Below are 185,622 nucleotides of genomic sequence, written 5' to 3'. Positions count from 1 at the left end.
TGTGCTATGCCCAGAGAGCGCTGCAAATGCGGGTTATCGCAGCATGCTTAGCAGCGAGCGAGCTCGTACCACACAAGTGACCAAGGTGATCTCCGGGCGCCCGGCGCGGGGCATGGTAAATCGCTTTATGCGCGAGGTTGGCGCAGCCGGACATCCGCCGGTGCCTGGCTTTGGCATTGGTTATGACGCGGGTAAGCAGTTGATCGCAGCGGCTGCGGCGGCGGGTAACTTGGAGTTTGCAGCCTACTGGGCCGGGCAGGGCGCTGCACTGGCCCGCGAACTGCCAGCGGCTGAACTGTTTGCTTTGTTGGTGCAAGAGTATCAAGCCGCGCAGCATTGATCCTCTGTCGAGTTGGGCAAGGCTTTGGGTTAAGGGTTAATCTCCTTTTCGCCCGGGTCTTTGCCTTCCTCGACACTGTGCTCTATGACCGCATTCAGTTCAGCACCGAATAACAGCACCGCCGATGAGATATACAGGTAGAGCAGCAGGATGATGATTGCGCCAATGCTGCCGTAGGTTGCGTTGTAGTCGGCGAAGTTCTGCGCGTAATAGCTAAAGCCCATCGACGCCGCTATCCATACGATGACCGCAAGAATGGAGCCCGGCGTGATAAAGCGGAACTCCTGCTCGACATCCGGGGCCACGTAATACACCACCGATACCACCAGCATCAGCATACAAATCGCGATGGGCCAGCGCAGGATTGCCCATAGCGTGACCACGATTTGCTCGATGCCGAATTGCTGCGCAAGCCAGTTCATCGCCTGTGGCCCCAGCACCATCAAGCCTGCAGCACTGAGCAGAGTAATGGCGATGGCGATGGTGTAGATAAACGACAGTGGAAAGCGCTTCCACGCCGGGCGGCCTTCCTTGACGCCGTAAGCGCGGTTGGTTGCAACCATCACCGAGCGCACCGCTGATGAAGCCGTCCACAATGCAACCACGATTGCGACCGAGAACAGCCCGGCTTTTTGCGTTTGCAGTTGATCGATCGCCGGGTTGACCAAGTCATATGCCGCGCGTGGCATCACCAGCGCGGCCTGCTCGCGGAGCCAGTCAAAGAATGGCTGCAAGTCGAGCACACCGATGATCGCGACCAAAAATAGCAAGAAAGGGAACAGCGAGAAAAAGATCTGAAACGCCAGCGCCGAGGCATAAGTGGGTAACTCGTCGTCGACGAAATCGACAACGGTTTTTTTGATGACTTTATGCAACCTGAGGCCGGTAAAATCCGGGAAAAGCATGCGGCTTCCTTTCTGCGCGTGGTGATATGAACTCGATATGCTGCTTGTTTTTGAGCGCAATTAATCGATAACAGTTCAGTTAACGAGTGCTAAACACTGTCCAGCTCCATAGCTGATTCTGTGGGCTCATGCTCTGCCTGCCCGGTGAAGCGCTGGAGTTGCATCTCTTGTAGACGACTGAGCGTGCGCCTGAAAGCAAACTCAAGATAACCTTCGGTATACAACTCAGCCAGTGGCACGGCGGCTTCAATATACAAGGGCACGCGGCGGTCGTAGCATTCGTCAACCAAGGCGATAAAGCGTCGTACGCTGTCGTCGTGGACTGACAGGCTGGGTAGTTCGCGATCCCCCGCCTCTATACGCTGTACGCCATCTTCAGTGCCTCTCGCGATTTTGGCACTGCGTGGCTCAGCACTTAAGTTAGGTACGTCGCTCAACAAGATAGCGCTGAATTGGTCACACAAGGCGATGTAGTCGTCAGCGGCCAGCGCTTCTACGCAAAGGTCGGCAAAGCGGCACCAGATTACAGTGCCCGCACGGCGCACCAATTTTATGCTGCGTTGATTCAGCATCATGGGTTCAGCTGTGTTTTGCTGGCCTTCACTCAGGCGCAGAAAGACATCATGCAAGGCGCTGGGGCCATCATTGGCGCTGCGCCAGAAACGTTGGATTTGTGTACCCGGATGCAGACGGTGGTCTTGGCCGCCATCAATTTCTACCACTTGCATATTGGCTTCAATGGCTGCGATTGCCGGAAGGAAACGCTCGCGATTAAAGCCACCGTCGTAAAGCTGGTCGGGCGGCTGGTTTGAGGTGCAGACCATTACCACGCCTTCCTCGAACATCACCTGAAACAACCTGCCGAGAATAATCGCATCGCCAATATCGTTGACGTACAACTCGTCAAAACACAGGACCCGCACTTCATCGCGCAGCTCACACGCCAGTGCCCGTAGCGGGTCGCTGGTGCCCGTCAACTGGAACATACGCTGATGCACCCAGCGGATAAAGTGATGGAAATGCTGGCGACGACTTGGGACTTGCAGGCTTTTATAGAATTGATCCATCAACCAGGTTTTGCCGCGCCCAACCGGCCCCCACAAATACACGCCAGTTGCAGCTGGTGTATCGGCTTCTGGGCTGTGCAGCGCTTGATAACAGGCTTGCAGTTGTTCGGCGGCAAACGCTTGTGCCTTATCGGGCTTGAAACCCAAATGGTCTAACGCATGTTGATAGGCTGCAAGAGGGGCTAGTTCGGTCATGGCGGGTTGCTCGCTGTAGATTTCGCCCGGCAATACCGCATATGTGACCGCGCAGCTTTGGTAGAAAGTGAGCCGATTGTAACCTGCTCAACGTCAGGGGCAAAAAGATAGGGAACGGTTATTGCTTACTTTGTTAGCAAAGTGTTTGTAGATAGCTAGCAAAGTCAGGAGCTGAACCGATGATAGCTGAGTCCCGTCGTGGCGTGATCTGTACCCCACACCCTGATGCAAGTGCCGCAGGCATGCAGATATTAGAGGCCGGTGGTACGGCAATCGATGCCATGTTGGCGGCCAGTGCGATGCTTGCTGCGGTGTATCCGCACATGACAGGGCTGGGCGGTGATGCGCTATGGATGATTCACGACAGTCAAGTACGCACCATTATGGGGATCGGTCAGGCCGGGCAGCAGTTACCGTCGGGTGGAGCAATTACATTGCGCGGGCCTGGCGCTGTTGCGACTACAGCAGGCGCCATGGCGAGTTGGAAAACTGCTCAGCAAATTAGCCGACAGTGGGGCTCTCGTATGAGCTGGACTGACTTGTTGGATGAAGCAGCTGCAACCGCGCAACGCGGGGTCGAGGTGTCTGAGTCGCAATTATTCTGGCAGGAACGGCGTAAAGCCATGATCGAAGGGCTGCCCGACCTTCACGCGCTGTGCAAGCGTGATGGGCGCTGGATGCAAACGGGCGATATCTTGCGCCAACCTGAGTTGGCCAACACCTTGCTCCGGTTGTCTCATGCGGGGATTGACGACTTCTATCAAGGTGAACTGGCGCAGGCATTTGCCCAGTCATTCAGCCAGTTGGACTGTGGTTTGACCGCTGCAGATTTAGCGGCGACCCGGGCACCAGAAGTTGCGCCAATATCGGTCCGTTATCGTCAGGGACAGCTGTTCAATATCGCGCCCCCGTGCCAAGGGCTCTACACACTTCAGGCCATGTCGGCATTGCAACATATGCCGTTGCACCAATATGCGAATGGCTCCGCCCGCTATTATCACGCACTGGTTGAAGCCATCAAGCAAGGCTTATTGCGACGTAATGCGCAGCTGTGCGATCCATTGGCGACAGGATGGGATTTCAACGCCAGCTTGTCTGATGCCTGTGCTCAGCAATATGCCGCGCAGATTGATGAAAACCGTGCGGCGGCCTGGTCTGAGCCAGGACGCCCGGCGGATACGGTATGGATGGCGGCAACCGATGAGCAAGGCCGCACCGCCTGCTTGATCCAGAGCCTGTTTCACGATTTTGGTTCGGGCTGCATCATGGGTGACACCGGCGTGCTTTGGCAAAACCGTGCAGCAGGTTTCAATGCTGATCCTACACACGCCAATGCTTGGGCGGCGGGTAAACGTCCGGCCCATACACTCAATCCGTCGTGTTACCTGGCGGACGATGGGCGTCGTTTGTTCTTCGGTACACAAGGCGGTGATGGCCAGCCGCAAACGCAGCTGGTATTAGCCACCCAGTTGATCGACTATGCCCAGCCCATTGATAAAGCCTTGAGCATGCCGAGGTTTTTGTTGGGCAGAAGCTTCTTTGACAGCACCGATAACTTGAAACTTGAGGCGGATATCGACCCTGCCGTAATCGACCGCCTCGCAACCCTGGGACATGAAGTCGAAGTGATACCCGCCGCGAGTCCATTCACCGGGCAAGCCGGAGCTATCGCCATTGAAAACACCGGCAAGCGCTTTGCTATGCATGATCCGCGCGGCCAGGGAGTCAGTTTAGGGCAGGCAGATTAGCTCTGGTCAGGGCGTTCAGCGTTTGCCGGGGTGTCGACTGTGGCGGATAATAAGCCTCGGGTTTTGCAATCTAGCGACTGGGTGACCGAGGGCAACATGGGTTCGATGAGCGTCAGCGCTAAACAAATTGAGGTACAGCGCATCGTTGATGTGCTGTCAAAGGCGATTGCTCAGCATCGCTTGCGACCGGGTACGCGCTTGATTGAAGCGCAAATTGTTGAAACGCTGCAGGCCAACCGCAATCACGTTCAAGTGGCGATACAGCGTTTAGCGATGCAGCGTATTGTCACCATCGAGCCTAATCGCGGTGCGCTGGTTTCTCAGCCGACAGCAAAAGAGGCACGTGAAGTTTTTGCCGCGCGACGGGCAATAGAGCGTGCGATAGTTGAGAGTATCAGCCCGCAAGTAATGCGTGAGCATGCGCACCGGGTAAGTACTCATTTGTGCAACGAGCGCTGTGCCACCAACGCCACAGATCGTCGTGCAATTGTGCGTGAGTTAAGTGAGTTTCACCTGCTATTGGGCGAGCTCAGCGGCAATACGGTGTTGAGTGAAATACTGGCTAATTTGATGGTGCGAAGCTCGTTGATTGTTGCCTTATATCAGCGCAACGATGTGCCATCCTGCGCTTCCGACGAGCATCAGGACATCATTACTGCGTTGCAAGAAGGCGATCGCGAAAAGGCTGTACAAGTCATGCTCGATCACTTGGATGAGCTTGAAGGTCAGTTGGCACTTGATGATCAAGAACCTGAAGAGGTGAATCTGCGCCAGGCCCTCGCCGGGCTCTAATCAGGCCCAGAGGTTAAACGGAAAACGCCCCACTCATGCGAAGACCCGCACGAGTGGGGCGTTTTTCGTCTACTGCAACAGCTTCAATACGGCTTCGGCTGTGGCTTCTGACGAGGCTGGGTTCTGGCCTGTGACGAGGTGGCCGTCACTGACCATGTAGCTTTCCCAGTCTGCTGATTTTGAATAGATGCCGCCTTTTTCCTGAAGCATGTCTTCAACCAGGAAGGGCACTACGTCGGTCAGTTGTACAGCAGCCTCTTCGCTGTTGCTGAAACCTGTCACGCTTTTGCCGTTCACCAGAGGTTTGCCATCAACTCCTTTGGTGTGACGAAAAATGGCGGGCGCATGGCAAACGGCGCTAACCGGTTTACCCGCCGCATGAAAGTCTTCGATCAAGGCAATTGAGTGTTGATCCTCCGCCAGGTCCCACAACGGGCCGTGGCCGCCCGGGTAGAACACCGCGTCGTAATCAGTGGCATTCAGGCTTTCAAGCTTGAGGGTGTTGGCCAAGGCTTTTATTGCGGTTTCATCACTGCGAAAACGTTCGGTAGCGGGTGTTTGCGCATCTGGCTCATCGCTTTTGGGGTCAAGTGGCGGTTGGCCGCCTTTGGGTGAGGCCAGAGTGATTGTTGCGTTTGCATCCTTGAACACATAGTAAGGCGCGGCGAATTCTTCTAGCCAGAAACCGGTTTTACGGCCCGTATCGCCAAGGGTATCGTGCGACGTTAAAACCATCAGAATATTCATATCAACCTCATCATTTGTGTGCGGTTTAGCGATCAGTCGGATTGGTCTTCAGTGCCGACTTGAACCACCAATTTGCCGAAATTCTTGCCGACAAGCAGGCCGGTAAATGCTTCGGGTGCGTTCTCCAGGCCCTCTACAAGCTGTTCGCGGTATTTGATTTTGCCCTCGGCGAGCCATTGGCTCATATCGCGGGCAAATTCGTCGTAGCGGTCTGCGTAATCATCGAAAATAATGAAGCCTTGAATCTTCAAACGCTTGGTGAGAATGGTGCGGGTCAGCAGAGTCAAGCGGTCTGGCCCTTCTGGCAAGGCGGTCATGTTGTACTGGGCGATCAACCCACAGACTGGAATCCGCGCGCGGGTGTTGAGTAGCGGCAGCACCGCGTCAAACACCTTGCCGCCAACGTTCTCGTAATACACATCGATGCCTTTAGGACAGGCTTTTGCCAATTGTTCAGCAAAGTCGCTTGCATGGTGATCCAGGCAGGTATCAAACCCCAGTGTTTCTATTGCGTGACGACACTTCTCGGCGCCACCGGCGATGCCGACAACATGGCACTGCTTGATTTTGCCGATCTGGCCAACCGTTGCACCGACAGGCCCGGTTGCCGCCGCCACGACCAAGGTTTCACCGGCTTTGGGTTGGCCTATATCGAGCAAGCCCATATAGGCCGTGAAGCCAGGCATCCCCAGAATGCCCAAGGCGTAGGATGGATTTTGTGGGTTGCTGCCAAGGTTGGTCAGACCCGCGCCATCGGACAACGAATAATCTTGCCAGCCGCTGTAGGACAGCACCCAGTCGCCTGGCTTGAAATCCGGATTATTTGAACTGACGACCCGGCAAACGGTGCCGCCGACCATCAGACCGCCAACCTCAACTGGGTCGGCATAGGAGGCAGCGTCGCTCATTCGCCCACGCATATAAGGGTCGAGTGAAAGATACACGGTGCGTAATAACAGCTGATTTTGCTCGGGCGTGGGCAGCGGCTTTTGTTCAATTCGGAAGTTTTCTGCGGTCGGCGCGCCATGCGGGCGAGAGGCGAGAACAACTTGGCGGTTAATACTCGTTGATTGCGGCATATCGGCATGACTCCTTCTGAGTGACTTGAGCCTCGATTTGTCATCGTGGCGGCTTAGTGATTGCGTCCCGTAGCTTTGGTTTAGGCGGGCTTTGTGCGCAATGGTTTCAATTAACTGCTGATCAAGCTCAGCGCTAAGCCTAGCTGTTCTCGATCGATAGAGAGGGGCGTCTAGGGGGAGTCGAAGGGGATTCAAGCCAACTTGAAGGGCCGATAAAGCTTAAATGACTGAGTCGCTGCTTGTTTTTAGTTCCAAGCAGCATCGTTGTCAGCTCGGACTCAGCAGTTGCGCCTGATGACGTTGGAAACTTTGTCGGCCAGCTTTGAAACCGGCCAATGGTGGGCTGATCTCGGCAATTACCGCAGCACTGTCCGGTGCATCAAAGACGATAAAGTCAGCCCGGCAGTTGGGTTCGAGACCATAGTTTGGCAAATGCAAAAGCTTGGCTGATTCGGTCGAAACCCAGCTCATGCAGTTAAGCAACTCGACCTCGGTGGCGAGTTGGCTGACATTGGCGAACAGGTTTGCCTGTCGCACCAGTGAGGCATCGCCATAAGGCGTGAATGGATTGCCGATGTTGTTGGTTGAAAGCGAGCAGGTTACGCCGCAGGCATGCAAGTGAGCCAGTGGCGCCAAACCTCTGGGTTTATTATGGAAATGCTCGCGAGCGGTTAAAAACAAGTCGGTGCTTGGTAGGCATGTCACTTGCACACCAGCTTCGCCCAGCGCCATCGCCAGGCTCGTCAACTGCGCTTTGGGGAGCGCTGAGAGCTTGGTCACATGGCCGATGGCAACTCGATTTTGCCAACCAGAATCGAGGGTGCAGCGGATCACTTCGTCAACTGTCAAACCTTCAGGGTTGAGGTCAAAGTCGAGATGAAAATCGATATCGCAATCGTATTCGCGGGCTAATTCAAACACGCGCTGGATATGGGCCAATGGTTGATCGTCCATATACGGGCAACCGCCGATTACGGTTGCACCTTGCTCGAGGGCTTGGCGCATAAGCGCCTCGGTTCCCGGATTATTGAGCAGCCCTTCTTGGGGGAAGACGCATAACTGCAAGGTTATTGCCCACGCGTAATCAGCCTGCAAACGCTTGATTGCGTTAAACCCGATCAAGCCGATTTGTGGGTCAATCTCAATGTGCGTTCGCATGTGGCTGGTGCCTTGAACTATGGCTTTCTCCAGCACGCTTGCGCCGCGTTGGTAGACATCTTCTTCGGTAAAGTCAGCCTTGGCCGCACGGGTCTGGCTGATCGCTTCACTCAATGTGCCGTGAACCAGTTGGCAACGCGACATAATGCAGGCTTTGTCCAAATGGATATGGCTTTCAACCAGCCCCGGCAAGATCAACTTTCCTGCCAGGTCCAGCACCTCAAATGTTCGAGTGGGAGAGGGCGCTGCAACGAATACACCGTCCTCAATATACAGTTCGACGGTTTGTGTCGGCTGGTCTGCGCGGCGCGCATTGATTATTTTCAAGCTGTTCATGCTGCGGCCCCTTCACCGAGGTAAGCCGCTTCAAGTTCAGGGTCGCCACGCAGTTCGTCGGCACTGCCCGCTTTAACGATTCGTCCGGTTTCAAGCACATAGGCGCGGTCAGCGACTTGCAAGGCCAGGTTGGCCATCTGGTCGACCAGCAGTATGGTCACGCCTTCATCGCGTAGCGCGGCGAGTGTGTTGTAAAGCTCGCCGATCATGGCCGGAGAAAGCCCGAGTGATGGTTCGTCGAGCAAGAGTATTTTCGGTTTTGCCATCAACCCACGACCAATGGCGACCATCTGTTGCTCGCCGCCAGAGAGCAGGCCCGCCGGGCTGTCGATACGGTCACGCAAGCGTGGAAAGCGTTTGAGGATTGCTTCAACCTCGGCGCCTGCGTCATAGCTGTCGCCACGGGAATAGCCACCAAGCAAAAGATTGTCGCGCACGCTCAGCAGTGGAAAGACCTGGCGACCTTCAGGCACCAGCGCCAGCCCTTGGGCGGCAATGCTGTTGGGTGGTGCGTGATGGATGCTCTCGTTATCCAGCAGGATGCTGCCGGAGGTTGCCGGGTGCAGACCCGCCAAACATTGCAGGATGCTTGATTTACCCGCGCCGTTTGCGCCGAGAATCGCCACCAGTTCACCCGGATTTACCAGCAAGTTGACCTTGTCGACCACTGGCGCTGCTCCATAGTCAATCACCAGGTCTTTGACGAACAGGCGGGCATCCCGTGAGCCATCCCATGGCGTTTCACGCGGGGTTGCTTGATAGCTGGTACTGCCCAGGTAGGCTGCAATCACACGCTCGTTGCTGCGTACTTCTTCGGGCGTGCCCCAGGCAATTGGTTTACCGGCGTCCAGCACCAGCAGACGTTCGGAAACGGCCATGACCAGGGTCATGTCGTGCTCGACTAAAATCACGGCAATGCCGAATCCGGCGAGTTGCTGGAACAGAGCGGCGAGTTTGTCGGTGTCGCTGCGGCTTAAACCGGCCGCTGGCTCATCCAGCAACAGCACTGCCGGGCGAGTCGCCAAGGCCCGGGCAATTTCAACCAGGCGCCGGTCAACGTGCGGCAAGTTGTCTGTCAGAGTATTAACCGAACCGGCATAGCCAACCAAGGCCAAGAGTTGCAGTGCAAGCTCCCGTTGTTGCTCGCCCGCCTGAGAGAAAGGCTGCTTCAACCTGCCTTTTTGCAAGGCAACCAACAGGTTTTCAAGCACTGTTAGCTCACCAAACAGTTGTGTTGTCTGGTAGGTACGGGCGATACCTGCACGGGCAACTTTCCAGGCCGGTTTACCCGCCAGTGGCTGGTTCAGGTCAATACTGCCGCTGTCGGGCGCGTAGAAGCCGCTGATCATATTGAGGACAGTGGTTTTACCGGCGCCGTTCGGACCAATAATACTGGTGATGCTACCGGGTTGGGCCGAAAAGCTAACGCCCTGTGCAGCCTGGACGCCACCGAAACGAATACCAATTTCGCTGACTTGTAACCCTTGGCTTGTTTTGGCTTGCGCGAAGTATTCAGCCAATAGCTGGGTGTCTACTGTACTGCTCACAAGCACTTTGCTTGGGCGCATCCACAGACTGGCAAGAGTGCCTAAAACGCCGCGAGGTGCAACCCAAAGCACAGCAAGCAATAGGGCTGAGAATATGAGCAGGCGGTATTCGGCAAAGTCCGAGAGCATTTCCGGCAGAAGTACGATTAGCAAGGCGCCAAGCAACGGGCCAAACAATGTGCCGCTACCGCCGACTATCACTGCCAGTACAAACAGAATGGATTGCGAGAATGGAAATGACGCCGGGTTGATAAACATCATCAAGGGAGCGACCAAAGCACCTGCAATTCCGGTTAGCCCAGCGGATAAGGCAAAGGCTAAAGTTTTGCTGTGCATTGGGTTAAAACCCAGCGATTTTGCAGCGATCTCTGTGGATTTCACCGCACGCATCGCCAGCCCCCAACCGCTATTGCGTAAACGCTGATAGAACACCAAGGAGGCGATCATTAGCGCACTCGAAATCAAGGCCAAAGAGACTGTCGGGTCGAGTGAGCCAAACTCTGGCAGAGGAATGCCCATCAAGCCATTAGCACCGCCGGTGAGCGAGCGCCATTCTATCAAGCTGTGATGAACCACTAATGCAAAGGCAATGGTAATCATCGCCAGATAAGGTCCGCTTACCCTTAAAGCCGGGATTGCCAGTAACCCGCCGATGGTTGCACAAACCAGTCCTGCTGCCAGCATTGCTACGCCAAGGGGGATTTGCGCAATGCTAAGCAAGGCGCAAACATAAGCGCCTATTGCGTAAAAAGCGATGTGACCGAACGAGATTTGCCCGCTTAAGCCGATGAGGATGTTCAAGCCGACGCCGACCACAACAGTGAGCGCGCAGAATGTGAATACCAGCAGCGAATAGCTGTCGAGTGTCAGCGCTAACACCGCACTGGCAATGGCCAGCAAGACGAGGCAAACCGGGGCAATTAGTGTTTTATTCAGACTCATACTTTCACCAGTGTCTTGCTGCCAAACAGGCCGTTGGGGCGCAGTGCCAAGGCCACAATGACCAATGCAAAGGTAAATATCTGGGTAAACGCCGAACCGAAATAAACGGTGATCAAGGCTTCGGCCAGGCCAAAAATCAGCCCCGCCGCAAATACTCCGCTGGCGCTGGAAATACCGCCCAAAATAGCCACTGCAAAGGCCTTGAGGCCGAATAAGGTGCCCATCTCGGCGCTGACGTTGAACAAAGGGGCGATCAGCAATCCAGCCAGCGCGGCAAACACACTCGACACAGCGAATGCGATTGCAACAACCCGGTTAACCCGAATGCCCATCAACATGGCGGCGCGCGGGTTCTGCACGCAGGCCTCCAAGACCTTGCCTAAGCGCGTGTAGCGGCGCACCAAAAACAGCGCCAGCGCAATACTCGCTCCTGCAATTGGGATCAGCATTTGCAGGGCGCCAATGCTGCTGCCAAACAAATCAATACTTTGGTTAGCCAACTCTGAAGTGAATTGACGAGGCTCTTTGCCGAAGCTGAACATCGCCAGGTTATCCACCAGAATGCCACCGGCTACTGTCGCCATCAGCCAGGCTTCTGATCCACGCGAATGAAATGGCCTGACTAAAAAGCGTTCTATCGCCAAGCCGTATATCGCACACAAAGTCAGTGTCGCGGGTACCGCTAGCCAGAGCGGCCAGCCCCAGGTGATATAGAAGCTGTAACCCAAGACTGCACCGACCATCATGGCGCTGCCCTGGGCGAAGTTGACCGTGCGTGAAACCACATAGGTAATGTGAAAACCCAAGGCCAGCAAGGCGTACATACTGCCCAGGCCGATGCCGGTAATGATGGCGGCGGTGATCATCTGCTTATCCTTATGGCGGCCCTGCGCGCAGAGCCGCTCACAGCTGCGTTTAAGGTGCTATCGGAACAATCTGGTCATTTACGAAATGAGTGAACACATAATCATTCGGGCCCAAGGCGTCATGCTTGGTTGGGGTGAACGGCTGTTTGTAATCCTTGATCAGACCGCTGTACTCATTGATCGCGTAAAAGCCATCGCGCACCTCTGTTCCCTTGGTGCTGCCTGCCTTTTCGATGGCAAGCGAGGCCAGGAACATGGCGTCGTAGGCGTTGGCAATACCCACTGCCGGGGTGACATCAGCCAGGGTTTTAATTTCCGGATAGCGCTTTTTCAAAGCTGCCAGCACCGAGTCGCCCTTGGCGCTGTTTTTATCGGTAAATACATAGGTCTGAATGAAATGTACTTTGCTGGCATTCGGGCCTGCCAACTCGCCAAAACGACCACCCGCCGGGCCCCAGTGCGAAACAATAGGAACATCCCAACCCATGCGGTCGAGCGACTTGACCACCTGAGCCGATGGACCCACGTTGCCGACCATTAACAGACTGTCGGCTCCGGCGTTTTTCAGGCGGGTGAGTTGTGGGATAACGTCGAGATCGCTGTCTTCTATGCGCTCGATACCCACCGCTTGCATATTGCGTTTATCCAATGCGTGCTTGAAGCCGATCTCATTCGACTCACCCCACGGATTGTTAATCAGGATCATGCCGGGTTTGTGCATGCCTTTTTTAGTGACGCCATATTCAACCAAGGCTTCGTCGACCAGTTCGTCGACGGCTGACACACGAAATACGTAGTTATCTTTAGCGCCGTTTTCAGTGATTTTGGTGCCGGCCGCCCAAATGCCCATAAAGGGTGCTTTCAGTTGGTTGGCAAGGGGCACGATAGCCAATGAAACCGGGGTGTCGAGACCACCAAATAACACCGCAACTTGCTCACGCTGAATCAATTCCCGCGCTGCCAGCATGCCCTTGGCCGGATTGCTTTCATCGTCACGACGGATTAACTCGACCGGGCGGCCGAGAATCCCGCCAGATGCATTGATTTCGTCAATTGCTACCGTCAAACCACGGGTTAGGGCTTCGCCCGATTTTGCCGACTGCCCAGAAAGTGCTGCAACCAGTCCCACTTTGATGGGTTCCTCAGCATAAGCGCTGTTCAGTGTCAGGCTAATAGTTGCTATGGCCACTGCACGTGGCAGCAAGTTGGTAATGGGGGAGAGCAGTTTTTGCATGTTTTGCATGTTGTTTCTCCAGATTGCTAGCATTTGTATGAAGTTTGCTAGCAAACTGGGTGCCACATAGCAAAGCCCCATATTCTGGGGGGTAGAGCACTATTACTTGTTCTTTACGCACAGCATTTGGGCGGCTTGCACCAGACCAATGCGCAAATTTGAATACCTAAGGTTTATTGATTCGGAGTTAACAACCATGCAGCACGACAACCCAGCCGTACAAATTGTCAGTGATTTCTTAGATGCCTCGATGGCACCTGACCCAGTTAAGGCCGCGACCTACATGTCTGCAGATGTACGCATAACCTTTACCGGTGGGCGGGTAATGCCAAGCGCAAAAGACATCACAGCCTTCAACGCAGCGCGTTATAACTGGGTCAAAAAGGCGTTAGGGCAGTTTGACTGGACTGATCGCGGCGATCATACGGTGGTGTACTCGAACGGCACCCTGTACGGCGAATGGCCGGATGGCCGCAGTTTTAGTGGCAACCGTTATCTGGATCGCTTTGAAGTGCGTGATGGAAAAATCACCCGAATGGATGTTTGGAATGACAGCGCCGAGTGGATACTTGCTCCAGCTGTGGCGAAAGCCTGACGCTGATTAAACAGTATGGCGTGAGCCAATACTGTTTAGTCGCTAACCACTACACCTTTCCAAAACGCCACGTAGCCCTCAACTACGACAGTGGCATCGGACTGAGCGATCACCGTTTCATTCCAAGTCGCTTTCATGTCTATGCCCTCATGACACAACAAGCTGTGGCGCGGTCTCGCGCCACAGGGCTAACAACAAATTAAGATTTTTTAATCGAGCTTCTTCAAGGAGACAGCATTCATGCAGAAGCGCAAACCGGTTGGCTCTGGTCCATCTGGGAACACGTGGCCCAAATGAGCATCACAAACATTGCAGGTGTTCTCTATACGGGTCATGCCGTGGCTTGAGTCCGTATGATAGGCAACCGCGTTGTCTTTGATCGGTTGCGTAAATGATGGCCAACCACTGTGCGATTCGAACTTGCTGCTGCCATCAAACAGTGGCGTGCCGCAGCACACACAACCATAAACACCTGGCTCAAACAGGCTGCACATTTGCGAACTGTGTGGCCGCTCTGTTCCGGCTTGGCGGGTGACCCGGTATTGCTCCGCATCCAGTTGGGTGCGCCACTCGTCTTCGGTTTTTGTGACCTTACGATCAGGCGCTGGGTTGCCGTGGGTGGCTCGAGAAATAACATCGTTCCAGTTATGCATCATAGGCTCCTAGCTAAATATCGAATGTGCAGCCGACTGAGGCAACTCAGATAGACGCTGTTTGTATCGCTTCGTTGAGACGTGAGTGCCGTAAGTGGCACATATTGAGTCTTAACGAGCAGGCTGCCTAGCATCTACACAGTAGAGACGCGTGAACTTGCAAACTGTTACAGGCGTTGAGTGTCAGCGCGCTGGGCTGTGCGCTCCGCTAGTGCAGGTTTGGTGACTGGTTTGGCATCGCTAAAAAGCGATGCCCGGCAGCATCACCATACTACACAATCAATAGGCTTTAGCGGCTGATGCAGGTGAGTGGATTGGCTTACGACACTCTCAGGCTCAGCGCCAGTTAAGGATTGGCCAGCCGGCCTGCTCGGCATAACTTCGCAGCTCTGCAACCGGGTTCACCGCTCGCGGATTGTCGACTAGCTTGAGCAGTGGCAAGTCATTGTGTGAGTCTGAGTAAAAATAGGCACCTGCGAGTGATTCGTCATGTTCGGCAAGCCACTGCTTGAGGCGTGTGACTTTACCTTCGCGATAGGTCAGCACGCCTTGGGTGTTGCCGCTGTAGCAGCCATGCTGAATATCCAGATCGATCGCCAATATGTCTTTTATACCCAGGCGTTGTGCAATCGCGCTGACCAGAAAATGCGCTGAGGCAGAGATAATCACAACGCGATCGCCCGCTTTACGGTGAGTGGCCAGGCAGCGGGTTGCATCGCTATGCAATAACGGTTCGATCACATCCTCGACAAATGGCTCAACGACAAAAGCCACTTCCTCCGGTGTGCGACCGACCAGTGGCGACAGGCTGAACGCCATGTAGTCTTCCATCGCCAGTTCGCCCTGGGCGTACAAAGCCATTAACTGGTGATCGCGGGCAAGAAAGCTTTCGCCGTCGACCCAGCCAATCTTGGCCATTTCGGCACTCCACAAACTCGCGCAGTCGCCATCGATCAAGGTGTCATCAAGGTCAAAAATTGCCAGGGTCATCATGCCACCTCACGCACGGCTTGGTCATCGATGCTGAGGATAATGCGCTGGCCTTTTCCGTGCAGATCACTCTCGCTGCGGTTGAGTACATCGACCAGCAACTCAACACCACGCGCTTCCACGCGGTAGCGGATCACGTTACCGAGCAAGCTGTGGCTGCGAATCAGGCCTTCAATTTCGCCACCGGCGCCAATCGCAATCGCTTCTGGGCGTATGGCCACACGCGTGCTGATAGGACGGTCGAGCAGGCGGCTGGCGGTTTCAGCATCGAGTAAGTTGTAGTTGCCGATAAAACCTGCAGCGAAGGCATCGACAGGCTCGGTATAAAGCGTTTCAGCATTGCCGCTTTGGACGATCTTGCCCGCGTTCATCAAGAAGATGCGGTCGCTCATGACCAGTGCTTCTTCTTGATCGTGGGTGACAAAAATCGTGGTCAGGCCGAGTTCTTGCTGAATCTCGCGGATCTGCTCACGCAAATGTTTACGAATACGCGCATCAAGCGCCGAAAGCGGCTCATCCAGCAACAGCAAGCGTGGGCGAGTGACCAACGATCGGGCCAGCGCCACACGCTGGCATTGGCCTCCAGATAGCTGGTGCGGATAGCGATTGGCGAAATCGCTCAGCTCAACCATCTTCAGCGCTTCTTTGACCCGCTCGCGGCTTTGTTCTTTATTGACTTTCTGCATGCGCAGGCCAAAGGCGACGTTTTGTTCGACGCTCATGTTCGGAAACAACGCATAGCTTTGGAACACCATGCCGATCCCGCGTTTTTGCGGGGTGACCGGCACCAGATCTTCGCCATCGAGCAGGATCTGCCCGCCGTTGACTGTGGTCAGGCCAGCAATGCAGCGCAGCAAGGTCGACTTACCGCAGCCCGATGGGCCGAGCAGGGTGACAAATTCCCCCTGGGCGATTTCACAGTTGATATCGCTGAAAATCTGCGTGTTGCCGTAGCTTTTGTTCAGGCCCTGAATGCTCAGATAACTCATGACTTGTCCTTGTTCAGGCGGTTGGCTGCCCAGGTGAAAATCAACACAAAGAAGAAATAGGAAATCACCAGCGCACTGTTGAAGTGGCCGCTGCTGTTGCGCATGTTATTGAGGTAAACCTGCAATGTTTCATAGCGCGTACCGACCAACATATTGGCGAAGACAAACTCACCAAACAGAAACGAAAACGACAGAAACAGCGACACCATCAAGCCTTTGCGCAGGTTTGGCAGCACCACCAGAAATGCTGCTTTCCAAGTGCTGGCGCCAAGCAGATGCGCTGCATCCATCAAGTCTGGCAGGTTGATCGCCTGCAGGTTATTGGTGATCGCCCGGTACATAAAAGGCAGGGCAATGGTGAAGTAGCAGCCGATCAGAATCCACGGCGTACCCACTAATTGCACAGGCCCGGAGCCGTATACCTGCAGCAAGCCAACCGATGACACCACGGGTGGCATGGCGAAGGGCAGCAGGATGAGGATATTCATCAGCGCGTCGAGTTTTGGGAAGTAGTAATGCACCACAAACAGCAGCGGCAGAATCAGTACTGATGCCAGAAACAACGCGCTAAAGCAGATCAGCAGCGACTGCCCAAAGGCCTTGAGGAAACGCGGTTCGCCCCACAGTTCCAGGTACCACTTGAAGGTCAGGCCGTCAGGCAGAATGGTTGCCGACCAACTGGTTGCCAGCGAATACAACAAGGTGCCTGCCAGCGGGAGCAGCAAGATCAAAAACAGCAACCACACCACAACGCGGTGATAGAGGATGCTGGCGGTTTGCCCTTCAACGCGCGACATGGTAGCTCCTCTTCAGCAGCAGTTGATGGACGACGGTAATCAGCGCCATAAGCCCGAGCAGCACCATCGACAACGCGCTGGCCAGGTTCGGGTTCAGTGAAATATCGCCCGAAACCAGGCCCGCGATGCGAATCGGCATAATGTTGAAGTTACCTGTCGTCAGGTAATACACCGTGGCATAGGCGCCTAATGCGTTCGCCAGCAGAATCACAAAAGTACCGAGTAAAGCCGGTGTCAGTATGGGCAAGCCGATATGGCGCCAGAAATCCCAGGTGTTGGCACCGAGCAAGGCCGCCGACTCACGCCAGTCTTCGCGCAATGCGTCGAAAGCGGGGTAGAGGAGCATGACCCCGAGTGGAATCTGGAAGTAGGTGTAGAGCACGATCAAGCCGGTTTTGGAGTAGAGATTGAAGTCTTCAATCCAGCCAATTTGCTTGAGCAGCAGGGTGATCGCGCCATTGAAGCCGAGCAGGATGATAAAGGCGAACGCCAAAGGCACTCCCGCGAAATTGCTGGTCATGTTGGAAAAAGCCATGACGAAATCGCGCAGTTTTGAATCAACCTGATGCAGGGAATAACTGCCGATAATGGCGATGATGATGCCGAACAGACTCGACCAGAATCCAACCTGCAAACTGTGTTTGATTGCTTGTAGATAAAACTTGGAGGAGAAGATTTTTTCGAAGTTGGCTAGGCTCCAACTGCCATCAACGTTAACGCTGCTGAGCGTAATCCAGATCAGCGGGGCGATCTGAAACGCGAAAAAAAACAGCGCAAACGGAATGAGACACAGCGCAGCCAGCCATTTGCTTGATGATCTCCGTGGTTTCAGAGCACTCACTTAAGCAGTTCCTCGCACAGTGGTTTGTCGTGGGCCACGCCAAGCAATTGGCAGACGGTGCCGCACAGCTCCGTCTGCTTGGGCGCCGCTTTTGGGTCCAGGCTGAAGGCATTACCCAGTGCAAACAGCGGCACTTCGCGCTCTTCAGCCAGCAAACCGTTGTGCGAGCGATCGTTGTTCATGCCGTGATCGGCGGTCACCAAGACTTGATAGCCGTCATCAAGCCAACGCTGCAAATATTCGGCGATGACTAAATCAGCACGTCGGGCGCTGTTGCGATACTGCGCTGAATCAAGCCCATGCTTGTGACCGGCATCGTCAATGTTCATGGGGTGAACCAGTAAAAAATTCGGTTTGTGCTGCGCGCGTAAGTGCTCAGCATCATCAAATAGGTGTGAATCCGGGTAGTGATCGGCGTAGTAAAAGTGGCCGTGTTGAATCGCCAGAGCAGCGTCGTCGGTGTGGCGATCACGGGCAGGCACGAATGGTGCGCGGTTGTACAGCTCACTCATCCAGTGATAAGCCGCCGCAGCGGTGCTCAGCCCCGCATCACGGGCGTAATGAAAGATGCTGCGTTGGTTGCTCAGGCGCACCACATCGTTATGCACGATGCCGCTGTCGATGGGTGCAACACCGGTCATGATGCATTCGTAGAGTGGCCGGGACAGCGAAGGTAGTTCACATTCGAGCTTGTACAGTGCAGCGCGACCGGCGCCACAGTAGGCCTGCAGATGGCCCATGGCATGTTGGGCGACCTCATAATTCAGGCCATCCAGAATCACTAGGATGACGTTGTGTTTCATAGTCGACTCACAGCCAGTACTGGGTTTTCTAAATCAACAGGGAGGCAACTCGCGCTGCCTCCCTTTTGGTTAAGCATTTAAAAACGCTTATTCCATGTTGATGATGACGTTCTCTTGCCACATTTGCGGCAGCGCTTTGGAGGTTGCCTCCCAAGCGGCGGCGTCTTTGATTGGCTTAACATTGGTGTACTGCTCGTTAGGCAGTAGTTTGGCCTGAACCTCAGCTGGCAGTTTCAGGTGGTCGGCACGAATGGGTCGTGCATTACCTTTGGCCAAGTTGATCTGGCCTGCGTCGCTGAGAATATATTCGCGCGCCAGTTTGGCTGCGTTAGGGTGCTTGGCGTATTTGTTGATGATTGTGGTGTAGCCCGAAATCACCGAGCCGTCAGACGGGATCAGTACTTCAAAGCGGCTTGGGTCGATCTGGTCGCGGTAGCTAAGGCCGTTGAAGTCCCAGACTACGCCGACTTCAACTTCACCCTTCTCCAGGGTTTGGATGGTCGGGTTAGACAGCGACAGGCGACCTTGCTCGGCAATGGCGCCAAAGAAGTCAAGACCGGGTTGAATGTTCTTCTCGTCACCGCCGTTGGCGATGGCGGCTGCCAATACGCCGTTTACAGCTTGAGCGGCGGCACTGACATCGCCAATGGCAACTTTGTATTTGCCGTTTTTCAGGTCAGCCCAGCTCTTGGGTACATCTTTGACCAGTTGCTTGTTGACGATGAATGCGATCGAGCCGGTGTAAGCGAGCATCCAGTGGCCATCTTTATCTTTGGCCCAATCCGGAATCTGCTCCCAAGTGGTCGGTTTGTAGGGTTGGGTTACACCTTGCTGTACGGCGATAGGGCCGAACGCAGCGCCAACATCGCCGATGTCTGCAGTGGCATTGTCTTTTTCAGCTGCGAACTTGGCGATTTCTTGAGCTGAGCTCATGTCCGTATCGAGGTGTTTGAGGCCGTAGGTTTTGTTCAGATCAGCCCAGGTGTCTTTCCAGTTGGCCCAGCTGTCAGGCATGCCAACGCTGTTCACTTCGCCTTCGGTACGAGCAGCCTGCTCGAGTGCTTTGACATCTGTATCCGCAGCCATTGCAGTTGTTGCCATGGCGATGGCCGAGCCCATCAAGGTCGCTAGCAGCAGTTGTTTCATTTGAAACTCCCTTGCAAATTAAGTGTTGGTCTAGATCAGCAATACCCGAGCCAATTTAGGCTCTATAAATGACAGTTTTATGTCTCGCGCCACTGCTTATTGTGAATAGGCGCTGGCAGCGGACTGCTATTCAAGCGTAGACCATAGATAAGTAGCTGTTTTCATGGACCATATTTGCCCGAATAGCAGGCGTGAGGGAGGCTGTAAGTCTGACTGTCATCTAGGCGTCATCTAGACTGCCTAGGCTTGCTGCAAATGCTGGGCTGCTTAAATTGGCTAATAAATCAGGCTGGACTAGTCCAAAAGGAACAACTTGATGCGTGAGGTAACACCGCGGGCGGTAACGACTATCTGTCGAGCACTTGAAGAGCAGATCGAGCACGGCTTGCTCGTATCCGGCAACAAGCTGCCCGCTGAGCGTAAGTTGAGTGAGCTGTTCGATACCACGCGCATCACCTTGCGCGAGGCCTTGGGGCAACTGGAAGCGCAGGGGCTTGTGTACCGTGAAGAGCGTCGTGGCTGGTTTGTTTCGCCAGCACGTGTGGCTTACAACCCACTGGTGCGCAGTCATTTTCATGCGATGGTTGCCGAGCAAGGGCGTGAGCCCGCCACAGAGGTGTTAAGCGCTCGATTGATTCCGGCAAATGCAGAAATTTGCCAGATACTCGGCCTGCCAGCGTTAACCAGTGTGTTCCAGATTCGCCGGGCTCGGCGTATTGATGGGCGCTTGGTGCTCTATGTGGAGCATTACTTGAACCCGCTTTATTTCCCGGCAATTCTTGAGTTTGACCTGACCCGCTCGCTAACCGAGCTGTATGCCAAGCAATATCAGATTCGATACGGGCGGGTGCGCTTTGACATGGTGCCAACGGCGCTACATGCAGAGGCTGCTAGTAGTTTGAAGGTCGCGGTGGGCAGTCCGGCGCTGCGCATTACTCGAGTGAATCGCGATCAGCATGACCGGCTGATCGACTGTGACCTCGAATATTGGCGCCATGACGCCATTCACGTCAGCGTCGAAGTGCCGGATTGAATGCCGGGTCATGGTGGACAAGCTGCGCGCGTGGGTGGGTGATGCTTTATCCACCCACCGCAGCGGTTACATCATGCGTAGTTTTCAGGATTGAGCTTGCGCTCGATCAGCTCGATCAGAATATGCACGACTTTGATGTGCAGCTCCTGAACGCGGTCGGCGTAGTTGCCTCCAGGTGCGCAAATACAAATATCCGCCAGTTCTTCGAGCTTGGAGCCGGGCTTGCCGGTCAGGCCGATAACCTTAACCCCAAGCTGCTTCGCCGCCGCCACAGCATTGAGCACGTTGGGGCTCTTGCCGCTGGTGCTGAAAGCCAGCAATACATCGCCTTCACGACCGTGTGATTCGATATAGCGCGAGAAGATGTATTCGTAACCAAAGTCATTGGCCACGCAGCTTATGTGGCTGGCATCGCTGATAGAAACCGCAGCAATACCTGGGCGATTGCCGCGATAACGGCCAGTCAACTCTTCGGCAAAGTGCATGGCGTCGCACATCGAGCCGCCATTGCCGCAGGAGAATACTTTGCCTTTGTGCTCAAAACTATCGACCAGCATTTGCGCTGCATCTTCGATGTTTTGCAGGGTTTGCTCATTGTTGATGAAGTTGTCCAGCGCACTTTGCGCTTCCAGCAGGCTGTTGCGAATATGCTCGATCATATTGGCCTCAAGGCAGCTCAGGGCTGCTGTAGAACGCACTCAGAACTTTGACCAGATGAGCCAGGTCGTGGCTGCCGGCAAGCTCGCGGATTGAGTGCATGGCAAAGGTTGGCAAGCCGATATCAACGGTTCGTACACCCAGTTGGCTAGCAGTGATTGGGCCGATGGTTGAACCACAGGCCATGTCACTGCGCACCACAAAACTTTGTACTGGTACTTCGTTTTCCAGGCAAAGATGCCGGAAGAAGCCCGCAGTTTCACTGTTGGTGGCGTAGCGCTGGTTGCTGTTGATTTTGATCACTGGACCGGCGTTGAGTTTTGGGCCGTGATTCTCATCATGTTTGTCTGGATAGTTCGGGTGAATACCGTGGGCATTGTCAGCCGATACCAGTAGCGAGCGTTGGATAGTGCGTACGAAGTCCTGATCCTGGGGGATGACCCGGCGCAATACCTGTTCAAGCATCGGCCCGTCGGCGCCGCAGGCGGAGCTGGAGCCAATTTCTTCGTGGTCGGTGCAGACCAGTACGCAGGTTTCAGCATCGCCGGCGCTGAGCAGAGCTTGTAATCCGGCGTAGCAAGATAGCAGGTTGTCCAGACGCGCACCGGCGATGAAGTCGCGGTTAAGCCCGATCACAGCTGCAGGCTGGGTATCGTAGAAGCTCAGCTCGTAATCGAGGACCGCATCGGCGTTCAAGCTGTGTTCAAGGGTCAGTTGGTTGGCGAGCAGGGCGCGGAAATCAACCGGTTCAGTGCCCGCGACCTGGGCCAGAATCGGTGGCATCTCGGTCTGTTTGTTGATCTCCCAACCGCTGTTGGCTTCGCGGTTCAGGTGAATGGCAAGGTTGGGGATGACGGCAATCGGCAGTTCGAAGTTGATCAGTTGGCTTTCAACTTTGCCGTCGCGGCGGAAGGTTACACGTCCAGCTAACGATAAGTCGCGGTCGAACCAAGGGGCGAGCAACGCACCGCCGTAAATCTCTACACCAAGCTGGAAGAAACCGTGGCGTTGCAGTTCTGGGTGCGGTTTAACGCGCAAGCATGGGCTGTCTGTATGGGCGCCAACCAGGCGAATACCCGCTTCGGTCAGTGGCCGCTTGCCCACTTTAAAGGCGATGATGGCTGAGTCATTGCGAGTGACATAATACTGGCCACCGGCTTCGGTGTGCCAGGTATCGCGCTCATCCAAGCGCTGGTAACCAGCCGCTTCTAGGCGAAGGGCAAGGTTAGCTGTGGCATGAAAGGGCGTAGGCGAGGCTTTGAGGAAGTCGATCAAGCCTTGGTTCAGTTCGTCGCGCATAGGTGCTCCTGGCAGCAATTACCAGAGTTTATCGGATTTGCGCGCGAGAAGGGATTAACTGACGCTACTGCGATGATTGATGTGGAATATGGACCAAACTCATCAGGTGGTTACCGAACATGCAAAACTGCCCTTCAACTTCACTTCCGGCAGGCCAATCATGATTCAAGTCGATAAGTAAACGCAGGCGGGCTCGTCCTTGTTGGCCGCTGTCGCTGTCGATTAGTTCGGCGTCTTCAAAGTAGAAGCGGGTCAAAACCAAGGGATAGAGGGCTTTGAACAGGCTTTCTTTGAGCGAGAAAGTCAGGCTGATCCGCCAGGCTTGTTGCTCCGCGCTGGCACTGGTAATGCCGTGTAACTCACGCGAGGTCAGAATTTCACTGGCCAAGCGTATTGCCCGCTCAGCATTCAAGGGCTCTTCGATATCCAGACCAACACCGCGCCAATGTGTAGATTCGGCAACAACCGCAGCAGCCAGGCCGTGGCCGTGGGAGATGGAGCCACAGACATTCAATGGCCAGACCGGAGCACGGTCCTCGCCAACAGCTGGCACGCTAGCAACACCGGTTACCTGACGCAGTGCTTCGCGTGCGCAAATACGGCCTGCAAGGTATTCAGTTTGGCGCTTTGCAACGCCGCGCACAGGAGCAATCGCACAGCACTCAAACGCCGTAGGGTCAAACAAGCTGGGGTCAAATTGCGTGCTGATCAGCCGAATGCCAGGCATCTGCACAGGTAAAGGCCAGCGCTCGCTCAGTGGTGTGCAGCAGTTCGGTAAGTAGTTTTCATTCATCACTGTATTCTGCACGGTGTCCGACAGGCGATCTAGGCAAAGCTGCGGCTGCTGAGCTATTGAGGCGTAGACAGGCTTTTATCAGGCCAGTTTAAGGGTTACGACGCCGAGCAGGATCACTAGACAAGAGACAATTCTGAGCAGTGGCAATGTCTCTTTGAGGACCAGTCGTCCGATCAGCAAGGCAAATAACACACTGCTTTCACGCAGTGCAGAGACCACTGCGACCGGGGCCAAGGTCATCGCCCAGATGACGATGCTGTAGGCCATTAGCGACATCACACCTCCGCTCAAGCCGCCTTTCCAGTGCTGGCTTAATTTGCCTAAAACTGCGGTGCCTCGCATCGCTACGAGGACTACCAAGGTCACCAGGCCATTGGTAGCAAACAGCCACATGGCGTAAGACAGAGCATCGCCATTGATCCGCGCGCCAACGGCATCTGCAAGGGTGTAGGCCGCAATAAAACTGGCGGTCGTGAGTGCGGTCAGGAGCAATGGGGTATTGAAGGGACTGTCTTTCTGGGTGCGCAGTGCCATCAGCCAGATGCCGGTGACCAATATAAGCAGCCCACTGATTTGTCCCCAACTCAAGGTTTCGTGAAGCAAGGCGACGCCGATCAAGGCAACGATCAATGGCGAGCTACCCCGCGACAAGGGGTAGACCTGACTCAGGTCGCCGTATTTATAGGCATGGGCGAGAAAACCGTTGTAACCGATATGCAGCAGTGCCGAGAGGATTATCCACGGCCAGGCAGTTGCTTCGGGCAGGGCCACGAACGGCAATGCGCAGGTTGCGGCGATACCGGCGCCGATCTGAATCAGGCATACACTCAGGTACCGATCCAGACCGATTTTGATCAGGGCGTTCCAGCCTGCATGGAGCATGGCGGCTGCCATTACTGCAAAGAAGATACTGCTGTCCAAGCGCGTTTATCCTTGTTGCAACCCATTGCGATGTCAACGCGCAGTGGAAACAGGCGTGCGAATTACCAGTGGGGCGGTTTACGCCTGTCTTTTTACTATTTACCAACCCGGTACGCCAGTCATGTCCGGTAGTTTGTGAGCAATCCCTTTGTGGCAGTCAATACAGGTGGCCTCACCGCTGGCCAATGAAGTGGAGTGCATTTTCGCCGCACGTTTGCTTTGCTTGGTGAAGTCCATGAAGTCGAAGTTGTGGCAGTTGCGACATTCCAGCGAGTCGTTGCTCTTAAGCCGCTGCCATTCATGTTCGGCGAGTTCGCGGCGGTGGGCGAGAAATTTTTCCCGGGTGTTGATGGTGCCAAATATCTTGCCCCATACCTCTTTGGAGGCCTGCATTTTACGTGCGATTTTATCGGTCCACTTATGCGGCACGTGGCAATCTGGGCAAGTGGCGCGCACGCCTGAGCGGTTGCTGTAATGGATGGTTTCCTTGAGTTCGACAAACACGTTGTCACGCATTTCGTGGCATGAGGTGCAAAACTGCTCGGTGTTGGTCACTTCAAGAGCGGTGTTGAAACCACCCCAAAAAATGATTCCGGCAATAAAACCGCCAAGGGTCAAGACTCCAAGACTGATGTGCAGGCTGGGACGGCGCAGCGTGCCCCAGTAATCCTTCAGGAAGGCGAACAAAGATTTCATAACACCTCCTCAAGGATTCTGATTGGCCGATTTGTTTTCTTGTTCCAGCACTGTGTCGATGTTCTCGAAGGTATTGCCCACAAGTGGTGGAGCCTCTTTTTGTGTGACATGGCATTGGTTGCAGAAGTAGCGCCGAGGCGATACCGCCGCCAGCGCCTGGCCGTCACGATCCATGTAATGGGTGATGCTGATCATCGGTGCCTGGGTTTTGGCGCTGTTTGCGCGGCTGTGGCATGACAAGCATTTGTTGCTGTTTTTATCCAGGTGATAGCCACGGATGCTGTGCGGAATCGTCGGCGGCTGTTCGGGGTAGTTACGCTCGCGCTTGATGTCCTTGTTTTCGGTGCTGCTTAACTTCGGAGCAGGAAGATCCTGGCTCAAGGTGCCACCCGGACGTCGCCCATCGGGTGCAGGTGCGTCGAGTGGATAATTGATGTCGCTGGCAACTGCAATGCCAAAGACGGCAAGTAGTAAAAGCGGCAGTAGGCGGTAGCTCATGACTGTTTTCCTCAGGCCAGGTTGACCAGTTCGATCTTCACCGCACATTTTTTGTAGTCGGTTTGCTTGGAGATCGGGTCGGTGGCATCCAGCGTGACTTTGTTGATCAGTTTTCGAGCATCAAAAAAGGGTACGAATACCAGCCCTTGAGGGGGCTTGTTGCGCCCGCGGGTTTCGATGCGTGCGCGGGTTTCGCCACGGCGGCTGATGACCTTAACTTCACTGCCGCGCCGGGCCTTCATTGCTTTTGCATCGTCGGGATGCATGTAAACCACTGCGTCAGGCACGGCTTTGTGTAGCTCAGGCACGCGCTGGGTCATGGTCCCGGTGTGCCAGTGTTCGAGTACCCGGCCAGTGCAGAGCCAGAACGGGTATTCCTCATCCGGTGATTCTGCTGGCGGCTCGTAAGGCAGAGCGAAGACGATGGCCTTTTTATCGGCATGGCCGTAGAACTGCACCTCGCTGCCTTTTTCCACGTACGGGTCGGAACCTTCGCGGTAGCGCCACAGGGTTTCCTTGCCATCCACCACCGGCCAACGCAGGCCGCGAGCGTTGTGATAATCATCAAAGGGTGCGAGGTCGTGGCCGTGCCCGCGGCCAAAGGCTGCGTATTCTTCAAACAAGCCTTTTTGCACGTAGAAGCCAAAGGCTTTGGCCTCATCATTGAGATAGCCTTCAGCCAGTTGCTCGCTCGGGAACTGGTCGACATGACCATTCTTGTAGAGCACCTCGAACAGTGACTTGCCTTTTAATTCGGGCTTTTTGGCCAGCAAGTCTTCGGGCCAGACATCTTCGGTTTTGAAGCGCTTGGAAAACTCCATCAACTGCCACAGATCCGACTTGGCATCGCCCGGCGGGCTGACAAGTTGATGCCAGAACTGGGTGCGGCGTTCGGCGTTGCCGTATGCGCCTTCCTTTTCGACCCACATGGCGGTCGGCAGTATCAGGTCGGCGGCCTGGGCCGATACGGTTGGGTAGGGGTCCGATACGATCACAAAGACATCTGGGTTGCGCCAGCCCGGCAGGACTTCCTGCATGATATTGGGCCCGGCCTGCATGTTGTTGCTGGCCATGGTCCAGTAAACCTTGAGTACCGAGTCTTTGAGCATGCGGCTCTGTTGTACCGCATGAAAGCCCGGTTTTTCCTGAATGGTTCCGGCTGGAAGCTTCCAGATTTTCTCGGCGGTCTCACGGTGTTTGGGATTGGTGACGACCAAATCAGCGGGTAAGCGGTGCGAGAAGGTGCCCACTTCACGAGCGGTGCCGCAAGCCGATGGCTGGCCTGTCAGAGAAAACGGGCTGTTGCCCGGCTCGCTGATTTTGCCGGTCAGCAAGTGAATGTTGTAGACCATGTTGTTGGCCCAGACACCACGGGTGTGCTGGTTAAAACCCATTGTCCAGAATGACACCACCTTGCGTTTTGGGTCGGCGTACAACTCGGCCAACTGCTGCAGTCGCTCAGCGGGCACGCCGCTTTCTTTGGCCGCACGTTCAAGGGTGTAGGGTTTGACGAACTCGGCGTATTGCTCGAACGATATATCGTCCCAGGTGTTGGCCTTGTCGGCGTTCTTGGCTTGCATCTCCAGTGGGTTATCCGGGCGCAGGCCGTAACCGATATCTTCAGCGCCTTTGGCGAAACGGGTGTGCTTGCCGATAAAGTCCTTGTTCACTGCGCCAGACTGAATGATGTGATTGGCGATGTAGTTAAGAATCAGCAAGTCAGTCTGCGGCGTGAACACCATTGGGATATCAGCCAGCTCAAAACTGCGGTGCTCAAAGGTCGAAAGCACGGCGACTTTTACATGGGGAGCACTCAAGCGGCGGTCAGTCAGGCGGCTCCAGAGAATGGGGTGCATCTCGGCCATATTGGAGCCCCAAAGCACAAAGGCATCGGTGGCTTCAATGTCGTCATAGCAGCCCATGGGTTCATCCATGCCGAAGGTACGCATGAAGCCCATGACCGCTGAAGCCATGCAGTGGCGTGCGTTAGGATCGATGTTGTTGCTGCGAAAACCTGCCTTCATCAACTTGTTGGCGGCGTAGCCTTCCCAGACGGTCCATTGGCCTGAACCAAACATGCCGAGCGCAGTGGGACCGTCTGATTTGAGGGTTTGCTTGACCTTGGTTTCCATGATGTCAAAAGCTTGCTCCCAGCTGATTGGCTGGAACTCGCCCTGTTTGTCGTACTGACCGTCCTTCATGCGCAGCATCGGCTGGGTCAAGCGATCGGTGCCGTACATGATCTTCGACAAGAAGTAGCCTTTAACACAGTTAAGACCGCGATTGACCTCGGCTTTGACGTCGCCATGGGTTGCCACCACCTGGTTATCGCGGGTCGCAACCATCACGCTGCAACCTGTGCCACAAAAGCGGCAGGGCGCTTTGTTCCAGTTCAGCGTGGTCATGTCTGATTCAGTGATTAGATTGGAGGCCGTGGTAATGATCGGCAGACCCGCCGCAGCTGCGGCTATTGCAGCGGCTTGGGCTTTGGCAAACTGACGACGTGTCAGGTTCATGGTGTTGCTCCTTCGCTGGCGAGGAGTTCGTGATAAACCAGCGCGGCATTTAGCACGCCGGGAATGTTGTTGATCTGATCGATGCGTTGAAGTATTTGCTGTTCATTGTTCGCCTCAATCACGACCACGAGCTTGCCGACAGGGCTCTCTTGATGCAGTTCAAGGTCAGGTAGCAAGCGCAAGTTGGCTTTCACCGCGGCAAATAATTCGGGGCGTGCGTGTACCAACAAACTGGCGATATGCAGGGATTCATCCATCGTGGGTTGCTCCAGACTGAGCCTGTGCCGGTTGCGAGTGGGCGAGCTTAGGACGGTGGGCCGGGTGGGCCGAGAAGCATCTGCAAGAACCAGATAAAGAAACCGTAACCACCAACAATGGCGATGGCTAATGCAGGGAACAGGCAGATGACAAGAAATAGAAAAAGCCGGGTTTCCTTGCCCTTTGTACCCTGATCATCGGATGGATGATGCATAGAGGTTCACTCCTCAGCAGGTGTGAACAAAAGTCTAGACTTGCTTGGAAATACTGGACTGATCCGGAGCAATAACCTGATAAACGGTAGGGTTAAGTGCGAGTGAGAAGCTTTATCATTTTGTTGTTCAAGCCAGAGCAGCAGTGATGTAGATAGCATGCTAACATTTGTCGGCGGCTAGTCAGGGGCCGTTTTTTTGTGAGCTGCTAAATGTCCGATACAACGCTTGCTAGCCATTTGCAACAAGGCACCAGTGCCTATAAACGCGCCACTTTTGCGTTATTTTGCGCGGGGTTTTCGACCTTTGCCTTGCTCTATTGTGTGCAGCCCTTACTGCCTTTATTGGCCAGCTCTTTCAGTGTGTCCGCCGCGGCCAGCAGCTTGGCGTTGTCGCTGACCACGCTGAGTCTTGCCGTCTGTTTGCTGGTCAGTGGCGCACTTGCCGAAAGCTGGGGACGCAAGCCGGTAATGGCTGTTGCCTTGGGGCTGGCCAGCTTGCTTGGAATTGCCTGTGCTTTTGTCAGCGACTGGGATCACTTATTGATTTTGCGTGCACTGCTCGGCTTGGCGCTGAGTGGTCTGCCGGCACTGGCCATGGCCTATGTTGGTGAGGAATTCGATCCCAAAGCCTTGCCAGCAGCCATGGGCTTGTATATCGGCGGCACTGCTCTTGGTGGTTTGTTGGGACGTTTGCTTGCAGGTTTTCTCAGCGATATTGGCGGTTGGCATTTGGCCTTGGCCGGTATTGGCGGCCTCGGTGTATTGGGCCTTGGCTTGTTTATCTGGCTGTTGCCCGCGTCGCGGCATTTTCAGGCGCAGTCGTTGTCGTTCAGCGGTCTGTTACGCAACTTTCGGTTGCACCTGGCCAATCGAGAGCTACGGCTGTTATTCAGCATGGGCTTCTTGTTGATGGGCGGTTTTGTCGCCATGTTCAACTACGTCGGCTTCCGTCTGGCCGCACCGCCATTCAACTTGTCGTCGACGGTGATTGGCTTGCTGTTTACTGTTTATCTGGTAGGTATTTTCAGTGCTGGCTGGGCTGGAAGACTTGTGCCTCGTTTGGGCGCACGCCAAGTTATGCAGGGCGGGATTGTCATCATGCTGATCGGTGTCGGGCTGTGCGCGACGCCTTGGCTGGTTGCTGTGGTTATTGGTTTGGGGCTGTTCACGCTTGGCTTTTTCGCTGCGCATGCGGTTGCCAGTGGCCAAATTGGTCAGCGTGCAAAAGGCGCCAAGGCTCAGGCATCCGCACTTTACCTGTGTGCCTACTATCTGGGCTCAAGCGTGGTCGGTTACGTTGGTGGCTATGTCTGGGAGCACGCGGGTTGGTTGCCGTTGTTGGGCGTTTTGGCAGGTTTGTTTATTGTCGCCGCATGGCGTGCACGCAAGCTGTAAATATCAGCACACGACCAATTTACTGCTCCATCGAACGATAGGCTCCGGGCGTCAAACCGGTCCATTTTTTGAAAGCACGGTGAAAGGCCGAGGGTTCAGAAAACCCCAGTTGCTCGGCAATCACCTGAATTGACACCTCATCGCGGCTCAGGTGGTAAATAGCCAGGTCGCGGCGTAAATGGTCCTTCAATTCCTGGAAGCTGGAGCCCTCTTCGCGCAGGCGGCGGCGCAAGGTTTGCGGGCTCATGTGCAGTTTTTGCGCGACTTCTTCAAGGTCTGGCCATTCGCTGCAATTACGTCCGAGCGAGCGCCGTATCTGGCTGTTCAAGCTATGCCCGCCATCGGGGCGGGCAAGAAGATCTGCCGGTGAATGTTGAAGAAAATGCTTGAGCGTGCGTTCGTCCTGCAGCAATGGCATCGCCAGATAACGCTTGTGAAAACGGATGCAGGTCCGTTGACTATTGAACTCACGCGGGCAGGGAAATAGCAGTTGATAGTGCGCCTCATGATCCGGCTTGGCGTAGCTGAATGTTGCCTGCTCAAGACGAATCCGTTGGCCGATTAGCCAACTGCTCAAACGGTGCCAAATAACCAGTAATGACTCGATCAAAAAATGTTCAGGGTCATTCAAGGCTGAGCCATCGACGGTGAGACAGGCGATGTCACCTTCGTGGCTGATCTGAATGCTCGGTGCTTCGGGAAACAGGCTATAAAACAGGCTGCCGCGACTCAGGGCTTTTTCCAGTGAATGGCAATGGATAATGGCATGGCACATCATTGCGAAGGTGCCGCGTTTGCTTGGATATTTGGCGAAGCCGAGATATTCGTCGTCGAGCAGTTCCCAAAGCTGCTGGATGAGCAGGGTGAATTGCTCGGGCGCGATGCGCGCTCGCGGTTCATCAAGTAGTGCCGGCTGGATATTAAGCTGGCGAAGCAGCGCCGAACAGTCACAACCCTTGCGCTGCGCACCGCCTAAAACGGCACGGACAAAATGGCTGGCAATGGTTTGTTCACTCATGAAAATGTTCCCGGCTAACGACTGCCCGATGGTGCCAGTCAGTCGCGGTAGGGACAAGCATACTGGCGCATGGATGAGCAGGCGTGCGCTGAAATGGCCGTTTCAGCGCATAGCGGGTTATCTGTCAGGGCCGATAAACAACAGGTCAGATGGGTTGCCAACGCTGACTCGTTGCTGGACTTTTCCCAGCTTACCGCTGAGCGCATCGCGGGCAATCACCAGCACTTCATCGCTACGTTGATTGGCCACCAACAGGTGATTACCACTCGGGTCTAGGCTGAACTCGCGTAACTCTTTGCCTTCGATCCTGTGGCGCTGAATTAACTCAAGTTGAGTATCAGTTGGATTGGTTTTGAATACCAGTATCTGGCTCACCGGACCGCGAGTTGCAACGTATAAAAAGCGGCCATCCGCCGAGGTGTGCAAAGCCCCTGCTGCATATCTCGCGGGTTCAGTGTTGGGCTGATCAAGATCAATAATGTGCTGGTTTAATAGCTTGCCTTGCTCGTAGTTGAACACGGCTAGCTGATTACTGAGTTCAAGCGTCAGGTAGGCTTGCTTACCGTCATTACTAAACAGCAGATGACGCGGGCCGCTGCCGGGGGGCAAAGCAGTCGAGCCCGCGGGCGTTAAAGGTGTTTTTGAGCCTGCTTGGGGGTTATAGCGATAGCTAAACACATGATCAGCGCCTAGATCGCTGGCAAACAAATACTGTTGGTCATGGCTCATTACCACTGAGTGAACATGTGAGCTGGCCTGGCGCTCTTTATTGACATGGCTGGGCGGGTGGCTAAAGCGCTGACTTGGCGCCTGCAACTCACCGTCGGAGCTAACGGGTAACACGCTTAGACTGCCGCCAGGCTTGGGGTTTACTGCATAGTTGGCGACGAACAGAAAGCGGCCGTCGGGGCTCAAGCCAGCATGGGTTGGCTCATCGCCGCCGCTGTCGACACGGTTGATTGGGCTAATCGAGTGGTCGTTTGAGTCAATTGAAAAACTACTGGCCTGACCGATGTTAGCGGCTTGGCCCGGGCCGTTTTCATTCACGCTGAATAGCGTGCTTTGATCCGCCGAAAGCAACAGGAAGGATGGATTAGCCGCGGTGATGACTTGTTCCGGCTGCTCACTGATTTGACCTGTTTGATTGTCGTAGTGATAACGATAAATGCCCTGGCTTGCGCCTTGGGTGTAGCTGCCAATTAACAGATCGTATTGGTTGGGCATGATCGGGCTCGTGGTGCAGGCGCATAAGCTGGAAATGCTTAGTAACAGGGCGATTGGTCTGAGCATGCTTGCTCCTTGGTAAGCAAAAAGAGGGCCTTGCGGCCCTCTTAGGTTGCAACTAGCCGGTCTAGGCGCTGCTATTTTTTCGGCAGTGCAAAGGCCATTACATAATCACCCTGCCTGGTGCCGAGCGAGCCGTGACCACCGGCAACCACCAGCACATACTGACGACCATCTTTGCCAGTGTATGTCATAGGTGTGGTCTGGCCGCCAGCAGGTAGGCGGCCTTCCCATAGTTGCTTGCCGTTACGTACGTCATAGGCGCGCAGGTATTGGTCAAGCGTGCCGCTGAGAAAGGCCACGCCAGCTTCAGTGGTGATTGTTCCACCAAGGCTTGGTACGCCCATCGGTAGCGGCAAAGGTACAGGTGAGCTGTCACGCACTGTGCCGTTTTTGTGCTGCCAGATGACCTGATTGTTGGTCAGATCAACAGCTGCGACATAGCCCCAAGGCGGCGATTGGCACGGCAAGCCTAGCTGCGACAGCAACGGCTGCAGAATCACGCCATATGGCGCGCCTTTGTTGGGTTGCACGCCTTCTGTTTCACTCTTGCGAGCTGGGCCACCTTCAACAGCCTCACTCGGTACCAGTTGTGAAGTGAACGCCATGTAGTTGGGGTTTACGATGGCAATCTGACGTTTAGGATCAACCGAGATACCGCCCCAGTCGAACACGCCGAAGTTACCTGGATAGACAATCGAACCTTGCAGTGATGGCGGGGTGTAGATGCCTTCATAGCGCAGTGATTTGTACTGGATGCGGCATAGCATCTGGTCAAATGGCGTGCCGCCCCACATGTCCTTCTCAGTCAGTGTTTTCGGCATAAAGTGGAGATCCGACATGGGCTGCGTCGGCGAAGTGAAATCGCCCTCGACTGCGCCCTGCGGAACCGGTACTTCATTGACCGGGACAATCGGCTTACCGGTTGCACGGTCAAGCACATAGATGCTGCCTTGCTTGGTCGAAGCCATCAGCGCGGGCTTAACGCCATCGGCTGTTTTGATGTCAATCAGGGTCGGCTGACCACCAATGTCCATATCCCACAAGTCGTGGTGGGTCATCTGGAAGGTCCAGCGGACTTTGCCCGTTTTGGTATCCAGCGCAGTCACGCCAGCACTGTAGGTTTCTGATGCCTCGGAGCGATTGCCACCCCATTGGTCAGGCATCTGGTTGCCCATTGGCAGATACAGCAGGCCGAGCTTGTCGTCGATGCTCATCACCGACCACATGTTCGGTGAGTTGCGGGTGTAGGTTTCACCTTCGGCAATAGGCGCAGTGGCGTCTGGATTGCCGCTGTCCCAGTTCCACACAAGGTGGCCATCTTTGGCGTCGTAGGCGCGAATCACCCCGGAAGGCTCGTCGACTGACAGGTTGTCAGTCACGTGGCCGCCAATGATCACCAAATCGCCACTGACACCGGGAGGCGATGTCGAGTAGTAGCCACCTGGAGTGAAGCTGCCAATGTTGGCAGTCAGATTAACTGTGCCATTGTCACCAAATTCGCTGCAGACTTCACCGGTATCAGCATTGATTGCCATCAAGCGGGTATCAGCGGTTGGCAGGAATAGGCGACGCGGGCAGGCATTCTGTTCAGGCGAAGTACTGGCTTGAGCCGCACTTTTGTCTTCGTGATAAGCGACGCCACGGCACGTCATGTGCGCCCAACCTTTGAAACTCTCAGCATTTTGCGTGCTGAGCTTAGGGTCGAAGCGCCAGATTTCCTTACCGCTGTCCGGGTCAAGCGCTATCACTTGGCTGTGCGGCGTGCAGACATACAGCATGCCGTTTACTTTCAGTGGAGTGTTTTCGGCGGTGGTTTCCTGCGGGTCGTTTGGCCCCGGAATGTCACCGGTACGATAGGACCATGCCAGCTCCAACTGGCTAGCATTTTCTGGGGTGATCTGGCCCAGCGGAGAGTAGCGGTCACCAAAGTTGGTGCGACCGTATGCTTGCCAGTCGCCGTCAGGCATTTGCGGCGCCGCATTTTTTACATCAGTGGTGGCACGGGTTAGCTCGCCCTTGATTTCACCGTTATAACCAGTGAACTGGCTTGCAACCGCAACAGCTCCGGCCAACACTACTGACGCGCCGAGCAAACCGTTCGCCAAGCCAACAGGTTGTGGCTGTAATGGGCGACGCAGCCACGGTAGCCACAGCAGTAAGCCAATGGCGAACCACAAAGACAGGCGCGGCACCAGTTGCCACCAGTCGAGGCCAACTTCCCAGACCGACCAGCCGGTGCTTGCGAACAGGAAAATCGCATAAATAATGACGACTGCTGGATGCAACCTGAACAGGAAAAAGCCGCTCAGGCTAACGCCTATACCCGCTAGCAGGTAATACCAAGAACCACCGAGCATGCCGAGGCGGATGCCACCGACCAATAATGCCAAGCCCATGATGAGCAGAAGTCCTGCCAATATTTTGGCGGGTATTCGGCCGCGATTCCGTGCACCAGCAGTGCGCATATAAAAGCTCCTGTTTGAGGATTAACAACAGTGTAAACAGTCGAACGTCGATTTGGAGCATCGGAATACTTGAACGCTGAATGGTTCAGTATCCGAAGCATTTTGCTATCGCGAGCGCTGTTAAATCGATGTTCGGAATATTTTGTGACAGATGCCCATAATACCTGACAGAAACAGTCAATGCAGGCTGAGCGTATGTGTCATTGAGGCGCGTTCATGCTGCGTCTAGGCTGAAAGCGAACCTATTATCAGTAATAGTGTGGCCAAACCTGATCAGCGATGGTTGTGTTGATTTGAATAATCAGACCCAAGGAGTTGCAATGACCGGTCCACTCGCTTCGCTCAAGGTGCTGGATTTTTCGACGTTGCTACCGGGGCCATTTGCCTCGCTGCTGTTGGCTGACATGGGGGCGCAGGTGTTGCGGGTTGAGTCGCCTACGCGGGTCGATCTAGTGCGTATTTTGCCGCCGCATGTTGATGGTGTGTCAGCCAGCCATGCTTATCTCAATCGCAATAAGCGCAGCATTGCCCTGGATTTGAAACAAGCCGCTGCGGTTGAGGTGGTCAAGCAACTGGTCATGGACCATGACATTGTGCTTGAACAGTTCCGACCCGGGGTGATGGATAAACTCGGTGTTGGCTATGAAGCGTTAAAGGCGATAAACCCCAGATTGATTTACGTCTCTATCACTGGTTACGGGCAAACCGGGCCCTACAAGGACCGCGCCGGACATGACATCAATTATCTGGCTCTGGCTGGCATCGCCAGCTATACCGGGCGTAGCGAGACCGGGCCTTTACCACTTGGTGTGCAGCTTGCCGATATAGCTGGCGGTTCCCTGCATGGCGTCATGGGGTTGTTAGCTGCGGTTATTCAACGCAATGTCACTGGCGAAGGCCAGTATGTTGATATCAGCATGACTGACTGCGCGTTCAGCCTTAATGGCATGGCCGGTGCGGGCTATTTAGCCGCGGGTGTAGAGCCGGAGATGCAAAAACAGGCGCTTAACGGCGGCAGTTTCTATGACTATTACCGCACGCGGGATGGTCGCTGGATTTCGGTAGGGAGTCTGGAGCCGCAGTTTATGCAGCAATTTTGTGCGGCAATTGGTCGTCCAGAGTTGGCTTTACGGGGCTTGACGCAAAAGCCAGAGGATCAGCAGGCCCTCAAGCGGGAGCTGGAGATCGAATTTGAGAAGCACGATTTTGATGAGCTGTGTCAGCGCTTTGCGCAAACAGATGCCTGCGTTGAACCTATGCTCAATCTGTCTGAAGCTTGTGAACATCCGCAGCTCAAGGCCCGGGATCTGCTGATAGACGTGCCGCGAGAAGGGCTGGCGGCACAAAAACAGTTGGCCTGCCCGATCAAGTTCTCTTCAGGTTTGCCTGCGCCCCGGCATGTTGGGGTTGAGGTCGGTGCGCATACGACTGAAGTGCTCGCTGAGCTCGGTTATAGCGAGCAGCAAATCGCAGAGCTGAAGGCCAGCAAGGCGGCGATCTGAGCGACGCACACACCCTGCAGAACAGGGTGTGTGCGGTTTACGCTTGAGTCAGTGTCATCAATACATCGGCGTACCAGGTGCAATTGAGCCCCAGCGCTTCATCGAGCTCCAGATCACGGGTGCCGACATCCAGGCGTGCCGAGTGAATGCCAAGCAGCACCCAGGGCAACTCGCCGAGTGTGTCTTTTTGCTCTGAGGTTGCGCGCATCACCACCGGGGCGCCGCTGATGCCGCGGTGGGTACGGGCATCGCTCAAGAAATAGCCTTCACCCTGAAATCTGAGGCCGAAGGATGAGGCGATAACCGCCTGCCTGACCACGGGAATATGGTGCAGGGTGTCGTGGAAACCCAAGGGAAAACCAACCACCAGCATTGAGCTGCCCACTTCGACCTGATCCAGCGAGTGCTGCAAATGCGCCGGGGTGTAGGCCTGATAGAACATCTTTTCAGGCAAGGCGGCGCGGTTGAGTTCAATCACTGCAACGTCAATTTCACCCGTGGCATCTTCGGCCTGACGCCAGATACTTTTGCCCTGGTGATAAAGCGGGATCGAAAACCCAATGGATTCTGCGATATTGTCAGGGTCAGTATGCAGCTCGATTTCAATGCGATTGGGGTAATGCTCGGTGGCCGCGTCGATTACGACGTGGCGACTGGTCACCAAAAATAGCCGTTTATCACGCTCAAAGAAGAAGCCAGTTGCATTAGTCAGTTGGCGGTCCTGATCAAATGTCCACAAGCGCGTAGCGGTTAGCAAAATGGGTTCGATCATTAGCCTGTCCTTGAGCAATTGGAGATTGAGTATGCACCTTGTAGCCTTGCTTAGGTGTTTGACGGACATTTTGCACAATAGTGCCGACAAGCTGCTGGTGCGCTGATTTAAGGCGGGGTTGTTCGGTCAGCTATCGGACGGGGTTGTGAGGAGCGCATGGAGCAGCCTTGCGCGGGTTATTCGACGCGCTGTTCACCAGTGAAGCTCAGTGTGACTTTACAACGTCGACAGAAATAACGCCGACCTTTGGCAACCAGAGCATGGCGTTGGGCCGAGAAGGGGAACTCACCTTTGCTGTCTGGGCAAGTGCAGCGGTAGATATAACGCTGCACCTGGCGCCGCTGGACCGCATAGCTATGGCAGCGATGGGGCGGCAATTCGTAAACGCCACGCATGATTAGTTGCCACTCTTCGCCGTGGGCCTGAATGCTTAATCCAAATAGATGATGGGCAATCAGGTGGGCGACTTCGTGGGCAACGGTTTGTTTTAGAAAGTCTTGTTGGTTATCACGGTAAAGTTGCAGGTTAAAACGCAGCTTGTTCTCCGTGAGATGGGCGACTCCAGCCTTTTGTCCGCGCAGCTTGAAACTAATTTCAGGGCGTGGGAAGGGTTGCTTGAAGAAGGCCTCAGCTTGTAAGTAACAGGCTTCTACACGGTCGTGGATCTGGTCGGGCATAGGCTTCACAGCAACTAGTCAGAGGATCAATTATGCCCGTGCCAAGCTGTTCTGACAGCTGTTAAACGACGAAACCACCGGTTGGTGGTTTCGTCAGTTGTTTTCAGTTAGTGATCAACTGGTGTATTCCGGGCCAATGCCTATCCCCCAAAAAATGACCGATGCGGCAATCATCGCCACCAGCACCACCAAACCAACGGCGAGTACTGAACTTGAGAACATAAACCCTTCGTCCTCAGGAATGCTCATAAAGGTTGGAATGCCTACGTAAAGCAAATACACCGTGTAGCAAATGGCTATTGTGCCAAGCACCAAGCCCAGCCACATGTGCGGATAGAGTGCAGCCAAACCTCCTATAAACAGTGGGGTCGCGGTATAAGCGGCAAACACCACGCAGCGAGTGAATGATGGTGTGGCGTCATAGGTGCGCGCCATCCAGTGAATAAACGCGCCCATGACTGCAACCCCTGCAAGCATGGCGATGTAGGACATTATCGTGAGGTAAAGTGCGCTACTTTCGGTCAGCATCACCGGCTCACGCTGGCCGATTGACCAGCCTACCTGCGTGGTTCCGATATACGCTGATACTGCGGGAATCGCCGCGAGCAACAGGACGTGGGTGAGATACATGTGGCTGATGGATTCTTCTTCGCCACGTATTTCTTGCCATTCTTGGTCGGGATGGGTGAAGAGCCCCCAAACATGGTGGATCATACAGGCACCTCCTCTTGTTATCCGGCCGCCCCCCAGCGGAGTGCCCGAGACGCGTGAGCAGCGTTGCCGGGTACAGGCCAATTTAAATGCGACCGTATGTCGCAGTATAGGCAGAGGCTGGGGGAAATGAGGGGTATTGGCTTAGAGCAAATTACTCTGTGCAGCTCACTGGTAATAGCGAGTAAGAATTTCCATGGCTTTATTGATCGACTGCAAACGCTGGGTATTGCCGCCCCGGTCTGGGTGATGGATGCTCACTAATTGGCGGTAGCGCTGCTTGATCCGCTCTAAATTGAGGCTTTCAGTGCTGTTCTGAAGTTCGAATAACTCAAGGGCAGCCAGTTTCTCATCACCACCTTGCATTCGCGTCCAGAAACTCACTAATAGCTTTTCAACATCGCGTTCTTCGATGCCGCGCAAGTTGGCCATGTCCAGGTAATAGCTGCGCAGCGGGTCATGTTCGCCGAGCGCTTGCTGGCCCGATTGCTGGTTGACTTGAAAGGGGCGTAACTCGATCAGGATGGCGCTGATGTGCAGATCAGCGCTTTGTTGCTGCCAAAGCTGATCGCGCAGGCGATAGAGCGCGTTAAACAATAGGAAATGGGTGCGAAACAAGGCCAGTTTGTCGGTCAACGGCAAGTTGGGGATATGCGTTGAGTTCAGGCTTTTCAGCTGCTGAATAAGCGCGTACTCGCTTAGCCCATCGGGTGCAGCCTGTAGCAGGCACAGTAGCTGCTCGGGTAAATCGAGGGTCGGATCAAGAACGTCAGTCATGGGCTAAGCCTACCAACTGTGTCGCCCGCTCGCAGCGAGTGATCGAGTTGAGCGCCGGTAACTGTGTCCAAAGTCTCATTTGTCACTTGCACGGCTAAATCGCTGCATCAGGCGATTAATGGGGTAGGGTGGCGCGCACAATCTAGGTAAACTGTCGGGCTTTAGTATTTCTATGCGGACACCAGCGCACCATGGGCACCCTTTCGGTCAATCAGAACAAACTGCAAAAACGTCTGCGTCGTCAGGCTGGCGAGGCCATTGCCGACTACAACATGATCGAAGATGGCGACAAGGTGATGGTGTGCCTGTCGGGCGGTAAAGACAGTTACACCATGCTCGATGTGCTGTTGCATTTGCAGAAAGTAGCGCCGATCAAGTTTGAAATTGTCGCGGTGAACATGGACCAAAAGCAGCCAGGTTTCCCTGAGCACGTGCTGCCAGCGTATCTGGAGTCGATTGGTGTGGCGTATCACATCGTCGAGAAAGACACCTATTCAGTGGTCAAGGAAAAGATACCTGAAGGCAAAACCACCTGTTCGCTGTGCTCGCGCCTGCGTCGCGGCACTCTTTACACTTTCGCTGATGAAATTGGCGCAACCAAAATGGCTCTTGGCCATCACCGTGACGATATTCTGGAAACCTTCTTCCTCAATATGTTCTACGGCGGCACCCTGAAAGCCATGCCGCCGAAACTGCGCTCTGACGATGGTCGCAACGTGGTGATTCGCCCGCTGGCCTACTGCAACGAAGCGGATATCGAAGCTTATTCGATGTTGAAAGAGTTCCCGATCATTCCGTGCAACCTGTGCGGCTCGCAAGAGAACCTGCAGCGCCAGGTGGTCAAGGAAATGTTGCAAGAGTGGGAGCGCAAAACCCCTGGGCGCACTGAGATCATGTTTCGCTCACTGCAGAACATTGTGCCGTCGCAGTTGGCTGACCGAGAGTTGTTCGACTTCGCCAGCTTGAAGATTGATCAGAACGCGACTCCGCGCTTTGTTGATGTAATGAACCTCTGAACCACCGCCGCCTCTATTCCAGCCTGCAAGCAAAGGCTCGCAGGCGGCTGTGTTAGAGCCGGACAAATTCTTGGCAAAGGTAATCAATGCGCGACTACAAATGGCTTAACGAATATTGCCTGAATCGTTTTGGTTCTGCCGCCGAGCTTGAAGCCCACTTGCCTCAACCTGCGTCGGCTGAGTATCTACGCAGCATTACCGATGACCGCTTCCTGTCGGTGATGAGCTTGCGGGTCTTTCGTGCAGGTCTTCGGCACAGTGTGATTGATGCCAAATGGCCTGTCTTTGAGCAGGTTTTCTTTGGTTTTGACCCCGAGAAAGTCGTGCTGATGGGTGCCGAGCGGATTGAAAACCTGATGCAGGATGCGCGCATCATTCGTCACTTGGGCAAGCTCAAGAGCGTGCCGCGAAATGCTCAGTTTATTCTCGATGTGCGTCATGAAAAGGGCAGCTTTGGTGAGTTGATTGCCAGCTGGCCGGTGGCTGATATTGTTGGCTTGTGGAAGTACATCGCCAAGCATGGTGCGCAAATGGGTGGTATGTCTGCGCCGTTATTTTTACGCATGATTGGTAAAGATACCTTTATACCGAGCAATGACATGGTTGCCGCGCTAAATGCGCAGGGCATTATCGATAAAGTCCCGACCAGTCTCAGAGACTTGGCCACGGTGCAGGCGGCTTTCAATACCTGGCATGAGCAAAGCGGACGGCCGCTGTGCCAGCTGTCTACGATGTTGGCGTATACGGTTAATCACTGAGTGCGACTATTTGCCGCGACGGCGCGACGGCGCGACGGCGCAACGGTAAGGAGTCAAAGATGTTGAGCGACATCGAACAACTGGCCCGGGCGTTCAATTGCGCCGAGCGCGTGTTGATTATCACCGGTGCTGGACTTTCAGCTGATTCCGGCCTGCCAACCTATCGCGGCGTTGGCGGCCTCTATAACGGCAATACCAGCGAGGGATTGCCGATTGAGGCCGCACTGAGCGGGCCGATGCTACAACGTGACCCGGCGCTGTGCTGGAAGTATCTGGCTGAGCTTGGCCGTGCATGTCTTGGCGCACAGGCTAACGTGGGGCATCGGGTAATCGCTGAGCTGCAAAGACTCAAGCCACAGTGTTGGTTACTAACGCAGAATATTGATGGCTTTCATCGCTCGGCTGGCAGCCCGGATGAAAGGCTGATCGAAATTCACGGCCAGCTTGCACCGCTTTATTGCCAGTCATGTGGGCAACTTGAGCATGATCTGGCGGCTTGCTTAGAGGCTCAATTACCACCGCTGTGCAGGCAATGTGCTGGCGTTTTGCGACCGCCAGTGGTGTTATTTGAAGAGATGCTGCCGGAAAAAGCTATCGACACACTTTATCAGCAGATCGGTAAGGGCTTTGACTTGGTACTGACAATCGGGACCAGCGCCAGCTTCCCCTATATTGTCGAGCCGGTACTGCGCGCCCGGGCCGTTGGCAGCTTCACAGCGGAAATAAACCCTGCACGAACCGAGCTAAGCGATACGGTTGATGTGTATTTGGCAGGAAAAGCCTTAGATGTTTTGCCTGAGCTGCTAGGTCACATTTCAGGCGATAGAATTTGCAAATCGACGCTATAGAAGGCATAGTCTCGCGAATTTATTGAATTCGACACGGCTGTGCCCATGCTAAAACGCTTCGCACCCCTCGTGCCTATTGCACTTACGGTCCTTCTGGCAGCCTGTGCTAGCCAGGCACCACAACCTCAGATCACTGAGCCTGTAGCGGTCTCCGATAATGCTGCTACGGAAGACTTTACCGACTTTACGGATGCGCTGGCCGAACAGAAGTCTTACCAATTACCGCAGTTAGCCGATTCTATTCTAGAGCACGGTCTTTCCTTGGTCGGTACGCGTTATCGCTGGGGCGGCAACACTGTTAAATCGGGATTCGATTGCAGTGGCTTTATCGGCTATTTGTTTGAGGAAGAAGCCGGCATGCAGTTGCCGCGCTCTACCCGTGAAATGATTAACATCGATGCGCCGATAGTTAAGCGCGATGAGTTGGAACCAGGTGATTTGGTGTTCTTTAGCACTAATGGCCGCGGCCGCGTTAGCCATGCCGGGATTTATCTGGGAGATGATCGATTTATCCACTCTGCCAGTCGGCGCAGTGGTGGGGTTCGCGTAGACAGCTTGCAAAGTCCCTACTGGAAGCGAACTTACATGGAAGCCAAGCGCGTACTGGCGATGGCTTCAACCGGGCAGGGAGTTATTGTCCGTTAATTTGTTTGTGCAAAGGCGCTTCGGCGCCTTTTTTCATTTTGTTGCTACTGGTTTTCTGCGGGCGCTTGGCCCGGATTAGTCGTACTGTTTTCCACTTTTTGGCATCCGTAACTGCTGTTGCTGTTGCTGTTTGGGTTTCGTAATGCGCAGGTCTCTACTCAGTATTTTGTTTTGTTGCACCTTTGGACTCTTGGCCAGCTTTTCTGCGCAGGCCGCAGAGAAACATCTCAGTGCGCAAAAGGCTTCTTTACCTAAAGCCGCAGCGGTTGTTAGCCGTGCGCAAGAGTTGATTGGTGTGCCTTATCGTTGGGGTGGCACCAATGTTCGTCGTGGTTTCGATTGCAGTGGCTTGATTGTCTATCTGTTTGGTAGCGAGGCGAATATCCACTTGCCGCGCACCACTTCACAGATGATCAAGATGAAGGCACCCAAGGTGGCCAAGAATGATTTGCGCGCTGGCGATGTGGTGTTCTTTAACCACAATGGTCGCGGGCGCGTCAGCCATATGGGTTTGTATATCGGTGAAGGTCAGTTTATCCACGCGCCTCGCACGGGCAAGAGCATTCGCATCAGCAAGCTGGGCAACAGCTACTGGTCTCGCCACTACATTGGGGCCAAGCGCTTCCTCAAAGGTGAGGGTTCACGCAATCAGCCAATGTTGGCTTCGCGTGCTCACTCGGGGCTAAATCACAAGGCTGGATTTTCGCGAACTGTGCTCTCTGCGCATAAAGCTTCGCGCAGCCAACCTGTGCTCGCGTCACGCTCACGCTTGCGTCATAAGCGATAGCGCGGCAGAGTAGGCGCATTAGGGAATAAGGTGCGCCTCGCATGACTCGAACGATCCGCATTGTATTGATCTCACTTGCAGCGCTGCTCAGCGCCTGCTCCAGTCATCCTCCGACGCCGCAAGCTGTCCCTCGAATAACCAATCCCGCCGCCAATGGCAATGCCGATGATGTGCTGATCCGTGCGATTGGCTTGGTCGGCACGCCATACCGTTATGGGGGTAATACGCCCGACGGCGGCTTCGATTGCAGCGGCCTGATTGGCTTCGTCTATCGCGATGTTGCCGGTATCAGCCTGCCGCGCACCACCAGTCAATTGAGTCAGATGCGCGGGCAAAATGTGAGTCGCAGCAATCTGCAAAGTGGCGACTTGGTGTTCTTTGCGACCAGTGGCGGCAGCAAAGTCAGCCATGCGGGAATCTATGTGGGGGAAGGCCGGTTTGTGCATGCGCCCTCAAGCGGTGGCACTGTGCGCCTCGACAGCCTGAGCAATCGCTATTGGCAGGGTGCATATCTGGATGCCAAACGCGTATTTGGCCCTGAGCTTGCGCACAACATGTGAGATACCGCTGAAAACTACCGTGTTAGAAGCCTGTCGGGCGCTAACTGATGGCGAGCCGGAAAGATAATGACCAACCGAACGCTCAATCTTGATCAGTCGTTGTACCAATACTTGCTCGATGTATCGCTGCGCGAGTCGGTGTTGCTCAAACAATTGCGTGATGAAACCGCAGAGCTGGCCAATGCACGCTGGCAAATAGCACCTGAACAAGGTCAGTTCATGGCGCTATTGGTGCAACTGCTTGCGCCGAAGTGCATTGTTGAAGTCGGTACCTTTACCGGTTACAGCGCCATTTGCATGGCTCAGGCAATGCCCGCTGGCGGCAGGCTTATTTGCTGCGACTTACCTGCGGATTACAACGCTATTGCCGAGCGGTATTGGCAGCAAGCTGGAGTTAGTGAATGTATTGAGCAGCGCTTGGCGCCAGCCCTGCAAACTCTGACTGAGCTTGAGGATGAAGGACTTACCGAGGCTGTCGACATGATCTTTATCGATGCCGATAAAGCCAATTATCCGCAGTATCTGGAGCAGGCGCTGCGTTTGTTGAAACCCGGTGGTTTACTGCTTTTCGATAACACTCTGTGGAGTGGTCGCGTGCTTGAGCTTGCGCCTGAAAGCGCAGATACCCGGGCTATTCAAGCGCTTAACCTGCAACTTAAAAATGATCCACGGGTTGATCTGTCGATGTTGCCCGTGGGTGATGGGCTGACGTTGTGTCGTAAGTGCTAAACAGCCTCTATGCCCGAGCCTATCCGTCTGCCACCTCAGCCAGAAGCCTGCGAGTTATGTGCGCGCAATGCGCCGTTAACCCGGCATCATCTGATCCCCAAGTCACTGCATAACAAAACCTACGTGCAAAAGCGCTACGCCAAGAGCGAGCGCATAACCGCCACCTTGTGGCTGTGCCGCGCTTGCCATAACCAAGTACACCGCTTATTCAGCGAAAAAGAGCTGGCGCTAACCTACAACTCCCGAGATAGCCTTTTGAGTGATGAGCGCCTGCGCACCTTTGTTGCTTGGTTGGCGGGCAAACCTGCAGGTTTTCACCCGCGTCACTGACCCTGGCGCAATGGTTTTTCCGCGAAGTAAGCCAATCCCAAAGTCTTCGCACATTGTTGTTTGACCTTCTGCTCGCAAGTCACTACTCTGCGCGGCTTGCTTCAGGTGCCTTGTATTTACAGGGTGAAACAGGGAAGTCGGTGCGTTTTGCGTGTTCACGCCAAACAATTCCGACGCTGCCCCCGCAACGGTAAACGAGTCAAATCAAACGCTTTTTCAACCACTGTGCATCTGCATGGGAAGGTGCGTTTGTAGCTGTGCTGGCAACAGCGCGCTGCTCGTAAGCCCGGAGACCGGCCTGTCGCAATTTCACGGCATCGCGGAGGGCTTTGTCGGGCGTAGCACCGTCTGTGCGTCTTTGCGTGCCTGTGGTTAATGCGTCCGCTGTTCTCCGTATGTCTTTCCCAGCCTATGTCGCACGGGTGAGAGCGGCGGAGCATACACAATGAAGAGCAAGTCCTTTTTCACGTCAGCAGCAGTTCTGCTCTGCGGCGTTTCCAGCGGTTCCCAGGTTTTCGCAGTAGAACCGAACCAGCTTGACGATACCGTGGTTACTGCCACGCGCACGGCGCAAACAGCCGAACAGAGCCTGTCTGCCGTCACTGTATTTGACCGCGCCGAAATCGAGCAAAGTCAGGTCAACTCCGTACCTGAGCTATTGCGCAAAGTCCCGGGCGTCTCGTTGGCCAATAATGGTGGTCCGGGAAAGTCGACCTCGCTGTTTATGCGCGGCACTGAGTCTGATCACGTTTTGGTGATGATCGATGGGGTCAAGGTCGGCTCTGTCAGTTCGGGCGGCGCTGCCTTGCAAGACCTGCCAATCGAGTTGATCGAGCGTGTAGAAGTGGTGCGCGGCCCACGCTCTAGCCTGTATGGCTCAGAAGCGATTGGTGGCGTCATCCAGATTTTTACCCGTAAAGGGCAGAGCGGCGGCGCCAAGCCGTTTTTCTCGGCAGGTTACGGCACACATGACACCTACACCGGCAGCGCAGGTGTTTCTGGTGGCGACGATAAAGCCTGGTACAGCGTCGGGGTCAGCAGTTCGGACACCGACGGCATCAATGTCAAATCGGCAAATATCAGCGGCTATGAAAGCGACGACGATGGTTATCGCAATCTGTCGGGCAGCTTGAGTGCCGGTTACCGTTTCGACAACGGCTTGGAACTAGATGGCAACGTTCTTAAAGCCAAGTCGCATAATGATTACGACAGCGTTAACCGCAGCCGCACCTCAGGTTTCAACGCCAATGCTGATGGCGAAACCAACGTTTATGGTGCGCGTGCACGTTTCTCTCCCTTCGATATCTGGCTGGTTACTTTGCAAGCCGGGCGCAGCGAAGATAAGTCCGACAGCTACACCGACGGTAGCTTCGAGTCACGCTTTGACAGCCGTCGCGATACCGCCAGCTGGCAGAACGATATAACCATTGCCGACGGCCAAACCTTGACCTTGGGCACCGACTACCAGCGCGACGAAATCAACGGCAGCACCGACTACGACAGCGACTCGCGTGACAACAATGGCTACTTTATCCAGTACCTGGGCGATGTCGGGCGTCATGACTGGCAAGTAGCGTTGCGCCGCGATGATAACGAGCAATTCGGTGATCACCAGACCGGCAACGTTGCTTATGGTTTTGCCCTGACTGACTGGTTGCGCAGCACCATCAGCTACGGCACTGCGTTCAAGGCGCCGACGTTCAACGAGTTGTATTTCCCCGATTATGGCAATCCAAATCTGGATGCTGAAACCTCAGAGAGCCTGGAGGTCGGGCTGACTGGTCAACACGATTGGGGGCACTGGTCGGTTAACGCTTTCCGCAATGAAATCGACGACATGATCGCTTATGACTCCTCAATCCAAGGGCCGTCAAACGTCGATAAAGCACGTATTAACGGCGTTGAGCTTGTGGTCGCCAGCCAACTTCTGGGTTTTGACTGGAGCGCAAACTACACCCTGATGGACCCGGAAAACCAGTCGGGCGGGGCCAATGATGGCAATGAATTGGCACGTCGGGCCAAGCAACTCTTCAACCTTGATGTTGATCGCCAGATTGGCAAGTTCAGCGTCGGCGGCAGCGTGCATGCCGAAGGTCAGCGTTACGATGACTTGGCCAACACCAAGGAGCTTTCGGGGTTCGCCACGGTTGATCTACGCGGTGAGTATCGCCTGACCAAGGAATGGCGCCTGCAAAGCCGTGTAGCGAATTTGCTCGGTGCCGATTATGAAACTGCCGAGGGCTACAACCAGCCAGGGCAGGCCGTGTATTTCAGTGTGCGTTACCAAGCGCTCTAGCGGATAAAACCACTTAGGCAGTGCCCAGAACGTCCCAGGGCGTTCTGGTGCTGCCAACAGGAGAAGATGATGAACCTTTCACCGCGTAACCAGTTGCTGGTTGGCATTGCACTTGCTGCCTTGATGGCCATGACTCGTGGTCAGCATTTCGCCACGGTCAACCTGCCCAGCGCATCCTGGGCTGTGTTCTTTCTGGCGGGTGTGTTGCTTAAACCGCGCTGGGTGTTTCCTGCGTTGTTTGTCGAGGCTTCGTTGCTCGACATGGCCGCTGTGCAATGGGCGGGCGTGAGTGACTGGTGTATGTCTCCCGCTTACTGGATGCTGGTTCCAGCCTACGGTTCACTCTGGTTGGGTGGCCGTTTGTATGCCGGCATGCACCGCCAACAGTTGAGCAACCTGCTGTTGCTGGCAGCTGTTGTCTCGGTGAGCGCTTTTGTCTGTTACCTGTTTTCAGGTGGTGGCTTTTTGTTCTTCTCGGGCCGTTACCCGGATCCAAGCCTGGCTCAGTTGGGCGAGCGTATCGCGGTTTACTACCCACGTTATCTAACCAACTTGGCGTTATATGTGGGCGTTGCAAGCGTCTTGTATATCGGTTTGCATGCAGCGTTCGCCGGGCGTAAACCTGAGGTGCAATCATGAGTGAGTCAACAGAGCGCGATGCCCGGCATAAGGCGCGGATGGAGCGCAAGAAAGCCCTGATCGACGAAAAAATCGCTCAGGCACAAGACGAATATGGTTTGTTGTTGGTGCATACCGGCAACGGCAAAGGTAAAAGCAGCTCCGCTTTCGGCATGGTCGCCCGAGCCTTGGGGCACGGTTATAAAGTCGGTGTCGTGCAGTTCATCAAGGGCGCGGCGAGCACTGGTGAAGAGAGTTTCTTCCGCCGTTTCCCGGACGAGGTCAGTTACCACGTCATGGGCGAGGGCTTCACCTGGGAAACCCAGGATCGTCAGCGCGATATTGAAAAAGCCCGTGAAGCCTGGGCGGTAGCTGCACAGTTATTGCACGATCCGGAAGTTGCTCTGGTGGTGCTGGATGAACTCAATATCGCGTTGAAGTACGGCTACCTTGAGCTTGAAACCGTGCTGGCCGATATCGAGTCTCGGCCGCTGTTGCAGCATGTAGTTGTGACCGGGCGCGGTGCTCTGCCGGGGATGGTAGACGCGGCGGATACGGTGACCGACATGACGCTGATCAAGCATGCCTTCAAGGCGGGTGTAAAAGCGCAGAAAGGGGTCGAGTTTTGACCGCGCGCCAGTGCCCGGCATTGCTGATCGCCGCACCTGCTTCCGGGCAAGGCAAGACCACGGTTACCGCTGCGCTGGCGCGCTTGTATTCGCGACAGGGCAAACGGGTTCAGGTGTTTAAATGTGGGCCTGATTTTCTTGACCCGATGATCCTGGCGCGTGCCTCCGGCCAGCCGGTGTACCAACTGGATTTATGGATGGTCGGTGAGGTCGAAAGTCGGCGTCTACTGTGGCAAGCAGCGGGCGATGCCGATTTGATCCTGATTGAAGGTGTCATGGGCCTGTTCGATGGTTCGCCATCGGCAGCCGATCTTGCCCGGCATTTTGCGGTGCCGGTGATGGCGGTTATCGATGCCTCGGCCATGGCGCAAACCTTTGCTGCATTGGCTCATGGTTTGGCCACCTTTCAACCGGGGCTGCCTTTTTCTGGCGTTTTGGGGAATCGTGTTGGCAGCGAGCGTCACGGGCAGATTCTTGCCGATGCATTGCCTGAGTCCATTCGTTGGTATGGCGCCTTGCCGCGCAGCGCCGACATTGAATTGCCAAGCCGTCACCTGGGTTTGGTTCAGGCCGATGAGTTGGCTGATCTGGATGCCCGATTGGATGCAGCAGCAGATGCGTTGGCTGCCAGTGCACAAGTCGAACTGCCGCCGGCGGTTGATTTTGCAGCACCGCAAGTGCATCCGGTTGAACCGTTGTTGGCTGGCGTGCGGATTGCGGTCGCGCGCGACGGCGCATTTGCCTTTCTGTATCAGGCAAACCTCGATGTATTACGCGAACTGGGCGCCACGCTGTGCTTTTTCTCACCGCTCAAGGATAACGCCTTACCGCAGGCCGACAGCCTGTACTTGCCCGGCGGCTATCCAGAGTTGCATTTGCAGCAATTGGCGGCGAACCAGGGCATGGCCACGGCGATCACGCAGCACTATGCCGCGAGAAAACCGATATTGGCCGAGTGCGGCGGCATGCTCTATTTGCTTGAGTCCTTGACCGACAAGCAAGGCGAGAGCGCTGCAATGCTTGGTCTGCTGGCTGGTCGCGCAACCTTGCAGCCACGGCTGACAGCACTGGCATTGCAAGAGGTTGAGTTGCCGGAAGGGCTGTTACGCGGGCACACCTTTCATCACTCATCGCTGGAGGGCGAGCTGCCTGAGATCGCCCGTGGTGAGTGCCCGAACTACCGGCGCACCCGTGAGGCGGTCTATCGTCAGGGGCGACTGACCGCCTCGTACATTCATTTCTACTTCGCCTCTAATCCTCGCGCCGCTGCTGAGCTGTTTCGCCCGTGAGTGAACATGCCTACAGCGCAGCAGAGCGCGCCGCGATCTATCGGGTGATTGCCGAGCGGCGTGATATGCGTCACTTCAGTGGTGGCCAGGTCGCGCCTGAACTGTTAGCCAAATTGCTTGAGGCCGCGCATCAGGCGCCGAGCGTTGGTTTGATGCAGCCTTGGCGATTTATCCGCATTACTCAGGCGCAAACCCGCGAGGCAATCGCTGAGTTAATCGAGCAAGAGCGTGTGCGCACGGCTGAGGCGCTTAATGAGCGTTCTGAGGAGTTTATGCGGCTCAAGGTCGAGGGCGTTCGTGACTGTGCGGAACTGTTGGTGGTTGGTCTGATGGACCAGCGCGAAGCGCATATTTTTGGTCGCCGTACATTACCCGAGATGGATTTAGCCTCTCTGGCCTGCGCAATTCAGAATATGTGGTTGGCTGCGCGTTCTGAAGGTTTAGGGATGGGCTGGGTGTCACTCTTTGATCCTTTCGCACTCGGCAAACTATTGGAAATGCCCGCCGGCAGCAAGCCGCTCGCCGTTTTATGTCTTGGACCTGTACACGAGTTTTATCAGCAGCCAATGTTGCAGGAGCAAGGTTGGGCGCAGCCTCGTGAGCTGAGCGAACTGCTTTTTGAGAATCGATGGGGAGCGTGATGGTAGGGCCACAACGCATAGTCTGTTTGTCTACGGAAACCTGTGAAACCCTGTATTTGCTCGGTCAGCAGTCGCGTATTGCGGGTATTTCCGGCTTTACTGTACGACCACCCCAAGCGCGCAAGGAAAAGCCCAAAGTTAGTGGTTTCACCAGCGCCCGGCTGGAGATGATTATCGCCCTGCAGCCAGACCTGGTGCTTGGTTACAGCGACTTGCAGGCGGATATCGCTGCGGATCTGGCCCGTGCCGGGCTGGAGGTCCATCTGTTCAATCAGCGCGATATCAATGGCTGCTTGCGCATGATCGAAACCCTTGGTGCGCTGGTGCACGCCAATCATCGCGCCAGCCAGTTGATCACTGAGTTGATGGCGGGTCTTCAGCAGATCCGCCAAGGTGCTGAACAGTTGGCGTTTCGCCCAAAGGTTTACTTTGAGGAGTGGAACGAGCCCTTGATCAGCGGTATTGGCTGGGTCAGTGAGTTGATCCAGCTGGCGGGTGGTGAAGATTGTTTTGCTGAGTTGGGCCATTTCAAGGCTGCCAAGCAGCGAATTATCGCCGACCCGGACGAGGTGGTGCGGCGCGCTCCCGATCTGATCATCGGTTCATGGTGCGGCAAGCGTTTCCGTCCTGAACAGGTGGCTGCACGTCCGGGTTGGGAAAAAATACCGGCCGTGCTCAATCAACAGCTGCACGAGATCAAATCGCCAGATATCCTCCAGCCCGGCCCTGCTGCACTCACCGATGGCGTGCAGCAGCTACAGGCATTGATAAGAGGTTGCGTAGAAGCGCGAGGATGAGTTTGTTTTTGAGCACTGTTGCAGGTGTCGCCGCGGATGCAATTTTTGGTGAGTCCAAAGGTTGGCATCCGTTGGTGGCTTTCGGTCAGTGGGCCGAGCGAATTGAGCAGCGGTTTAATCCGTCGGGTGCTGGCTGGCGCAGTCATGGTGTCAGCGCCTGGTGCCTTGCCGTGTTGCCGTTGACCGGCCTGGCTTGGTTGCTTAGCCAAGTTTCAGCCTTTGGCTGGTTTGTCGAGATTGTTGCGCTTTACGTGGCGCTGGGCTTGCGCAGTCTGGGTGAGCATGCGCGGCCGGTGGTGCAAGCATTGCGCTTGGGTGACCTCGGCCTGGCTCGTGAGCGTGTAGGTTATATGGTCAGTCGTAACACTGCGCAGCTTGACGCAAATGGTGTGGCGCGTGCGGGCACCGAATCGGTGTTGGAAAACGGCAGTGATGCAGTATTTGCCGCGCTGTTCTGGTTCATCGTCGCGGGGGCGCCCGGGGTGGTGTTGTATCGCCTGAGCAATACTCTGGATGCGATGTGGGGCTATCGCAATCAACGCTATGAACGCTTTGGTTGGGCTGCGGCGAAGATTGACGATGCAATTAATTACATTCCCGCGCGTCTGGTTGCCCTGACGTATTCGTTGCTCGGCAATACCCGTCGGGGCTTGCGTTGCTGGCGTCAACAAGCACCGCTGTGGGACAGCCCAAATGCGGGGCCGGTCATGGCCGCTGGTGCGGGTGCCTTGAATGTGCAATTGGGTGGCGCTGCGCAATACCACGGCGAGACGCATCAGCGACCTGATTTAGGCACTGGGCCACAGGCGCGCGCCGCCGATATCGAACGGGCGCTCAATCTGGTTTGGGGTGGCGTGTTGCTTTGGTTGCTGCTGTTGGGCGTGTGGGAATTGTTCAGTGCTTGAGCACGGTGGACGCTTGCGTCTGGCCGCGCTGCAATTTGGCATCGCGTTGCCGGACTGGCTGGATTTGTCTACCGGTATCGCGCCATATGACTGGGCGCTGCCCGATATTCCTGCATCCGCTTGGCAACGATTGCCTGAAACTGAGGACGGCTTGGAGGCAGCGGCGCGTGATTATTATGGCTGCAGCACGTTGTTGCCTGTGGCCGGTTCGCAAGCTGCAATTCAGGCGTTACCGCGTTTGCGGCGTAAATCAATTGTCGGAATGCTACCGCTGGCCTATGCCGAGCATGCCGCTGCATGGCGCCGTCACGGGCACAAATTGCTGAGCTTTAGCGAAGCCAGTATCAATCGCGCGATTGATCGGCTGGATGTGCTGGTGTTGATCAATCCGAACAACCCGACCGGGCGTCTTATCGAGCCGGAACAACTGCTCGCATGGCATTCGCGTCTCGCTGAGCGCGGCGGTTGGCTGGTGGTTGATGAGGCATTTATCGACTGCACCCCAGAGCAGAGTCTGGCCCGTTTCAGCCATCTGCCGGGGCTGGTTGTATTGCGTTCGTTTGGCAAGTTTTTCGGCATGGCCGGTGTGCGTTTGGGCTTTGTCCTGGCGCAGCAACAGGTGCTAAATACTCTCGCTGAAATGCTTGGCCCATGGCCGATTAGTGGGCCGACTCGGGTGGTTGCAACGGCGTTGCTAAAGGATTTTTCGGGCCAGTCAGCGCAACGCCAAAGGTTGCTGAGTGATTCCCAGCGGCTTGCTGACTTACTGGCAGCGCAAGGTTTACCAGCGCTTGGTGGATGCCCGCTATTTCAGTGGGTGGCAACTGAGCGAGCGCCGCAATTGTACGAGCATCTGGCCAATCAAGGCATTTTATTACGTCACTTCGAGCAGCCGGAAAGTCTGCGCTTTGGACTGCCCGCTGATGAATCTGGCTGGCAGCGTCTGTGTACTGCGCTTGAGGCGTTCAATGAGAGTTTGGAATGAATAACAATCAGCAGCCGAACGGCGCTACGTTAATGGTGCAGGGCACCACTTCCGACGCTGGTAAAAGCACCTTGGTGACAGCGCTGTGTCGCTGGTTGCAGCGTCAGGCGGTGAGTGTGGTGCCATTCAAACCGCAAAACATGGCGCTCAATAGCGCCGTGACTGCCGATGGTGGCGAGATTGGCCGCGCGCAAGCTGTGCAAGCGCAGGCCGCAGGCTTGGCGCCGCACACTGATATGAATCCGATATTGCTCAAGCCGAGCAGCGATACGGGTGCCCAAGTGATTATCCATGGCCGGGCAATCAGCAGCATGGATGCGCTGGCGTATCACGATTACAAAAAGGTCGCGATGAGTGCTGTGCTGGAGTCGCACCAGCGCTTGCGCAGCGCCTATCCGGTGGTCATGGTCGAGGGGGCTGGCTCTCCGGCGGAAATCAATTTGCGTGAGGGCGATATCGCCAACATGGGCTTTGCCGAAGCGGTCGATTGCCCGGTTATTTTGATTGCCGATATCGATAAAGGCGGTGTATTTGCCCACTTGGTCGGCACTTTGGCGCTGTTGTCGGAAAGCGAGCAAGCGCGGATCAAAGGTTTTGTGATCAATCGCTTTCGTGGCGATATCGCCTTGCTGCAACCGGGGCTTGATTGGCTGGAGGCGCGCACTGGTAAGCCGGTGTTGGGTGTGTTGCCGTATTTGATGGATTTTCACCTCGAAGCCGAAGATGCGATCGACACCCGGCAAATCAGCAAAGCCGAGCAGGTGCTGCGAGTTATCGTACCGGTCTTGCCACGCATCAGTAACCACACCGACTTTGACCCGCTGCGCTTGCATCCACAGGTCGAGCTGACTTTTGTCGGGCCCGGCCAACCGATACCAAGCGCCGATTTAATCATCCTGCCAGGCTCAAAAGCCGTGCGCGCAGACCTCGCATTCTTGCGTGAGCAGGGCTGGGACGTGGCGATCAATAAACACCTGCGTTACGGCGGCAAAGTGCTGGGTATTTGCGGTGGCCTACAAATGCTTGGCAATAGCATTGCTGATCCACACGGGCTTGAAGGGCTCCCAGGCGGCAGTCCGGGGCTTCGCTTGTTGGCGATCGACACCGTGCTTGAATCGCACAAGCAATTACGCAATGTGTCTGGGCGCATACGGGCAACAGGCGAGGCGATTAGCGGTTATGAAATCCATGCGGGCGTTAGTGTGATTTCCCCTGTGCTCGCACCGGCTATTGAGCTTGATGATGGCCGGGTTGATGGGGCTGTCAGCGCCGACGGGCAGATTATGGCGACTTATCTGCATGGTTTGTTTGAGTCCGCGTCGGCTTGTGTCGCATTACTGCAATGGGCGGGTTTGCGAGAGGTTGAAGAAGTTGATTATCACGCCTTGCGCGAGCGCGATATCGAGCGCTTGGCAGATATGGTGGAAGCGCATCTTGATTGCGCCGTGCTTAAAAAATTGTGCGGATTAAGCTAATGCTTCTTTACCCGTGTGGAGCTACCGATGTGGAGCAGCGCTATGCATGAATTAATTCTCGGCGGTGCTCGCTCTGGCAAAAGTCGCCTGGCCGAACGCGTGGCTGTGGAGTCGGGGTTGGCGGTGACTTATATCGCTACCAGCGAACCGCTTGATGACGAGATGAGTCAGCGCATTGGCCATCATCGCCAGCGCCGCCCAGCTCATTGGCGCTTGATTGAAGAGCCTTTGCAGTTAGCCAAGATACTGCAGGAAAATGCTGCAGCTGATCGCTGTTTACTGGTTGATTGCCTGACGCTGTGGCTGAGTAATCTGCTTATGTTGAACGATGATGTGCGCATGCAAAACGAGATTGATCAGTTGCTGGAGTGCATCGAGGTACTCCCCGGACGAGTGATTATGGTGAGCAATGAAACCGGCCTTGGTGTGATTCCGCTCGGTGAGTTGACCCGGCGTTATGTCGACCAAGCGGGCTGGCTGCATCAGGCACTCGCTGAACGCTGCCAGCGCGTGGTGTTTACTGTCGCCGGTTTGCCAATGGTGCTCAAAGGAGCTGCGTCTTGAGTGAGTCATGGTTGCAGCTTGCTTGTTGCCCGTTGAATGTAGCGGCGCAGCAAGCGGCACTAGATCGTCAAGCACAGTTGACCAAGCCTGCCGGTTCATTGGCTCAGCTTGAGCTGATTGCGGTGCGTCTGGCTGGCTTGCAAGGACGAGAGAAACCTGCGGTTGAACGTATCTGGATCAGCATCTTCGCGGCTGATCACGGAATTGCCAATGAAGGTGTCTCGGCTTATCCGCAAGAAGTTACCGGACAAATGCTGGGTAATTTTGTCGGCGGTGGCGCAGCCATTAATGTACTGGCGCGCCAACTGGCCGCACAGCTTGAAGTGATTGATCTGGGCACGGCGACTGCACTTGAGGCGTTACCCGGTGTACGTCATCTGGCCTTGGGCGCGGGTACGCAGAGTTTTTTACATGGCCCGGCGATGTACCCTGAGCAAGTAACCCAAGCGCTGAATGCAGGGCGTGATGCTGTGCTACGCGCGCAAGCTGCGGGTACTGAGCTGTTTATCGCAGGCGAGATGGGCATTGCCAACACCACTTCCGCCTCGGCGCTGGCCTGTTGGTTGTTGCAGTGTGAAGCGTCAGCGGTGGTCGGTCCCGGCACCGGCTTGAATGCTGAGGGTGTCCGGCATAAGACTCAGGTGATCGACACGGCATTAGCGCTGCATCGCCCGCAGATAACTGATGTGGTTGATGGCTTACGGCGTTTGGGCGGCTTTGAAATTGCTGCCTTGGCGGGTGCTTATCTGGCCTGTGCGCAGCAAGGCATCGTAGCGCTGGTCGATGGTTTTATCTGTACAGTGGCCGCCTTGGTCGCGCAGCAGTTAAATGCGGATTGTGGGCACTGGTTATTCTTCGCCCATCAGGGCGCCGAACCGGGGCATGGCAAGGTGTTGCAAGCGCTCAATGGCCAGCCTTTGTTGAATCTGGGTTTGCGCCTGGGTGAGGGCAGTGGTGCGGCCTTGGCAGCACCGCTGCTGCGCATGGCCTGTGCGCTGCATAACGATATGGCGACATTCGCTGAGGCGGCTGTTTCTGGGCGATCAGCATGACATTGCAGCTGGATTTACTGCGTCATGGTGAGACCGAGCAAGGCGGTGGCTTACGCGGTTCGATTGACGATGCATTGACCATCACTGGTTGGGCACAATTGCGTGAAGCACTCGCAGCTGCGCTGAGTGAACAGCAGAGCCAGCCGCTGTGGGATCGCATCGTCAGTTCACCGCTGCAACGTTGCGCCCGCTTTGCCGAAGAAGTTGCCCAGGTGCAGGGTATTCCTTTGAGTTTCGATCCTGCCTTGCAAGAGTTGCATTTCGGTGACTGGGAAGGCCTTAGCAGCGCGGAGCTTATGCAGCAGGACGCTTCTGGGCTTGGGCAGTTTTGGGCTGATCCTTATGCGTTCACGCCCCCAAATGGCGAGCCACTGAGCCAATTTGAAGCGCGCATATTGGCCAGTGTGCAACGCTTGCAGCAAGCCCATTCCGGCGAACGCATTTTAGTGATTACCCACGGCGGAGTGATGCGCCTGTTATTGGCGCAGGCGCGCTGCTTACCGCGCAGCGATTTAATGCAGGTCAGTGTTGACCATGCGCAGCTGGTTAAACTGGCGGTGGCGCTGGACGGAAAATTGCGTGAGCGTATATGCAAGAATTCATGATCGCACTGCAGTTCTTGACCCGCTTGCCGATCACGCTGAAGCAAATGCCCAGTGTTGAGCAAAATGGTCGTTCAGCACTTTATTATCCGCTAGTTGGCCTGCTGATTGGCTCAGTATTGCTGCTTGCGCAATACCTGCTGGACGGCGTGCCTACGCTGTTGCAAGCCGCACTGCTATTAAGCATATGGGTGGCTATCACTGGCGGTTTACATCTTGATGGACTGGCCGACAGCGCTGATGCCTGGGCGGGTGGTTTTGGCGACAAGCAGCGCACACTTGAGATCATGAAAGATCCGCGCAGTGGCCCGATTGCCGTGGTGGTTTTGTTGCTGCTGTTGCTACTCAAGTTTGCCGCGCTGGTTGCCTTGCTCGATGCTGGAGCGAGTTCTGCGCTGTTGTTGGCTCCGCTTCTGGCGCGTAGTGTGTTGCCTTTACTGTTTTTAACCACGCCTTATGTGAGCAAGGGCGGCTTGGGTCAGGCATTGTCGACACATTTGCCGCGTCAGCAGTTGCTGTGGTTGTTGGCGGCAGTCGTCGCGTCGGTGTTGATATTTATTCCTGGCGCTTGGTTGGCCGCGTTAACAGCTGGGGTGGTTTTTGTTCTGTGTCGCTGGCTTATGCTCAAGCGCCTTGGCGGTACGACTGGCGACACTGCCGGGGCGTTGCTCGAGACAGTGGAGTGCACGATAGTTGTGGTCTTGGGCTGCGCCGTTAGCTGACCGACATTTCGAAGGATTTGCCCGTGTCTGAGAAAATTATCATCGCCGTGGTTGTTATCGTTTCTCTGGCGGCGCACTACTGGCTCTATCGTTGGGTGAAATTCAAGATTGACGAAGGCGTTGTCCTCAAGTGCCTTGAGGATGCCAGAACCGCTTCAGATGAGGCGCACCTGAGCAGCCAGTCGATTGCCCAACATACGCAGATGAAACTGCAACGCGTCGCGATGGTTTGCCAGCAAAGCCCTAAAATTCAACACGCACCAGGCACTGAAGACACTTGGCAGCTTGCCTAGCGAGGGCAGCCTTCAATTACTCGTTATTCGGCTCAATTTAATTTGCTTTTCGGTTGGTGCGGGTATATACCCGTATCCATGTTATCTACTCAATGCTTATGTACTCAGTTACGCCGTGCGACGCGCGGTGTCAGCAAGTTATATGACGATGCGTTAAGCGCTATCGGGATCAATGTCGCCCAGTATTCGCTGCTTAAGCATTTGCAGCGCCTTCAACAACCAAGTATCAGTGATCTTGCACAGGCGTTGGGGCTCGACCGCAGCACGCTGGGGCGCAACCTGCGCGTGCTTGAGGCAAAAGGCTTGGTCGTGATGCAAGGGGGAGCCGATCAGCGCAATCGTATCGTCATGTTGAGTGCGTGCGGGGAGCAGGTAATCGAGGCGGCGTTTGCTGCATGGCAAGGTGTCCAGCAGTTACTCGTCGAGCGTATGGGGGCAGAACAGGTCGATGAATTGAGCAACTTGCTCAATAAGTTGCAAACGTTCGACTCGAACCCCGATTGACCGCAGGTCACTGCGTATCCAGGAATTAATATGAATAATGTGTGGCGCAAAAGTGGCTGGATAATGCTTGGGGCTTCGTTGATTCTCGCGTTGTCGCTTGGGGTTCGACATGGTTTTGGCTTGTTCTTGCCGCCGATGAGCGCGGAGTTTGGCTGGGGGCGCGAAGTCTTTGCCTTTGCAATTGCCCTGCAAAACCTTATCTGGGGTCTTACCCAGCCGTTTACCGGTGCTATTGCCGACCGCTTTGGCGCGCAACGTACGGTGATTATCGGCGGCGTCCTGTATGCGCTGGGTCTTGGCTTGATGGGCTTTGCCGACTCACTTTGGTCGCTGTCGTTGAGCGCTGGTTTGCTCATCGGCATGGGCCTGTCCGCCACTTCGTTTTCAGTGATCTTGGGCGTGGTCGGGCGTGCCGTTGCGGTTGAGGATCGCAGCATGGCGATGGGGATCGCCAGTGCCGCTGGCTCGTTCGGTCAGTTTGCTATGTTGCCGGGCACGCTCGGTTTGATTAGTTGGTTGGGCTGGTCATCTGCGCTATTGGCGCTGGGCATGCTGGTTGCGCTGATCGTGCCACTGGCGAAGATGATCAAGGACGCTCCAATCCCTGTGCAGTTAGGCGAGCAAAGTTTGCTTGAGGCGCTGCGTGAAGCCAGTTCGCATTCGGGGTTCTGGTTATTAGCCTTGGGGTTCTTTGTCTGTGGTTTTCAGGTGGTATTTATCGGCATACACCTGCCAGCGTATCTGGTCGATCAGCATTTACCGGCGCTGGTCGGTACCACGGTATTGGCGCTGGTCGGCCTGTTTAATGTATTCGGGACCTACACCGCAGGTTGGCTCGGCACCTCACACTCCAAGCCTCGTCTGCTGAGTGCGTTGTATTTGGCGCGCGCGGTGGTGATCGGCGCCTTTATCTGGGCGCCTCTGACGGTGTGGAGTGCTTATGCATTCGGCATCGCCATGGGTTTGCTCTGGTTATCAACAGTGCCTCTTACCAACGGCACGATTGCCACAATGTTTGGCGTGCGCAATCTGTCGATGCTGGGCGGTATCGTCTTTTTGTTTCACCAACTGGGCGCGTTTCTCGGCGGTTGGATGGGCGGCTATCTGTATGACAAGACAGGCAGCTACGACCTGGTCTGGCAGATATCAATTGGTTTGAGCCTGATCGCCGCTGCGCTTAACTGGCCCGTGCGTGAGCAGCCGGTTGCACGTTTACAGAATATTCAGGCCGCGACATGAATAAACCGTGGTTGATCCGCGCTGGCCTCGCTATTGCTGGGCTGTTACTGCTTGGTTTGATTTGGTGGGGCTGGCATCAGGGCGGCTTGGCTGTGTTGCAACTGGGGGTGGGTATTTGCTGAGGTTCGCTGGCTGCAGGTTGTAGTCTGCGGACTGTCGCGGGCGTGGGAAGGCTTGAGTGGGTTGGATCGGTAGATTTGCGCGGCTTTCTTGTTTTTATTTGTGCCGCGCAAATTGAGTGCTTAGCTGCTGCGAATCAGAAGCGGTAAGTCACCTGAGCACCCAGACCGTGGGCGCTGTTTTCATAGGTAGAGCTGTAGTTACCGCGCAACGGGTCGCTGTTGTCGAGCTTGGCGTCGTCTTCTTTCAGGTAGGAGTAAGCCACGTCGATGGTCATGTCATCGGTCGGGCTCCAGCCAGCACCCAGGCTGAAGATTGTGCGGTCGCCCGTTGGGATACGTGGCGAGCGGTGAGTGTTGTTGGCGGGCGACTGGTCAACAGCCAAGCCAGCACGAAGCACCCATTGCTTATTCAGCTTGTAGGCAGCACCAACGGCATGCGCCCAGGTGTCGTGCCAGTCTTGCTCTTCGCTGATGGTTTCAAACGGAGCGCCGACGCCTTCGTTGTTGACCGTGATGTCTTCCAGACGGCTCCAGCGCGTCCAGGTGCTGCCAGCGTAAACGGTCCACTGATCGTTAATATCATAGGTCAGGGACATGTCGACAGACTCAGGCGTGGTGATGTCTAGGCCAGCGTCGTACTTGCCTTGGAATCCGCTCAGGAGGCTGCCATCGGGCACGGATACCTTGGTGTCGCCATCAAGCTCGTAATCAACCTTCGAGTGGTACGTCACACCAGCGCGTACATGCTCGTTGAATTCGTAGAGCACACCCACGTTATAACCAATGGCAACATCGTCACCCTTGATTTTGACCTTGCCGTCCTCAGGCGTGAAGCTTGGGATTTTCGAGGTCAATTCGCCAGAGATGTGGTTGATGGTCGGACCAAAACCGATCGACAGATTGTCATTGAAGCGGTAGCTGACAGTTGGCTGCAGGGTGATGACTTGAACTTCACTCTTGTCACCAAAATAACGTCCTTGGAAGTCGCTCTCGTAATCCGTTACCAAGCCAAACGGTACATACATACCGATACCAAAGCTGACTTTGTCGTCGATTGGCTTGACGTAGTAGCCCATAGGCACGCCCACGACAGGCACCATATCGCCGTCGTTGCTGCCATTGAGGCTGCCATCGGCGTTTTTGATGTCGGTTTTAGCGAAAATCACTGCAGCACCCGCCGACACTTGTTCGCGCTTGAGGCGTGACATGCCTGCAGGGTTGCCGTACAGCGTGGTGGCGTCGTCAGCAGAGGAAGATCGGCCAGCAAAACCAGTACCCATGCCGCTGATGCTTTGCTCGTTGAGGGCAAAACCGCTGGCAAGGCTGTAGCTGGATGCGACACTGATGGCTAAGGCCAAACTGCTTTTTAGAATTTTTTGGCTCACGGAGGACTCCAAAGGGTAGCTGGGGAGCGCAAGCTAACAGGCTTTTTAGGCGTTTGCCAAGGGCAAAAGTTCAGTAAAAAAATCGGGTTTTGTAGGACAATTTGCACTGTTGTGCTGCTATCTTCGTCGAATGTGAACAGGCGTACACTGAGTTTATAGAGCTAAAAGCCTGACTATTCGGACAGTTTGGCAAATAGGTCAGGCGACTTGATCAAGTTGGCCGATACAGCGTTGCCAGGCATCGATAAAATCTTGCGCGCGCCCCGTTGGTCGAAAAACATGGCGCCAAATTGTTGCCATGCCATTCAGGTCATTAACTTCTGGCAGGGTGCGGTGTTCGATTTCAATCAGCATCCAGGCAATAGCTGTTGCGTACCGCAGGTTCACTGTGAGCTCTATATGCGGTGCATCAAGGAATGCATGCTGGCTGGCAAGCCCGCGGATTTGGCTGGCAAGGTCCGGATTAAAGGCGAGATGGCAATCCCAGAGTTGCTGATGACGTGCTTCGGTTATGCGAAACAGACCATGTCCCAAGTTGTCATCCAGCTCCGAGCAGAGGCTCGATTGACTGGCTGCGGCGCCCAGGAGCAGGGCTTCGGCAGCAGGTGAGTAGTGGCCCAGGTAGACCAATGTTGGGCGAATAACGTGCTGGCTTAGTTCACAGGCCGCAATTCCCATACCATCCTCACAAAGTAGGAAACCGGTAGGGCGGGGCGCTTGGCAACTGGTTGTTCGTACAAAGGCTCTACCGGGAGCGGGGTTAGCCGCTCATGTTGAAGTGTAGTGCGACCTTTGAGCTGTAAAGGACTGTTTTTAAATTGTTTTCTTCGATCGAAAATTACCTATATATCACTTGGTAATTAGTAGACCCGCTTATGTAGCGGGTTTAGGCACCGCTAACAGTGGTTAATCGCCAGTGGCTACGGGCCGTTGCTGGTCAGTGATCCACTCACTCCATGAGCCTGCATAGAGTGGCGCCAGTGGATAACCTGCCAAGCACAGGCTAAACAGGTTGTGGCAAGCCGTTACGCCTGAGCCACAATAAGCAACCAACTGCTCAGCAGAGCGCTGCCCGAGTAGATCGCTGAAGCGCTGACGTAACTGAGTCTCCGGTAAGAAGCGCCCGTCACTGCCAAGGTTGTCGGTGAACACCGCGCATTGGGCCCCTGGAATATGGCCAGCCACCGGGTCGAGGGGTTCTACTTCGCCTTTGAAGCGCGGCAGCGCTCGGGCATCGAGCAAGGTCATCTCGGGTGTGTTCAGGCGTGCTTGCAATTGCTCGGCTGTGAGCACCATCGCGGTATCTGGCTGGCCGCTAAACGTACCTGAACTGACAGATTGCGTCTCGCCAGTGATCGGCAAACCTGCCTCGCACCAGGCTTTGAGGCCGCCATCAAGTATGAAAACCCCTTCGCGCTTGCCCAACCATGCCAATAACCACCAGGCTCTTGCTGCATAAGCACTTGGGCCGTCATCGTAAAGAATGACTTCACTGTGATTATCCAAACCAAGCTCAGCCAGTCGCGCAATCAATTTCTCGGGTTGCGGCAGCGGGTGGCGGCCGGTAATGCCTGCTTTAATCTCTCCGGATAAATCATCTTCGAGGTCTAGAAACTGTGCGGCCTTGATATGCCCTTGTGCAAAGCTGCGCTTGCCGTAACCGGTGTCATCGAGGGCGAAGCGGCAATCGAAAATACGAATGTCCGGGTTTTGCAGGCGATCATCAAGTTGTTGCGCACTGATCAATTGGGCAATAGGCATATGGGAGTTCTCGGGCTGGAGAGTTGCAAGAGTTCAAGAGTTCAAGAGTTAAGGCACACTGCTTGAACAGACATCAAGCGAATAAGCTTTTTATCATTGGTGCAGGAAAACTGAAACGTATCGACGCTGTCAAACTAGCTATCGTGGAAGCTGATCATCAATCAGCGCTTTAGCGTTGGCCAATGGCGAGGTGGATAAAATGCTGACAATTAAACCGAGTGAACATACCAATGTCATTGAGTTCGAGCTCGATGGCGGTTTAAGTCGTGAGGAATTTGATATGTTGGCTGCACGCATTGAGCAGGTCATTAGCGAGCATGGGCATGTGCGCATTATCGAGGTGGTCAAGCATGTGGGCGCGATCTCCCCATCTGCGCTATGGGCTGACTTTAAATTTGCCCCCAAGCACCTTAAAGACTTCTCGCATGTGGCAATTGTTGCCGATCAAAAATGGATTGGTTGGTTTAGCGAGCTGGTTAAACCCCTGATGAAGGCGCAGATTCGTAACTTTGGCCTGGATGAACTTGATGAGGCGCGCTACTGGATTCGTAACGTCTCAGATAATGCATGATCGACGATTACCCTTTTAACCACGAGAGCGAGTGTAATGCAGCCACAACCTCTGATTGCAGTTGCTGATGTGCCCGCCAGCAGCCTCTGGTACCAGCAACTGCTTGCCTGTAAGTCAGCGCATGGTGGGGCAGAGTACGAGCAACTGGTTAATTCGCAGGGTCAGATGATTCTCCAGCTTCATGCCTGGGATGCGCATAATCATCGGTACTTGGGCGACAGCAGCCTGGCTTCGCGTGGTAATGGCATGCTGCTGTGGTTTCAGGTCAATGACTTTGCCGCCGCACTGGTACGTATTGCCGCCCTGCAAATCAAGGTGCTGCAAGGGCCGTTGTTGAATCGGAACGCGCAGCATCGAGAGGTCTGGTTACGCGACCCTGACGGCTACACCGTGGTATTGGCCGGGCAACACGGCGAGCTTTAAGCTTCATAGCGTTTTAAAGCCTGGCGGCGCTGCTGTATGGTGCGCGGCATTCAATATTGTCTACACGCGAGTTGCCGATGAAACGCTTTGTGTTGCTGGATACCGCTCCTATTCCTCAAAGCAGTTCAGCCTTGTGCCTGTTTGAGTATGGCGAAGACTTTGTGATCAAGATTGCCGGCGGTGATGGCGGGCAGTTGATGAATACCCGGATGCACGGCTCGGAAGATGCGTTGGCGGCGATCCCTTGTAAAAAGGTCGCTGGCAGACCTGAGCCGCGCGTGCTCATTGGCGGATTGGGTATGGGCTTCACACTGGCTTCAGCATTGTTGCACTTGGGTAAAAACGCCGAAGTGGCCGTGGCGGAACTGGTACCGGGTGTGATTGAGTGGAATCGAGGCGCGCTAGGCGCGAAATCAGGTTATCCAATCAATGATCCGCGCACGCGCATCATTGAGGACGATGTAGCCAAGGTGCTCAACGCCGCGAAAGATGACTATGACGCAATCATGCTCGATGTCGACAATGGCCCTGAAGGGCTGACGCAAAAGAGCAATACCTGGCTGTACTCGATGGAAGGTTTGCGTCAGTGCCACAAAGCCTTGCGCACCAAAGGCATGCTCGCTGTCTGGTCCTCGAGTGCTGACCGCAAATTTTCCGAGAAAATCGCCAAGGCAGGTTTCAAAGCCGAAGCGGTGCAGGTGTATGCGCACGGTAACAAAGGTACGCGCCATACGATTTGGATTGCTGAAAAATTGGGGTGAGCGTCGACAGGCTGTGAGCCACAAAAGGCCCAAGTGCAGGGCCTTGTGTGATTTTTATTAGCGGATTTTCAGTTTGCCGATGCGGTCGTTTTCAAGGCTGCCAAGATACAAATAGTCACCGACTGGTTTAGCTGACGTGACCATGCTCAGATGGCTGCCGCTGGTGTCGTGCAGACTCCGGATTATTTCGCCTTGCTCGTTAATGGCGACCACCAGTCCATAGCGCGTGGCCTTGGGCCAGAACATGCGCGGCAACTTGCTGATTTGCGCTTTTAGCCATGGATGCCGGTGGAGGAAATCAGCATCAGCTTTGCGTGGCGAAGGCATTGCAACCCAGAAGGTACCTGCATGGTCGCTTTCAAGGTTGTCGGGCAAGCCGGGCAGGTTGTCGATGAACACATCATGGTTACCCGCCTTGTCGCCTTTGAGCCAGTAACGGCTGATGCGGTAGCGATAGGTTTCGTTGACCAGCACGAAGTCTTCTTGGGTGGATAGCGCAATGCCGTTGGCGAAGTACAAATCCTTGAGCAGGACTTTGGTCTCACCGGTACTCGGTGTGTAACTGAGCAAGCGGCCCCAAGGACGCGCTTCCAGCAGGTCTAGCAGGTAGTCGGGTTGAGCAAAGCGTGAACTGGCATCGCTGAAGTAAATCGTGCCATCGCTGGCGATAGCCAAGTCATCGGTAAACATAAAGGGTACGCCACCAGCGCTGGTGGTGAGGACTTTGATAGTGCCCTTGGGGTCAATCGACAGCAGGCCTTTATAGGCGTCGGCGACAATAAGGTTGCCAGCGGCATCGAAGTCCATGCCCAGCGGGCGGCCATGTGTATTGGCAAAGGTGTCGACCGTCTCGCCGTCAATGCGCACAACCCTGCCGTCTGCCAGGCCTGCATAAACGCGGCCTTGTGCATCAACTGCGGTGTCTTCCGGGCCATGAACCTTCCCCTTGGCGATTAACTGCGCCTTCATCAATGTGTCATTTGGCTCAAGTACACCGGTCATAACTGGCGCTTCAGGTGCTTGCCAAGCGACTGGATTGATCGGGCTGGGCGTTACGTCGAGGAAGATCGCAACGCAGGCGATCAGCACTATTAAAAGACCAAACAGTGTTTTCATTATTATTTTCCGTGTTGAGTGATGTGCGCAGCACGTTGAAACTAACCGGCAGACTACAGGTTTCGAGGCGAAGGTTGCGCCGACTATGCAGCACTTTGTGGTTACATCATTCAGCCAGATAGTAAGCGTTAGCGCGCGGCTGTGTTGGTGATTTTCAGCAATCAACAACGATCATTACGGGGTCATATGCGCTTGCATTGGTCGACCACGCCCCGATATGTGGCGCGGGCATATATACTGCCTGTCATTCAGCATGGGAGAGCCGCGTGGCGATTGATATTCAGTGGATCAGTGACAACCAGAGCTTGGCTCAGTACTGCACGCAATGGCAGGGTTTAGCATTTGTAGCATTGGATACCGAGTTTATGCGGGTTGACACTTTCTACCCGATCGCTGGCCTGATTCAGGTTAGCGAGGGTGAACGTGCCTACCTGATCGATCCGCTGCTGATTAGCGACTGGACGCCATTCGCGGCGCTGCTCGAAAACCCTGAGGTGATCAAGGTTGTGCACGCCTGCAGTGAAGACCTTGAGGTTTTCCTGCGCCTGACCGGCAGCTTGCCAGCGCCGCTGTTTGACAGTCAGATTGCCGCGGGCTACCTCAATCTTGGGTTCTCCATGGGCTATTCACGTTTGGTAAAAGCCGTACTGGATATTGAGCTGCCGAAAGGCGAGACGCGTTCAGACTGGCTCAAACGTCCGCTTTCGGAGACACAAGTCAGCTACGCCGCGGAAGATGTATTGCACTTGGCGCATGTCTACCGTGAGCTGCAAGCCAAGCTATCGCCTGAGAAGGCCCAGTGGGTGCTGGAAGACTGCGCTGACATGGTCGCTAACCTTGGCCGTGAAGTTGACCCGCAAGAGGCTTATCGTGACGCCAAGCTGGCGTGGAAGCTGTCGCGTGCGCAGTTGGCGGTGTTGCGTGAGTTGTGCGCTTGGCGTGAGCGTGAAGCGCGGGCGCGTAATCAGCCGCGTAATCGAATCCTGCGTGAGCATTCATTGTGGCCGCTGGCAAAGACTCAACCGGATAATCTGCAGAGCTTGGCCCGTATTGAAGAGATGCATCCAAAGACGGTGCGTCAAGACGGCGAGTTTATTCTGCAATTGATCAAGGATGCCGCGGCGCTACCCGCCTCAGAGTGGCCAGAAGCTTTGCCTGAGCCGCTGCCGATTGAGGCATCTGGAATCCTTAAAAAACTGCGCGCCATTGGCCAGCGAGAAGCTGAGCGTCTGGACATCGCGCCGGAGCTGATGCTGCGTAAGAAGATCCTCGAGGCACTGCTCAAAAGTGGCTATCCAACCGGGCCGTACGAATTGCCTGAGTCCCTTACCGGCTGGCGCCGTGAGTTGATGGGGCAAGCATTATTAGATCGTCTGGCTAAAATCAGCGAAGCCAAAGAAGAGGAAAGGGTGTGAAGCGCATCTGCAATATTTACAAGAGTTCGAAACGCAATGAGATGTACCTCTATGTGCTCAAAAGTGATGAGCTCAAGCGGGTGCCTGAATCCCTGATGGCTGCATTTGGTACGCCAACCTTGGCTTTCAGCATGATTCTTACCCCTGAGCGTGCGCTGGCCCGTGAGGATATTCATCAAGTGCTGGAAAACCTTGATAATCAGGGGTATCACTTGCAGATGCCGCCGCAAGAAGAAGACTACATCCAGCATCTACCCGAAGAGTTATTGCGTCGTAATGACCCTGTATAGGTCGAAAACACCATGCGCGTACTGATCGCTGAAAAATCCCATGCCATTTACGCCGAACTGCTCAAGGCCGAACTGAGTGCCAACTCGCATCAGCTTGAGCTGGTTGGTAGCGATGACCCACAAGGCTTGCCAGCCTTGGCTGCTGATTGCCAAATCTGGCTGGGTCAGCCTGATTTGCTCACAGGCTTACTGCGTGAAGGGCTAAAGCCGCAGTGGCTGCAATCGACATGGGCGGGTATCACGCCTTTGCTGGCGGATGATTTGCCGCACGACTACTTGCTGAGCCGGGCGGTTGGCATTTTCGGCCAGGTCATGGCTGAGTACGTGCTCTGTCACATGCTTGCCCATGAACGACAGATTTTTGCTCAACAAGCCGCGCAGGCAGAGCAGCGCTGGCGCGGAGAGTTACCGCACAGCCTGGCTGGACGACGGGTATTGATTGTGGGTTGCGGCGATATTGGCCACAGCGTTGCCCAGTTTTTGGCGCCTTTAGGTGTCGAGCTGTATGGCATTGCCAGTCAAGCACGTGAGCAGGCGCCGTTTATTGAGGTGGCGGCAATCTCTGAGCTGGCGCAGATGGCGGTACAAGCGGATTATCTGATTAACCTGCTGCCAGATACGCCAGCGACCCACGATATCTACAATGCCAGGCTATTTGCTCAGCTCAAGCCAAGAGCAGTGTTTATCAATGCGGGACGCGGCGCTGCAGTGGTTGATGCAGATTTAGTCAACGCCCTACAGACTGATCAATTAGCGGCGGCAGTGATCGATGTTTGCCGAGTTGAGCCGTTGCCAGCTGGCCATATGTTCTGGACAGCGCCACGTTTATTGCTGACCGGGCACAGTTCTGCGCCAACGCAACCGTCATTGATGGCCAAGCTGTTTGTCAGCAATCTGCAGCGGTTCAAGGCGGGGCAAGGGCTGCAGGGGCAGGTTGATTTTTCTCGCGGTTATTAACCTCCTGCCAAATCCAGACTAGGCTTAAATATCAGAATCGGTACAAATGCTTGGATTCATGCGGCCAAACCTTGGCTAAATACCAGCTTGGGCTTGGTCGCGAAAGGGCGCCGCGTTAGACTGCCGGCCTTTTCGCACCTCACTCGTAGTTTTTTGCCATGGCCGCTAAAGTCGAACCCTTCTGGAAACGTAAGACCCTCGAACAGCTTGACCAGGCTGAGTGGGAGTCGCTGTGCGACGGTTGTGGACTGTGCTGCCTGCAAAAGCTTGAGGATGAAGATGACGGCAGCGTCTATTACACGCGCATTGCCTGCAAGCTGCTTGATCTAGACAGCTGTCGCTGCACCAATTACGAAAACCGTATCAAGTTCGTGCCCGACTGTATCCAGCTGACGCCAGCTCAGGCTGATCAATTCCAATGGCTGCCGCCGACTTGCGGTTACCGCTTGGTCAGTGAAGGTAAAGATCTGCCGCTCTGGCATCATTTGGTATGCGGTGACCCGCAAGCGGTGCATGTTGAGCGTATTTCGCAGTCTGGGCGCATGCTCAGCGAAAAAAACGTCGCTGAAGATGACTGGGAAGACTATTTGATTTTTCGCGCGGGCTGATTTCTGCGCAAATAAATCACTGCTACATTCGCTACTCTTTTAATGATCGCTTCGGGCTCGGTGATGGAATTGCCGGGCCAGTGGTTTGTCTATGATTTGAACTGACCTCGTTTGCCATGGAGTTGCCCTGTGATGTCGATTCGTCGTGTATTGCTGTCTGTTGCATTGTTAAGTTTTGGCTCACCGTTATGGGCCGCCAATAAGGTTGATCTGGATTACAACGTACGATTCGTACCAGAGAGTGAATTGGCTGAAGTCAGTATCTCTCTGGATAAAGGCGAGGCTATCGACCAGCTTTCTTTCAACTTGGGTGATGAACAACGCTATTCGGATTTCACCACTGAAGGCGGTGAGTGGTCTCAAGAAAGCGCTGAGCGCGGTATCTGGAAACCGGGGAAAGGCGAGACCAAGCTCAGCTATCGGGTGAAAATCAGTCATCCGCGCAATGACGGCAAGTTTGATGCGCGTATGACCGAAGACTGGGCACTGTTTCGTGGCGATAATCTGATACCCAGCGCAGCGATGCAGATTCAGGATAAAACCGATCTGGTCGCACATCTGACCTTCAAGCTGCCAAAAGGCTGGCCAAGCGTTGAAACTGGCTGGCCACGGGTGGGCAAAAACAAATTTCGAATTGATAACCCACAACGCAAATTTGATCGGCCAACCGGTTGGATTCTGGCGGGCAAAATCGGCACTCGGCGGACTAAGTTAGGCGAAACCGATGTGACCATTGCTGCGCCAACTGGTGAAGGTATGCGGCGGATGGATATGCTGACCATGCTCACTTTCGTCTGGCCAGAAGCCCAGGCCGTGTTCCCACGGGATCCGAAAAAGCTGCTTATAGTGGGTGCTAATGATCCGATGTGGCGTGGTGGCCTGTCTGCGCCTAACTCCTATTTCATGCATGCCGAGCGACCTGCGGTCAGTGAAAACGGTACCAGTTCGCTGGTACACGAATTGGTCCATGTATTCACCCGCATCAAGGACACTGACAAGAGCGATTGGATCAGCGAAGGTTTAGCTGAGTACTACGCAATAGAACTGGTGCGTCGTGCTGGCGGTATGACGGAAGATCGCTACCAGAAAGTACGTGAGCAACTGATGAAGTGGAGCAAATCGGTCAAGACACTGCGCACTGAAAACTCGACGGGGCCGGTGACTGCCCGTGCGGTGTTGATGTTGCAAGACCTGGATCGTGAAATCCGCAAAGCCACCAATGACCGTAAACAACTGTCGCTGGATGACGTGACACGCGGCCTGATGCGCCTCGACAAGGTCAGTACCAAAGACTTTATCGAGATCAGCGAAAACGTCATGGGCAAGGCTTCGGACGTGCTTGATACCAAGCTGCTGAAGAGCAAATAGACGCAGCCATGGATTTCAGGGTGGGTAACGCTTTTCACCCACCTTTGGCTGTCGTGCTCAGTGGCTTGGTGGACAAGCTTCGCGTTGTCACACCCTACGGATTGCTTTTGTAGGGTGGGTAACGCTTTTTTACCCACCGTCCGGTGACGCGAATACTTGGCTGATGGCGTGCGATCTTGGTGGACAAGCTACGCGTTGTCACACCCTACGGATTGCTTTTGTAGGGTGGGTAACGCCTTTTTTACCCACCGTCCGGTGACGCGAATACTTGGCTGATGGCGTGCGATCTTGGTGGACAAGCTTCGCGTTGTCACTCCTACAGAGTTGTGCCCTTAGAATTTTGGGCCGGACTTGGTGTTATTCCCTTTGGCCATACGGTCATACAGCACCACATTCACCGTCGCTGCAAGGTTCATGCAGCCTTGTGTGGGGATATACACCACATCTTCGCACCAGGCGCGAATCTCTTTGTTGAGCGAGCCGTCTTCTGGGCCAAAGATATAAATCGCGCGGTCCGGATGGGTGTATTCCGGCAAGGAATGCGCACCATCGACCAATTCCACCGCGACGGGGGTGCAACCCAGCGGGATGATTTTCTGCAGGTCATCGATGTTGATCAACGGGATATCAAGGTGCACGCGTTTGGTGTCGGTGACAAAGTCTTTGGCGCGGTCATAGCGGGTGCCGGTATAAAACACGCTGCTAACGCTGTAGCAGCCTGCAGCCCGCATGATAGAGCCGACGTTGTCCGGTGACTTCGGGTTGACCAAGCCAATGCAACTGTATCGTTTGTTCGCCACAGCTTGTGCCCTTTGCGCAAAAGGCGCTGATTATACGTGCAGTTGCGCGCGGGTGATTACTCTTTGCTTTTAAGCAACGCGGCCAAGTCAGCAAAAGGGTTGTGCGTGACCTGCGCTTTTTTCGGTGATCCGGTCGATGAGTCCGAAAAGTACTGCTGGTCGGTGTAGCGCGAATGCTCGTTATCGTGACAGAACAGGCAGAGCAATTCCCAATTGGAACCGTCCTGCGGATTGTTGTCATGGTTGTGGTCGCGGTGGTGAACGGTTAACTCGCTCAGGCGCTTGCCAGCGAATTCGCGCGCACAACGGCCACAAACGTGCGGATACATTTTCAATGCTTTGTCGCGATAGCCTTCTTCACGGCTGCGCTGGGCGTCAGCAAGGATACGGTCGAGCTTGGCGGTGGCGGGTGGCTTTTGCGAATTCATGCAGATTGTCCGAGAGAGTGGCCTTGCTCATTAGTTTAGCGCCAGTGATGGCTAACGAGAACTGTCTTGATGATCTGCCGTCTAATGTAAGCGATAAGCACTACACTGAGGCCAGAGGCTTTGGAGGTAAATATGCGTGTTAGCAAGCCTATTATTACTGCTCTGGCGCTGAGCCTATGCGCTACGGTCATGACGGCTCAGGCACAAAATTATGGAACGCTGGGTGCTGGCAGTTCCGGCAGTTCCGGCAGCTCGCCCGGCAGCGCCAACCCGCAACCTTACGAGCAACCACGTTTACGTTCTGCGCCAAGTGGCGCGCCAGCCAGCAGCCCGCGCTTACTCAATAATTCGGTTAATCAGCCCAGCCTTCAGCAACGGCCAGCCACCACCTTGAGCCCGGCGGATAAGCCAATACCTGAGCTTGAAGAGCAACTGCAGCGCAACCGCGAAGGGCTAAAGCAAGAGAAAAAATCCGAACAGTAGGATGGGTGACGCTTTTTCATCCACCATTGGCTGGCGTGTTTAAGTGCGTGGTGGACAAGCTTCGCGTTGTCGCACTACGGATGATGTCTGTTGCGTAGGGAGGACAGCGCTTTTCTGTCCGCCATTTGCGGCGCGAAATAGGGTTGTTGTGCGGTTTGCGGTGGACAAGCTTCGCGTTGTCACACCCTACGGATGGTGTCTGTTGCGTAGGGAGGACAACGCTTTTCTGTCCGCCATTTGCGGCGCGAAATAGGGTTGTTGTGCGGTTTGCGGTGGACAAGTTTCACGTTGTCACACCCTACGGATGATGTCTGTTGCGTAGGGAGGACAGCGCTTTTCTGTCCGCCATTTGCGGCGCGAAATAGGGTTGTTGTGTGGTTTGCGGTGGACAAGCTTCGCGTTGTCGCACCCTACGAATTGGGTGCTTAGGTTTTAAAGCTGCTGCTCTACAAGTTGTCCATCCATCATGCGCAAGCGTTTGGACATAGACACGGCAATCGCTCTGATCAGTTTGGCGGCCGCTCGCGGGGTTTCGCTGATCATCTTTTCCAACGAATCCCGTGATAAAACCACCAGCGTGCAGTCACTTACGGCCACGCAGCTGGCCGAGCGGCGCTCGCCATCAAGCACGGCCATCTCACCGAAGGCGCGGCCTTTACGCAGCTTGGCAATTTCAACATTGTCGCCACCAGAATTGGTCTTGAAGACCGATACGGCGCCGAAATGGATCACGCACATAAAAGTACCAGCTTCACCTTCGCTGCATATCAACTGCTCAGGTGCATACTTGCTGATGCTGAAATAGCCAGCCGCAGCCAATACATCAGCAGGATGCAAGCTATTGAACAGGCCGCAGTCGAGCAGCATGTCGCGGATTTCGTTGATCAAGTAAGAGCTGTCAGTCATGGTCATGTCAGGGCAGATTCAGTGGTTGGCGCAAGCATGCCAGTCCTGTGATTAACAGGCTGTGAACGCCCGCACAGGCGGGTGCTCACAACTTGCTCAGGGGTGGCTAGCCAAGCTGCAGAACCTTGAACACAAATGCGTATTCCAAGGCGACATCCTTGAGTGCCTGATAACGCCCGCTCATGCCGCCATGACCGGCATCCAATTCGGTTTTCAGCAGCAATAAATTATTGTCGGTTTTGCTTGCGCGCAGTTTGGCCACCCATTTTGCCGCCTCCCAATATTGCACACGGCTGTCGTTGTAGCCTGCAACCACCAACATGGCCGGATAGGCTTGAGCGCTGACATTCTCATAAGGGGCGTATGCCTTGATGGTTGCATGCACCTCGGGCTGGTTTGGATCGCCCCATTCGTCGTATTCGGTCACGGTTAATGGCAGGTCCGGGTTGAGCATGGTGTTGAGCACATCGACAAACGGCACTTCAGCAATGGCCGCGGCGAACAGATCGGGCCGCTGGTTCAGCACCGCGCCCATGAGCAGGCCGCCAGCACTGCCGCCGCTGATCACCAGTTGCTCGCTACGGGTGTAACCGGCAGCGCATAAGTGCTCGGCGCAGGCGATAAAGTCATCAAAGCTGTTGTGTTTGTGCTCAAGTTTGCCTGCGCGGTACCAGGCTTCACCCAGTTCACCACCGCCGCGAACATGGGCGATTGCGAATACTACGCCGCGATCCAGCAGGCTCAAACGTGCATGTGAGAACCAAGGATCAAGGCATTCTCCATAGGCGCCGTAACCGTAGAGATACAGCGGGCAGGGCGTGCCGATCAGGTCTTTGCGTGCGACCAGGCTGATTGGGATTTGCTGTCCATCCGCCGCCGTGGCCCAGACCCGTTGGCTGACATATGCATCGGCATCAAACGGGCCTTCGACCGGGGTTTCCTTGAGCACCTGTTGCTCACCTGTAGCCAAGTTCAACTGACGAACCTGGGCGGGGCGATTCAGCGCCTCATAGCGCAGGCGCATGTTGCAGCTGTCAAACTCGAGCGCATCTTGTACGTACAGACTGTAAGCTGCATCGGGCAGGCTGACGCGGTAGGTCGGTGAACCTTGCGGGCTGACTTCAATTATCGGTAAACCGCCTTCACGCAAGCTCAGAAGCAGGGCGTTGGCATTGAGTGTCATGCCATCAATCATTACATGTTCATCATGGGCGCGCAGTTCAATCCAGTTGTCGCGGGTGAAACTCTGCTCAGTCGCATGGTAAAGCGCAAAGTTGATACCGCTTTGATTACTGCGAATAAACCATTGCCACTCGCCGTTAAACAGGCCGTGGTCAACGTCGTATTCGTGGTCTTCCTGGCGCGGGGCAACGCAGCTAAAGGCCTGCGTGGGTGTTTCGGCATTCAATACCCAGGCTTCGCTGGTGGTCTTGCTGCCCATCATCAGAATCAGCTGGCGTTCGGATGAGGCGCGGTAGCAGTGCAAAAAGAAACGCCCATCCGGCTCGTGAAATACCAACTCGGCCTTATCACTGTCCAGAGTGGTGCGGTAGAGCTTGTGAGGACGATGGGTGTCATCCAGTTCGACAAAAAACAACGTTTGACTGTCGTTGGCCCAAGTCATGCTGCCGTCGCAGTTTTCAAATGTCAGGGTCTGGATGCTGTTGTCGCTGAGTTGTTTGACGTGCAGTTGATAAATTTCTTCACCGCTGGTGTCGGTGCTGTACGCCAGACGCTGATGATCGGGACTGATGCTAAAGGCGCCGAGGGAAAAGAATCCACCGTCTGCCAGTTGGTTGGGGTCGAGCAACAGTTGCTCGCTGCTTTCATCGACAATATGCGAGCCATCTGCCGGGCGTTTGCAGCGGTAATGGCGAGGGTACTCATCACCTGCTGTGGTGCGCTGGTAGTACAGATAGGGGCCCCAAGGGGACGGTAGCGATAGATCTGTTTCGCGGATTCGGCCTTTAATCTCTTGGAACAGCTGCTCGCGAAGCTCGGCCTGATCGCTTAACTGGGCTTCAAGGTAGTCGTTCTCGGCATGTAAATACTGGAGAACGTCATCGCTATCGCGGTTTTCCAGCCAGCGATAAGGGTCGCTACCAGTTTCACTGCGGGCGATAGGGGCGTTGGCCATGAATAACTCCAGAATCATTGAGTGCCGACGGCAGGGGCGCCGTAAAGCGTAAAAGTCGCTATCATAAGCGTCACCTTACAACGCCCGCCATCTTGCCAGGGATTTGCCACATTATGTTTGAGAACGAAAACCTACTCGCCTGGGCCGTCTACGCCGTTGCTGCGCTGGGCTGCTTATTGGTTTGGTTCCGTTTAACCAGCTGGATGTGGCGTTATGTGCGCGAACCATTGCGGGTGCTTGTTGCGGTCTTGTTGTTCAGCCCGACCATTGTTGACCCGAGCAAAGAGCTATTTGCTCCGGCGATTGCCGTCAGTGCCTTGGATATTTTGTTCAAAGTCGGTAACAACCTGTGGCGCGCAGTGGCGGATTTAGCCCTCTACGGCATGATTGCCTTTGCCGCCTACCTGATTTTCGTGGCGGTTCGCTGGCCGATCGAGCGCTGGTGGAAAGAGCGTCGCCAAGCCAAGCTTGAGCCTCAAGACGAAAGTGATCCGCGCACCCTGCGTGAGATTATGGATGATGGTGATGCCGAGCCAAATTACGCTCAACATGATCGCCATGGCATGCGTGTAGAGCCAAGACTCTAGCCCCGGCCAAGCCGCCTGTTAATAGCAGGCGGGCCTCATAGGCACCAGCTGACAGGTTTGCACCTTTTAGTGTGCCAATAGGAAACCTGAGCATAAATCTAGCTGCAAAAACTATCGCTGTATGCATAGGGCGCGCGACTGCTGAGTGTCGTCTGGGCTAATCTTGTGCGCAATGCACAACGCATCATTGCGAGGCGCTAAATAGTGCGTCCATGTCATTACAACGGTTGGAGAAAACAGGATGTGTGAACTGTTGGGCATGAGTGCCAACGTGCCGACTGATATCGTTTTCAGCTTTACCGGGTTGATGCAGCGCGGTGGCAGCACCGGTCCGCACCGGGATGGTTGGGGGATCGGTTTTTATGAAGGGCGCGGCCTGCGCTTGTTTCAAGATCCAAGCGCTAGCTATGAATCGGAAGTAGCAAAGCTGGTGCAGCGTTATCCGATCAAGAGTGAAGTGGTGATTGGGCATATTCGCCAAGCCAATGTTGGCCGGGTTTGTCTGGCCAATACCCATCCCTTCGTGCGCGAGATGTGGGGCCGTAGTTGGTGTTTTGCCCACAATGGCCAGTTGGCGGACTTTGCGCCCGAGCTGGGCTTCTATCAGCCCATTGGCGATACGGACAGTGAGGCGGCCTTTTGCGATTTGCTCAATCGGCTGCGCACTGAGTTTCCCTGTGCGGTTGATGTCGAGCAGATGCTGGCGACCTTGGTGGAGGCCTGTGTGGCTTATCGGCGTAAAGGGGTGTTTAACTGCTTGCTCAGTAATGGCGATTGGCTATTTAGCTTTTGTTCAAGCAAGCTAGCGCATATTACCCGTCGCGCACCTTTTGGTCCGGCACACTTGACGGATGTTGATGTGCAGGTCGATTTTCAGTCAGAGACCACACCCAATGACATTGTCACCGTGTTGGCGACTGCGCCGCTGACCAATAACGAAGACTGGAACCTATACCAGCCGGGTGAATGGCGTTTGTGGCGTGCCGGGGAATGTATCGCACAAGGTATGGCGGATTAACCAAGAATAAAGGGGAGGGGGCGGATGTTTAAAAGCTATCTACGCTTGGCGCTGTTTGCCTTGGGCTTGCTGGTCGGGGTGCAAGTACCGGGTTACATCAGTGATTACAGCAAGCGTGTTGATGCGCATCTGCAGGAGTCCGAGCAGAGCTTGCAAGGCTTTCGAGACACCGCCAAACGCTTCTTCAAGGGCGATATGGTTGCCTTGGTGGCACATTATCAGGCCAGTGATGATCCGGTGATGCAAAGCGATGCCAAGAGTGTGAATACTTTGGTGATGCGCTCAGATTGGCTTAATGCTGAATCGCAAGCCATGCATGGTCCTTGGTATCAGCAGGTTTGGCATCTGGCTACCGCTGCCGATTCAGAATTGCTCAGGGAAACCTACGCTGCTTACAGCTTCCAAGTGTTGCTGGTGCCTGAGGCGATTGCCTGGGGGATTATCTGCGCCTTGCTGCTGGCCTTGCTGGTCGAGTTGTTGCTGGTGACTATTGTACGGTTGCTTGGCGGTGGTCAGGATCAGCGCGTGCGTGACCGTCACTGGCGTTAAGCGCCGCCAATTAGCTTGAAATAATGCCGCAGGTTTTCCTGCGGCATTTGCTTACTTCGAGAGCAATTTCATACCGTCTTCAAGGCCCTGCAAGGTCAAGGGGTACATCTTGTCCTCGACCAGCTCACGGATGATGCTGGTCGAGGCGGTGTAGCCCCAGGTGTCTTTCGGGTAGGGGTTGATCCAGATAAGTTTCTTGTATTTCTCCATGAACCGCTTGATCCACAGATAACCCGGTTCCTCGTTCCAGTGCTCGACGCTGCCGCCCGCCTGGGTGATTTCATACGGCGCCATGGCCGCATCACCGACGAACACCACTTTGTAGTCAGCACCGTACTTGTGCAGCAAGTCCTGGGTGGAGAATCGTTCGGAGGTGCGGCGCAGGTTGTTCTTCCACACCGATTCATAGACGCAGTTGTGAAAGTAGAAGTATTCCATGTGCTTGAACTCGGTCTTGCACGCGGAAAACAGCTCTTCACAGACTTTGACATGAGCATCCATCGAGCCGCCGATGTCGAACAGAATCAGCAGTTTCACCGTGTTACGGCGTTCTGGGCGCATCTGAATATTAAGCAGGCCAGCGTCCTTGGCTGTGTGGTCGATGGTGCCGTCGAGATCCAGCTCATCTTCCGCGCCCTGGCGGGCAAACTTGCGCAGGCGGCGCAGTGCCACCTTGATGTTGCGCGTGCCCAGCTCAACCTGATCATCGAGGTTTTTATAGTCGCGCTGATCCCACACCTTGACCGCTTTGCCCTGGCGCTTTCCGGCGTCGCCGACACGAATGCCCTCCGGGTTAAAACCGCCTGAGCCGAACGGGCTGGTGCCGCCTGTACCGATCCATTTATTACCGCCAGCGTGGCGTTCCTTTTGCTCTTCGAGGCGCTTTTTAAACTCTTCGATCAGCTTATCCAGACCGCCGAGGGATTCGATCTTGGCGCGTTCTTCTTCACTCAGCGAACGCTCGAACTCCTTGCGCAGCCATTCATCCGGGATCAGCGCTTCAATATGCTGGTTAAGGTTTTCCAGACCATTGAAATAGGCGCCGAAGGCGCGGTCGAACTTGTCGAAATGGCGCTCGTCCTTAACCAGAATAGTGCGGGCGAGGTAATAGAACTCGTCCATGTCAGCGAACACCACGTTGTGCTTCAACGCGTTGATCAGGTCGAGCAGCTCACGCACCGAGACCGGCACCTTGGCTGCACGCATTTCATTGAATAGGTTAAGCAGCATCGCTGCGCCCTCATGTGTTGGTTCTGACCGGACAGCTGCGTCTCGGCCTGGCTCGCGAGCCTTTGGCCGAGCGGGGTGCCTGTCCGGCTGAGACGTCACAGCCGACAGTTAGCGACCCGCGCGGCGGCTCATAAAGGCCAGGCGTTCGAGCAGCTGAACATCCTGCTCGTTCTTGACCAAAGCCCCAGCCAGCGGCGGAATCGCCTTAGTCGGGTCGCGCTCACGCAACACCGCTTCGCCAATATTGTCGGCCATCAGCAGCTTGAGCCAATCAACCAGCTCGGAGGTCGAAGGCTTCTTCTTGAGGCCCGGTACTTTGCGCACGTCAAAGAAGACGTCGAGTGCTTCGCTGACCAAATCTTTTTTGATGGTCGGGTAATGCACGTCAACGATGCGCTGCAAAGTATTGCGGTCCGGGAAGGCAATATAGTGGAAAAAGCAGCGACGCAAGAAGGCGTCCGGCAGTTCTTTCTCGTTGTTCGAGGTGATGATGATAATCGGGCGCTGGACCGCCTTGATGGTTTCATCGGTCTCGTAAACGTAGAACTCCATCTTGTCGAGTTCTTGCAGCAAGTCGTTAGGAAACTCAATGTCGGCTTTGTCGATTTCATCGATCAGCAAAATGACCCGCTCTTCAGACTCGAAGGCTTCCCAGAGCTTGCCCTTCTTGATGTAGTTACGCACATCGTGAACTTTGTCGGAGTCGAGTTGCGAGTCACGCAGGCGGCTCACTGCATCGTATTCATACAGGCCTTGGTGAGCCTTGGTCGTCGATTTGATGTGCCAGGTGATCAGGCGCGCACCGAAGGATTCGGCCAATTGCTCTGCAAGCATGGTCTTGCCGGTTCCGGGTTCGCCCTTTACCAGCAACGGGCGTTCCAGAGTAATGGCAGCGTTAACCGCAAGCTTGAGGTCGTCGGTTGCGACGTATGACTGAGTGCCTTCGAACTTCATGGGTAAATCCTCACACCAGAACGCCCGGGTAATCGCCGCGGGTCAATTTAGTTAAAGATCAACTATACCGTGCCGGTTGGGGACTGTGAACGAAGACGGGGTATTCAGTCACTGAATGGCGGGTCACCTTGCAAACGTTTCTTGGGGCGGGTCATTGCTGGGTTGAGTCAAACCTATTGCTGAACGCCTTGACGAAGGCATTGCGCAGAATCGATTTGAATGCCTGCCAGTTGCTGACGTCATAGGCGTTGAGATCACCTGCAATCTCGATCCGTGTGGCGAATTGGTCCTTGCTGTGATTTTTCAACAGCCAGCCGCCGCTGCCAACCAGAGCTTCCCAGATACCGCTGAAAAAGTTTTTATCCTCGGCGGCGACATCTTGTTGCCAGTCAAAGATTTCCATGTCACGCAGCAATGGCTTGGCATAGCCGTCGATCTTGCCTTTACGCGCCTCAAGCTCCATGACGAAATCGCCGTTACCTTTGGCAAAGTCAAAGTCGGCGTAGGTGCGAGTGAAGCTATTGAGTTGTTTCAGTTCTATATCGGTAGCGCGCAGTTTTATGTCGAAATCGTCCAGCTCGCCCAATGGGTTGAGCTTGGCGCTGGTTTGCAATGGCGCATTGCCAAAGATTTTACCGGTCGCCTGAAAGCTGGCGGGGAGTAGTTCTTTGCTGTTGTTGGTGTTGCTTAAATTCAGCAGTGTGGCATTCAACTGCGTGGCTTTTATATCCACCGGTGGTTTTGAGTTGAAGTTGCGAAATGCCAAGGTGCCTTGGTTGACTCTGACTTCGTTGAGAGTGATGGGCAGAAATGCTTTAAGTTGCTGGCGCCAGTCAACGCCTTCACCTGTTTGCGAATCGGCGGCATTACCACCATCAACAAAAGTCAGCTTGGGCTGTTCGAATACCACGCTCGCGACCACGGCATGGTCGTGCCACAACGCACTCCAACTCACTGACAGATCAATCGAGGGTGCCTCAAGCAACGGCACAGGAACCTTACCGTTGACCTTGCTGATATTCAGTTGGTTAATGCGGTAGGCGCCACGCCACAGCGCGAGGTCGACGTCGGTGATATGCCCGCGATAATCGCCCATGTCGGCAAGCTGCTCATTGAGGTAGTCACGCACCAATGACGGCAGCATGATATGCAGCACCACCAACAGGCAGGCGATGCTGATCAGAGTCCACAGTGGGATAGCGAAACGTTTTCTCATAACTAAACTGACTCGCTAAATAACAATTGGTTTCCAATCATCTCTGTAAAGAGGTGCGTGACTACTGGACTGTCGATAGCTTGCGTCATAGGCTAACCAGCTAACCCCGTACAAGGAATTCGTCATGAGCCGCATCTTTGCAGACAACGCGCAAGCCATCGGCAATACACCGCTGGTGATGATCAATCGTTTGGGCCCGAAAGGGGTAACCATTCTTGCAAAAATCGAGGGGCGTAACCCCGCTTACTCGGTGAAATGCCGGATCGGCGCCAGCATGGTCTGGGATGCGGAAGCGCGCGGAGTGCTCAAGCCAGGCATGACCATTGTTGAACCGACTTCGGGTAACACCGGTATTGGCCTGGCGTTTGTGGCGGCGGCGCGAGGCTACAAGCTGTTGCTGACCATGCCAGCCTCGATGAGCCTTGAGCGGCGCAAGGTACTGAAAGCGCTTGGCGCTGAATTGGTCCTGACTGAACCCGCCAAAGGCATGAAAGGCGCTATCGAAAAAGCCACTGAAATTGCTCAGTCAGACAGCAGCAAATACTTTATGCCGCAACAATTCGAGAATCCGGCAAACCCGGAAATTCATGAGAAAACCACCGGCCCGGAAATTTGGAATGACACCGATGGCGCGATTGATGTGCTGATCTCCGGTGTCGGCACTGGCGGCACTATTACCGGGGTATCGCGTTACATCAAAAATACTCAGGGTAAACCGATCCTTTCGGTCGCTGTCGAGCCGATCAGCTCTCCGGTCATCAGCCAGACCCTTGCCGGTGACGAGGTCAAACCGAGCCCGCACAAGATCCAAGGTATCGGTGCTGGTTTTGTGCCGAAAAACCTCGACTTGAGCATGGTTGATCGGGTCGAGCAGGTGAGCGATGAAGACTCAAAAGCAGTGGCGCTACGCCTGATGCGAGAAGAGGGCATTCTTTGCGGTATCTCCTGTGGCGCGGCCATGGCCGTGGCCTTGAGAGTCGCCAATGAGCCGAACATGCAAGGCAAGACGATCGTGGTAATCCTGCCGGACTCTGGCGAGCGTTATCTGTCGAGCATGTTGTTCAGTGACATGTTCAGCGAGCAGGAAATGGTCCAGTAATACCCTGCGTGTCGCAGCAGCAAGCGATATATCCGCTTGCTGCTGCGCTTGCTGCTGTCGGGCGAGGGGGCGCGAGATATAGGTTTTAACCTGTCGCGTAGCGCGCAACGGTTACATGTGCATATACACGCCTGGCCCGACAGGAAAGCCAAGCATGGTCCACAGCAACATAAATAACGTCCAAGTCACCAGAAAGCCAAATGCGAGCGGCAGCATCGTCGCCATCAAGGTGCCAAGTTTTAACTTTGGATAGTATTGCTGCATAAAGGCCAGTACCACGGCGAAGTAGGGCGAAAGCGGTGAAATGATGTTGGTCGTGCTATCACCCACCCGGAACATTGCCATGGTAAATGCAGGCTCAATATTCAGCTGCATCAGCATCGGAATAAAAATAGGTGCGAACAACGCAAATTGCGCAGAGCCTGAGGTCATGAAAATATTCATGAGCGCTGTAAGCAAAATGAACGCGACAATCAAGCTGTAGCCGGTTAGCCCCAGTGAGGATAAGAATGTCGCCCCTTCAAACGCCACCAGGCTGCCAATCCCACTCCATTTGAACAACGCAATAAACTGCGAAATCATAAAGAACAACACAAGAATAGAGGCGAGGTTCTTTACGCATTCGGACATGATCTCGGGTATGTCTTCGGCTTTTTTAATTACCCCAGTAGCCTTACCGTAAATATAGCCAACTCCAAGGAAGTAGATAAACAGAAAAGGTACAAATGACTTCATGAATGGCGATGGAATCAACCCACCCTCGGCATTTCTGAATGGGGAATCTGTAGGCAGCAAGATAAAAGCTATCAGCCCTACAAACGCCAAGGTGAAAAGCCCCGCTTGTTTTAATCCACGTTTTTCTTCTGCGCTGATTTCTGTTTCTAGCGCTGCTTTTGCTTTGGGGTTAATGGTCAATACTGACAGCGGTAAAGTTCGATTGAGCCGAGGCTCAACAATTCTGTCGACAATGATCGTGCCAACAATCGCCAGCAAAATGACTGAACATGCAGCGAAGTAGTAATTGTCCACTGGCGAGACGTATGCATTTGGGTCAATAATTCTTGCCGCTTCAGTCGCAATCCCAGAAAAAATGGCATCACCTGCCGTGACAAAGAAACTGGCGTCGTAGCCCGCACCAACAGCTGCGTATGCGGCGGCTGCACCCGCGATAGGGTGGCGGCCAACCGACTGGAAAATCATCGCAACCAAGGGAATAAAAATCAAAAAACTGGCGTCTGAAGCAATTGAAGACGACACCCCTGTGACAAACACCAGAAACGTCAGTAAGTGCCTTGGCGCCTTGGTCACGGTTTGCTTCATCACAATGGAAATAAGCCCAACCTGATCGGCAACGCCGACGCCGAACATCACAACGATTATTGTCCCCAGCACCGGGAAGTTGACAAAGTTACCGACCAGGCTGGTGAAAATATGAACAATACCTTCTCCAGAAGCCAGGCTTTTAACCAACACAGCTTCGCCCGTTTTCGGGTTCATACTGTGCACACCGAAATAGTTAAGCGCAGCAGAAAGTATTATCGTGAAAATCAATAAGTAAAAAAACAAGAAGAATGGGTGCGGAAGTTTATTGCCAGCTTTCTCGATTGCCCCCAGAAAACCAGATACCTTGTCCGTTTCAGGTAATGTCGTTTTCATATTTTTATTCATGCGACTGTTCCCTTTTATATTTGTTTTAAGACAGTAATGAGTCTGCAAGGCTCAAGTAGCAATCCTTGGCTACCGTAATAATGGCGTCGTTGAAGTCGTAATGTGGGTTATGTAAATAGGCGGAATTCAAACCATTGCCAATAAAGAAATAGCAGCCGCTAATCTCATTCAGATAAAAGCTGAAGTCTTCTGCGCCCATGGCTGGCATGTAGTCAATTTTTTCAACTTTACCGTGATCAAAGTTGTTCTTGAATGCAGCGATTGCCAAATCGGTCGCCGCTGGGTCATTTATAAGTGCGGGGATATCCAGCAGCAGATTAAATGCAAAGTCGCAGCCTCCGGTCATGCAGGCAGACTTGAGTGCGTTTTCTGTTGCCGCGACTAATAAATTACGTGTTTCAAGTGAGTCTGAGCGTAAGCTAATCGTCAGGCTGCAGCTGTCTGGAATCACATTGATTCCCTTGCGACTACCGGCCTGAATGCTGGATACCGTCACCACGCCAGAGCACAAAGGAGACAACTGTCTGGCCACTGCAGCCTGAATGTTATTGATGAACTGAGCCGCGATAACAATTGGATCACGGGCCAAGTGGGGCATTGCCGCATGTCCGCCTTTGCCGGTGATAATGACTTCAATTGATGTATCGCCACCCATGGCTGATCCAGGCTTGGCAAAGATATACCCTTCCTCGAATCCGGGGCGGTTATGAAAGCCGAAAATCATGTCAACTTTCGGGTTTTCCAGAACGCCGTCGTCAATCATCGCCTTGGCTCCAGCCCCGCCTTCTTCAGCAGGCTGGAAAATAAGTTTGATTTTCCCTTTGTAGCGATCCTTTCGTTGCATCAATGCTTCTGCTGCACATAACAATGATGCAGTGTGGCCATCATGGCCGCAGGCGTGCATTTTTCCATCAATCGTTGATTTATAAGGAATGCAGTTCTGCTCATGTATCGGCAACGCATCCATATCGCTTCGAAATGCAATGCAAGGTCCTGGCCGATTAGTGTCCAGCAATCCGACGACACCCGTTTTGCCAAGGCCTTCGGATACTAAATAACCCAGGTTTTTCAGGGTTGTGGCAACCAGTTGTGCAGTCTTGGCTTCTTCATATTTAAGTTCAGGAAGTTTGTGGATTTTATGCCTGAGTTGAATGTATTTATTAATGTCGAGATCTGTATTCATTATTGTTATGACTCTCTGTGTAAGCGGCAACTGCATGTTTGAGTTAAAAGCATGCGAAAACAACGCTCTATGTTTAACGGTGTATTTAATCAGGATGCTTGTTGCGAGCCGCTGCGTAATAAATACTGAGGAGGGTTGCTGTTATGTACAGCTCCACGAGACAACGCAGTTGTGGCGTTACCTTAGGCAGATAAGTTGGCACTCATCAATCAAGCTGGATGAGACATTGTTACTCTGGGGTTAACGTTATTTATGACTGGGCCAAACTTTAGAACTATTGACAGGTATTAAGTTATCTAAAAAGAGGTATATGTTTCTGTTGTATTTCGCATTGCTGTCGCAGCTCACGCACGCTAAAGCTCCCGCTGCGTGTGTATGAGCGCAGCGGGAGCTTTTGAAAGCAGTGTTTAAAACTACCGAAGGGTTTTGCTGGTCACCAGCGCGGAGGTTGTTGCAGCTGGAGCCCCAGGCCTGACCACCAGCCACAATGCAACAGCGATAATTGCGCCGCCGTAGACATAAGCCCAAGACAACGGCTCATCAAGCAGTAGCCAGCCCCAGAGAACGCCGAAGATCGGGATCAAGAAAGTTGTGGTTGATGCCTGAACCGGGCCAATATCGCTTATCAAGCGGAAATAGAGCACATAGGCAAATGCGGTGCAGATAAACCCAAGCCCTGCCAAAGACAGCCATTCATTGCTGCCACCCCATGAAGCCGGTGGCTGTACGATCAGCGAACCGATAAACAGCGGGGTCAGAAACAAGCTGGCACCGACCAGGCTGCTAAAGGCTGTTAGGCGATTGTCGAGTCCGCCTTGCTGGCCAATCCATTTGCGGGTCAGGAAACCGGCAAAACCATAGCAGGTCGTTGCAACTATGCAGGCGGCAGCGCCCAGCAGCATTTGCATGTCGATGTTTACGGGGCCGGTTTGGGTCAAGAGCCATACGCCAAACAAACCCAGGGCAACGCCAGCAGCCTTGCTGGCGGTAAGCGCCTCGCTGAAAAACAGCATGCCAATGAGTACACCCATCAGCGGCGTCATCGCATTGAAAATGGATGAATAGCCAGCAGGCAACACTAAAGCGGCCAGGCAGTACATCGCCGAAGGCAGGCCAGCGTTGATAATGCCGAGCACCAGGCATTGCTTGAGTTTTCCGCGAAAGTCCCACTTGACCCGCATGACCAGCAGGATGACCAGCAAGCCCAAGGCGCCAAGAGAGGCGCGAAAGAATGCAGTCGGCATGCTGCCAAGTACCGGTGCGACGACACGCATAAACATGAAGCTGGCGCCCCAGATGGCGGCAAGCAACAACAGTCGACTCAGATCAATCAGGCGCACGGTACAACTCCAGGCAGAAGTAGCCAGAAAGTGTTGCCGTCAGTCGTCGCTAATGCAATACACAGTTGAGGTTTAAAAATGCCCACACTGTATTGCCGGCGCAGGCAGAATAGGAAAACTGCCGGGCCCCATCTGAGGCTTCGGCAGTTTTTTCGCCTGCTCATGTGTGCTCAAGTCTTGCTGCACATGGTGTACTGAGAACTGTTGTTTAATGCACGGCTCAGATTTGCACTGCACCAGTGAGCAACGCAGCTGCCAGCATGGTTAAGCTAACGCCCCAAGCCCAGAAGAAGGTGTAGGCGATGTGTTTGCGTAACTCGACGCCTGCCAGTGCAAGGGCAAGGTAGACACTTGGCACAACCGGGCTGATTGCGAAACCGGTGTTTTCACCAATCAGCATGGCTCGCGCAACCGATTCCAAGGGCACACCTGCGGCCACGGCAACGTCGCGAATAACGGGTAGCAGGGCAAAGTAATAGGCGTCCGGTGAGAAGATCATGCCCAGCGGGACACCGAAAAAGCCAACCAGTACGTGTAGGTATTGAGCTGATCCGTGGGGCAGGATATCGATGATCGACAGTGCCATTGCATCAGACATCTTGGCCCCAGACAGCACGCCGAGCAGTACCGCGGCAGCCATCATCACCAGCGACATTTGCAGTGCGTCTGCCGCGTGCGCCTTGATCCGCTCGGTCTGCACATTGATATCCGGGAAGTTCAGCGGCAAGGCGATACCAAGGCCAACCATGAAGCACGCATACAGCGGAAAGGTACCGGTAAACAAACAGGCCAGAATAGCCACGGTGAGCGCGACGTTGCACCAGTAGCGCAGGGTGCGCGGCGACAAGCCAAATTCTCGTGATTCAGGCTGCCCCAGACTGGGGTCGAAGGCTGCCGCTGCGCCGAGGGACTTAGGCGCATTGCGTTGGGCGCGCAGGCCGAGCCACGCGGCAATCATTAGCATCATCGCCAGCCCGAGTAGCTGCAAGGGGAGGAGACCGAGCCAGAGTTCAGTCGCATCCAGGCCGGTGGTGGCTGCCGCGCGAGCCGTGGTGCCGCCCCAAGGCACCATGTTAATGACCCCAGCCGTGGTGCCCACCAGCATCAACAGCAGGTTGGGGCTCATGTTTAAGCGTTTGTAGAGGGGCAGCAGCGCGGGAATGACCAGCAAGAAGGTCGCGGCACCCACGCCGTCAAGATGCACTGATGCGGTAATCAAAACCGTGACCAGCGCGACCGCTATTGGTTTGCCGCCGGTGCGCCGAATCAGGAAGTTGACCAGCGGATCGAACAGTCCGCGGTCGCGCATGATGCCGAAGTAAAGAATGGCGAATAGAAAAAGCGCAGCAGTTGGCGCCACGGTTATCAACCCGCTCTTGATAAAGCTACCGACTTCGGCGGGTGAGAAACCGGCCAGCAGGCAGATAGCGACAGGAACAGTAGTGAACGCCACTACCGGACTCATCTTACGCAACAAAATTAGCGAGATGATGCCAAGCATCATCAGGAAACCCATGGCCGTGATCATTATTCAACCTCAAGAATTATTTTTATTGTTCAATGTGTCGCCTGCTACAAGCGACGACTTTTATTGCTTCAGCAATGTTGCAAAAAGAACTCGCTCAATCCGGTGACGGTAACTGCATGGCCAACAACAGATAACTCAGGCTTTTACCGTGGCGATCAAGTCCGGGGCTGCGGGTCACTCCGCCTTCCAAGGCGCCTTCTAAAACGAAGTTGAGTGCCTGCAATGAGTCGATTTCATAGCGTTTGATGGCAGATGGTCGGCGTCCAGCAAACTGCTCGCCAACCCGTTCTGGAGTTACCTCACGCTTGAGCCATTGATAGTGTTCAGGGTTCAGCGGGAACACGGCTATGCAGAGAATGTTGCCCTTGTCACCCGCACGCGCATGGGCATAGTCGGCCAAGGTAATGGTTGTATTCATCAGTACCACTCCAGTCGGGTTTGAACTGCGCTGCGTGGAATTAGAAAGTCGCGGGTGGTGATGGATTCACTGAGGTGTCTGCGCACTCCGCCGCCACCTGCTGGGCCATTGGTGTAGAGCGATTCAACCTCAGCCTGAAGTTGCTCAATCAACTGGCGGTTTTCATCAACGATGCCGACGCGGACTTGTACGTCTTCCACCATCGGCGACCGGGCAAGGCAGTTGCTCAGGTAGTCGCCGTGCTGGTCATTGAACAGGCTGGCAACACCCACCAGATCAAGCCTTGGTTTGAGCTGTGGCGCCAACTGGGCAAAGCGTTGCAGCAATATCTCGCGGGCGAGGCTGGCCCGCTCCACAGCGCCGGGGCCTGCATAGCTGATTGATGCTTCGCCGAACCAGAGGCCGCGCATGCCTGCCAAACCCTTGAGTGTGTCAGGGCGCGGATGGCCTTGAATGCCTGCAACCCTGACCCGATTTTCGCCGATCTGCTCGACGCTGACTTGGCCAAGATCGAGTATTACGTCCGGGGTCAGGTAGCGACGTGGATCGTGAATTTCATAGAGCAATTGTTCTTTGACCGTGCGCTCAGTGACGCAACCGCTGCTGCCTTCGACCTTGGTCACGATCAGCTCGCCCGTGCTGCTGATCTCAATGATCGGGCAATCAAGATTGGCCGGGTCAGGCACATCTTTGATCCCCGGATGTGCAAAATAGCCACCGGTAACCTGAGTGCAACATTCCAGCAGATGGCCCGCGGTTGTTGCGATCGCCATTTTTTGCCAGTCATCAGGGGCCCAGCCCAGCGCATGACGAACAGGCCCTACCGCCAACGAGGGGTCGGCCACTCTGCCGCACAGCACGATATTGGCACCTTGCTCCAGCGCCTGAGTGATGCCGTCGGCGCCGGTGTAGACATTAACCGAGACCAACTCGCCTGACAGTTCGCTGGTTGCCAGCCACTGCTGCAAATGTTGCTGGCCCAGTTCAAGCAGGTCATCGCCCAACACGCAGGCGATTTTCAGCGTTGCGTGTCGCCCGGCAAGCTTGTTTCGCAGGTTCAGTGCTGCCGCCTTGGGATTGGCCGCGCCACCATTGGTGATGATTGGAATGCCTGATTCGATGCAGATATCGAGAATCGGGTCGAGAAAGTCAAACAGGCGTGCGGCGTAACCGCTATTGGCGTCCAGTTGTTTGCGCAACTGGGCTTCGGCAAGGGTGCGTTCGGCAAGCAGTTCGAGCATTAAATAGCGTTTTCCAGAGCGCTTGGCCAGGCTGCGGGCCAGGCGCAAGGTTGCGTCCGGGCGATCATTGGCGAAACCCGCTCCGCAACCGATATGAATTGTATTTGTCATGGCTTAAAGCTCGGTATGTGTGCCCGAGCAATAGTGGCGTCAATTGATATTTCTGTGAATTTTAATTATAAGAACAACTATTCCAATAACTCTAATAGATCGGTTATGGACATTAACTTCCGGCAACTGCGTGCTTTTATTCTGATCGCGCAAACATTGAGCTTTACCCGTACCTCGGAGTTGTTGCATCTGTCGCCGCCTGCACTCAGTTACAGCATTCGCAAATTAGAGGAGGCACTTGGGCTCAAGCTCTTCGCCCGCAATACCCGCAGTGTCGAGTTAACTCCAGCCGGCGAGCACTTTTTGCCGCAGGCGCAGCAACTGTTACGGGTCATGGGCGATGCCGTCAACGATGCCCAGGAACTGTTGAATCTGGACAGCGGCACTTTGCGTTTGGCGGCCTTACCGACTGCCGCTGCGTCATTTCTGCCAGGGGCGATTGCCGCATTTAGTCGTGATCATCCTGGCGTGCAGGTGTCGTTGCAGGATGGTCGGGCGGGGGAGGTTAAGGACTGGGTGCTCACTGGCGAGGTTGATGTGGGGATCACCTCTTTGCCCGAAGATATGTTAGGGCTTGAGTTCAAGCATTTGGTCAATGACAACCTTGTGCTTCTGGTGCGAGATGAGGGCTTTGATACTGAAAGCTGGAAAACGCGACCCTATATTGCCTTAACCGCGGATACCAGTATTCGCCCGCTGGCGGATGTGACGCTCCAGCATTTGGGCGTGAGCACCGAACCGGCTTGGCAAGTTGCACACATGAGTACTGCTGCGGCTATGGTCCGTGAAGGGTTGGGATTTACGTTATTACCAACGAGTTGCATGTCCTTTTTACACCTTGGTGAAGCGTTGCAAGTGTTGTCGGTGGTGCAACCGGTTCAACGCTCTTTGGGGCTGCTGCAACGTAAACCAGTGAGACAGACACCCGCCATGCAAATGTTTATGCATTACCTCGACAACCGTTTGAGCAAGGCACCGGTCTAAACCGCTTTCGCTGAGGCGGGCATGTGACTAAGCTCGGCCACAACGCAGTGTTTCAGCAGAGGATTGCCCATGACTCAGCAAGCTCCAGCGGTAGAGATCGCTCGCCTGACCCTTGATGGCTTTGACGATTACCGCGAGGCGTTTCGCCAGATCACAGACGGCGCCCGTGCGCGTTTTGAGCAAGCGCAGTGGCAGGCTGGGCAAAGCGCTTCGGCGGCGCGGATCAATCTGTATGAAGACAAGGTCAAGGAGTTCAGCCAGCGCCTGCGCGAAACCTTCGGCGTTGAGCTTTTTGATGTGCAGCAGTGGTCGTTGGTCAAGGCCGCCTATATCAAGCTGATTGACACGCGTTTCGACGATGAACTCTCTGAAACCTGGTTTAACTCGATTTTTTGCAGTCTGTTCAGCCATGATCAAATCAGCGATGACTGCATGTTTATTCATACCACCCGGCCTTCCATAAACAGCCGCCAGCGTGCTGCCCAGACGCGTCGCTACAGCTTGGGATCGGCGCATGGCAACGCCCGGGGGCTGGCCCGGATGCTCGAGGAAATCTTCAAGGACTACAGCTTTAGCGCGCCGTTTGAGGACTTGCCGCGTGATCTGGTCCGGCTTGAGGCGCAAATGCGTGAGAGCTTGCCTGATTGGGTATGCAAAGACCCGGAGCTGACAATCGAGTTGTTCTACTCGGTGCTTTATCGCAACAAGGGCGCGTATCTGGTCGGGCGCGTATTCAATCAAGACGAGCAATGGCCGCTGGTATTTCCGTTGCTGCACCGCGAAGGACTTGGGATTCAGGTTGATGGACTGATTACCGATGAGGCTGAGGTGTCGATAATTTTTTCCTTCACCCGCTCATATTTTATGGTCGAGGTGGAAATCCCAGCGGAGTTTGTTGGCTTTCTCAAACGCATTTTGCCGGGTAAGCACATTGCCGAGCTATACAGTTCGATAGGCTTTTATAAACACGGAAAGTCAGAGTTCTACCGGGCGCTGATCAACCATTTGGCCAACACTGATGACCAGTTCATCATGGCGCCGGGTGTGCGCGGCATGGTCATGAGCGTGTTTACCTTGCCGGGTTTCAATACCGTGTTCAAGATTATCAAGGATCGCTTTTCGCCGACCAAGAATGTGGTGCGTAGCACGGTCATTGAGAAGTATCGACTGGTTAAAAGTGTCGACCGGGTAGGGCGTATGGCTGACACCCAGGAGTTCGCAGATTTTCGCTTCCCTAAATCTAAATTCACCCCAGAGTGCTTGGCTGAATTGCTCGAGGTTGCGCCGTCCACGGTCGAGGTTGAGGGCGAGACCGTTCTGGTGCGCCACTGCTGGACTGAGCGGCGCATGACGCCGCTTAATCTCTATGTTGAAAGTGCCAGCGAGGCGCAAGTGCGTGAAGCGCTTGAGGACTATGGTCTGGCGATCAAGCAGTTGGCAGCCGCCAATATATTTCCGGGCGACATGTTGCTGAAAAATTTTGGTGTCACGCGTCATGGACGGGTGGTGTTTTATGATTATGACGAAATCAGTTTTCTGACTGAAGTAAACTTCAGGCGTATACCTGAGCCGCGCTATCCAGAGGACGAAATGGCGTCTGAACCTTGGTATTCAGTCGCGCCCAATGATGTGTTTCCGGAGGAGTTTCCTCCATTTCTATTTGCCGATATCAAACAGCGGCGGCTATTCAGTCAGTTGCATGGCGAACTTTACGATGCCGATTACTGGAGGAGTCTGCAGGCGGCGATTGTTGACGGTAAAGTTATTGATGTATTTCCGTATCGAAGAAAATCCGAATAGCTCAGTTGGCGTGAGCCGCTGGATATTCATTAGTATTAAAGAGGTTATTTTTGAAGTTAATCATGGTTGCGGCCGGCGCGCTGCTGGGAACGAATGCAGGTTTATCACACGCCGCTGAGCGCAGCGATACAGATGCGCTCGAAATGACGCCGCTGATTATTACTTCTCCGCGTACCAGTACGCGCTGGCTGAGCACCCCAGCAGCGGTGAGTGTTGTTGAAAGCAATAAGTCCAGCGCCGAAAAGAACCTTACGTTGCAGGGCTTACTCGCTTCTGTGCCTGGCGTATTTAGCCAGAACCAATACAACCTGGCACAAGGGTTGCGCCCGTCGATTCGCGGCTTTGGTTCACGCGGAAACTTTGGTGTACGCGGCGTGCGGGTGTTGGTCGACGGCGTGCCGCTGACCATGCCCGACGGTCAGACCGAGCTTGATGGTCTTGATCTGGGGTTGGTTGAACGCATGGAAGTCTTGCGCGGCCCGTCTTCGGTGCTTTACGGCAACGCGGCCGGCGGTGTGCTCAATATTGAAACGCGGCAACCGCCTGCCAAACCTTATAGTTTCTTCGATCTCAGCACGGGCGAGTTGGGTTACCAGCGCGCTCGGGTCGAAACAGGCGGCACCGTGGGTGATATCGGTGGACTGTTGGCCTTCAATAGCACCCAATCGGATGGTTATCGCGATCATGCCAAGGCTGAAACCAACAGTTTGACCGGCAAGCTGAATTGGTACAGCGACTACGGCCGCTTGGGCATCAACTTCAATGCCATCGACAATCGCGCTGAAGATCCCGGTGGTCTCAATGCCCGCGAAGTCGCCGAAGATCGTGGTCAGGCGGCGCCGAATAACCTGCGCTACGACGCCGATGAATGGATTCGCCAGCAGCGGTTAAGCGCCGTTTGGGATGGCTACGGTGCGGGTGATGATGAGTATCAAGTTCGTACTTATGTTGGGCAACGCCAATTTGGCAACAGCTTGCCGTTCACCAATGGCGGACAAACCACCTTCGATCGCATGTTTGCCGGTATTGGCAGTCAATACAGCCACCGCGAAGAGCTGTTGGGCATGTCGCATAAATTCACTGGCGGTTTCGATCTTGAGCTGCAGCGTGATGACCGCAGGCGTTACGACAATTTTTTGGGCGAGCGCGGTGCCGAAACCCTGAAACAGGATGAAAACGCTGACAGCAGCGGTATCTTTGTCGAAGATCAGATCGACCTGAACGATGCCTGGCAAGCGACCTTGGGCGTGCGTTACGACCGTGTGCGCCTGTCGGTTGATGACCGTTTTCTCAGCGATGGCGACAACTCAGGTTCGCGCAATCTGGAAGACTGGAATTACAGCGCAGGTTTGAGCTACAGGCTCGACCCGCACCAGTCGGTATACGCCAAGGTCGGCACTTCATTCGAGACACCAACCATCAGTGAACTGGCTAACCCGGAAGGCGGTGGCTTCAACTCGTCGCTGGATCCCGTACGCACACTCAATCGCGAAATTGGCTTGAAGGCGGAGTGGTCAACCCTGCGTTATGACGTGGCGCTGTTTAGCATGAAGCTTGATGACGAACTGGTTGGCTACAGCCTGCCGGGCGAATCAGGTCGCAACTATTATCGCAATGCTGGCAAGTCGCGCCGAGACGGTCTTGAGATGAGTCTCAGTTGGCAGGTGGCCGAAGCCTGGCGGTTGACCGGGGCTTATGCCTACAGCCGCTTCAAGTTCGATGATTATCAAGTCGATGACAATGATTACCACGGCAACTCACTGGCCGGTATTCCACAACAATCCTTGTTTACTGAAGTTGCTTATGAGCACAACAACAATTACGCACGCTTGAATTTGAGTGCGTATGACTCGATGTATGCCAATGATGCCAACAGCGTCGAGGTCAGCGGTTATGCACTGACCAACTTGCGAGTTGGGAAGCGTATAAAAGCGGGCGAGCAGACGTGGGAGCCGTATCTGGGGGTCGATAATGTGTTTGACCGCGAGTACTACGACAATGTGCGGATTAACGATGCCAACGGTCGCTATTTTGAACCGGGTCCAGGACGCACGGTCTATGCAGGGCTGCGTGTAACATTTTGAGCAAAGTTGCTGGTGTATAACTGACGAGTATCAATCTGGCGCAGAGTCATTCAAGGTAATCTATGCTTAGTACAGGACGTGAAACACGTCTTGCCCGTAAGCCTTGGCAGGAGGACGTTAAATGATCGCCAAGATGCAGAATGCTATGCACGATCTTCTGGTCGCACTGGGGTTGCTTGACCGGCCTAAGCTGCAACCCATTCCCGTGCGCAACGACGATTCTCGTCGGCCACGAGAGCCGCGCCGTCAACGCTGAGCCTTGCTCAGCTGTTCACGCCGCTAAAGCTTGGTCAGTGGTTCGCTCTACTGACCAGCTATTCGTGCAGCCGAAACACTTAAGCTGACCGCTATGCAGCGCCGCATGAATGTGGCGATTGCAATAGTGCACCGGGCGCAGAGTTTACGCCCGGTAACGCTCGGTTAATTAACTCTCAGTGGTCGCGAGTGTCTGTGTGGCGACCGGCTTTGCCGAACACAAACTCACCAGGACAAAGCTGATTGCGCCAATCGCCAGACTGTAATAGATCGGTGTATTGGCTTCGAGGCCGTCGATAAACATGAAAACCGCCGCCGTGAGACTACCCAACGCCATGCTTGCAATTGCGCCAGCAGTTGTTGCGCGCTTCCAGTAGATTGCACCCAACAGCGGGATCAGCATGCCACCTACCAGCAGGTTGTAAGCCATGGTAAGAGCGCTGATAACATCACTGACAAGTAAAGCAATCACCAGTACCACACAGCCAAGCAGCAGCGTGAAAACACGGTTTACATGTGCGCTTTCACTGGTATTTTTGCGCTTGCTGAACAGTGGCCAAAGGTCCTGCGCTGCGGTGGTTGAGGCTGCCAATAGTCCGGCGCTGGCGGTTGACATCAGTGCGGCCAGTGCGGCTGCAATGACTAGCCCGCGTACACCATCGGGTAGGCTGGTTTGGACAATGCTTGCAAAGGCGTCGTTGACGTTAGCCAAGTCGGGCAATACCACTTTTGCAGCCATGCCGATAATCGCGGCGGCCAAGCCGTAAAAGATGCAGTAGATACCCGCTGCAGTACCGGAAATCTTGGCGACTTTCTCGCTGCGCGCGGTGAACACGCGTTGCCAGATGTCTTGGCCGATAAAGATGCCAAAGAAGTAGATCAGGAAGTAGGTAATGATGGTGTCCCAGCCAATCGCAGTCAGCGAGAAGTAGCTGGCAGGGAGTTTCTCGACCAATGCATCCCAGCCGCCAGCGTCGCTGACCGACATCGGCATCAGGATGAACACCAGGCCAATGGTCATGATCAGAAACTGCACGATGTCCGTCAGGCTCAGCGACCACATGCCGCCAATGGTTGAATAGGCAACGACAATACCGCCACCAATCAACACGGTCATCCAGAACGGCATACCAAACAGCACCTGCATCACCGTACCGATGGCGATGGTTGAAATGGCGCCGATCATCAAGGCGTAGATCAGCATGATGGCTGCGCTTGCGTGCCGTGCAGTTGGGCTATAGCGACGCTCAAGGACTTGAGTGACGGTATATATTTTGAGTTTTAACAGTGGTTTGGCGAGCAACAGGCTGATGCCGATGATGCCCAGGCCCAGTGATGCACACAGCCAGAAGCCGGAGAGGCCGTACACATAACCCAGGCGCACAGTGCCGATGGTTGATGCGCCGCCGAGCACGGTTGCAGCCATTGTGCCGAGGTAGAAAGCTGGGCCTAGATTGCGGCCAGCTACCAGATAATCTTCACGATTCTTGGCCCGGCGCATGCCGTAGAAACCCAAGCCCAGCATGGCCGCAACGTAAATCACGATTACCAACATATCTAGAGTCATTTTAGCGTCTCTTTAATTGTTTTTATGTTTCGCACTTGTCACAGCGCAAATCCTTAAATCGGGCAGTCCTTTGGTGTACACCCGCCCCAGCATCGCTTGGCGGTCACCCGGATGGTGTTTGCGCAGCCAGTCCATAGGCTGTAGTCAGGGATGTTCGCTGACGTTTAGCGATGTTCTACACCTGGAAGCACGCAAAGCATTTCGTAAAGCAGGTTGGCACCGAGCAGCGAGGTATTGCCGGTGGTGTCGTAAGGCGGGGAAACCTCAACCAAGTCACCACCAATCAGGTCCAGGCCTTGGCAGCCACGGATGATCTCAATTGCCTGAATGGTGGTCAGGCCGCCGATTTCCGGGGTGCCGGTACCGGGTGCCCATGCAGGGTCAATGCCATCGATATCAAACGACAGGTAAACCGGACCGCCACCGACTTTCTCGCGGACTTCAGCCATCAGTGGCTCAAGTGACTTGTGCCAGCACTCTTCGGCTTGCACTACGCGGAAGCCTTGTTTACGGCTCCAGTTGAAGTCCTCGGCGGTGTAGCCCTGAGCTCGCAGGCCAATCTGACATACGCGATCGCAATCCAGCAGACCTTCTTCAACAGCACGGCGGAACGTGGTGCCATGCGCGATTTTTTCACCGAACATGTGGTCGTTGACGTCAGCGTGAGCATCAATGTGGACCAGCCCGACCTTGCCGAACTTCTTCTTGATCGCGCGTAAAATTGGCAGGGTGACGGTGTGATCGCCGCCGAGTGTCAGCGGCAGAATGCCGTCTTCGAGAATCTGATCATAGGCATCCTCTATAATACGTACCGCTTCAGCCATGTTGAAGGTGTTGATGGGCACGTCACCAATATCGGCGATGTTCAATGAATCAAACGGGGCAGCGCCGGTGGCCATGTTGTATGGGCGGATCATTACTGATTGGGCGCGGATTTCACGAGGACCGAAGCGGGTGCCAGAACGCAGCGAGGTGCCAATATCCAGAGGAATACCAACAAAGCCAACATCGAGTTTTTTGCGTTCTTCTGGGGTTTGGATATGCGGCAGGCGCATCATGGTGGCGATACCGCCGAAACGCGGCATTTCATTACCGCCCAGGGGCTGGTGCAGAATCTTGTCCATGGGGGAAGGCCTCACAGTCGTTATGGTTGTAATGTGTGTTGTGCTGATTCTTGGCCATCGCCGTTCTGCGACAAATCGCTGAGAGCAAAAAATTAGTTTAGAAATATCTAAACTAATGGCTAAGGGCTTAGAATCCGCAGAATGTGGATTGATGTTGTTGCGGAGTTGTTATGAGCCAGGCTTTACCCGACCTGAAATTGCTAAAGATCTTTGCCAGCGTGGTTCGCCACCAAGGCTTCGCGGCGGCTCAGCAAGAACTCAAACTGTCGACTTCAGCGATCAGTACCTACATGAGCCAACTTGAGGGCAGCCTTGGGTTGAGCCTGTGTCACCGCGGCCGGGGTGGCTTTAGTCTGACCAGCAAGGGCGAGCTGTTTCATCAGGAAACTTTACGCTTGCTCGGTGAACTGGAGGGGTTTGAGCGTTACTCGGCAGCGCTCAAGGGCGAGCTGCGCGGCACTCTGAATCTTGGTGTTCTTGACTCAACGGTAAGCGATACGGCTTTACCATTAGCTGAAGTAATTGGTGCTTACAGCCATGAGCACCCGGCGGTGCACATGCATTTGTCGGTCTTGAGCCCGTATGAATTACAGCTCGCGGTGTTGGATAACCGCCTGGACATTGCCATTGGCGCATTCTCAACCCGGATGAATGGCTTGTTCTATCAGCCGCTGTACCGAGAGCAGCATTGGTTGTATTGCAGTGAACGGCATTCGCTGTTTAATCAGCGGCGCATTCCCGCCGAGGTGATTACCCAGCAGCGCATGGTCGGTCGTGGTTACTGGAGTCAGGCCGAGTTGGCGCGCCACGGTTTCAAGCACAGTGCGGCGACTGTTGAGTCGATGGAAGCTCAGTTGATCCTCGTGCTGTCTGGTGCTTACATTGGCTACTTGCCTGAACACTATGCGCAGCATTGGGTTGAACTGCAGCAGTTGCGCGTATTGTTGCCGGCAACCTTTGGTTATCAAGCGCCGTTCTCCCTGATTATTCGCCGAGGCCGCTCGCGTGAGCCGTTGATTCAAACCTTCCGTGATTTGCTCAAGACCCAATTGAATGCGGTTGATAAACACGCAGCTGGCTAAGGAGCCATTGATATGTCTCGCCCCCGTTGTGAGCGCTGTGCGCGACCGCTTGAGCATTGCCTGTGTGCGCTGATTCCGAGCCTGCCAAGCCATACACAGGTGCTGATTCTGCAACACCCAAGTGAGGTCAAGCATGCGCTGAATACCGCACGTTTACTGGCCTTGGGGCTAAAAAATGCGCAGTTGTGGGTCGGTGAGCAGTTTGAGCTGCTGGCTGATTATCTGGCGCAGCCGGATTACCGCAGCTATTTGCTGTTTCCGGGGGAGGCGGCGCAGTGTTTAGCGGATGTGCGCGAAGAGGCTGATGGGACGCCAATTCGCCTGGTGGTGCCCGATGGCACGTGGCGCAAAGCGCGTAAGTTGCTGTATCTGAATCCGGCGTTGGAAAGCCTGCCGCGTGTGACATTGCCAACAGGTCAACAGTCGCGCTATCGCCTGCGGAAAGCACCGGCGGAAGGGGCATTGTCGACGATAGAGGCGGTCACCGTTGCGCTGCAAATACTCGAGCCAGAACAATCATTCGCCGCACTGTTACGACCCTTCGATGCATTGATTGAGGGGCAAATTAGCGCCATGGGCCAGCAAACCTTTGCGCGTAATCATTCAAGCAAGATTTAGGGGGGGCTTAGGGAACCTTTGAAAAATGTAGCGAGCGACGGGAGTACAAGGCGCAACGACCAATGGGAGTAACAGCCAAAGGCTGGCCCGGAGGGCGAGCGCCAGCGAGTCAAAGGTGCGAAAAAGCGACCGGGGTCGCGCTCGACTTTAGTTGTCCTAAATGAGCATTTTGAGCAGCTTTTCAACGCAGCAAGGGCTGCCCCCGTCATATCGAGCGCAGTAGTTTTTCAGAGGTTCCTTAGCGTTCACGCAGCGCCTCGGTACGGGCTTTCAGCACCGGCTTGAGCAGGTAATCGAGCACACTTTTATGGCCGGTGATGATGTCGACCGTGGCGATCATCCCGGGGATGATTATCAGTGGCTGTTTATCAGTGCCTAAATGGCTTTTATCGGTACGCAGTTGGATCAAATAGAAGCTGTTGCCTTCATCATCGGTAATAGTGTCTGCGCTGATAAGCTCCAGGTTCGCCTTGAGGCCGCCATAAATGGTGTAGTCATAAGCGCTGAACTTAACCATGGCTTTCTGGCCTGGATGGAGAAACGCCACATCTTGCGGACGGACTTTGGCTTCGATCAGCAAATTGTCCTCCAGCGGCACGATCTCAAGCATGTCGCTGCCGGGCTGAACCACGCCACCAATGGTATTGACCTTGAGTTGCTTGATGATGCCGTTGACCGGCGAAATGACCGTGGTTCTGCTCACCCGATCATCAATTGCCGAGCCACTGGCGTTGATTTTTTTCAGGTCGGTGCGGGCATCGTTAAGTTCCTTGAATGCATCGGAGCGAAAGCCCAGCTCGGACTCTTCAATCTTACTTTTGATCTCGCTGATGGCTGATTCTGCCCTTGGAATCGCCAGTTTTGTTGCTTCAAGTGAGCCACGCACTTCAACGGCGCTGCGTTTTAACCGCAGAATTTCTACTGGTGAAATGGCCCCGGCGGCGACCAAGGGTTGCGACATATTCAGTTCCTGCTGAATTAAACCGAGGCTGGAGCCATATTGCTGCGCCTTGGAACGGAACTCGGCGAGCTCCTGGGTTTTTTGTCGCAGTTGTTCACCAAGTGTGCGTTGTTCACTCTGCAGGCGTTGTTGTCGTGAGTTGTACAGTCCAGCCTCATCTTCGGCCAACTGCGGAGCACTGCGGGTTATTTCTTCGGGCATCGCCAGTGGCCGACCTTCAGCTTCGGCGCTTAAGCGTTCGACGCGGGCAATCAGCGCTAGTCGGTCGGCATCACTTTCGCCTTGGTTGGAGCGAAAGCGGGTGTCATCGAGGCGCAGCAGTACATCGTTTTTGTTAACCACTTGGCCGTCACGGACGAAAATTTCGCTGACGATGCCGCCTTCGAGATTCTGTATCACTTGAATTTTGCTGGATGGAATGGCTTTGCCTTGGCCAGTGGTGACCTCATCAAGCACCGCGAAATTGGCCCAGATCAGAGCTGATGCAATGCAGGCCGTCACCGCCCAGATGGTGATGCGGGCGAACCAGGGGGTGTCTTCAAGAACCGCACCGTCAATTTCCGGCATGAATTCGGTGTCTTGCCTGCGCCCTTTGCTGGCGGAAAAGTAGTTGCTGAGAATCTGCTGGCTCATGACTTTTCCTTAAACCGCAGCAGGGCCGACTCGGCCTTTGCGCAATGCTTCGATGACCGACTCTTTAGGGCCGTCGGCGACAATTCGCCCGTTATCCAGAACGATCAGCCGGTCCACCAGGCTGAGCATCGAGGCGCGGTGGGTGATTAACAGCAGGGTTTTACCTTGGGTCCAGCTTTGCAGGCGATTGCGCAGGATCTCTTCGCTGCTGTTATCCATAGCGCTGGTGGGTTCATCGAGCAACATGATCGGCGGGTCAAGCAGCATCGACCTGGCCATCAATACCGCTTGGCGTTGTCCGCCGGAAAGCAACTGACCGCGTTCGCCAACTGGGCGATCAAAGCCTTGTGGATGCTGCTTGGCCAGTTCGTTGACTCCGGTTAACTCGGCGACTTCGAGCATGCGCGCATCACTGACATAGCGTGCGCCCAAGGTCAGGTTGTCGCGCAGGCTGCCAGAGAGCAGCGGTAAGTCATGGGAGACGAAACCGATCTGGTGCCGCAAGTCAGCAACATCGAGTTGGCGCAGATCCAGATTGTCGAGCAGCACCTGACCTTCCGCAGGTGTGTAAAAAGCCATGATCAGTTTGGCTAATGTGCTTTTGCCCGAGCCACTGCGACCAATAATACCAACCCGTTCGCCTGCCGCCAGTTGCACGCTGACATCGCTCAGTGCAGGGCTGGACTGGTTGGGATAGCTGAAGCTGACTTGGCGAATTTCCAGCGCACCAGACAGATGCGTACGTTCCAATGGGCGCTGTTTCGCTTGGCGCTCTTGCGGCATGGCCATTAACGCATCGGTACTGGTCATGGTCAGGCGTGCTTGCTGGTAGCGGGTAATCAATCCGGCAATTTGCCCAAGTGGCGCCAATACCCGGCTGCCTAGCATATAGCACGCAACCAGAGCTCCGACGCTAAGGTTGCCAGCAATGATGCTGTAAACCCCTGCGACTATGGTTGCCATGCCTGCAAACTGCTGTAAAAACAGGGTGCCGTTAGTTGCCAGCGAGGCGAGAAAGCGTGCGTGAGTATCGAGTCGGGTGAGGGCGCCGTGGGTTTTCTCCCACTCATGCTGACGTTCACTTTCGGCGCCACAGGCCTTGAGAGTTTCCAGACCACCAAGGGTTTCGATCAACAACGCCTGGCGCCGTGAGGCCAATGCCAAACTTTTTTCCACCGTGTCGCGCAATTGCACTTGGATGATCCAGGCAAATATTGCGGTGATCGGGAAGGCCAGAATTGGAATCGCCACCAGCCAGCCACCGAGCAGGCCGATGACGGTGATCATCAGCAGAGCAAACGGCAGGTCGATCAGGCTGGTCAAGGTCACTGCGGTTAGAAATTCGCGCAGCCCCTGAAAATCATGAATGCTTTGCGCAAAGCCGCCAATGCTGGTCGGGCGTGAAGTCATCGACATTCCGGTGATGCGCTCGAACAAGGTTGCCGAAAGCACCACGTCAGTTTTTTTCCCTGCGGTGTCGAGCAGATGCGCGCGAAGTACGCGTAGCAATAACTCGAAGCTGGTGCCGATAAATAAACCAATGGCTAATACCCACAAGGTTGCAGTGGCTTGATTGGGCACCACGCGATCGTAGGTCTGCATGACAAACAGCGGCACCAGCAAACCCAAAAGATTAATGAGCAAGCTGGCCAGCACGGCATCGGCATACAGCCAGCGTGACAGTTTCAAGGTGTCGCGAAACCAGGCTTCTATTCGCGGTACAAGTGGCTGTCGGGCCTCTTCGAGTTCATGCCGGGGGCGCGCAAATAATGCCTGACCGGCGTAAGCAGCCTCGAGCTCTGCACGGCTGACGGGTTGTTCGCCGCCATCGGCTTCGCAGGGCAATATCAGCGCTCTATCGGCATCAAGCCACTTATGCAACACAGCGCTGCGCCCGTCTTTTAGCAGCAATAGCACCGGCAAGTTAAGCGCTGATATTGCATTGAGTTCGCGGCGCAGCAAGCGCCCCTGCAAACCTGCTCGGGCCGCAGCACGGCTAAGCAGTTCGGGGGTCAGAGACTGCTTGGGCATGGGTAAGCCCGCACTCAAGCTACCGCGGCTGACGGTGCAGCCGTGTAGCTTGCATAGAATCAGCAAACCATCCAGTAATGGATCGTCGTGACTCACGCGCGGGTCGCCTTGGCTTGTAGGCAACTCGATGGTTGTCAAAGTTACTGCTCCTCGCGCTGGGTTACTTCATTTCTGGCAGTCGGGCTTCGCTTTTCACTTCGCTCAAGGCTATGGCTTCTGCTGGAACGACAACCTGTTGTTGCTGGAGCAGGTCACCCATGGACGCGACGACCCGGTACATCGAAAACTCTTCGGTGTAACGCACATCGGTATAGCGCCGGTTGGCCGTGAACAGTTCGTTTTCACTGTCGAGTAAATCGAGCAGTGTGCGTTGCCCCAGGCTGAACTGCTGCTGGTAGGCCTCGCGAACGCTGGCGGTGTAGTTCGCATAGTCACGCGCTTTAGGGGTTTGCAGCCGTGCGTTTTGCAAGGCATTCCACGCCAGTGACAGGTTTTCGTTGAGTATCCGCAATGCGTTGTTGCGGATATCCATCGATTGGTTGACCTGGTGGGCAGTGGACTGCATCCGCGCTTTGTCGCGCATGCCGTTGTACAGGTTGTAATTCATGACTACCGCAGCCCGCCACGTGTTGTAGTGGCCTTCATCGCCCTGAATGTTGTTGTCCGCTGTGGTTGCTAATTCACCATCGAAGCGAGGGTAGAAAGGCGATTTGGCAACCTCGTATTGCTTCTCTGCGGCATTGACATCGGCTTGTGCGGATTTCAAGTACGGGTTGGACGCCATCATTGTCTGCCGAGCGACCAGCAGATCAGTCGGCATATTGCCTCTGATGGTGGTCGGGCTTTCCAATTCATCAGCTGGACGGCCAACGGCGCTGTAGAAGTTTGCTTCGGCGTCAGACAGGTTGACTTGCTCGGTATACAGATTGTTTTCAGCCAGTGCCAAACGCGCGCTGGACTGGTCGAAGTCTGCCGTGCTGCCAACCCCTTGCCGGCTGCGCAGGTCGATTTGATCGTTGATGCGCTGGTGTGCCTGCAGGTTGTTTTTCGCCAGGGTGACCATTTCGCGACGCTTGAGCACATCGAGATAAACCTCGACGGTGCGTAGCGCCAAGCTCTCCGCGGTGCCGCGCACGTAGTAGGCGCGAGAGTTGACCACCGCTTCGGTGCGCGCAACTTCGTTGGGGGTATTGAAACCGTCGAAGAGCATCTGCCGCAGACGTAACTCGGACGTCGCGTAGTTCAGGGTTTCGTCATTGTGATTGCCAGCAAAGCGAGTGCTCGGGCTGTCGGTATTTTCCCGGCCGTAGCCTGCCAGCAAGTCAACGGTGGGGTGATAACCACCTTTGGCGATTTTGACCTCCTCGTCAGCCGAGAGTCGGCTGTTCATCCCGGCATGCAGTTCCGGGTGGTTGTCGAGGGTGCTTTGAATGGCTTCAGTGAGCGACATCGCCTGAGCCTGTGAATATGTCAGCGCTAAAACGATGCCGCTGTAGAGTAGGTTTAATGCGCGCATGTTGGGAACTCCTTTGTTCCGTGCCCTAGCTTTGTCGCCAATAAGTTGACGTTTTTTAGTGTTAAACCGTTTCAGGTTTGTAACAACAAAGCTAAGAACATCTTTGGCGCGACCTCATAAAAATTTCTCACAAGGGTTATTGCTAAAAAATCTTAGGCACTCTGAGAAAATCAGCACATTGTTACTACTAGATGAGCCAGCAAATAATGGGCTTGGCGCATTTTTGAAATTTTTTTGCAACAAAGGTGCTAGGGCGAATACCAAGAAATAAGTATTAGGGCGGGGTTGATTCAGATGGACGCGGCAGGTGACTCGTTAAGCGGCATTTTTTTGGCATGATCTGTTTTTTGAGTACATGTTGCGCCATTTGAATCTGTTTTTTGTAACGCTCGATAGCTGAAATTTGTGTATTCGTCTTCTAAGAGATGTGCCGGTAAAGACCGGCCGCCGTAATGAGGGCGAGACCATGGCGACGTTGATTGGTGTAGTTACCCAAGTAGTGGGCGAAGTATTCGCCGTGGCCAGCAACGGTTCCCGGAGACCCCTGGCTGAGGGGGATCGCTTGTATGCAGGGGAACAGATCGTCACCGGCCCTGCTGGCGCGCTGGCGGCCAAGCTCAGCAATGGCGAACTGCTGACTCTGGGTCGTGACAGCAACCTTAATCTTTCTGAGCAAATGCTCGCTCATTCCGCAGACGGTTCAAGCGTACCGGAGCAAGACACAGCCGTTGCTGCGCCCAGTGCCAGCGACCTGACCGAAGTGGAAGCGCTGCAGGCCGCAATCGAAGCTGGCGCTGACCCAACCCAAGAAGCAGAAGCAACCGCAGCTGGCCCCGGTAGCGCTGGCGGTGCTGGTGGTGTCGGCGGTGGGCACAGTTTTGTTTTACTCGATGCCGTAGGTGGGGAAATAAATCCCGATATTGGTTTTCCCACTGCAGGCTTTAACGATGGACCTGAGTTCGTCGACCCGGACATTGAGGTCGATCCACAGACGCCAGTTGCGGCCACGCCAGAGCCACCGGTGGTACAACCGCCAGTCGAACCACCCGTTGAACCTCCGGTTGTGGTTCCGCCGATAGAGCCGCCGAATTTCACCCCCGTGGTTACGGTGAGTTATCAGGATTTTATCGGGAGCGTGATCGCAGGTCCTGCCATCGTCGAAGAGTCCGCATTAGCCCAGGGCACCAATCCTGCGAGTAACGGCGAGCAAGCCAGTGGCAAGCTGGTGGTCGAGTCCCGTGATGGCGTATCAGCGCTTGAGGTAATGGATGTAAACGGCAACTGGGTAGATGTTACTCAGGGCGGCACAGTGCAAGGCCAATATGGTGTGCTGACGGTTGATGCCAGTGGTAATTGGAGCTATCTGCTGAGCACCAATACGCTGGATCACACTAACCCCAACGCCACAGGCGCTGATGATCAGGTTGGCGAGAGTTTCAGTGTACGGGTCACTGACCTCGATGGTGATGTTTCCCCAACCGCAACCCTAGACGTTCTGGTCAACGACGACGGCCCTGTGGCTGCGGTGGGCGAGGCCGCTCAGATTCATTTGTTTGTTGATGAAGATGAAACCCTTGAAGGCAATACCGATGGCGATAGCACCACCAATATTACTTCTGGTGCGCCAGGTACGCTCAATACCCTCGTCAACTTTGGTGCCGACGGTGTGGGCGCCTTTGGCCTGTCGAATAGTGGCGCTGCAATCAACTCTCTTACCGCCCAGGGTCTGACCTCGGGCGGTGCCGCTCTGAGTTACAGCGTGACAGGCAATACCTTAACCGCAGTGGCCAACGGTGAAACCATTTTCACCTTTGTTGTGGGCGCTGACGGCAGCTACAGCTTTACCCTCAGCGGCCCTGTTGATCATCCGGATAAAGATGGCAACGACGACGAACTGCTGAGCTTCCCGCTCGATCTTTCTGCGCTGATAACCGCAACCGATGGCGACGGCGACTCACTGGCGACGACTTTCCCGGCGGGCAGCTTTACTGTCAACATCGAAGACGATGTGCCGGTATTTGCCGGACCGCCAAGTATTCAGACTGCCAGTTCCACGTCACTTGCTGCCGCCCAGCCGTTTGGCGTGCATGGCAATGTGCAGGAAGATGCACTGACCACGTCGGCTGGCGCGCCTTATCAAGGCAACCCTGAAGGCGGTCAAACAGTCACCGCACAAGGTGCTGACGGTGCTCTCAATGCGTTGGTTAGCTTCGGCGCGGATGGTCCTGGCGAGTTCTCATTGAACGGTAAAGCTGCATCACTGTTGGCGCAAAACTTGACCAGTGAAGGCAATGCGCTGAGTTACTCCTTCTCCGGTAATACCCTGACCGCAAGTGCTAACGGTCAGCCTGTTTTCACGTTGAGCGTAACCGCTGGAGGCGGCTACGAATTCGTGCTCAAAGGCCCAATCGATCATCCGCAAGCAGACGGCAATGATGCTGAAATCTTGCCGGGTTTAGGTATCGATTTCTCGGGCATTCTCAGCGCCACTGACGGCGATGGCGACCCGTTAACCGGCGGCTTCCCAGCAAACACCTTCACCATCAATATCGAAGATGATGTGCCTGTTGCACAAAACGCGACGGCGCCGTTGATCCTTGATGATGAGGGTTTGCTCGGCGGGATCAATGGCGGCGTTGGCGACACCCCGAACGCAGCCACCAGCGTCAGTGGCACGCTCAGTTATGCTGCAGGCGCCGATGGCTTGAAATCAGTGGTGCTCAGTGGCCCGGATAAGCTGGGGAATGAAGCTGTTGTTTCGGAGTGGCATGCCAGCAGCAACACGCTGATTATCTCCTCCTCGCGTGGTGATCTGGTTTCAATGGTGCTCAACCCTGCGACTGGCGCCTACACCCTGACCTTGTTGCAGCCGGTGCTGCATGCCGAGGGCGGTGCAGAAAATGATGCGCTGCTCAATATCGACTTCACCGTGACCGATGGCGATTCCGATGCAGTAACCAAAACCCTGCAAGTCACCATCGACGATGACACACCAACGATTGAGCAAAGCGCTATCTCTGATACATCTTTCGTGACCTTCAACGGCAGCGATGCGGGATACGCCAATAGTTACGGCTACTACGTTAAAAATCCCGACGGCTCGCCAGCGAGCGGCAAGGTGATCTGGGCAAACGTTCATGATGTGAATGTGGGACAAACTGCCAGTTTGAATGGCTTGAACCCTGAAGATATTGGCTTCTTTATCATTCCAAACGGTGCTGCAAATGCGAGTCTGGTCGATGGTGATGCGCTGACTTTTGCCTGGGTTGATGGCCAGTGGCAGGCGCAACTCAATGGTGCGGCGCTGACCGGAGCTGATGGCGCCAATGTGCTGTTCAGCGATGCCACGCTCAACCCGGGCGGGGCCCACCTGCAGGACACTGCTGACCCCGGTAACCAGAACTGGGAAGATCAGACCCTGAGTTCTGACTATGACTACAACGACGTCAGCACCTCGGTCACTTGGGGTGGCCAATTACAGGTCGATGAAACACGTCTTGATATTGATGTCAATCGTGACTTCAGCGGCATCTTCAATGTTCAAGCAGGTGCCGATGGCCTGCGCAGCCTGGAATATTCGCTGGGCATTGCGGCGCCGGTAGACGGCATCGTTGATTCTGGTTTGGTCGATTCGCTGACTAATCAGGCGGTGTTGCTCTCGGTAAATCCCGCTGGTGCGGTGGAAGGGCGTACCAGTTCAGGTGATCTGGTATTCACTGTCAGCGTAAGTGCTGCCGGTGTCGTCACCCTTGATCAGGCGCGGGCGATTGTTCATCCAAGCAGCGAACCTGATGAAGTCAAAGTGCTGGGCAGCGATCTGATCCACCTGACTGCAACCGCTACCGACAAAGACGGTGACTCGGTTGGCAGCACGCTGGATCTGGGCAAGCTGATCAGCTTCAGGGATGACGCGCCAACAGCGGTCGATGATTGTGCGCAGACGCTGGTCGAAGGCAACTCCAGCAATGTGGCTTCCGGTTTTGTGTTGACCAATGATCTGGCAGGTAACGACGGCGGCAAAGCTTTTGTTGGCTGGAATAACCCGCTCAATAGCGCTGCCATTGCTGAGCTTAGCAAGTACGGCACCCTTGTGCTCAACAACACAACCGGTGAGTACAGCTTTACCCTAAACAACAGTGATCCAGACACTGTCGCGCTGGCCGATGGGCAAAAGATTAGCCAGAGCCTTGAATACACCATGCGCGATTTCGATGGTGATATTTCAACCGCGACCCTGACGATCAAGATTGTCGGCAGCGACACGGGTGTGACGGTTGAAGGCTTGAATGTAGAAGGCGGCGAACTGAGCTTCAACGAAGAAAACCTGGCCAACGGCAGCTCACCCAACGCAGCGCTGCTCAGTGATGACGGCACCTTCACCATCACTGCGGGCGATGGCATTTCCAGCATCCAGATTGGCAGCAGCAGCTTTACCTTTGCCCAATTGCAAGGCGCTACGCCGAGCACTCCTTTGAGTATCGACAGTCCGGCCGGTGTTCTGCATATCACCGGCTTCACCGGCACCATCGGTGGCGGCACGGTGAGTTATTCCTATACCTTGCAAGATCCGTCGATGCACCCAACTGCCAGCGGCGAAAACACCATTGTCGAGCAGTTTGCCATTAAGGTTACCGACCTTGATGGCGACACTGACAGCGCAACGCTGGATGTGACGGTGATCGACGATTTGCCGACCGCCGTTGATGACAAGCCAGCCTGCATTGTTCAATCAGCGCTGCCCGAGGTGAATCTGACGTTAGTGCTGGATGTCTCCGGCAGCATGCAGGGCGCCAAGCTGAATGCCTTGAAGGCCGCAGTGGCTAACCTTGCGCTTTCCTATGCCGAGCTGGGCACTGCTGTTCACATAAACCTGATTGCCTTTGCCGGATCGGCATCTGAAATTGGCGACTACAGCTTTTCATCCACCACAGATCAAGGCTACATCGACTTGCTGGCCAAGGTGGCAGGCTTGAATGCCAGCGGCAACACCAACTATGAAGCCGCACTGCAGGTGGCTAAAACAGAAATTGGCAATGATCTGGCTGCATTCGGCGCTGACCCTGCGCAGCAAAACAAGCTGTATTTCATCTCCGATGGTGAGCCCACTGCGGGCAAAACCGGGCAAGCGCTGACTAACTGGATCAATAACAACTGGAGCAACTTCATCGGCAATATTGACGGTGATAACAACCCGGCGACCAACAGTTTCGATGCTTACTCAGTCGGCATCAGTTTCACCGGTTCCTATCTGCAACAAATCTCCAGCAGCAATGTTGTTATCAACACCACACCGGAGAATCTGTCGGCGACGCTGGCTGATCTTGCAGGAGTGGGTGGTGATGTTTCGGGCAACGTCTTGGCTAACGATCAACCGGGCGCCGATGCCATCGATCATATCCAGTCGATCACCGTTGGCACGCAAACCTTCAGCCTGAACGCAGCTGGCAATGACATCCTCAGCAGCGGGGTTGGCTCGGTCACATATAGTTATGATCCAGCCACCGATAAACTGACGCTGACCACCGCCACAGGCAAGTTGACTATTTACCTCGACAATTCACCTGGCCATGCGGCAGGCGATTACAGCTTTGCCGCCAATGCGGATCTGGTGTTTGGGGAAACCGGGCAGATTACCCAGCAATTCACCTACACAGTGGTCGACGGTGATGGCGATCCAAGCAGCGCCAATCTGGATATTTGTATTCGCAGCGACCAATCGGTGCTGGTGGTCGGTAACAATGCCAGTGACTTTGGCACCGGCGCTGGCAGTTCGACCACGCCACACTTTATCGCCAGCCCGTTTGACAGCGACGGCAAAGGCTTGATTGCGGGCGTTGGCGGCAAGGACACCTTAATTGGTGATATCGGCGGGGCCGGGGAACCCACCATTGACCCCGCCAAAGACTACAACATCGCATTGATTCTGGATCGATCAGGGAGCATGGCCGACGACCCAGATGGTAAGCATGGCTATGACAGTCGCTTGAGTTTGCTCAAGGATGCCGTGCGTTCGTTCCTCGATAAGCTCGAGGCCCATCCCGGCAATATCAACATTGCCTTGGTGGTGTTTTCCTCGACTTCATCGTTACTGCTCAGTGGCTCGTTGGATGATGTGCAAGCGGCGCTTAGCGGCAACAGGGATGCATTGGACAAAGTCACCGCAGACGGCGGCACCAATTATGAGGCAGCCTTTCAAGCCACTAATGCATGGTTTGCCGGTATCGAGGGCAATAGCTATGAAAATCTCGCGTACTTCCTGACCGATGGTGACCCGACAACCTACAACGGTGACAGCAGCGATACCGGCAGCACCGTCAATATCAATGACGTAAACCGTGCGTTGGATGATGCCAGCGTCTTGATGGGCCGTGCCGAACTGCATGCAATTGGTATCGGCTCAGGCATCAACAGTGATGTGCTGCGTTACTTTGACAATACCGACCAGCTTACCGGCAATGTCAGCACTAACGTGGTAGGTGGCACGGTAAACGCGCAGGTTGGTGAGCCTCAGATTGTACTCACAGCTGATCAGCTATTGGCATCACTTGATCCGGGTTATGTGACGCCAGGGGAATTGTCGCCATTGGGTAATGATCATCTGGTCGGTGGCGCTGGCGATGACCTGATCTTTGGTGATGCACTGAACACCACCTGGATCGCCGGTTATGAAACCACCGCACCGAGCTTCCAAGTGCTGATTAGCCATCTGACCAACGTTAACGGCGGCACGGCGCCGAGCCAGGCGCAGCTCATCAGTTTTATCGAAACCAATGCTGAGGCTCTTGGGCTTTCGGTGCCAGATTCGGGTGGCAATGATCTGCTCGAAGGTGGCAGTGGTCATGACTGGCTATTTGCCCAAGGTGGTGATGACCTGTTGATTGGTGGCATCGGCGATGACCAGATGTTTGGTGGCTTGGGGGCCGATCAGTTTGTCTGGAACAGCGCTGATCAAGGCAGCGGCTCCCATGATGTGGTGCATGATTTCAGCGCGGCTGAGGGTGATGCATTGGATCTGTCATCGCTGCTGGTCGGTGTGGTTGATAACAGCAGTGCGGCTGAGCTCAGCGCATATTTGAGTTTTGCGCCAAGCGGCGGTGATACGCAAATAAATATCTCCAGTTCAGGGCATGTAGCCGACCCGGCCAGTGTTGATCAGACGGTGACTTTGGCCAACGTCACTCTAACTGGCGGTGATAGCGCGAGCATCATTCAAAACATGCTGGATAACCACACGTTGGTGTCGTGAGATTATCTGCCTGGCAAGGCGCTGTTTTTTCAAACAGCGTCTAACCTTAATCTAGCCTGTCAGTTGAAAACCTGACGGGCTTTTTTCTGGTCTGCACAAGGTGGAACTCATGGTTTATGTTCAGCTTGATGAGAAACAACGGATTTTGCGAGTTGAGCAAGAGCCGTTTGCGACCATGACTGTAACCTTGCCGCAAGATAACCCGGATGTGCAGGCGTGGATGGCCAGCCATGCCTTGAATAATCGACTGATTGACTTGCAGCGTTCCGATTTGGAAATGGTGCGGGTGCTTGAGGATTTGGTAACGGTATTGGTCGATCGCGGTGTGATCCGCTACACCGATTTACCGGAGGCCGCGCGCCGCAAGCTGCATATTCGGGCTGAAACGCGGGCAAAACTGGATGGGCTGAGTGGGTTGCTCGATGATGCTGACGAACGCATCCCCTAGGCTGCCATGGTGGAAGGGTGAAGCGTCAGGCGATGCGTAGGGTGTGACAACGCGCAGCTTGTCCACCAGAAATGTTCATGCCAGCAAGTTCTGTGTCGCAAATGGCGGACAGAAAAGCGCTGTCCTCCCTACAGGATGAAACCGTCTGCGTAGGGTGTGACAACGCGAAGCTTGTCCACCAGGACTAGGCGCTCTGCCACGGGTTGGGCGCGCCAATCAGGCGACCCATTGCTCCCTCAAGTCCTAATTCCTTGAGCACACTGAGTTCCGCTTCGGTTTCGACCCTCTCGGCAATCAACGGCAGATCAATGCTGTTGGTCGCACGGAAGATGGCTTCGATAAATAGACGTTTGTCGCTCTCCTGATCAATTGCGCGAATGTAGCTGCCGTCAACTTTAAGGTAAGCCAGGCCGAGATGGGTCAGATTGCCGATCAAGCTGAAGCGTCCACCAAAGTGTTGCAGACCAAGGTGGTAACCCGTGGCTCGAATTTGCTGGCCAAGCGCTTCCAGTTCCGCCGCTGGCGGCAGGTGACGCTCATCCAGTTCCAGGGTCATTAATGAAGCTTGTTCAGGGTGCTGTTTAAGTACATCCAGCAGTTTGGCCCAGCTCTCTGGCTCGCGCAGGGTGGCTGCCGACAGGCTCAGGGCGAGTGGAGTAGGGTGCAATGCCAGGTGCTTGAGACTGTGCTCAAGCATGGCCAAGTCGAATCGTGCGGCCCAGCCTAGCCGCTCAACCCAAGGAATAAACTGCCCGGCGGCGATGGCTTCACCTTGTGGATCTATTAGTCGCGCAAGGACCTTGTGATGCATCCGCCTGCTAATGTCATCACAACGACACACCGGTTGGAAATACAGCTGAATTTTTTCGCCAGTCAGCGCTTCGTCAATCCATTTTCGCCATTCATGGATGCCTTGATCCGTTGCCAGATTAAAGTCGTCCAAGCGTTCCCAGGGTTGTTCTGGCTTTTTACTTTGTGCCTGCGCGAGCGCCTGATCAGCACGGCCGATAACAGTGGCGGGACTTTCTCCTGGACGGTATGCGGCAATGCCCATGTGTGCCACTGGAATACAGTCACTGGCGCCCGTTTGGTACAGACTTTCCAGCTGCTCGCTAAGCTGCTGTGCAAGTTTATCGGCATCGTCGTTGCTCAGGCCTGGGGCCAGCAGGGTGAACTCACCGCCACGGTTACGCGAGGCTAACCAAGCGCTGGCGTTACGCTGCTGCAAAATATGCGTCAGTTGCCCGCCAATAGTCTGAATCAAACTATCGGTTTTTTGCCCACCAAGACGTTGGTTGAGGCCAGCAAGATCATTGACTCGCAGGAACATTAAATAGCCGTCGGTATTTTGCTCGGTAACTTCGAGTTGTTGAGTCAGTTTGAGATCAAAAAAACGCCGGTTAGCCAAACCCGTAAGGCTGTCTTGATAGGCTTCTTCGCGCAGTTTTTCGCTGCGCGCAGCTTCTTCAGCAAACAGGTTCTTAAGTTTCTCGACCATGAGGTTCATGGCCAGCACCACACGTTTCAGCTCAGGTGTACGCGGCACTTTAGGCATGCTCAAAAACTCGCGCCGGGTAATCGCCTGTGCTTGCTTGACCATATCGTCCAGCGGTCGCAGCTGGGTGCGCAGCAACCAGCCGCCCAATATTGCACTCACCAGGCCGCAAGCTAATAACCAGATAAGGCTGCCGATGGCGCTGTCCCATAATTTAGTCAAGGCAAATTGCGGATGACTTAGTACTTCAACCCGCGCGGCCTGCTCCCAGCCGCGCATGATCAAGGCGTCACCGCCTTCTGGTTCTAGATCGACCAGATTGATAAACCAGCTTGGTACATTCTCTGGGGCCGTGGTTGTGCGTCGCTCGACAATGACGCGGTTGTCCGCAATGCTCACCACCCTGATCGTTGCGTAGTAACCGCTGTCAAATATCGAGCTGACCATCAGTTCGATCATCGCAGGATCATCCACATGAGGCGTCAATGACAGCCCGAGTGCTGTTGCCGCATCCTGCGCGTGGGAGCGCAATTGACTCAATAACTGTTCGCGGGAGTTTTCCACTCCAGAAATGAAACTGCCGCTGAATGCCACCACCAGAAACAGGCAAATGGCGATGAACAATTGTTTAAGTAATGACATCAGGACCTCCTAGCCTTCGCCTATGGCAAAGCCTTCCGAGCGCATTTTTTTTAGCAGTTCCTGCCAGCGCGATAATTTCTTAGTGTCACTTTTCTTGCTGTTAGAACCGGGCAGGTACACACCTTCGGCGTTGAATGCATAAACTGGCAGCAGGTCTTTGCGCTGTGACGCCGGGCGGATTCCGCCAATCAGATTGTCGAGTACCAAGGGTTCGCTGCTGGGGTTTGAGTAGTAAGTGAGCACCATATGTGCCTGGTTTTGCTTGAGCGCCTTGACGTAGGTAATGCGTAATTTATCGCTGGCAATACCGAGGCGGCGCAAGGTGAAGTACTTGGCGATGGAGTAGTCTTCACAGTCACCGGCGCCTTTCACCAGCGCTTCGACTGGCGTTGCCCAATAGTCGGTTTGGCGCCAGGTACGACGGTCATCGGCGAAGCGCAATTGCCGATTGAAAAAAGCATTAACAGCTTCTAGTTGCTGGCTCTCAGAACTTTGCAGATTGCTCTCGATAAGTTGTTGCCACTGCTGCAGGCGCTGTTCGGCCGGGCCTAGCGAGCCATAGCGGGATTGCGCGTTGTGGATGATCAGGGCGAAGTCCCAATTGGCTGCCGCCGTGGTCAATCCCAAGGCAAATACAAGCGCACCCAGCCATCGGTGGCTGACGCGCTGGGCAATATTGCTGAACAGGCATGGCTGCATCTGCAACGACTCGCTGGAGATTGATCAAAGTCTAGGTGCAGTGATGGCTTTGTGCTTCAGCATCAGGGCTAAATGTTGGTGGAAGGATAAGGCGCGGTGATGCGTAGGGTGTGACAACGCGCAGCTTGTCCACCAGAAATGGTCATGCAAGTAAGTTGTGTGTCGCAAATGGCGGACAGAAAAGCGCTGTCCGCCCTACAGGATGAAACCGTCTGCGTAGGGTGTGACAACGCGCAGCTTGTCCACCAAAGGTCTCACGCGGATTGACTATTCAGCCTTTGGTTGAAGGCGGTGTCGGCAGGGTTTTCTGGCGCAAGATATAGACAGTCACACAGACCGCGCTGGTCAGCATAAACAGTCGGGCCCAGAACATGGGCACCAGATAGCAAGACACACCAATACTCAACCACATCAGGCTTATCGAGTAGATTTTAGCTTTGCGCGGAATGCCTTCACCATCGAGGTAATCACGGATCCACGGGCCTAACTTTGGATGATCGACCAACCAATGGTAGAAGCGCTCGGAGCTGCGCATGAAACAGGCGGCAGCAAGCAGGAGAAAGGGTGTGGTGGGTAGAACAGGCAAGAATATGCCAATCACCCCGAGCGCTACGCTGAGCCAGCCTATGGCCAGCAGGGCGTAGCGTACTGCGGGGTTGTGTTTGATCTTACCCGTCATACGGACGGCTGGGGATCAGTGCTGGCGCGGTTTGAGCAGCGCTGGCTTTTCCTCAGGAGCATTGCACAGAAGAAACAGCGCAGTCAGCAGTTCAGGAATTTGCTCGACCATGCTGTCTACTAAATCGCGGTCATCGGCGATTTCGTCAAACTCAGGCTGCTCATCAAACAAGCCGGAGCCGACCATGATCGGTAGCAGCAATTCGCTGACTTCATCTTCTGAATCTTCGAACCAGACTGACTCACGCAGGAACACGCCTTCCATAAAGCCGATACACCAGCCGCGCAGATCAGAGTCGTCCGGGTCTTCACCCAAGTCCAGCTCGCAAGGCATTTCAGGATCATCATCACTCGCCAGCTGGCGGGCGATGTGGGCTTTGAGCAGCACCAGCGTGGCTTCGATTTCATCGCGCTCGGCGTCGCTACGGTAGTGCGGGGCTTCAGAGAACAGGGCGTCGATCCACTCGCGCTCAGGCACCTGTTCCGTACAGATCGACAGGGCGGTGAGGTAGCCGTGGGCGGCGACGTAGTCCAGGGCTTCTTCGTGCAACTCATCAGCATCGAGGAAGGCTTGCAGGCGGGACAGTTGCTCGGCAAAGGACATCGTAGGGCTACCTTGAAGAAGTAAACGAGGCTGGATTCTAGTCTAGACAGCGCGCAGCGGCCATAGCTCAAGTTTAACCCATGCATAAACGGTTGCAGGGTTGGCGTGGGTTATTAGATCGTTTATTTGATCAGGATCATTGATATAGCGCGGTAATAAGCCAGAAAAGCACTGCTGGCATGCACTTTTGACCAATATCGTCAGGTTAACTTTCGACAAATTACAGATGCGAAATTTTCTGAGTCGAGCACGTGCGTATAATGCCGATCTCGATTTGGAGACCTTTCATGCAAGACCCGGCACAACGCATCCTTAAAGACATCTTTGGCTATGACAGTTTTCGCGGCCGTCAGGGCGCGATTATTCAACGTGTAGCCAGCGGTGGTGATGCCCTGGTGCTGATGCCAACCGGCGGCGGCAAGTCGTTGTGCTTTCAGGTGCCTGCATTGATGCGTGAAGGGTTGGCGGTGGTGGTCTCGCCGCTTATCGCCTTGATGGACGATCAGGTCGCAACTCTTGATGAACTCGGGGTCGCTGCGGTCGCATTGAACTCAACCTTGAGCAGCGACGCGCAGCGTGACATTGCTGACCGGATTCGTCGCGGTGAGGTCAAAATGCTTTATCTGGCGCCTGAGCGCTTGGTTCAGCCGCGCATGCTGGCCTTTCTCCAGCGCTTGGATATTGCCCTGTTCGCCATTGATGAGGCGCATTGCGTCTCGCAGTGGGGGCATGACTTCCGTCCGGAGTACTTGCAACTGGGGCAACTGGCCGAGTTTTTCCCGCAGGTGCCGCGTATCGCCCTGACGGCGACGGCAGATATGCGCACCCGTGAAGAAATTATCAACCGCCTGCACTTGCAGGATGCGGAACGGTTTTTGTCGAGCTTTGACCGGCCAAATATCTTTTACCGGATTGTGCCTAAAGAGCAGCCACGCAAACAGCTGCTGGGTTTCCTGGCTGCACGTAAAGGCGATGCGGGCATCGTCTATTGCTTGTCGCGTAAGAAAGTCGATGAAGTTGCGGCGTTTCTCAGCGCCCAAGGTTTTCCGGCATTGCCTTACCATGCAGGCTTGCCCAGCGAGTTGCGCGCCTACCATCAAAAACGCTTCCTTAATGAAGAAGGCTTGATCATGGTCGCAACCATCGCTTTCGGCATGGGCATCGACAAACCTAACGTACGCTTTGTCGCACATCTGGATTTACCCAAATCACTGGAAGCCTACTACCAGGAAACCGGTCGGGCAGGACGTGATGGTTTACCCGCCGATGCATGGATGGCTTACGGTCTGCAGGATGTTTTGCTGCTCAAGCAAATGCTCAATAACTCCGACGGAGATGAACGCCACAAGCGGGTCGAGCAACACAAGCTCGACGCTATGCTGTCACTGTGCGAAGAGACGCGTTGTCGGCGGCAGGTGTTGCTTGGCTATTTTGATGAGGTCCTCGAAAAGCCCTGTGGCCACTGTGACAACTGCATCGACGGCGTACAAACCTGGGACGCCACAGAGCCGGCGCGTCAGGCGTTGTCGGCTATTTACCGCAGCGGTCAGCGTTACGGCGTTGGTCACCTGGTTGATGTGTTACTGGGACGTGATAATGAAAAAGTGCGCAGCCTGGGGCATCAACATCTATCAGTGTTTGGTGTTGGCAAGGATCGGGCTGAAAGTGACTGGCGCACCTTGTTCCGCCAATTGGTTGCGCGCGGTCTAGCTGACGTCGATCTGGAGGGTTTTGGAGGCTTGCGCCTGTCCGATAGCTGCCGACCACTCTTGCGCGGCGAAGTGCAGCTGCAGCTTCGACGAGACCTTAAACCCCAGCAAAGCGCCAAGGCATCAAGCAGCGCCGCCAGTCAGCTTGTGCGAGGCGAGGAGCGCGAGATGTGGGAGGCGCTGCGCACTCTGCGGCGCAAGTTGGCAGAGGAGCATGCGGTTCCGCCTTACGTCATTTTTCCCGATGCAACCTTGCTTGAAATGCTTCGTAGTCAGCCTGGCAGCTTGAGCGAAATGGCGCAGGTCAGTGGTGTCGGCGCGCGCAAACTTGAGCGTTACGGCAGTGCCTTTTTAGATGTACTTGGCGGCAAGGCCGAAGCGCCGCGGGTGGTCAGCGACATGCGCCATGAGTTAGTCAGCTTGGCGCGCGCAGGAATGACTCCAGAACAGATCGCCAACCAACTGCAATGCGGCACCAAAAGTGTTTACGGCATGCTTGCAGAAGCGATCAGTCGTCAGCAGTTATCGCTTGATCAAGCTCTGGATATACCAGAAGAGCTGCTCGGCGAGGTGCAGGACGCATTTCTCGATGGCGAAGGCGAACTGCCAGCGGTGACTGAAGTCAGCCCATTGTTCAGCGGACGGATCGAAGAAGGCGTGTTGCACTGCGTGCGTGCTGCGCTGCACGCTGAGTTCGAGGGTGGAGTTGAGTAGCCTCAAGGCGACATTTGTGTACTGGAATCCACATTTTGGAACATCTTGTAAGCCATTGGCAGATATCAAACTTGCTCTGCTGTTGGGGTTATGATTAGCTTACTAATAATTAGTTTTTCATACTTATAAGAGTCGTTCCATCATGTCGTTATCTGATCAACATCGTTTCGCTATGCAAATTGCACAAATGTCCCGCGCCTGGCGCGCCGAGCTGGACCGGCGGTTAGTCGGTCTGGGACTTTCTCAGGCACGCTGGCTGGTGCTGCTGCACTTGGCCCGTTTTGCTGAGCTGCCGACGCAGCGTGAACTCGCACAAAGCGTTGGTGTTGAAGGTCCGACATTGGCACGTTTGCTTGATAGCCTTGAAGCGCAAGGCTTGGTCAGTCGTCAGGCCGTGCCTGAAGATCGTCGCGCCAAGAAAATTGCCCTTAGCCCGCAAGCTGAGCCTTTGATCAAGAAAATCGAAGCGATTTCTACTGAGTTGCGCCAAGAGCTCTTTGCCGGAATCGACGAAGAGGAATTGAACCGCTGCCAGCAGGTCCACGCCAAAATTCTTAGCAACCTGGAGCGGCGTTAAGCCCTTCACTTAAAACCATTCAGCAGTGCTGAGCAACTCGCCCACGCCTGTGTGTTGCTCTCGCTGATTGGTACTTTCGTTCTATCAAAACTGTGAAGCAGTTCAATTTAATCTGCCGAGCCGATTATTCTCTCCTAATCTTGCATCGATAGTGGCTATTTGCCTTAAGTGTGCTCGGCAGCCTGTAGGCTGCGCGTTTGCACAATGGCTATACTGTTGCAGCAGCCGGGTTGCACAAGGAACGTAACTCCCGATCAATGATCTACAGCTACAGGCAGATTCATCGCACGGCAGTCTGTGACGATGAATACTGAGTTGTTAAGCGTCAGGGGAGAATCCATGTCACGAGTTCGTCAGGTATTAATTGGGTTAGTCTCTAGCTCGGCGCTTTATTCCAGCTTTGCACCTGCGCTTGGACTCGGTGAAATCACCTTGCGCTCAGCCTTGAATCAACCCCTAGAAGCGGATATCCAACTGCTGCAAGTGGGGGATCTGGGTGAAAATGAAATCAAGGTAAAACTGGCCTCTGCGGATATATTCAATCGCTCTGGAGTTGAGCGTTTTGCCTTTCTCAATGATCTGAGATTTACGCCGCTGCTGGGTAACGGTCGCAATATTGTTCGGGTTACCTCGAACCAAGCCGTGCGCGAGCCATACCTGAACTTTATTGTCGAAATCTCGCGGCCAAACGGCCAACTGTTGCGTGAGTACACGGTGTTGCTTGACCCACCAACAACTCCAGCTTACGGCTCTGCTTCGCCCGCGCCAAGCGGCCAGTACAGCGCCCCTGCAACCACTTCAACTGCAACTCGCGCATCCGCGCGCCCACAAGGTTATGTGCCTCAGGCATCGAGCGTGACGCCAGCGACTGCGCTTGGCCAAACCCATCAGGTGCGCAGTGGCGAGAGCATGTGGCAGATCGCATCTGAATTGCGCAAGCAAGGCAGCCCCGCATCGCAGCAGTCCTTGATTAATGATATCTACGCCCTGAATCCGCAGGCGTTTGCCAATGGTGATATCAATCGACTTAAAGCTGGGGTTGATTTGCGTCTGCCGGACAGCGCTATTGGCGCATCGGCTAGCAACACAGATCCAGCGCCGGTTAGTGAGCCTGAAGAATCGACAAGCGCAGCCACTGCCGCCGATAGCCGCCCAACGGATGCTGCTGTAAGTGCAAATCAACAAGATACCTCCGGGCAGGCTGAAAGCTTGGCGCAAATCCAACGGCGTCTGGACCTTGAGCTGGCTAGCCAGACCAACGAGAGTCTGCGACTGCAGCAGCGCTTCGCCGAACTGCAAGAACAGGTTGAGGCTTTGCAAGCTCAAGTCGATGCCAAGGATCAGCAGTTGGCTCAATTGCACTCACAAGTAGACGCAGGCCCAGCGTTACAAGCTCAGGGTAGCGAACAGCCTCAAGTCATTACGCCCGTGCCGGTCGAAGAGATTGAGCAGCCAACCAACTGGATGAACTACCTGTATGGCGTTCTCGCGTTGTTGTTGGCTGGGTTATTGGTGCTGTTGTGGCGCTCCAAGCGTGAGCAGCCTGCGCCGCAAGAGGCACCGGCTGGTGTCGTGGCCAGTAACAAACTGGCAGAGCCAGAGCCATCAGAGCCGCTGTTTCAGTCTGTCTCGACCAGCCGGCCAGCGCTCGCTATTGCGTCAACCCGTCAGGCAACAGCGGTCGATGCTGTGGAGGGCGCAAATATTTACATCACTTATGGCCGTTATCCTGAGGCGGTAAGCGCGTTGCGCAAGGCATTGCTGGTTCATCCGGAGCGTCACGATATTCGCTTTCGCTTACTGGAAGTTCTGGCATTGCAGGGTGATGCACAAAGCTTTCAGGTTGAGGAGCGCGCTCTGCGCCAGAGCACATTTGCGTCTGAGCGCATTGACCAACTGAATGCGCGTTATCCGCAACTGCTGGACCACACTGACTCCGAGCTTGATTTCGATGCCTTGGAGCTGGATGAACTGCCTGAGACGAAACCCGCGCAGAACACAGCAGATGACTATCAACTTAATCTTGATGATTTGTCTTTGGACGCGGATTGGGATTTGGTTAGCCCATTTCCGCCAAAATCCAAGGCCAAACCGCTCAAGCCTGAGCGCGTTGATGATATAGGCACCAACTTGCGTGATCTACCAAGCCTCGAAGAGCTGTCACATGACGATGACGAGTTCGCCACATTGACAGCAGAAAACAACGCGGCGCTGGAAGCCTGGTTTGAGGATGAGCCGAAGAGATCCCTGGCCAATGTCAATGATCTGGCTCACCTCGACAGCAACGCCAGTAATGTGACCAAACTCAATCAAGCTCTCGCCTACATCGAGCAAGGCAGCATCGAAAGTGCCTGCGACATTCTCAATGAAGTACTCAACGATGGTGATGACAAGCAAAAGCAGGAGGCCCGTGAGCTGCTGGCTAAGATTGCTTGAGTCGGGTAGCCACAACTGTGCATGATGCAGTTAAGGCCCACCTCCGAGAGGCTGGGCCTTTATTACAGATCAAACCGGCTGACACCGGTTACTATGGGCTACCCGTGACAGTTGAGAACGACTATGCCTAGCGCTAAACCCGAAATTACCATCACATACTGCACGCAGTGTCAGTGGTTGCTCCGCTCCGCTTGGCTGGCCCAGGAACTGCTTTCAACCTTCGCCGATGATCTGGCTAAAGTAACCCTTGAGCCTTCGACGGGTGGCGTGTTCAAGATTGTCTGCAATGGCGTGCAAATCTGGGAGCGCAAGGCCGACGGCGGTTTTCCCGAGGCCAAGGTGCTCAAGCAGCGGGTACGCGATCAGTTTGATCCGCAGCGCGATCTCGGCCACAACGATGATCGCAAGATCCACTGAAGTTTTTCAGTATTGGAAACGCTGCTTACTTAGCCTGCCGCGCGGACACAACGATTGCCAAGATGATCAGGGTGCCGCCAGCAAGCATGCGCAAGGTTGGCTGTTCGCTGAACAGCCACCACGCAAACGCGATACCGTAGACCGGCTCCAAGGCAAATATCACCGCAGCGGTACGCGCTTTTATCACGCGTAGGCTGGCTACGAATAAGCTGTGCGCAAGGCCCGTGCAGAACACCCCCAGCAACGCCAGCCAGAACCAATTGATCAGGCTGATTTCGGGCAGGTGCTGCCAGGCCATTGGCATAAACACCAGCATGACTGTCAGGTTTTGGCAAAGTGCTGCCTTTACCGGGTCCAGGCCTTGGGTGCTGGCGCGGTTGAGTAGCGATAACAGCGCAAACAAAAAGCCGGATAACACTGCCCAGAGCAGGCCAACGTTGGCATCACTGCTGAGGTTAAAATCGGGTGTCACCAGAACCAAGCCAAGGCATACCACGCCAACCATCAGGTACTCGATCCTACGGGTGCGCTCACGAAACAACACACCTTCGAGAATGACGGTGAAGGCCGGGAAACTGGCAAAACCAAGGGTTGCGATGGCCACGCCTGAAACCTTCACCGATTCAAAGAAGGTGATCCAATGGCTACCCAGTAATAGTCCGCCAAGTGCTAATAAACCCAGTTGGCGAGCGCTCGGACGTCGCCCGCGTGATTGGCTCGACAGTTGCGCAAACAAGGCCAGTGCCAGTACCGCAAATACAGCCCTGCCAGCTGAAATATTCAGCGGTGTGGTGGTGGCTAGCTTGCCAAAAATACCTGAAAGGCCGAAGAGCAGGGCGCCCAGGTGAATGGCGAGTAACGCTTTACGTTCGGTCATGCCAGACGCGCACCGTTGGCGACGGGTTTGTCGAAGCTTGCCAGCACCACCTTGTTATCGTCGTCGTAAACACCGGTGACTAATACTTCTGAGCGAACCCCAGCGATGCGTTTAGCTGCGAAATTACACACGCACAGTACCTGGCGGCCGATGAGATCCTCAACTTGATAATGAGCAGTGATTTGTGCACTTGAGGTTTTGATTCCGAGTTCGCCCAGGTCAACTTCGAGCCTATATGCAGGCTTATTTGCCTTGGGGTTCGGTGCCGCTGCAACAATGCTGCCGACGCGCAATTCAATTCGTTCAAAGTCCTGCCATTCAATCTGCTGCATAACGCCTCCGTACTTCTCATTCGCGCCATTCTAGATGGGCGTCTGGCAGACGTCTGTCGCAGAAATATCGTTTTTTATCGCGCTACTGTTGCGCCGCGCGAATTGAGCGCGGTGTACAGCCAAAGTAACGCGACAACGCAGCAGTGAAAGCGCTTTGTGATGAGTAGCCAACACGCGCAGCAATTTCACCGACAGCAAGGTTGCTGCTTAAAAGCATCTGACGGGCCAATTCGAGACGTTGATTGCGCACGTACTCCATGGGGGTCTGGTCGGTTTCAACCAAGAAACGGCTGTGAAAGTGTGCAGTTGAGAGCCCGGCCAAACGCGCAAGATCCGCCACTTGCAGTGGGTGCGCTGCATGCTCATGGATATACCGGTCGATTGCATGCAAGGGCAAGCGGGGTTCGCTTGAATGCTGGCAAGATTGCTCACTTACAAGGCTTGCAAGCAATAATGCCGCGCCTTGCTCGGCAATCACCGGGTCGTTGATCGGACTGGCTGCCAGCCAACCAACCAGTTGCCCTTGTGCGGTGTTAAGCGACAACGCTTGGCTGCTGTCGATCAGTCGTAGGCTCGCGTCAGCATGTGTGCCCAGCCGTTCTTTGAGCCATTGTTCAGAGGGTATATCCAGCACCAGACAATCACTGCCCGCGGGGCTGCCACAGGCATGTTGGGTTGCCGCAGGGACTACCGCCGCACAATGTCGAGTCACCCGGCTACCGACGCCCGCCACTTCGAATTCGAGCTGGCCATTGAGGCCGAACACCAATTGCGAGTGATCGTGACTGTGGCTCAACAGATCATGGCTGTAGTGACGCAGTGAAAGTAGCGGATGCATATCAATAGCTCCCTTTTAGGTCGAGCAATAGTATCAGCAGAAGCAACATGCCAGCAGAACCAACATATCGGCAGGCGCGTCAGTGTACGACAGTGTGTTTGTCATTGAATTGAAGTGATAGCGTCATATTGCGTTCACCGGCCTCACGCAAGCTCAATAAAACTCTGCCTGAGGTTGCCGCAATGACAAGTGCACAGTTGATCAAGCCAAGCCAGAAGCAACGAGTCAGGACCTTATGGATCTCTGACGTCCACTTGGGTACACGTGATTGTCAGGCAGAACATCTGTCAGCCTTCCTCAAGCGTTATCAGGCTGACAAAGTGTATCTGGTTGGCGACATTATCGACGGTTGGAAGCTGCGTAGCGGTGTCTACTGGCCGCAGTCACATAGCAACGTCATTCGGCGGTTGTTGACCATGAGCAAGCGTGGTACGGAAGTGATCTATGTCACCGGCAACCATGACGAGTTTCTACGCCGTTATTCAAAACTGATTCTTGGCAATATTCATCTGGTCGACGAAGCAGAGCATGTCACTGTCGATGGTCGTCGGTTGCTGGTGATTCACGGCGATCAGTTCGACGTCATCACGCGTTATCACCGCTGGTTGGCATTTCTTGGCGACTCAGCTTACGAGTTCACCCTGACGCTGAACCGATGGTTGAATCACTGGCGCAGGCGTTATGGCTACGGTTACTGGTCGCTGTCAGCCTACCTCAAGCACAAAGTGAAGAGCGCTGTTAACTTCATCAGTGACTTCGAACAGGCAATCACCCATGAGTGTGCAAAGCGCGGCTTTAACGGCGTGGTTTGCGGACACATTCACCATGCGGAAATTCGTCCGATGGGCGACGTCGAGTACATGAACTGCGGCGATTGGGTTGAGTCATGCACTGCATTGATCGAACACCTTGATGGGCACATCGAGCTGTATCGTTTGGCCGATGAGCAACTGCGTCAGGCGCAGCAGCTTGCCGATAAGTCGCCAGCTGTTGAGCCGGTTGCATGAGAATACTGATCGTCAGCGATGCGTGGACGCCACAGGTTAACGGCGTGGTGACCAGCCTGCAGGCGTTGATTGGTGAACTGCATAGCATGGGGCATCAGGTAAAGCTTTTATCGCCAGCCGATTTCCGTTCGATCCCATGCCCGACATATCCAGAAATTCCGTTGGTTTGGAATACCTGGCGAGTCGGTTCTGTGATCAAGGCTTTCCAGCCTGACTGCGTGCACTTGGCCACAGAAGGACCGCTTGGTTGGGCGGCGAGAGGCTGGCTGAAAAAGCGCAATCTGGCTTTTTCCAGTGCGATTCACACACGGTTTCCTGAGTACGTCAGTGCACGCTGTGCCTGGATACCGTTGAGCTGGGGCTATGCCTATTTACGTCATTTTCACCGAGCCAGTCAGGCGGTTTTGGTCACCACTGAGCATTTGCGCAACGAGTTCTCGGTATGGGGGTTGCAGCGTTTGAAACTCTGGCGCAAAGGGGTCAACTGCCAGTTGTTTAAACCAAAAGCTGTTGAGCTTGATGCTCAGTCTGGGCCTGTATTTCTCTACGTTGGTCGCCTTGCTCCGGAGAAAAATCTAGAAGCCTTTCTCGATTTGGATTTGCCCGGTATCAAGCGGGTTGTGGGCGACGGGCCGCAACGCGAAGCCTTGCAGCAGCAATATCCGCAGGTTGAATTCTTGGGCTATCAGCACGGTCAAGCTCTGACTGAGGCGTATCAACAGGCAAGTGTGCTGGTATTCCCCTCGCTAACCGACACCTATGGTTTGGTCATGCTCGAAGCACTGGCTTGCGGCACGCCGGTTGCTGCGTTTGCGGTGCGGGGGCCGCTGGATGTGCTGCAACAGGGCATCACCGGCTATATGCATGATGACCTTGGTAAAGCGTGCATAGAGGCGCTGGGCTTGAGTCGTGAGCGCTGCGCTGCTGAGGCCGCCAAGCAATCGTGGAAGGTTTCAGCGCAAGAGTTTTTGGCTGAACAACCTTTACTTGATGGTGAGTTGTGCGCGCCCCAACAGTTGCTGACTTAACCGCTACCTAAGCGATGGTGGGTGGCTTGACCCAGCAGAACACTTTAAAATTGCTAGGAATTGGCGGTGCTGCCCGTTACAGGATCACCTTGTCGCGCAGTTCCTTGGCAGCCTGTTGCAGGGCCTGAATCACGCGTTCCTTATCGAAATTCTGAATGCCGTTGGTGTCCAGATACATGGAGAAGCCGGGCAGCTCATGTTCGACATAACTTGAGGTTGAGCCAAGGTCGCGACGGAAGTCGACTACTTGGTAAATCTGCACCGGGCGAGTGAAACCCTTGACGTTGATCTGGCCTTTATCGCGGCACATGATGACGTCTTTGACCAGTGAGTAGGTCTCGTGAGAAATCAGGATTTCGCCTGATTCCGCCGCGCTCTCCAGGCGGCTGGCAAGGTTTACGTCGCGTCCGATTATGGTGTAGTCCATTCGCGTGTCTGCGCCGAAGTTACCGACGGTGCAGTAGCCCGTATTGAGGCCCATACGAATTTCGAGGGGTTTGGTGATGCCTTGAGCACGCCATTGCTGGCGCAGCACTTTCATGTGTTTGCGCATGGCGATGGCCATTGAAACGGCTGCAACGGCGTCTTTCTTCGCGCCTTTGCTGGCTGGGTCGCCAAAGAACACCATGACACTGTCACCAATGAATTTGTCGATGGTGCCGCCGTATTTCAAGCATATCTTCGACATTTCATTGAGGTAGGTGTTGAGAAGGTCAGTCAGTGCTTCTGCCTCGAGCTCTTCAGAGAGTTCGGTGAAACCTTTGATATCGGAGAAAAACACCGTGAGCTTTTTGCGTTGAGTCCCTAGCCGCACGGTTTTTTTACCGCTGAAAATCGACTCCCAGACTTGCGGAGACAGGTATTTGGCTAGGTTGCGCGCTAGCCGCGCAGCTTTTTCTTGTTCGCGCCGGATATCACTGCGCACCTGAGCCAGGTGCAAACCTTGTTGGTGGACAAAGTAGGCGGTAATGGTGATGTAGAACGTGGTGAACAGGATGGACACCAAAGACACGAGTGTCGGGGTTTGGCCAGCGAAGTTCGGGCCAACCAACGCAGATAATGCCAAGGTGCTGATCAGCGTGGTGACCAGCGCCAGCGCCATATTGCGTAAGCCACCGACCACCAGCGAGCTAAACAACAGTGTCAGCAGGCTCATCAGGCTCAGGACTGGAGAGAAATTCAGCAGAACGGCCAGGCAGCCGCAGTGTATTGAGTCGACAATCATCAAGCCTTGAGTGGCTTTTTCGGGATAGTCTCGCTTGTAGCGTTGGCTGAGTTGATGCGCTAAATGCGGATAAAGCAGGGCGTAAGGAACAATCCACAAAATGCTGTATTCGAAATACTGTGCGTACGTCCCCGCTGCAATACTGGCTGCGACAGAAATGTAGGCCAGAATCCGCGAGTAATACTCCCGCATGAGTGGTGCCGGCAACACACGGGCCTGATTAGCGGTGCGAACAGTCATGGTACGGCGATGATCCCTGATGTTGGAACGCCTCTAGGTGGGCGTTAAATTGACCAGAAGCTAGGATATAGACCTCGGCCAAACAGGGATCATAACTAAGCATCGCTTACCCGCCAAGCGGCAATGACGAATGCATCATTTTGGCGGATTACCGGTTGTCAAAGCGCTTCTTCAGGCGCTTTTCTTAACATCACGGTAAATGGAGCTTTTAGGCTGAGCGAATACCCGCCGTAACATCGGTTCAAAAAATGCGAGCGGTAACGTCTCGTACTCGGGGTCAAAGGCCGAGGCGTCATACTTGGCGCAGAAATCGATCGTCGCCTGGTACTGCGGATGGTCTTTGAATTGCTCACGCAAATGACGATCCATGCCCAAGTGATGAAAGAAGTAGTAACCCTGAAATATTGCGTGTTTTTCGACTATCCAATGATTTTCGGCACTGACAAAAGGCTTGAGCATGGCCGCCGCAATGTCGGCATGGTTGTAACTGCCCAATGTGTCACCAATATCATGCAACAGGGCGCAAACTACATACTCTTCGTCGCGGCCATCTCTGTGCGCGCGAGTTGCGGTTTGTAGTGAATGGGTCAGGCGGTCAACAGGAAAACCGCCAAAGTCGCCGTCCAGCAGTTTCAGGTGGGTGATAATGCGATCAGGTAGTTGATCGGCAAAGGCGCGGAAGTCTTTGGCGATAATTGCCCAGTCATCTTCAGTACCGTTTTCCATATGGGTGAAACGCGCTTGCATATTCATTAGCTGAGCCCCTACTAAAATTTAATGCGGCCGGTGCAGACATCTTTGAACATCACCCAGTCACCCATTAATGAGTACAACGGGTACTTGAAAGTAGCCGGGCGATTCTTTTCGAACACGAAGTGACCAACCCAGGCAAAGCCGTACCCCACCAATGGGATTGCCAGTAACCACAGCCACTGTTTGCTGAGTAAGCTGTAAGCCAGAATCAATAGAATCAGTGTACTACCCGCATAGTGCAGGCGGCGGCAGGTGGGATTGCTGTGTTCTTGCAGGTAATAAGGGTAGAACTCGGCAAAGGAGTGAAAGCGTTCAGTCGTTTGGGCAGTCATGATGTGCCTCCTGTTTTTATTTTACTCAGGCTCACTAATACATGGATTCTAGGCTGCGTGTGGCTATTAACCAGTGACATTAAGTGCCACATTAGTATCCTTACCCGCCATTGCATTCCGCCTTGGTATGTCGGTATACAGTTAGCCTGTTGGATTCATAAAACAAGAAACCGCAATGAGTGAACGGACAACATCATCGAATTGGGCTTTAGGTATCGTTCAGGCACTGGAAATGGGCGGGGTGGACTGTCGTTCGATTTTCCCCGAACTAGGCCTTGATTACGCCTCGCTGGAAGACCCTGAAGCGCGATTCCCCCAAGATGGTATGACTCGGCTATGGACGCGTGCCGTCGAACTATCAGGCAATCCGGCGATTGGCTTGAACATGGCTAAAGTCGTGCGTCCAGCCTCGTTCCATGTGGTTGGCTATGCATTGATGTCGAGCAGCTCACTGAAAGAAGGTCTGGCGCGGCTGGTTCGTTACCAGAGAATCATTGCCGAAGGCGCAGACTTGAGCTTCAGGCCAACCCCTGATGGTTATGAGCTCATGTTGGCGATTCATGGCGATCGTCTGCCGCCAGCACGACAGAGCGCAGAGGCGTCGCTGGCCTATGCATTGGCTTTTTGCCGCTGGATGACCGGTAAGCTGATACGCCCCCGCAGGATTCTTTTACAAGGTGATCCGCCTGCGGATATCGAACCGTTTCAGCAGGTGTTTCAAGCGCCGCTGGAATTCAATGCCAGCCATTATGCGTTGCTCTTTGAGCGAGCCGACATGGAGATGCCGTTGCCCACTGCCAACCCGTCGCTGGCGCAATTGCATGATCGTTTTGCCGGTGAGTTTCTGGCGCGGTTTTCAGAAAGCCGGGTGACTCATCAGGCACGCCAGGTGATTTGCAGATTGCTGCCCCAGGGCGAGCCGAAGCGGGAGGTTGTCGCGCAAACCTTGCACATGTCGCAACGTACTCTGCAGCGTCGTTTACAGGAGGAGGGCACCAGCTTTCAGCAGCTACTTGACGATACCCGCTGCGAACTTTCGCAACAGTACCTTGCGCAGCCGAACCTGACCCTGCTGGAGATTTCTTATCTATTGGGGTTTGCTGACCCGAGTAACTTCTTTCGGGCCTTTCGCCGCTGGTTTGAGCTAACCCCCAGCGAATACCGGGCTCGCATCTAACCCCGCCATCAACCGACGCAAATACCCGGAAAATTCACCGTTGTCCGGTGGACACGCTTTGCGTGTCACACCCTACGTAGGGAGGACAACGCCTTTTTGTCCGCCATTGCCGTGGGGTGTTTGCCAGATGTATCTGGACAAGCTTCGCGTTGTTCTGGCGCTTAATGGCGCCAGAACAAAGGCATCAGCACTACCATCACCGTGAGGATTTCCAGGCGGCCAAGTAACATGCTGCAGGTCAGAATCCACTTGGCTGCATCCGGCAGGCTGGAGAAATTGCCGGCAGGACCAATGATCGGTCCCATGCCTGGGCCGACGCCGGAGACAGTACTGGCCGCGCCGCTAAGCGAGGTGATCCAGTCCAGTCCACACAGGCTCAAACCCAGCGCCATCACCGCGATGGTGGTGGTGAAGAAGAACGAGAAGGTCAGGATCGAGCGAACGATGTCTTCATCAAGACGGTGTTGATTGTATTGCTGTTTGATCACTGCGCGGGGGTGAACCAACTGTTTAAGGTTGGCCTTGAGCAAAATATAGGCGACCTGGAAGCGGAAGATCTTCAGGCCGCCAGCAGTTGATCCCGAACAGCCGCCGATGAAGCCCAGATAAAAAAACAGCATTCCAGCAAAGCCGCCCCAGAGCGTGTAGTCGCCCAATGCGAAGCCTGTTGTGGAGATAATCGAGGTGGTGTTGACCGCCACGTGACGTACAGCTTCCAGCCAGTGCAAGTCAGTGGTCAGCGCATACCAAGTGCCGAGGATGATCCAGGTGCTGAGCAAAATCCCCAGAAAACCGCGAACCTGCTGGTCGTAATACAGCGCACGAAAATTGCCGCGTAGGGTTGCGACATAGAGTACGAATGGCAGGCTGCCGAGAATCATCAGCAACACAGTCACCCAGTGCACGGCTGGTTGTTGCCAGTGGCCAATCGAGCTGTCCGAGGTAGAGAAACCGCCTGTGGCGATGGCTGACATTGTGTGGTTGATTGCATCAAACCAGCCCATGCCCGCCAGCCACAGCGCCGTAACGCCGAAAATACTCAGGCCAACATAGGCGGCCACCATGTATTTGGCGACCATATGCGAGCGCGGCATGATCTTGTCGGAGCGGTCGGATGACTCGGTCTGGAACAGGCGCATGCCACCAATTCGCAGCATCGGCAAAATGGCGACCGCCATGGCAATAAACCCGACACCGCCCAGCCAGTGCAGCAATGAGCGCCAAATCAGGATACCCGGCGACATGTCGTCCAGGCCATTCAGTACGGTCGCACCGGTGGCGGTAATCCCCGACATGCTTTCAAACAGCGAGTCGGTGATGCTCATGTGTTGACTGAAAATAAACGGCAGCGTGGCAAACAGGCAAACCATTACCCAACTCGAAACCGTCAGCATGTACATGTCACGTGGACGCAGTTGCGAGGCCTGCTGGCGGTTGCGGCCTTGGGCAATGAGGGTTAACCCGCTAAGGAAGGTGATCAGGCTGGACCATAAGAACGAATTGATTTCGTGAGGCCGCTCAAATACCAGCAAGGTGATGACAGGCACCAGCATGCTCACCGACAGAGTGACCAGAAACACGCCGTTGATGAAAGCGAGAATGCGCACTGTCGATTTAGACATCCAGTTCAGCCTTTGCGCGCAACATAGATTTCATCTTGAAACCGGCTTCCATGTGGTTGGTTTTTTGTACTTTAGTCTGCTGATATCAGTGGCGCCAAAATGAGCGAGTGACCAATACCAATACGGTCAGAATTTCCAGTCGGCCAAGCAGCATGCCCAAGGTCAATAACCATTTGGCAGCGTCAGGCAGGCTGGCGAAGTTCCCCGCCGGGCCAATAATAGGGCCTAAGCCCGGACCAACGTTACAAACAGCCGTTGCTGCTCCGGTAAGGGCGGTAATCCAATCAAGCCCCAGCAGCGCCAAGCCCAATGCAATAACGCCAATGGTGATGGTGAAAAAGAAAGAAAATGTAATCAGCGAGCGAACGATATCTTCGTCGAGGTTGTGGTTGTTGTACTGTTGCTTGATCACCGCGCGAGGGTGTACCAGTTGCTGTAAGTTGGCGCGCAGCAGTACATATGCGACCTGAAAACGGAAGATTTTCAATCCGCCAGCGGTTGAGCCCGAGCAGCCGCCGATAAACGTCAGGTAGAAGAACAGCATCACTGCGAAACTGCCCCACAGTGTGTAGTCGCCTAAGGCGAAGCCAGACGTGGTAACCACTGACGTCACGTTAACCGCAACGATGCGCACAGCGTCCAGCCAGTTGTAATCCGAATTGATCCACAGCCAAGTGCCGAATACCAGCCAGGTTATAACCAGAAAGCCAAGGAAACCGTGAACCTGATGGTCTCGAACCAGTGCGTGACGGTTGCCTCGAACGCTAGCAACGTACAGGGTGAAGGGCAGGCTACCTGAAATCATCATCACTACAGCAACCCAATGCACCGCGGGTTGATCCCAATGGGCGAGCGATGAGTCGGAAGTTGAATAACCACCTGTTGAAATTGAGGTCATCGCATGGTTGATCGCCTCAAATGGCGTCATGCCGGCCAGCCAGTAGCTGACAAAGCCAATCAGTGTCAGGCCCAGATAGACGATAAGGATGGATTTGGCAGCCATATGCGAGCGCGGCATGACTTTCTCCCCCCAGTCCGATGACTCGGTCTGGAACAGGCGCATACCACCGACTCTCAGCAGCGGCAGAATCGCAACCGCCATACCAATAAAGCCGATGCCACCAAGCCATTGCAGCATCGAGCGCCAGATCAGCAGGCCAGGAGATGCAGTGTCGAGCCCGCTGAGGACGGTTGAACCGGTGGTGGTGATGCCCGACATGGTTTCAAAAAATGCATCGGTGTAGCTGATGTGATGGATTTGCACCATTGGCAATGCAGCAAATATGCACACCACCAGCCAACTGCCAGTGGTCAGCAGGTACATGTCACGCGGGCGCAACTGAGCGTTTTCAGGGCGGCCGGGTATAACCAGCGCCATACCTGCAACAGCGGTAATCAGGCTTGACCAGAGGAATGGGTCAAGGTCTTCGGTACGTCCGTATACCAGAAGCGTCAGCAGAGGAATCATCATGCTGAGCGCCAGAGTCAATAAAAAGATACCGAGGATGAAACCAATTATTCGTAGTGTCGCCAAGGCCATAGAGGGGGCTCAAGTGGAGGACAGATGGAAAGTCGCAAAGGGCGCCATTCTACTCGCGAGAAGAAAGCTGTACACCAACAATCAGGGAACCACTGAAAAAGGTAGCGAGCGACGGGAGTACAAGGCGAAAAGCTGCGAAATGGCGCAGTTTAGTTGTTCTAAATGAGCATTTTGAGCAGCTTTTCAACGCAGTAATACCTAGCGCAGTAGTTTTTCAGAGTTTCCTTAACTTTGCTTTACAACGCCTTCCGTAAGCATAGAATAGCCGCCAGGTGCCGGCCCTTGCCGGTTTCTGAGTCCTTATAATCATGTCTGAAACTAATCCGTGTTTAACGTGTGGCGCTTGCTGCGCGTATTTTCGTGTGTCTTTCTTTTGGGGCGAGTGCCAATCTGCTGGCGGCACGGTGCCGGATGATCAAGTTGTATTGATTACTCCGCAACGTGTTGCCATGCGTGGCACCGAGCATAAACCAGCACGCTGCAATGCATTGTTGGGGAATGTGGGAGAAGGGGTGCGTTGTACATTATATGAACAACGCTCCAGCCCATGCCGTGAGTTTGAGGCATCCTGGGCGAATGGTGAACACAACGCGCGTTGTGATGATGCGCGCAAGGCCTACGGCTTGCCGCCGCTGACACCGCCTGTACAGCCGAGTGTGTCGCCGGACCGAGTTGCTTAAAGAGAGTCCAGATCACGAAATAAAAATACGCCCAGTGGCTTGCCGCTGGGCGTATTTTTTTGTCCTGCCAGAACTTGAACAGTAGGTTCTAATGCGCGCGGGGTGTAGATAATTTGTTTCAGGTTTTCCCCACAGGCTTTCTTGTAAGCTCTAAAATTCAGCTTCATGTTCTGCGAGAGGTGATCGATGGACGCGCTAGATGCACTTATAAACCGAGTTTCTGTACCGCGCTTGAGCGAGCCTGCTCCTGATGCGGCGCAGCGTGAGGTGTTGTTTCGTGCTGCATTGCGAGCCCCGGATCACGGGCAACTAAGACCTTGGCGGTTTTTGACGGTTGAGGGGGATGCACGCAAGCAACTCGGGGAGCTGTTTGCTGAGGCGTTATCGGCTTCAGGCACGCAGCCCAGCGTTGAAGCGCTGAATAAGGCCCATGCGATGCCTTTGCGGGCGCCCATGATGGTCGTGGTAATTGCCAGTATCAAGGAGTCGCCGAAAGTGCCCGCGCAAGAGCAAATTATCGCTGCATCCTGCGCGGCGCATAGCATTTTGCTGGCGGCGCATGCTCAAGGAATTGGCGCTGTATGGCGTACCGGCGATATGGCAACCAATGCGCATGTGGCCGCAGGCTTGGGCTTGTCGGCCAACGAGCAGGTTGTGGCTTATCTGTATCTGGGCACACCAGAACGTGAGTTGCGTACACCGCCGACACTCAATATTGACGACTTTGTCAGCGCCTGGTCGCGTTAAATCCTCAGCAACGGCCGTGAATCTCAGGATTTGGCATTAGCCTGAGTTGCAATGAACAGGCTGGCGCAAAAGCCGCCTTGCGCATGATTTTCCAGCACCAGTTTACCGCTGTGCCGCTCAACCGCTCGGCGTGCAATCGCTAAACCCAAACCGTGACCGGGTGCTGTTTGCCCCGGTGCGCGGAAAAACGGCTCGCCCAGTTGCTTCAGGTATTGCTCGTCAACGCCTGGGCCGTGGTCGCGGACCTGAATAACCACTGCGCCATCCTGAGGCTGCGCGTTTACTTCAATTGGCTGGCCGGGTGGATTGAAGCGCAAGGCGTTACGCAGCAGATTATCCAGTGCGCGCTCAAGCATATTCGGCCAGCCGGTGAGTTCCAGGCCGGGTGCTATGTTGATGTTGACCCGCTGTTCCGGGGCACTGATCTGCACGTATTCGACCAGCTTTTGCAGGACTGCTTGAAGTTTGATCTTTTGCACAGCCCCCGGGTTGGCATCCAGGCGAGCGAGTTCGAGAATTTCGCTGATCAGTGCTTCGAGACGGTCACACTCTTTGGTGAGTCGTGGCCATAGTTTTTTACGTTCTTCAGCACTGGCGCGCTCCGCTAGTGCAATCGCAATACGCAAGCGTGCCAGTGGCGAGCGCAACTCGTGCGAGACATCGCGTAATAACTGACGTTGGCTGCCGATAAGGCCTTGCAACCGAGCGCCCATTCGATTGAAGTCATTTGCCAGCACGCCCAGCTCATCACGGCGTTTGGACAGGTGCGCCAGGCTATTTTGTTGATAACTGGTCTGGCCGAGGTCATGCACCGCGCTGCGCAGACGGTCAAGCGGGCGGGTAATTGACAGTGTCAGCAGCAGGCTCAGGGCGGTCAAGACCACCAGAGCGATGACCAGTGCACTGATTGGCCAGAGCAGGCTGTCGCGGTGCCAGCTTTTGAGCACCGGATAAGGTATTCGGTAAATAAACAGGTAAGTCTTGTTTGTGGTCGGGCTGATGTATTCAGTGGTCAGACGCCGCCAAGGTAGGCGCTTGTCTTTTTGTCGTGACTCAAAAGCTGCAGCGCGTGCCGGGAATGTGCCGGGGACCAGTTGCTGGCCGTTTTCACCCAGTACTTGCACGTCAACCTGATATTTATCCTTGTGGTGTCTTAGGAAGGCTTGTGCGGGGCCTTTGCCGCCGCTTTCGTAACGTTCGGTCCAGGTTTCGGCAATGCCCTGTAATGCCGGGGTATTGTTAAGAATCCAGCTGTCCTGATTCAGTGCTCGGCCGAGCAACATCGATAAGCCGGCAACCAAGGCAATAGCCAGCCAGAAACTAGCAAAAATGCGCCAGAACAATGACCGCACAGGTTACTCCTTGATGCAGTTAAGGGCCCTCTGAAAAACTACTGCGCTCGATATGACGGGGGCAGCCCTTGCTGCGTTAAAAAACTGTTCAAAATGCTCATTTACAACACGTAAAGTCGAGCGCGACCTCGGTCACTTTTTCACAGTTTTTTGCCTTGTCCTATCTTCGCTCGCTACCTTTTTCAGAAGCCCCTAAGCCCGGCTGCATGAGCCAGGCTTAACAATTGATTGGTTAGCCTCGCAAGCGAGGCTGTTGTCTGGCTATTTACTCGGCTTTGGCTTTGTGCTTTTCAGCGCGACGCTCTTCCATCTTCTTCACGTGATCATCAAACTTTTTTTGCTGCTCTGGAGTCAGCAGGCTGCGCATGGCGGCCTGTTGCTTGTCGAAAGAGGCTTTAAGCTCAGCCTTCATGGCTTGCTGTTCTTTCTCCGGCAGTTTGTCCAGGTAGCGCTTGGTGATCTCGTGGCGAGTTTTCATTTGTTCGCCCATCAGTTTGCGCATGTCCTGGCGTTGTTCTTTGTTCAGATCCAGATCTTTGAATATGGCACCGCGATGACCTGGGCCTTTTCCGTCATGGTGGCCGCCGTCAGTTGCAGCCATGGCCAGGGTTGGCAGAGTCAGGGCGAGTAGTACTGCAGTGAGTGTCTTGCGCATGTTGTTTCTCCTAATCTCAAGGCCGGTTCGTTACCGGATGAGCTCAGTTTATGCAGACCTTGGTCAAGCGCAGTCAGCGAATGGTAAAGCCAAGGTAAAGATCACTAGGCAAGACTCGGGTGTTTTACACGCAGTAGTAATAGCCGCGGCTGCGCAGAGCCATGATGCGTGGGCGACCGTCGGGATGGGGGCCGATCTTCTTGCGCAGGTTGCTGACGTGCATGTCGAGACTTCGGTCGTAGAGCGTGAGTTTACGGCCCAAGGCCAATTGCGCCAGTTCTTGCTTGTCGACCGGTTCGCCCGGTTGCTGCAGTAATGCCTCAAGCACCCGGCTTTCAGAGAGTGTCAGCAGTACCTCGGTTTCACCAATATTGACCACGCCCCGTGCAGGGCTGTGTTGCAAATCACCTAAAGACTGCTGCTGGGGTGTTGTTGCGGCTGCGGTGGTACTGCGGCGTAGAACCGCCCGTAGGCGCGCTGTTAATTCGCGCGGGTCACAGGGTTTGGCCAAGTAATCATCAGCGCCTAGCTCAAGACCAAGGATACGGTCGAGTGGCTCGCCTCGTGCAGAAAGCATCAGCACTGGCAGATCGGCATGCTCACTACGCAGTTGTTTGAGCAGTTCAAGACCACTGCCGTCAGGCAACATCACGTCGAGCACCACGGCGTCTGGAGACAAACGGCTGAGGGCTTCGCGAGCCTGCTGGCCGTCATGGCAGGCCGTAACCGCAAAGCCTTCCTGGGTCAGCCAGTGGCTCAGCAGTTCACAAAGCTCGACATCATCGTCAATGAGTAAAAGTGCGCTCATGTTGATTAATTAGTCCATTCACGGCGGCTGCGGCGACTACCACGCAACATTGCGCCAATAATAACGCCGAGTAGTCCAGAGCCAGCTCCGACCGCAAACCATTGCTGGCGTTCACTTATTAGTGGCGGAGGTGTTTGCGCCTGGGCCGTTTTGAGTTGCAGTTTAAGTCGTTGGTTATCTTGACGCAGGCGTTGCAGTTGGACGCTTTCGCGTTCGGTGTTTTGATTCTGTAATTGCTCGGTAAGTTGAGCGCGTTGGTCTTCGCTCAACGCCAGACGTTGTTCCAATGCATCAATACTGGCTTGTGCGGTTGCTGCCTGCTCTGCGTGCAGGAGTGTCGGGAGCAAGCAGGTGGCAAGTAACACGATGAGCTTAGTAGGGCGCATTGGAACTCCGTTGTCCGCTACTGTTTATTGGCTGGTGCTTGGTGTTGTTGTGGTTATGGCAGTACGAGCTTAAACGGTTTAACCAGTACGGAACTATATACACCCGCCGCTTTATATGGGTCGGCATTGGCCCAGTCTTGCGCGGCAGTGAGCGAGTCAAACTCAGCTACGATTAAACTACCGGAGAAACCAGCGCTACCAGGGTCATTGCTATCAATTGCCGGGTGCGGGCCTGCGAGAATAAGGCGGCCTTCAGTTTTAAGTTGCTCAAGGCGTGCAAGGTGCGCTGGGCGTGAAGACATGCGGTTTTCTAGGGAGTTTTCTACATCAGTGGCGATAATGGCGTAGAGCATCTCAATCCTTAGTCAGTAATGGGCGCAATGGCCTGAAGCTTGAGTGGTTGGCCTGGTGTGCGGCTCAATCAATTATACAGCCGTAGATCATAGCGCTTTGGCTTTTAAAAACAGCTGTTTGCGACTCAACTCAGCAAGAATCCGTATCTGTCGGCATAATATCAACCATAAATTACTGAGATATGCCCATATGGATGTCGATTTACATTGTCACAGCACTGCATCCGACGGCGCACTGGCGCCTGCCGTGGTCGTGGCTCGGGCACATGAGCGTGGGGTTAAGCTCCTTGCTTTGACCGATCACGATACGATAGAAGGCCTTGCTGAGGCGCACTCCGCTGCGAGCGAGCATGGCATGCAGTTGGTCAACGGCATTGAGCTGTCCTGCATGTGGGGCGGCGCGACCATTCATGTATTGGGCTATGCCTTTGCCAGCGATGCGCCAGCATTGAATCAGGCGATTGAAGACCTGCATCATGGCCGTTGGCTGCGCGCTGCTGAAATTAGCCAGCGCCTAGAAGCTAAAGGCATGCCGGGTGCGCTTGAGGGCGCGCGAGCGATTCAGCAAGAGTTGGGCGACAGTGGCAACGCGCCTGCGCGGCCGCATTTCGCCGAGTTCATGGTCCGCGCAGGCTTTGTAAAAGACCGCGCAGAAGCGTTTCGCAAGTGGCTGGGCTCTGGCAAGTTGGGGGATGTGAAGCAGCATTGGCCTGCACTTGATGACGCAGTTGCGACCTTAAAACAGGCCGATGCATGGATAAGTCTGGCGCACCCGTGGCAGTACGACTTTACTCGTAGTAAGCGACGCCGTTTGGTAGCAGCGTTTGCAGAGGCGGGCGGGCATGCCTTGGAGGTGTGCAACGGCATGCAGCCAGCTGAGCAAGTTGGGGGTTTAGCCATTTTGGCACGCGAGTTTGATCTGCTGGTCAGCGCTGGCAGTGACTTTCATGCACCGGGCAACTGGTCTGAGCTGGGCATGTATCGCCCTGTACCCGAAGACCTCTCGCCACTTTGGGCGCGTTTTGAGCATGTCCGACAATCAGCAGTCATTTGAGCAGGGAGCAAATGTGAGTCAATTTTTCCAGGTTCACCCGGAGAATCCACAGTCGCGCCTGATAAAGCAGGCAGCGGAAATCATCCGCAGTGGCGGCGTTGCGGTGTACCCGACAGACTCCTCTTACGCGATCGGCTGCCGTTTGGGTGACAAGAATGCGCTGGAGCGTATTCGGCGCTTGCGCCAGTTGGATGACAAGCACAACTTCACTCTGGTTTGCCGGGATTTGTCGCAGTTGAGTACCTTCGCCAAGGTTGATACTGGCGCTTTTCGTCTGCTCAAAACCCATACGCCCGGGCCTTACACCTTTATTCTCAATGCCACGCGTGAAGTGCCACGCATCATGTTGCATGCCAAGCGCAGAACTATTGGCTTGCGTGTGCCAAGCCACCCGATTGCCCAGGCATTGCTTGAAGAGCTTGCCGAGCCGATCATGAGCGTCAGCCTGATCATGCCGGATGAAACACTGCCCATGAGCGACCCGTATGAAATGCGTGCGTTGCTTGAGCATCACGTCGATCTGATCATCGATGGCGGCTTTGGTGGCTTGGAGGCTTCCACAGTGATCAGTCTTGCAGATGATGAGCCAGAAATCGTGCGGGTCGGTTGTGGCGACCCGGAACCCTTTGAAAATTTCTGAGGCATTAATCAGGGTGTGATGCAGGCGCAAAATACGATGCTTTGTCGGGCTGTCGTTAAGCGCTAGGTCTTGGTAATGTCTGTGCAATTGCCTTATGCGGGAAACCCAGTTTGAACCTTGTTGATTCAGAGAGGCGCGTGCTTTCAGGCATGCGCCCAAGCGGCCAATTGCATATTGGCCATTACCACGGTGTGCTAAAAAACTGGATCAAGCTGCAACACAGCTACGATTGTTTTTTTTGCATCGTTGACTGGCACGCGCTCACCACTGATTACGAGGACGTCAACCAACTGCCCAAGCATGTAATGGAAATGGCGGTGGACTGGTTGGCATGCGGCCTGAGTCCAAGCTCGGCAACCTTGTTTATTCAGTCGCAGGTGCCGGAGCATGCGGAGTTGCATTTGTTGCTGTCGATGCTTTGCCCGCTGAGCTGGCTGGAACGCGTGCCGTCGTATAAGGAGTTACAGGATCAACACCAAGGGCGCGATCTGGCGACCTACGGTTTCCTTGGTTATCCATTGCTGCAAGCCGCTGACATTCTGCTTTATCGCGCTGGCGTTGTGCCGGTGGGTTCTGATCAACTGGCGCATATCGAGTTTGTTCGCGATGTTGCACGGCGCTTCAACCATTTATACGGCCGTGAGCCCGGTTTTGAAGACAAGGCAGAGGCTGCAATCCGCAAACTCGGCAAAAAGAACTCAAAGCTATACAGCCACCTGCGTCAGGCTTATCAGGAGCAAGGTGATAGCGAGGCATTGGACACCGCCCGAGCCTTGCTCAAGGAGTTGCAAAACATCACCTTGGGTGACAAGGAGCGTCTGCTCGGTTATTTGGAGGGCGGCGGCAAGCTGGTGCTGCCTGAGCCACAAGCCATGCTCAGTGAGGCGCCACGGTTGAGCGGGTTGGACGGTGGCAAAATGTCCAAATCGCATAACAACGCGATTTATCTGCGCGACTCTGAAGAGCAGGTTGAAGAGAAAATCAAGCGCATGCCGACTGATCCTGCGCGTGTTCACCGTAATGATCCAGGCGAGCCAGCGCGCTGCCCGGTGTGGCCGTTGCACAAGCTGTATTCCAATGAGACAACCTGTGATTGGGTGCAGCGAGGTTGCACCAGCGCGGGTATCGGTTGCGTGGAGTGCAAGCAGCCGCTGATTGAGTCGGTGCAGCAAGACTTGCAGCCGATCCAGCTGCGTGCAGCTGAGTACGAAGATAATCTCGACGTGGTGCGTGGCATTCTTGCCAGCGGCGCTGAGCGAGCTCGCGATGAAGCGCGCGACACCTTGGTCGAAGTGCGCCAGGCACTTGGCATGAACTATCGATGAGCAACCCATGAGCCAAGCCACGCCAGCGGTCACAGACGATCAAGCCAATGCCCAGCAAGAGCTGCAGTTTGCCAAGGTTTACGGCGAAGCGCTCACTGAGATGCCTTTGGACTTGTACATTCCGCCGGACGCGCTTGAGGTGTTTCTTGAAGCGTTTGAAGGGCCGTTGGATTTACTCCTGTACCTGATCCGTAAGCAAAATATTGATGTGCTGGATATTCCCGTTGCGGAAATTACTCGCCAGTACATGGGTTACGTTGAACTGATGCACACCGTGCGACTGGAGCTTGCTGCCGAGTACTTGGTGATGGCGGCGATGCTGGCTGAGATCAAGTCGCGAATGTTGCTGCCGCGCTCGGCGAGCGCCGAAGAGGAAGAAGACGACCCGCGCGCCGAGCTTATCCGCCGGTTGCAGGAGTACGAACGTTACAAGGCGGCGGCCGAAGGCTTGGATTTAATTCCGCGGGTTGGCCGTGACCTCAGCGTGCCACGCCTGGATGCGCCGCAAGCCAAAGCGCGCAAGCTATTACCGGATGTCAGCCTGGAGGAGCTTCTGGTGTCGATGGCTGAGGTTCTGCGCCGTGCTGATATGTTTGAAAGCCACCAGATCACCCGCGAAACCTTGTCAACTCGTGAACGCATGAGTGATGTGCTCGAACGGCTCAAGGGCGGTGAGTTTGTGCCGTTTGTTGGCTTGTTTGTGGCAGAGGAAGGACGCTTGGGTGTAGTGGTTACGTTTATGGCGGTGCTTGAGCTGATCAAGGAATCCTTGGCTGAGTTAGTGCAAAATGAGCCCTACGGTCCAATCCACGTGCGGGCGCGAGCTGAGCAAATAAATGAATTTGAATGAACCCAAAGACCTGGCCACCTTGCTCGAAGCCTTCTTATTGGCTTCTGGCAAGCCGCAGACGCTTGAGCGCTTGTATGAATTGTTCGAGGAAGGCGAACGCCCTGAGCCCGCGGTATTCAAGAAAGCCATCGAAGTGCTGCGCAAGGCCTGTGACGGACGTGCGGTCGAGTTGGTCGAGGTGGCGAGTGGCTATCGCCTGCAGGTGCGTGAAAAATTTGCTCCCTGGGTTGGACGTTTGTGGGAAGAGCGCCCGCAGCGTTACTCACGAGCGATGCTCGAAACTCTAGCCCTGGTTGCCTATCGCCAACCGATTACCCGGGGCGAAATTGAAGATATTCGCGGCGTTGCGGTCAACAGCAATATTGTCAAAACCTTGCTTGAACGTGAATGGATCCGTGTGGTCGGCTACCGCGATGTGCCGGGAAAACCGGCGATGTTGGCGACGACCAAGCAGTTTCTCGATCACTTCAACCTGAAAAGCCTTGATCAATTGCCGCCACTGGCCGATTTGCGTGAGCTTGAGCCTGCAACCGAACCCGAACCTGAGTTTGTTGGCTACGCAGAAGGCGAGGCGCCGGTACCGGCGAGCCTGCAAGCGCGAGCAGATCTGGCGCTGGCGGGTGAAGAGGGCGATGCTGAAGCTGAGCCAGCCGTTGATAAAGTTCCCGAAGAAACCAGTTTCAGCAGCTTGTTGGCCGAATTGGACAACATGGAGCAAGGCCTGAAGATTGATTTCGATGATTTAGAGCTGTCGCCTGATGATGAACCGTCAGAGACTTCTGAGACGCCTGATGTGCAAGCCGCGCAAAATCAGGCGGATTCGGTAACCAGCGGTGAGACAGTTGAACAACCCCGGCCAGACCTGACGCCCCATGATCCGATCCAAGCAGCACTGGATGAAGAAGCTGAGGCCGAGCGCGCTTTGCAAGCCGCCATCGCCGATGAACTTAACGGCAACTATTAGTGGTTGAGCGTGGCTGGCAATGGTGGAAGGATAAAGCGTCTTCCACCCTACATTTTGTGGCCACGTAGGGTGCGCCAACGCGAAGCTTGTCCACCACGTATCTGGGCGTGGCTGATAATGGTGGAAGGGTGGAGCGTCTTCCACCCTACGCATCAAGCTCCGTAGGGTGTGACAACGCGAAGCTTGTCCACCATAAGCTAAACACAAGAAATACCAGTCGGCAGAAATCCAACTATTATCTTTGCGGCTAGCTACTCTTTCAGCGGACGCGTATGATGCGCGCCCTCGACGAGATGTCGCCCCATCACAGAGAAACACCGGGAGGTGCCCAGATGAGTGAAGAAATTGAACAGACCAGCCCTGCAGGCGAAAAACTGCAGAAAGTCTTGGCCCGCATGGGTTTGGCCTCACGTCGTGAGATCGAAACCTGGATCGGCGCAGGCCGCGTCAAGGTCAATGGCGTAGCGGCAAGCCTCGGTCAACGTGTTGACCTACATGACGCAATTGCCCTCGATGGCAAGGTTATCAAGCGCGAAGAAGCAGCTGAAAACCTACGTCGTGTGATTATCTACAATAAGCCCGACGGCGAAATTTGCACCCGTGACGACCCAGAAGGCCGTCCCACTGTATTCGACCGTTTGCCGCGTCCTAAAGAAGGCCGCTGGATCAATATTGGTCGTCTCGACATCAATACCACCGGCTTGCTGATGTTCACTACAGACGGTGAACTGGCTAACCGCTTGATGCATCCTTCCTATCAGATGGACCGTGAATACGCTGTGCGTGTGCGTGGTGAAGTCGACGAAGAGATGATCGAGCGCTTGAAAGCAGGCGTGATGCTTGAAGATGGCCCCGCCAAGTTTACCGACATCAAGGAAGCGCCTGGCGGCGAAGGTTATAACCACTGGTATCACTGCGTGGTTATGGAAGGCCGTAATCGCGAAGTGCGTCGCCTGTGGGAATCGCAAGGTTTGGTCGTCAGCCGGTTGAAGCGCGTACGCTTCGGTCCGGTATTTATGACCTCCGATCTGACCATGGGTCGCTGGCGTGAAATGGGTCAGCGTGAAGTCGATATTCTTAGTGAAGAAGTCGGCCTCAAGCCTGTTGCTCTGCCAGACATGAAAGAAAAAGCGCGCGATAAGCTTGATCGTCAGCAGCGTAAGTCGGCCAAGCCGGTTGGTCGTGGTGATCGTTCTGCACGTACTTTGCGCCCGGCGCATGGTGGCCCCGCCGACGGTGATGCACGTTCCGGTCGCGGTTCGCGTGACCAGTCGCGCGGCGGAGCTGGCAAAACGTCTGCAGTGGCTGAGCGTCCAAGCGATATGAACAAGCAGCGAACCTCCGGCAAGCCTCGCCCTGAACGGGCAGGTTCGGAGTCGCCTGAGCGAGGTGGGCGCAAGCCTGCAGGTGCTCCGGCCAAGCGTCGCGGTGCGCCAGCGGCTGATGGTCAGCGTCCAGGTTTTGGTCGTGGTCGCAAGCCTGAGCCAAAGGCATAAGCCAAAGCGCTGCTTTCACAGCTCTACTTGCACGAAAGCAAAAAAGGGTCGCCTCGGGCGACCCTTTTTGTTTTCTGCTGAGTTCTGGAGCCCGCGTCGAGTTAGATTAACCGGCCATGTTCAGGCGGTTGCGGCCATCACGCTTTGAAACGTATAGCGCGTTATCGGCTCGGCGCAGTAGGCTCGCATCAGATTCGCCGGGCAACAAGCTGGCGCCGCCGAGGCTGATCGACAATTCAAGTGGCTGGCCTTGGTTGACGTATTGCAGTTGCTCGACTGAATGGCGCAGGCGTTCGCCGACCATGGCTGAGGCGTCGCGGCCTGTTCCTGAAAGCAGTACCAGAAATTCCTCGCCGCCGTAGCGGAAAATCATATCCACGTTGCGCAATTGCGTCTTGATCGTGCTGGCCACTGCTTTAAGTACTTCATCGCCAACGCTATGCCCGTGGTTGTCATTGATCTGCTTGAAGTGGTCGAGGTCGACCATCAGCAGCGATAGCGGCTGCTGGCTGCGACTGGCGAGATCGACTTCACGGTGCAGCATCTGCTCCATCGCAATACGATTGCCGGTGTTGGTCAGCGGGTCGCGCAGCGCATTCTGGATGGCTGTGCGGTAGAGCAGAGCATTGCGCAGCGGGTAAAGCAGACTGCCAAGCAAGGCTTCCAGTTGGTTTAACTCAACTTCGCTAAAACGTAGTTTGCGCCGGAATACTAATTCGCCGAGATATTCTCCCTCATGACTGAGACGATAGCTGGCTGAGTTACCTGCGGTCTCACCGAACTCCAGGTTCAGATCACTGACACCGTGCTGATAAGACAAACCATCGAGCGCAACCAGACGCTGAATCTCGCTGAAAAACAGGTTCAGTGTGCGCTCTGCGTCAAGGCTGGTTTGCAATTGCAAATTCAGGTGCTGGCGGAGTTGGGCAAGGGTAAGGGGCTGCAGTGATTGCTTTTGTTTGCTCGAGTAGCCGAGACGTTGCAGCTTGGCCGCATCGAAATCAATTGTGTTGCTGGAGTTGGGGGGAACCATAAACGCTAAACCTCTGGCGCTAAAGTGCGGCAATATTGGTTTAGAGCGATTTCCGTGCCAGCTGTTTCGTTTCAATCAAAAAATATGTGAATTCAGTCACTTATAGTTGCCGGATGGCGCGGAGTGAGGGTGAAGGCGCGGCTGATGACAAAAGACCGGCGAGCAGTTGCCGGTCGGCTGCCAAAAAGCTGGCATTATTTTGCCACTATCGAGCGTTACTGTGCGTCAAATGCCTGGCCGCTGACGCCCGTGCTGTCTGGGCCCATCAGGTACAGATAGACCGGCATGATGTCAGCTGGAGCTGGATTGTTGTCCGGGTTTTCGCCTGGATAAGCCTGGGCGCGCATGTCAGTGCGGGTTGCACCTGGGTTGATGCTGTTGGCGCGCACTGGGGCGACATTTTCCAGTTCGTCTGCCAATGTCTGCATAAAGCCTTCAGTGGCAAATTTCGACACACCGTAAGCGCCCCAATAAGCGCGGCCTTTGCGGCCGACGCTGCTTGAAGTAAAGACCACGGAAGCGTCGTTTGAGAGCTTCAGTAATGGCAACAGGGTGCTGGTCAGCATAAACATGGCGTTGACGTTCACTTGCATGACACGCATGAAGTTCTCGCCAGATAACTGCTCGACCGGGGTGCGTGGACCGATGATTGAGGCGTTGTGCAGCAGGCCATCGATTTTGCCAAATTCACTCTCAACCATTGCCGCCAATTCGTCGTACTGATGCGGCAGAGCAGTTTCCAGATTGAAAGGGATAACCGCGGGTTGTGGGTGGCCGGCTGCTTCGATTTCGTCGTAGACCTTGCTCAGGTTGCTTTCAGTCTTGCCCAGCAACAACACCGTTGCGCCATGGGCGGCGAAGGTTTTGGCAGCCGCTGCGCCAATGCCGCGGCCTGCGCCGGTGACTAAAATAACGCGGTCTTTGAGAAGATCAGGGCGGGCGGTGTAATCGAACATGACTCAGTCTCGCTTGCTTGGTGCGGCGCGGCTGCGCCGGTCGCCGGTTTCAATGGTTGCGCAAACCTGCGCGGCAGGGCGCAGGTCAGTCGGGAATTCAACAGCTACACAATGCGTTGTCCAGCACCGCGCGTAACTGCAATGGATGGTCGACCACTACGTCGGCGCCCCAGTTGCGTGGGTTGTCCTGGGGATGAATATAGCCGTAGGTGACTGCAGCTGTTTTGGTGCCGGCAGCGCGGCCAGACTCAATATCACGTAGGTCATCGCCAACGAACAGCACGGTGGCGGGGTCCAGGCCCAGAGTTTTGCAGGCAAGGATCATGGGTTCGGGGTCTGGCTTGCTGTTTTTGACATGATCCGGGCAGATCAATATGGCTGAGCGTTTGGCCAAACCCAGTTGCTGCATGATTGGCTCGGCAAAACGTAGCGGCTTGTTGGTGACAACGCCCCAGATCAGTTTGGCCTGCTCAATCTCAGCGAGAAGCTCGTTGATCCCGTCAAAAGGTCGGGTCAGCACTGCGCAGTGGCTTTGATAACGCTCGAGAAACTCAAGGCGCAGCGGTTCAAACTCAGGCGCTTGCGGGTCCAGGCTAAAAGTCGCCGAAACCATGGCGCGGGCGCCGCCTGAAACTTGGTCGCGGATCAGCTTTTCAGCAATCGGCTCTAGCCCACGCTCCACGCGCATGGCTTGGCAGATTGCAATAAAGTCGGGGGCACTGTCGAGCAGCGTGCCATCCATGTCGAAAAGTACTGCACGCAGTCGCATCATTGCTCCTTGAGCGTTTGGATCATGTAGTTGACGTCTACATCGGATGACAGCTTGTAGTGCTTGGTCAGCGGGTTGTAGGTCAAGCCGATGATGTCTTTGACTTCGAGCCCAGTCGCGCGGCTCCAGCTGCCCAGTTCGGATGGGCGGATGAATTTCTTGAATTCATGGGTGCCGCGTGGCAACAGGCGCAACAGGTATTCCGCACCGATTACGGCAAACATATACGCCTTCGGGTTGCGGTTGATGGTCGAGAAAAACACCTGGCCACCCGGTTTAACCATGCGGTAGCAGGCGCGGATGATCGAGGCAGGATCAGGCACGTGCTCAAGCATCTCTAGGCAGGTTACGACATCGAATTGCTCGGGCATTTCTTCGGCGAGGTCTTCAGCGGTGATCTGCCGGTACTCAACCGATACCCCGGATTCCAGCTGGTGCAGCTGGGCAACCGCTAACGGCGCTTCACCCATGTCGATACCGGTTACGGTCGCGCCGCGCTGGGCCATGGATTCACTAAGAATGCCGCCGCCACAGCCTACGTCGAGTACTTTTTTGCCTGCCAGACCGACGCGTTCATCAATCCAGTTAACCCGCAGTGGGTTGATTTCATGCAGCGGTTTGAACTCGCTTTCACGGTCCCACCAGCGGTGGGCAAGGGCTTCAAACTTGGCAATTTCAGCTGGATCGACGTTGCTCATGAGCTGTTCCTGATTAAATCTGCAAAAGGTGCCTGCATGGCTTCCTATAGTCATGGTGCCATTTTCACGCCTGTTAGTGGGCGCTTGTCAGCAGGCCAGTGTATGTCAGTTTGTCGCAGCGGCTGGCATATATGTGTAGCCGCCTCTATATATCGTTAAAGAACCTCTGAAAAAGGTAGCGAGCGACGATAGTACAAGGCAAAAAAATGCGAAAAAGCGACCGGGGTCGCGCTCGACTTAGTTGGCCTAAATGAGCATTTTGAGCAGTTTTTTAACACCGTAATATCGAGCGCAGTAGTTTTTCAGAGGCTTCTTAGGCTTTTGCACCTATTTTTTCGCCCCAGACTCGGGTGTTGGCGATGATTTGAGCTTCATCCATACGCGTCAGCTTGCCGTTCTCCAACAACTGCTTGCCACCGACCCAAACATGCTCAACGCAGGCGCGGCTGCTGGCATAGATGAGCTGCGATACCGGGTCGTACACCGGTTGTTGGGCCAGTCCGGACAGGTTGAATGCGCAAATATCAGCTGCTTTGCCAACTTCCAGTGAACCAACCTCTGCCTCAAGACCCAGGGCGCGAGCGCCATTAAGGGTTGCCATGCGCAGTGCGCGATGGGCATCGAGCGCCGTGGCCGAGCCTGCGACCGCTTTGGCCAGTAGCGCGGCAGTGCGCGTCTCGCCCAGTAGATCAAGATCGTTATTGCTGGCTGCGCCGTCAGTGCCGATGGCAACGTTGACGCCTGCATTCCATAGCTTCTCAACCGGGCAAAAGCCGCTGGCAAGCTTGAGGTTCGACTCCGGGCAATGAATGACGCTGGTATTGCTGGCGACTAACAGTTCGAGGTCGTCGTCATCAATCTGGGTCATGTGCACGGCTTGAAAGCGTGGCCCCAAGAGGCCGAGACGGGCCAACCGTGCGAGCGGGCGTTCGCCTTGCAACTCCATGCTTTGCTGAACTTCAAATGCAGTCTCGTGGACGTGCATGTGAATACCCGCTTCAAGTTCCTCTGCCAGTACATTGATGTTGCTCAGCTTGTCATCGCTAACGGTGTAAGGGGCGTGCGGGCCAAAGGCGATTTTGATTCGTGGGTGATGCTTGAGGTCGCTGAATAGCTCAAGGCCCTTGTGCAGGGCTTCAGCCGCATCGCGGGCACCGGGAATCGGAAAGTCGAGTACCGGGATAGTGATTTGTGCGCGAATACCGCTGCTGTGTACCTGCTGGCTGGCAATTTCGGGGAAAAAGTACATGTCCGAGAAGCAGGTGATGCCGCCTTTGAGCTGCTCGGCAATCGCCAGCTCGGTGCCATCTTTGATGAATTGTTCGTTCACCCACTTGGCTTCAGCAGGCCAGATGTGCTGTTGCAGCCAGGTCATTAGCGGTAAATCATCCGCTAACCCGCGAAACAGCGTCATTGCAGCGTGGCCGTGGGCGTTGATCAGGCCTGGGGTGATGATGTGGTCGGGCAGTTCGCGAACTTCCAGTGCGGCCTGTTTAAGTGCCTGCTCGCGTGGAGCAATCATCACGATTTTGCCGTCGCGAATACCCAGCCCGTGGTCGCGCAACACGACACCAGCCGGTTCAACAGGGACCAGCCAAGTGGGGAGCAGGATAAGGTCGAGTGGGGCTTCGGACATTTATAGGCGCCTATGCATAGTTGACCGGCGATTCTATAGTGGAACGCCGCGCGCATGAAGTCGAAAGGACTGCAAGCACAGTCTTAATCGGTGATTTTGAGATTTTGCAGCAACTATGGTTACAGGCCAGCGAGCGCTTGGGCGTATACTCAGCGGCTTTGTTTTACGAGGATGGGTCGATGCGCGAGCAGTTGTTAGCAGCAGAAAAGGTCAAAGCTATTGAGTGGCGTGATGGCCGTCTTTATCTGCTGGATCAGCGCGTGCTTCCTTTCGAAGAACTGTGGCTTGCATATGAAAATGCCGTAGACGTAGCTTTGGCAATCAAGTCAATGGTGGTGCGCGGTGCGCCGGCCATCGGTATCAGCGCGGCTTATGGTGTGGTGCTGGGTGCTCGTCAGCGTATTAAAGAAGGCGGCGACTGGCGTGCAGCGCTTGAGGCTGACTTCCAGGTGCTGGCAGATTCGCGACCCACTGCGGTGAACCTGTTCTGGGCGCTGAACCGCATGCGTGAGAGGTTGGCACGCATCAAGCCGCAAGACGATGCGTTGGCGGTGCTGGAGACTGAGGCGCTGGGTATTCACGAAAGCGACCGTGAAGCCAATCTGACCATGGCCCAGCTTGGTGTCGACTTGATCCGTAAACATCAAGGCAACCTGCAAAACCTGTTAACCCATTGCAATACCGGCGCCTTGGCGACTGGCGGTTTCGGTACCGCGTTGGGCGTGATCCGTGCGGCTTATCTCGACGGCTTGGTCGAGCGGGTCTACGCCGATGAAACACGGCCATGGTTGCAAGGCTCGCGGCTGACCGCCTGGGAACTGGCTAACGAAGGCATTCCGGTAAGCCTCAATGCTGACTCAGCAGCGGCTCACTTGATGAAAACCCGTGGCATTACCTGGGTGATAGTCGGAGCGGATCGAATTACCGCAAATGGTGATGTTGCCAATAAAATTGGCACCTATCAACTGGCCGTCAACGCTATGCATCACGGTGTGCGCTTTATGGTGGTGGCGCCGAGTTCGACTATTGATATGGATCTGGAAAGTGGCGAAGACATCCCGATCGAAGAGCGTGACGGCAGTGAGTTGCTTGAAGTAGCTGGCAAGCGCGTTGCGGCGGGCGTTGATGCAGTCAATCCGGTATTCGATGTGACGCCTGCTGATTTAATCGACTTTATCGTCACCGAAAAAGGTGTGGTTGAGCGCCCGGATTTGGCCAAGATGACCCAGTTGATGTGCCGCAAGCGCCTGCATTGACTGGCATAGGTTGTGCTTGCCTGAGCAGGTTGTGGGGCAACTCAGGTACTTATTTCCAATCAATGCGTGCTGACCGCGTTTTGCATTTTTCACATCATGCGGTCTTGCTTCAGTGTGTTTGCTGGCGCTCCTGGTGCGCGTTTTGATGACGTTCTAATGGCATTTATGCATGGCCTGCGGTGGAGGCTGCAAAGGAATAAATCGGCTTGTACGGCCTCTCAGTGCGTCACAGGGCTATTCGGTGGTTTTTCTGGTCGGTTTTAGGGTAGGTGAAAAGCGCTGTATGTGGTAACCTCCGGCAGTTATCAGGGCAACTGCTTATGGTTGCCTCAACTGCGTATATCCATGGCATAACTTATTGATTTGTCGTGAGTCGTTGTCGACTTGATGTTACAGCGACAGGCTTCGCCTCGTTCACAACGGATGGAGCGGAGTTTCACCAGAAAAAGGAACCAGGCTACTCATGGGCGAACTGGCCAAAGAAATCCTCCCGGTCAATATCGAAGACGAACTCAAGCAGTCCTACCTCGATTACGCGATGAGCGTAATTGTCGGTCGTGCACTGCCGGATGCGCGCGATGGCTTGAAGCCCGTGCACCGTCGCGTGTTGTACGCGATGAGCGAGCTGGGTAATGACTGGAACAAGGCGTACAAGAAGTCGGCTCGTGTCGTTGGTGACGTGATCGGTAAATATCACCCACACGGTGATACTGCGGTCTACGACACCATCGTCCGTATGGCTCAGCCATTCTCATTACGCTACCTGTTGGTAGACGGTCAGGGTAACTTCGGTTCGGTTGACGGCGACAACGCCGCTGCCATGCGATACACCGAAGTGCGTATGACCAAGCTGGCCCATGAGCTGCTGGCTGACTTGCATAAAGAAACTGTGGATTGGGTGCCTAACTACGACGGCACTGAAATTATCCCAGCGGTCATGCCGACCAAGGTTCCTAACCTGCTGATCAACGGCTCCAGCGGTATCGCTGTGGGCATGGCGACCAACATTCCGCCGCATAACCTGACCGAGGTTATCAATGGCTGCCTGGCGCTGATCGAAAACCCGGAACTGAGCATCGATGATTTGATGCAGTACATCCCAGGCCCGGATTTCCCAACCGCCGCTATCATTAACGGTCGCGCCGGTATCATCGAAGCCTATCGCACCGGTCGCGGGCGCATCTATATGCGTGCCCGTGCTGAGATCGAGGACATTGACAAGGTTGGCGGTCGCCAGCAAATCATCGTCACCGAACTGCCTTACCAGCTGAACAAGGCGCGCTTGATCGAGAAGATCGCCGAGCTGGTTAAAGAGAAGAAGCTTGAAGGCATCACCGAGCTGCGCGATGAGTCTGACAAAGACGGCATGCGCATTGTTATCGAATTGCGTCGTGGTGAAGTGCCGGAGGTCATTCTTAATAACCTCTACGCGCAAACCCAGATGCAAGGCGTGTTCGGTATCAACGTGGTTGCTTTGATCGACGGCCAGCCTAAGGTTCTCAACCTTAAGGACATGCTCGAAGTCTTCATCCTGCACCGCCGCGAAGTGGTTACTCGTCGCACGGTGTTTGAGCTGCGCAAAGCTCGTGAGCGTGGCCACATTCTTGAAGGCCAAGCGGTTGCCCTGTCGAACATCGACCCGGTTATCGCCTTGATCAAAGCTTCGCCGACCTCGGCTGAAGCTAAAGAAGCCCTGATTGCCAAGGCCTGGGAATCCAGCGCCGTGCAGAGCATGGTTGAGCGCGCAGGCGCTGACTCGTGCCGCCCAGACAATCTGGACCCGCAATATGGTCTGCGTGACGGTAAGTATTACCTGTCGCCAGAACAGGCTCAGGCCATTCTTGACCTGCGTTTGCATCGTCTGACCGGTCTTGAACACGAAAAACTGTTGGCTGAGTACCAAGAGATCTTGGCGCAGATTGGCGAGCTGATCCGCATCCTCACCAGCGCTGAGCGCTTGATGGAAGTGATCACCGAAGAGCTTGAAGGTATCAAGGCTGAGTTCGGCGATGCTCGTCGTACTGAAATCCTCGACAACCGTCTTGATCTGACGCTGGCTGACCTGATCACCGAAGAAGACCGCGTGGTGACCATTTCTCACACCGGTTATGCCAAATCCCAGCCGCTGGCAGCGTATCAAGCGCAGCGTCGTGGCGGTAAAGGCAAGTCGGCGACCGGCGTCAAGGATGAGGACTACATTTCTCACCTGCTGGTTGCCAACAGCCACACCACGCTGCTGCTGTTTTCCAGCCGTGGCAAGGTTTACTGGCTGAAGACCTATGAAATTCCGGAGGCCTCGCGTGCTGCGCGCGGTCGTCCATTGGTTAACCTGTTGCCGCTGGATGAAGGTGAATACATCACCACCATGTTGCCGGTTGATGAGTACACCGAAGGTCACTTCATCTTTATGGCTACCGCTGGCGGTACTGTGAAGAAGACGCCGCTGGAGCAATTCAGCCGTCAGCGCAGCGTGGGTTTGATTGCCCTCGACCTGGACGAAGGCGATACCCTGATTTCTGCCTCGATTACCGACGGCAGCCGTGAAGTGATGTTGTTCTCCGACGGCGGCAAGGTGACACGCTTTAAAGAGAGTGATGTGCGCGCCATGGGCCGTACCGCTCGCGGTGTTCGCGGTATGCGTTTGGCTGAAGGCCAGAAGCTGATCTCGATGTTGATTCCAGAAGAAGGCAGCCAGATTCTGACCGCTTCGGAACGCGGCTACGGCAAGCGTACTGAAATCGGCGAGTTCCCAGAGTACAAGCGTGGCGGTCAGGGCGTAATCGCCATGGTCAGCAACGAGCGTAACGGTAAGTTGGTTGGCGCGGTTCAGGTACTTGATGGTGAGGAAATCATGCTGATTTCTGACCAAGGCACACTGGTGCGTACGCGCGTTGGTGAGGTCTCAAGCCTGGGACGTAATACTCAGGGCGTGACCCTGATTCGCCTGGCCAAGGACGAGAAACTAGTCGGACTGCAACGTGTTCAAGAGCCTTCGATTGAAGAAGAATACGATGAGAATGGCGAGCTGATCGTCAATGAAGAGATTGAAGGTGAGTCTGCAGAGTTGGCGCCAGAAGATGGCGCTGAACCTGAAGCGCCTGCTGCGGATGAAAATCCCGTAGATCCAGAGTAATCCACGCAACAAGCCTGCTTCGGCAGGCTTTGTTGTCTGTGGTGTTTGATCAGGCGCTGGCTTAGGGCCAGCGTCCATTTTTGAGAGAGTGGATGTGAGCAAGCGAGCCTTTAACTTCTGCGCCGGCCCAGCCGCGCTTCCCGAAGCTGTTCTGCAACGTGCCCAGGCTGAACTCCTCGACTGGCAGGGTAAAGGCCTGTCAGTGATGGAAATGAGCCATCGCAGTGACGAATACACCGCAATTGCCGAGAAGGCCGAGCAGGATCTGCGTGATCTGCTGTTCATTCCCTCGAATTACAAAGTCCTGTTTTTGCAGGGCGGTGCCAGCCAACAGTTCGCTGAGATCGCCCTGAATTTGCTGCCAGAAGACGGTGTGGCTGACTACATCGACACCGGTATCTGGTCGAAGAAAAGCATCGAAGAAGCCAAACGCTACGGCAACATCAATGTCGCAGCCAGCGCCAAGCCATACGACTATTTCGCGATTCCTGGGCAAAACGAATGGCAGCTGTCGAAAAATGCTGCCTACGTGCATTACGCCAGCAACGAAACCATTGGCGGCCTGCAGTTTGACTGGATTCCTCAAGTGGGTGACGTACCACTGGTAGCCGATATGTCTTCGGATATCCTTTCGCGTTCGCTGGATGTCTCCAGGTTCGGCCTGATCTACGCCGGTGCGCAGAAAAATATCGGCCCGAGCGGCCTGGTGGTGGTTATCGTGCGTGAAGACCTGCTGGGCCGCGCGCGCAGTTCGTGCCCGACCATGCTCAACTACAAGGTCGCAGCTGATAACGGTTCAATGTACAACACCCCGGCGACTTTCTCTTGGTACTTGTCGGGTCTGGTGTTTGAGTGGCTGAAAGAGCAGGGCGGTGTTGAGGCGATGGAAGCTCGCAATCGCGCCAAAAAAGACCTGCTGTACGGCGCCATTGATAACAGCGAGTTGTACAGCAACCCGATCACGCCTAATTCGCGGTCGTGGATGAATGTGCCGTTCCGTCTGGCTGATGATCGCCTGGACAAGCCATTTTTAGCCGGCGCTGATGCGCGCGGTTTGTTGAACCTTAAAGGTCACCGTTCAGTTGGCGGCATGCGTGCCTCTATCTATAACGCAGTGGGTCTTGATGCGGTGCAGGCATTGGTTGCCTACATGGCTGAGTTCGAGAAGGAGCACGGTTAATGTCGGATCAAATCTCCGAGCAAGAATTAAAGGCGCTGCGCCTACGCATTGACAGTCTGGATGAGAAAATCCTTGAGCTGATCAGTGATCGCGCCCGCTGCGCTGAAGAAGTCGCGCGGGTAAAAATGGCTGCGTTGCCAGAAGGCGAGAAGCCGGTTTTTTACCGTCCCGAGCGTGAGGCGCAGGTGCTCAAGCGCGTAATGGACCGTAATGCCGGGCCATTGGGCAATGAAGAAATGGCCCGTCTGTTTCGTGAAATCATGTCTTCATGCCTGGCGCTTGAGAACCCGCTGAAAGTGGCTTACCTCGGGCCAGAAGGGACCTTCTCGCAAGCGGCGGCCATGAAGCATTTCGGTCACGCGGTGATTAGCGTGCCGATGGCGGCTATCGATGAAGTATTCCGTGAAGTGGCTGCCGGTGCAGTGAACTTCGGTGTGGTGCCGGTCGAAAACTCCACTGAAGGTGCGATCAACCACACCCTGGACAGCTTCCTTGAGCACGACATGGTGATTTGTGGCGAAGTTGAGCTGCGTATTCACCATCACCTGTTGGTGGGTGAGTCGACCAAGACTGACAAGATCACCCGTATCTATTCGCACGCGCAGTCATTGGCGCAGTGCCGTAAGTGGCTGGATGCGCATTTCCCGAATGTTGAGCGTATTGCTGTTTCGAGCAATGCCGATGCAGCCAAGCGCGTCAAAAGCGAGTGGAATTCAGCGGCGATCGCGGGCGACATGGCTGCGAGCCTGTATGGCTTGACCAAATTGGCTGAAAAAATCGAAGACCGTCCGGACAACTCGACGCGCTTCTTGATCATCGGCAGCCAGGAAGTACCACCGACCGGGGATGATAAAACCTCAGTCATCATTTCCATGAGCAACAAGCCGGGTGCGTTGCATGAGTTGCTGGTGCCGTTTCATCACAACGGTATCGACCTGACGCGCATTGAAACGCGGCCTTCGCGCAGCGGTAAATGGACCTATGTATTCTTCATCGATTTTGTCGGCCATCACCGCGATCCGTTGATCAAGGATGTGCTGGAAAAAATCAATCAGGAAGCAGTTGCGCTCAAGGTGCTGGGCTCATACCCCAAAGCCGTTCTCTGATGCTCCGCGGGGTGGATGACGCTTTTTCATCTACTAAGGCGCGTGCGGTTACGGTGGACAAGCTTCGCGTTGTCACACCCTACGGGATGAAGGCGCGGTGTGATTGATGGTGGACAAGCTTCGCGTTGTCACACCCTACGGGATGAAGGTGCGGTGTGATTGATGGTGGACAAGCTTTGCGTTGTCACACCCTACGGGGATGTATGACGCTAACGAGTTTTCTGGATTGAACGAGGCAAGCAATGAGTTGTGATTTCCTCGCGCTGGCGCAGCCAGGCGTGCAAAAACTGTCGCCCTACGTGCCAGGCAAGCCGGTTGATGAACTGGCGCGTGAGCTGGGGCTTGATCCAGCCAATATCGTCAAGCTGGCCAGCAATGAAAACCCGCTTGGCCCCAGCCCTAAAGCGTTAGAAGCTATTCGTGCTGAGTTGGCGGAGCTGACCCGTTACCCTGATGGCAATGGTTTTTCATTAAAAAGCCTTTTGGCGCAGCGCTGCGGTGTCGAAACCCGGCAAGTGACGCTGGGCAACGGTTCCAACGACATTCTTGAGTTGGTTGCTCGTGCTTACCTGGCGCCTGGGCTGAATGCGGTGTTTAGTGAGCACGCCTTCGCGGTGTATCCGATTGCTACGCAGGCTGTTGGCGCGCAGTGCAATATCGTCCCGGCCAAGAACTTCGGTCATGACCTTGAAGCGATGGCCAAGGCGATCAATGAGCACACCCGTGTGGTGTTCATTGCCAACCCCAATAATCCAACCGGCACCTGGTTTGGCCCGCAAGCACTGGCTGATTTTCTGGCCAAGGTGCCTGAGTCCGTGCTGGTTGTGCTGGATGAGGCGTATATCGAATACGCCCACGGCAGTGAGCTGCCCGATGGCCTCAATTACTTGAGCCAGTACCCGAATCTGTTGGTGTCGCGCACCTTCTCCAAGGCCTATGGCTTGGCGGCGCTGCGTGTCGGTTACGGCATCAGCACTGCACAGGTGGCGGATGTTTTGAATCGCGTACGCCAGCCCTTCAACGTCAACAGTCTGGCTCAGGCCGCTGCCTGTGCGGCGTTTGATGATGCTGAGTATCTAGCGCAAAGCCGCAAGGTCAACGATGACGGCATGGCCCAGCTTGAGGCGGGTTTTCGTGAGCTTGGTCTTAACTGGATCGCTTCGAAAGGCAACTTTATCGCGGTTGATCTAGCCCGTGATGCGGCTCCGATCAATCAGGCATTGCTGCGCGAAGGCGTGATCGTCAGGCCAACGGCTAATTACGGCATGCCGACGTATTTGCGTGTGTCCATTGGCCTGCCTGAAGAAAACAAGCGGTTCTTGGCTGCCTTGAACAAGGTGCTTGGCGCGTGACTGAGGTTAAACCTGCTGCAACTGCACCGCTTGTAACCTGCGCGCAATCGACAGCCCCTATGATCGGCCGCCTGGTGGTTGTCGGGCTGGGGTTGATTGGTGGTTCATTCGCTAAAGGGTTGCGTGAGCGTGGCGTCTGTCGTGAAGTGGTTGGAGTTGATCTCGACCCGCAATCACGGGAAACGGCTGTAGCCTTGGGCGTGGTTGATCGCTGCGAAGAGCAGTTGGCGCTCGCATGTCAGGGCGCTGACGTGATTCAGTTGGCGGTGCCGATTTTGGCCATGGAGCGTGTGCTTGGCGAACTGGCCAAGCTTGATCTGGGGCAGGCCGTGCTTACCGATGTCGGTAGCGCCAAAGGTAATGTGGTGCGCGCTGCCAGCCTGGCGTTTGGCGGTATGCCAGCTCGTTTTGTGCCGGGGCATCCGATTGCTGGCTCAGAGCAGAGCGGTGTTGAAGCTGCTAATGCAGAACTGTTTCGCCAGCACAAAGTGATTTTGACGCCGCAGGAGACAACCGACCCGCAGGCGCTGCAGCTAGTTGACCAGCTGTGGCGTGAGTTGGGTGCTGATGTTGAGCACATGCAGGTTGAGCATCATGACCAGGTGTTGGCGGCGACCAGCCATTTGCCGCATTTGCTGGCGTTTGGTTTGGTCGACTCCTTGGCCAAGCGCAGCGAGAATTTGGAAATTTTTCGCTACGCAGCCGGTGGTTTTCGCGACTTTACCCGTATAGCCGGAAGCGATCCGGTGATGTGGCACGATATCTTTCTGGCCAATCGCGAAGCTGTATTGCAGAACCTGGACGTATTTCGCAGCGACCTCGACGCTCTTCGCGACGCGGTCGATGCAGGGGATGGGCATCAACTGCTGGGCGTCTTTACGCGCGCCCGCGTTGCCCGCGAACACTTCAGCAAAATTTTAGCCCGCAGGGCTTATGTGGACGCTATGCATACGAATGATCTGATTTTTCTGGCTAATCCTGGTGGCAAGGTCACTGGTAAAATTCGCGTACCGGGCGATAAATCCATTTCCCACCGTTCGATCATGCTCGGCTCGATTGCCGAAGGCATTACTGAAGTCGAAGGTTTTCTCGAAGGCGAAGACGCCCTTGCTACGTTGCAAGCATTCCGTGACATGGGTGTTGTGATTGAAGGTCCGCACCACGGCCGTGTAACTATCCACGGCGTTGGCCTGCGCGGTCTTAAAGCGCCGCCTGGCCCGATCTATGTTGGCAATTCCGGTACATCAATGCGTCTGCTTAGTGGTTTGCTGGCGGCGCAGCCGTTCGATGTCACGTTGACCGGCGATGCCTCGCTTAACAAGCGTCCGATGAACCGTGTGGCCAAGCCGTTGCGCTCCATGGGGGCAATTATCGAGACGGCAGCAGAAGGTCGTCCGCCGTTGACTGTACGTGCAGGAGGCCGCTTGGGCGGTATGACCTATGAAATGCCTATGGCCAGCGCTCAGGTTAAATCCTGCCTGTTGCTTGCGGGCCTCTACGCTGCGGGTTCCACCACTGTTATCGAGCCTGCACCGACGCGTGACCATACAGAGCGCATGCTGCGTGGCTTTGGCTATCCGGTCACGGTTGAAGGTAACGCGGCGACGGTTGAGTCGGGCCATACCCTAAAAGGCACGCATATTGAAGTACCGGCGGATATCTCGTCCGCTGCATTCTTCCTGGTTGCCGCGAGTATTGCCGAAGGCTCTGATCTGTTGCTTGAGCACGTTGGCATCAACCCAACGCGCACCGGTGTTATCGATATTCTCAAGCTGATGGGTGGCGATATCACCCTCGAGAATGAGCGTGAAGTCGGTGGTGAGCCGGTCGCAGATATCCGCGTGCGCTCAGCTAAGCTTAAGGGCATTAACATCCCGGAAGACTTGGTGCCGCTGGCGATTGATGAGTTCCCTGTATTGTTTGTCGCCGCTGCCTGCGCTGAGGGGCAGACTGTGTTGCGTGGCGCTGAAGAGTTGCGAGTCAAAGAGTCTGATCGCATTCAGGTGATGGCTGATGGCCTGATTGAGCTGGGCGTGAGCGCTGAGGCAACCCCAGACGGCATCATCATCGAAGGTGGCACCATGGGCGGCGGCGAAGTGTATGCCCATGGTGATCATCGGATTGCCATGGCCTTCAGTGTTGCCTCGCTGCGCGCCAGTGCGCCAATTCGTATCCATGATTGCGCAAACGTCGCCACCTCATTTCCAAACTTCCTGGCGCTGGCTTCGCAAGTTGGGATGCAAGTTGGTGAGGAGGGTAAGTGATGAACGCTGCGCCAGTAATCACAATCGACGGGCCAAGCGGTTCAGGCAAGGGCACTATTGCCTGCTTGGTGGCACAAAAGCTGGGCTGGGGCTTGCTTGATTCAGGCGCTCTCTATCGTTTATTGGCATTTTCTGCGCGCAATCACGGTGTCGACATTACCAATGAGGCGTCAGTCACCATGTTGGCGGCACACCTCGATGTGCAGTTCATCGCCAATCCCGGCGGCAAGGGGCAGAGCATCATCCTTGAAGGCGAGGAAGTGACTAACGCGATCCGCAATGAACAGGTTGGCGCAGGGGCTTCTCAGGTCGCGGCTTTGCCAGCGGTGCGTGAGGCTCTGCTGCAGCGTCAGCGGGCGTTTCAGGAGTTTCCGGGGCTGGTCGCAGATGGTCGTGACATGGGCACGGTGGTGTTTCCGGATGCGCCGCTAAAGGTGTTTCTGACTGCCAGTGCAGAAGAGCGTGCACGCAGACGCTACTTGCAGTTGAAGGCGAAAGGCGATGATGTTAATCTTGCGAGTCTACTTGATGAGATTCGCGAGCGTGATGAGCGCGATACCCAGCGCACGGTGGCTCCGCTTAAGCCAGCGACCGATGCAATACAGCTGGATTCAACCGAACTTTCAATCGAGCAGGTGTTTGAACGAATTCTCAGCGAGGTCGCCATTCGCGATCTGGCTGGTTAATAGAGCTTCGGCATAAGCCGATAGTTCGCCAGGGAGGCATGCAAGAGACCAGTCCCAGTCTTGCAAGCCTCTTTTTATATGAACGTACCCACATTGTCTGGAGTGTGGTTTGGGCAGATTAACTGCCCTGAATCAACAGGAATCAACATGAGCGAAAGCTTCGCGGAACTTTTTGAAGAAAGCCTAAAAACCCTCGACATGCAACCGGGCGCCATCATTACCGGTATCGTAGTCGACATCGACGGTGACTGGGTCACTGTTCATGCCGGTCTTAAGTCAGAGGGCGTCATCCCGCTCGAGCAGTTCTTCAATGAACAAGGCGAGCTGACCATCAAGGTCGGTGACGAAGTCCACGTTGCGCTGGACGCGGTTGAAGATGGCTTCGGTGAAACCAAGCTATCCCGCGAAAAAGCCAAGCGCGCTGAGTGCTGGATCGTTCTGGAAGCAGCTTTCGCCGCTGAAGAAGTGGTTACGGGCGTTATCAACGGTAAGGTTAAAGGCGGCTTCACAGTCGACGTTAACGGCATCCGTGCGTTCCTGCCAGGTTCTTTGGTCGATGTTCGTCCAGTGCGTGATACCACTCACCTGGAAGGCAAAGAGCTGGAGTTCAAGGTCATCAAGCTGGACCAGAAGCGCAACAACGTTGTTGTTTCTCGTCGTAGCGTCCTCGAAGCTGAGAACAGTGCTGAGCGCGAAGCTCTGCTCGAGTCTCTGCAGGAAGGCCAGCAAGTTAAAGGTATCGTCAAAAACCTCACCGACTACGGCGCGTTCGTGGATCTGGGCGGTGTCGACGGCCTGTTGCACATCACCGACATGGCTTGGAAGCGCATCAAGCATCCTTCCGAGATCGTCAACGTTGGTGACGAAATTGACGTTAAGGTTCTGAAGTACGATCGCGAGCGTAACCGCGTATCGTTGGGCTTGAAGCAGCTGGGCGAAGACCCATGGGTTGCTATCAAAGCTCGTTACCCAGAAAGCACTCGCGTTGTTGCACGCGTAACCAACCTGACCGACTACGGCTGCTTCGCAGAGCTGGAAGAAGGCGTGGAAGGTTTGGTGCACGTATCCGAAATGGATTGGACCAACAAAAACATCCACCCATCCAAAGTCGTTCAGGTTGGCGATGAAGTGGAAGTTATGGTTCTCGATATCGACGAAGAACGTCGTCGTATCTCCCTCGGTATCAAGCAGTGCAAAACTAACCCATGGGAAGATTTCTCGGGTCAGTTCAACAAGGGCGACAAGATCTCCGGCACCATCAAGTCGATCACCGATTTCGGTATCTTCATTGGTCTGGACGGCGGCATCGACGGCCTGGTTCACCTGTCAGACATCTCTTGGAACGAAGTCGGCGAAGAAGCCGTACGTCGCTTCAAGAAGGGCGACGAGCTCGAAACCGTCATCCTGTCTGTTGATCCAGAGCGTGAGCGCATCTCCCTGGGCATCAAGCAACTGGAAGAAGATCCGTTCTCCGACTACGTTGCCATTAACGATAAAGGCACAATCGTGACCGGTACCGTTAAAGAAGTTGACGCTAAGGGCGCTGTAATCACCCTGGCTGACGGCATCGAAGCTACACTGAAAGCCTCTGAAATCAGCCGTGACCGCGTTGAAGACGCGCGCAACGTTCTGAAAGAAGGCGAAGAAGTTGAAGCTAAGATCATCAGCGTTGATCGTAAGAGCCGCGTAATCAGCTTGTCGATCAAGTCGAAAGACGTTGAAGACGAAAAAGAAGCAATCAAAGAAATGCGCACTAAGCAGGACGAAGCTGCTCCTGCTGGTCCGACCACCATTGGTGATCTGATCCGCGCACAAATGGAAAACCAGAACTAAGTTCGGGTAATCCAAAGAAAAAGGGAGCCTTCGGGCTCCCTTTTTTGTGCGCGTCCGTAGGCTGGATGACGTTTTTCCATCCGCCATGGGATCGTGCTCGGTCTATAAATCTGCATGAGCCCTCGAGGTTTGGTGGACAAGCTTCGCGTTGCCGCACCCTACGCAACGATGTTTTTCCTGTAGGGCGGACAGCGCTTTTCTGTCCGCCATTTGCGACGCGGGGCTTGGTTGTTTGGTGGTTTTTTGGTGGACAAGCTTCGCGTTGTCACACCCTATGCAACGATGTTTTTCCTGTAGGGTGGACAGCGCTTTTCTGTCCGCCATTTGCGACGCGGGGCTTGGTTGTTTGGTGGGTTTTGGTGGACAAGCTTCGCGTTGCCGCACCCTACGCAACGATGTTTTTCCTGTAGGGCGGACAGTGCTTTTCTGTCCGCCATTTGCGACACGGGGCTTGGTTGTTTGGTGGTTTTTGGTGGACAAGCTTCGCGTTGTCACACCCTACGCAACGATGTTTTTCCTGTAGGGCGGACAGCGCTTTTCTGTCCGCCATTTGCGGCACGGGGCTTGGTTGTTTGGTGGTTTTTGGTGGACAGGCTTCGCGTTGTCACACCCTACGGGTAAGGATTACAACGGTCTGGAATGGTTGTTTGGTTGTTGCTATAGAGCCTGTGAACGGAATCAACATCATGGAAGCGTTTTTAGAGGCTGTTCAAAAGCTTGGGAGCATGCTAAAACCATACTATCGAGTGATCTAGCCGCTTGAAAACGAAGGGAAAATTATGACCAAGTCGGAATTGATCGAAAGGATCGTGACCCATCAAGGCCAACTCTCATCCAAGGATGTTGAACTGGCGATTAAAACAATGCTTGAGCAAATGTCCAGCGCCTTATCCTCAGGCGACCGTATCGAGATACGCGGCTTCGGTAGCTTCTCGCTGCATTTCCGGGCTCCGCGAGTAGGGCGTAACCCTAAAACGGGTCAATCAGTCAGCCTTGACGGTAAGTTCGTGCCTCACTTCAAGCCAGGCAAAGAGTTGCGCGACCGTGTGAACGAAGACGAGTGATTCTTTGCCACGCACAGAAATGAAATTGCTAAATCAATCAGTTATTTAGCAATGCGTAGTAGTGGTATGACGCGTGGGTAAAACGTTAAACTGCGCACGTTTTTGTCTTTGATAGACGTTTTCACGTCATTAACCTCCATGACCAGTAAAAAAGTTCCTTGGCCGTGGGGGGATAAATGGAATTTGTGTGAAAAAACAGCGTCCAATCTGATTGGGTCGCGGTTCCTGCTTTTGATTTGCTGCAGCAAGCGAGTAGGGAGTCACGCGTAAAATATGTTGGATGGCAGAAGGCTACAGCCTTTCGCCCATGATAAGAAATGACAAAAACGGGAGCTTACGTGGATCAAAGAATTACTGCTGAACAGTCTCGCGCTTCTGATGAGATTGATTTGGTTGAGCTTGTAAAACAGCTCTGGATGCAGAAGTGGCTGATTGTTGGTTGCACATTACTAATAACGGCGCTTGCTGCCGCCTATGCATTTTTAAGCGCTCCTACGTATCAAGCAACTGCAGGCGTAATGCCCCCGCGCCTCAGTGATATTTCCGGTTATAACCTGGGTCGCAGTGAAGCTAAGCTCACAGAGTTTACCGTTGAGGATGTATACGCAGTTTACAAGCGCAACCTGTTATCCGACTCACTAAAGCGCCAGTTCTTCAATGAGATTTATTTACCCAGCTTGCCTGCAGAAGATGCAGGAGCAGCGAAAGATACGTTGTGGGATCGCTTCAATTCAGACTTCAATGTCCAAGCCCCCGATGCAAAAAACAACCCCGACTACTTTGTTGTAAAAGTCGAAGGCAAAAAGCCTGAGGTCGTGGCCGAGTGGGCCAACCACTACGTAAAAATGGCCGCTGAAAAATCGGAAGAGGGTATGCGTAGCAACCAACTGACGGAGATTGGTACCAAGGCCCAATCCCTTTCCCGGCAGGTGGATGCACTGCGCTTAACCGCTGAAAAAAGACGTGAAGACAGAATTGCACGCCTGCAAGAGGCGTTGATTGTGGCTGACGCTGTAGGCTACGACTCGCCTCAAGTGACTCCCGGTAAAACCTCATCAGACGGCGACTTCGCCGAGTTTATGGATGGCAACCTGATGTATATGCGCGGCGCCAAAGCCGTCAAAGCAGAGTTGGCCGTACTCGAAAAACGAACCAACGACGACCCATTTATCGCCGAGTTGCGTGGTATCGAAAACCAAATGGATTTTCTACAGAAGATCGATGTGAATCCTGACAATGTGTCTGTGTTCACTTTTGATAGCCCTGCGCTGGTTCCGGAAACACCTGTTGCGCCGAAGAAAATGTTGATATTGGCATTGGGGTTAATATTGGGAGCGATGCTAGGCGTGTTAATCGGTTTGGTTAGAGGGTTTGTTGCCAAGCGGGTGTAAGTTAAATCGTGCGGAAAAGTAGTGTAGTAACTTTCTGTTAAGTGTCATTTATATGTAAATCGGAGCTGTTTTAAATGAAAGTACTTAGCGTTTTTGGTACGCGACCAGAAGCAATTAAAATGGCTCCCTTAGTACTTGCCCTTGAGTCTGACCCTCGATTTGACTCTCGTGTATGCGTTACAGGGCAGCACAGAGAGATGCTTGATCAAGTATTAGAGTTGTTCGCCATTAAACCTGCGTTTGACCTGAGTATTATGCGTCCAGGGCAGGATTTAACAGATATCACTGCCTCAATCTTGTTGGGCATGAAACAAATTTTTAGTGAATACAAACCCGATGTGGTATTGGTCCACGGTGACACTGCAACAACATTCGCTACGAGTTTAGCTGCCTACTACCAACAAATACCAGTAGGACATGTCGAAGCAGGGCTGCGTACAGGCAATCTCTATTCACCTTGGCCTGAAGAAGGCAATCGAAAGCTAACCGGCTGTTTAGCTGCTACCCACTTTGCACCGACAGTGACGTCGAAGCAAAACCTTATGCGTGAGGGGGTATCTGAACAAGATATATTCGTCACTGGCAATACAGTAGTAGATGCTTTACTCAATACGGTCGCACTATTTGACAGTAAGCCTGAGCTAAAGACGCAAGCTTCTGAGAGCTTCTTATTTTTGAAGCCAGGCAGAAAACTTGTATTGGTCACTGGCCACCGCCGTGAAAGCTTTGGCGGTGGATTTGAGAGAATTTGTACAGCACTAAAACAAATAGCAACCGCTAATCCTGAAGTGGATATTGTCTATCCAGTGCACCTGAACCCGAACGTTCAAGAGCCTGTTCAGCGTTTACTTGCTGATGTTGGCAATATTCATCTTATTGAACCTCTTGATTATTTACCCTTTGTTTACTTGATGAGTCGTTCGTACATCATCCTTACTGACTCAGGTGGAATACAAGAGGAAGCACCTTCGCTCGGTAAGCCTGTACTTGTTATGCGTGAAACAACCGAACGACCTGAGGCTGTCGCTGCCGGCACAGTTAAGCTTGTGGGGACAGACAGCGCTACTATTGTCAATGAAATTCAATTGCTTTTATCAGATGAGCTTGCATATAAGAAAATGAGTTTTGCGCATAACCCATACGGTGATGGAAATGCATGCAAGCGTATTCTTGAAGCACTTATTGAAAGTACGCAACAGTAATCAATTAATAAGACAGTAAGTGTGTATTAATGTTTTTCACGCAGTCAGTACATTAATGCTTACACAACCAGCATAATTTAGGGATTTTCATGTCGTTTGAAACAATATCTGTAGTTGGTCTGGGTTACATCGGCTTGCCTACTGCGGCGGTATTTGCATCACGCAAAAAACACGTCATTGGCGTTGATGTGAATCGTGCTGCAGTAGACCTGATCAATAAAGGTCAAATTCATATTGTTGAACCAGACCTTGATCTAGTTGTTCACACTGCAGTGACTGAAGGCTACCTTCGAGCGACAACGACTCCTGAAGCTGCGGACGCTTTTTTGATTGCTGTTCCTACTCCATTCAAAGATGATCATCAGCCTGACCTTAGCTATATAGAATCTGCGAGTAGAGCGATAGCTCCCGTTCTTAAATCAGGTGACTTGGTGATTCTTGAGTCAACTTCACCGGTAGGCGCCACTGAGCAAATGTCTGCTTGGCTGGCTGAATGCCGACCAGATCTGACTTTCCCTCAGCAGGCAGGTGAAGACTCAGACATCCGTATTGCTCATTGTCCAGAACGTGTATTGCCAGGCCACGTCCTTCGTGAGTTAGTGCAAAACGACCGTGTCATCGGTGGTATGACGGATAAGTGTTCGGCAGCCGCAGCAAGCCTTTATCAAATTTTTGTTGAAGGTGAGTGTGTTATTACCAATGCGCGAACAGCTGAAATGTGCAAGCTAACAGAGAATAGCTTCCGCGATGTGAACATTGCATTTGCAAACGAACTTTCAATGGTCTGCGACAAATTGGATATTAATGTCTGGGAGTTAATACGTCTGGCCAATAGGCACCCTCGAGTTAATATTTTGCAACCAGGTCCTGGTGTAGGCGGTCACTGTATTGCTGTTGACCCTTGGTTTATTGTCAGCAAGACCCCTGATCTCGCAAACTTGATACGTACTGCTCGGACAGTAAACGACTCGAAGCCAGAATGGGTTATAGATAAGGTTAAAGTCGCCGTTGCTAATTTTTTACAAGGAAATCCTGAAAGAACTGCAAGTGATGTGACAATTGCATGTCTTGGTTTGGCATTCAAACCTGATATTGACGACTTGCGTGAAAGCCCTGCGATGCTTATCAGTCGTAAGTTGTCAGACATTCATCCTGGACGATTGATAGTAGTTGAACCTAATATCTCACAGCAGCCACTTGGGTTTGGCGAAAAGGCTGAACTTAAAGACCTTGCTTACGCTCAATCAGAGGCGGACGTTGTTGTGTTGTTGGTCGATCATAAAGAGTTTAAATTCCTGAGCTTTGATACTTTTAAGTCATCGTATTTCGTCGATACACGCGGAGTAATAGAATTCTAATGTATATATTTTGTGTGTCGATACTAGAGTCCGCACTTTATTAATTGATGTGTGAAATGGAATCTTTTTTGAGACATGCCGTTTTATAACGGTTCTTTAAAAAGTCTTATGTGTTTTTTGAGGGGTTTATGCTGCGGTATAAGAATTTATTAGGTCTTGTCGCTATTCAAGGCGCTAACTCGGTATTGCCGCTTTTGATATTCCCCTTTTTGCTTGCAACTTTAGGGGAGTCTAGTTATGCAGCAGTAGTGGTTACTGAGGCTGTTGCACTGCTTGGTTTATGTATCGTGATATATAGCTTCGATGTTGATGCGGTCCCTAAAGCTATAAAATGCAAAGAAAACAATAATTTTTATGGCTTAGGAGAGATTTTTTTCTCTGTTCTTTATGCGCGTAGTTTGATTTTTATTGTAGTGCTTTGTTTTACATGGATACTTAATTTTCTAATTTTTAATATGAATTGGTATTTTGTTATTGGTTGGGGAGCAATGATTTATGGCTCGGTTCTTCAGAGTTTATGGTTTTATCAAGCGATTGAGCAGAATGTAGTTGCTGCCATTGCTGTTATATTTTCTCGTTTAGCAAGTGTTGCGTTGATATTTTATTTTGTTATAAGTCCTGAGGATTCAGAGCTTTCAGTTTTAATAATAGGTGTTGGGTATTTACTATCTGGATTTTTTTTGTTGTTTTACGCGACGTCTAAATTTCCGGCTCGTAGTTTTAAGGTAAAATTTACAAGTGTATTCGAATTATTAAGTTCTGGAAGGCATATTTTTACGGGTAATATATCGGTAGTACTTTTCCGTGGCTCAAGTGTTGTGATTTTATCTTTGTTTGCTACGGACTCAGCGGTGTCACTATATTCACTTGCAGAGAAGTTTACTAAATGCATACAGGCGATTATACGACCATTAAATCAATTTTCTTACCCTAGATTATTACGAGAGTTCGAAGGGGATCGGCGCTTAATTAATAAGAGCTTTTTTACTGTGTTGAGTCATACTAAGTATCAGTTGTGGATATTGTTGGGTATTGTGTTGTTTTTTATGTTTTTTATGGTTTTTTGGGGGGGCAGATATTTGTCAGGTATAACCGACTTTGAATTATACCTGCTAGTGCAAGCTGTTTTACTTGTATCTGTTTTTTTTGGTGTATGCAATTTTATGTTTGGCACCGCAGGGTTGAATAATCTCGGCTTTGAACGATATTACTCATTGCTTATTGTGGGTGTTGGCGTAACTAGTGTTGTCGTGTGTATGATGTTATCAAGCCTGTTTGGTGCTCTTGGTGCTGCGATAGCATTTTCACTTGGTGAATTTTTATTATTTGCTGGCGTTGCTCAGCGATACTTACGAGTAAAATAAGAGTAAAACTATGGAGGACTTAGATAAATTTTTCGCATTGTTATATAGTGGATTAATTTTATTAAATGCATGTGTCATACGTTATTTAGTTGGTAGCTGGGTTTTTCCGGCATGCTTGTTTTTGTTATTCTGGTTTTTTATGACATTTTTTCCACTAGTCGTCATTTGGAATGCTCCAGTGAATCCATTAGTAGTTGGGTTTATTGCTTTATTGCTTTTTTTCTTCTCGTTTTCTAGTTTGTTTTTTGACTGGCGTAGTGCTTATAAAATAAGTAATGATTTGAAATCAGGAGTTAAATTTTTTGAAAGCAAATTCCTGCATATAGTTTTTTACATGTGTGCTATATGTTCAATTTTATTTGTTTTTTTACAAGTTTTGAGTGTCGGGTTCACTCTTAGAGACTTAGTGTTCAATTTCTTTGATGTTGCTTCTGGGTATGCGACTAAACGATATGCCGGTGATTTAGACAACGGTATATATTCAAAGTCGAGTCTGTCTTTTGCTTATCTGTCAGTGCTTGTCGGAGGGCTAATATATAGCGTCAGAGATACAAAAATTTATAGGATGTTAATCCTCGGGGTGGCATTTCTACCATCTATATTAGTAATGGTTTTTCAATCGTCAAAAGGCCTATTTTTTCTTTCTATAGCATTGTTTTTCGGTAGTGTTTTAGTCTCTAGATTTTTTTCTGACCGTGTATTTTTATTAGATAAAAAGTCATTGTTCTTTGCTATAAAGGCTGCTTTGGTTGCGTTTCCATTGGTTGTAATTTCTTTTCTTTCTAGAGGGCTTTATAACGAAAGTGCAGATTATGCTATTAATCGTGTACTTCGTTATTTGTATTCATATTCAAGTGGGCATCTTTATGCATTTTCTGATTGGTTTTCTAATTATGTAGGAGATAGGTCAGTTCTCTCATATAAAGATGTTCCGCTAACTTATGGGTTTTATACCTTTGCATCATTTTTTAGGTTCGCTGGTGATGATCGAGTTGTGCCAATGGGTACATACGATGAATATTATGATTATAATGACCAAGTGGTATCTAATATTTTTACTATGTTTCGTGGTTTGATAACTGATTTTGGTTTTTTTGGAAGTTTGGTTGCCTTTGCTGTGTTTGGACTTTTTGTTAATTTGGTTTTTTATGTGTTTCTGAGAAGTCGTAAGCCTGTATTTACTACTGCTTTGTTTGTTTTTTTTGTAGGCTTTTTTTATATGTCTTATATTATTAGTTTTTTAACGTGGGCAATAATTCCTTTTGTTTTTGTTTTATTTTCCATTGTGCTGGTTGTTAATAAAATTCTTGGTGGTCGTAGTTATGGATAACGTAAAATCTCGGTCGGTATGTTTGATTTGTATAAATTATAATTCATATAATGATTTGGCTTTGTATGCAGAATCAATACGACAGGCTGTTAGTGGTGTTGATAATATTAATTTCACGTTCTGTGTTGTTGATAACTCTATTATTGATGTTGACGATAAAATTCTAAGTGATCTGGAAAGTAATTTCCCAGGTTACAAATACTTCAAATTACCTAATATAGGCTACCTGCCGGGTGCTTATTTTGCTTTCACTGAGTTATGCGCTATTTACGATTTCACAATAGTATCAAATGTGGATTTAGAACTTTCATCTGATTTTTTTAAAAATTTAATAACGTCAAACCATGCGTCTAATGTTGGTGTTATTGCACCCTGTATCTATTCCTCTCATCGGTGTGCTGATTTAAATCCGAAGATTGTAAGTCGGGTAAGCAAGCAACAGTTAAAACGAACTCGAGATATATTTTCTTCTCCATTTAGATTCTATTTGTACGGCAAGCTATCGGAGATTAAATGCAAAATTTTCCAAAAAAAATCGGTTGAAGGTCAATTAATATATGCTCCTCATGGCTCGTTGATGATCTTTACTGCGGCATATTTTAAATCTGGAGCTAACATAAACTACCCTCGGTTTTTGTTTGGTGAGGAGGTGTTTGTAGGCGAAAGTTGCCTGGCTTTCAATCTGAAGGTTCGTTACGCTCCTGATATTAAAGTTTTCGATAAGGATCATGGTTCAACGTCTTTGGAGAAAATTGCATTCATTTCAGCTCACCATGTAAAATCACTAAATTATTTACTTGATAGATATTTTAATTAATTAGGGTTTATATATATGAAGCAAATACTTCAGGATATGGCTAAAGGTGGTACGACAATTGTTGTTTCTCCGTCTCCACAAGTAACTAAGTCTACCTTGCTGATTAATACTCGTTGTTCTTTGATCTCGGCAGGCACTGAAAGAATGTTGGTTGGGTTTGGTAAAGCTTCTTATCTAGAAAAAGCTCGCCAGCAGCCTGAAAAAGTAAAAATGGTACTTGAAAAAATACAGACTGATGGGCTATCTACGACAATTGAGGCTGTTCAATCCAAGCTTGCTCAGCCGTTACCTTTAGGTTATTGCAATGTCGGTGTTGTTGCTCAGGTCGGTAGCGAGGTTGATGGCTTTAAAGTTGGTGACCGGGTTGTGTCTAATGGCCCACATGCTGATCTTGTTAAAGTACCTAAGAACTTGTGTGCCCGTATCCCGGACCAAGTGGATGATGAGGCAGCAGCTTTTGTAGTCGTCGCAAGTATTGGGCTTCAAGGTATTCGTTTAGCGCAGCCAACCCTAGGAGAGGCCTTTGTTGTAACAGGTGTAGGTCTCATTGGCTTGCTAACTGTTCAATTACTACGAGCCCAAGGCTGTCGTGTCCTTGCGATTGATTTTGATAGCGAAAAGCTTGAATTAGCCCGCCTATTTGGTGCTGAGACTTGCAATCCTGGAAAAGGTGAAGATCCAGTAGCCGCAGGAATGGCCTTCAGTCGTGGTCATGGCGTAGACGGAGTTATAGTTACAGCTTCAACAAAATCTAATGATCCGATCACACAAGCTGCCCGTATGTCGCGTAAGCGTGGAAGAATTATACTGGTCGGAGTTACAGGGTTAGAGTTGAATCGAGCAGATTTTTATGAAAAGGAGTTAACATTCCAAGTATCCTGTTCTTATGGGCCTGGCCGATACGACCCAAGCTATGAATCTAACGGGTTAGATTACCCCTATGCGTTCGTCCGTTGGACAGAGCAACGCAACTTCGAAGCGGTGCTCGATATGCTCGCAAGTGGCCAACTCAATGTTGGCCCACTCATCACCCATCGTTTTGCCTTTGAAGAAGCAGGGCAGGCTTACAAGACACTCATCCAAGATAGCTCAGGGTTGGGGATTTTACTTAACTACAACTCTGACCTATTAACACGGATAGTAAAGACTGTCGAAATTGGCCAACCCGTTCGTTATGATCAAACAAAACCTGTTATTGGTTTTATTGGTGCGGGAAACTATGCTTCTAGGATGTTGATTCCTGCATTTAAGTCGGCCGGCGTTCAATTTCATACAATTGTGACATCAGGCGGTATAAATGGAGTAATCCATGGCGAGAAGGCAGGATTTACTCAGGCTTCAACTGATGTTAATCAAATGCTTCGTGATCCTGCAATCAATACGGTTGCTATCGTGACTCGCCATGATACGCATGCACGCTTTGTGGCCGATGCACTACTAGCAGGTAAAAATGTATTCGTAGAAAAACCTTTGGCGATCGATTATTCGGGGTTAGAAACTGTAGAGGCCGCTTTTAGACAAGTTCAATCAGAAACTAAATCGCCTCAACTTATGATCGGTTTCAATCGAAGATTTTCGCCGCAAGTGCAGAAAATTAAATCACTGCTTTCTTCTGTTAAAGAGCCCAAATCCTTTATTATGACCATGAATGCAGGGGCAATACCTATAGATCATTGGACTCAGGATCCCGATATAGGTGGCGGGCGTATTATTGGTGAAGCCTGTCACTTTATTGATTTAATGAGATATCTTGCAGGTAGTAAGATCGTATCTATCCAGGCTCGACGGATGGGTGATCACCCATCAATTTCAATTACAGAAGATAAAGCATCCATCACACTTGGATTTGAAGATGGATCATTTGGAACTATCTTATACTTTGCAAACGGGCCCGCTAATTACCCCAAAGAGCGAGTAGAGGTTTTCGTTGCTGGCCGTGTTCTGCAACTTGACAACTTCAGAAAATTAAAAGGATATGGCTGGCCTGGGTTTAGAAAGTTTAATTTGTGGAGGCAAAATAAAGGCCAAAACGAATGCGTTTCTGCATTTATGCAAGGCATTCAAAAAGGTGCTCCTGCGATAGCGATAGAGGAAATATTTGAAGTTGCTCGTGTATCGATAAAAGTTGCTGAGTGTTTACGTGAGCAATAAAGTTATTTAAAGACTTTGTAAGTTTTTGTTGAGTGTCGCTTTCAGCAATATAAACGTGTGCTATATCTAAGTTATTCTTAGGTATAGTGCTTCTGTTAGTTTTGGTTTAAATGGTTTATTCTCAGTGTAAGTTGTTTTGGTATAGGCATGATTTGAGAATCTTACAGTTGATATGAATAATTACTTTGTTCTTGTATCTTTTCTTTGTATGTCTTGAATGGTTTAAAAATAATGGTACTGAAAAAAATACATTATTTATTTCGATTTTATTTTACAGTTCGACACCTTAAAGTTAGGCAGTTGTTTTATAGGGTTTATTATCGATTTCGTAAAGTAAAATTTAGTGCTGTGTCAGGTATTAAAAAAAATAATGCATTTGATATTGCTCATATTTATTGCTGGAAATCTTTTGAGGCTAATGATTTTCAAAGCTTTGAGTTTATGGGTTTAAAGGGCGGTTTAGATTGGCATAGTTCCTGTCGCCCTAAATTATGGCTTTATAATCTCCACTATCTCGATGGATTAATATCTTGCACCCCGATATCGCTGATTGAAAAAAGTAGACTTCTTAATCGGTGGATTTCTTCAAATCCACCATTTGAAGGTTGTGGTTGGGAGCCTTATCCTCTTTCATTGCGGATTGTGAACATTGTTAAGTGGTTTCATGATCAACCATCTCTTCAGGATGGTTGGCTAAATAGTTTAGCTACGCAAACTCAGGCGTTGTCAGTTCAAGTTGAATATCATGTTCTCGCTAATCATTTATTTGCGAACGGTAAGGCACTAGTTTTTGCTGGTAGTTACTTTGAAGGGGGGCAAGCTCGAGCTTGGTTGAGTCAAGGCTTGAAAATACTTGATGCTGAAATTAAAGAGCAGTTTCTCACAGATGGTGCTCACTTCGAATTGTCGCCTATGTATCATGCCTCATTGTTATGGGATATGTGTGACTTAGTAAATCTTGCTAGTCATACCAATATTGAATCACTACGCTCGCGCATTCCTTCATGGAAACAGATTGTTGAGCATGGGATTGTTTGGCTTCGAGATATGCAACATCCTGATGGCGAAATTCCTTTTTTTAATGATTCAGCATTTAAGATTGCACCCAATCTTCAGCAAGTAGAAGGGTACGCTACTTCTTTAGGCTGTCTACCTGCAAATTCAAATATAAATCCTGACTCCTTACATGGTGTTTGTCATTGTGAAAGTGGATATGGTGCAATTTATTTTGGTGCCGACTGCAAAGCCTTGTTAAATTTTTCTCGTATAGCTCCGGCTTATCAGCCTGGCCATGCCCATGCAGATACTCTTAGCTTCGAGTTGAGTCTTTTCGGCCAAAGAGTTTTTGTTAACTCGGGTACTTCATTGTACGAAGATTGCCCGGAACGACTTCGTCAAAGAGGCACTGCTGCTCACAACACCGTTGAAATTGATTGTGAAAACTCATCTGAAGTGTGGGCTGGATTTAGAGTTGCACGTCGTGCAAACGTTATACTCGAAGAATTTGAGGTGGAATTAGACACTGTTAAGTTTAGTTGTTCACACGATGGATATGCTCGGCTGCATGGAAAGAATATACACTTTCGTGAATGGTCTGCACGTAGCAATCAACTTAAAATAACCGACCGCATCGCAGGAAAGTACTGTGTAGCAAAATCAAGGCTTTATGTACATCCCAGTGCTATTGTTACATTACATGGTGAACATGTTGTTATAACCATGCCATCAGGGCAAGTGATACATGTACTCTTTCATGGGGCTGATAAAGTAAATATTTTAGAGTCAACTTGGCATCCTGAGTTTGGTGTGGCTATCGCTAATAAATGTATAGTCACTGAATTTGGTGGTGGGGCGCTAATTACTACTGTGGATTGGTGATATTATTTTGTTTGTATGGTTTTTTTAATTGACTGTTAAGTTTTGGTGGTTTTAAGTAATGCAATGTTGAGGTTAAATGAAAAGTTTTACGATCATATCTAGCTATTCCCTGCAGGAGCCTGTACTCAAGAACCGGGTTCAGCCGTTTATCGTGTTGTTGTTAGAGTCAGGATATAAAGTCACTTTGGTTTCTCCTTCTGGGGGGGCTTTGGATATTGATAATCTTCCTGGGTTTTCACATGTTCAGGTTGATATTCAGGGGAGGGGAAATAAAGGTTTTTTGGGGCGTGCATTATATGAAGCTAGACTTGCTCGGCAGTTACTTAAAGTTGGAGAAGGTTTTGAAAATACATTTTCTCTGATTACAATACCCTCAATGTTTTTATTGTTCTTGTTCTCATTTCCCTCAAAGATAAATATTTTGGATTTGCGTGATCTAACATGGGAATACCTAGATGATCGTAAATGGTTTACTCGTTTCGCTAAAGTGTTATTCCGTCGTCTAGCCAAGATAAAGATTAATAAAATTGATTTGATATTGGTCACTAATAAAACTGAGTTTGAATTCGTTACTGCTGCGCTAAATGTTCCTCATGAAAAAGTAATTCATGTTTCAAATGGTGTTTCTCGAAGTCAATTTGAAGCGCTTAGCCCGTCAAATATTTCTCACTCAACTTCACTTCCTGTTAGAATTTCTTACATCGGAAATGTAGGTGTTGCTCAAAATTTAAGCATTTTTCTGGCCGCGGCAAAAGAGTTACCGAGCGTTGAATTTTATATTGTGGGTGATGGAACTGATTTTTCACATGTGAATTCCCAGGCAAAGGCTATGGGGCTTAAAAATGTTTTTTTTACTGGACGTGTCGCCTGGGTAGACATACCTAAGTATTATTCTGATACGCATATACTTTACTCTCAATTAAGCTCTGAGTTTTCAGGTGCAATGCCCTCTAAACTGTATGAGTATCTTGCTACAGGAAAATTTATAATTTATGGTGGCGAGGGGCAGGCGGAGTCTATTTTGCGAGAATTTAGCAATAATTTAGTTGTACCTCCTAACAATGCGAAAGATCTCATATCGGCCATTCAAAATGTAATCGATCTTTCTGAGTGGAACACCTTATCCCTCTCAAATAGAAACATGGTTTCTGAGTTGTATATCCGGGAGGATCGGGTTAATGTTTTTGTTGAAAAAATAAAGGGTATGGCCAGTGAGTAATCGTCAGGTTCTTATAACTGGAGCTTCTGGCTTTGTTGGGTCTAGACTTGTATCTTATCTTTCTAGCAATACCGATTTAAATGTTATAGAAGTTGTTAGGTCAAAGGGTGGCAGTCAAGATAATAATAGAGTGATTGTTTGTGAAGATCTGTGTAGTGGTTTTGATTGGCCTTGTTATGATATAGATACAGTTATACATCTGGCTGGCAAGGCTCATGCTATGAATGAACAGTCAAGCTTTGATCTTGACGTTTTCAGGGCTATAAATACTGATGCAACACTCATGTTAGCTAAACAGGCGGCAGCTGCTGGTGTTCGACGATTCATTTTTTTAAGCTCAATTGGTGTCTATGGCACGTCTTCAGGGCAGCCTATAAGTTCTCTTACTGACCCCCACCCTGTCGAGCCTTATGCAATTTCAAAATTCGAAGCAGAATTATTGCTCCGTGATTTATCGATAAGTACTGGTATGGAAGTCGTTGTTATTCGACCTCCACTTGTATACGGCCCGAATGCACCAGGGAATTTTTCAAGGCTAAAAAAATTATGCTGTATGGGATTCCCTTTACCATTTGGTCGAGTTTCAAATCGTAGGACCTTTATTGGTATCGATAATCTTTGTTCTCTTATTGAAGTTTGTATTACTCATCAAAATGCTACTTTGGCTCCTATCTTGCCAGGTGATGTAGAAGTTGTTAGTACTGTTGATTTTATGCGACACATAGCGAAGGCTGCCAATGTTAATCTTAAATTGGCCCCTTTTCCTATTTGCTTGCTAAAGCTTTTGTTTTTGTTCGCAGGAAAGCGAAATATGTATGGCAAGATTTTTGATGATTTAGAAATAAACACGCAAGAAACATATGATCTTCTAAATTGGGTGCCACCTAAATCATTAGAGGTGGGTGTTTATGATGCAGTGGTATCTTCGGAGTCATAAGAGTTGGATATTTTATATTTTTTAATGGTTGTTGTGATTTCATTTTTTCTTACTTTCTCTTTAAGAAAATATGCGCTTTCGAAGAATATTTTAGATATTCCAAATTTTAGAAGTTCTCACGCTGTTCCTACTCCTCGCGGTGGAGGTGTGGCTATTGTCTTGGTTTTTTTAATAACTCTTCCCATTCTTTATCTTATAGATTTAGTTTCGTTTTCTTCTTTAATAGCGCTTCTAGGGGCTGGAGCTGTTGTTGCTGTAATCGGTTTTGCTGACGATCATGGCCATATTGCTGCTCGCTGGCGTTTAGCGGCTCACCTAATTGCTGCAATATGGGCCATTTTTTGGTTTGGCGGTTTGCCGCCAATATCTGTTGCAGGTTTAACAGTTACTAGCAGCTTTGTTAGTGGTCTTTTTTCTGTTTTGTATTTGGTTTGGATGTTAAATTTATATAATTTTATGGATGGCATCGATGGTCTTGCTAGTCTTGAGGCTATTGCGGTCTGTGTTGGGGGCGCAGTTATATATTGGTCGTTAGGTGAGTTTTCTTATGCATATTTACCCCTGGTGTTAGCTGGGGCTGTTACTGGATTTTTGTTTTTGAATTTCCCCCCCGCTAAAATTTTCATGGGTGATGCAGGAAGCGGTTTCCTAGGTATTACATTAGGTATTCTGTCCATTCAGGCGGCTTGGGTAGCTCCTCAGTTGCTTTGGAGTTGGCTAATCTTGTTAGGCGTATTTATAGTCGATGCAACATTCACCCTGCTGAGAAGATTGTTGCGTGGTGACAAAGTTTATGAGGCTCATCGTAGTCATGGATACCAGTATGCCTCTCGGCACTATAAGCAGCACTTGCCTGTTACGCTTGGTGTCACTGTCATCAATCTAGTTTGGTTGTTTCCACTGGCTCTTATTGTTGCTCTCGGATTTGTTGATGGCTTTCTCGGTTTACTGCTAGCCTATGCACCGCTGTTTTTCTTAGCGGTCAAATTCAAATCAGGCGCCCATGAAGCGCAAAACGTCTAAATCTGTTTACTTTCATCTATGATTATGTTCGTAAGCAAATACTGCTAGGAGTTACATCAGGTCATGGATTCGCTTCGCAACTGGCTACTTAAGCTCCCCCGGCGTTACAAGCGCCTATTGCAGGTTGCAGTTGATACCTGCCTTGTCTGGGGTGCGCTTTGGTTGGCTTTTGCTGTCAGGTTGGGAATCGAAAACCCGGTTAACCCTCTCGCAGGGCACTTATGGCTGTTTATAGCTGCTCCGTTGATAGCCATTCCTGTTTTTACCCGGATCGGCATGTACCGTGCGGTTATGCGCTATTTTGGCAATGACGCGCTGATCACTATCTTCAAAGCGATCAGCGTTTCTTCGCTTCTGCTCGCATTAGCAGTCTATTGGTATCAAGCATCTCCGGTCGTTGTGCCTCGCTCTGTTGTATTCAATTACTGGTGGCTGAGCCTTGTCATGATTGGCGGTTTGCGCTTAGTCATGCGCCAATATTTTATGGGCGATTGGTACGTTGCTTCGCAACAAGTGCCATTCTTCAATAAACATGAAAACCTGCCTAAGGTAGCTATCTACGGCGCAGGTGCTGCGGGTAATCAGCTCGTGGCTGCGTTGCGTATGGGGCGTGTGATGCGTCCTGTGGCCTTTATTGATGATGACAGTGACATCGCCACCAGAGTGATCGCAGGCCTCAAGGTTTACAAACCCAAGCATATCCAGCAAATGATCGATGAGACGGGTGCCCAGGAAATCCTCTTGGCTATTCCGTCGGCTACCCGCGTTAAGCGTCGGGAAATACTTGAGCATTTGGAGGGTTACCCGCTTCATGTGCGAAGCATCCCGGGTTTTATGGATTTGGCTAGCGGGCGCGTTAAGGTTGATGACGTGCAGGAGGTCGATATTGCAGACCTGCTTGGCCGTGACGCTGTACCTCCTCGCAAGCCGCTGTTTGAGCGTTGTATTCGCGGCCAGGTGGTTATGGTCACGGGGGCAGGGGGCTCTATTGGCTCTGAGCTATGTCGGCAAATTATCGCCACTGGCCCGACTACACTTATTTTGTTTGAGCACAGTGAATTCAATCTCTACAGCATCCATACAGAGCTAGAGCAGCGCGCTGTACGCGAGTCACTGCCACTGAATCTGGTACCTATTCTAGGTTCGATCCGTAATCCAGGGCGCTTGCTTGATGTGATGCGCACCTGGAAGGTCAATACGGTTTATCACGCCGCAGCCTACAAACATGTGCCTATGGTTGAGCACAATATTGCTGAAGGTGTGCTTAATAACGTTATTGGTTCGGTCAATACCGCTCAGGCTGCACTTAAAGCTGGTGTTGAGCATTTTGTTTTAATTTCTACTGACAAAGCTGTGCGCCCAACCAATGTCATGGGCAGCACCAAACGCCTTGCCGAGATGGTTTTGCAAGCATTAAGTCAGGAGTCTGCTCCTATCTTGTTTGGTGATAACGATACAGTTCATCACGTCAACAAGACCCGATTTACCATGGTCCGTTTTGGCAATGTGCTGGGCTCGTCCGGCTCTGTTATCCCGCGGTTTCATGAGCAGATTAAGCATGGTGGGCCGATTACTGTTACTCATCCCAATATCACTCGCTATTTTATGACCATTCCCGAAGCCGCGCAGTTGGTTATCCAGGCGGGAGCGATGGGCTTGGGCGGTGATGTGTTCGTTCTGGATATGGGGCACCCGGTCAAGATCGTTGATCTTGCGGAAAAAATGGTTCACCTGAGTGGCCTAAGTATTCGTTCAGAAAAAAATCCGCATGGTGATATCACCATTCAATACACCGGGTTGCGTCCCGGCGAGAAGCTCTATGAAGAGCTGTTGATTGGCGACAATGTGAGCCCAACGGAACATCCGATGATCATGCGTGCCAGCGAAGAGCATCTTGCGTGGGATGATTTCAGGAGAGTACTTAACGAATTGGTCAGCTCGGTTGCGGCTGATGATTATGGGCGTGTCCGCCAACTGCTGCGTGAAACCGTCAGCGGCTATAAACCCGATGGTGAGATCGTTGACTGGATTCATCAACAGCGCCGACTGGAGCCTTGATGCGCTATTGAGTTGCTGTAGTTTGCCCTGAACATTCAGGAGGCTAATGGTACGTGGGCGGGATTATTTCCTTGGGTACACTGCCTACCATTAACCACAGCACTACAAGGCGACCTCTGTATGCAAAATCGCATCATGATTACTGGCGCAGGCTCCGGTTTAGGCCGCGAAATAGCATTACGTTGGGCGCGTGAAGGCAGCCAACTTGCGCTCTCTGATGTCAACGAAGCCGGTCTTGTTGAAACCCTTCGCTTGGTTCGCGAGGCTGGCGGTGATGGCTTTTATCAGCGTTGTGATGTTCGTGACTACAGCCAGTTAACAGCCTTCGCTCAAGCCTGTGATGCGAAGTTCGGTGGTATTGATGTCATCGTCAATAACGCTGGCGTCGCCTCAGGAGGCTTCTTTAGCGAGTTGTCGCTTGAGGATTGGGATTGGCAGATTGCAATCAACCTGATGGGTGTAGTGAAAGGTTGTAAGGCCTTCTTGCCGTTGCTTGAGCGCAGCAAGGGCAAAATTATCAACATCGCCTCAATGGCAGCCTTGATGCAGGGCCCGGCAATGAGCAACTACAACGTGGCTAAAGCCGGTGTTGTTGCATTGTCCGAGAGCTTGCTGATCGAACTCAAGGCCCAAGAAATCGGTGTGCATGTAGTCTGCCCATCGTTCTTCCAAACCAATTTACTTGATTCATTCCGTGGCCCAACACCTGCGATGAAGGCTCAGGTAGGCAAGCTACTTGAGAGCTCACCGATAAACGCTGCCGAGATCGCGGACTATATCTTTCGGCAGGTTGCTGAAGGTGAGTTTATGATTTTGCCGCATGAGCAGGGGCGTATGGCCTGGGCAATAAAGCAAAAGAACCCACAGCTGCTCTACGATGAGATGAGCAGCATGGCTGAGAAAATGCGGGCTAAGAAAAATTAGTCAGCTGCAAAGTGAGGCGCGTATTGCGCACCTCACTTTTACATTAAACAGCTAGCTGTTTGAGCACTTCCGATAGCTCATCGCGCCAGTCGTTCTGCGCAATGTTCAGTTTTTCTTCAATCAAGCTGCAATCCATTACTGACCATGCAGGGCGGCGTGCAGGTGTTGGGTAATCGACCGTATTGATTGGATTAACCTTCGGCGCTTTCGCTAGTTGTTCCAACGCCACGGCTTGCTGGAATATCTCTTCCGCGAAGCCATGCCATGTTGTCGCTGGCGTATTGCTGAAGTGATAAGTGCCCCAGTTCAAGCTGCCATCACTACGGTATTGGCTGGCTAGCGCCCAAAGCGCTTTGGCAATGCTGGCAGCCGATGTCGGGCAGCCATGTTGGTCGGCCACAACACCCAACTCATCACGGGTTTGTGCCAGGCGCAGCATGGTTTTTACAAAGTTATTGCCATGGGCGCCAAACACCCAGCTTGTACGCATGATTATGTGTTGCGCACAGTGATTGGCCACAGCCTGTTCGCCTGCCAGCTTGCTTGCGCCGTATACGCCTGTAGGGTTGGTTGGATCTGTTTCTTTATACGGGCTGTTGGCATCGCCGCTGAATACATAGTCGGTAGATATATGTAATAGCGGAATCCCAAGTTTGGCGGCTGCTGTGGCTAGATTCTCGGCACCTTTAGCGTTGACTGCATAAGCGCGTTCGCTATCACTTTCAGCCTTGTCTACTGCAGTGTAGGCCGCAGCATTAATGATCAACTGCGGCTGGAGCTCGCCAAGTATGCTGGCGACTTGATCTGGGGTGCTGATATCAAGTTCAGCCGAACCCAACGCTATGGCGGTAAACCCAGCAGGTGTAAGGCGAACAAGCTCATGGCCCACTTGGCCGTGGGCGCCGGTGATCAAAACGCGCATGCTTAGCCCTTTTGCTCGATGAGTTGTTGCAACGTCGGGTTGAGTTGGTCTTTACCTGAGAGCAAAGGCTGCTCGATAGGCCAAGGGATATTGACCTCGGGGTCATTCCAGATCAGGCCGCCTTCATCTTCTGGGAAGTACAGGTCGGTACACTTGTATTGGAAGTCCGCAACCTCACTCAACACACAAAAGCCGTGGGCATAGCCTGGTGGCACCCAAAGTTGACGGTGGTTTTCGTCGTTCAATTCAACGCCAACGTATTGGCCACAGGTTGGCGAGTCAGGATTAATATCGACAGCGACGTCGTACACTGAGCCGCGGCTGACGCTGACCAGTTTGCCTTGCGGGCGTGTGCGCTGAAAATGCAGACCACGCAGAACACCACGCTGCGAGCGTGAGTGATTGTCCTGGACGAAGGGTAGGTCGATCCCGGCTTCACGGTAGCGCTCTGTCTGGAAGCTTTCGAGAAAGAAGCCGCGATGATCGCCAAACACTTTCGGCTCAATGATTAATACGCCGGGTAGTGCTGTTTCTATAACCTTCACAGAGCTTTCTCCTGTTCAAGCAGGCGGCTTAGGTATTGGCCGTAGCCCGTCTTGCTCAGTGCTTGGGCTTGGGCAGATAACTGCTCGGCTGACAGCCAGCCTTGGCCGTAGGCAATCTCTTCAAGGCAAGCGACTTTTAGCCCCTGACGCATTTCGATGGTATGCACAAACTGGCTGGCTTCCATGAGCGAGTCATGGGTGCCGGTGTCGAGCCATGCGAAACCCCGGCCAAACATGCTGACGTGCAAGTCTCCGCGCTGTAGATAGGCGTTGTTGACATCGGTGATCTCAAGCTCGCCACGTGCAGAGGGTTTGACGTTTTTGGCGATTTCGACCACAGAGTTGTCGTAGAAATACAGGCCAGTCACTGCGTAGTTGGACTTTGGCTCGGACGGCTTTTCTTCGATTGAGATGGCCTTGCCTGTGCTATCGAACTGCACAACGCCGAATCGCTCTGGATCGCTGACATGGTAGCCAAATACAGTGGCACCGTGGGTCCTGCTCGCGGCCTCTTTAAGCATTGCGCTAAAGCCATAGCCGTAAAAAATATTGTCGCCAAGAATCAGGCAGACATTACTGTCGCCGATAAAGCTTTCACCAATGATGAAGGCCTGCGCAAGGCCATCAGGAGAGGGCTGTTCGGCGTAGCTGAGTTCAATACCAAACTCTTCGCCATTGCCGAGTAGTTTACGAAACTGCGGTAAGTCCTCAGGCGTCGATATGATCAGTACTTCCCGAATGCCGGCGAGCATCAGCACCGACAGCGGGTAGTAAATCATCGGCTTGTCATATACCGGCAAAAGCTGTTTAGACACACCACGGGTAATTGGATGTAGGCGTGTGCCGGAGCCACCAGCGAGGATGATGCCTTTCATAAAAACGTCCTGTATGAAGCTGTATTGTTTGCTAAAGCGGGGCCGATGCCCCGCAACATAATTTAGATCTCAGCACCGAGCCGACCAAGCCGATAATCGCCGGATAGCACACGTTGCCACCAATCTTGATTATCGAGGTACCAACGCACAGTTTTACGCAGGCCGCTGTCGAAAGACTCCTGCGGTGTCCAGCCCAATTCGCGCTCGACTTTCGAAGCATCAATGGCATAACGCAGATCATGCCCCGGGCGGTCTTTAACGAATGTGATCAGTGTCTTGTAGCTCTGGGCTGACGCTTGTGGCACCAGTTCATCGAGCAGCTCACAAATGGTTTCCACAACCTCCAGGTTACGTTTCTCATTGTGGCCGCCAATGTTGTAAGTCTCGCCTACAGCGCCTTTGCTCACCACTTCAACCAATGCGCGGGCATGGTCTTCAACGTACAGCCAGTCACGTATTTGCGAGCCATCGCCATACACCGGCAGGGGCTTGCCCGCCAATGCATTGAGAATGACGTGGGGAATCAGTTTTTCCGGGAAATGGTATGGGCCGTAGTTGTTCGAGCAGTTGGTCAGTAGCACCGGTAAGCCGTAAGTGCGCTGCCAAGCGCGGACCAAGTGGTCGGAACTGGCTTTTGAAGCGGAATAAGGCGAGCTCGGCGCATAGGACGTGGTTTCGGTGAATAGGTCGTCAGTGCCTTCAAGGTCGCCGTAGACTTCATCTGTGGAGATGTGATGAAAGCGAAAGCCTTGCTTTTCATCATCAGGCAGCGCATTCCAGTAACGGCGCGTGGCTTCCAGCAGGTTATATGTGCCGACAATATTGGTTTGGATAAACTCGGCAGGGCCGTCAATCGAGCGGTCAACATGTGACTCCGCTGCGAGGTGCATCACTGCGCTGGGTTTGAACTCAGCAAATACGGCGTCTAATGCTGCGCTGTCGCAGATATCAACTTGGTAAAAGCTATAGCGTGATGAATCCTTGGCCTTGGCAAGTGATTCGAGGTTGCCTGCATAGGTCAGCTTATCGAGGTTGGCGACGACGCACTGCGTGTTCTCAATCAGGTGACGAACTACAGCAGAGCCAATAAATCCCGCGCCGCCGGTTACAATAATCCGCATTAATGCTTCTCCGCTAAAGCTACTTTCCAAAGTGCTTTGATCTAAGTTTTCTAACCTGCGTATGTTACATCATCTTCCTGCCTGATTCTTCCAAGCCCAGTGTTTTCTATATGGCAACGCGTTTCAGAGAAACTGACTATTTAGTCAGTTATCTGCTGCTGAAGCTTGCCCAATGATGGGGCGACGGTTAGGGTGGCTTGCTCGCCTAACTTTGAAGACACTGGACGCCCTGTGAAGCCTGTATCAAAGACCTTGCTGCTGATTGCTCTGATCATTGCGGCAATAAATCTACGCCCTGGTATTACCTCACTTGCTCCGCTGATTGAGCGGATTGCCGAAGAGCTAGCGCTGAGCCGCAGTTTGATTAGCCTGACCACGGCGCTACCGGTTTTATGTATGGGGTTGTTGGCGCCGTTTGCGCCGCGTATCGCGCTAAGTCTGGGCTTGGAACGCACAATTACTCTGTGTTTGGTCCTCATCACAGGGGCTTTATCGACCCGTTTGATCGGTGACTCGACGCCTATTCTGATTGGCAGTGCTGTTGTCATGGGCGCTGCAATTGCGATTGCCGGGCCGCTATTGTCCGGTTTTATCAAACGTCATTTTATCGGCCATGTAGGCAAGGTGGTCGCGTGGTATTCGTTGAGCATGGCGATTGGCGGTGCTGCAGGTGCTGTGTTGACCGTACCTGCTACACAACTGCTTGGTGACAACTGGTCGCGCGGCTTAGCCGTTTGGGCGTTACTGGGAATAGCTGGAGTGTTTTTGTGGCTGTTCGTGCCCAATCTGAACACGCCTGCGCAGGCTGCTGAGCAACCTGCAGGCTTGCCATGGTGCAAACCTCGCGCTTGGCTTATCAGTGGTTTTTTTGCGTTGCAGGCTGGTTTGTTCTACGCCATCGCAACCTGGACCGTTGCCCGTTATCACGAAGCGGGCTTCAGCCTGCTACACAGTAATAATTTGTTTGGCATCATCATGTTGATGGGCTTGCCCAGTGCGTTTCTATTGCCTTGGTTGGCTCAGCGCTTTAACAACCGCTATGCCTTGTTGATGCTGTGTGGGGCTACGTCTGCACTGTGTTTGGCGATGATTACCTTTATGCCGAGACTATTGCCTGAGGTGTGGGCGGTCGCTCTGGGTTTTGCACTCAGCGGCTCGTTTGCCTTGTCGTTGGTGTTGCCGCTGTATGAAACTGATTCGCCGCTGGACGTCAGCCGTTGGACTGCAATGATGTTGTTCATGGGGTACAGCTTCGGTAGTTTGATGCCGGTTATCACCGGCTTTATGCGCGACTTTTCCGACTCATACTTGTTGCCCTTTGCAATGATGATGAGTATGGCTTTGTTGATGACTGTACTGGCCGGCTTCTTGCGCCACGGTGCCCGCAAGTCCCAATAGGGTGGATGATGCTTTTCCATCCACCATTTGTAGCTGCGGTATTTGGATATCTACATGGCCCTTGGTGGACAAGCTTCGCGTTGTCACACCCTACGAATTGCTTTTGTAGGGTGGGTAACGCCTTTTTACCCACCATCCGGTGGCGCGAGTATTTGGCTGATGGCATGTGATCTTGGTGGACAAGCTTCGCGTTGTCACACCCTACGGATTGCTTTTGTAGGGTGGGTAACGCCTTTTTACCCACCGTCCGGTGGCGCGAGTATTTGGCTGATGGCATGTGATCTTGGTGGACAAGCTTCGCGTTGTCACACCCTACGGATTGC

171 protein-coding genes and 1 riboswitch are annotated in these 185,622 nt (G+C 53.5%); of the genes, 92 read left to right on the top strand and 79 right to left on the bottom strand.

Annotated features, from left to right (window positions below):
- On the top strand, window positions 1–340 hold a 340-nt coding region (locus ACN0UH_RS13980), incomplete at its 5' end, for a nitronate monooxygenase (protein WP_417662623.1).
- Window positions 341–369: 29 nt separating this feature from the next.
- Here ACN0UH_RS13980 and ACN0UH_RS13975 read toward each other — a convergent pair.
- Window positions 370–1,245, bottom strand: a complete 876-nt coding sequence (locus tag ACN0UH_RS13975; protein WP_417662622.1) for a YihY/virulence factor BrkB family protein — start codon at window positions 1,243–1,245, stop codon at window positions 370–372.
- A gap of 89 nt (window positions 1,246–1,334) precedes the next feature.
- Complete coding sequence (zapE, locus tag ACN0UH_RS13970; RefSeq protein ID WP_417662621.1) at window positions 1,335–2,507, bottom strand: cell division protein ZapE; 1,173 nt, start codon at window positions 2,505–2,507, stop codon at window positions 1,335–1,337.
- A gap of 179 nt (window positions 2,508–2,686) precedes the next feature.
- Here zapE and ACN0UH_RS13965 point away from each other — a divergent pair, with 179 nt between their 5' ends.
- Together ACN0UH_RS13965 and ACN0UH_RS13960 are read left to right on the top strand one after the other, a co-directional pair.
- Entirely contained in the window at window positions 2,687–4,255 is a 1,569-nt protein-coding gene (locus ACN0UH_RS13965; RefSeq protein WP_417662620.1) for a gamma-glutamyltransferase family protein, read from the top strand.
- 96 nt (window positions 4,256–4,351) lie between these two features.
- Window positions 4,352–5,047 (top strand): GntR family transcriptional regulator, encoded by a 696-nt coding sequence (locus ACN0UH_RS13960; RefSeq protein WP_417662627.1) that lies wholly within the window; start codon window positions 4,352–4,354, stop codon window positions 5,045–5,047.
- 69 nt (window positions 5,048–5,116) lie between these two features.
- Here ACN0UH_RS13960 and ACN0UH_RS13955 read toward each other — a convergent pair whose 3' ends face one another.
- The 6 genes from ACN0UH_RS13955 to ACN0UH_RS13930 form a co-directional block, all read right to left on the bottom strand.
- Window positions 5,117–5,794 (bottom strand): type 1 glutamine amidotransferase domain-containing protein, encoded by a 678-nt coding sequence (locus ACN0UH_RS13955; RefSeq protein WP_417662619.1) that lies wholly within the window; start codon window positions 5,792–5,794, stop codon window positions 5,117–5,119.
- Window positions 5,795–5,826: 32 nt separating this feature from the next.
- A complete protein-coding gene (locus ACN0UH_RS13950; RefSeq protein WP_417662618.1) occupies window positions 5,827–6,873 on the bottom strand; it encodes an NADP-dependent oxidoreductase in 1,047 nt (348 codons plus the stop codon).
- 267 nt (window positions 6,874–7,140) lie between these two features.
- On the bottom strand, window positions 7,141–8,367 hold the full coding sequence (locus ACN0UH_RS13945) for an amidohydrolase family protein (RefSeq protein WP_417662617.1): 1,227 nt from the start codon (window positions 8,365–8,367) through the stop codon (window positions 7,141–7,143).
- A complete protein-coding gene (locus ACN0UH_RS13940) occupies window positions 8,364–10,856 on the bottom strand; it encodes an ATP-binding cassette domain-containing protein (protein WP_417662616.1) in 2,493 nt (830 codons plus the stop codon). Before ACN0UH_RS13940 ends, ACN0UH_RS13945 begins: the two co-directional genes overlap by 4 nt.
- The gene (locus tag ACN0UH_RS13935; protein ID WP_417662615.1) at window positions 10,853–11,722 is read right to left on the bottom strand and encodes a branched-chain amino acid ABC transporter permease; all 870 of its coding nucleotides are present in this window, start codon (window positions 11,720–11,722) and stop codon (window positions 10,853–10,855) included. Before ACN0UH_RS13935 ends, ACN0UH_RS13940 begins: the two co-directional genes overlap by 4 nt.
- Before the next feature lie 49 nt (window positions 11,723–11,771).
- Window positions 11,772–12,965: an ABC transporter substrate-binding protein gene (locus ACN0UH_RS13930; protein ID WP_417662614.1), complete on the bottom strand. Its 1,194-nt coding sequence runs from the start codon at window positions 12,963–12,965 to the stop codon at window positions 11,772–11,774.
- Window positions 12,966–13,152: 187 nt separating this feature from the next.
- On the opposite strand from ACN0UH_RS13930, the gene ACN0UH_RS13925 reads away from it, so the two are divergent.
- Window positions 13,153–13,551 (top strand): nuclear transport factor 2 family protein, encoded by a 399-nt coding sequence (locus ACN0UH_RS13925; RefSeq protein WP_417662613.1) that lies wholly within the window; start codon window positions 13,153–13,155, stop codon window positions 13,549–13,551.
- A gap of 209 nt (window positions 13,552–13,760) precedes the next feature.
- Here the strand turns inward: ACN0UH_RS13925 and msrB are convergent, their stop codons facing one another.
- The 7 genes from msrB to ACN0UH_RS13890 form a co-directional block, all read right to left on the bottom strand.
- On the bottom strand, window positions 13,761–14,204 hold the full coding sequence (gene msrB, locus ACN0UH_RS13920) for a peptide-methionine (R)-S-oxide reductase MsrB (RefSeq protein ID WP_417662612.1): 444 nt from the start codon (window positions 14,202–14,204) through the stop codon (window positions 13,761–13,763).
- A gap of 336 nt (window positions 14,205–14,540) precedes the next feature.
- Window positions 14,541–15,194: an HAD family hydrolase gene (locus ACN0UH_RS13915; protein WP_417662611.1), complete on the bottom strand. Its 654-nt coding sequence runs from the start codon at window positions 15,192–15,194 to the stop codon at window positions 14,541–14,543.
- Entirely contained in the window at window positions 15,194–16,183 is a 990-nt protein-coding gene (locus tag ACN0UH_RS13910) for an ABC transporter ATP-binding protein (RefSeq protein ID WP_417662610.1), read from the bottom strand. The genes ACN0UH_RS13915 and ACN0UH_RS13910 overlap by 1 nt, the downstream gene beginning before the upstream one ends.
- On the bottom strand, window positions 16,180–16,980 hold the full coding sequence (locus tag ACN0UH_RS13905; RefSeq protein ID WP_417662609.1) for an ABC transporter permease: 801 nt from the start codon (window positions 16,978–16,980) through the stop codon (window positions 16,180–16,182). The genes ACN0UH_RS13910 and ACN0UH_RS13905 overlap by 4 nt, the downstream gene beginning before the upstream one ends.
- Window positions 16,967–17,812: an ABC transporter permease gene (locus ACN0UH_RS13900; RefSeq protein ID WP_417662626.1), complete on the bottom strand. Its 846-nt coding sequence runs from the start codon at window positions 17,810–17,812 to the stop codon at window positions 16,967–16,969. The genes ACN0UH_RS13905 and ACN0UH_RS13900 overlap by 14 nt, the downstream gene beginning before the upstream one ends.
- A gap of 5 nt (window positions 17,813–17,817) precedes the next feature.
- Window positions 17,818–18,624 carry an alkaline phosphatase family protein gene (locus ACN0UH_RS13895; RefSeq protein WP_417662608.1) on the bottom strand — a complete coding sequence of 269 codons (807 nt, stop codon included), beginning with the start codon at window positions 18,622–18,624 and terminating at the stop codon, window positions 17,818–17,820.
- Window positions 18,625–18,711: 87 nt separating this feature from the next.
- Complete coding sequence (locus ACN0UH_RS13890; protein ID WP_417662607.1) at window positions 18,712–19,770, bottom strand: ABC transporter substrate-binding protein; 1,059 nt, start codon at window positions 19,768–19,770, stop codon at window positions 18,712–18,714.
- A 316-nt stretch (window positions 19,771–20,086) separates the two neighbouring features.
- On the opposite strand from ACN0UH_RS13890, the gene ACN0UH_RS13885 reads away from it, so the two are divergent.
- Window positions 20,087–20,803 (top strand): UTRA domain-containing protein, encoded by a 717-nt coding sequence (locus ACN0UH_RS13885; RefSeq protein ID WP_417662606.1) that lies wholly within the window; start codon window positions 20,087–20,089, stop codon window positions 20,801–20,803.
- A 71-nt stretch (window positions 20,804–20,874) separates the two neighbouring features.
- On the opposite strand, the gene lpcA is transcribed toward ACN0UH_RS13885, so the two are convergent.
- The 9 genes from lpcA to ACN0UH_RS13840 all read right to left on the bottom strand — a co-directional run bounded on the left by lpcA (window position 20,875) and on the right by ACN0UH_RS13840 (window position 28,658).
- Complete coding sequence (gene lpcA / locus ACN0UH_RS13880; RefSeq protein WP_417662605.1) at window positions 20,875–21,462, bottom strand: D-sedoheptulose 7-phosphate isomerase; 588 nt, start codon at window positions 21,460–21,462, stop codon at window positions 20,875–20,877.
- 7 nt (window positions 21,463–21,469) lie between these two features.
- Window positions 21,470–22,759 carry a M18 family aminopeptidase gene (locus ACN0UH_RS13875; protein WP_417662604.1) on the bottom strand — a complete coding sequence of 430 codons (1,290 nt, stop codon included), beginning with the start codon at window positions 22,757–22,759 and terminating at the stop codon, window positions 21,470–21,472.
- A 64-nt stretch (window positions 22,760–22,823) separates the two neighbouring features.
- Entirely contained in the window at window positions 22,824–23,552 is a 729-nt protein-coding gene (locus ACN0UH_RS13870; protein WP_417662603.1) for a 4'-phosphopantetheinyl transferase family protein, read from the bottom strand.
- A gap of 81 nt (window positions 23,553–23,633) precedes the next feature.
- The gene (locus tag ACN0UH_RS13865) at window positions 23,634–24,476 is read right to left on the bottom strand and encodes an EamA family transporter (RefSeq protein ID WP_417662602.1); all 843 of its coding nucleotides are present in this window, start codon (window positions 24,474–24,476) and stop codon (window positions 23,634–23,636) included.
- A gap of 99 nt (window positions 24,477–24,575) precedes the next feature.
- Window positions 24,576–25,172: a cytochrome c3 family protein gene (locus ACN0UH_RS13860; RefSeq protein WP_417662601.1), complete on the bottom strand. Its 597-nt coding sequence runs from the start codon at window positions 25,170–25,172 to the stop codon at window positions 24,576–24,578.
- Window positions 25,173–25,181: 9 nt separating this feature from the next.
- Complete coding sequence (locus ACN0UH_RS13855; protein WP_417662600.1) at window positions 25,182–25,670, bottom strand: nitrate reductase cytochrome c-type subunit; 489 nt, start codon at window positions 25,668–25,670, stop codon at window positions 25,182–25,184.
- Window positions 25,671–25,681: 11 nt separating this feature from the next.
- Entirely contained in the window at window positions 25,682–28,186 is a 2,505-nt protein-coding gene (gene napA / locus ACN0UH_RS13850) for a nitrate reductase catalytic subunit NapA (RefSeq protein ID WP_417662599.1), read from the bottom strand.
- Entirely contained in the window at window positions 28,183–28,443 is a 261-nt protein-coding gene (locus ACN0UH_RS13845; RefSeq protein WP_417662598.1) for a chaperone NapD, read from the bottom strand. Before ACN0UH_RS13845 ends, napA begins: the two co-directional genes overlap by 4 nt.
- A 47-nt stretch (window positions 28,444–28,490) precedes the next feature.
- Entirely contained in the window at window positions 28,491–28,658 is a 168-nt protein-coding gene (locus ACN0UH_RS13840) for a periplasmic nitrate reductase, NapE protein (RefSeq protein WP_417662597.1), read from the bottom strand.
- A 210-nt stretch (window positions 28,659–28,868) separates the two neighbouring features.
- Between ACN0UH_RS13840 and ACN0UH_RS13835 the strand changes: the two genes are divergently transcribed.
- Entirely contained in the window at window positions 28,869–30,053 is a 1,185-nt protein-coding gene (locus tag ACN0UH_RS13835; RefSeq protein ID WP_417662596.1) for an MFS transporter, read from the top strand.
- Window positions 30,054–30,072: 19 nt separating this feature from the next.
- On the opposite strand, the gene ACN0UH_RS13830 is transcribed toward ACN0UH_RS13835, so the two are convergent.
- The 3 genes from ACN0UH_RS13830 to ACN0UH_RS13820 all read right to left on the bottom strand — a co-directional run bounded on the left by ACN0UH_RS13830 (window position 30,073) and on the right by ACN0UH_RS13820 (window position 34,823).
- Complete coding sequence (locus ACN0UH_RS13830; RefSeq protein ID WP_417662595.1) at window positions 30,073–31,071, bottom strand: AraC family transcriptional regulator; 999 nt, start codon at window positions 31,069–31,071, stop codon at window positions 30,073–30,075.
- Between the two features lie 117 nt (window positions 31,072–31,188).
- The gene (locus ACN0UH_RS13825; protein WP_417662594.1) at window positions 31,189–32,361 is read right to left on the bottom strand and encodes a lactonase family protein; all 1,173 of its coding nucleotides are present in this window, start codon (window positions 32,359–32,361) and stop codon (window positions 31,189–31,191) included.
- Between the two features lie 71 nt (window positions 32,362–32,432).
- Window positions 32,433–34,823, bottom strand: a complete 2,391-nt coding sequence (locus ACN0UH_RS13820; RefSeq protein ID WP_417662593.1) for a glucose/quinate/shikimate family membrane-bound PQQ-dependent dehydrogenase — start codon at window positions 34,821–34,823, stop codon at window positions 32,433–32,435.
- 320 nt (window positions 34,824–35,143) lie between these two features.
- On the opposite strand from ACN0UH_RS13820, the gene ACN0UH_RS13815 reads away from it, so the two are divergent.
- Entirely contained in the window at window positions 35,144–36,325 is a 1,182-nt protein-coding gene (locus tag ACN0UH_RS13815) for a CaiB/BaiF CoA transferase family protein (protein ID WP_417662592.1), read from the top strand.
- Between the two features lie 37 nt (window positions 36,326–36,362).
- Here ACN0UH_RS13815 and ACN0UH_RS13810 read toward each other — a convergent pair whose 3' ends face one another.
- The 4 genes from ACN0UH_RS13810 to ACN0UH_RS13795 all read right to left on the bottom strand — a co-directional run bounded on the left by ACN0UH_RS13810 (window position 36,363) and on the right by ACN0UH_RS13795 (window position 39,262).
- Window positions 36,363–37,097: a S1 family peptidase gene (locus ACN0UH_RS13810; protein ID WP_417662591.1), complete on the bottom strand. Its 735-nt coding sequence runs from the start codon at window positions 37,095–37,097 to the stop codon at window positions 36,363–36,365.
- A 176-nt stretch (window positions 37,098–37,273) separates the two neighbouring features.
- On the bottom strand, window positions 37,274–37,774 hold the full coding sequence (locus tag ACN0UH_RS13805; protein WP_417662590.1) for a SprT family zinc-dependent metalloprotease: 501 nt from the start codon (window positions 37,772–37,774) through the stop codon (window positions 37,274–37,276).
- A 114-nt stretch (window positions 37,775–37,888) separates the two neighbouring features.
- On the bottom strand, window positions 37,889–38,488 hold the full coding sequence (locus ACN0UH_RS13800; protein WP_417662589.1) for a Yip1 family protein: 600 nt from the start codon (window positions 38,486–38,488) through the stop codon (window positions 37,889–37,891).
- 165 nt (window positions 38,489–38,653) lie between these two features.
- Window positions 38,654–39,262, bottom strand: a complete 609-nt coding sequence (locus ACN0UH_RS13795; RefSeq protein ID WP_417662588.1) for a DNA-J related domain-containing protein — start codon at window positions 39,260–39,262, stop codon at window positions 38,654–38,656.
- A 191-nt stretch (window positions 39,263–39,453) separates the two neighbouring features.
- Here ACN0UH_RS13795 and ttcA point away from each other — a divergent pair, with 191 nt between their 5' ends.
- From ttcA to ACN0UH_RS13670, 25 genes are all read left to right on the top strand, one after another.
- Window positions 39,454–40,278, top strand: a complete 825-nt coding sequence (ttcA, locus tag ACN0UH_RS13790) for a tRNA 2-thiocytidine(32) synthetase TtcA (RefSeq protein ID WP_417662587.1) — start codon at window positions 39,454–39,456, stop codon at window positions 40,276–40,278.
- A gap of 86 nt (window positions 40,279–40,364) precedes the next feature.
- Window positions 40,365–41,036, top strand: a complete 672-nt coding sequence (locus ACN0UH_RS13785; RefSeq protein ID WP_417662586.1) for a DNA-3-methyladenine glycosylase I — start codon at window positions 40,365–40,367, stop codon at window positions 41,034–41,036.
- 59 nt (window positions 41,037–41,095) lie between these two features.
- Complete coding sequence (locus tag ACN0UH_RS13780; protein ID WP_417662585.1) at window positions 41,096–41,884, top strand: NAD-dependent deacylase; 789 nt, start codon at window positions 41,096–41,098, stop codon at window positions 41,882–41,884.
- A gap of 45 nt (window positions 41,885–41,929) precedes the next feature.
- Window positions 41,930–42,529: an NlpC/P60 family protein gene (locus tag ACN0UH_RS13775; protein ID WP_417662584.1), complete on the top strand. Its 600-nt coding sequence runs from the start codon at window positions 41,930–41,932 to the stop codon at window positions 42,527–42,529.
- Window positions 42,530–42,671: 142 nt separating this feature from the next.
- Window positions 42,672–43,316, top strand: a complete 645-nt coding sequence (locus ACN0UH_RS13770; RefSeq protein WP_417662583.1) for a C40 family peptidase — start codon at window positions 42,672–42,674, stop codon at window positions 43,314–43,316.
- A 41-nt stretch (window positions 43,317–43,357) separates the two neighbouring features.
- On the top strand, window positions 43,358–43,876 hold the full coding sequence (locus ACN0UH_RS13765; protein ID WP_417662582.1) for an NlpC/P60 family protein: 519 nt from the start codon (window positions 43,358–43,360) through the stop codon (window positions 43,874–43,876).
- A 66-nt stretch (window positions 43,877–43,942) separates the two neighbouring features.
- Window positions 43,943–44,605, top strand: coding sequence for an O-methyltransferase (locus ACN0UH_RS13760; RefSeq protein ID WP_417662581.1), 663 nt, complete (start codon window positions 43,943–43,945; stop codon window positions 44,603–44,605).
- A gap of 9 nt (window positions 44,606–44,614) precedes the next feature.
- Window positions 44,615–44,935, top strand: coding sequence for a hypothetical protein (locus tag ACN0UH_RS13755; protein WP_417662580.1), 321 nt, complete (start codon window positions 44,615–44,617; stop codon window positions 44,933–44,935).
- Between the two features lie 86 nt (window positions 44,936–45,021).
- Window positions 45,022–45,252, top strand: a riboswitch (cobalamin riboswitch).
- A gap of 128 nt (window positions 45,253–45,380) precedes the next feature.
- Window positions 45,381–47,231 carry a TonB-dependent vitamin B12 receptor gene (btuB, locus tag ACN0UH_RS13750; RefSeq protein ID WP_417662579.1) on the top strand — a complete coding sequence of 617 codons (1,851 nt, stop codon included), beginning with the start codon at window positions 45,381–45,383 and terminating at the stop codon, window positions 47,229–47,231.
- Window positions 47,232–47,297: 66 nt separating this feature from the next.
- Complete coding sequence (locus tag ACN0UH_RS13745) at window positions 47,298–47,870, top strand: hypothetical protein (RefSeq protein WP_417662578.1); 573 nt, start codon at window positions 47,298–47,300, stop codon at window positions 47,868–47,870.
- A complete protein-coding gene (cobO, locus tag ACN0UH_RS13740; protein WP_417662577.1) occupies window positions 47,867–48,478 on the top strand; it encodes a cob(I)yrinic acid a,c-diamide adenosyltransferase in 612 nt (203 codons plus the stop codon). The genes ACN0UH_RS13745 and cobO overlap by 4 nt, the downstream gene beginning before the upstream one ends.
- Complete coding sequence (locus tag ACN0UH_RS13735; RefSeq protein WP_417662576.1) at window positions 48,475–49,767, top strand: cobyrinate a,c-diamide synthase; 1,293 nt, start codon at window positions 48,475–48,477, stop codon at window positions 49,765–49,767. The genes cobO and ACN0UH_RS13735 overlap by 4 nt, the downstream gene beginning before the upstream one ends.
- Window positions 49,764–50,408 (top strand): 5,6-dimethylbenzimidazole synthase, encoded by a 645-nt coding sequence (bluB, locus tag ACN0UH_RS13730; RefSeq protein WP_417662575.1) that lies wholly within the window; start codon window positions 49,764–49,766, stop codon window positions 50,406–50,408. The genes ACN0UH_RS13735 and bluB overlap by 4 nt, the downstream gene beginning before the upstream one ends.
- Window positions 50,396–51,205 (top strand): cobalamin-binding protein, encoded by an 810-nt coding sequence (locus ACN0UH_RS13725; protein ID WP_417662574.1) that lies wholly within the window; start codon window positions 50,396–50,398, stop codon window positions 51,203–51,205. The genes bluB and ACN0UH_RS13725 overlap by 13 nt, the downstream gene beginning before the upstream one ends.
- Entirely contained in the window at window positions 51,202–52,110 is a 909-nt protein-coding gene (gene cbiB / locus ACN0UH_RS13720; RefSeq protein ID WP_417662573.1) for an adenosylcobinamide-phosphate synthase CbiB, read from the top strand. The genes ACN0UH_RS13725 and cbiB overlap by 4 nt, the downstream gene beginning before the upstream one ends.
- Window positions 52,103–53,095, top strand: a complete 993-nt coding sequence (gene cobD / locus ACN0UH_RS13715; protein WP_417662572.1) for a threonine-phosphate decarboxylase CobD — start codon at window positions 52,103–52,105, stop codon at window positions 53,093–53,095. The genes cbiB and cobD overlap by 8 nt, the downstream gene beginning before the upstream one ends.
- A complete protein-coding gene (locus ACN0UH_RS13710) occupies window positions 53,092–54,570 on the top strand; it encodes a cobyric acid synthase (RefSeq protein ID WP_417662571.1) in 1,479 nt (492 codons plus the stop codon). The genes cobD and ACN0UH_RS13710 overlap by 4 nt, the downstream gene beginning before the upstream one ends.
- A 42-nt stretch (window positions 54,571–54,612) precedes the next feature.
- Window positions 54,613–55,134: a bifunctional adenosylcobinamide kinase/adenosylcobinamide-phosphate guanylyltransferase gene (cobU, locus tag ACN0UH_RS13705; RefSeq protein ID WP_417662570.1), complete on the top strand. Its 522-nt coding sequence runs from the start codon at window positions 54,613–54,615 to the stop codon at window positions 55,132–55,134.
- Window positions 55,131–56,186, top strand: a complete 1,056-nt coding sequence (gene cobT / locus ACN0UH_RS13700; RefSeq protein ID WP_417662569.1) for a nicotinate-nucleotide--dimethylbenzimidazole phosphoribosyltransferase — start codon at window positions 55,131–55,133, stop codon at window positions 56,184–56,186. The genes cobU and cobT overlap by 4 nt, the downstream gene beginning before the upstream one ends.
- Window positions 56,183–56,791, top strand: coding sequence for an alpha-ribazole phosphatase family protein (gene cobC, locus ACN0UH_RS13695; RefSeq protein WP_417662568.1), 609 nt, complete (start codon window positions 56,183–56,185; stop codon window positions 56,789–56,791). The genes cobT and cobC overlap by 4 nt, the downstream gene beginning before the upstream one ends.
- On the top strand, window positions 56,776–57,510 hold the full coding sequence (locus ACN0UH_RS13690) for an adenosylcobinamide-GDP ribazoletransferase (RefSeq protein ID WP_417662567.1): 735 nt from the start codon (window positions 56,776–56,778) through the stop codon (window positions 57,508–57,510). Before cobC ends, ACN0UH_RS13690 begins: the two co-directional genes overlap by 16 nt.
- A gap of 23 nt (window positions 57,511–57,533) precedes the next feature.
- Window positions 57,534–57,803, top strand: a complete 270-nt coding sequence (locus ACN0UH_RS13685) for a hypothetical protein (protein ID WP_417662566.1) — start codon at window positions 57,534–57,536, stop codon at window positions 57,801–57,803.
- 78 nt (window positions 57,804–57,881) lie between these two features.
- Window positions 57,882–58,307, top strand: a complete 426-nt coding sequence (locus ACN0UH_RS13680) for a MarR family winged helix-turn-helix transcriptional regulator (RefSeq protein ID WP_417662565.1) — start codon at window positions 57,882–57,884, stop codon at window positions 58,305–58,307.
- Between the two features lie 30 nt (window positions 58,308–58,337).
- Complete coding sequence (locus ACN0UH_RS13675; protein ID WP_417662564.1) at window positions 58,338–59,546, top strand: MFS transporter; 1,209 nt, start codon at window positions 58,338–58,340, stop codon at window positions 59,544–59,546.
- Window positions 59,543–59,668 carry a hypothetical protein gene (locus tag ACN0UH_RS13670; protein ID WP_417662563.1) on the top strand — a complete coding sequence of 42 codons (126 nt, stop codon included), beginning with the start codon at window positions 59,543–59,545 and terminating at the stop codon, window positions 59,666–59,668. The genes ACN0UH_RS13675 and ACN0UH_RS13670 overlap by 4 nt, the downstream gene beginning before the upstream one ends.
- Window positions 59,669–59,802: 134 nt before the next feature.
- Here the strand turns inward: ACN0UH_RS13670 and ACN0UH_RS13665 are convergent, their stop codons facing one another.
- From ACN0UH_RS13665 to ACN0UH_RS13655, 3 genes are all read right to left on the bottom strand, one after another.
- Window positions 59,803–61,053: an OmpP1/FadL family transporter gene (locus tag ACN0UH_RS13665; RefSeq protein WP_417662562.1), complete on the bottom strand. Its 1,251-nt coding sequence runs from the start codon at window positions 61,051–61,053 to the stop codon at window positions 59,803–59,805.
- A 198-nt stretch (window positions 61,054–61,251) separates the two neighbouring features.
- Window positions 61,252–61,731 carry a hypothetical protein gene (locus ACN0UH_RS13660; protein WP_417662561.1) on the bottom strand — a complete coding sequence of 160 codons (480 nt, stop codon included), beginning with the start codon at window positions 61,729–61,731 and terminating at the stop codon, window positions 61,252–61,254.
- Window positions 61,732–61,959: 228 nt separating this feature from the next.
- A complete protein-coding gene (locus ACN0UH_RS13655) occupies window positions 61,960–62,814 on the bottom strand; it encodes a sulfurtransferase (RefSeq protein WP_417662560.1) in 855 nt (284 codons plus the stop codon).
- 199 nt (window positions 62,815–63,013) lie between these two features.
- On the opposite strand from ACN0UH_RS13655, the gene ACN0UH_RS13650 reads away from it, so the two are divergent.
- From ACN0UH_RS13650 to ACN0UH_RS13640, 3 genes are all read left to right on the top strand, one after another.
- Window positions 63,014–63,385, top strand: coding sequence for an STAS/SEC14 domain-containing protein (locus ACN0UH_RS13650; protein WP_417662559.1), 372 nt, complete (start codon window positions 63,014–63,016; stop codon window positions 63,383–63,385).
- Between the two features lie 36 nt (window positions 63,386–63,421).
- Window positions 63,422–63,808, top strand: a complete 387-nt coding sequence (locus ACN0UH_RS13645; protein ID WP_417662558.1) for a VOC family protein — start codon at window positions 63,422–63,424, stop codon at window positions 63,806–63,808.
- A 77-nt stretch (window positions 63,809–63,885) separates the two neighbouring features.
- A complete protein-coding gene (locus tag ACN0UH_RS13640) occupies window positions 63,886–64,569 on the top strand; it encodes a spermidine synthase (protein ID WP_417662557.1) in 684 nt (227 codons plus the stop codon).
- A gap of 57 nt (window positions 64,570–64,626) precedes the next feature.
- On the opposite strand, the gene ACN0UH_RS13635 is transcribed toward ACN0UH_RS13640, so the two are convergent.
- Entirely contained in the window at window positions 64,627–65,685 is a 1,059-nt protein-coding gene (locus ACN0UH_RS13635) for an SMP-30/gluconolactonase/LRE family protein (protein ID WP_417662556.1), read from the bottom strand.
- 266 nt (window positions 65,686–65,951) lie between these two features.
- Here ACN0UH_RS13635 and rnd point away from each other — a divergent pair, with 266 nt between their 5' ends.
- From rnd to ACN0UH_RS13610, 5 genes are all read left to right on the top strand, one after another.
- A complete protein-coding gene (gene rnd, locus ACN0UH_RS13630) occupies window positions 65,952–67,100 on the top strand; it encodes a ribonuclease D (protein ID WP_417662555.1) in 1,149 nt (382 codons plus the stop codon).
- A complete protein-coding gene (locus tag ACN0UH_RS13625) occupies window positions 67,097–67,390 on the top strand; it encodes a YcgL domain-containing protein (protein WP_417662554.1) in 294 nt (97 codons plus the stop codon). The genes rnd and ACN0UH_RS13625 overlap by 4 nt, the downstream gene beginning before the upstream one ends.
- A 12-nt stretch (window positions 67,391–67,402) precedes the next feature.
- Window positions 67,403–68,347 (top strand): D-2-hydroxyacid dehydrogenase, encoded by a 945-nt coding sequence (locus ACN0UH_RS13620; RefSeq protein WP_417662553.1) that lies wholly within the window; start codon window positions 67,403–67,405, stop codon window positions 68,345–68,347.
- A gap of 158 nt (window positions 68,348–68,505) precedes the next feature.
- On the top strand, window positions 68,506–68,955 hold the full coding sequence (locus ACN0UH_RS13615; RefSeq protein ID WP_417662552.1) for a YcgN family cysteine cluster protein: 450 nt from the start codon (window positions 68,506–68,508) through the stop codon (window positions 68,953–68,955).
- Window positions 68,956–69,087: 132 nt separating this feature from the next.
- Window positions 69,088–70,323, top strand: a complete 1,236-nt coding sequence (locus tag ACN0UH_RS13610; protein ID WP_417662551.1) for a hypothetical protein — start codon at window positions 69,088–69,090, stop codon at window positions 70,321–70,323.
- 332 nt (window positions 70,324–70,655) lie between these two features.
- Here ACN0UH_RS13610 and ACN0UH_RS13605 read toward each other — a convergent pair whose 3' ends face one another.
- Window positions 70,656–71,123 carry an RNA methyltransferase gene (locus ACN0UH_RS13605; protein ID WP_087516370.1) on the bottom strand — a complete coding sequence of 156 codons (468 nt, stop codon included), beginning with the start codon at window positions 71,121–71,123 and terminating at the stop codon, window positions 70,656–70,658.
- A 56-nt stretch (window positions 71,124–71,179) separates the two neighbouring features.
- Entirely contained in the window at window positions 71,180–71,551 is a 372-nt protein-coding gene (locus ACN0UH_RS13600) for a YajD family HNH nuclease (protein WP_087516371.1), read from the bottom strand.
- 132 nt (window positions 71,552–71,683) lie between these two features.
- Between ACN0UH_RS13600 and ACN0UH_RS13595 the strand changes: the two genes are divergently transcribed.
- Window positions 71,684–72,034, top strand: a complete 351-nt coding sequence (locus ACN0UH_RS13595) for a hypothetical protein (protein WP_417662550.1) — start codon at window positions 71,684–71,686, stop codon at window positions 72,032–72,034.
- 432 nt (window positions 72,035–72,466) lie between these two features.
- On the opposite strand, the gene ACN0UH_RS13590 is transcribed toward ACN0UH_RS13595, so the two are convergent.
- Together ACN0UH_RS13590 and ACN0UH_RS13585 are read right to left on the bottom strand one after the other, a co-directional pair.
- The gene (locus ACN0UH_RS13590) at window positions 72,467–72,940 is read right to left on the bottom strand and encodes a cyclic nucleotide-binding domain-containing protein (RefSeq protein ID WP_417662549.1); all 474 of its coding nucleotides are present in this window, start codon (window positions 72,938–72,940) and stop codon (window positions 72,467–72,469) included.
- A gap of 106 nt (window positions 72,941–73,046) precedes the next feature.
- On the bottom strand, window positions 73,047–75,077 hold the full coding sequence (locus tag ACN0UH_RS13585; protein WP_417662548.1) for a S9 family peptidase: 2,031 nt from the start codon (window positions 75,075–75,077) through the stop codon (window positions 73,047–73,049).
- Window positions 75,078–75,190: 113 nt separating this feature from the next.
- On the opposite strand from ACN0UH_RS13585, the gene ACN0UH_RS13580 reads away from it, so the two are divergent.
- The 3 genes from ACN0UH_RS13580 (at window position 75,191) to ACN0UH_RS13570 (ending at window position 77,231) form a co-directional block, all read left to right on the top strand.
- Window positions 75,191–75,664, top strand: coding sequence for an MFS transporter (locus tag ACN0UH_RS13580; protein WP_417662547.1), 474 nt, complete (start codon window positions 75,191–75,193; stop codon window positions 75,662–75,664).
- Window positions 75,665–75,905: 241 nt separating this feature from the next.
- Window positions 75,906–76,682 (top strand): class II glutamine amidotransferase, encoded by a 777-nt coding sequence (locus tag ACN0UH_RS13575; RefSeq protein WP_417662546.1) that lies wholly within the window; start codon window positions 75,906–75,908, stop codon window positions 76,680–76,682.
- A 24-nt stretch (window positions 76,683–76,706) separates the two neighbouring features.
- On the top strand, window positions 76,707–77,231 hold the full coding sequence (locus tag ACN0UH_RS13570) for a DUF2937 family protein (protein ID WP_417662545.1): 525 nt from the start codon (window positions 76,707–76,709) through the stop codon (window positions 77,229–77,231).
- 51 nt (window positions 77,232–77,282) lie between these two features.
- Here ACN0UH_RS13570 and ACN0UH_RS13565 read toward each other — a convergent pair whose 3' ends face one another.
- The 3 genes from ACN0UH_RS13565 to ACN0UH_RS13555 all read right to left on the bottom strand — a co-directional run bounded on the left by ACN0UH_RS13565 (window position 77,283) and on the right by ACN0UH_RS13555 (window position 80,631).
- Entirely contained in the window at window positions 77,283–78,461 is a 1,179-nt protein-coding gene (locus ACN0UH_RS13565) for a vWA domain-containing protein (RefSeq protein WP_417662544.1), read from the bottom strand.
- A 108-nt stretch (window positions 78,462–78,569) separates the two neighbouring features.
- Window positions 78,570–79,415 (bottom strand): AAA family ATPase, encoded by an 846-nt coding sequence (locus ACN0UH_RS13560; protein ID WP_087516377.1) that lies wholly within the window; start codon window positions 79,413–79,415, stop codon window positions 78,570–78,572.
- A gap of 151 nt (window positions 79,416–79,566) precedes the next feature.
- Complete coding sequence (locus ACN0UH_RS13555; protein ID WP_417662543.1) at window positions 79,567–80,631, bottom strand: DUF748 domain-containing protein; 1,065 nt, start codon at window positions 80,629–80,631, stop codon at window positions 79,567–79,569.
- A gap of 124 nt (window positions 80,632–80,755) precedes the next feature.
- Here ACN0UH_RS13555 and cysK point away from each other — a divergent pair, with 124 nt between their 5' ends.
- Window positions 80,756–81,730 carry a cysteine synthase A gene (cysK, locus tag ACN0UH_RS13550; RefSeq protein WP_417662542.1) on the top strand — a complete coding sequence of 325 codons (975 nt, stop codon included), beginning with the start codon at window positions 80,756–80,758 and terminating at the stop codon, window positions 81,728–81,730.
- A gap of 111 nt (window positions 81,731–81,841) precedes the next feature.
- Here cysK and ACN0UH_RS13545 read toward each other — a convergent pair whose 3' ends face one another.
- From ACN0UH_RS13545 to ACN0UH_RS13520, 6 genes are all read right to left on the bottom strand, one after another.
- Window positions 81,842–83,398 carry an AbgT family transporter gene (locus ACN0UH_RS13545; RefSeq protein WP_417662541.1) on the bottom strand — a complete coding sequence of 519 codons (1,557 nt, stop codon included), beginning with the start codon at window positions 83,396–83,398 and terminating at the stop codon, window positions 81,842–81,844.
- A 25-nt stretch (window positions 83,399–83,423) separates the two neighbouring features.
- Window positions 83,424–84,617: a M20 metallopeptidase family protein gene (locus ACN0UH_RS13540; protein WP_417662540.1), complete on the bottom strand. Its 1,194-nt coding sequence runs from the start codon at window positions 84,615–84,617 to the stop codon at window positions 83,424–83,426.
- Between the two features lie 377 nt (window positions 84,618–84,994).
- On the bottom strand, window positions 84,995–85,921 hold the full coding sequence (locus tag ACN0UH_RS13535) for a DMT family transporter (protein WP_417662539.1): 927 nt from the start codon (window positions 85,919–85,921) through the stop codon (window positions 84,995–84,997).
- A gap of 220 nt (window positions 85,922–86,141) precedes the next feature.
- A complete protein-coding gene (locus tag ACN0UH_RS13530; protein WP_417662538.1) occupies window positions 86,142–87,449 on the bottom strand; it encodes a CitMHS family transporter in 1,308 nt (435 codons plus the stop codon).
- Window positions 87,450–87,543: 94 nt separating this feature from the next.
- A complete protein-coding gene (locus tag ACN0UH_RS13525) occupies window positions 87,544–87,867 on the bottom strand; it encodes a hypothetical protein (protein ID WP_417662537.1) in 324 nt (107 codons plus the stop codon).
- Window positions 87,867–89,219: an acyclic terpene utilization AtuA family protein gene (locus tag ACN0UH_RS13520; RefSeq protein WP_417662536.1), complete on the bottom strand. Its 1,353-nt coding sequence runs from the start codon at window positions 89,217–89,219 to the stop codon at window positions 87,867–87,869. The genes ACN0UH_RS13525 and ACN0UH_RS13520 overlap by 1 nt, the downstream gene beginning before the upstream one ends.
- A 105-nt stretch (window positions 89,220–89,324) precedes the next feature.
- Between ACN0UH_RS13520 and ACN0UH_RS13515 the strand changes: the two genes are divergently transcribed.
- The 4 genes from ACN0UH_RS13515 (at window position 89,325) to ACN0UH_RS13500 (ending at window position 94,343) form a co-directional block, all read left to right on the top strand.
- Window positions 89,325–90,203 carry a LysR family transcriptional regulator gene (locus tag ACN0UH_RS13515; RefSeq protein WP_417662535.1) on the top strand — a complete coding sequence of 293 codons (879 nt, stop codon included), beginning with the start codon at window positions 89,325–89,327 and terminating at the stop codon, window positions 90,201–90,203.
- A 69-nt stretch (window positions 90,204–90,272) separates the two neighbouring features.
- Entirely contained in the window at window positions 90,273–92,003 is a 1,731-nt protein-coding gene (gene aceK, locus ACN0UH_RS13510; protein WP_417662534.1) for a bifunctional isocitrate dehydrogenase kinase/phosphatase, read from the top strand.
- 50 nt (window positions 92,004–92,053) lie between these two features.
- A complete protein-coding gene (locus ACN0UH_RS13505) occupies window positions 92,054–94,087 on the top strand; it encodes a TonB-dependent receptor family protein (protein WP_417662533.1) in 2,034 nt (677 codons plus the stop codon).
- Between the two features lie 121 nt (window positions 94,088–94,208).
- Window positions 94,209–94,343: a PA1414 family protein gene (locus ACN0UH_RS13500; protein WP_417662532.1), complete on the top strand. Its 135-nt coding sequence runs from the start codon at window positions 94,209–94,211 to the stop codon at window positions 94,341–94,343.
- 168 nt (window positions 94,344–94,511) lie between these two features.
- Here ACN0UH_RS13500 and ACN0UH_RS13495 read toward each other — a convergent pair whose 3' ends face one another.
- Window positions 94,512–95,909, bottom strand: a complete 1,398-nt coding sequence (locus tag ACN0UH_RS13495; protein ID WP_417662531.1) for a sodium:solute symporter — start codon at window positions 95,907–95,909, stop codon at window positions 94,512–94,514.
- Window positions 95,910–96,073: 164 nt separating this feature from the next.
- Complete coding sequence (gene speB / locus ACN0UH_RS13490) at window positions 96,074–97,033, bottom strand: agmatinase (protein WP_417662530.1); 960 nt, start codon at window positions 97,031–97,033, stop codon at window positions 96,074–96,076.
- 170 nt (window positions 97,034–97,203) lie between these two features.
- Here speB and ACN0UH_RS13485 point away from each other — a divergent pair, with 170 nt between their 5' ends.
- Together ACN0UH_RS13485 and ACN0UH_RS13480 are read left to right on the top strand one after the other, a co-directional pair.
- On the top strand, window positions 97,204–98,115 hold the full coding sequence (locus ACN0UH_RS13485) for a LysR family transcriptional regulator (protein ID WP_417662529.1): 912 nt from the start codon (window positions 97,204–97,206) through the stop codon (window positions 98,113–98,115).
- Window positions 98,116–98,127: 12 nt separating this feature from the next.
- A complete protein-coding gene (locus tag ACN0UH_RS13480) occupies window positions 98,128–98,733 on the top strand; it encodes a tRNA-uridine aminocarboxypropyltransferase (RefSeq protein ID WP_417662528.1) in 606 nt (201 codons plus the stop codon).
- A gap of 238 nt (window positions 98,734–98,971) precedes the next feature.
- On the opposite strand, the gene ACN0UH_RS13475 is transcribed toward ACN0UH_RS13480, so the two are convergent.
- Genes ACN0UH_RS13475 through ACN0UH_RS13465 form a run of 3 tightly spaced genes read right to left on the bottom strand, consistent with a single transcriptional unit; the run spans window position 98,972 to window position 103,874 of the window.
- Window positions 98,972–100,327: an HlyD family type I secretion periplasmic adaptor subunit gene (locus tag ACN0UH_RS13475; protein ID WP_417662527.1), complete on the bottom strand. Its 1,356-nt coding sequence runs from the start codon at window positions 100,325–100,327 to the stop codon at window positions 98,972–98,974.
- Between the two features lie 9 nt (window positions 100,328–100,336).
- Window positions 100,337–102,496 carry a type I secretion system permease/ATPase gene (locus ACN0UH_RS13470; protein WP_417662526.1) on the bottom strand — a complete coding sequence of 720 codons (2,160 nt, stop codon included), beginning with the start codon at window positions 102,494–102,496 and terminating at the stop codon, window positions 100,337–100,339.
- Between the two features lie 22 nt (window positions 102,497–102,518).
- Window positions 102,519–103,874, bottom strand: a complete 1,356-nt coding sequence (locus tag ACN0UH_RS13465; protein ID WP_417662525.1) for a TolC family outer membrane protein — start codon at window positions 103,872–103,874, stop codon at window positions 102,519–102,521.
- A gap of 466 nt (window positions 103,875–104,340) precedes the next feature.
- On the opposite strand from ACN0UH_RS13465, the gene ACN0UH_RS13460 reads away from it, so the two are divergent.
- Window positions 104,341–111,120: a retention module-containing protein gene (locus ACN0UH_RS13460; RefSeq protein ID WP_417662524.1), complete on the top strand. Its 6,780-nt coding sequence runs from the start codon at window positions 104,341–104,343 to the stop codon at window positions 111,118–111,120.
- Between the two features lie 109 nt (window positions 111,121–111,229).
- Window positions 111,230–111,568 (top strand): tryptophan synthase subunit beta, encoded by a 339-nt coding sequence (locus tag ACN0UH_RS13455; protein ID WP_417662523.1) that lies wholly within the window; start codon window positions 111,230–111,232, stop codon window positions 111,566–111,568.
- 184 nt (window positions 111,569–111,752) lie between these two features.
- Here ACN0UH_RS13455 and lapD read toward each other — a convergent pair whose 3' ends face one another.
- The 4 genes from lapD to ACN0UH_RS13435 form a co-directional block, all read right to left on the bottom strand.
- Window positions 111,753–113,705 (bottom strand): cyclic di-GMP receptor LapD, encoded by a 1,953-nt coding sequence (gene lapD, locus ACN0UH_RS13450; RefSeq protein ID WP_417662522.1) that lies wholly within the window; start codon window positions 113,703–113,705, stop codon window positions 111,753–111,755.
- A 9-nt stretch (window positions 113,706–113,714) separates the two neighbouring features.
- Entirely contained in the window at window positions 113,715–114,404 is a 690-nt protein-coding gene (gene lapG / locus ACN0UH_RS13445) for a cysteine protease LapG (RefSeq protein WP_417662521.1), read from the bottom strand.
- Window positions 114,405–114,675: 271 nt separating this feature from the next.
- The gene (locus ACN0UH_RS13440; protein ID WP_417662520.1) at window positions 114,676–115,083 is read right to left on the bottom strand and encodes a YbaN family protein; all 408 of its coding nucleotides are present in this window, start codon (window positions 115,081–115,083) and stop codon (window positions 114,676–114,678) included.
- Between the two features lie 15 nt (window positions 115,084–115,098).
- Entirely contained in the window at window positions 115,099–115,686 is a 588-nt protein-coding gene (locus ACN0UH_RS13435; RefSeq protein WP_417662519.1) for a UPF0149 family protein, read from the bottom strand.
- 287 nt (window positions 115,687–115,973) lie between these two features.
- On the opposite strand from ACN0UH_RS13435, the gene recQ reads away from it, so the two are divergent.
- The 4 genes from recQ (at window position 115,974) to ACN0UH_RS13415 (ending at window position 121,539) form a co-directional block, all read left to right on the top strand.
- Window positions 115,974–118,109: a DNA helicase RecQ gene (recQ, locus tag ACN0UH_RS13430; protein WP_417662518.1), complete on the top strand. Its 2,136-nt coding sequence runs from the start codon at window positions 115,974–115,976 to the stop codon at window positions 118,107–118,109.
- 142 nt (window positions 118,110–118,251) lie between these two features.
- Complete coding sequence (locus tag ACN0UH_RS13425) at window positions 118,252–118,686, top strand: MarR family transcriptional regulator (protein ID WP_417662517.1); 435 nt, start codon at window positions 118,252–118,254, stop codon at window positions 118,684–118,686.
- 339 nt (window positions 118,687–119,025) lie between these two features.
- Window positions 119,026–121,122 carry a FimV/HubP family polar landmark protein gene (locus ACN0UH_RS13420; protein ID WP_417662516.1) on the top strand — a complete coding sequence of 699 codons (2,097 nt, stop codon included), beginning with the start codon at window positions 119,026–119,028 and terminating at the stop codon, window positions 121,120–121,122.
- A 123-nt stretch (window positions 121,123–121,245) separates the two neighbouring features.
- On the top strand, window positions 121,246–121,539 hold the full coding sequence (locus ACN0UH_RS13415) for a SelT/SelW/SelH family protein (protein ID WP_087516405.1): 294 nt from the start codon (window positions 121,246–121,248) through the stop codon (window positions 121,537–121,539).
- Between the two features lie 25 nt (window positions 121,540–121,564).
- Here the strand turns inward: ACN0UH_RS13415 and ACN0UH_RS13410 are convergent, their stop codons facing one another.
- From ACN0UH_RS13410 to ACN0UH_RS13400, 3 genes are all read right to left on the bottom strand, one after another.
- Entirely contained in the window at window positions 121,565–122,416 is an 852-nt protein-coding gene (locus ACN0UH_RS13410; protein WP_417662515.1) for a DMT family transporter, read from the bottom strand.
- Complete coding sequence (locus ACN0UH_RS13405) at window positions 122,413–122,748, bottom strand: tRNA-binding protein (RefSeq protein ID WP_417662514.1); 336 nt, start codon at window positions 122,746–122,748, stop codon at window positions 122,413–122,415. Before ACN0UH_RS13405 ends, ACN0UH_RS13410 begins: the two co-directional genes overlap by 4 nt.
- 82 nt (window positions 122,749–122,830) lie before the next feature.
- Entirely contained in the window at window positions 122,831–123,586 is a 756-nt protein-coding gene (locus ACN0UH_RS13400; RefSeq protein WP_417662513.1) for an AraC family transcriptional regulator, read from the bottom strand.
- Window positions 123,587–123,768: 182 nt separating this feature from the next.
- Here ACN0UH_RS13400 and ACN0UH_RS13395 point away from each other — a divergent pair, with 182 nt between their 5' ends.
- Window positions 123,769–124,593 (top strand): UDP-2,3-diacylglucosamine diphosphatase, encoded by an 825-nt coding sequence (locus ACN0UH_RS13395; protein ID WP_417662512.1) that lies wholly within the window; start codon window positions 123,769–123,771, stop codon window positions 124,591–124,593.
- Window positions 124,590–125,621 carry a glycosyltransferase family 4 protein gene (locus ACN0UH_RS13390; protein ID WP_417662511.1) on the top strand — a complete coding sequence of 344 codons (1,032 nt, stop codon included), beginning with the start codon at window positions 124,590–124,592 and terminating at the stop codon, window positions 125,619–125,621. Before ACN0UH_RS13395 ends, ACN0UH_RS13390 begins: the two co-directional genes overlap by 4 nt.
- A 76-nt stretch (window positions 125,622–125,697) precedes the next feature.
- On the opposite strand, the gene ACN0UH_RS13385 is transcribed toward ACN0UH_RS13390, so the two are convergent.
- The 3 genes from ACN0UH_RS13385 to ACN0UH_RS13375 all read right to left on the bottom strand — a co-directional run bounded on the left by ACN0UH_RS13385 (window position 125,698) and on the right by ACN0UH_RS13375 (window position 128,171).
- On the bottom strand, window positions 125,698–127,086 hold the full coding sequence (locus ACN0UH_RS13385; protein WP_417662510.1) for an adenylate/guanylate cyclase domain-containing protein: 1,389 nt from the start codon (window positions 127,084–127,086) through the stop codon (window positions 125,698–125,700).
- A gap of 171 nt (window positions 127,087–127,257) precedes the next feature.
- Window positions 127,258–127,839, bottom strand: a complete 582-nt coding sequence (locus ACN0UH_RS13380; protein WP_417662509.1) for an HD domain-containing protein — start codon at window positions 127,837–127,839, stop codon at window positions 127,258–127,260.
- 14 nt (window positions 127,840–127,853) lie between these two features.
- Window positions 127,854–128,171 carry an Mpo1-like protein gene (locus ACN0UH_RS13375; protein WP_417662508.1) on the bottom strand — a complete coding sequence of 106 codons (318 nt, stop codon included), beginning with the start codon at window positions 128,169–128,171 and terminating at the stop codon, window positions 127,854–127,856.
- 175 nt (window positions 128,172–128,346) lie between these two features.
- Between ACN0UH_RS13375 and ACN0UH_RS13370 the strand changes: the two genes are divergently transcribed.
- Window positions 128,347–129,348 (top strand): AraC family transcriptional regulator, encoded by a 1,002-nt coding sequence (locus tag ACN0UH_RS13370; protein WP_417662507.1) that lies wholly within the window; start codon window positions 128,347–128,349, stop codon window positions 129,346–129,348.
- Window positions 129,349–129,509: 161 nt separating this feature from the next.
- Here ACN0UH_RS13370 and ACN0UH_RS13365 read toward each other — a convergent pair whose 3' ends face one another.
- Both ACN0UH_RS13365 and ACN0UH_RS13360 read right to left on the bottom strand, forming a co-directional pair.
- Entirely contained in the window at window positions 129,510–130,970 is a 1,461-nt protein-coding gene (locus ACN0UH_RS13365; protein ID WP_417662506.1) for a TrkH family potassium uptake protein, read from the bottom strand.
- 85 nt (window positions 130,971–131,055) lie between these two features.
- Window positions 131,056–132,510: a TrkH family potassium uptake protein gene (locus ACN0UH_RS13360; protein WP_417662505.1), complete on the bottom strand. Its 1,455-nt coding sequence runs from the start codon at window positions 132,508–132,510 to the stop codon at window positions 131,056–131,058.
- Here ACN0UH_RS13360 and ACN0UH_RS13355 point away from each other — a divergent pair.
- The 3 genes from ACN0UH_RS13355 (at window position 132,440) to ACN0UH_RS13345 (ending at window position 133,937) form a co-directional block, all read left to right on the top strand.
- Entirely contained in the window at window positions 132,440–132,676 is a 237-nt protein-coding gene (locus tag ACN0UH_RS13355; RefSeq protein ID WP_417662628.1) for a hypothetical protein, read from the top strand. The genes ACN0UH_RS13360 and ACN0UH_RS13355 overlap by 71 nt on opposite strands.
- A 142-nt stretch (window positions 132,677–132,818) precedes the next feature.
- A complete protein-coding gene (locus ACN0UH_RS13350; RefSeq protein WP_417662504.1) occupies window positions 132,819–133,190 on the top strand; it encodes a YkgJ family cysteine cluster protein in 372 nt (123 codons plus the stop codon).
- Window positions 133,191–133,376: 186 nt separating this feature from the next.
- The gene (locus ACN0UH_RS13345; RefSeq protein ID WP_417662503.1) at window positions 133,377–133,937 is read left to right on the top strand and encodes a nitroreductase; all 561 of its coding nucleotides are present in this window, start codon (window positions 133,377–133,379) and stop codon (window positions 133,935–133,937) included.
- Window positions 133,938–133,960: 23 nt separating this feature from the next.
- Here ACN0UH_RS13345 and ACN0UH_RS13340 read toward each other — a convergent pair whose 3' ends face one another.
- From ACN0UH_RS13340 to ACN0UH_RS13320, 5 genes are all read right to left on the bottom strand, one after another.
- Complete coding sequence (locus ACN0UH_RS13340) at window positions 133,961–135,289, bottom strand: HAMP domain-containing sensor histidine kinase (protein ID WP_417662502.1); 1,329 nt, start codon at window positions 135,287–135,289, stop codon at window positions 133,961–133,963.
- Between the two features lie 265 nt (window positions 135,290–135,554).
- Complete coding sequence (locus ACN0UH_RS13335; RefSeq protein ID WP_417662501.1) at window positions 135,555–135,944, bottom strand: Spy/CpxP family protein refolding chaperone; 390 nt, start codon at window positions 135,942–135,944, stop codon at window positions 135,555–135,557.
- Window positions 135,945–136,068: 124 nt separating this feature from the next.
- Complete coding sequence (locus ACN0UH_RS13330) at window positions 136,069–136,752, bottom strand: response regulator transcription factor (RefSeq protein ID WP_417662500.1); 684 nt, start codon at window positions 136,750–136,752, stop codon at window positions 136,069–136,071.
- Window positions 136,753–136,757: 5 nt separating this feature from the next.
- A complete protein-coding gene (locus ACN0UH_RS13325) occupies window positions 136,758–137,138 on the bottom strand; it encodes a translation initiation factor 2 (RefSeq protein ID WP_417662499.1) in 381 nt (126 codons plus the stop codon).
- Between the two features lie 53 nt (window positions 137,139–137,191).
- Complete coding sequence (locus ACN0UH_RS13320; protein ID WP_417662498.1) at window positions 137,192–137,491, bottom strand: YciI family protein; 300 nt, start codon at window positions 137,489–137,491, stop codon at window positions 137,192–137,194.
- A gap of 190 nt (window positions 137,492–137,681) precedes the next feature.
- Here ACN0UH_RS13320 and ACN0UH_RS13315 point away from each other — a divergent pair, with 190 nt between their 5' ends.
- The 6 genes from ACN0UH_RS13315 to rluB all read left to right on the top strand — a co-directional run bounded on the left by ACN0UH_RS13315 (window position 137,682) and on the right by rluB (window position 143,820).
- Entirely contained in the window at window positions 137,682–138,545 is an 864-nt protein-coding gene (locus ACN0UH_RS13315; protein ID WP_417662497.1) for a PHP domain-containing protein, read from the top strand.
- A 13-nt stretch (window positions 138,546–138,558) separates the two neighbouring features.
- Entirely contained in the window at window positions 138,559–139,185 is a 627-nt protein-coding gene (locus ACN0UH_RS13310; RefSeq protein WP_417662496.1) for an L-threonylcarbamoyladenylate synthase, read from the top strand.
- 110 nt (window positions 139,186–139,295) lie between these two features.
- Window positions 139,296–140,510 carry a tryptophan--tRNA ligase gene (locus ACN0UH_RS13305; protein ID WP_417662495.1) on the top strand — a complete coding sequence of 405 codons (1,215 nt, stop codon included), beginning with the start codon at window positions 139,296–139,298 and terminating at the stop codon, window positions 140,508–140,510.
- Window positions 140,511–140,610: 100 nt separating this feature from the next.
- Window positions 140,611–141,360: a segregation and condensation protein A gene (locus ACN0UH_RS13300; RefSeq protein ID WP_417662625.1), complete on the top strand. Its 750-nt coding sequence runs from the start codon at window positions 140,611–140,613 to the stop codon at window positions 141,358–141,360.
- Window positions 141,347–142,324 carry an SMC-Scp complex subunit ScpB gene (gene scpB, locus ACN0UH_RS13295; protein WP_417662494.1) on the top strand — a complete coding sequence of 326 codons (978 nt, stop codon included), beginning with the start codon at window positions 141,347–141,349 and terminating at the stop codon, window positions 142,322–142,324. The genes ACN0UH_RS13300 and scpB overlap by 14 nt, the downstream gene beginning before the upstream one ends.
- 332 nt (window positions 142,325–142,656) lie before the next feature.
- Window positions 142,657–143,820 carry a 23S rRNA pseudouridine(2605) synthase RluB gene (gene rluB, locus ACN0UH_RS13290; protein ID WP_417662493.1) on the top strand — a complete coding sequence of 388 codons (1,164 nt, stop codon included), beginning with the start codon at window positions 142,657–142,659 and terminating at the stop codon, window positions 143,818–143,820.
- A gap of 106 nt (window positions 143,821–143,926) precedes the next feature.
- Here the strand turns inward: rluB and ACN0UH_RS13285 are convergent, their stop codons facing one another.
- The 5 genes from ACN0UH_RS13285 to ACN0UH_RS13265 all read right to left on the bottom strand — a co-directional run bounded on the left by ACN0UH_RS13285 (window position 143,927) and on the right by ACN0UH_RS13265 (window position 148,912).
- On the bottom strand, window positions 143,927–144,853 hold the full coding sequence (locus ACN0UH_RS13285) for a GGDEF domain-containing protein (RefSeq protein WP_417662492.1): 927 nt from the start codon (window positions 144,851–144,853) through the stop codon (window positions 143,927–143,929).
- A 215-nt stretch (window positions 144,854–145,068) separates the two neighbouring features.
- Complete coding sequence (locus ACN0UH_RS13280; RefSeq protein WP_417662491.1) at window positions 145,069–145,809, bottom strand: YciK family oxidoreductase; 741 nt, start codon at window positions 145,807–145,809, stop codon at window positions 145,069–145,071.
- 97 nt (window positions 145,810–145,906) lie between these two features.
- Window positions 145,907–146,578: an N-acetylmuramic acid 6-phosphate phosphatase MupP gene (gene mupP, locus ACN0UH_RS13275; protein ID WP_417662490.1), complete on the bottom strand. Its 672-nt coding sequence runs from the start codon at window positions 146,576–146,578 to the stop codon at window positions 145,907–145,909.
- Complete coding sequence (gene ubiG / locus ACN0UH_RS13270) at window positions 146,578–147,276, bottom strand: bifunctional 2-polyprenyl-6-hydroxyphenol methylase/3-demethylubiquinol 3-O-methyltransferase UbiG (protein ID WP_417662489.1); 699 nt, start codon at window positions 147,274–147,276, stop codon at window positions 146,578–146,580. Before ubiG ends, mupP begins: the two co-directional genes overlap by 1 nt.
- 313 nt (window positions 147,277–147,589) lie before the next feature.
- Window positions 147,590–148,912: a TRZ/ATZ family hydrolase gene (locus ACN0UH_RS13265; protein WP_417662488.1), complete on the bottom strand. Its 1,323-nt coding sequence runs from the start codon at window positions 148,910–148,912 to the stop codon at window positions 147,590–147,592.
- A 179-nt stretch (window positions 148,913–149,091) separates the two neighbouring features.
- Here ACN0UH_RS13265 and mtnA point away from each other — a divergent pair, with 179 nt between their 5' ends.
- From mtnA to ACN0UH_RS13155, 22 genes are all read left to right on the top strand, one after another.
- A complete protein-coding gene (mtnA, locus tag ACN0UH_RS13260; protein ID WP_417662487.1) occupies window positions 149,092–150,168 on the top strand; it encodes an S-methyl-5-thioribose-1-phosphate isomerase in 1,077 nt (358 codons plus the stop codon).
- A 463-nt stretch (window positions 150,169–150,631) separates the two neighbouring features.
- Window positions 150,632–153,301, top strand: coding sequence for a DNA gyrase subunit A (gene gyrA, locus ACN0UH_RS13255; RefSeq protein WP_417662486.1), 2,670 nt, complete (start codon window positions 150,632–150,634; stop codon window positions 153,299–153,301).
- 94 nt (window positions 153,302–153,395) lie between these two features.
- A complete protein-coding gene (gene serC / locus ACN0UH_RS13250) occupies window positions 153,396–154,481 on the top strand; it encodes a 3-phosphoserine/phosphohydroxythreonine transaminase (protein WP_417662485.1) in 1,086 nt (361 codons plus the stop codon).
- Window positions 154,481–155,587, top strand: a complete 1,107-nt coding sequence (gene pheA, locus ACN0UH_RS13245; RefSeq protein WP_177408653.1) for a prephenate dehydratase — start codon at window positions 154,481–154,483, stop codon at window positions 155,585–155,587. The genes serC and pheA overlap by 1 nt, the downstream gene beginning before the upstream one ends.
- A 242-nt stretch (window positions 155,588–155,829) precedes the next feature.
- Window positions 155,830–156,939 carry a histidinol-phosphate transaminase gene (gene hisC, locus ACN0UH_RS13240; protein ID WP_417662484.1) on the top strand — a complete coding sequence of 370 codons (1,110 nt, stop codon included), beginning with the start codon at window positions 155,830–155,832 and terminating at the stop codon, window positions 156,937–156,939.
- Between the two features lie 59 nt (window positions 156,940–156,998).
- Window positions 156,999–159,203 carry a bifunctional prephenate dehydrogenase/3-phosphoshikimate 1-carboxyvinyltransferase gene (locus ACN0UH_RS13235; RefSeq protein ID WP_417662483.1) on the top strand — a complete coding sequence of 735 codons (2,205 nt, stop codon included), beginning with the start codon at window positions 156,999–157,001 and terminating at the stop codon, window positions 159,201–159,203.
- On the top strand, window positions 159,203–159,889 hold the full coding sequence (gene cmk / locus ACN0UH_RS13230) for a (d)CMP kinase (RefSeq protein ID WP_417662482.1): 687 nt from the start codon (window positions 159,203–159,205) through the stop codon (window positions 159,887–159,889). Before ACN0UH_RS13235 ends, cmk begins: the two co-directional genes overlap by 1 nt.
- A 147-nt stretch (window positions 159,890–160,036) precedes the next feature.
- Window positions 160,037–161,722, top strand: coding sequence for a 30S ribosomal protein S1 (gene rpsA, locus ACN0UH_RS13225; protein ID WP_339512633.1), 1,686 nt, complete (start codon window positions 160,037–160,039; stop codon window positions 161,720–161,722).
- 779 nt (window positions 161,723–162,501) lie between these two features.
- Window positions 162,502–162,786 carry an integration host factor subunit beta gene (gene ihfB / locus ACN0UH_RS13220; RefSeq protein ID WP_087516438.1) on the top strand — a complete coding sequence of 95 codons (285 nt, stop codon included), beginning with the start codon at window positions 162,502–162,504 and terminating at the stop codon, window positions 162,784–162,786.
- Window positions 162,787–163,124: 338 nt separating this feature from the next.
- Window positions 163,125–164,177: an LPS O-antigen chain length determinant protein WzzB gene (locus ACN0UH_RS13215; RefSeq protein WP_417662481.1), complete on the top strand. Its 1,053-nt coding sequence runs from the start codon at window positions 163,125–163,127 to the stop codon at window positions 164,175–164,177.
- A 74-nt stretch (window positions 164,178–164,251) separates the two neighbouring features.
- Window positions 164,252–165,379, top strand: a complete 1,128-nt coding sequence (wecB, locus tag ACN0UH_RS13210; RefSeq protein WP_417662480.1) for a non-hydrolyzing UDP-N-acetylglucosamine 2-epimerase — start codon at window positions 164,252–164,254, stop codon at window positions 165,377–165,379.
- 89 nt (window positions 165,380–165,468) lie between these two features.
- Window positions 165,469–166,737, top strand: coding sequence for a UDP-N-acetyl-D-mannosamine dehydrogenase (wecC, locus tag ACN0UH_RS13205; protein WP_417662479.1), 1,269 nt, complete (start codon window positions 165,469–165,471; stop codon window positions 166,735–166,737).
- Between the two features lie 128 nt (window positions 166,738–166,865).
- On the top strand, window positions 166,866–168,101 hold the full coding sequence (locus tag ACN0UH_RS13200; protein WP_417662478.1) for an oligosaccharide flippase family protein: 1,236 nt from the start codon (window positions 166,866–166,868) through the stop codon (window positions 168,099–168,101).
- 10 nt (window positions 168,102–168,111) lie between these two features.
- Window positions 168,112–169,431 (top strand): O-antigen polymerase, encoded by a 1,320-nt coding sequence (locus ACN0UH_RS13195; protein ID WP_417662477.1) that lies wholly within the window; start codon window positions 168,112–168,114, stop codon window positions 169,429–169,431.
- Window positions 169,424–170,248, top strand: a complete 825-nt coding sequence (locus ACN0UH_RS13190) for a glycosyltransferase family 2 protein (RefSeq protein WP_417662476.1) — start codon at window positions 169,424–169,426, stop codon at window positions 170,246–170,248. The genes ACN0UH_RS13195 and ACN0UH_RS13190 overlap by 8 nt, the downstream gene beginning before the upstream one ends.
- A gap of 15 nt (window positions 170,249–170,263) precedes the next feature.
- A complete protein-coding gene (locus tag ACN0UH_RS13185; protein ID WP_417662475.1) occupies window positions 170,264–172,399 on the top strand; it encodes a bi-domain-containing oxidoreductase in 2,136 nt (711 codons plus the stop codon).
- Window positions 172,400–172,630: 231 nt separating this feature from the next.
- Entirely contained in the window at window positions 172,631–174,277 is a 1,647-nt protein-coding gene (locus tag ACN0UH_RS13180) for a heparinase II/III family protein (RefSeq protein WP_417662474.1), read from the top strand.
- 76 nt (window positions 174,278–174,353) lie between these two features.
- Window positions 174,354–175,496, top strand: a complete 1,143-nt coding sequence (locus ACN0UH_RS13175) for a glycosyltransferase (protein ID WP_417662473.1) — start codon at window positions 174,354–174,356, stop codon at window positions 175,494–175,496.
- The gene (locus tag ACN0UH_RS13170; RefSeq protein ID WP_417662472.1) at window positions 175,489–176,433 is read left to right on the top strand and encodes an NAD-dependent epimerase/dehydratase family protein; all 945 of its coding nucleotides are present in this window, start codon (window positions 175,489–175,491) and stop codon (window positions 176,431–176,433) included. Before ACN0UH_RS13175 ends, ACN0UH_RS13170 begins: the two co-directional genes overlap by 8 nt.
- 24 nt (window positions 176,434–176,457) lie before the next feature.
- Window positions 176,458–177,456 (top strand): MraY family glycosyltransferase, encoded by a 999-nt coding sequence (locus tag ACN0UH_RS13165; protein WP_417662624.1) that lies wholly within the window; start codon window positions 176,458–176,460, stop codon window positions 177,454–177,456.
- 63 nt (window positions 177,457–177,519) lie between these two features.
- Complete coding sequence (locus tag ACN0UH_RS13160; RefSeq protein WP_417662471.1) at window positions 177,520–179,514, top strand: polysaccharide biosynthesis protein; 1,995 nt, start codon at window positions 177,520–177,522, stop codon at window positions 179,512–179,514.
- Between the two features lie 120 nt (window positions 179,515–179,634).
- Entirely contained in the window at window positions 179,635–180,438 is an 804-nt protein-coding gene (locus ACN0UH_RS13155; RefSeq protein ID WP_417662470.1) for an SDR family oxidoreductase, read from the top strand.
- A 43-nt stretch (window positions 180,439–180,481) separates the two neighbouring features.
- Here ACN0UH_RS13155 and rfbD read toward each other — a convergent pair whose 3' ends face one another.
- From rfbD to rfbB, 4 genes are all read right to left on the bottom strand, one after another.
- Window positions 180,482–181,360 (bottom strand): dTDP-4-dehydrorhamnose reductase, encoded by an 879-nt coding sequence (rfbD, locus tag ACN0UH_RS13150; protein ID WP_417662469.1) that lies wholly within the window; start codon window positions 181,358–181,360, stop codon window positions 180,482–180,484.
- Window positions 181,361–181,362: 2 nt separating this feature from the next.
- Window positions 181,363–181,905, bottom strand: coding sequence for a dTDP-4-dehydrorhamnose 3,5-epimerase (gene rfbC / locus ACN0UH_RS13145; RefSeq protein ID WP_417662468.1), 543 nt, complete (start codon window positions 181,903–181,905; stop codon window positions 181,363–181,365).
- Complete coding sequence (rfbA, locus tag ACN0UH_RS13140) at window positions 181,902–182,780, bottom strand: glucose-1-phosphate thymidylyltransferase RfbA (RefSeq protein WP_417662467.1); 879 nt, start codon at window positions 182,778–182,780, stop codon at window positions 181,902–181,904. Before rfbA ends, rfbC begins: the two co-directional genes overlap by 4 nt.
- Window positions 182,781–182,842: 62 nt before the next feature.
- Window positions 182,843–183,901 (bottom strand): dTDP-glucose 4,6-dehydratase, encoded by a 1,059-nt coding sequence (gene rfbB / locus ACN0UH_RS13135; protein ID WP_417662466.1) that lies wholly within the window; start codon window positions 183,899–183,901, stop codon window positions 182,843–182,845.
- A 231-nt stretch (window positions 183,902–184,132) separates the two neighbouring features.
- On the opposite strand from rfbB, the gene ACN0UH_RS13130 reads away from it, so the two are divergent.
- Window positions 184,133–185,299 (top strand): CynX/NimT family MFS transporter, encoded by a 1,167-nt coding sequence (locus tag ACN0UH_RS13130; RefSeq protein ID WP_417662465.1) that lies wholly within the window; start codon window positions 184,133–184,135, stop codon window positions 185,297–185,299.
- The last annotated feature ends 323 nt before the right edge of the window (window positions 185,300–185,622 follow it).

This window comes from Pseudomonas sp., assembly GCF_048265905.1.
Taxonomy (GTDB): Bacteria; Pseudomonadota; Gammaproteobacteria; order Pseudomonadales; family Pseudomonadaceae; genus Aquipseudomonas.
This window is presented reverse-complemented; position numbering and strand designations above follow the sequence as displayed.

Coding starts and splice junctions, on each gene's coding strand:
- ACN0UH_RS13975 (WP_417662622.1), bottom strand. CDS start 1,245: ATGCTTTTCCCGGATTTTACCGGCCTCAGGTTGCATAAAGTCATCAAA.
- zapE (WP_417662621.1), bottom strand. CDS start 2,507: ATGACCGAACTAGCCCCTCTTGCAGCCTATCAACATGCGTTAGACCAT.
- ACN0UH_RS13965 (WP_417662620.1), top strand. CDS start 2,687: ATGATAGCTGAGTCCCGTCGTGGCGTGATCTGTACCCCACACCCTGAT.
- ACN0UH_RS13960 (WP_417662627.1), top strand. CDS start 4,352: ATGGGTTCGATGAGCGTCAGCGCTAAACAAATTGAGGTACAGCGCATC.
- ACN0UH_RS13955 (WP_417662619.1), bottom strand. CDS start 5,794: ATGAATATTCTGATGGTTTTAACGTCGCACGATACCCTTGGCGATACG.
- ACN0UH_RS13950 (WP_417662618.1), bottom strand. CDS start 6,873: ATGCCGCAATCAACGAGTATTAACCGCCAAGTTGTTCTCGCCTCTCGC.
- ACN0UH_RS13945 (WP_417662617.1), bottom strand. CDS start 8,367: ATGAACAGCTTGAAAATAATCAATGCGCGCCGCGCAGACCAGCCGACA.
- ACN0UH_RS13940 (WP_417662616.1), bottom strand. CDS start 10,856: ATGAGTCTGAATAAAACACTAATTGCCCCGGTTTGCCTCGTCTTGCTG.
- ACN0UH_RS13935 (WP_417662615.1), bottom strand. CDS start 11,722: ATGATCACCGCCGCCATCATTACCGGCATCGGCCTGGGCAGTATGTAC.
- ACN0UH_RS13930 (WP_417662614.1), bottom strand. CDS start 12,965: ATGCAAAACATGCAAAAACTGCTCTCCCCCATTACCAACTTGCTGCCA.
- ACN0UH_RS13925 (WP_417662613.1), top strand. CDS start 13,153: ATGCAGCACGACAACCCAGCCGTACAAATTGTCAGTGATTTCTTAGAT.
- msrB (WP_417662612.1), bottom strand. CDS start 14,204: ATGCATAACTGGAACGATGTTATTTCTCGAGCCACCCACGGCAACCCA.
- ACN0UH_RS13915 (WP_417662611.1), bottom strand. CDS start 15,194: ATGACCCTGGCAATTTTTGACCTTGATGACACCTTGATCGATGGCGAC.
- ACN0UH_RS13910 (WP_417662610.1), bottom strand. CDS start 16,183: ATGAGTTATCTGAGCATTCAGGGCCTGAACAAAAGCTACGGCAACACG.
- ACN0UH_RS13905 (WP_417662609.1), bottom strand. CDS start 16,980: ATGTCGCGCGTTGAAGGGCAAACCGCCAGCATCCTCTATCACCGCGTT.
- ACN0UH_RS13895 (WP_417662608.1), bottom strand. CDS start 18,624: ATGAAACACAACGTCATCCTAGTGATTCTGGATGGCCTGAATTATGAG.
- ACN0UH_RS13890 (WP_417662607.1), bottom strand. CDS start 19,770: ATGAAACAACTGCTGCTAGCGACCTTGATGGGCTCGGCCATCGCCATG.
- ACN0UH_RS13885 (WP_417662606.1), top strand. CDS start 20,087: ATGCGTGAGGTAACACCGCGGGCGGTAACGACTATCTGTCGAGCACTT.
- lpcA (WP_417662605.1), bottom strand. CDS start 21,462: ATGATCGAGCATATTCGCAACAGCCTGCTGGAAGCGCAAAGTGCGCTG.
- ACN0UH_RS13875 (WP_417662604.1), bottom strand. CDS start 22,759: ATGCGCGACGAACTGAACCAAGGCTTGATCGACTTCCTCAAAGCCTCG.
- ACN0UH_RS13870 (WP_417662603.1), bottom strand. CDS start 23,552: ATGAATGAAAACTACTTACCGAACTGCTGCACACCACTGAGCGAGCGC.
- ACN0UH_RS13860 (WP_417662601.1), bottom strand. CDS start 25,172: ATGAAATCTTTGTTCGCCTTCCTGAAGGATTACTGGGGCACGCTGCGC.
- ACN0UH_RS13855 (WP_417662600.1), bottom strand. CDS start 25,670: ATGAGCTACCGCCTACTGCCGCTTTTACTACTTGCCGTCTTTGGCATT.
- napA (WP_417662599.1), bottom strand. CDS start 28,186: ATGAACCTGACACGTCGTCAGTTTGCCAAAGCCCAAGCCGCTGCAATA.
- ACN0UH_RS13845 (WP_417662598.1), bottom strand. CDS start 28,443: ATGGATGAATCCCTGCATATCGCCAGTTTGTTGGTACACGCACGCCCC.
- ACN0UH_RS13840 (WP_417662597.1), bottom strand. CDS start 28,658: ATGCATCATCCATCCGATGATCAGGGTACAAAGGGCAAGGAAACCCGG.
- ACN0UH_RS13835 (WP_417662596.1), top strand. CDS start 28,869: ATGTCCGATACAACGCTTGCTAGCCATTTGCAACAAGGCACCAGTGCC.
- ACN0UH_RS13830 (WP_417662595.1), bottom strand. CDS start 31,071: ATGAGTGAACAAACCATTGCCAGCCATTTTGTCCGTGCCGTTTTAGGC.
- ACN0UH_RS13825 (WP_417662594.1), bottom strand. CDS start 32,361: ATGCTCAGACCAATCGCCCTGTTACTAAGCATTTCCAGCTTATGCGCC.
- ACN0UH_RS13820 (WP_417662593.1), bottom strand. CDS start 34,823: ATGCGCACTGCTGGTGCACGGAATCGCGGCCGAATACCCGCCAAAATA.
- ACN0UH_RS13815 (WP_417662592.1), top strand. CDS start 35,144: ATGACCGGTCCACTCGCTTCGCTCAAGGTGCTGGATTTTTCGACGTTG.
- ACN0UH_RS13810 (WP_417662591.1), bottom strand. CDS start 37,097: ATGATCGAACCCATTTTGCTAACCGCTACGCGCTTGTGGACATTTGAT.
- ACN0UH_RS13805 (WP_417662590.1), bottom strand. CDS start 37,774: ATGCCCGACCAGATCCACGACCGTGTAGAAGCCTGTTACTTACAAGCT.
- ACN0UH_RS13800 (WP_417662589.1), bottom strand. CDS start 38,488: ATGATCCACCATGTTTGGGGGCTCTTCACCCATCCCGACCAAGAATGG.
- ACN0UH_RS13795 (WP_417662588.1), bottom strand. CDS start 39,262: ATGACTGACGTTCTTGATCCGACCCTCGATTTACCCGAGCAGCTACTG.
- ttcA (WP_417662587.1), top strand. CDS start 39,454: ATGGGCACCCTTTCGGTCAATCAGAACAAACTGCAAAAACGTCTGCGT.
- ACN0UH_RS13785 (WP_417662586.1), top strand. CDS start 40,365: ATGCGCGACTACAAATGGCTTAACGAATATTGCCTGAATCGTTTTGGT.
- ACN0UH_RS13780 (WP_417662585.1), top strand. CDS start 41,096: ATGTTGAGCGACATCGAACAACTGGCCCGGGCGTTCAATTGCGCCGAG.
- ACN0UH_RS13775 (WP_417662584.1), top strand. CDS start 41,930: ATGCTAAAACGCTTCGCACCCCTCGTGCCTATTGCACTTACGGTCCTT.
- ACN0UH_RS13770 (WP_417662583.1), top strand. CDS start 42,672: ATGCGCAGGTCTCTACTCAGTATTTTGTTTTGTTGCACCTTTGGACTC.
- ACN0UH_RS13765 (WP_417662582.1), top strand. CDS start 43,358: ATGACTCGAACGATCCGCATTGTATTGATCTCACTTGCAGCGCTGCTC.
- ACN0UH_RS13760 (WP_417662581.1), top strand. CDS start 43,943: ATGACCAACCGAACGCTCAATCTTGATCAGTCGTTGTACCAATACTTG.
- ACN0UH_RS13755 (WP_417662580.1), top strand. CDS start 44,615: ATGCCCGAGCCTATCCGTCTGCCACCTCAGCCAGAAGCCTGCGAGTTA.
- btuB (WP_417662579.1), top strand. CDS start 45,381: ATGAAGAGCAAGTCCTTTTTCACGTCAGCAGCAGTTCTGCTCTGCGGC.
- ACN0UH_RS13745 (WP_417662578.1), top strand. CDS start 47,298: ATGATGAACCTTTCACCGCGTAACCAGTTGCTGGTTGGCATTGCACTT.
- cobO (WP_417662577.1), top strand. CDS start 47,867: ATGAGTGAGTCAACAGAGCGCGATGCCCGGCATAAGGCGCGGATGGAG.
- ACN0UH_RS13725 (WP_417662574.1), top strand. CDS start 50,396: ATGGGGAGCGTGATGGTAGGGCCACAACGCATAGTCTGTTTGTCTACG.
- cbiB (WP_417662573.1), top strand. CDS start 51,202: ATGAGTTTGTTTTTGAGCACTGTTGCAGGTGTCGCCGCGGATGCAATT.
- ACN0UH_RS13710 (WP_417662571.1), top strand. CDS start 53,092: ATGAATAACAATCAGCAGCCGAACGGCGCTACGTTAATGGTGCAGGGC.
- cobU (WP_417662570.1), top strand. CDS start 54,613: ATGCATGAATTAATTCTCGGCGGTGCTCGCTCTGGCAAAAGTCGCCTG.
- cobC (WP_417662568.1), top strand. CDS start 56,183: ATGACATTGCAGCTGGATTTACTGCGTCATGGTGAGACCGAGCAAGGC.
- ACN0UH_RS13690 (WP_417662567.1), top strand. CDS start 56,776: ATGCAAGAATTCATGATCGCACTGCAGTTCTTGACCCGCTTGCCGATC.
- ACN0UH_RS13680 (WP_417662565.1), top strand. CDS start 57,882: ATGTTATCTACTCAATGCTTATGTACTCAGTTACGCCGTGCGACGCGC.
- ACN0UH_RS13675 (WP_417662564.1), top strand. CDS start 58,338: ATGAATAATGTGTGGCGCAAAAGTGGCTGGATAATGCTTGGGGCTTCG.
- ACN0UH_RS13670 (WP_417662563.1), top strand. CDS start 59,543: ATGAATAAACCGTGGTTGATCCGCGCTGGCCTCGCTATTGCTGGGCTG.
- ACN0UH_RS13660 (WP_417662561.1), bottom strand. CDS start 61,731: ATGGGAATTGCGGCCTGTGAACTAAGCCAGCACGTTATTCGCCCAACA.
- ACN0UH_RS13655 (WP_417662560.1), bottom strand. CDS start 62,814: ATGCCTATTGCCCAATTGATCAGTGCGCAACAACTTGATGATCGCCTG.
- ACN0UH_RS13650 (WP_417662559.1), top strand. CDS start 63,014: ATGCTGACAATTAAACCGAGTGAACATACCAATGTCATTGAGTTCGAG.
- ACN0UH_RS13645 (WP_417662558.1), top strand. CDS start 63,422: ATGCAGCCACAACCTCTGATTGCAGTTGCTGATGTGCCCGCCAGCAGC.
- ACN0UH_RS13640 (WP_417662557.1), top strand. CDS start 63,886: ATGAAACGCTTTGTGTTGCTGGATACCGCTCCTATTCCTCAAAGCAGT.
- ACN0UH_RS13635 (WP_417662556.1), bottom strand. CDS start 65,685: ATGAAAACACTGTTTGGTCTTTTAATAGTGCTGATCGCCTGCGTTGCG.
- ACN0UH_RS13620 (WP_417662553.1), top strand. CDS start 67,403: ATGCGCGTACTGATCGCTGAAAAATCCCATGCCATTTACGCCGAACTG.
- ACN0UH_RS13615 (WP_417662552.1), top strand. CDS start 68,506: ATGGCCGCTAAAGTCGAACCCTTCTGGAAACGTAAGACCCTCGAACAG.
- ACN0UH_RS13610 (WP_417662551.1), top strand. CDS start 69,088: ATGTCGATTCGTCGTGTATTGCTGTCTGTTGCATTGTTAAGTTTTGGC.
- ACN0UH_RS13600 (WP_087516371.1), bottom strand. CDS start 71,551: ATGAATTCGCAAAAGCCACCCGCCACCGCCAAGCTCGACCGTATCCTT.
- ACN0UH_RS13595 (WP_417662550.1), top strand. CDS start 71,684: ATGCGTGTTAGCAAGCCTATTATTACTGCTCTGGCGCTGAGCCTATGC.
- ACN0UH_RS13590 (WP_417662549.1), bottom strand. CDS start 72,940: ATGACTGACAGCTCTTACTTGATCAACGAAATCCGCGACATGCTGCTC.
- ACN0UH_RS13585 (WP_417662548.1), bottom strand. CDS start 75,077: ATGGCCAACGCCCCTATCGCCCGCAGTGAAACTGGTAGCGACCCTTAT.
- ACN0UH_RS13580 (WP_417662547.1), top strand. CDS start 75,191: ATGTTTGAGAACGAAAACCTACTCGCCTGGGCCGTCTACGCCGTTGCT.
- ACN0UH_RS13575 (WP_417662546.1), top strand. CDS start 75,906: ATGTGTGAACTGTTGGGCATGAGTGCCAACGTGCCGACTGATATCGTT.
- ACN0UH_RS13570 (WP_417662545.1), top strand. CDS start 76,707: ATGTTTAAAAGCTATCTACGCTTGGCGCTGTTTGCCTTGGGCTTGCTG.
- ACN0UH_RS13565 (WP_417662544.1), bottom strand. CDS start 78,461: ATGCTGCTTAACCTATTCAATGAAATGCGTGCAGCCAAGGTGCCGGTC.
- ACN0UH_RS13560 (WP_087516377.1), bottom strand. CDS start 79,415: ATGAAGTTCGAAGGCACTCAGTCATACGTCGCAACCGACGACCTCAAG.
- ACN0UH_RS13555 (WP_417662543.1), bottom strand. CDS start 80,631: ATGAGAAAACGTTTCGCTATCCCACTGTGGACTCTGATCAGCATCGCC.
- cysK (WP_417662542.1), top strand. CDS start 80,756: ATGAGCCGCATCTTTGCAGACAACGCGCAAGCCATCGGCAATACACCG.
- ACN0UH_RS13545 (WP_417662541.1), bottom strand. CDS start 83,398: ATGAATAAAAATATGAAAACGACATTACCTGAAACGGACAAGGTATCT.
- ACN0UH_RS13540 (WP_417662540.1), bottom strand. CDS start 84,617: ATGCAGTTGCCGCTTACACAGAGAGTCATAACAATAATGAATACAGAT.
- ACN0UH_RS13530 (WP_417662538.1), bottom strand. CDS start 87,449: ATGATCACGGCCATGGGTTTCCTGATGATGCTTGGCATCATCTCGCTA.
- ACN0UH_RS13525 (WP_417662537.1), bottom strand. CDS start 87,867: ATGAATACAACCATTACCTTGGCCGACTATGCCCATGCGCGTGCGGGT.
- ACN0UH_RS13520 (WP_417662536.1), bottom strand. CDS start 89,219: ATGACAAATACAATTCATATCGGTTGCGGAGCGGGTTTCGCCAATGAT.
- ACN0UH_RS13515 (WP_417662535.1), top strand. CDS start 89,325: ATGGACATTAACTTCCGGCAACTGCGTGCTTTTATTCTGATCGCGCAA.
- aceK (WP_417662534.1), top strand. CDS start 90,273: ATGACTCAGCAAGCTCCAGCGGTAGAGATCGCTCGCCTGACCCTTGAT.
- ACN0UH_RS13500 (WP_417662532.1), top strand. CDS start 94,209: ATGATCGCCAAGATGCAGAATGCTATGCACGATCTTCTGGTCGCACTG.
- ACN0UH_RS13495 (WP_417662531.1), bottom strand. CDS start 95,909: ATGACTCTAGATATGTTGGTAATCGTGATTTACGTTGCGGCCATGCTG.
- speB (WP_417662530.1), bottom strand. CDS start 97,033: ATGGACAAGATTCTGCACCAGCCCCTGGGCGGTAATGAAATGCCGCGT.
- ACN0UH_RS13485 (WP_417662529.1), top strand. CDS start 97,204: ATGAGCCAGGCTTTACCCGACCTGAAATTGCTAAAGATCTTTGCCAGC.
- ACN0UH_RS13480 (WP_417662528.1), top strand. CDS start 98,128: ATGTCTCGCCCCCGTTGTGAGCGCTGTGCGCGACCGCTTGAGCATTGC.
- ACN0UH_RS13475 (WP_417662527.1), bottom strand. CDS start 100,327: ATGAGCCAGCAGATTCTCAGCAACTACTTTTCCGCCAGCAAAGGGCGC.
- ACN0UH_RS13465 (WP_417662525.1), bottom strand. CDS start 103,874: ATGCGCGCATTAAACCTACTCTACAGCGGCATCGTTTTAGCGCTGACA.
- ACN0UH_RS13460 (WP_417662524.1), top strand. CDS start 104,341: ATGGCGACGTTGATTGGTGTAGTTACCCAAGTAGTGGGCGAAGTATTC.
- ACN0UH_RS13455 (WP_417662523.1), top strand. CDS start 111,230: ATGGTTTATGTTCAGCTTGATGAGAAACAACGGATTTTGCGAGTTGAG.
- lapD (WP_417662522.1), bottom strand. CDS start 113,705: ATGTCATTACTTAAACAATTGTTCATCGCCATTTGCCTGTTTCTGGTG.
- lapG (WP_417662521.1), bottom strand. CDS start 114,404: ATGCAGCCATGCCTGTTCAGCAATATTGCCCAGCGCGTCAGCCACCGA.
- ACN0UH_RS13440 (WP_417662520.1), bottom strand. CDS start 115,083: ATGACGGGTAAGATCAAACACAACCCCGCAGTACGCTACGCCCTGCTG.
- ACN0UH_RS13435 (WP_417662519.1), bottom strand. CDS start 115,686: ATGTCCTTTGCCGAGCAACTGTCCCGCCTGCAAGCCTTCCTCGATGCT.
- recQ (WP_417662518.1), top strand. CDS start 115,974: ATGCAAGACCCGGCACAACGCATCCTTAAAGACATCTTTGGCTATGAC.
- ACN0UH_RS13425 (WP_417662517.1), top strand. CDS start 118,252: ATGTCGTTATCTGATCAACATCGTTTCGCTATGCAAATTGCACAAATG.
- ACN0UH_RS13420 (WP_417662516.1), top strand. CDS start 119,026: ATGTCACGAGTTCGTCAGGTATTAATTGGGTTAGTCTCTAGCTCGGCG.
- ACN0UH_RS13415 (WP_087516405.1), top strand. CDS start 121,246: ATGCCTAGCGCTAAACCCGAAATTACCATCACATACTGCACGCAGTGT.
- ACN0UH_RS13410 (WP_417662515.1), bottom strand. CDS start 122,416: ATGACCGAACGTAAAGCGTTACTCGCCATTCACCTGGGCGCCCTGCTC.
- ACN0UH_RS13405 (WP_417662514.1), bottom strand. CDS start 122,748: ATGCAGCAGATTGAATGGCAGGACTTTGAACGAATTGAATTGCGCGTC.
- ACN0UH_RS13400 (WP_417662513.1), bottom strand. CDS start 123,586: ATGCATCCGCTACTTTCACTGCGTCACTACAGCCATGATCTGTTGAGC.
- ACN0UH_RS13395 (WP_417662512.1), top strand. CDS start 123,769: ATGACAAGTGCACAGTTGATCAAGCCAAGCCAGAAGCAACGAGTCAGG.
- ACN0UH_RS13390 (WP_417662511.1), top strand. CDS start 124,590: ATGAGAATACTGATCGTCAGCGATGCGTGGACGCCACAGGTTAACGGC.
- ACN0UH_RS13385 (WP_417662510.1), bottom strand. CDS start 127,086: ATGACTGTTCGCACCGCTAATCAGGCCCGTGTGTTGCCGGCACCACTC.
- ACN0UH_RS13380 (WP_417662509.1), bottom strand. CDS start 127,839: ATGAATATGCAAGCGCGTTTCACCCATATGGAAAACGGTACTGAAGAT.
- ACN0UH_RS13375 (WP_417662508.1), bottom strand. CDS start 128,171: ATGACTGCCCAAACGACTGAACGCTTTCACTCCTTTGCCGAGTTCTAC.
- ACN0UH_RS13370 (WP_417662507.1), top strand. CDS start 128,347: ATGAGTGAACGGACAACATCATCGAATTGGGCTTTAGGTATCGTTCAG.
- ACN0UH_RS13365 (WP_417662506.1), bottom strand. CDS start 130,970: ATGTCTAAATCGACAGTGCGCATTCTCGCTTTCATCAACGGCGTGTTT.
- ACN0UH_RS13355 (WP_417662628.1), top strand. CDS start 132,440: ATGCTGAGCGCCAGAGTCAATAAAAAGATACCGAGGATGAAACCAATT.
- ACN0UH_RS13360 (WP_417662505.1), bottom strand. CDS start 132,510: ATGGCCTTGGCGACACTACGAATAATTGGTTTCATCCTCGGTATCTTT.
- ACN0UH_RS13350 (WP_417662504.1), top strand. CDS start 132,819: ATGTCTGAAACTAATCCGTGTTTAACGTGTGGCGCTTGCTGCGCGTAT.
- ACN0UH_RS13345 (WP_417662503.1), top strand. CDS start 133,377: ATGGACGCGCTAGATGCACTTATAAACCGAGTTTCTGTACCGCGCTTG.
- ACN0UH_RS13335 (WP_417662501.1), bottom strand. CDS start 135,944: ATGCGCAAGACACTCACTGCAGTACTACTCGCCCTGACTCTGCCAACC.
- ACN0UH_RS13330 (WP_417662500.1), bottom strand. CDS start 136,752: ATGAGCGCACTTTTACTCATTGACGATGATGTCGAGCTTTGTGAACTG.
- ACN0UH_RS13325 (WP_417662499.1), bottom strand. CDS start 137,138: ATGCGCCCTACTAAGCTCATCGTGTTACTTGCCACCTGCTTGCTCCCG.
- ACN0UH_RS13320 (WP_417662498.1), bottom strand. CDS start 137,491: ATGCTCTACGCCATTATCGCCACTGATGTAGAAAACTCCCTAGAAAAC.
- ACN0UH_RS13315 (WP_417662497.1), top strand. CDS start 137,682: ATGGATGTCGATTTACATTGTCACAGCACTGCATCCGACGGCGCACTG.
- ACN0UH_RS13300 (WP_417662625.1), top strand. CDS start 140,611: ATGCCTTTGGACTTGTACATTCCGCCGGACGCGCTTGAGGTGTTTCTT.
- scpB (WP_417662494.1), top strand. CDS start 141,347: ATGAATTTGAATGAACCCAAAGACCTGGCCACCTTGCTCGAAGCCTTC.
- rluB (WP_417662493.1), top strand. CDS start 142,657: ATGAGTGAAGAAATTGAACAGACCAGCCCTGCAGGCGAAAAACTGCAG.
- ACN0UH_RS13285 (WP_417662492.1), bottom strand. CDS start 144,853: ATGGTTCCCCCCAACTCCAGCAACACAATTGATTTCGATGCGGCCAAG.
- ACN0UH_RS13280 (WP_417662491.1), bottom strand. CDS start 145,809: ATGTTCGATTACACCGCCCGCCCTGATCTTCTCAAAGACCGCGTTATT.
- mupP (WP_417662490.1), bottom strand. CDS start 146,578: ATGCGACTGCGTGCAGTACTTTTCGACATGGATGGCACGCTGCTCGAC.
- ubiG (WP_417662489.1), bottom strand. CDS start 147,276: ATGAGCAACGTCGATCCAGCTGAAATTGCCAAGTTTGAAGCCCTTGCC.
- ACN0UH_RS13265 (WP_417662488.1), bottom strand. CDS start 148,912: ATGTCCGAAGCCCCACTCGACCTTATCCTGCTCCCCACTTGGCTGGTC.
- mtnA (WP_417662487.1), top strand. CDS start 149,092: ATGCGCGAGCAGTTGTTAGCAGCAGAAAAGGTCAAAGCTATTGAGTGG.
- gyrA (WP_417662486.1), top strand. CDS start 150,632: ATGGGCGAACTGGCCAAAGAAATCCTCCCGGTCAATATCGAAGACGAA.
- pheA (WP_177408653.1), top strand. CDS start 154,481: ATGTCGGATCAAATCTCCGAGCAAGAATTAAAGGCGCTGCGCCTACGC.
- hisC (WP_417662484.1), top strand. CDS start 155,830: ATGAGTTGTGATTTCCTCGCGCTGGCGCAGCCAGGCGTGCAAAAACTG.
- ACN0UH_RS13235 (WP_417662483.1), top strand. CDS start 156,999: ATGATCGGCCGCCTGGTGGTTGTCGGGCTGGGGTTGATTGGTGGTTCA.
- cmk (WP_417662482.1), top strand. CDS start 159,203: ATGAACGCTGCGCCAGTAATCACAATCGACGGGCCAAGCGGTTCAGGC.
- rpsA (WP_339512633.1), top strand. CDS start 160,037: ATGAGCGAAAGCTTCGCGGAACTTTTTGAAGAAAGCCTAAAAACCCTC.
- ihfB (WP_087516438.1), top strand. CDS start 162,502: ATGACCAAGTCGGAATTGATCGAAAGGATCGTGACCCATCAAGGCCAA.
- wecB (WP_417662480.1), top strand. CDS start 164,252: ATGAAAGTACTTAGCGTTTTTGGTACGCGACCAGAAGCAATTAAAATG.
- wecC (WP_417662479.1), top strand. CDS start 165,469: ATGTCGTTTGAAACAATATCTGTAGTTGGTCTGGGTTACATCGGCTTG.
- ACN0UH_RS13200 (WP_417662478.1), top strand. CDS start 166,866: ATGCTGCGGTATAAGAATTTATTAGGTCTTGTCGCTATTCAAGGCGCT.
- ACN0UH_RS13195 (WP_417662477.1), top strand. CDS start 168,112: ATGGAGGACTTAGATAAATTTTTCGCATTGTTATATAGTGGATTAATT.
- ACN0UH_RS13190 (WP_417662476.1), top strand. CDS start 169,424: ATGGATAACGTAAAATCTCGGTCGGTATGTTTGATTTGTATAAATTAT.
- ACN0UH_RS13185 (WP_417662475.1), top strand. CDS start 170,264: ATGAAGCAAATACTTCAGGATATGGCTAAAGGTGGTACGACAATTGTT.
- ACN0UH_RS13180 (WP_417662474.1), top strand. CDS start 172,631: ATGGTACTGAAAAAAATACATTATTTATTTCGATTTTATTTTACAGTT.
- ACN0UH_RS13175 (WP_417662473.1), top strand. CDS start 174,354: ATGAAAAGTTTTACGATCATATCTAGCTATTCCCTGCAGGAGCCTGTA.
- ACN0UH_RS13165 (WP_417662624.1), top strand. CDS start 176,458: ATGGTTGTTGTGATTTCATTTTTTCTTACTTTCTCTTTAAGAAAATAT.
- ACN0UH_RS13160 (WP_417662471.1), top strand. CDS start 177,520: ATGGATTCGCTTCGCAACTGGCTACTTAAGCTCCCCCGGCGTTACAAG.
- ACN0UH_RS13155 (WP_417662470.1), top strand. CDS start 179,635: ATGCAAAATCGCATCATGATTACTGGCGCAGGCTCCGGTTTAGGCCGC.
- rfbD (WP_417662469.1), bottom strand. CDS start 181,360: ATGCGCGTTTTGATCACCGGCGCCCACGGCCAAGTGGGCCATGAGCTT.
- rfbA (WP_417662467.1), bottom strand. CDS start 182,780: ATGAAAGGCATCATCCTCGCTGGTGGCTCCGGCACACGCCTACATCCA.
- rfbB (WP_417662466.1), bottom strand. CDS start 183,901: ATGCGGATTATTGTAACCGGCGGCGCGGGATTTATTGGCTCTGCTGTA.